At 36.3% G+C, this 230,686-nt stretch carries 161 protein-coding genes, 37 tRNA genes, 6 rRNA genes, 1 other RNA gene and 1 CRISPR repeat array (1 of these 206 cut by a window edge); of the genes, 88 read left to right on the forward strand and 117 right to left on the reverse strand.

What is annotated here, in order from left to right; all coding sequences use genetic code 11:
• Positions 1 to 250 precede the first annotated feature (250 nt).
• The 3 genes from K4L44_00005 (at position 251) to K4L44_00015 (ending at position 2,962) form a co-directional block, all read left to right on the forward strand.
• The gene (locus K4L44_00005) at positions 251 to 1,087 is read left to right on the forward strand and encodes a hypothetical protein (GenBank protein QZE14325.1); all 837 of its coding nucleotides are present in this window, start codon (positions 251 to 253) and stop codon (positions 1,085 to 1,087) included.
• Between the two features lie 86 nt (positions 1,088 to 1,173).
• A complete protein-coding gene (locus tag K4L44_00010) occupies positions 1,174 to 2,214 on the forward strand; it encodes a S41 family peptidase (protein ID QZE14326.1) in 1,041 nt (346 codons plus the stop codon).
• Positions 2,198 to 2,962: a hypothetical protein gene (locus K4L44_00015; GenBank protein QZE14327.1), complete on the forward strand. Its 765-nt coding sequence runs from the start codon at positions 2,198 to 2,200 to the stop codon at positions 2,960 to 2,962. The genes K4L44_00010 and K4L44_00015 overlap by 17 nt, the downstream gene beginning before the upstream one ends.
• A 65-nt stretch (positions 2,963 to 3,027) precedes the next feature.
• On the opposite strand, the gene K4L44_00020 is transcribed toward K4L44_00015, so the two are convergent.
• Complete coding sequence (locus K4L44_00020; protein QZE14328.1) at positions 3,028 to 3,999, reverse strand: hypothetical protein; 972 nt, start codon at positions 3,997 to 3,999, stop codon at positions 3,028 to 3,030.
• A gap of 130 nt (positions 4,000 to 4,129) precedes the next feature.
• Here K4L44_00020 and K4L44_00025 point away from each other — a divergent pair, with 130 nt between their 5' ends.
• The 4 genes from K4L44_00025 (at position 4,130) to trxA (ending at position 9,376) form a co-directional block, all read left to right on the forward strand.
• Entirely contained in the window at positions 4,130 to 4,615 is a 486-nt protein-coding gene (locus tag K4L44_00025) for an RNA polymerase sigma factor (protein ID QZE14329.1), read from the forward strand.
• A gap of 11 nt (positions 4,616 to 4,626) precedes the next feature.
• Positions 4,627 to 5,292: a hypothetical protein gene (locus K4L44_00030; GenBank protein ID QZE14330.1), complete on the forward strand. Its 666-nt coding sequence runs from the start codon at positions 4,627 to 4,629 to the stop codon at positions 5,290 to 5,292.
• A gap of 69 nt (positions 5,293 to 5,361) precedes the next feature.
• Positions 5,362 to 8,994, forward strand: a complete 3,633-nt coding sequence (gene dnaE, locus K4L44_00035) for a DNA polymerase III subunit alpha (GenBank protein ID QZE14331.1) — start codon at positions 5,362 to 5,364, stop codon at positions 8,992 to 8,994.
• A gap of 64 nt (positions 8,995 to 9,058) precedes the next feature.
• Complete coding sequence (trxA, locus tag K4L44_00040) at positions 9,059 to 9,376, forward strand: thioredoxin (protein QZE14332.1); 318 nt, start codon at positions 9,059 to 9,061, stop codon at positions 9,374 to 9,376.
• A gap of 64 nt (positions 9,377 to 9,440) precedes the next feature.
• Here trxA and K4L44_00045 read toward each other — a convergent pair whose 3' ends face one another.
• From K4L44_00045 to K4L44_00065, 5 genes are read right to left on the reverse strand one after another with little or no spacing between them, the layout of a single operon-like run.
• On the reverse strand, positions 9,441 to 10,442 hold the full coding sequence (locus K4L44_00045; GenBank protein QZE14333.1) for an endonuclease/exonuclease/phosphatase family protein: 1,002 nt from the start codon (positions 10,440 to 10,442) through the stop codon (positions 9,441 to 9,443).
• A gap of 15 nt (positions 10,443 to 10,457) precedes the next feature.
• The gene (locus tag K4L44_00050) at positions 10,458 to 11,339 is read right to left on the reverse strand and encodes a rhomboid family intramembrane serine protease (GenBank protein ID QZE14334.1); all 882 of its coding nucleotides are present in this window, start codon (positions 11,337 to 11,339) and stop codon (positions 10,458 to 10,460) included.
• Positions 11,340 to 11,341: 2 nt separating this feature from the next.
• On the reverse strand, positions 11,342 to 12,145 hold the full coding sequence (locus K4L44_00055) for a rhomboid family intramembrane serine protease (GenBank protein ID QZE14335.1): 804 nt from the start codon (positions 12,143 to 12,145) through the stop codon (positions 11,342 to 11,344).
• A gap of 12 nt (positions 12,146 to 12,157) precedes the next feature.
• A complete protein-coding gene (gene mutL, locus K4L44_00060; protein QZE14336.1) occupies positions 12,158 to 14,083 on the reverse strand; it encodes a DNA mismatch repair endonuclease MutL in 1,926 nt (641 codons plus the stop codon).
• Positions 14,084 to 14,101: 18 nt separating this feature from the next.
• Entirely contained in the window at positions 14,102 to 14,410 is a 309-nt protein-coding gene (locus tag K4L44_00065) for a hypothetical protein (GenBank protein QZE14337.1), read from the reverse strand.
• A gap of 275 nt (positions 14,411 to 14,685) precedes the next feature.
• Here K4L44_00065 and K4L44_00070 point away from each other — a divergent pair, with 275 nt between their 5' ends.
• Complete coding sequence (locus tag K4L44_00070) at positions 14,686 to 15,258, forward strand: threonylcarbamoyl-AMP synthase (protein QZE14338.1); 573 nt, start codon at positions 14,686 to 14,688, stop codon at positions 15,256 to 15,258.
• Positions 15,259 to 15,425: 167 nt separating this feature from the next.
• Here the strand turns inward: K4L44_00070 and K4L44_00075 are convergent, their stop codons facing one another.
• The 3 genes from K4L44_00075 to K4L44_00085 all read right to left on the reverse strand — a co-directional run bounded on the left by K4L44_00075 (position 15,426) and on the right by K4L44_00085 (position 17,375).
• Positions 15,426 to 16,127 carry a DUF2807 domain-containing protein gene (locus K4L44_00075; protein QZE14339.1) on the reverse strand — a complete coding sequence of 234 codons (702 nt, stop codon included), beginning with the start codon at positions 16,125 to 16,127 and terminating at the stop codon, positions 15,426 to 15,428.
• A gap of 22 nt (positions 16,128 to 16,149) precedes the next feature.
• Complete coding sequence (locus tag K4L44_00080; GenBank protein ID QZE14340.1) at positions 16,150 to 16,689, reverse strand: hypothetical protein; 540 nt, start codon at positions 16,687 to 16,689, stop codon at positions 16,150 to 16,152.
• Between the two features lie 149 nt (positions 16,690 to 16,838).
• A complete protein-coding gene (locus K4L44_00085; GenBank protein ID QZE14341.1) occupies positions 16,839 to 17,375 on the reverse strand; it encodes a 30S ribosomal protein S16 in 537 nt (178 codons plus the stop codon).
• Between the two features lie 225 nt (positions 17,376 to 17,600).
• Here K4L44_00085 and K4L44_00090 point away from each other — a divergent pair, with 225 nt between their 5' ends.
• On the forward strand, positions 17,601 to 18,374 hold the full coding sequence (locus tag K4L44_00090; protein QZE14342.1) for a hypothetical protein: 774 nt from the start codon (positions 17,601 to 17,603) through the stop codon (positions 18,372 to 18,374).
• On the opposite strand, the gene K4L44_00095 is transcribed toward K4L44_00090, so the two are convergent.
• Together K4L44_00095 and prmC are read right to left on the reverse strand one after the other, a co-directional pair.
• Positions 18,320 to 18,808 carry a RecX family transcriptional regulator gene (locus tag K4L44_00095; protein QZE14343.1) on the reverse strand — a complete coding sequence of 163 codons (489 nt, stop codon included), beginning with the start codon at positions 18,806 to 18,808 and terminating at the stop codon, positions 18,320 to 18,322. The genes K4L44_00090 and K4L44_00095 overlap by 55 nt on opposite strands.
• Before the next feature lie 5 nt (positions 18,809 to 18,813).
• Positions 18,814 to 19,659: a peptide chain release factor N(5)-glutamine methyltransferase gene (prmC, locus tag K4L44_00100; GenBank protein ID QZE14344.1), complete on the reverse strand. Its 846-nt coding sequence runs from the start codon at positions 19,657 to 19,659 to the stop codon at positions 18,814 to 18,816.
• 111 nt (positions 19,660 to 19,770) lie between these two features.
• Between prmC and ribD the strand changes: the two genes are divergently transcribed.
• Positions 19,771 to 20,850, forward strand: a complete 1,080-nt coding sequence (ribD, locus tag K4L44_00105; GenBank protein QZE14345.1) for a bifunctional diaminohydroxyphosphoribosylaminopyrimidine deaminase/5-amino-6-(5-phosphoribosylamino)uracil reductase RibD — start codon at positions 19,771 to 19,773, stop codon at positions 20,848 to 20,850.
• An 85-nt stretch (positions 20,851 to 20,935) separates the two neighbouring features.
• Here ribD and K4L44_00110 read toward each other — a convergent pair whose 3' ends face one another.
• The 8 genes from K4L44_00110 to K4L44_00145 all read right to left on the reverse strand — a co-directional run bounded on the left by K4L44_00110 (position 20,936) and on the right by K4L44_00145 (position 31,000).
• Positions 20,936 to 21,604: a polyprenol monophosphomannose synthase gene (locus K4L44_00110; protein ID QZE15926.1), complete on the reverse strand. Its 669-nt coding sequence runs from the start codon at positions 21,602 to 21,604 to the stop codon at positions 20,936 to 20,938.
• A 315-nt stretch (positions 21,605 to 21,919) separates the two neighbouring features.
• Positions 21,920 to 24,115, reverse strand: coding sequence for a polyribonucleotide nucleotidyltransferase (gene pnp, locus K4L44_00115; GenBank protein ID QZE14346.1), 2,196 nt, complete (start codon positions 24,113 to 24,115; stop codon positions 21,920 to 21,922).
• An 85-nt stretch (positions 24,116 to 24,200) separates the two neighbouring features.
• Entirely contained in the window at positions 24,201 to 24,470 is a 270-nt protein-coding gene (rpsO, locus tag K4L44_00120) for a 30S ribosomal protein S15 (protein QZE14347.1), read from the reverse strand.
• A gap of 204 nt (positions 24,471 to 24,674) precedes the next feature.
• Positions 24,675 to 25,700, reverse strand: a complete 1,026-nt coding sequence (locus K4L44_00125) for an NAD-binding protein (protein QZE14348.1) — start codon at positions 25,698 to 25,700, stop codon at positions 24,675 to 24,677.
• Positions 25,701 to 25,753: 53 nt separating this feature from the next.
• The gene (locus K4L44_00130) at positions 25,754 to 27,034 is read right to left on the reverse strand and encodes a DUF2851 family protein (GenBank protein ID QZE14349.1); all 1,281 of its coding nucleotides are present in this window, start codon (positions 27,032 to 27,034) and stop codon (positions 25,754 to 25,756) included.
• Between the two features lie 325 nt (positions 27,035 to 27,359).
• Positions 27,360 to 28,640 (reverse strand): insulinase family protein, encoded by a 1,281-nt coding sequence (locus tag K4L44_00135; GenBank protein ID QZE14350.1) that lies wholly within the window; start codon positions 28,638 to 28,640, stop codon positions 27,360 to 27,362.
• Between the two features lie 3 nt (positions 28,641 to 28,643).
• On the reverse strand, positions 28,644 to 29,894 hold the full coding sequence (locus tag K4L44_00140) for an insulinase family protein (GenBank protein QZE14351.1): 1,251 nt from the start codon (positions 29,892 to 29,894) through the stop codon (positions 28,644 to 28,646).
• Positions 29,895 to 30,010: 116 nt separating this feature from the next.
• Positions 30,011 to 31,000: a nitronate monooxygenase gene (locus tag K4L44_00145; GenBank protein ID QZE14352.1), complete on the reverse strand. Its 990-nt coding sequence runs from the start codon at positions 30,998 to 31,000 to the stop codon at positions 30,011 to 30,013.
• A gap of 382 nt (positions 31,001 to 31,382) precedes the next feature.
• Between K4L44_00145 and K4L44_00150 the strand changes: the two genes are divergently transcribed.
• Positions 31,383 to 33,146: a chloride channel protein gene (locus K4L44_00150; GenBank protein ID QZE14353.1), complete on the forward strand. Its 1,764-nt coding sequence runs from the start codon at positions 31,383 to 31,385 to the stop codon at positions 33,144 to 33,146.
• A gap of 224 nt (positions 33,147 to 33,370) precedes the next feature.
• On the opposite strand, the gene K4L44_00155 is transcribed toward K4L44_00150, so the two are convergent.
• Both K4L44_00155 and K4L44_00160 read right to left on the reverse strand, forming a co-directional pair.
• Positions 33,371 to 34,012, reverse strand: coding sequence for an O-methyltransferase (locus tag K4L44_00155; GenBank protein ID QZE14354.1), 642 nt, complete (start codon positions 34,010 to 34,012; stop codon positions 33,371 to 33,373).
• 21 nt (positions 34,013 to 34,033) lie between these two features.
• Positions 34,034 to 35,263 carry an insulinase family protein gene (locus tag K4L44_00160; GenBank protein QZE14355.1) on the reverse strand — a complete coding sequence of 410 codons (1,230 nt, stop codon included), beginning with the start codon at positions 35,261 to 35,263 and terminating at the stop codon, positions 34,034 to 34,036.
• Between the two features lie 401 nt (positions 35,264 to 35,664).
• On the opposite strand from K4L44_00160, the gene K4L44_00165 reads away from it, so the two are divergent.
• The 6 genes from K4L44_00165 to scpA all read left to right on the forward strand — a co-directional run bounded on the left by K4L44_00165 (position 35,665) and on the right by scpA (position 43,262).
• A complete protein-coding gene (locus K4L44_00165) occupies positions 35,665 to 37,965 on the forward strand; it encodes a carboxypeptidase-like regulatory domain-containing protein (GenBank protein QZE14356.1) in 2,301 nt (766 codons plus the stop codon).
• A gap of 56 nt (positions 37,966 to 38,021) precedes the next feature.
• Positions 38,022 to 38,094, forward strand: a tRNA-Phe gene (locus K4L44_00170).
• Positions 38,095 to 38,255: 161 nt separating this feature from the next.
• Positions 38,256 to 38,328, forward strand: a tRNA-Phe gene (locus tag K4L44_00175).
• 40 nt (positions 38,329 to 38,368) lie between these two features.
• Positions 38,369 to 38,441, forward strand: a tRNA-Phe gene (locus tag K4L44_00180).
• A 724-nt stretch (positions 38,442 to 39,165) separates the two neighbouring features.
• The gene (locus K4L44_00185) at positions 39,166 to 41,043 is read left to right on the forward strand and encodes an acyl-CoA mutase large subunit family protein (protein ID QZE14357.1); all 1,878 of its coding nucleotides are present in this window, start codon (positions 39,166 to 39,168) and stop codon (positions 41,041 to 41,043) included.
• Positions 41,044 to 41,108: 65 nt separating this feature from the next.
• Entirely contained in the window at positions 41,109 to 43,262 is a 2,154-nt protein-coding gene (scpA, locus tag K4L44_00190; GenBank protein ID QZE14358.1) for a methylmalonyl-CoA mutase, read from the forward strand.
• A 374-nt stretch (positions 43,263 to 43,636) separates the two neighbouring features.
• Here scpA and K4L44_00195 read toward each other — a convergent pair whose 3' ends face one another.
• Complete coding sequence (locus K4L44_00195) at positions 43,637 to 44,755, reverse strand: ISAs1 family transposase (GenBank protein ID QZE14359.1); 1,119 nt, start codon at positions 44,753 to 44,755, stop codon at positions 43,637 to 43,639.
• A gap of 281 nt (positions 44,756 to 45,036) precedes the next feature.
• On the opposite strand from K4L44_00195, the gene K4L44_00200 reads away from it, so the two are divergent.
• Positions 45,037 to 46,302: a transposase gene (locus tag K4L44_00200; GenBank protein QZE14360.1), complete on the forward strand. Its 1,266-nt coding sequence runs from the start codon at positions 45,037 to 45,039 to the stop codon at positions 46,300 to 46,302.
• A gap of 368 nt (positions 46,303 to 46,670) precedes the next feature.
• A complete protein-coding gene (locus K4L44_00205) occupies positions 46,671 to 47,789 on the forward strand; it encodes an ISAs1 family transposase (GenBank protein ID QZE14361.1) in 1,119 nt (372 codons plus the stop codon).
• Here the strand turns inward: K4L44_00205 and K4L44_00210 are convergent.
• The 3 genes from K4L44_00210 to K4L44_00220 form a co-directional block, all read right to left on the reverse strand.
• The gene (locus tag K4L44_00210) at positions 47,786 to 48,535 is read right to left on the reverse strand and encodes a transposase (protein QZE14362.1); all 750 of its coding nucleotides are present in this window, start codon (positions 48,533 to 48,535) and stop codon (positions 47,786 to 47,788) included. The genes K4L44_00205 and K4L44_00210 overlap by 4 nt on opposite strands.
• Before the next feature lie 23 nt (positions 48,536 to 48,558).
• Positions 48,559 to 48,849, reverse strand: coding sequence for an IS66 family insertion sequence element accessory protein TnpB (gene tnpB, locus K4L44_00215; GenBank protein ID QZE14363.1), 291 nt, complete (start codon positions 48,847 to 48,849; stop codon positions 48,559 to 48,561).
• A gap of 175 nt (positions 48,850 to 49,024) precedes the next feature.
• The gene (locus K4L44_00220; GenBank protein ID QZE14364.1) at positions 49,025 to 49,195 is read right to left on the reverse strand and encodes a hypothetical protein; all 171 of its coding nucleotides are present in this window, start codon (positions 49,193 to 49,195) and stop codon (positions 49,025 to 49,027) included.
• Positions 49,196 to 49,309: 114 nt separating this feature from the next.
• Between K4L44_00220 and K4L44_00225 the strand changes: the two genes are divergently transcribed.
• Positions 49,310 to 49,561: a VOC family protein gene (locus K4L44_00225; protein ID QZE14365.1), complete on the forward strand. Its 252-nt coding sequence runs from the start codon at positions 49,310 to 49,312 to the stop codon at positions 49,559 to 49,561.
• Positions 49,562 to 49,792: 231 nt separating this feature from the next.
• Here K4L44_00225 and K4L44_00230 read toward each other — a convergent pair whose 3' ends face one another.
• The 18 genes from K4L44_00230 to K4L44_00315 all read right to left on the reverse strand — a co-directional run bounded on the left by K4L44_00230 (position 49,793) and on the right by K4L44_00315 (position 72,915).
• Complete coding sequence (locus K4L44_00230) at positions 49,793 to 51,139, reverse strand: ATP-binding protein (protein QZE14366.1); 1,347 nt, start codon at positions 51,137 to 51,139, stop codon at positions 49,793 to 49,795.
• An 18-nt stretch (positions 51,140 to 51,157) separates the two neighbouring features.
• A complete protein-coding gene (locus K4L44_00235) occupies positions 51,158 to 55,507 on the reverse strand; it encodes a hypothetical protein (protein ID QZE14367.1) in 4,350 nt (1,449 codons plus the stop codon).
• Positions 55,497 to 57,890 (reverse strand): hypothetical protein, encoded by a 2,394-nt coding sequence (locus K4L44_00240; protein ID QZE14368.1) that lies wholly within the window; start codon positions 57,888 to 57,890, stop codon positions 55,497 to 55,499. Before K4L44_00240 ends, K4L44_00235 begins: the two co-directional genes overlap by 11 nt.
• A gap of 6 nt (positions 57,891 to 57,896) precedes the next feature.
• On the reverse strand, positions 57,897 to 58,592 hold the full coding sequence (locus K4L44_00245; GenBank protein QZE14369.1) for a hypothetical protein: 696 nt from the start codon (positions 58,590 to 58,592) through the stop codon (positions 57,897 to 57,899).
• 147 nt (positions 58,593 to 58,739) lie between these two features.
• Positions 58,740 to 62,258 carry a hypothetical protein gene (locus K4L44_00250; protein QZE14370.1) on the reverse strand — a complete coding sequence of 1,173 codons (3,519 nt, stop codon included), beginning with the start codon at positions 62,256 to 62,258 and terminating at the stop codon, positions 58,740 to 58,742.
• Positions 62,259 to 62,296: 38 nt separating this feature from the next.
• Positions 62,297 to 62,704 (reverse strand): GPW/gp25 family protein, encoded by a 408-nt coding sequence (locus K4L44_00255; GenBank protein QZE14371.1) that lies wholly within the window; start codon positions 62,702 to 62,704, stop codon positions 62,297 to 62,299.
• Between the two features lie 34 nt (positions 62,705 to 62,738).
• Positions 62,739 to 63,041 (reverse strand): PAAR domain-containing protein, encoded by a 303-nt coding sequence (locus K4L44_00260; protein QZE14372.1) that lies wholly within the window; start codon positions 63,039 to 63,041, stop codon positions 62,739 to 62,741.
• A 98-nt stretch (positions 63,042 to 63,139) separates the two neighbouring features.
• Complete coding sequence (vgrG, locus tag K4L44_00265; GenBank protein QZE14373.1) at positions 63,140 to 64,924, reverse strand: type VI secretion system tip protein VgrG; 1,785 nt, start codon at positions 64,922 to 64,924, stop codon at positions 63,140 to 63,142.
• 7 nt (positions 64,925 to 64,931) lie between these two features.
• The gene (locus K4L44_00270) at positions 64,932 to 65,597 is read right to left on the reverse strand and encodes a hypothetical protein (GenBank protein ID QZE14374.1); all 666 of its coding nucleotides are present in this window, start codon (positions 65,595 to 65,597) and stop codon (positions 64,932 to 64,934) included.
• Positions 65,598 to 65,660: 63 nt separating this feature from the next.
• On the reverse strand, positions 65,661 to 65,840 hold the full coding sequence (locus tag K4L44_00275) for a hypothetical protein (protein QZE14375.1): 180 nt from the start codon (positions 65,838 to 65,840) through the stop codon (positions 65,661 to 65,663).
• Between the two features lie 352 nt (positions 65,841 to 66,192).
• Positions 66,193 to 67,203, reverse strand: a complete 1,011-nt coding sequence (locus K4L44_00280; protein QZE14376.1) for a DUF4157 domain-containing protein — start codon at positions 67,201 to 67,203, stop codon at positions 66,193 to 66,195.
• Between the two features lie 72 nt (positions 67,204 to 67,275).
• Positions 67,276 to 67,719: a phage tail protein gene (locus K4L44_00285; GenBank protein ID QZE14377.1), complete on the reverse strand. Its 444-nt coding sequence runs from the start codon at positions 67,717 to 67,719 to the stop codon at positions 67,276 to 67,278.
• Between the two features lie 97 nt (positions 67,720 to 67,816).
• Positions 67,817 to 68,275, reverse strand: coding sequence for a phage tail protein (locus K4L44_00290; GenBank protein QZE14378.1), 459 nt, complete (start codon positions 68,273 to 68,275; stop codon positions 67,817 to 67,819).
• 192 nt (positions 68,276 to 68,467) lie between these two features.
• Entirely contained in the window at positions 68,468 to 70,120 is a 1,653-nt protein-coding gene (locus K4L44_00295) for a hypothetical protein (GenBank protein ID QZE14379.1), read from the reverse strand.
• Positions 70,121 to 70,129: 9 nt separating this feature from the next.
• Entirely contained in the window at positions 70,130 to 70,831 is a 702-nt protein-coding gene (locus K4L44_00300; protein ID QZE14380.1) for a hypothetical protein, read from the reverse strand.
• Positions 70,832 to 70,905: 74 nt separating this feature from the next.
• Positions 70,906 to 71,472, reverse strand: a complete 567-nt coding sequence (locus K4L44_00305; protein ID QZE14381.1) for a DUF4255 domain-containing protein — start codon at positions 71,470 to 71,472, stop codon at positions 70,906 to 70,908.
• 792 nt (positions 71,473 to 72,264) lie between these two features.
• Positions 72,265 to 72,537 carry a hypothetical protein gene (locus tag K4L44_00310; protein ID QZE14382.1) on the reverse strand — a complete coding sequence of 91 codons (273 nt, stop codon included), beginning with the start codon at positions 72,535 to 72,537 and terminating at the stop codon, positions 72,265 to 72,267.
• A gap of 72 nt (positions 72,538 to 72,609) precedes the next feature.
• A complete protein-coding gene (locus K4L44_00315; GenBank protein QZE14383.1) occupies positions 72,610 to 72,915 on the reverse strand; it encodes a hypothetical protein in 306 nt (101 codons plus the stop codon).
• Positions 72,916 to 73,419: 504 nt separating this feature from the next.
• Between K4L44_00315 and K4L44_00320 the strand changes: the two genes are divergently transcribed.
• The 4 genes from K4L44_00320 to K4L44_00335 all read left to right on the forward strand — a co-directional run bounded on the left by K4L44_00320 (position 73,420) and on the right by K4L44_00335 (position 75,615).
• The gene (locus K4L44_00320; GenBank protein ID QZE14384.1) at positions 73,420 to 74,634 is read left to right on the forward strand and encodes a hypothetical protein; all 1,215 of its coding nucleotides are present in this window, start codon (positions 73,420 to 73,422) and stop codon (positions 74,632 to 74,634) included.
• Positions 74,635 to 74,768: 134 nt separating this feature from the next.
• Positions 74,769 to 74,841: transfer RNA gene (locus tag K4L44_00325), tRNA-Phe, on the forward strand.
• A gap of 43 nt (positions 74,842 to 74,884) precedes the next feature.
• Positions 74,885 to 74,957: transfer RNA gene (locus K4L44_00330), tRNA-Phe, on the forward strand.
• Between the two features lie 76 nt (positions 74,958 to 75,033).
• The gene (locus K4L44_00335; protein ID QZE14385.1) at positions 75,034 to 75,615 is read left to right on the forward strand and encodes a DUF3109 family protein; all 582 of its coding nucleotides are present in this window, start codon (positions 75,034 to 75,036) and stop codon (positions 75,613 to 75,615) included.
• Positions 75,616 to 75,771: 156 nt separating this feature from the next.
• On the opposite strand, the gene K4L44_00340 is transcribed toward K4L44_00335, so the two are convergent.
• Positions 75,772 to 76,863, reverse strand: a complete 1,092-nt coding sequence (locus K4L44_00340; GenBank protein ID QZE14386.1) for an ISAs1 family transposase — start codon at positions 76,861 to 76,863, stop codon at positions 75,772 to 75,774.
• A 147-nt stretch (positions 76,864 to 77,010) separates the two neighbouring features.
• Between K4L44_00340 and K4L44_00345 the strand changes: the two genes are divergently transcribed.
• Positions 77,011 to 77,754: a hypothetical protein gene (locus K4L44_00345; GenBank protein ID QZE14387.1), complete on the forward strand. Its 744-nt coding sequence runs from the start codon at positions 77,011 to 77,013 to the stop codon at positions 77,752 to 77,754.
• A 13-nt stretch (positions 77,755 to 77,767) separates the two neighbouring features.
• Positions 77,768 to 78,550: a hypothetical protein gene (locus K4L44_00350; GenBank protein ID QZE14388.1), complete on the forward strand. Its 783-nt coding sequence runs from the start codon at positions 77,768 to 77,770 to the stop codon at positions 78,548 to 78,550.
• A gap of 95 nt (positions 78,551 to 78,645) precedes the next feature.
• Here K4L44_00350 and K4L44_00355 read toward each other — a convergent pair whose 3' ends face one another.
• A complete protein-coding gene (locus K4L44_00355; GenBank protein ID QZE14389.1) occupies positions 78,646 to 80,007 on the reverse strand; it encodes a dipeptidase in 1,362 nt (453 codons plus the stop codon).
• 389 nt (positions 80,008 to 80,396) lie between these two features.
• Between K4L44_00355 and K4L44_00360 the strand changes: the two genes are divergently transcribed.
• From K4L44_00360 to ltrA, 15 genes are all read left to right on the forward strand, one after another.
• On the forward strand, positions 80,397 to 82,586 hold the full coding sequence (locus K4L44_00360) for a glutamine synthetase III (GenBank protein ID QZE14390.1): 2,190 nt from the start codon (positions 80,397 to 80,399) through the stop codon (positions 82,584 to 82,586).
• 283 nt (positions 82,587 to 82,869) lie between these two features.
• On the forward strand, positions 82,870 to 83,031 hold the full coding sequence (locus K4L44_00365; protein QZE14391.1) for a hypothetical protein: 162 nt from the start codon (positions 82,870 to 82,872) through the stop codon (positions 83,029 to 83,031).
• 542 nt (positions 83,032 to 83,573) lie between these two features.
• Complete coding sequence (locus K4L44_00370; protein QZE14392.1) at positions 83,574 to 83,810, forward strand: hypothetical protein; 237 nt, start codon at positions 83,574 to 83,576, stop codon at positions 83,808 to 83,810.
• Between the two features lie 473 nt (positions 83,811 to 84,283).
• Positions 84,284 to 85,807 (forward strand): 16S ribosomal RNA (locus K4L44_00375).
• A gap of 142 nt (positions 85,808 to 85,949) precedes the next feature.
• Positions 85,950 to 86,023 (forward strand) — tRNA-Ile (locus K4L44_00380).
• Positions 86,024 to 86,047: 24 nt separating this feature from the next.
• A tRNA-Ala gene (locus K4L44_00385) sits at positions 86,048 to 86,121 on the forward strand.
• Between the two features lie 115 nt (positions 86,122 to 86,236).
• Positions 86,237 to 89,116 (forward strand): 23S ribosomal RNA (locus tag K4L44_00390).
• Between the two features lie 125 nt (positions 89,117 to 89,241).
• Positions 89,242 to 89,352, forward strand: a 5S ribosomal RNA gene (gene rrf, locus K4L44_00395).
• A 148-nt stretch (positions 89,353 to 89,500) separates the two neighbouring features.
• A 16S ribosomal RNA gene (locus K4L44_00400) occupies positions 89,501 to 91,024 on the forward strand.
• Between the two features lie 142 nt (positions 91,025 to 91,166).
• Positions 91,167 to 91,240, forward strand: a tRNA-Ile gene (locus K4L44_00405).
• 24 nt (positions 91,241 to 91,264) lie between these two features.
• Positions 91,265 to 91,338: transfer RNA gene (locus K4L44_00410), tRNA-Ala, on the forward strand.
• A 115-nt stretch (positions 91,339 to 91,453) separates the two neighbouring features.
• Positions 91,454 to 94,333 (forward strand): 23S ribosomal RNA (locus K4L44_00415).
• Between the two features lie 125 nt (positions 94,334 to 94,458).
• Positions 94,459 to 94,569 (forward strand): 5S ribosomal RNA (gene rrf, locus K4L44_00420).
• The 16S, 23S and 5S rRNA genes sit together here with 4 tRNA genes alongside, the layout of an rRNA operon.
• A gap of 1,525 nt (positions 94,570 to 96,094) precedes the next feature.
• A complete protein-coding gene (locus K4L44_00425; GenBank protein QZE14393.1) occupies positions 96,095 to 97,372 on the forward strand; it encodes an IS4 family transposase in 1,278 nt (425 codons plus the stop codon).
• A gap of 301 nt (positions 97,373 to 97,673) precedes the next feature.
• Positions 97,674 to 98,978: a group II intron reverse transcriptase/maturase gene (ltrA, locus tag K4L44_00430; protein ID QZE14394.1), complete on the forward strand. Its 1,305-nt coding sequence runs from the start codon at positions 97,674 to 97,676 to the stop codon at positions 98,976 to 98,978.
• Positions 98,979 to 99,038: 60 nt separating this feature from the next.
• On the opposite strand, the gene arsB is transcribed toward ltrA, so the two are convergent.
• The 5 genes from arsB to K4L44_00455 all read right to left on the reverse strand — a co-directional run bounded on the left by arsB (position 99,039) and on the right by K4L44_00455 (position 103,170).
• A complete protein-coding gene (gene arsB / locus K4L44_00435) occupies positions 99,039 to 100,076 on the reverse strand; it encodes an ACR3 family arsenite efflux transporter (GenBank protein ID QZE14395.1) in 1,038 nt (345 codons plus the stop codon).
• 7 nt (positions 100,077 to 100,083) lie between these two features.
• Positions 100,084 to 100,689: a protein-tyrosine-phosphatase gene (locus tag K4L44_00440; protein ID QZE14396.1), complete on the reverse strand. Its 606-nt coding sequence runs from the start codon at positions 100,687 to 100,689 to the stop codon at positions 100,084 to 100,086.
• 9 nt (positions 100,690 to 100,698) lie between these two features.
• Complete coding sequence (locus tag K4L44_00445) at positions 100,699 to 101,034, reverse strand: metalloregulator ArsR/SmtB family transcription factor (protein QZE14397.1); 336 nt, start codon at positions 101,032 to 101,034, stop codon at positions 100,699 to 100,701.
• Positions 101,035 to 101,336: 302 nt separating this feature from the next.
• A complete protein-coding gene (locus K4L44_00450) occupies positions 101,337 to 101,819 on the reverse strand; it encodes a hypothetical protein (protein ID QZE14398.1) in 483 nt (160 codons plus the stop codon).
• Positions 101,812 to 103,170 (reverse strand): dihydroorotase, encoded by a 1,359-nt coding sequence (locus K4L44_00455; GenBank protein QZE14399.1) that lies wholly within the window; start codon positions 103,168 to 103,170, stop codon positions 101,812 to 101,814. Before K4L44_00455 ends, K4L44_00450 begins: the two co-directional genes overlap by 8 nt.
• A gap of 224 nt (positions 103,171 to 103,394) precedes the next feature.
• On the opposite strand from K4L44_00455, the gene K4L44_00460 reads away from it, so the two are divergent.
• The 3 genes from K4L44_00460 (at position 103,395) to gldN (ending at position 107,674) form a co-directional block, all read left to right on the forward strand.
• Complete coding sequence (locus K4L44_00460; GenBank protein QZE14400.1) at positions 103,395 to 104,384, forward strand: LacI family transcriptional regulator; 990 nt, start codon at positions 103,395 to 103,397, stop codon at positions 104,382 to 104,384.
• Positions 104,385 to 104,634: 250 nt separating this feature from the next.
• A complete protein-coding gene (gene nagB, locus K4L44_00465; GenBank protein ID QZE14401.1) occupies positions 104,635 to 106,554 on the forward strand; it encodes a glucosamine-6-phosphate deaminase in 1,920 nt (639 codons plus the stop codon).
• 286 nt (positions 106,555 to 106,840) lie between these two features.
• Entirely contained in the window at positions 106,841 to 107,674 is an 834-nt protein-coding gene (gene gldN, locus K4L44_00470; protein QZE14402.1) for a gliding motility protein GldN, read from the forward strand.
• Positions 107,675 to 108,809: 1,135 nt separating this feature from the next.
• Here the strand turns inward: gldN and K4L44_00475 are convergent.
• The 7 genes from K4L44_00475 to mutS all read right to left on the reverse strand — a co-directional run bounded on the left by K4L44_00475 (position 108,810) and on the right by mutS (position 112,205).
• Positions 108,810 to 108,882 (reverse strand) — tRNA-Gly (locus K4L44_00475).
• 66 nt (positions 108,883 to 108,948) lie between these two features.
• Positions 108,949 to 109,033: transfer RNA gene (locus K4L44_00480), tRNA-Leu, on the reverse strand.
• A gap of 14 nt (positions 109,034 to 109,047) precedes the next feature.
• Positions 109,048 to 109,120 (reverse strand) — tRNA-Gly (locus K4L44_00485).
• 26 nt (positions 109,121 to 109,146) lie between these two features.
• Positions 109,147 to 109,219 (reverse strand) — tRNA-Gly (locus K4L44_00490).
• Between the two features lie 25 nt (positions 109,220 to 109,244).
• Positions 109,245 to 109,329, reverse strand: a tRNA-Leu gene (locus K4L44_00495).
• Between the two features lie 14 nt (positions 109,330 to 109,343).
• Positions 109,344 to 109,416, reverse strand: a tRNA-Gly gene (locus K4L44_00500).
• A gap of 164 nt (positions 109,417 to 109,580) precedes the next feature.
• Positions 109,581 to 112,205, reverse strand: a complete 2,625-nt coding sequence (gene mutS / locus K4L44_00505) for a DNA mismatch repair protein MutS (GenBank protein QZE14403.1) — start codon at positions 112,203 to 112,205, stop codon at positions 109,581 to 109,583.
• Between the two features lie 413 nt (positions 112,206 to 112,618).
• Between mutS and K4L44_00510 the strand changes: the two genes are divergently transcribed.
• Positions 112,619 to 112,981, forward strand: a complete 363-nt coding sequence (locus K4L44_00510) for a hypothetical protein (protein ID QZE14404.1) — start codon at positions 112,619 to 112,621, stop codon at positions 112,979 to 112,981.
• A gap of 64 nt (positions 112,982 to 113,045) precedes the next feature.
• Here K4L44_00510 and K4L44_00515 read toward each other — a convergent pair whose 3' ends face one another.
• The gene (locus K4L44_00515; protein QZE14405.1) at positions 113,046 to 115,754 is read right to left on the reverse strand and encodes a serine hydrolase; all 2,709 of its coding nucleotides are present in this window, start codon (positions 115,752 to 115,754) and stop codon (positions 113,046 to 113,048) included.
• Positions 115,755 to 115,990: 236 nt separating this feature from the next.
• On the opposite strand from K4L44_00515, the gene K4L44_00520 reads away from it, so the two are divergent.
• The 3 genes from K4L44_00520 (at position 115,991) to K4L44_00530 (ending at position 120,146) form a co-directional block, all read left to right on the forward strand.
• The gene (locus tag K4L44_00520; GenBank protein ID QZE14406.1) at positions 115,991 to 117,181 is read left to right on the forward strand and encodes a DUF1343 domain-containing protein; all 1,191 of its coding nucleotides are present in this window, start codon (positions 115,991 to 115,993) and stop codon (positions 117,179 to 117,181) included.
• On the forward strand, positions 117,178 to 118,611 hold the full coding sequence (locus K4L44_00525; GenBank protein ID QZE14407.1) for a hypothetical protein: 1,434 nt from the start codon (positions 117,178 to 117,180) through the stop codon (positions 118,609 to 118,611). The genes K4L44_00520 and K4L44_00525 overlap by 4 nt, the downstream gene beginning before the upstream one ends.
• A 395-nt stretch (positions 118,612 to 119,006) precedes the next feature.
• Positions 119,007 to 120,146, forward strand: a complete 1,140-nt coding sequence (locus K4L44_00530) for an endonuclease/exonuclease/phosphatase family protein (protein ID QZE14408.1) — start codon at positions 119,007 to 119,009, stop codon at positions 120,144 to 120,146.
• Here K4L44_00530 and K4L44_00535 read toward each other — a convergent pair.
• The 3 genes from K4L44_00535 to K4L44_00545 form a co-directional block, all read right to left on the reverse strand.
• The gene (locus K4L44_00535; GenBank protein ID QZE14409.1) at positions 120,143 to 121,576 is read right to left on the reverse strand and encodes a CCA tRNA nucleotidyltransferase; all 1,434 of its coding nucleotides are present in this window, start codon (positions 121,574 to 121,576) and stop codon (positions 120,143 to 120,145) included. The genes K4L44_00530 and K4L44_00535 overlap by 4 nt on opposite strands.
• A gap of 316 nt (positions 121,577 to 121,892) precedes the next feature.
• Positions 121,893 to 123,194, reverse strand: a complete 1,302-nt coding sequence (locus K4L44_00540; protein QZE14410.1) for a UDP-N-acetylmuramoyl-tripeptide--D-alanyl-D-alanine ligase — start codon at positions 123,192 to 123,194, stop codon at positions 121,893 to 121,895.
• Between the two features lie 54 nt (positions 123,195 to 123,248).
• The gene (locus K4L44_00545) at positions 123,249 to 124,676 is read right to left on the reverse strand and encodes an SUMF1/EgtB/PvdO family nonheme iron enzyme (protein ID QZE15927.1); all 1,428 of its coding nucleotides are present in this window, start codon (positions 124,674 to 124,676) and stop codon (positions 123,249 to 123,251) included.
• Between the two features lie 455 nt (positions 124,677 to 125,131).
• On the opposite strand from K4L44_00545, the gene porU reads away from it, so the two are divergent.
• The 3 genes from porU (at position 125,132) to ispF (ending at position 130,094) form a co-directional block, all read left to right on the forward strand.
• A complete protein-coding gene (porU, locus tag K4L44_00550; protein ID QZE14411.1) occupies positions 125,132 to 128,317 on the forward strand; it encodes a type IX secretion system sortase PorU in 3,186 nt (1,061 codons plus the stop codon).
• A gap of 90 nt (positions 128,318 to 128,407) precedes the next feature.
• Positions 128,408 to 129,589, forward strand: a complete 1,182-nt coding sequence (gene porV / locus K4L44_00555) for a type IX secretion system outer membrane channel protein PorV (protein QZE14412.1) — start codon at positions 128,408 to 128,410, stop codon at positions 129,587 to 129,589.
• Positions 129,590 to 129,611: 22 nt separating this feature from the next.
• Complete coding sequence (gene ispF / locus K4L44_00560; protein QZE14413.1) at positions 129,612 to 130,094, forward strand: 2-C-methyl-D-erythritol 2,4-cyclodiphosphate synthase; 483 nt, start codon at positions 129,612 to 129,614, stop codon at positions 130,092 to 130,094.
• A 350-nt stretch (positions 130,095 to 130,444) separates the two neighbouring features.
• On the opposite strand, the gene K4L44_00565 is transcribed toward ispF, so the two are convergent.
• The 16 genes from K4L44_00565 to ffs all read right to left on the reverse strand — a co-directional run bounded on the left by K4L44_00565 (position 130,445) and on the right by ffs (position 132,027).
• Positions 130,445 to 130,517, reverse strand: a tRNA-Gly gene (locus tag K4L44_00565).
• Positions 130,518 to 130,534: 17 nt separating this feature from the next.
• Positions 130,535 to 130,617, reverse strand: a tRNA-Tyr gene (locus tag K4L44_00570).
• A 22-nt stretch (positions 130,618 to 130,639) separates the two neighbouring features.
• Positions 130,640 to 130,711 (reverse strand) — tRNA-Thr (locus K4L44_00575).
• A gap of 10 nt (positions 130,712 to 130,721) precedes the next feature.
• Positions 130,722 to 130,794 (reverse strand) — tRNA-Gly (locus K4L44_00580).
• Positions 130,795 to 130,810: 16 nt separating this feature from the next.
• Positions 130,811 to 130,893 (reverse strand) — tRNA-Tyr (locus K4L44_00585).
• A gap of 25 nt (positions 130,894 to 130,918) precedes the next feature.
• Positions 130,919 to 130,992 (reverse strand) — tRNA-Thr (locus K4L44_00590).
• Between the two features lie 10 nt (positions 130,993 to 131,002).
• A tRNA-Gly gene (locus tag K4L44_00595) sits at positions 131,003 to 131,075 on the reverse strand.
• Positions 131,076 to 131,095: 20 nt separating this feature from the next.
• Positions 131,096 to 131,169, reverse strand: a tRNA-Thr gene (locus tag K4L44_00600).
• Between the two features lie 9 nt (positions 131,170 to 131,178).
• Positions 131,179 to 131,251, reverse strand: a tRNA-Gly gene (locus K4L44_00605).
• 17 nt (positions 131,252 to 131,268) lie between these two features.
• A tRNA-Tyr gene (locus K4L44_00610) sits at positions 131,269 to 131,351 on the reverse strand.
• A gap of 111 nt (positions 131,352 to 131,462) precedes the next feature.
• A tRNA-Tyr gene (locus K4L44_00615) sits at positions 131,463 to 131,545 on the reverse strand.
• Between the two features lie 25 nt (positions 131,546 to 131,570).
• Positions 131,571 to 131,644, reverse strand: a tRNA-Thr gene (locus tag K4L44_00620).
• Positions 131,645 to 131,654: 10 nt separating this feature from the next.
• Positions 131,655 to 131,727, reverse strand: a tRNA-Gly gene (locus K4L44_00625).
• 17 nt (positions 131,728 to 131,744) lie between these two features.
• Positions 131,745 to 131,827, reverse strand: a tRNA-Tyr gene (locus tag K4L44_00630).
• A gap of 25 nt (positions 131,828 to 131,852) precedes the next feature.
• A tRNA-Thr gene (locus K4L44_00635) sits at positions 131,853 to 131,926 on the reverse strand.
• 1 nt (position 131,927) lies between these two features.
• Positions 131,928 to 132,027, reverse strand: an RNA gene (gene ffs / locus K4L44_00640) — signal recognition particle sRNA small type.
• A 209-nt stretch (positions 132,028 to 132,236) separates the two neighbouring features.
• On the opposite strand from ffs, the gene K4L44_00645 reads away from it, so the two are divergent.
• Both K4L44_00645 and K4L44_00650 read left to right on the forward strand, forming a co-directional pair.
• Positions 132,237 to 132,788: a DUF4199 domain-containing protein gene (locus K4L44_00645; GenBank protein QZE14414.1), complete on the forward strand. Its 552-nt coding sequence runs from the start codon at positions 132,237 to 132,239 to the stop codon at positions 132,786 to 132,788.
• A gap of 3 nt (positions 132,789 to 132,791) precedes the next feature.
• On the forward strand, positions 132,792 to 133,745 hold the full coding sequence (locus K4L44_00650; GenBank protein QZE14415.1) for a glycosyltransferase family 2 protein: 954 nt from the start codon (positions 132,792 to 132,794) through the stop codon (positions 133,743 to 133,745).
• Positions 133,746 to 133,791: 46 nt separating this feature from the next.
• Here the strand turns inward: K4L44_00650 and K4L44_00655 are convergent, their stop codons facing one another.
• From K4L44_00655 to K4L44_00705, 11 genes are all read right to left on the reverse strand, one after another.
• Complete coding sequence (locus K4L44_00655; GenBank protein ID QZE14416.1) at positions 133,792 to 135,195, reverse strand: TolC family protein; 1,404 nt, start codon at positions 135,193 to 135,195, stop codon at positions 133,792 to 133,794.
• A 10-nt stretch (positions 135,196 to 135,205) separates the two neighbouring features.
• Complete coding sequence (locus tag K4L44_00660) at positions 135,206 to 138,352, reverse strand: efflux RND transporter permease subunit (protein QZE14417.1); 3,147 nt, start codon at positions 138,350 to 138,352, stop codon at positions 135,206 to 135,208.
• 20 nt (positions 138,353 to 138,372) lie between these two features.
• Positions 138,373 to 139,488: an efflux RND transporter periplasmic adaptor subunit gene (locus tag K4L44_00665; protein QZE14418.1), complete on the reverse strand. Its 1,116-nt coding sequence runs from the start codon at positions 139,486 to 139,488 to the stop codon at positions 138,373 to 138,375.
• Positions 139,489 to 141,249: 1,761 nt separating this feature from the next.
• Positions 141,250 to 141,323, reverse strand: a tRNA-Met gene (locus K4L44_00670).
• A gap of 31 nt (positions 141,324 to 141,354) precedes the next feature.
• A tRNA-Met gene (locus K4L44_00675) sits at positions 141,355 to 141,428 on the reverse strand.
• 13 nt (positions 141,429 to 141,441) lie between these two features.
• Positions 141,442 to 141,514, reverse strand: a tRNA-Trp gene (locus K4L44_00680).
• A gap of 5 nt (positions 141,515 to 141,519) precedes the next feature.
• A tRNA-Ser gene (locus K4L44_00685) sits at positions 141,520 to 141,604 on the reverse strand.
• A gap of 575 nt (positions 141,605 to 142,179) precedes the next feature.
• The gene (locus K4L44_00690) at positions 142,180 to 142,362 is read right to left on the reverse strand and encodes a hypothetical protein (GenBank protein ID QZE14419.1); all 183 of its coding nucleotides are present in this window, start codon (positions 142,360 to 142,362) and stop codon (positions 142,180 to 142,182) included.
• A gap of 190 nt (positions 142,363 to 142,552) precedes the next feature.
• A tRNA-His gene (locus tag K4L44_00695) sits at positions 142,553 to 142,626 on the reverse strand.
• Positions 142,627 to 142,654: 28 nt separating this feature from the next.
• Positions 142,655 to 142,728, reverse strand: a tRNA-His gene (locus K4L44_00700).
• 27 nt (positions 142,729 to 142,755) lie between these two features.
• Positions 142,756 to 142,829, reverse strand: a tRNA-His gene (locus K4L44_00705).
• Between the two features lie 349 nt (positions 142,830 to 143,178).
• Here K4L44_00705 and K4L44_00710 point away from each other — a divergent pair.
• The 4 genes from K4L44_00710 (at position 143,179) to lon (ending at position 148,177) form a co-directional block, all read left to right on the forward strand.
• On the forward strand, positions 143,179 to 143,880 hold the full coding sequence (locus tag K4L44_00710) for a DNA alkylation repair protein (protein ID QZE14420.1): 702 nt from the start codon (positions 143,179 to 143,181) through the stop codon (positions 143,878 to 143,880).
• A 42-nt stretch (positions 143,881 to 143,922) separates the two neighbouring features.
• Positions 143,923 to 145,119: a GNAT family N-acetyltransferase gene (locus K4L44_00715; GenBank protein QZE14421.1), complete on the forward strand. Its 1,197-nt coding sequence runs from the start codon at positions 143,923 to 143,925 to the stop codon at positions 145,117 to 145,119.
• 104 nt (positions 145,120 to 145,223) lie between these two features.
• Entirely contained in the window at positions 145,224 to 145,481 is a 258-nt protein-coding gene (locus K4L44_00720) for a type B 50S ribosomal protein L31 (protein QZE14422.1), read from the forward strand.
• Between the two features lie 296 nt (positions 145,482 to 145,777).
• Entirely contained in the window at positions 145,778 to 148,177 is a 2,400-nt protein-coding gene (gene lon / locus K4L44_00725; protein ID QZE14423.1) for an endopeptidase La, read from the forward strand.
• A 59-nt stretch (positions 148,178 to 148,236) separates the two neighbouring features.
• Here lon and K4L44_00730 read toward each other — a convergent pair whose 3' ends face one another.
• On the reverse strand, positions 148,237 to 148,524 hold the full coding sequence (locus K4L44_00730; protein ID QZE14424.1) for a YciI family protein: 288 nt from the start codon (positions 148,522 to 148,524) through the stop codon (positions 148,237 to 148,239).
• A 280-nt stretch (positions 148,525 to 148,804) separates the two neighbouring features.
• Between K4L44_00730 and K4L44_00735 the strand changes: the two genes are divergently transcribed.
• Positions 148,805 to 149,953 carry a formylglycine-generating enzyme family protein gene (locus tag K4L44_00735; protein ID QZE15928.1) on the forward strand — a complete coding sequence of 383 codons (1,149 nt, stop codon included), beginning with the start codon at positions 148,805 to 148,807 and terminating at the stop codon, positions 149,951 to 149,953.
• Between the two features lie 139 nt (positions 149,954 to 150,092).
• Here the strand turns inward: K4L44_00735 and K4L44_00740 are convergent, their stop codons facing one another.
• Both K4L44_00740 and K4L44_00745 read right to left on the reverse strand, forming a co-directional pair.
• Positions 150,093 to 153,080 (reverse strand): hypothetical protein, encoded by a 2,988-nt coding sequence (locus tag K4L44_00740; protein ID QZE14425.1) that lies wholly within the window; start codon positions 153,078 to 153,080, stop codon positions 150,093 to 150,095.
• Positions 153,081 to 153,182: 102 nt separating this feature from the next.
• Positions 153,183 to 154,388 carry a DUF5103 domain-containing protein gene (locus K4L44_00745; GenBank protein QZE14426.1) on the reverse strand — a complete coding sequence of 402 codons (1,206 nt, stop codon included), beginning with the start codon at positions 154,386 to 154,388 and terminating at the stop codon, positions 153,183 to 153,185.
• Positions 154,389 to 154,780: 392 nt separating this feature from the next.
• Here K4L44_00745 and K4L44_00750 point away from each other — a divergent pair, with 392 nt between their 5' ends.
• The 9 genes from K4L44_00750 to K4L44_00790 all read left to right on the forward strand — a co-directional run bounded on the left by K4L44_00750 (position 154,781) and on the right by K4L44_00790 (position 163,681).
• Positions 154,781 to 156,133 (forward strand): Na(+)-translocating NADH-quinone reductase subunit A, encoded by a 1,353-nt coding sequence (locus K4L44_00750; GenBank protein QZE14427.1) that lies wholly within the window; start codon positions 154,781 to 154,783, stop codon positions 156,131 to 156,133.
• A 52-nt stretch (positions 156,134 to 156,185) separates the two neighbouring features.
• The gene (locus K4L44_00755) at positions 156,186 to 157,352 is read left to right on the forward strand and encodes an NADH:ubiquinone reductase (Na(+)-transporting) subunit B (protein QZE14428.1); all 1,167 of its coding nucleotides are present in this window, start codon (positions 156,186 to 156,188) and stop codon (positions 157,350 to 157,352) included.
• Between the two features lie 19 nt (positions 157,353 to 157,371).
• Positions 157,372 to 158,076 carry an NADH:ubiquinone reductase (Na(+)-transporting) subunit C gene (gene nqrC / locus K4L44_00760; GenBank protein ID QZE14429.1) on the forward strand — a complete coding sequence of 235 codons (705 nt, stop codon included), beginning with the start codon at positions 157,372 to 157,374 and terminating at the stop codon, positions 158,074 to 158,076.
• Between the two features lies 1 nt (position 158,077).
• A complete protein-coding gene (locus K4L44_00765; protein ID QZE14430.1) occupies positions 158,078 to 158,710 on the forward strand; it encodes an NADH:ubiquinone reductase (Na(+)-transporting) subunit D in 633 nt (210 codons plus the stop codon).
• Positions 158,711 to 158,733: 23 nt separating this feature from the next.
• Positions 158,734 to 159,351, forward strand: a complete 618-nt coding sequence (nqrE, locus tag K4L44_00770) for an NADH:ubiquinone reductase (Na(+)-transporting) subunit E (GenBank protein ID QZE14431.1) — start codon at positions 158,734 to 158,736, stop codon at positions 159,349 to 159,351.
• A gap of 44 nt (positions 159,352 to 159,395) precedes the next feature.
• Positions 159,396 to 160,661: an NADH:ubiquinone reductase (Na(+)-transporting) subunit F gene (gene nqrF / locus K4L44_00775; protein QZE14432.1), complete on the forward strand. Its 1,266-nt coding sequence runs from the start codon at positions 159,396 to 159,398 to the stop codon at positions 160,659 to 160,661.
• Positions 160,662 to 160,996: 335 nt separating this feature from the next.
• On the forward strand, positions 160,997 to 162,634 hold the full coding sequence (pruA, locus tag K4L44_00780) for an L-glutamate gamma-semialdehyde dehydrogenase (GenBank protein ID QZE14433.1): 1,638 nt from the start codon (positions 160,997 to 160,999) through the stop codon (positions 162,632 to 162,634).
• 155 nt (positions 162,635 to 162,789) lie between these two features.
• Positions 162,790 to 163,089 (forward strand): septum formation initiator family protein, encoded by a 300-nt coding sequence (locus K4L44_00785; GenBank protein QZE14434.1) that lies wholly within the window; start codon positions 162,790 to 162,792, stop codon positions 163,087 to 163,089.
• A 4-nt stretch (positions 163,090 to 163,093) separates the two neighbouring features.
• Positions 163,094 to 163,681 carry a YqgE/AlgH family protein gene (locus K4L44_00790; protein QZE14435.1) on the forward strand — a complete coding sequence of 196 codons (588 nt, stop codon included), beginning with the start codon at positions 163,094 to 163,096 and terminating at the stop codon, positions 163,679 to 163,681.
• A 4-nt stretch (positions 163,682 to 163,685) separates the two neighbouring features.
• On the opposite strand, the gene K4L44_00795 is transcribed toward K4L44_00790, so the two are convergent.
• The 4 genes from K4L44_00795 to K4L44_00810 are packed head-to-tail and all read right to left on the reverse strand — an operon-like array spanning position 163,686 to position 166,909.
• On the reverse strand, positions 163,686 to 164,504 hold the full coding sequence (locus K4L44_00795) for a hypothetical protein (GenBank protein ID QZE14436.1): 819 nt from the start codon (positions 164,502 to 164,504) through the stop codon (positions 163,686 to 163,688).
• A gap of 4 nt (positions 164,505 to 164,508) precedes the next feature.
• The gene (locus K4L44_00800; protein QZE14437.1) at positions 164,509 to 165,120 is read right to left on the reverse strand and encodes a rhomboid family intramembrane serine protease; all 612 of its coding nucleotides are present in this window, start codon (positions 165,118 to 165,120) and stop codon (positions 164,509 to 164,511) included.
• Between the two features lie 10 nt (positions 165,121 to 165,130).
• Positions 165,131 to 166,132 carry a DNA polymerase III subunit delta gene (gene holA / locus K4L44_00805; GenBank protein ID QZE14438.1) on the reverse strand — a complete coding sequence of 334 codons (1,002 nt, stop codon included), beginning with the start codon at positions 166,130 to 166,132 and terminating at the stop codon, positions 165,131 to 165,133.
• A gap of 6 nt (positions 166,133 to 166,138) precedes the next feature.
• Positions 166,139 to 166,909: an AMP nucleosidase gene (locus tag K4L44_00810; GenBank protein ID QZE14439.1), complete on the reverse strand. Its 771-nt coding sequence runs from the start codon at positions 166,907 to 166,909 to the stop codon at positions 166,139 to 166,141.
• Between the two features lie 168 nt (positions 166,910 to 167,077).
• On the opposite strand from K4L44_00810, the gene K4L44_00815 reads away from it, so the two are divergent.
• Positions 167,078 to 167,530 carry a type I restriction enzyme HsdR N-terminal domain-containing protein gene (locus tag K4L44_00815; GenBank protein QZE14440.1) on the forward strand — a complete coding sequence of 151 codons (453 nt, stop codon included), beginning with the start codon at positions 167,078 to 167,080 and terminating at the stop codon, positions 167,528 to 167,530.
• Here K4L44_00815 and K4L44_00820 read toward each other — a convergent pair.
• Both K4L44_00820 and recR read right to left on the reverse strand, forming a co-directional pair.
• Entirely contained in the window at positions 167,527 to 168,054 is a 528-nt protein-coding gene (locus tag K4L44_00820) for a GNAT family N-acetyltransferase (protein ID QZE14441.1), read from the reverse strand. The genes K4L44_00815 and K4L44_00820 overlap by 4 nt on opposite strands.
• 9 nt (positions 168,055 to 168,063) lie before the next feature.
• Complete coding sequence (gene recR, locus K4L44_00825; GenBank protein ID QZE14442.1) at positions 168,064 to 168,684, reverse strand: recombination mediator RecR; 621 nt, start codon at positions 168,682 to 168,684, stop codon at positions 168,064 to 168,066.
• 257 nt (positions 168,685 to 168,941) lie between these two features.
• On the opposite strand from recR, the gene K4L44_00830 reads away from it, so the two are divergent.
• Positions 168,942 to 170,780, forward strand: a complete 1,839-nt coding sequence (locus K4L44_00830) for an ABC transporter ATP-binding protein/permease (GenBank protein QZE14443.1) — start codon at positions 168,942 to 168,944, stop codon at positions 170,778 to 170,780.
• A 554-nt stretch (positions 170,781 to 171,334) separates the two neighbouring features.
• On the forward strand, positions 171,335 to 172,534 hold the full coding sequence (locus K4L44_00835) for an L-serine ammonia-lyase (GenBank protein QZE14444.1): 1,200 nt from the start codon (positions 171,335 to 171,337) through the stop codon (positions 172,532 to 172,534).
• Between the two features lie 28 nt (positions 172,535 to 172,562).
• Here K4L44_00835 and K4L44_00840 read toward each other — a convergent pair whose 3' ends face one another.
• The 3 genes from K4L44_00840 to K4L44_00850 form a co-directional block, all read right to left on the reverse strand.
• Positions 172,563 to 174,296, reverse strand: a complete 1,734-nt coding sequence (locus K4L44_00840) for an ABC-ATPase domain-containing protein (GenBank protein ID QZE14445.1) — start codon at positions 174,294 to 174,296, stop codon at positions 172,563 to 172,565.
• 317 nt (positions 174,297 to 174,613) lie between these two features.
• Positions 174,614 to 176,287: a transposase gene (locus K4L44_00845; GenBank protein QZE14446.1), complete on the reverse strand. Its 1,674-nt coding sequence runs from the start codon at positions 176,285 to 176,287 to the stop codon at positions 174,614 to 174,616.
• A gap of 60 nt (positions 176,288 to 176,347) precedes the next feature.
• Positions 176,348 to 176,632, reverse strand: a complete 285-nt coding sequence (locus tag K4L44_00850) for a hypothetical protein (protein ID QZE14447.1) — start codon at positions 176,630 to 176,632, stop codon at positions 176,348 to 176,350.
• Positions 176,633 to 177,091: 459 nt separating this feature from the next.
• Here K4L44_00850 and K4L44_00855 point away from each other — a divergent pair, with 459 nt between their 5' ends.
• The 3 genes from K4L44_00855 to K4L44_00865 all read left to right on the forward strand — a co-directional run bounded on the left by K4L44_00855 (position 177,092) and on the right by K4L44_00865 (position 180,926).
• The gene (locus tag K4L44_00855) at positions 177,092 to 178,363 is read left to right on the forward strand and encodes an adenylosuccinate synthase (GenBank protein QZE14448.1); all 1,272 of its coding nucleotides are present in this window, start codon (positions 177,092 to 177,094) and stop codon (positions 178,361 to 178,363) included.
• Between the two features lie 142 nt (positions 178,364 to 178,505).
• Positions 178,506 to 179,657: a hypothetical protein gene (locus K4L44_00860; protein ID QZE14449.1), complete on the forward strand. Its 1,152-nt coding sequence runs from the start codon at positions 178,506 to 178,508 to the stop codon at positions 179,655 to 179,657.
• Positions 179,658 to 179,846: 189 nt separating this feature from the next.
• Positions 179,847 to 180,926: a DUF1573 domain-containing protein gene (locus tag K4L44_00865; protein ID QZE14450.1), complete on the forward strand. Its 1,080-nt coding sequence runs from the start codon at positions 179,847 to 179,849 to the stop codon at positions 180,924 to 180,926.
• Positions 180,927 to 181,852: 926 nt separating this feature from the next.
• Here K4L44_00865 and K4L44_00870 read toward each other — a convergent pair.
• Together K4L44_00870 and K4L44_00875 are read right to left on the reverse strand one after the other, a co-directional pair.
• Positions 181,853 to 183,166 (reverse strand): alpha-N-acetylglucosaminidase, encoded by a 1,314-nt coding sequence (locus tag K4L44_00870; protein ID QZE14451.1) that lies wholly within the window; start codon positions 183,164 to 183,166, stop codon positions 181,853 to 181,855.
• Entirely contained in the window at positions 183,057 to 183,314 is a 258-nt protein-coding gene (locus tag K4L44_00875; GenBank protein ID QZE14452.1) for a hypothetical protein, read from the reverse strand. The genes K4L44_00870 and K4L44_00875 overlap by 110 nt, the downstream gene beginning before the upstream one ends.
• 246 nt (positions 183,315 to 183,560) lie before the next feature.
• Here K4L44_00875 and K4L44_00880 point away from each other — a divergent pair, with 246 nt between their 5' ends.
• From K4L44_00880 to K4L44_00895, 4 genes are all read left to right on the forward strand, one after another.
• Positions 183,561 to 183,986 carry an energy transducer TonB gene (locus K4L44_00880; protein ID QZE14453.1) on the forward strand — a complete coding sequence of 142 codons (426 nt, stop codon included), beginning with the start codon at positions 183,561 to 183,563 and terminating at the stop codon, positions 183,984 to 183,986.
• 502 nt (positions 183,987 to 184,488) lie between these two features.
• Positions 184,489 to 185,874, forward strand: coding sequence for a C1 family peptidase (locus tag K4L44_00885; GenBank protein QZE14454.1), 1,386 nt, complete (start codon positions 184,489 to 184,491; stop codon positions 185,872 to 185,874).
• A gap of 716 nt (positions 185,875 to 186,590) precedes the next feature.
• Positions 186,591 to 187,913, forward strand: coding sequence for a tRNA (N(6)-L-threonylcarbamoyladenosine(37)-C(2))-methylthiotransferase MtaB (mtaB, locus tag K4L44_00890; GenBank protein QZE14455.1), 1,323 nt, complete (start codon positions 186,591 to 186,593; stop codon positions 187,911 to 187,913).
• A 255-nt stretch (positions 187,914 to 188,168) separates the two neighbouring features.
• Complete coding sequence (locus K4L44_00895) at positions 188,169 to 190,571, forward strand: ammonia-forming cytochrome c nitrite reductase subunit c552 (GenBank protein QZE14456.1); 2,403 nt, start codon at positions 188,169 to 188,171, stop codon at positions 190,569 to 190,571.
• 85 nt (positions 190,572 to 190,656) lie between these two features.
• Here the strand turns inward: K4L44_00895 and K4L44_00900 are convergent, their stop codons facing one another.
• The 3 genes from K4L44_00900 to K4L44_00910 form a co-directional block, all read right to left on the reverse strand.
• The gene (locus K4L44_00900; GenBank protein ID QZE14457.1) at positions 190,657 to 191,790 is read right to left on the reverse strand and encodes a hypothetical protein; all 1,134 of its coding nucleotides are present in this window, start codon (positions 191,788 to 191,790) and stop codon (positions 190,657 to 190,659) included.
• 51 nt (positions 191,791 to 191,841) lie between these two features.
• The gene (locus K4L44_00905; GenBank protein QZE14458.1) at positions 191,842 to 192,951 is read right to left on the reverse strand and encodes a hypothetical protein; all 1,110 of its coding nucleotides are present in this window, start codon (positions 192,949 to 192,951) and stop codon (positions 191,842 to 191,844) included.
• 433 nt (positions 192,952 to 193,384) lie between these two features.
• Entirely contained in the window at positions 193,385 to 195,325 is a 1,941-nt protein-coding gene (locus K4L44_00910) for a RecQ family ATP-dependent DNA helicase (protein ID QZE14459.1), read from the reverse strand.
• Positions 195,326 to 195,413: 88 nt separating this feature from the next.
• Here K4L44_00910 and K4L44_00915 point away from each other — a divergent pair, with 88 nt between their 5' ends.
• Entirely contained in the window at positions 195,414 to 196,535 is a 1,122-nt protein-coding gene (locus K4L44_00915; GenBank protein ID QZE14460.1) for an AI-2E family transporter, read from the forward strand.
• Between the two features lie 45 nt (positions 196,536 to 196,580).
• On the opposite strand, the gene K4L44_00920 is transcribed toward K4L44_00915, so the two are convergent.
• Both K4L44_00920 and K4L44_00925 read right to left on the reverse strand, forming a co-directional pair.
• Complete coding sequence (locus K4L44_00920) at positions 196,581 to 197,618, reverse strand: glycosyltransferase family 2 protein (protein ID QZE14461.1); 1,038 nt, start codon at positions 197,616 to 197,618, stop codon at positions 196,581 to 196,583.
• 69 nt (positions 197,619 to 197,687) lie between these two features.
• Positions 197,688 to 198,563, reverse strand: a complete 876-nt coding sequence (locus tag K4L44_00925; protein QZE14462.1) for a lysophospholipid acyltransferase family protein — start codon at positions 198,561 to 198,563, stop codon at positions 197,688 to 197,690.
• Positions 198,564 to 199,065: 502 nt separating this feature from the next.
• On the opposite strand from K4L44_00925, the gene K4L44_00930 reads away from it, so the two are divergent.
• A complete protein-coding gene (locus tag K4L44_00930; GenBank protein QZE14463.1) occupies positions 199,066 to 201,693 on the forward strand; it encodes a valine--tRNA ligase in 2,628 nt (875 codons plus the stop codon).
• A 213-nt stretch (positions 201,694 to 201,906) separates the two neighbouring features.
• Here K4L44_00930 and K4L44_00935 read toward each other — a convergent pair whose 3' ends face one another.
• From K4L44_00935 to K4L44_00955, 5 genes are all read right to left on the reverse strand, one after another.
• Positions 201,907 to 202,908 carry a GGGtGRT protein gene (locus tag K4L44_00935; GenBank protein QZE14464.1) on the reverse strand — a complete coding sequence of 334 codons (1,002 nt, stop codon included), beginning with the start codon at positions 202,906 to 202,908 and terminating at the stop codon, positions 201,907 to 201,909.
• Positions 202,909 to 202,912: 4 nt separating this feature from the next.
• A complete protein-coding gene (locus tag K4L44_00940; protein ID QZE14465.1) occupies positions 202,913 to 203,605 on the reverse strand; it encodes a hypothetical protein in 693 nt (230 codons plus the stop codon).
• A gap of 493 nt (positions 203,606 to 204,098) precedes the next feature.
• Entirely contained in the window at positions 204,099 to 204,488 is a 390-nt protein-coding gene (locus tag K4L44_00945) for a hypothetical protein (GenBank protein ID QZE14466.1), read from the reverse strand.
• Between the two features lie 220 nt (positions 204,489 to 204,708).
• Complete coding sequence (lpdA, locus tag K4L44_00950) at positions 204,709 to 206,103, reverse strand: dihydrolipoyl dehydrogenase (GenBank protein QZE14467.1); 1,395 nt, start codon at positions 206,101 to 206,103, stop codon at positions 204,709 to 204,711.
• Between the two features lie 158 nt (positions 206,104 to 206,261).
• The gene (locus K4L44_00955; GenBank protein QZE14468.1) at positions 206,262 to 207,347 is read right to left on the reverse strand and encodes an AhpC/TSA family protein; all 1,086 of its coding nucleotides are present in this window, start codon (positions 207,345 to 207,347) and stop codon (positions 206,262 to 206,264) included.
• Positions 207,348 to 207,581: 234 nt separating this feature from the next.
• On the opposite strand from K4L44_00955, the gene K4L44_00960 reads away from it, so the two are divergent.
• From K4L44_00960 to K4L44_00980, 5 genes are all read left to right on the forward strand, one after another.
• Positions 207,582 to 208,340 carry a menaquinone biosynthesis protein gene (locus tag K4L44_00960; protein QZE14469.1) on the forward strand — a complete coding sequence of 253 codons (759 nt, stop codon included), beginning with the start codon at positions 207,582 to 207,584 and terminating at the stop codon, positions 208,338 to 208,340.
• Entirely contained in the window at positions 208,333 to 209,733 is a 1,401-nt protein-coding gene (locus K4L44_00965) for a nodulation protein NfeD (protein ID QZE14470.1), read from the forward strand. Before K4L44_00960 ends, K4L44_00965 begins: the two co-directional genes overlap by 8 nt.
• A 267-nt stretch (positions 209,734 to 210,000) precedes the next feature.
• A complete protein-coding gene (locus tag K4L44_00970; protein ID QZE14471.1) occupies positions 210,001 to 212,706 on the forward strand; it encodes a right-handed parallel beta-helix repeat-containing protein in 2,706 nt (901 codons plus the stop codon).
• A gap of 206 nt (positions 212,707 to 212,912) precedes the next feature.
• Positions 212,913 to 213,620 carry a hypothetical protein gene (locus tag K4L44_00975; GenBank protein ID QZE14472.1) on the forward strand — a complete coding sequence of 236 codons (708 nt, stop codon included), beginning with the start codon at positions 212,913 to 212,915 and terminating at the stop codon, positions 213,618 to 213,620.
• Positions 213,621 to 213,664: 44 nt separating this feature from the next.
• A complete protein-coding gene (locus K4L44_00980; protein ID QZE14473.1) occupies positions 213,665 to 214,336 on the forward strand; it encodes a hypothetical protein in 672 nt (223 codons plus the stop codon).
• Positions 214,337 to 214,402: 66 nt separating this feature from the next.
• On the opposite strand, the gene odhB is transcribed toward K4L44_00980, so the two are convergent.
• Both odhB and K4L44_00990 read right to left on the reverse strand, forming a co-directional pair.
• On the reverse strand, positions 214,403 to 215,659 hold the full coding sequence (odhB, locus tag K4L44_00985) for a 2-oxoglutarate dehydrogenase complex dihydrolipoyllysine-residue succinyltransferase (protein ID QZE14474.1): 1,257 nt from the start codon (positions 215,657 to 215,659) through the stop codon (positions 214,403 to 214,405).
• A 9-nt stretch (positions 215,660 to 215,668) separates the two neighbouring features.
• On the reverse strand, positions 215,669 to 218,395 hold the full coding sequence (locus tag K4L44_00990) for a 2-oxoglutarate dehydrogenase E1 component (GenBank protein QZE14475.1): 2,727 nt from the start codon (positions 218,393 to 218,395) through the stop codon (positions 215,669 to 215,671).
• Between the two features lie 156 nt (positions 218,396 to 218,551).
• Here K4L44_00990 and K4L44_00995 point away from each other — a divergent pair, with 156 nt between their 5' ends.
• Both K4L44_00995 and K4L44_01000 read left to right on the forward strand, forming a co-directional pair.
• Positions 218,552 to 221,419, forward strand: coding sequence for a PD-(D/E)XK nuclease family protein (locus K4L44_00995; GenBank protein ID QZE14476.1), 2,868 nt, complete (start codon positions 218,552 to 218,554; stop codon positions 221,417 to 221,419).
• Positions 221,420 to 221,811: 392 nt separating this feature from the next.
• Positions 221,812 to 222,393, forward strand: a complete 582-nt coding sequence (locus K4L44_01000) for a hypothetical protein (protein QZE14477.1) — start codon at positions 221,812 to 221,814, stop codon at positions 222,391 to 222,393.
• A gap of 384 nt (positions 222,394 to 222,777) precedes the next feature.
• Positions 222,778 to 224,485: direct repeats of the CRISPR family, unit length 37 nt; unit sequence GTCAGAGAGTATGTTCCAGTGAGAGTAGGATTAAGAC.
• A 238-nt stretch (positions 224,486 to 224,723) separates the two neighbouring features.
• On the opposite strand, the gene K4L44_01005 is transcribed toward K4L44_01000, so the two are convergent.
• The 3 genes from K4L44_01005 to trmD form a co-directional block, all read right to left on the reverse strand.
• Positions 224,724 to 225,260 (reverse strand): dihydrofolate reductase family protein, encoded by a 537-nt coding sequence (locus K4L44_01005; protein ID QZE14478.1) that lies wholly within the window; start codon positions 225,258 to 225,260, stop codon positions 224,724 to 224,726.
• Between the two features lie 76 nt (positions 225,261 to 225,336).
• A complete protein-coding gene (locus tag K4L44_01010; GenBank protein QZE14479.1) occupies positions 225,337 to 226,089 on the reverse strand; it encodes a helix-turn-helix domain-containing protein in 753 nt (250 codons plus the stop codon).
• Positions 226,090 to 226,162: 73 nt separating this feature from the next.
• Positions 226,163 to 226,849 (reverse strand): tRNA (guanosine(37)-N1)-methyltransferase TrmD, encoded by a 687-nt coding sequence (gene trmD / locus K4L44_01015; GenBank protein QZE14480.1) that lies wholly within the window; start codon positions 226,847 to 226,849, stop codon positions 226,163 to 226,165.
• Positions 226,850 to 227,295: 446 nt separating this feature from the next.
• On the opposite strand from trmD, the gene K4L44_01020 reads away from it, so the two are divergent.
• Both K4L44_01020 and K4L44_01025 read left to right on the forward strand, forming a co-directional pair.
• The gene (locus K4L44_01020; GenBank protein ID QZE14481.1) at positions 227,296 to 229,140 is read left to right on the forward strand and encodes a DUF349 domain-containing protein; all 1,845 of its coding nucleotides are present in this window, start codon (positions 227,296 to 227,298) and stop codon (positions 229,138 to 229,140) included.
• Between the two features lie 158 nt (positions 229,141 to 229,298).
• Positions 229,299 to 230,686 carry the 5' portion of a CTP synthase gene (locus tag K4L44_01025; GenBank protein QZE14482.1) on the forward strand. Its footprint extends 220 nt past the window's final position, so 1,388 of the gene's 1,608 nt are visible here — the first part of the coding sequence; its start codon is at positions 229,299 to 229,301; the stop codon falls past the right edge of the window.

The raw sequence follows: 230,686 nt of genomic DNA on the forward strand, positions 1-230,686 counted from the left end.
CGTTTGTTTTAGTGAGTTTTAAAAAAAAGTTTTTACAGAAAAGGACACGTAAGTAAGATAATAATCAACACTATATTGATGAGCTATGTCATGTGGATGGTATCAATATAAAAGTTAAATACTTTATTACTTTATTATATGTTATGTTCATATGTTAACTTTTAATTATATTTGAATATATCTAATTAGATATTCGCTATTAGCAATTATGAATAGTTTGTAATCGACAAAATTTAAACATTATCCCATTATGAGATTAAATTTACTATTAATTGCACTTGTCTTGTTGAGTGCTTGTGGTGTGAAAAATAAAAATAAAGCTGTTGACAGTAAAAAAGGGCCAGATGTGGTTATTGCATGCGAAGAGTGGAGTGAAAATAAAGCGTTTAGTCTTTTTACTAAAAAGTTTCTTGAGTCGAAAGGTTATTCTGTGAAGATCTTGATGACCTCTGATGGAATGTTGGCTTTAAACAAAAATAAAGCTCAAGTATTTCTTGAAAAATGGAGTACTAGTGACCTATCTAGAAATGAAGATGACATATTAGAACATATTGGAGATATTTATAAAGGGGGAAGGTTAGGATTGATTGTTCCTAAATATTTTAGTGCTACTTCCATTGATGAATTAAACGATTATCATGAAGATTTAGGCGGTGTCATATATTCTATTGATACTAGCTCTGAGGGTTTTGTTGGAGCGAATGTGGCTAAAAAGCGTTATCAACTCGATTTCAAAGTGAATACTATGACAGAAAAAGAGCTACTTGTTCTGTTTGAGGATTTGTATAGCCATAGAAAACCTTTTTGTCTCACAGGTTGGTTTCCTCATCCTATGTTAAACGAAAAGTATCTTACCATCTTAGAAGATCCAAAACATGCTTATGGATCGACTTATAATTTGGAGAAATATTGTCGTAAAGATTGGAAATCAGAGAATAAAGAGTTGGCTAATCTTATTTCAAAAATAACCTTTAGTAAAAGTGAATTTGATGTATTAGTCAAGATGATGGGAGATTATGATTGGGATCTTACAGCAGCTACTGAAGCTTGGTATAAAGAGTTAGAACCTAATTTTCTAAAAAAATAGTTTTCTTGCATTTGTGTTCATTACAGTAGAATTGTATCTTACAGTTCTACTGTATTGTAAAATTAGTTCGTTATGAATAAGATGGCATGAAAAGAGTTCTCCTCCTATTTTTTTTGCTCCCTATATGGTCCTCTTGTTCAAAGAGTTTCAACGAAGAGACATTGGTTACACCAGTGGCTGTATTCGATGATTTTTGGAAGTCTTATGATATGTATTATGCAAATTTTAAGGTCAAAAATATCAATTGGGATGAGTCTTATCAAATTTATCGTCCCTTCGTTTCTAACAATATTTCAAACGATTCACTATACCATATTTTAGCTGCAATTCAGCTCAATGTATTGAAAGATGGACATGCTTATGTGGCTCGTAATAAAACGGAGATATCTTCTTTTCAACCAATACGTCTCGGATTATCGGATGTTAATAGTGTTTATGCTTTGTATTATGAAAGTCTTGTTCATATAGTAAGTAATGAATGCGAATTTATTCAGTATGGGGCTGTGATTCAGGATACTTCTATTGGTTACTTAAGAGTAAACACTTTTATAAAGGATAAACTTGATTCTGATATTGATACATTTGCCAATGAGGTTGATGAAGCGATGATCTACCTGTCTAAGAAGAAGAGTCTGATTATTGATGTTCGTAATAATCCTGGAGGATTTTCTCATTGGGCTGAGTATTTGGCTGGGTACTTCCATTCCTCTTCTTTAAAGTATCTTGAGGAGCGAACTCGTTTTAATAAAAATAGAATGGACTTGAAGGAGATACCAGAAAGTTTTGTGGTTACCCCCTCTTTTAAATTATATTACCAAGGGAGAGTGACCATATTGATTAATAGTAAGACTGCTAGTGCTGCAGAGATATTTGTCTTGTCTATGTGTGATTTAGAGAATGTATCTACAATGGGGGCTAGGACTTATGGTATTTTTTCGCCCTCTATTTATCGTGAGTTGTTGAATGGTTGGTATGTACGTATTCCTTCAAGTGAAGTAAGGTTGGTCGATGGAACTTCTCTAGAAGGCGTCGGCATTACTCCAGATATCTTTACACGAGCTATTGATTATGTTGATAATTTAGATCCAACACTGCAAAAAGCAATAGACTATGAAATTGGTAAATAATTGGTTATTATGTTTGTTTTTTGTCTCTATCCCTATGTTAATGAATGGGCAAGATAGACTACAAACCAAATTCTATGGTCTTGTTGGTTCTTCCTCTATTGCCTATTTCAATAAAAAGATATCCTCCTTTACTTATGAAAATTCTATCGCTTTTGGTGAAATTGGTGTGAATTTTTATTACCATCGATGGAATAATATATTGTCGTTACAGTATATGAAAGGATCATTAGATCACGCTTTTAAACTTAATAGTTTTAATCCCTCTGCCTCGATGAACTATAAGAGGTGGATGGTCTCTAATCATCTGTTGTATCGGTTGTCACACGAAAGCGCTCGGTTAGAGACAAGGATTGGGGTTGGACTAAATGGTCAATTGCGCAAAGACAAGATTGATGTCGCCAATAGTAGTTTTGAACATAGTCAACTTTTTGCATCTATGAGAAGTACATTGGATTTCTCTCTCTCTTTTAGAATGAGGAATTCGGTACTATTTGTGACCTCCTATTATGGTCTTTATGGAATCACCAATGAAGCGAAATGGAATGCATATAGAGGTGCTAAATCTGATCAACAGTTTCACCTTTTAACTCCGCTGGATGTATATTGGTTAACCAATATCGGAATGAATTGGAAGTTAGGTCCTAGGTGTGTTTTGCCCATAGGGTTGCGTTTTGAAAATGTTAACCCTCAAAATGAAATGTATGAGTCTCATATTATGAAACAACTTTATATTGGATTCTGTTTCTAAGGATACTAGTAGCATCCCTCCATATTTTGATTGATGATATAGTGAATATTTGTGGTTAAAGTGATTCAATTATTCAGGATGAACTGTAAAGGAATATGAAGTCGTTGGGCCCAATATTTCTCTTTATGTTTGTCTCCTTTAAATACAATACTCATTAAGTTCGTGCTATTGTAACCTGCACTCTCAAATAGTTTGTTAACACTCTCTTGATACGCTTCGTAGTTTGCATCTAATGTTTTTGTTCCATGATCAAAATAGATCTTATGGCTTTGAGGTGAGGGCATATGTCTTTGTATGTAGGTGACAAAAGTGGATGGAATCAGGTTATTCTTTTTATACCCCCCTATCCAGTGTGTGGAAAGACATGCTGCGGAATAAAAAATGTCTGGATATTCACATATGGCATACATAGATATTAGTCCTCCCATGCTTGAACCAGCAATGAAGGTGTGCTTTTTACCTGGTCGGGTTGAATATGTTTTGTCTATATATGGTTTTAGTTCTTCAACGATAAACTTGAGATAGTTGTCGGATTCAGGATATCGATGTAGTCGATATTTTATTAGGCTGTCTTGTACGGTTCTAGGAAGTAGTTCAAAGGCCTTTTGTGGCCAGTAGTCTGATGTCCTGTAATCCTGAATATTAGAAATAGCTACAATAATGGTAGGAGGAATTTCTTTTTGATTGATCAGCTTTTGTACGACTACTCCTGCATTCCATGATTGATGATTCCATGTCTTCGTACTATCAAAGAGCATCTGTCCATCGTGCATATATAGGACTTGATACCTCTCTTTGGAGTTGTATCCATTGGGAAGCCAAATATCAATATTTCTGTCTTGAATATATTGAGAATGAAAAGACAGTATTGTATCTATATGCATTGTGTTCTGTTTTTGACATGATATAAGGAGAAATACGAGTGCGAATATTAGAAGCTGCTTCATCATCTTTTTCATTTGAACACAGAGACTCTTTTTTTGTTTAAGATGGCTACACTTATTGTATTGGACATTCACTAATATACTTAATTTCATATAGTTTCTTTGTTAATTCTGCAAAAAAGATGTAATGATCTGTTTTATTAGTTGTAAAAAAAATATATTTTTATCCGAAATATCTTTAATTTTTAAAGATGTGATTGATCTAAACTATTAACATTCTATTTTGAAGCAAGAATTTCTAAGTAAAATAACTGAAAACCAAAAGATAATCCATAAAGTTTGTAGTGTGTATTGTTTTGATACTGAATCAAGAAAGGACCTATTTCAAGAGATATTAGTTCAACTCTGGAAGGCATATCCATCTTTTAAAGGGAATTCAAAATTTAGTACATGGATGTATCGTGTTTCATTAAATACTGCTATAACTTACTTTAAAAAAGAAAAAAAAGGTTTCTTTACACAGAGTATAGAGAATGAAACACTTCAAATTTCTGCAGGTTGTGTGGATGAAGAGTTTGAATTGCGTGTTGAATTACTTCACCAATCTATCGCAACGTTATCTTCAATTGAGAAATCCATTGTTTTGTTGTATCTTGAGGAAAAGAAATACGAGGAGATTTCAGAAATTTTAGGTATTACCCAAAATAATGTACGTGTTAAGATGTCTCGTATTAAAGATAAGTTGAGAAAGATTATGAATCCTAGATAGTTACTGAATTAATGGAGTTAGAAGATTTAAAAAAAAATTGGCAGTCCTTGGTTAAAGAAAAAGAGGAGTGTACCGGGATTAGTAGAGAGCAATTAGAGACCATGATTCACTCTAAAGGAACATCTCAGTTTGAAACAATCGAAAAAAATATTCGTATTGCATATATTTTATTGGGATTATTTTGGATTATTGAATTAGGTTTAGATTATTTCTTGTCGTCCCTACTTAATCTTAAACTCCCTATTTGGTTATCTTTTGTTGATTATGGATTGGCTTTGGTGTGTTCTATTTTTCTTATAGACTTTGTTTATAAAGTGAATAAGATTGATTGGCATAATCTTCAGACTTCTAATGTAGCTAGTTCTATTGAGAAGTTTCTTTATGTATTAAAGAAGTTTAAGCGAAATTATTTCTTTGGAATTTCTTGCCTATTGATTAGTGGGGCTGTGGGCACTATATATTCAATGTATGAAGAGATCACAAATCACTATATGAGAGATGTTAATAATAGCAATAATCTCTTTTTGATCATTTATATTCTCATGTCAATTGTTATTTTTGTGTCTATATTTTACTTCGTATATCGTATATATATATGGTTGTTTAACCTACTGTTTGGAAAACACATGGTTAGACTGGAGGAGTTATATGAAGAGTTAAATTCAATCACTGAATAACAATACCTCTCCGAGCAGTATAGTACGATTACACTTCGATATTTACGTTTAGGAAGAAAATAATTATCTATGACACCATTTACGCATCTACATGTGCACTCACAGTATTCTATTTTAGATGGTGCTGCGGGGGTCAAAGCTCTTGTTTCAAAAGCAAAAGAGGATGGCATGAAAGCAGTGGCTTTAACCGACCATGGTACCATGTTTGGTATTAAGGAGTTTCATGCTGCGTGTAAAGCAAACGATATAAAGCCAATCTTAGGTTGTGAGACCTATGTGGCTGCAAGAAATATCTCGTCGAAAAAAGATAAAGTGGACCGTTCTGGTCATCACTTAATTCTTCTTGCAAAGAATGAAACAGGATATAAGAATCTTCTCAAACTTATCTCTATTGCGAATACGGACGGGATGTATTATCGTCCTCGTATTGATAAAGAAATTCTTGAAAAATATCATGAAGGAATCATTGTTACTTCCGCCTGTTTGGGGGGAGAGATTCCACAGTGGATCATGAAAGGTGAAATCAATAAAGCAGAGGAATCAATAGCTTGGTTTAAGAGTGTTTTTGGAGACGATTATTATCTCGAATTACAACGTCATCGATGTAATGACCCTAGATTAAGAGCTAATATTTATGATAATCAAGTTCTTGTAAATAATAAAATACTAGAACTTGCAAAAAAGAATGATGTCAAAGTGATCGCTGCAAATGATGTTCACTTTGTTAATGAGGAAGATGCTGAAGCTCATGATATTCTTATCTGTCTAAATACAGGTAAGGACTATGATGATCCAAATAGAATGCGATATACTCGACAAGAGTGGTTTAAAACTTCTGACGAGATGTATGAGCTGTTTAATGATATCCCTGAAGTGGTAGCTGAAACAGATAATATTGCAAATAAAGTAGAGTTTTATGAGTTGAATTCCGACCCTATTATGCCGGAGTTCCCTATTCCGTCTTCTTTTGCAACTTATGAAGAGTATACTCATAAGTTTAATGCAGAGGATTTGGAAAAGGATTTTGGTGGCTCTTTAGACCGAATGGGGGGATATGCTGGAGCACTTCGTGTTAAATTGGAGTCCGATTATCTTTCGCATCTTGTCTATGAGGGGGTGAAAGATCGATATGCTGATAATTTTACTTCTGATAAAAAAGAGCGTATCGATTTTGAGCTGAATACCATTAAATCTATGGGTTTTCCCGGATATTTCTTGATTGTACAAGATTTTATTCAAGCTGCTCGAGAAATGGGGGTAATTGTTGGCCCTGGAAGGGGATCGGCTGCTGGTTCAGCTGTAGCATACTCTATTGGTATCACAAATGTAGATCCTATTAAATATGACCTCCTTTTTGAGCGTTTCTTGAATCCGGACCGTATATCTATGCCCGATATTGATATTGATTTTGATGATGATGGACGTCAGATGGTGCTAGATTGGGTTACAGCGAAATATGGTCATGATAAAGTAGCACATATTTGTACTTTCGGTACAATGGCAGCTAAGATGGCCTTGAAGGATGTCGCTAGAGTTTTGAAGCTTCCTCTTGTAGAGGCAAATAGATTGGCTAAGATGGTACCAGAAGCTCCTAAGATGACTCTTAAAAAAGCTTATGCTGAAAATCCTGATTTGGTGAAAGAGAAACGTTCTAGTGATCCATTGATCTCTAAAACGATTACCTTAGCGGAGTCTTTAGAGGGTTGTGTGCGTCAAACTGGAGTTCATGCTTGTGGTGTACTGATTGGGCGTGATAATCTTTCGGATAATATTCCTGTGATGCCGACCAAAGGAGAATCATTGTTAACTACCCAATATGATGGACGTTTCGTTGAAGATATTGGATTGCTTAAAATGGACTTCCTTGGCCTTAAGACATTGTCTATTATTAAAGAAACATTAGATAATGTAAAGCTCTCTAAGGGATTGGACTTGGATATAGATGCTATTCCAATGGATGATGGAGAGACTTACGAACTCTTTAGCCGTGGAGATACGACTGCTATATTCCAGTTTGAGTCTCCTGGTATGAAGAAGTACCTTCGCCTGTTAAAACCAAATCGCTTTGAGGATTTGGTTGCGATGAATGCCCTTTATAGACCCGGTCCAATGGAGTATATCCCTAACTTTATTAATAGAAAGCATGGGATTGCTAAGATTGAATATGATCACCCAATGATGGAACCATATCTTAAGAATACTTATGGTATTACTGTCTTCCAAGAACAGGTGATGCTTCAGTCTAGAGCACTTGGTAACTTTACTCGTGGTCAGTCTGATACCCTTCGTAAAGCGATGGGTAAGAAGAATATGAAACTGATGGAAGAGCTTAAGGCGAAATTCGTGGATGGCTGTAAAGGGAATCCAGGTTTTATGGAAGGTTGTGAAGAGAAAAAAACAGAACCAGATAAGTTAATATCTAAGATTTGGAGTGATTGGGAGGCATTTGCATCCTATGCCTTTAATAAATCACACTCAGTTTGTTATGCTTATATAGCCTATCAAACAGGATACCTGAAAGCCCATTTCCCCGCAGAGTTTATGGCTGCTGTATTGAGTCGTAACCTGAGTAATATTGACAAACTTTCTAACTTTATGGAAGAGTGTCGTCATATGCAACTGGACGTGAAAGGTCCCGATGTGAATGAATCGTACCGTAAGTTTACTGTAAACAAAGAGGGTGTCATTCGTTATGGTCTTGCTGGTGTGAAAGGTGTTGGGGAAGGTGCTGTGGATGTAATTATTGAAAATAGAAAGAACTCAGGGCCGTTTAAAGATATCTTTGATTTTGTAGAGCGTGTCCCTTTGAAAACTGTTAATAAGAAAAATATTGAAGGTCTTGCAGTGTCTGGTGGATTCGATCTTTTCCCAGAGATTAATCGTTCCCAGTTCTTCGAACCTACAAAATCAAATGCTACCTTTATAGAAGATTTGGTTGCATATGGTCATAAGATTCAGTCTGATCAACAAGATACTGGAATGGGATCTCTTTTTGGGGATTTTGCTCCAATTGAAGTGAAAAAACCATCGATACCTTTTGCTCACGAATGGCCTAAATTAGAACTTCTAGAGCGAGAAAAAGAGTTGATCGGAATCTACCTTTCTTCGCATCCTTTGGATGATTTTCAGTTCGAGATAGACCATTTTACTTCTAAGGAGTATAATGTAAAGAGTCTAGCGAATCTGGAGACACTAGAGGGTAGAGAGGTCGCTTTCGCTGGTATGGTTACTGATGCAAAAGAAGCGATGACAAAGACAGGTAAACCATTCTCTAATATGACATTAGAGGATTTCTCTGGAAGTCACCGATTCTTCTTCTTTGGTAAAAATCATGATAGCTATTCGAAATTTTGTAGGATAGGTAGTTTGCTTCTTGTTAAAGGTCGAGTGGAGCAAAGTATGTTTAGACCTGGTGAATTGGAGTTTAATGTTTCTTTTGTGGAGTCGCTATCTAATTTGAGAGATAAAGTGAAAAGTGTTGACTTGGAACTTCCTGTCGATTTTATTGATAATAACTTCAATAGAGAATTGATGGAGCTTATTAACTCGAATAATGGACAAACTCTTTTAAAGTTATCTTTTGTGAATAGGGTTAAAAAACAGAAGATTTCACTGATTTCTAGAAATAAACGTGTATTTTTGTCAGATAGTTTAATCTCCTTTTTACAAAAATATAAGGAGATTACGTTTAAACTAAATTAATTAGTAAATTTGGACGTATAGAGTTAATCATTTAGAATTTTAAAACTTAAAACATTATATTATCATGGCTATTGAAGTAACTGATGCGAATTTCGACGAAGTAGTTATTCAGTCTGAACAGCCTGTTCTTGTGGACTTTTGGGCAGAATGGTGTGGACCTTGTCGTATGTTAACTCCTGTTGTTGAAGAGTTAGCTAAAGAGTATGAAGGAAAAGTTGTTGTTACAAAAATGGACGTTGACAACAACCAAGGTACTGCAGCTAAATATGGAATTCGTAATATTCCTACAATCCTTTTCTTTAAAGGTGGTGAGGTTGTTGATAAGCAAGTTGGAGCTGTTCCTAAAACAATTCTTGCTTCTAAATTGGACTCTTTATTGTAAGTAGAGACTTATTTAAGTGATTTATTCGCTAAAACAATAAAGGGAGATGCATTCGTATCTCCCTTTATTTTATATAGTATGTTCCTATAATGGCTTTGTGATCTGATCTTCCTTGTCTAAGTGTGAGATAATTTTTGGTATCCAACTGCTTTGAATATAGAATGTAATCTATTCGTGCATGAATCCATCCTGCATGATATGTTACTCCAAATCCTTTTCCTCTCTCTAAAAATGTGTCTTTTAGATCCTTTGAAATAATATGGTATGGATAGGATGAAGGCATTGCATTAAAGTCACCACAAACAATGACTGGTTTGTTACATTCTTGTATGTTATTACGAACAGATCTTGCTTGTTTTGCTCTCCGTTTGATCCCTATATTTAATTTATGTAACAAATTCTTCTTCGATATGGGATTGTTCTCCGATGGTATATACTCTTTTGTGGATATTTTATATGATTGTAAATGGCAGCTATATATCCTAACAGGCAATCCATTAATCTTAGTATCTATATAAATTGCACTGTTTTTAGTGTTCTTAAAAGGGATAATACCTGAATCTAATATGGGTTGCTTTGATAGAATAACATTAGATGATGCAGCGTGATATGAGTGATATGTAATACCTCCAATTTTAATTATATTTGTATTTGAGATTCCATGATAGTGAATCTCCTGAAGGCATATTACATCAGGAGTGTGTTTCATTATTATGGTATCTAACTCTGTTGCCATATGCTGGCTATCACTTCTTATTATACCGTTTCTTACGTTATAACTCATCACTTTAAGGTCATTTGGAACACCAATTAATTCTTTTGAATGTGATATACTAAAGAAAGAAGAAGTTACCGGAAATGTGACTACTATTGCTATTATATTATAGATAATTTTAGCATGTTTATGTAGTAACAATGCCATAATATTTAAGATGTATGCAAGAGGGAAGAGAAGTGATAAAAATCCAAAGATGCTCAAGTAGTCTCCTGGAATATGATGAGATAATCCACACACTATAGTGATGATACCAATTAAGGCTGTGATGAAATTGGCAATCTTTTTCATAAATATCTATTAACTCTATTTACGTCCCATCTTAAAAAGATGATTTTTTTCTTCTTTACTCAAACTATCATACCCAGATTTTGATATCTTATCTAGGACCCTGTTCGTCTCTTCTTGTTTTTGTTTTTTAGAACGATTGTACTGCTTATCGTTCATCTTCGTTACATCTTTCTTATATTTTACCTTAAGGTTAGAAGTTGATCGAGTACATAACTTCATGACTTTATCTATTAATGGATATATCCAAGCCCCAATGTCTTTTCCCTTTCTGTAATAATGGATGTAAAGATATCCGCACAGAGCTCCTCCTAGGTGTGCAATATTTCCTCCGGGGTTTTCAGATGCGATCATTATTGTTGAAAGCACTACGTATATAATAGCAATATATTTTATACGAACAGGCCCTATGAACATTAAGTATAGTTGGTAGTTGGGAATGTACACAGCTGTTGCTACTACAATTGAAAATACTGCAGCTGATGCCCCTAAAAGTAATGTTGTGCTGTTTGCAAATACAGGCAAAGTATTGAAAGCAATGAAGTATAATATGCCTCCCATTAAGCCTCCAATAATATATAGATAAATAAGCTTGTTCTGATCTAAATATTGTAGGAATATTCTTCCAAACCAATAGAGAAAAAGTAGGTTAGAAAACAAATGTATAAAACCGTAGTGTGTAAACATATAGGTAAATAAAGACCACGGTTGTTTAATTAATTGTGCCCAACTATCAGGTAATGATAGATAATTCACTATCAAACCAAGAGGTTGACCACCTAAGAAAAGTATGACATCAATTCCTCGAATTACAAAAAATACGATCACATTGATATAGATAAGTTTGGTAAGATACCCTCCATTCTTAAAGGCATTACGCAACTCATTCAGTATTCCCATGATTAATAAAAATTTCGACTATTTGTATTCCAATATTTTAATAATATCCAACCAAAGATCATTCCCCCTAAGTGAGCAAAATGTGCAATATTGCTACCAGGACTTGCAAGACCTAAGACAAGCTCAATAACAGCATAACCAATAACCATATATTTTGCTTTAATAGGTATTGGAGGGAATAATAACATAAGCTCTGTATTTGGGAATAGAACTCCAAATGCTAGAAGTACTCCATATACAGCACCTGATGCTCCAACTGTTGGAATATTCTCTTTTAGATTGATAATACCATCTACTATAGATGGTATTGTTCCTGTGTAATCAGGATCTTTTGGTTTCTCTGCAAAGCGGTACATAAATTCAGTAAGCTCTGTTGATGGATATTTAAGGTATTTATGAACAAAATCTTCCAGAAGTCCTGGAGATGGAGTGTTCATTAGAGCTTTTCCTGCCTCAGTAATAGAATGTATCTCAATGTAGTTTACTAATGTATGAAGAAGGGCTGCACCTAGTCCGGTAACAAAATAATATATAAGAAATCTTTTGGATCCCCAAACTTGTTCTAGAATTCGTCCAAACATCCACAATGCAAACATATTGAAGAATATATGTGTTATACTCCCATGCATAAATAGATGGGTAATAAGTTGATGTGGCATGAAGTAATCAGACGTTGGCTGGTACAATGCAAAATACCTCATAAAAGTATCTTTAGCAAAGTAGGAGAGGATAAACATGATGACATTAGCAATGAGTAAGCCTCTTACAGCTGGGGGGGTATTGGGAAGTATACGATTTGTATTCATTAATTTCTATTTTTATAACTTTAAAAACTTCTCAAGATCTTCCACTGGCATGATCTTAAGTACAGGCTCTCCCCATGGGGATATTGTTGGATGCATACAGCAAAAAAGATCATTAAAGAGTTGTTGTACCTCCTGATCTTTTAAAGATATCTTACGATTGGAGCAAGATGTCTTTGCAAGTATTTTGGCAACATAATTGTTCATCTCCTCTTTAATATCAAAGGGCCTCAATTTCATCTCTTCGATGATTCCCTCAAGAAGCCCTACTGGATTTATCTTTCCTAAGATACTTGGGATTCCGTGTATCACAAATACATTCTGTTCTGCATATTGAATGTCAAACCCAAACTTATTTAACTCAGTAACTACTGAATGAAGCATTTCACTATCCATAAGTCCCAATTCGATTGTGTGAGGAAATAGCTGTTGTTGGCTAACGGATTGTTGTGTCTTAATTAGTTGCAAAAATCCCTCATACAAAATCCGCTGTTGTGCCTTTCTTTGGTCAATAACCATTAATCCAGACTTCACCGGAGTTAAGATATATCTATTTTTAAGATGAAGAAATTTACTCATTTGAGAGCCTTCTTCCATATTTAAAGTTTGCTGTACAGGTTCAGGAGTTTCATTAAAAGCAATATTCGCGATAGGGTTATCCATGCCTTCCATTTCGAAAGCTTCTAGATTTGCCTCAATCTCTTCATTTACTTTCTCCTTCTCTATACCACTATATAGTGATCCCCAATTCTGTCTATTGTTTTCAAATCGTTGAGGATTATTTATCTGATTTGTAGGACGAGGGTGATTCTCGATATGATGTTGTACTTCAAAAGGATTATAAGTTTGATCTACTTCGATAGTAGGTGAGGACATAGATGGATCCTCATTTTCTAGCAGGGCTGGAATTTCCATAGCACCAGCTTGATCAAACTCGATTGAAGGAACAATATTAAATTTACCTAAGCTTTCTCGTACTGCAGCATGAATAATATGCCAAGCAGATTTTTCATCTTCAAATTTAATCTCTGTTTTCGTTGGATGAATATTTACATCGATATTTGCAGGATCCACCTCGAAAAATAGAAAGTATGCTGGGATTGTATCATTTGCAATAATATTTTCATAAGCCGTAGTAATAGCCTTATGAAAATATGGATGCTTCATAAAGCGCTGATTTGCGAAGAAGAATTGGTCTCCTGATGTTTTTCTTGCAAACTTAGGCTGGCCTATATATCCTGTAATTTTAATAATAGAAGTCTCTACTTCAACAGGTATAAGGTTTTGATTAATATTTTTACCATGCAGGTTTACAATTCTCTTTCTTAAGTTTGATTTAGGTAGATCGTAAATGATTGTGTCATTATGATATAATCTGAAAGATATTTGAGAATGAGCCAATGCGATTCTCTGTATTTCTATCATAATATGCTTTAACTCAGCACGATCAGACTTAAGGAATTTTCTTCTTGCAGGGATATTATAGAATAGGTTTTTAACGGTAAAGTTACATCCTTGTTCACATACAACCTCTTCCTGAGAAACAACTTCAGAGGCCTGAATAGATATCAATGTTCCTAATTCATCAGTCTCTTTGCGTGTCTTCAACTCGATTTCAGATACTGCCGCAATGGATGCCAGTGCTTCTCCTCTAAATCCCATACTTCGGATTGCATAGAGATCTTCCGCCAATTTAATCTTTGACGTTGCATGGCGTTCAAAGCTTAATCTAGCATCCGTCGGAGACATTCCATCTCCATTATCGATAACCTGAATGAGGGTACGTCCAGCATCTTTAAGGTTAATCGTGATTTTTGTAGCATTTGCATCTATCGCATTCTCAACCATCTCTTTTACAACTGATGCGGGTCTTTGAACAACCTCTCCAGCAGCTATTTGATTCGCAACAGAATCAGGAAGTAATTGTATGATATCTGACATCGGGTAAACACGTTGAGATTAAAAAAAGATAATAAAAAGAACCAAAAGTATTAATAGAAGAATGATGAAAATACGCTGATTTGATTTCTTTTTCTCATTCTGTCCGAAGGCAAAGCCTCCCTTAGTTAATAGCTTTGATTCAGAACGAAAGGATCCTCGGATTGTACCTCCATGATCACTCGTGTTTTTTGAATCAGAGTCTTTCATATTAAGTTCTGCCTTTAAGCGTTCTGTTCGTTCCTTTTTTGCTTCTTCCTCTGGATTATGAAAACGATAAGGTATGTGAAAAGAGCGATTTCGAGGTACGTGAAAAAATTTCATCCCCATATATAATCATATTTAATTTACACAAATATACCTTTTTTTTCCTGTTTGAATATCAAAATAGGACTGGAAAAATAACTTTTGAACATAGCATTTACTTCAAATTAATGGTTGAAATAAAACCTAAAAGAATGGTATCTATTATACCCAAAAGTATCAAAAAAAAATCACTTAGGTCCTTATGGAACTTTGTTTTATAAATAGTTTAACGTTTCTTTTATACACTAGATCCATGCTATTTAAGTATATTTGTTTTCCGTTGCAAAATACTAGTAAAGATGAGATACGAAAAAGAAGATATTAACAAGGCCATAGAGGTTATTCAATCTGGTGGGATTATTTTGTATCCAACAGATACTGTTTGGGGTATAGGCTGTGATGCGACCAATGAGGAAGCAGTCCGCAAGATATACGAGTTGAAGAAAAGATCTGATTCGAAGAGCATGTTAGTTTTAATGGAGAATCCAGGACTAATAGCGCGTTATATTGATATGATGCCTGATGTTGCATGGGAATTGATTGAGGTGACAGAGAAGCCATTAACGATTATTTATCCTAATGCGAAGAACTTAGCACCGAATCTTCTTTCTGAAGACAAAACGGTGGGTATTCGTATCACGGAAGAAAAGTTTACAAGCGATTTGATTCGACGTATTCGTAAGCCTTTGGTTTCTACATCCGCGAATATCAGTGGAGAACCGACTCCTGGTAATTTTGTAGATATTTCTGATGAAATTAAGAATGGAGTGGATTATGTTGTCGAGTTTAGGCAAGGTGATATGGAGAAGAAGCAATCGTCTTCTATCATTAAGTTAGGTGTTGGTGGTGAGATAGAAATTCTGCGAAAATAAAAAAGTAGATTCAAAATATCATATAAAAAGGACTCTTGAGAACAAGAGTCCTTTTTATATGGATGAATACAATTTTCAATATATAAAGTTTGTATATCCGTTATATGTGGATTGCTATTTGTTTAGAAATGAATGAAAAGACTTATTTTCCATCCAAATAGAATCTCTTATTTTTTAACCATAACTTTTCCCCTTCCTACAATTTTCGTGTCAATATCTGGGTTTCCTTTATATAGTACTTGTCCCGAACCGATGATTGTAGCATCTATTTTTCCATTACATGTGATTTCGCATACCCCTGATCCTGATATTTTTATTTTAGCTTTCTTTGTTGGAACGGCCATGCCAAAGAAATCTCCAGAACCTGATATAAGTGCTTTAAATCCAGAAACCTCTGAACAGTTTTTTACTTTAATAGAACCTGATCCTTGAATGTTCACATTCATTTTTTCCGTTTCAAGATAGTCTACAGTAATATCTCCACTACCATTAAGGTTCAAGTCAATGATTCTAGAATTTAATTCATCTTCTACTTTAATCGATCCAGAACCTGCCACATTAAGAGCTTCGATATCAGGAGCAGTTATATATATGTCAATTTTACCAGGTTCCCAATCTTTAAACCATCTGTCATTATTGGTAAAACGGACAATCAATTGACGATCTTTAACTTCTGTAATTATTTTCTGCATTGTAGAAGCTTTGCCCACACGAATTTCAATTGATTGTACATCATCTTGAATGAAGTGTAGTTGTGCTTCAATTTTAAGTGTAATTTCTGAAAAAGGCTCTACCTCTCTCTTTTGGATTTTTTCGGCATGTGCGAATCCAATGATTAGCGTCAATAACGTTGTTAGAAATAATCTCATAGTTATGTGTTCTGATTTATTACTATTCATTCAGATCAAGCAATCCTTCTGGAATATCTAGGTGTATTAACCTTTGTTCATGCAAAATCTGTTTTACAATCTCTGTGTTAAATGGGACCATAACTTCTTCTCCATCTACTTCGATAGAGAGTATTATGTTCCCAGAGAAATCTTCAACTCGAATAACTTCTCCATTTATATCCTTTTGAGTGTCGGTAATATGATATCCTTCAAGGATTGAAAAGTCCGTAATCTCTTCATCAATAATCACGTCTTCGTTAAAGACAAAAATCTTACATCCTACATAAGGATCCACAAGGTCGACATTTTGGTAAGATTTAAAGGAGATATTTGCAGTTTCTCCAGTTCTATAACGCAAGCTATCCTCTTCTATTAAGAAAGGAACTAGTCCTCCTTCAATTTCTAAGAACAGCGACTCTATCTCTTCAAAAGTTTCACCATACGCTGGATTAAACTTAATAATAACTTCTCCTTGTAGTCCATGGGTTCTCATAATATACCCAATGGAGATACATCTATTAATATCTATTTCACGACACATAAATCAACTCTTTTGTAATGTTTACCCCAACAAATAAATGCTGATTATTTACAAAAATAAAAAAGGCGATGGAAATCCATCGCCTTAATACCTTAAATAATTTATCTTAGAAGTTACTAATTATAAAAGTAACATGTCTGATCGATAAATTAAGCTTCAGCAGTATCTGCATCTGCTTCTGGTGCAACTTCTGCTTCAGCAGCAGCAGCAGCAGCTTCAGCAGCAGCATCTGCTTTCTTCTTAGCTAACTCTTGTGTACGAGCTTCTTTGATTTCAGCTTCTTTAGCCAATGAATCTGCTTTAACAGAGTCTTTAGCTGCAGTTAGAGCGTCTTTCTTAGCTTGTTGTTTCACAGCTTTAGCTGCTTTCCATGCTTCGAATTTAGCTTCAGCAGTAGCTTCATCAAATGCTCCTTTTTTCACACCACCAATAACGTGTTTCTTGTAAAGAACACCCTCCTCAGAAAGGATTGATCTTGCAGTGTCAGTAGGTTGAGCTCCCTTTAGCATCCAGTTTAGAGCTTTATCGAAATCAAGCTCGATGGTAGCAGGATTAGTATTTGGATTATATGATCCAATTCTTTCAATGAACTTACCATCACGTGGTGCCCTGCTATTAGCTACAACAATGTAGTAATAGGCATTTCTTTTACGACCGTGTCGTGCTAAACGAATTTTAACTGGCATAATGAAAAATGCTTAATAATATTAATTAATTAATTTGCGTTGCAAAGTTAATATATTTCCCTAATTATTCTATCCTTTAAATCTTTTTATTGCGTTAAAAAACAATATTCTATCCACATTTTCAAAATATTAGAATTGTGATGAGAGGATTATTACATTTTATTTTTACTATTTTTGTTTTGTATGACGTTTCGTGCTTCATAAAACTTTACGCAAAATATCGTTATGAGAATAATATTCAATGTTGTGATTGTATGTATCACACTATTTACCATGGTTTCATGTGGTGACTCTACTTCACTTGATTGGGATGTTGATATCTACACCAAAATTAGAAAGTCAGGGAATGACACTATTTATGCACTTTCAGGATATGCATATGCGTATCAACCTATGTCGAAGGTGTCTGTATCTACTCCCACTTATACTGATGAAGATGGTAAATTTGAAAATTCTCAAGAGATCTCTTTACGTAAATTTATTGGTTTAGATAACTCTTGGATTCTTCCTGGTTTAGACAGTGACTATAGTAAGACATATCCAATCATTGGGGACTACACCTTCTATGCTACAACAAGTGGTGGAGATGCAACATATACTAAAAACAACACCATTAGTAAGAAGGTAATACTTCCTACTAGCTTTGTTTCTGTTATATACGATGCAACATCAGACAGTTATAAGATAACATGGAATTGGATGAGTGGGGTGACGAATTATCGAGTGAACCTTTATAAAGGTGATCTATTGGTCGCACAATCTGGATTGACTAGAGAGCCTATTGCCACCATAACGATTCAAGAGGGGAAAGGTTTTAATGATGTTGCTGTTGCAATAGGAGATGCTGTAAACTTCGAGGTTGTAGGTAATGTTTACGAGACATCTACTTCTAGTAAGATTGAGATACAAGCTTCGATGGTTCAGTCCATTGTTTGGGGAGAAGACTACAATGCCCCAAGCTCTTCATCATCATCTTCTACGGCATCAAGTGCTCGATAGATCTCATCTATTTGAAAACCACGACCTGCGGCATATCGCATTAGTTTTTGCTTTATCTCCCATGGATCATCTGTTTTTAAACTTTTTTGTTTCTTTTGTAACAGCGAGATTAGTTTCTCATTATAGGATTCTTTATCCATCTCTTCCCATACCGTTTCAAAAGTAGACTGAGGCATACGTTTTTGTTGAAGATGAAACCAAATCTTCTGTTTCCCCCATCCATTAAAAGTCATCTTGTCTTTTACATAGTAACGAACGAACCTCTCATCATCCAAAAATTTTTCAACTATAAGTCTGTCAATAATTTCGTTCGCATCAGTCTCTTCAATTCCCCATTGTATCAGTTTCTTTTGAATATCGAAGCTGCATTTTTCAGTTCTACTACATAGTGCTGCCGCTCTATTCAAAGCTTGTTCTTTTGTGTAAGTTTTCATCTGATCTATTTTTTATAAACGGCTTTAATCATACGGTCGTTCCCTGATAAATCTTTTCTCAATGTAATATCTTTGAAACCAATACGCTTTAGTAGATGAACTGTATCATCACCAAGATATTGATTTATCTCAAAGAACAATAGGCCTTCATTATTCAAATGGTCATATGCATATTTTGCAATTTCTCTGTAGAATATGAGAGGGTCTTCATTGCTTACAAAAAGGGCCATATCTGGTTCATGTAGCAATACATTATCTCTCATTTCTACCTTTTCACTTTGTCTAATATAAGGAGGATTGCTAACAACAATATCCCATTTTCGACTCTTAATTTCGGTGGAAATATTCAGTGCATTGTCATGCTTTAATTCCACCTCTACCTCATTTTTAAGGGCATTCTCAGTCGCAACTTGTAACGCTTCTTCCGAAAAATCAATGGAGGTTACTTTCGAGTTTGGGATATTCTTTTTTAGGGTAATAGGGATACATCCACTACCTGTTCCAATGTCTAGGATAGACTGATGTTGGTGCACCTCTTGAATAATCCATTCAATTAGTTCCTCTGTCTCTGGTCGTGGTATAAGTACAGAAGGATTCACACGAAATGTTAGTCCATAGAAGTCTGCTTCTCCAATAATATATTGTAAAGGTTCATCATCTAGAAGTCTTTCGACTGCACTTTTAAGTGAGTTCCATTGCTCTTGTGATGGAGAGGTAAAATCTTTTGTAAACCACTCAATAGACGTGATGTCAAGGAGATGAATCGCCAATATTTTCATCATATTTTGTGCTTCGTAAACATCGTAATGTGATGCCAATGATCTTTGTAGTGAATTGAGTACCTCTTTCATGAAATTACTTTTCAGCATTTTATATCTTTGTCTGCAAAGATACAATCTTATCAGATTGTATCAGAAACTAATCATTTAATTATTGCTACGGTTCTTTTATCGTTATATACTATGGAATATCCTTTTAAAGTTGCATCGAGATATATGCATCGTGCCATTGAGTTGGCACGTCTAGGAATGAGTCGTGTTGCTCCAAACCCTATGGTAGGAGCAGTTGTTGTTTATCATGATATGATTATTGGAGAGGGTTTTCATCAGAGGTTTGGAGAAGCCCATGCTGAAGTCAATGCAATTAATGCAGTAAAGGATAAGTCCTTACTGAAAGATGCCACCATATATGTTACGTTAGAGCCTTGTGCTCATTATGGAAAAACACCTCCATGTGCAGAACTTATTATAAAGAGCGGTATTCCTAGAGTCGTTGTTGGGGTAACAGATCCCTTTGCTAAGGTAAAAGGTAAAGGAATTCAAATGATGAAAGATGCCGGCATACAAGTTGTTGAGTCTTTTTGTGAACCATTGTGTTACCAGCTGAATAGACGTTTCTTTACATTTCATAGACACAAAAGACCATATATCATATTAAAATGGGCTCAGACACTAGATGGTTTTATGGATATTGATCGGACTAAAGAGTATTATGGTCAACCAACTTGGATAACGAATGAGTTGTCTAAAGTGGCCGTTCATAAGACCAGGGTTGACGAAGATGCTATTATGGTTGGTACCCAGACTGCTGTGAAAGATAATCCATCTTTGACTGTTCGAGAATGGGCACAAGATAAGCATCCTCTTCGTGTTTTACTAGATCTAAATAGTCGTGTTCCTAGAACACAAGCTCTTTTTGATGGAGCAATCCCAACAGTAATCTACACCTATACCGAAGAATCATCTCTCCCAAATACAACGTTTGTTTCAATTGATAAAACCAAAGGTTTGTGGCAACAAATACTCTCTGATCTTCATGAAAGAAATATTCAATCTTTAATAGTAGAGGGAGGCCCTACGACACTGCAGTCTTTAATCAAAGAGTCCCTTTGGGATGAAGCAAGAGTCTTTTTAGGGCATGGCTTTTTTCAGTCAGGAGTGCGTGCACCCGAGTTTCCTGGAACGATGGTTAGTCGTGATTATCTTGATGATTCTAGTTTAATTGTTTTGCGTAGAGAAATAGACAACCATGAAAACTTGTAGAAAGTTATCGAACTAAATAGAGAAGTCTTCTTTTTCATTAAGAAGACTTTTGTATTTAAATTTCTCAGTCAAGAGGAGTATTTATCTATTTATACTTGCGAAAAAAGCTTCGAAATTTCATCTTCATAACACCAAAAAAAGCTTCGCCAAAAATACCACCACTCATCTTAGAAGTTCCTTCTTGTCTATCGGTAAATATGATAGGAACTTCTTGTACATTAAAACCATATTTCCATGAAGTGAATTTCAACTCAATTTGAAAGCCATAGCCCTTCATGCGTATTTTATCGAAAGGTATTTTCTCAAGCACTTCTTTTTTATAGCATTTAAATCCTGCTGTAGCATCCATTATAGGCATTCTTGTTATCAATCTTACATACATTGAAGCGCCATAAGACATTAATACTCTTCCTAATGGCCAATTGATCACATTAATGCCGGATATATATCTAGAACCAATTGCTAGATCCGCACCGTCCACACATTTTTGTCGTAGTCTGATCAAATCGTCTGGATTGTGAGAAAAGTCCGCATCCATTTCGTATATATACTGATAATTGTGTTTTAGAGACCACTTAAAACCATGGATATATGCTGTACCTAGTCCTAGTTTACCCGAGCGATGTTCAATAAAGAGACGGTCTTTGAACTCATCCAACATATTCGTAACAATTTGTCCTGTGCCATCAGGAGAACCATCATCAATAATTAGTATATGAAAATCATGTTCGAGATTCATGACATAACGAATCATCTTTTCAATATTCTCTTTTTCATTATATGTCGGGATGATAACGATAGAATCTTTCACGTGTCTTTATTTTTTTAATTGTTTCTACTTTTCTTATTCTATATCCTTGTTAAGATTACGAAACTTTTGTGAGAAAAAAAAGAGCTAATATTTTATTTCATGTTTTAATTTGACTTAATCTTTTGAGAGCTCTATCCTGAAATATCTATCTTGTTGACGAATCATGAATAGATAAAAAAAGCCTACTTTCATAAGGAAAGCAAGCTTTTTTATCGTTCGTTCGTAAAAAGTAATACCTATCGTAAAAGTTTTACTTAATTAATTCTTAGGGCGGCGATTGCCACCATTTTCTCTGCGGTTACCACCTTCTCTATTGTTACGTGGTGGGCGCTCTTTATAACCTTCTGGTTTTGGAAGAAGTGCTTTACGAGAAAGTTTTAGCTTTCCTGTTTTGCTATCTACCTCCACAAGCTTAACCTCAATAATATCTCCTTCTTTCATTAGACCATCCATGGTCTCATGACGTGACCAGTCGATCTCAGAAATGTGTAGAAGACCATCTTTTCCAGGAATAATCTCAATAAATGCACCAAATGCAACAATTGATTTTACTTTTCCTTTGTATACTTCTCCAACTTCAGGAACGGCAACAATACCTTTGATACGTGCTACTGCAGCTTCAATAGTCTCTTTGTTTGTAGCTGAAATCTCAACAATACCGTGTCCATCTTTTTCTTCAATAGAGATTACTGATTGTGTCTCTTCTTGAATCTGTTGGATGATCTTTCCACCAGGTCCAATGATCGCACCAATCATATCTTTTGGTACAGTCATCTTCACAATACGTGGAACGAAAGGTTTGTAATCGTCGCGTACTTCAGAAATTACCTCTTCCACTTTACCCATGATATGAAGACGTCCCTGACGTGCTTGCTCAAGAGCTTGTTCAAGAACTTCGTATGGTAAACCATCTACTTTGATATCCATCTGAGTAGCTGTAATACCATCTTTTGTCCCTGTAACTTTAAAGTCCATGTCTCCTAGGTGATCTTCATCACCAAGAATATCTGAAAGAACAGCAAATTTCTCGTTGTCTGTGATCAATCCCATCGCAATACCTGTAACAGGCTTTTTGATCTGAACACCTGCATCCATTAGTGCCATTGTTCCAGCACATACAGTTGCCATAGACGACGATCCATTCGATTCAAGTACGTCTGAAATAACACGTACAACATATGGATAATCTTTAGGGATCATTCCTTTTAAGGCACGATAAGCTAAATTACCATGACCAATCTCACGACGAGATATACCTCTTGGGGTACGAGCCTCACCAGTACAGAATGGAGGGAAATTATAGTGCAATAAGAAACGCTCTCTACTTTGAAGAGTTGCATTGTCAATAATCTTCTCGTCAGACTTTGTTCCCAAAGTAACAGAAGTTAGAGACTGTGTTTCTCCACGAGTGAAGACAGCCGAACCGTGTACACGTGGTAAATAATCTACTTCTCCCCAAATAGGACGGATCTCAGTAGTTTTTCTACCATCTAAACGTTGGCCTTCATCTAAAATACATCTACGAACTGCATCTTTATGAACATCGTGAAAGTATTTATTGATAAGGAAATTATTAATTTCACTATCTTCTTTACCTTCTGTGTAAGAAGAAACAAACTCTTCTTTGATCTCAGAAAACAATTGACTACGCTTATGCTTATCTGCAAGTCCTCTTGAGGCTACCTCATAGCATTTGCTATAACACTGCTCATTAACCAATGCAAGAAGGGCTTCGTCAGACTGTTCGTGACAAAACTCACGTTTTACTACACTTAATGTTTCTGCTAGTTCTGCTTGTGCAGTACATTGCAAACGAATGGATTGGTGGGCAAATTTAATTGCATCAAGCATCTCTTTTTCAGACACCTCATCCATTTCACCCTCTACCATCATGATGTTATCGTAAGTTGCACCCACCATAATATCTAGATCTGCCTCTTGCAATTGATCATAGGTTGGATTGATCACAAATGATCCTCCAATACGAGCCACACGAGCTTCAGAAATATATGTTTCAAACGGAACGTCTGAAACTGCCAAAGCTGCTGATGCAGCCAATCCCGCAAGGGCATCTGGCATATCACCCTCTCCTACTGAAAGAAGAGAGATCATTACTGCTGTCTCTGCATGATAATCGCTTGGGAAAAGCGGACGTAAAGCACGGTCAACCAAACGAGCAACTAGAATTTCGTCGTCTGATGGACGTCCTTCTCTCTTGGTAAAACCTCCAGGAAAGCGTCCTGCCGCAGAAAATTTCTCACGGTAATCTACCGTAAGTGGCATGAAATCAACATCATCTTTTGCCTCAGTAGAAGAAACTACTGTTGCCAATAACATTGTATCACCCATTCTTACTACAACCGATCCATCGGCTTGCTTTGCCAGTTTTCCAGTCTCGATAGAGATCTCTCTTCCATCGCCTAGATCGATTGTTTTAACTACAGGTTGAATCATAATTTCAAAAAATTAATAATCGAAAGATAAATGGGTGGGGCCTTTCGAAAACAGAAAAGAGAGGGCAAACCCTCTCTTTAGAAAATTATTTACGCAAGTTAAGTTCTTTGATAATCGCACGGTAACGCTCGATATCTTTTTTCTTTAGATAGTCAAGCAAGCTACGACGCTTACCTACCAACTTAATTAGTGCATGTTGTGTAGAGAAATCTTTGCGGTTTTTTTTCAAGTGCTCAGTAAGGTGAGCAATACGGAATGTAAACAACGCAATTTGTCCTTCTGCAGAACCTGTGTTTGTTGCTTTCTCTCCGTGTTTAGCAAAAATTTCTTGTTTCTTTTCTGAAGTTAAATACATCTTAGAATATTTTAAATAATGATACAATATCTACGCAGCAGCATTTTATATTATATGGCAACCGCGCAGAATTAACTAAAAATCGGCTCAAAGTTAATATTTTTTACCGACTCTTCTTCATCACAAACTTATTATTTTGAATAATTGTTTTGAATGCGCAATAAGGTGAAATACAGCATTATACTTATAACTCATTACACACCTCTATTTCCCTCTTTCTAAGGTCTTCTTAAATTGTCCTACTTGTATTATTGAACCTAAAATAAACACTTTGTCTGTTCTCTGTATTACATCGTTATTTTGAGGATTGAAGATATATTTACCACTTCTCTGTTTTATACCTACAATATTTACTCCTGAACGATCAACATTTTTTAACTCCTCTATGCTCTTTCCTTCAAATGATGGGCACATATAATTACAACCAATCTCCTCTAGAGAGACATCTTTGTTACTTTGGAGTAACACATATTCCATAAATTCTACGACATCTGGTTGCATTACCAACTTACTCATTCGTTGGCCTCCCATTCTTTCAGGCATAATTACGTTGTTCGCTCCAGCTCTTTTGAGTTTCATATCAGATCCTCGTTCAGATGCCCTACTGATAATTTTTATATTGGGATTCATCTCTCTTGCCGTTAAAACAACAAATACATTGTCTGCATCGTTGGGCGTCGTTGCAATAAGGGCTTTGGCTCTATCTATACCTGCAGATATTAGCACTTCTTCGTGCGTCGCATCTCCTTTTATGTATAAAAGTTCGGGATGTTCCTTTACATGATCAATAACATTATCTCGCTTCTCAATGATTACAAACTCTTGATTATGATCTAGTAGCTCTAAACATGCTTGTTCTCCATTACGACCGAAACCACAAACAATCACATGGTTCGTAAGTTTATGTATGCGTTTATTCACTCTATTATTTTTAATGTATTCAAAAAGTTCTCCTTCGACAATAAATGTTACTACTGATGTACCTAAATATGCCAAATTACCCAATGACATAAGTATCAACCCAGAAGTAAATAGACGACCCATCTCGCTTAAAGGTTTGATCTCTCCAAAGCCTACTGTAGATATCGTTATGATCGTCATGTAAAGTGCATCAACAAAAGAGTAATCTTCAATAACTTCATATCCAACAATTCCAAAAGTTAGTATTAGCATAAATATGGAGATTCCAATACGTAAAGTTTTGGTTGATTTATGTTTAAATTGATTCATCTATTTTATTATCCATTTTTTGGCTTGTATCAAATGTACCATAATTTTAAAAATTACCGACCTAAATTTTTGAATAATATCTGACCAATATCACATTCTAGACACCTGTGTTTTGAACAGTAGTGGTGATGAAGAGATATGAGTGCTTGAGAGTCCATTGCATGTTTTAACTTAAAACCTCGGTCACTCCATGTTTTGCTGATGAAATTTTTTTCATATGTTATCGATTCAAGCCATCGTATTCCTTTCTCTTTCCACTCCTGTCTATTCAGCCGATCTCCATAAACCATCATGAATGGAATGATTGTATTTATTACAATACTATTCATTGAGTTTTTGCTTAATTTTTTACTTTTTACTGCTCCCTGCTTACCAAACCGGAAATGACGAAGCCAATATTCTGAAGGGGTCACTTGATACATTGCTTCTAATTCGGAAACTTTCGTCTTCTCTACTGTCTGTGAGAGCAAATGGGTAGAGCTAGATAGCAGTGAAACAAACTGAGCAATTCTTAAGGTTGGAAAATTATATGGACGAGTCCGCATAAATTTCCACATTCCTCTATTTAGCGGCTTCAATTCATATTTGTTTTGAAGAAATTTATACTCCTCTATCAACCCTTTTTCCCATGTACTATCTCCTTTCGTTGGAAGAAGTCCTGATTGTCCAAAATATAGGGCTTCCAATCTTTGAAGACTGCTACGCTCTTTATATAGTATTTTAAGTGGTACTGATCTTGCCAACTGCTCCATAGCATCGCTATTAATTCTAAACCCAAAACTTCTTGCGAGAAGATAATAGAACACATGTTGCCAATCATTAAGACTCCATTCCAGCATATGAATCATTGCTTGGGATTTCTCCTCAATTCGTGAAATAGCATGTCGCTGAAGAATAAAGTGAAAGTGGACTGCAGAAATTTTGTCGGGAGAAATATCACATCTCAACCAATTGTTACAAGCTTGCCATGAATCTAGTTTATCGGTAAATTTGGGTAGCAACACAATGGCTAAACATGGAATCGGTTCTCCCCATCTATGCAAAACTTTTCGATCCTCTTTTAACACAACATGAAGGATAACATTTTCGTATGATGAATCCTTATGATGATTATGCTCATACCATTCGGAGGATCTGTTATGTATTTCAACATTTCCGACCCATAAGGTGCTATCTATTCGTATACGAGCTTGAAAAAAATCTGGACCAGAATCTTTATTTATATAACCAGGATGTAGTATCTCTATGGGTTTATTACAAGTAGTTCTAAGATTTTTATAATGAAAAAGTCTATACTGCCATGCCAACTGTATGTGATGTTCTGATATCTTCATTTCCTGACGATATTGTAAATAATATTACAGTTTAATTATCTACTTAGTACAAACAGACGTGGTATATTGTTTATGTTTTAGAGGAGGATACGTTTTAAATCTATAAAATATCCATGGAAGGGGGGAGGTGATAGCAATAATATGTGAAGCGACTGGGATCAAAATAGATACACTCAAACCAAAGAAATATCGGCAAGAATTGATTTGTAAAATATACCAGTTCTTGTCAATAATGATTTGAGATAGATGAATCAAATCAATTGGAAAAATAAGGGATGTCTTTTTTGCGTTGACATCCCTCTTATGCTATAAAGAGCACATTTTGTTAAAATTGACCTGCAATAACAGTAATTGTTTGGTCCTCTTTAAAGTAACGTTGTGCTATTTCAAGAATCTCTTCTGGTGTAACAGACTGTATGGTATGAATGAGTTTCTGATAATGATCCCATTCTAAACCGAATCCAATTAACGACTCAAGTGTATTTGCTCGTGCAAAAGGACCATCCACTTCACTCATTATTTTACTCATCATATAAGAACGAACCATATGCATTTCTGCTTCTTCGATCTTTTCAGTTCTCAATCGTTCGATCTCTTTATTGATCTCTTCTAATGCTGGAGTGCAAACATGAGAACCAACCTCAGAAAAAATAAACATGGCTCCACCTGCTTGGAAAGAGAGGTAAGATGCTCGTATACCATAAGTATAACCTTTATCTTCTCGTATATTCATATTCAACCTAGAACCAAAATAACCTCCAAGAGCAGTGATTAGAAAGCGCAATTTGAAATAGTCATCTCCCATTTTATTTGGAAGAGGAATTCCCATTGCAATAGCATTTTGTGATGCTCCTTTTTTCTCTATCTTCTCTGTTCCAAAAGTTGGATTAAAAGCAGAGGATTGATTCGTTGAGAGAGAGGTCTTTTCCCATGAGGTATTTCCAAAAAGAGAGCCAATACGATCTACGGATTCTTCATTTGCTTTACCACAAACAATTAAGTTAAGATCATTGGGACGATAATTTTCTTGATGAAATGAAATTAGATCTTCACGGGATATATGGTTGTAAACATCGATATCCTCGAAAGGAGCATATGGATGATCTTTCCCCATCAACATTCTGAAAAAGCGTCGTTGTGCCATCACGCTTACCTTCTGGCTATCCTCCGCAAATTTGTGAAGCCTTTTGGTCTTTAATATATCAAACTCTTTTTGTGGAAATATTGGATTGTGTATGACCGATTCTAGTGAAGGGAGTAATGGCTCAAGGTGTTTTGAAAGAGTTAAAAAAGATAATACACTATAGTCATAGCCAGGAGTGATATGTAGATAGGCCCCGTAGTAATCAAGTTGTTCTGCTAGCTGTTGGGCTGTGAAATCGGTTGTCCCTTCGGTTAACATTTTGGCTGTCATCGACGATTGCAGAGGTTTGCCTGCCGCCTTGAGGCCTGCATGAAACATGACATCAATCTTAATAAGGTCTTGTTCTCCTGCCACCAAATTATGAAGAAGCGTGCCATTCTTAAGACTTTTGGTCTCTACATTAGGGAGATCAATACGACTAACAGGCTTATGTGATGGTGCTTTAGTTCTAAAATTAGACATGGATTATGACTCTTTTGTTGTGTTACTTAAATAGAATATTTCATTACAGTTATCTTCTGTAAAGGTCTCATGAGCAAACTCTTGGAGCTGTTCTCCAGTTATTTCACGGTACTTATCCACTTGTGTGTTGATCAAGTCGATATCCCCAGATAGTTCATATGCTGCTAGTTGCATCGCTTTATCCAAATAGCTGCTTTCAGAGTATAGGAGGTTTGCTTCGAATTTATTTTTGATCTTTTCTAACTCTCGTGTTACAATTTTATTATTCTTTAGTGCTTCCAGCTCTTCAAAGACTGCCTTTTTTGCCTCTTCAAGATCCACTCCATCAGATGGTTTTCCTATGATAAGAAATAGTCCTGGATCTTCTTCTCCTGAAATGAAAGCATCGATGTCGATAAAAAGTTGCTTCTCTACAACCAACTTCTGGTAGAAACGAGAAGAATTTCCAGAAGCAAGAATATCTGAAGTGAAATCACCACAACGATAATTAGTCGTGTTTTTGGCTCCCATATGCCAACTCCAAATCAACATATTGTTCGGAACATCCCTATAAACCGTTTCTGTTTTAAATCCTTTTTGTTTTGGTTCAGATGGATAATTTCGAGGCTTGATAGCTCGTGAAGGAATCGATCCAAACCATTTTTCTGCTAAAGATACTATTTGATCGAACTCTACATTTCCCGATGCAACAAGAATTGCATTATTGGGTGCGTAGTGTTCGTAAAAAAATGTCTTCACATCTTCCAATGTCGAATCTTCAATATGTTTTATCTCTTTTCCTATGGTAGGCCATTGGTATGGATGCTTCTCATATGCCTGCTTACGAATTAAATGCCAAATATCCCCATAAGGTTGGTTGATGTAGTTTTGTCGAAACTCTTCTATTACAACTTGCTGTTGTGTTAAAAAACTCTTCTCTGAAAAAGCCAAGGAAAGCATTCGGTCTGATTCGAGCCAAAATCCTGTTTCAATATTATCTGCAGGAAGTGTTAGATAATAGTTGGTAATATCATTTGATGTAAATGCATTGTTATTACCTCCCACTTTTTGAAGCTCATGATCATAGTCTGGAATATTTATAGAACCTCCAAACATTAGATGTTCAAAAAAATGTGCAAATCCAGTTTGATCTGGAGATTCATCTTTTGCACCGACACGGTATAGAACGTTTAATGCCGCAAAAGGAGTGGTTTTGTCTTGATGAACAACTACCCGTAGGCCGTTTTCAAGAAGATGTTTTTTGTATTGGATCATATGTGCTTAGTAATGAAATGGAGGAGGTAATCCTCTTAAGTCTGCTTAATTAAAAAATCCCATAAAGAGATCTTTCTCTTTATGGGGCAAATGTAATGAATATATATTGAAGCATTTTAAAAACGATATTGTTCCTCGTTTACAATTTTATCTCTAGCTTCGTTGTACTCCGAGAGTAGCATGGTAAAGATGTCTGAAACCGATTTTTCTTTTTCAATCATAGACGATACTTGTCCAATCTCTAATTCGCCTTCCTCTAGTTCCCCTAGAAACATCCCTTGTTTGGCACGTCCTTTTCCTAAAATTTCTCTTAGACTTTCAGGAGTAGCCCCAGCTCTCTCCATTCCTTGAACTGTTTGGTAAAAGTGATTGTTTAACAATCGTACAGGAGCCAAACTTTTTAATGACAGTTTTGTATCTCCCTCTTTTGCCTTGAATACGGTCTCTTTGAAGTTGGAGTGTGCCGAGGACTCTTTTGATACCGCAAAGAGAGATCCTATCTGTACTCCATCAGCACCAAGACTATGTGCAGCCAACCATGCTTGACCAGAACCTATTCCTCCTGCCGCAATAACGGGTAGGGAGGTTGATCTTCTAACCTGAGGTATCAAAGTTAATGTCGTCGTCTCTTCTCTTCCGTTATGACCTCCTGCTTCAAATCCTTCGGCAACAATTGCATCTACACCAGCATCTTCACATTTTTTTGCAAAAAGAGAACTTGAAACCACATGAACTACTGTGATTCCATGAGATTTGAGTGTTTGAGTCCATTTCTTAGGACTACCAGCCGAAGTGAAAACGATCTTAACCTTCTCTTTGATGATTATATCAATGATCTTATCTAATTCGGGGTAAAGTAACGGCAAATTAACCCCCCATGGTTTGTCCGTTGCAGATTGCATTTTTTGAACATGCTCTCTAAATGTCTCAGGATGCATTGACCCAGCACCTAGAAGCCCTAATCCACCTTGATTGGACACTGCTGATGCAAGTTTCCAACCAGAACACCAAACCATACCTCCTTGTACAATGGGGTATTTTATATTAAAAAGTTTACATATTTTATTCATGATACTACCTAATTGGAGATTAACTGAATTGGTCATCTTCAAGATTACCAAATGATTAATCAAATATATAACAAAAGGTGTGGATTAAAAGTTCTTTAAGTCCTTTTTTAAATAATCGTTGGTGAATCTTTTAAAGTATTTTCATCGTGTCCTCTTTTAAGGTTAATTCGAAGTACTTAGTAGCTCTTATGATGACATAATAGTTACCCTTTAGATACCCTTTGATTACCTTTAGAGTAACCAAAGGGTAACTAAAGGGTAACCAAAGGGTATCCAAAGTACGCTTTAACTCATATTGAAATGGCTTTAAAAACACACAAATTAGGTTATATAACATGTCCTTGAATAGGTGTCAAGCGAACTAGTCGTTTAGTTTTGTGTTATCAAGTTTAATAGGATGAAAGATTTGTAGAGATTTATGACACCGATTGATAGAATTTACTCTTGGCAGAAGAGACACCTTTCGCCTCGTACTTTATTATATTTACTAAGCATTGTTATTGGCATTGCTGCTGGATTGGCCGCAGTGTTAATAAAGAATTCGGTAGGGATGATGCACCATTTCGTTGCATTTGCGTTTCCCGTTGCCTTTCAGGAGTATTTACGGTTTATTCTTCCTTCGATAGGTCTTCTTTTGGTGCTGATATTTATTCGATATATCAATAAAAAGCCTGTAGGTCACGGTATTCCTAGTGTATTATATGCCATATCTCAAAATGAAGGAAAGATTGAAAAACATAATACCTACTCATCCATTATCACAAGTGCTCTGACTGTTGGGTTTGGAGGTTCTGTTGGATTGGAGGGTCCTACCGTTGCTACGGGGGCTGCCATTGGTTCTAATTTGGCTTCCACTTTCCGCTTGACATACAAACAGATGGTTATCATGCTTGGTTGTGCTTGTGCTGGAGCAATGGCAGCCATTTTTAAAGCGCCTATCACGGCGATTGTATTTGCTGTAGAGGTGATTATGATCGACTTAACAGCCATCTCTTTAATTCCTTTGATTCTTTCTTCTGCTACGGCAGTGTTGATATCCTATTTCTTTTTAGGAATGAAAGCAATCTATTTTGTGCCTATATCGCAAGGATTAGAACTGGGGGACCTTCCTCTTTATATTATTTTAGGTGTGTTTACAGGTCTGGGAACGGCTTATTTCAATAAGGTTTATCGAATGGTGTCTCGTTGGTTTCGTCATATAAAAAGCCAAACAAGAAGGTGGTTATGGGGAGGTATTACATTGGGCATCTTAATTGTTCTTTTCCCTCCTCTTTTTGGGGAAGGATACGAAGCAATAAATGGATGTCTAGAGGGTAATTTTAGTTATTTACACCAATTTTTGTTGGTCGATTTTGTGAGTAATTGGGAGTATGGTATCTACTTGATGGTGCTATTTCTAGTCCTGTTTAAAGTTTTTGCAACTGCCATCACTTTTGGGGCTGGTGGTGTTGGAGGTATTTTTGCTCCGACTCTTTTTATGGGTGCTCATGCTGGAGTTTTGTTTGGTATGATTGTTCAGAAACTGTGGTATCCTGAGATGAATTTAACCACTTTTGCACTATTAGGTATGGCCGGAATGATCGCTGGAACACTTCATGCTCCTTTGACAGGTGTTTTCTTAATAGCCGAGATAACAGGAGGTTATACTCTATTAGTTCCTTTGATGATTGTTTCAGTAATATCATTTATGGTGACCAAACTGTTCTTTGGAAACTCAGTATATACTTATCAATTGGCAAAAAGGAATGAGTTAATGACGCATGATCGCAATGAGAATGCTCTCTCCATGATGCGTACTTATGACATCATTGAAGACGATTTTTATCGGTTGGATGTATCTTCCAATTTAGGCGATTTGGTAAAAGGGATTGAGAAAAGCTCTCGTAATCTATTCCCCATAACAGATGCCAAGGGTAAACTGGTTGGAATGGTGAAAATGGATGATGTTCGTCAATTTATCTTTAAACCAGAGAATTATGATCAGATAATGATTAAAGATTTGATGTACTATCCAGATTTTGTGTGTCAAGTATCTTTATCAATGAAAGAAATTGTGGAAAAATTTAATAGTTCAAGGCATTATAATATGGCTGTAGTGGATGATAAAGGAAAATATTTAGGCTTTATATCTAGAGCAAATGTATTCTCGGTTTATCAGAAAATGTTGAATAAAATTATGTAGCTATATTTCTTTCAGACATAACTGATTTTTCTCGTTTCAATGGTCTCGTCTAAAGCGTTGTGTTATTTCAATTGCCTTTATGGTCCGTTTGATTTTGAGGTTTGACATTTCAGTCTTCGATCACGCTGATTTGAAAACAAAGAAGAAGACTGTCGTCATATAAATGAGACAGCCTCTTTATTTTTATATTATGAAGGTCTTCATTATCGACCTTTTTAAGTAGTCTATCTTTTACGAAGCATCGTAATCCCATCTCTTAATGGAAGAATGGTGGTTTCAACTCTAGGATCATTTTTTACATGATCATTAAATGCAAGGATTCCTTTGGTTTGGAGGTCGTTATTAGCTATTGGCTCAACCACTTTCCCATCCCAAAGGGTGTTATCTGCAAGAATTACTCCTCCTTGAGACACTTTGTCTATTACCATTTCATAGTGCTCAACATATCTTCTTTTGTCGGCATCCATAAATACGAGGTCAAATGTTTCGTCTAACGCAGGAACGATTTCTTCAGCATTCCCTATATGTTGAATAATGGTCTCTGAAAGTCCTGCTTTTTCAAAGTATGAAAAGGCAAACTCTTCTAACTCATCATTAATTTCAACCGTATGAAGTTTTCCTCCCTCCTTTAATCCTTTGGCAAGAGATATGGCTGAATAACCAGTGAAGGTCCCAAGTTCGAGGATATTTTGAGGTGAAACTAATTTGCTTAAAAATGTGAGGATCGAACCTTGAAGGTGTCCAGAGCACATTCTCGAATATAAAACATTGGCATGGGTGTCTCTATCTAATTGTGATAAGATAGGATCTTCGTTGTCAATGTGATTTAAAATATATTGTTCTAAGTCTAATGATGAGTTATGCATATAATTTTTGTGTCTCGTAATTTACTCTTTCGATTGATATGTAAGAATCGACATCTGATCTTCTTGTAGAATTTGATTTGCTACTTCAATAATTTGCTCAGAAGTAATTGTATTAATCTTTTTTTCTATCTGTTCTAGTGATGATAGCGAATTGAAGAACATATAGCTTTTTGCTGAAGATAGCATGACCTCTTCACTATTTTCTTGAGATACGGAAATCTGTCCAAAGAGCTGCTTCTTTGCTTTGGATAACTGAAGCGTTCCAAGTTTCTTGTCTCTAAGTTTTTTTAGCTCTTTAAAGATTAGTCCTTGTGCTCTATCTCCATTTTCTGGGTCTGTTCCGTAATATATGGATAAAAGCCCCGTATCTGAATAAGAAGTTATTGTTGATTCGATGTTATATGCCATTCCATGTCTTTCTCTTATCGCCAAGTTAAGTCTGCTATTCATCGAGGTTCCTCCTAATATGTTATTGAGAAGGACTGTGGTGGTTCTATCTTTGTGTCCTATTTCATGTGCAATAGTACCAATGATCGTATGATTTTGATAGGTCTCTTTGTCTAAAATTAGATGTTGAGGTTTGTAGTTCTCAAATTTTAAACGATTATGTTCTCTTCTGTTTTCAGGTAGGTCCTCAAAGTAGAACTGGATTCGTCTTTTTAAACGTTCAAAAGGAATATCTCCAACAAAGCACAAAACCATTTGATCTGTATGATAGTTTTCAGACATGAATTTTTCAATATCTTTCTTTTCATATGTCATGATCTGTTCAGGGGAACCTAATATTTGGCGTCCAAATGGATGGCCTTTAAAGAGAAGATCTTCAAAATCATCGTATATTAACTCAGAAGGACTATCTAGATACGAATTAATCTCTTCAATAATGACCTCTTTCTCTTTCTCTATCTCATGTTTAGGGAAAGTACTATTTTTCAATATATCGCTCAGGAGCTCAATGGCACGTGTATAGTCATTCTTCAAAAATGTGGAATATATCGCAGTCTCCTCTTTTGTAGTATATGCGTTTAAGTCTCCTCCAACATCTTCAAGTCGACTGAGTATATGGTATGCCTTTCTATTCTTTGTCCCTTTAAAGATGACATGTTCAATGAAATGAGCCATTCCAACCTCTTCGTCTTTTTCATCTCTGGATCCAGTGTTTAAAACGATTCCAAAGTGAGCGACAGTGGAGTGAGTTGGTATATGTACCAATCTTATCCCATTGGTTAATGTAAAAGCGTTATATTGCATCGAATATGATTTTATTGAGCTGCAAAAATAGAATTTAAAATCGTTATAATAAGCACTTTGAGCTCTTTTTTTATTCTGTGATTATTGCTGCTCACAAAGTTCCTTATACCTGGTTTTTTTCTTTCTTTCGTCTGTTAATATCTTTGTAGTTAGAGTTTTATGTGTTGTTTGCTTGTTTATTGTGTTCGTATACTCAAAATTCGTCTATTGGAAACCATTTTATAATTACATATTTACTGTTGTTAAGTATAATTATGTCTGTTTATAGTGTTATTTTTAGCAGCAAAAATAGATATATGTCAATCTCTAAGAAAACTGTTTTATTCCTGCTATTATTTGTAGTATGGTTAAATGGCACCACTCCTGTATATGGGCAATATTCTTTTCAAACGATAAGTGGTATGATATTAGATCAAGATACGCATACCCCTATACGTTCAGTATCTGTATTAGTTGAAGGTACAAGTAGGAGATATGAAGTTCTTTCTGATACAAAAGGTTTTTTTCAAATAACAGGTTTACAAGCTGGGAGTTATACCATTTTCGTGCGATATATAGGATATAAAACAGTATCTGTTTATGGAATTGAAGCAAATGAGAACAAAACGCCATTTATAGAAGTGTTTTTAGAGAAAGAGGTAAAAGAGACACGTAAGGTAATACCTCGTTCAGAGCAGATATATATGGTTCCTTATTCTGATGTTTTATATGGGAGTGGGGCAACACAAAGTGTGATGTATGGAATTCCTAATAAGAGCATATTGGATAAGAGTGCCGCAACTGAAACTTATGATGGCGCTTATAAAGTAGATCAATGGGGAAGCTCTTATAGCTTCAATGCTATATCTCCAATATATAATATTACCAAATTAGGGGATGCTCTAAATGTTCGATCTCCATTTATTACGGGATTACAGAGTGAAAGTTTACTGGGATATAGTGATGATTATGTTTTGAATTCTGCATATCACTATAACTCTTCTCAAGCTTTTCACTCTTCATCTACGATTGGGGCAACACAAGAATTAGAGAAATATCCAGGATATTTTAGAGGGAATGAGATGGGTTTTGGTGTCCGCAGTGATGGCTTTCAAGTGAGGGGACAAGGTGGGCTAAGACCTTATGAACAGCTTGCTAGGTCATCTTATAAGTTTAATCTGAACTATTTTGATAGCAATCTTATATCACAGAAACTTTTTAGAAATAGTAATATTCCTAAAAATATTGATTTCAATATGTTAGTTCATATTCCAACAAAAAAAGTTGGAAGGTTTGGAATATGGACAAAAGCTGCTTTCCAAAATCAAAATATTAGTGCTATTGATAGTCTCTATATCCCATTTGGTGTGCGTCCGTATAGTGATATTTCAGATGAGAAAGGGGCTTTTGCAATGGGGTTAGATCATAGTTTATCTCTTTTTAATAAGAAACTAATCTTAGAAGGGAGTGTCGGATGGAAGAAAGATTATGACAGAGGGGTTGAAACAAATAACCGTATATCAGACTTTTCAAGAAGTTATGATCTTTCAAGTAATCAGCTTGGATGGTCTTACCGAGTTAAATATATACCTTCTGTCTCTCATCAATTTCAACTTAGAGTCTCTGAAACTTATGATAAAATGGGATTGTATGATTTAACTTATAAAGAAAATAAAGAGAATCGCTTTTACGATCTAGACACATTGAAGGTAAAAGAACGTACTTTTTCTTTGGGCTATACCACAAGATATTCAAATGCAGTCTCCTCTTTTATTGGAGGGAAATATTCAACAAATGATCTGTTAAATACAAATCTGTTTTCTGGAAATATTGGTTTTAAGATTGAGTTTACTCCTCATGTTTACTTAAAGTTAGGAGCTGATGTTGGTAAAAGTCTTATGCCTTGGTCTGTGTATGTAACCAAACAGGACATTCCTAAAGACGGGGAGGAAGTGATACCATATAAGAGTCTTCCACAAGAATCTTATATTAGTGGGGATGTTCGTTTGGATGTCATTTTGCCTTCAGAAATTCGTTGGACAGTGGAAGGAGAGTATAAAATGCTTGATGATTTGTGGGTTGAAGCTTCGTCATCCTCCTTTGCGATGGTAAATTGGGCAATAAATCCGTACCAATCCTTACCTAACAGCTTGTCCGCATCGGGAAGTGGTTCAATTTTAAAGATTTCATCTACTATTAAGAAGGGATGGAGTAAGGGTACTTTCTTTGAATTGAATGGTTCATGGTACAAAACTTCTCTTACAACTTCTGATCAAATCACCCGAAAAATGGCTTGGGACCCTTCATTCGTTGTTTCTGCTCGAATTGGGGGCCGAATTGACTTGTCCACGAGATCTTATTTTTCAGGAGGGGTAAATACTCGAGTCTTGGGTGGAAGAGAATCTTTTGCAGTAGATATAAATAAATCGAAAATTAGCAATAGAACGTTCTATAACACGACGGGAGTGTATAATGATAAATTGAAAACTTCTTTATTAATTGGAGTGAATGTGGGATGGAATTATAATGCAAGAAAGGTGGGACACCAAATTCTTTTTCATTTTGAGAATATTACTGATGGAAATTTTTTTGGATATAAATACTATAGTTTTGATCAAAAAGAAGTGGTTGTACCTAAGTCTGTTGGGCTTTATGGAAGGGTTTCATATATCATGAATATTGGCTTTGAACGGTCAAAGAAAAGAGAGAAAAAATGGTATTAATATTTGGAGGTTAGATTTAATTACTTACTTTTGCACCGCACTTGAGAAAAATAAATGGTGCCATAGCTCAGTTGGTAGAGCAAAGGACTGAAAATCCTTGTGTCCCTGGTTCGATTCCAGGTGGCACCACTGTTTTGTTTAACTCTAAAGAGTGTAATAATTTATCTAAACTTTAGGGTTGGATGGATATTTTAGAAAAGGTTTTATTTTAGCGAGTTTCTTTTTAGTTTTGGTTAATTGGAATTGTTAATGTTAGGTTGAGTTAATATTGCTTTCCTTTTGCCGAACTCGGTGCCATAGCTCAGTTGGTAGAGCAAAGGACTGAAAATCCTTGTGTCCCTGGTTCGATTCCAGGTGGCACCACCGAAAGTGGGTATTGCCTTTTGAAATATTTTTTTTGTTTGGTGCCATAGCTCAGTTGGTAGAGCAAAGGACTGAAAATCCTTGTGTCCCTGGTTCGATTCCAGGTGGCACCACAAAATATAGAGGTTGTCTATTTATTTAGATAACCTCTTTTTTTTATGCATATTCCTTATCTGACGTTCTGTTCTAATGTTTTGCTCTTTATTGTATTGGAGTAAAAAGAGGAATTTAACGTTGGATAATTATGAATATAAAAAGCCCTTTTTGTTGGGGACAAAAAGGGCTTAAAAAGTTAGTTGTCGTAAAAAATTTGTGTGTTTTGCAAGTAGTAACCTAAACTTATCGTATTGGCTGCTCATGCAATTTCTCTTTGTGCGAAGAGAAATTTGGTTTAGTTGTTTTACCTATTAGGTTTAAAAGGATTACGTTTACGAATATGGGGATTTTGTTTGAGATACTGAAATAAAGCATGTTTTTTGTTATATGTTTCATAACACTGTGTTAAACTTTTGACTAACTTCCTTGTTACACTTTGCTTAAAAAAATAGAGTATGGGTTTGTTTTTTTGTGATATTAGATTCTGTTTTTGTATTATCCTGTAATACAGTTTATTGGTGTTGCTTTGTTTCTGTTTTGCTTTGTGTCTGAAATGATGTAATTTGCGTAGTCATAGTGGCCTCTGATGGAATATTTGTAGAAGACTTTATTGTCTTTATATATATTTTTTTTGTTTTTGTAGTATAAAATGGGTAAAAAAATGGTGTTTTTTGATGTAAAGCATTTGAAAACAATTAATTTTGGCAAACGATTTTTTCCTTAAACAGTTTTACCAAAATTATGGCAGAAAAAAATATAAAATTGTTCGAGGATTTTCCACCCATTAGTACTGAACAATGGACTGAGAAAATCACCGCAGATTTAAAAGGTAGGGATTTCGAAAGAGCCCTTGTATGGCGTACAAATGAAGGATTCAATGTACAGCCCTTTTACCGTGAAGAGAATTTAGAGTCTCTAAATCACCTAAATCAATTACCAGGAGAGTATCCTTTTGTTCGTGGAGCGAAGAAAAATGATAACGATTGGTATGTTCGACAAAATGTTGTTGTCGAAAATGCAGAAGATGCTAATACTAAAGCATTAGACATCCTTAATAAAGGAATTACTTCATTGGGATTCATTCTTGCAAAAGATGTTGAGGTTTCAGTGGAGTTTATTCAAACTTTACTTAAGGGTATCGATGTAACGGCTATTGAAGTAAACTTTGTGACTCGTTGCAAGAACAAAGCTGTTATTGATGCATTTGTTGCTTATCTTGATGCAAACAAAGTGGATGCTACTAAAGTAGCTGCTTCTGTTGCGAATGATCCAATTGGTCGTTATGTGTCAACAGGTAAGTTTGCTCATGGTGAAGATGCTGCAATGGATAGCTTGAAGAGCAATATGGAGGCTGCTTCTTCTGTGTCTAATTTCCGCACGATTGCTGTGAATGCTAAATTATTCAATAACTGTGGTTCTAGTATTTCACAAGAATTAGGTTATGGTCTAGCTCTTGGTGCTGAGTACATCTCAGAGATGGTGAAGCGTGGAGTTACTGTTGATGCTGTTGCTTCTGACATTAAATTCAACTTTGCTACTGGTGCAAACTACTTTATGGAGTTAGCTAAGTTGCGTGCAGGAAGAATGCTTTGGGCACAAATCGTGAAAGCTTTTGGTGCTGAAGACGAGAATGCTTGCAAAATGTTAGTTCACTCTGAAACGTCTCAATGGAATAAGTCAGCATATGATCCTTATGTAAATATGCTTCGTACTCAAACCGAGGCGATGTCTTCCATTCTAGGAGGTACGGATTCTATGACTGTAAATACTTTTGATAAAGTATTTGGTGAAAGTACGGATTTCTCTGAGAGAATTGCTCGTAACCAACAGTTGTTGCTGAAAGAGGAGTCTCATTTTGATAAAATAGTTGACCCAGGTGCTGGATCATACTATATCGAATCTCTTACAGAATCGATTGCCGAACAAGCTTGGGAAATCTTCTTGTCTGTACAAGAAAAAGGAGGATTTATGGCAAGCCTTAAGGTGGGTAGTATTCAGGATGATATTAAAGCTACTTCATCAAAGAGAGATCTTCATATTGCTACTCGAAGAGAGAATGTATTGGGTGTAAACCAATTCCCTAACTTCACAGAACATATGGATCGTGAGTTGACTGATGCTGTTTTAGCTCCTGTTGACGAAACTGCTGCAGATGCTGAAATCGCAACTTTGGCTACTTATCGCGGTGCAGAAGCTTTTGAAGCTCTAAGATATAAGACGGATCTATTTGCGAAAGAAAATAAGCGTCCATTGGCTTATATGTTGACTATTGGTAGCCTTTCTTTTAGAAAAGCTAGAGCTCAATTCTCATGTAACTTCTTCGCTGTTGCTGGAATGGATGTTCAAGATAACAACGGATTCAAAACTATCGATGAAGGTGTTAAGGCAGCAAAAGAAGCTGGTGCTGATGTGATTGTTCTTTGTAGTTCAGATGATGAATATGAAGCTTTCGCTCCTGAAGCATTAAACTTGATCCAAGATGAAGCTATCTTTGTTGTCGCTGGAGCTCCTAAGTGTATGGATGAACTTAAAGCGAAAGGCATTGAGAATTTTATTCACGTGAAGAGTAATTTGCTAGAAGACCTTAAAGGTTATACTGCAAAGTTGGGAATTAAATAATTTGAAGTTTAGAGATAAACTTAAAAGTGTATTGCTTTTAGGTATCTAACAATCTTATTACTATTATGAAGCCAGATTTTAAGAGCATCAATATAAAAACAGCCAATAATAGCACAGATGGCTTTACTTGGCAAAAAAACAATGGGATTGAGAAAAACTGGATGACTCCAGAACAGATCCCAGTTAAACCAGTTTATACTAAAGAAGACCTTGAAGGTATGGAGCATTTAAATTATGCTTCTGGTCTTGCTCCATTTACACGTGGACCTTACTCTGCAATGTACGCAATGCGTCCTTGGACAGTGCGTCAGTATGCAGGGTTCTCTACTGCTGAGGAGTCTAATGCATTTTATAGAAGAAACCTTGCTGCTGGTCAGAAAGGTCTTTCTATTGCATTTGATTTGGCTACTCACCGTGGATATGATTCTGATCACCCTCGTGTAGTTGGTGATGTAGGTAAAGCTGGTGTTGCAGTGGATTCGATTATGGATATGCGTATTCTTTTCGACCAAATTCCATTGGACAAAATGTCTGTTTCAATGACAATGAACGGTGCCGTTCTTCCTATTATGGCATTCTACATTGTTGCTGCAAAAGAGCAAGGGGTTTCTATGGATAAATTAGCTGGTACAATCCAGAATGATATCCTTAAGGAATTTATGGTACGTAATACCTATATTTTCCCTCCTAAGTTCTCTATGAAGTCGATCGCAGACATCTTCGAATTTACTTCAAACTACATGCCTAAGTTTAACTCTATCTCTATCTCAGGTTACCACATGCAAGAAGCGGGTGCAACTGCCGATATTGAGATGGCATATACATTAGCAGATGGTTTGGATTACTTGAGAACAGGTATCAACGCAGGTTTGACAGTAGATCAGTTTGCTCCACGTTTGTCGTTCTTCTGGGCAATCGGAATGAACCACTTTATGGAGGTTGCGAAGATGCGTGCGGCACGTATGTTATGGGCTAAGATTGTGAAGCAATTCAATCCAAAGAATCCTAAGTCTATGGCTTTGCGTACACACTCACAAACATCTGGATGGTCTCTTACAGAGCAAGATCCATTTAACAATGTGGGACGTACTGCTATTGAGGCAATGGCTGCTACATTAGGTCATACTCAGTCACTTCATACAAATGCATTGGATGAAGCGATTGCTCTTCCAACAGACTTCTCTGCTCGTATTGCACGTAATACCCAGTTGTATCTACAGCAAGAAACTGAAATTTGTCGTTCACTTGATCCATGGGCTGGTTCATACTATGTTGAGTCATTGACTCAAGACTTGGCTCATAAAGCTTGGGAGCGTATCGAAGAGGTTGAAAAACTAGGTGGTATGTCTAAAGCGATCGAGACAGGTGTTCCTAAAATGCGTATTGAGGAAGCTGCTGCTCGTGCTCAGGGGCGTATCGATTCGGGTTCTCAGACTATTGTTGGTACAAACAAGTATCGTCTAGAGCAAGAGGATCCTATCGATATCTTAGAGATCGACAACACTGCTGTTCGTCAATCACAAATCGAGCGTTTGAATAAGCTTCGTTCTGAGCGTAATGAGGAAGAGTGTCAACAAGCACTTCATGCCATTACAAGATGTGCCGAAACTGAAGAAGGAAACCTATTGGATCTTTCTGTTAAGGCTGCAGAGAAACAAGCTTCTCTTGGAGAGATCTCAGATGCTTGTGAAAAAGTATGTGGACGTTATAAAGCAGTGGTTAGAACTATCGAAGGCGTGTATAAATCAGAAGCATCTAACGATAAGGAATTTACAGAAGCTCAGGAGCTTGTTGCTAAATTCGCAGAGAAAGAGGGTCGTCAACCTCGTATCATGATTGCAAAAATGGGTCAAGATGGTCACGACCGTGGAGCAAAAGTTGTTGCTACAGGGTATGCCGATCTTGGTTTTGATGTAGACATGGGACCTTTATTTCAAACTCCAGAAGAATCAGCTAAGCAAGCTGTTGAGAATGATGTAAACGTTCTTGGTGTTTCTTCATTGGCTGCAGGACACAAGACTCTTGTACCAGCAGTTATCGAGGAGCTTAAGAAGTTAGGTCGTGAAGATATTATGGTTATTGCAGGTGGTGTAATTCCAGCTCAAGATTATGACTATCTTTATGAGTCAGGTGTTGTTGCTATTTTCGGTCCTGGAACTAGTGTGTCAACAGCTGGTAAGAAAATTATGGAAGTACTTATTGCTTCATGTGAAGAGTAATACATTTTCATTACAATTATATAAAAGGGTATCCATTGGATACCCTTTTTTTTTACTCTTTTTTTTGAAATTGATTCATCGTTCTTTTCTTACAATCTTTCCTCATTCATTAAACTCTGATCATATTTCTATAATACTTAGTGGATCTAACTCTTTACTCCCAAATATCCTTCCTCCTATAAATAGTGTCCACATTATGATGAAGACTGTTGTGTTTCATTTTGAAATATAATGGGATCAATTGCTTATTGGTTTTAATGTATTGACCGTGTTTTTGTTTGTATTTGCGTCTTTAATGTTAATTGTATGTTAATAAACTTATTTAAGTTAAATTATGTACATTAGTATTGTTAAGCAGGGCTTGTTCATGAAATTTAAGCAGCGAAGACATCGTGTATTTTATCAGTATTGTGCACAAGTTCTTCTCTTAAAATATTTAAGTTGTTGTAACTATTTATTTCCATTAACTTACTGCATATAAATAACATAATAGAGGATATCGATTTTTGCAATCCATGATCTAAAGACTTTAATTTGTCTTCTCCAAAATTAACATCACGAATACGATTCATTATTTCTATTTTCCAATGACCTCTAATAGCTCCAGCAATTTCATCGATTTTCCCATTATAATTTGTGATATAATATCGTGTTTCTGTACTCCTTTTATCTCTCTTTACATTATAACTCTCTCTTGTCACTTTAATCATATTACATATGCCACTATTACACCATCTAGGATCTAACATTTCTGTATTTATTGGGTATATTTCGTACCTCCTAGAGTCTATTCTTCCATGCGACTTGTCTATTTCTGTCATCACATCATCTACTTTTATATGATTGGATGTATGTACTAAGTCATCCTTTAATTTCTGCTGATTGGACTTTATTTGAGTTAAATAGAATCGACTATTTTGGTGAATATTAGACAACAGATTTTCTGAATTATGCATTGCATCTAGTGTTACCTTTGCCTTCTCTGGCAACTCAAGAATATGATCATAAACAATGTTCTTTTCACTCTCTTTTGTTCCATCATAAAAGCCTAATAACTGCTGTATATTTGTGTTATGACCAATAGAATAAACAATACTTAACCCTCTCTTTTTATTGCTTTTAGAATCTATACTTCCTCGAAGTTCCTTCCCATCAATAGATATCCATTCTGTAGAAGAGTATACTTCATCACAAATTGTCAAAAAGGAATCATAATCAAATTCAGATAGGATTCTTGTTAACTGAACTCGACTTATACAACTGTCGATATCTTTATGCAAACAGATACATAGTTTCTCGTAATGACGAACCATATTGCGATGAATTTTATTCATACTTAGATGACCATAACTTGTCAGAATTGAGATAATAAAAAGAGTGATAACAAAAGCCAATTCGTGCTTAAGTCCTACATGACTCCTATTATCTACCAATTTGACTTGTAATTTCTCATAGAATCTTCTAATTTCGGCACTTGAAAGGTCGTTATTCATAATTTATATCTGTTTTTACAAATCCAAATATAATATGAATAGTCGACCTTTTCTCATTTAAATAATTCATGAACAAGCCCTGTATTGTTAAGTATTTAGATTAGTTTTTATTTATTGCTAAAAATCAATAGTTGTATATATATTTGACTACCTCCCGAAAAAAGTTGTATTATTACTGCAAGTATCTGACATTCACAATATAATATATGTGTAAAAACGAGGAAAGCTAGATTGAAAATGTTATTTTAAGTGTGAAAACATAATCATTTAAAACCTAGCTCATGAACAAAATACTTACAAAACAAATACAGAACAAGCTAAGTCTATATTTTTGTAAATTAAATAGTCATTTAACCAAACCAGAATTACGTTGTACACGTGAGATAACAACAGGTATTCTTAAGACAGGGTCTGTTATTATCAATCAAATAGCAACAGCTATAGGGGATTCTATAAACAAACAACAAACGACCAAAAGGCTTCGAAATCATTACAATAAAAAAGGTTTCTTTTTAAAACTTCTTAGAGGCCATATGGATTGTGTGTCAGATACAATTCATGAAGGAGACTACATTCTATTTGATGGATCAGATATTCAAAAGAAATATGCTAAGACCATGGAAGGTCTGGATTTTGTAAAAGATGGAGATGAGAAAAATAAGGTTGGATTAGGTTATTGGCTTATGAATGTTGTACATATTGATAAGGCCAATAAGATGACACCTTTGTATAATAAGCTGTACAGTTTCGATCATGGAGCCAAGAGTGAAAATAATGAAGCAATCGAAGCATTAAAAGAAGTAGATAATGCTATTTCAAAGAATGTAACTTGTGTGTTTGATCGAGGATTTGATCGTCAGATTATTAAGGATTATGTTGTTAGTCAACAAAATAACTTCATAATCAGATTGAAAAAGAATACCAAATTAATATACAAAGGCAAAGAAACTACTGTATCTACAATTGGGAAAAAGATTCCATTCTTCATGGAATTAACTGCCAATAAAAGAGGCAAAAACAAAAGTAAAAAGATAAACTTTGAGTGTGGTGCTGTTAAGGTTAAATATAGAATAAAGCAGAGGGAATTTGAGCTATGGCTTGTTGCTACAAAACGCAAATCAGGAGGGAAATGTTGGTTATTAACCAACTCACCTAAGCATACAATAACAGAAGTTATTAGTGAAGCTTTTCAAGCATATGGCTTTCGTTGGAAAATAGAAGAATACCATAGACATATCAAATCAAGCTATGATTTAGAGAATATACAAATAAAGAAGTTTGATGGACTGCAATGCATGTTGGCAATTTTAACCATTGCAATGGGAATCCTTTATAACACATTAGAGTCCATGCATCTAAGGTTGTTGCTAGATAGCAAAATTAAGATACTTGATAAAAACAAGGTATCTGAACTCAGAAATTTTATCTATTATAAGATAAGTACGATAATTAAAATTTTATTGGCAAATGTTTACACAAAACATATAATACAGAGTAAACAGACACAAGTAGACGTAGGACAAATGAGACTCAATCTAGATTTCTGACTAAAAAAACGGGAGGTAGCCAATTGTATATATATGTAATGATGCATTAATATACGGCTGTTGATTTTTGTTCGTTAATCGAACTATTTATATAATCTAAGTATTTATATCAACATTTATGAGTTTAAATTACCAAAATCCGGGCAAATACTCTTTGCTTCGGAGGGCTTTGCTTTGCTTGTTCTTTGTAACTACTCAGGTTCTTTTTGAGTCTAATAATCACACAAAAGTTCCAAACACGTTGTTTTAGTGATGATTGTTAATAATAATAGGCCGTATTGTTGATCAGGGCTTGTTCATGAATTATTTATATGAGAAAAGGTCGACTATTCATATTATATTTGGATTTGTAAAAACAGATATAAATTATGGATAACGACCTTTCAAGTGCCGAAATTAGAAGATTTTATGAGAAATTACAAGTCAAATTGGTAGATAATAGGAGTCATGTAGGACTTAAGCACGAATTGGCTTTTGTTATCACTCTTTTTATTATCTCAATTCTGACAAGTTATGGTCATCTAAGTATGAATAAAATTCATCGCAATATGGTTCGTCATTACGAGAAACTATGTATCTGTTTGCATAAAGATACCGACAGTTGTATAAGTCGAGTTCAGTTAACAAGAATCCTATCTGAATTTGATTATGATTCCTTTTTGACAATTTGTGATGAAGTATACTCTTCTACAGAATGGATATCTATTGATGGGAAGGAACTTCGAGGAAGTATAGATTCTAAAAGCAATAAAAAGAGAGGGTTAAGTATTGTTTATTCTATTGGTCATAACACAAATATACAGCAGTTATTAGGCTTTTATGATGGAACAAAAGAGAGTGAAAAGAACATTGTTTATGATCATATTCTTGAGTTGCCAGAGAAGGCAAAGGTAACACTAGATGCAATGCATAATTCAGAAAATCTGTTGTCTAATATTCACCAAAATAGTCGATTCTATTTAACTCAAATAAAGTCCAATCAGCAGAAATTAAAGGATGACTTAGTACATACATCCAATCATATAAAAGTAGATGATGTGATGACAGAAATAGACAAGTCACATGGAAGAATAGACTCTAGGAAGTACGAAATATACCCAATAAATACAGAAATGTTAGATCCTAGATGGTGTAATAGTGGCATATGTAATATGATTAAAGTGACAAGAGAGAGTTATAATGTAAAGAGAGATAAAAGGAGTACAGAAACACGATATTATATCACAAATTATAATGGGAAAATCGATGAAATTGCTGGAGCTATTAGAGGTCATTGGAAAATAGAAATAATGAATCGTATTCGTGATGTTAATTTTGGAGAAGACAAATTAAAGTCTTTAGATCATGGATTGCAAAAATCGATATCCTCTATTATGTTATTTATATGCAGTAAGTTAATGGAAATAAATAGTTACAACAACTTAAATATTTTAAGAGAAGAACTTGTGCACAATACTGATAAAATACACGATGTCTTCGCTGCTTAAATTTCATGAACAAGCCCTGTATAGTCTGACTGGATTACTTTTTTCTCGATATGTTTGTATAGTGGAGAAAGTAGTTCAGCAGCCTTCCTTATCCATCCATTGATGGTTGCTTTAGGAAAATCAATTCCTGATCTTTTAAAGATCCCTTGGGCTCTATAAAGAGGTATATGGTCGTAGAATTTACCAACAATAAATTGACTTATTAATGAGTTCCCCGCCATACATTTGGGGATAAGATCCGACGGAAGTTCGGAGATGATAATGTTATCCTTTTCGGGTAAACGATATTTTGGACGAACGATTTGTCTTACATAAAGCTTACCTGGACTAAATTCAATTCTCTCTGATATCTCTTCTCCAATACGAGTTGCTCCCTCTGGGACATCATCAGGTTCAATCACTTCTACTTGACGAGGAAGGTCAGAAGGGATACTTTTTCTTTTTGCCTTTTTTTTCTTCTTAACAACCTCAATAACCTCCTCTTCTGGAGAAGATATCTGTAAGTCTTCTAGATTTTTCTCTTCGACTTCAAGAGCTAACTCTAATTGGTTCGGATCTTTATAGGTTTCTTTGGTTGAGCCAAAGATGCGTCTTTGAAGATAGGCAATCTGTGCCTTTAAGGATTCGTTTTCTTGTTTTAAACTAGTAACTTCAGAGTCGACATTAGAGTATTCAGTCATCATCTTCTGGAATTGATCCAAAAGATCTTCTTTACTTACATCCTCTATGATATCGCTCTTATTCATGGTTTAAGGATACACATATTTATTTAAATAACATAACGTTTTTGTCTTTTATATTCTTTGACAAGAACACCTTCTATAAGAAGGACAAGATCAGTGTACTCAAGATGCATTGATGTTAAGTCTTTTATTTCAGGAGGTCTAAAGGTTCCTCTCTCTAGTCGTTTCACAAAAAGAACAAAACCACCTCTTTCCCATTTAAGTAATTTCATCATGGTACGACGTTTGTTCAGAAAGATAAATACATCCCCCGAAGTAATATTGGCATCAATATTATTCTGCACCAATCCGGATAATCCATCAAAACTTTTCCTCATATCAGTTGATTCAGAATAGAGGTAAAAACGATCATTTGAAGATATTGAAAACATCAGCCTTGAATCTGGATTAATGATCGAAGCGTCGATATTGTCGTTGCTGAAGAAAGTTGAAGGGTTACACCATTGGGATAAGTGATAACGATCTCTTCTTTTATTTGTGAGGTTTCATTGTCTAATGTGACAAAAAAACCTTGAGTTTCTTTTGAATACTCCTTCTTATATTTTGCCTTCCAATACTATATACTGATAGTTTTATATTGTTCTGTTTACAGTAATCGATATTGCTTAGTCCACTATTGTGTTGTGCTTCTATGAGATCAAACATATGTGCTTTTTTACTCATCTATTTCTTCTTTTTGATTATGATTCAAAAGTAGAAGGCTGTAAATTAAAACACAAGATGTGAATAACCGAACGCTTACGTTTAAGAAGACAACTATTCATAAATAGAGATTACATGAAAAAGCAGATCATCATATCTTTGACATTTCAAAATAATCAAGCGGAAGATGCAATGCACTTCTATATCTCCCTTTTTAAGAACTCAAAGATTATTAATGTACAACGATGGGGCAAACATACACCAATTGAAGAGGGGCGAATTATGCAAGCGACATTTGAACCCGACGGCATTTTTTTTATGTTTAGTGACAGCCATCCAATACATGATTGGAACTTTACTCCAGCCGTTTCAAACTATATAGAGTGAGAAAATGAGTATGAGATTGAGAGACTCTTTTCTAAACTATCTTAACATGGTACTGTCGCCATGACTCTCAACAACTATAGATTCAGTAGTAAGTTTGGCTGGGGCATCGATACCTATGGAGTATGAATTCAGTTAAACCTAAAATAAAACCATATAGATCTCTTATTTTGTCCCATAAAGGAGAAGAAATACACCAACGAATAACCCCATGATTATGGCCCGCATGAAGATTCATAATCTAATAAGTTTATCTTGTTTTACAATCTCTTTTTTCACACCTTCTTTGATTAGCTTCAATGTTATTTTTTTATTTGGATGACTAAGTAATTTTAAAACACAATATGACAGTACATTAATTATAGCTCCACCAGAAAGTTCATAATTATAAGCCAATGGTGAAAAATCAATTGACTGATCACAGAAAAGACCTTCAGAAAAAGATTTATTCCATAATCTTAATCGTAAACTTGCATCCGGTATTGGGAAATTAATAACCAGCTGAAAACGCCTCCAAAAAGCATCATCAAGATTTGATTTTAGATTCGTAGCCAAAATAATAATCCCAGAAAAATCTTCAATACGTTGTAACAGATAAGAAACCTCTTGGTTCGCATATCTATCATTTGATGAATTCGTAGACGAACGCTGTCCAAACAATGCATCTGCTTCGTCAAAAAACAATATCCAATTTTTATGTTCCGCTTGATCAAAAATATTTCTCAAATTTTTCTCTGTCTCCCCAATATATTTAGATATTATCATAGATAAATCAATTCGATACACATCTAGACCACATCGTTTACCAATTAATGAAGCTGTAAGAGTTTTTCCAGTGCCGGAACTTCCATAAAAAAGACAACGATATCCAGGTTTTACTTTTTTACAAGAATTGGTTAAATTATTTATCTCATCAGCTCGGACGATTCTTGTTATCAAAAGATCAATGTCTTTTAAAACTTGTTTAGGAAGGACTAGGTCATCCCAATCCATATCAGTATGCAGCAATTTTGCAGGGAATTCCATACTAAAATCTGGTTTATGAAATTCTCCTGTTGTGGCTCTATTTAGATAGTCAGTTGAAATAGTCAATCGTCTACTAAAAAAAGGTTCACCATTGACATCATTTTCTAGTGATAAGACATTGTTCTGAATGAACTTACTTTTATGATCAAACAGATTTAATACATCCATACGCTTCTTTAAATCACCTCCTGATATAATAAAAGCAGCAGTCTCTCCTGTTGGTAGAAATCCTCCATGAGATTTACCAATCCAACCACCAAATTCACTATAACATTTATCTGTTATTTTATTTTTCAAGAAAAAAAGATCAAGAATTTGTGGGGCCAAGTGAGGCACCAACGACAGTATAAATACGATACGTTCATAAAAATTTAATTGCAGATCCTTAACTACAGTAGCATAAGGAGAATTTATCTCACTAGAAATATCTATAGGTACAATCTCTTCTATTTCTGAGTATTGACTCTCTTGGTTAAAATAAAGTTCTACTCTTGTTTGTATAACTCTCTGTAACCATATTAACTCTGCCTGTAGAATAGAATAATCGACTTTCATAACAATAAGTTTAAAATATCACCTCCAATCAATATAAATAACACGGTCCATCCATGGATACTTTATGGTTCTAAAACTCCATGGACAAACATCTAATAACATATCATAAGGTTTGGCTTCCACCCTCAAATACCAAGCGTTGTCCTTTAGATCCAACACTCCATCTCGTTGTAAGAAAGACTCTTTAAACCCTTCAATAGAGGTTTTTCCAAGACCTCTCCATGTAGAGATAACATGCTTTAGTAACCCTTCCGTAATTTTAAGTTCCTCTTTATTCATCTGATACTCTTTAATGATAGGCTTTCCTGTCTTAACACCACAAAGTTGCTTATTCAAGACCAATGTATACTCTGGGGATCTACAGCAACCATTGACAAGGTATTGTAAAATATGTATTGCTTTTTCAGCTTGTTCTTTACCACTAAACACCTGTTTTGACAAGAATCCTAATCGCTCAAAAAGCAATGGGAAAAATGGAGCGAGAAGAACCAATCCAGCATTAGATATATATATATTCTCGGTAAAAAATTCTTCTTCAAATGAGGAGGTATCCACCTCTCTAACCTGCAATTTTGGTCTATTTAGTTTTCGAATAATTTCTTCTTTTTCAATCATAGGCATTTGTCTTTTTTCAACACACTTGATGAACCTCAGCTTCTCTGTTTCAGGAATTGATCTTACAATTTCATCGATTAACAGAGAAGAGTATTTATCACATACAAACCACTCGACCAACAAGTCTTTTTTATGAAAGATAATCCAACAAATGAGTTCTTTAAATTGAATAAGATTGCTACGATTATAAAATAATAACAGATTAAAAATCTGATCATTAGACAATTTTTCAAGAGGCAATAAATTAATCGAATCATTTAAAATTATTTCCTCTTTTTTCACCAAAGCAATAATGACCTTTGTATAAAAGACATATTTAATACATCTATATCTTAAAGAACGCTTCATTATTTTCTTCAATAAATAGGTCACAGTTGATTCAGATTCAGAACCATATTCATTTTTTAATAAATTTATAATAAAATCATTTAATTCATCTTCATATAACGACAAACAGATTCGTTCTATTAACCACTCTTTCTGTCTCAAATAAGCAATCCATCGAGTCCATTGCTCTTTATTATTTTGTAAATGCAAGAGCATTCTCAGAATAGAATCTCTATCTTTTCCATATACATAGCCATAAGTAAAAAATGTTATGATTTCACTAACATCATCCTTTAATGGTGATTCTATTTCATAAGATATTTCTACAAGCAGTTGTGAAACGTATTTCAGATGACCATGAACATTTAAACGTAGTAATTCATGATAAAATATATCTAAAAGGTCATGAAACCTTTTATTATGGTGATGAGCAAGTTTCTGCAACGTATAGTGTACAAATTCTTTATCATTAAATTTACTCCCTCTATTAAGATAGAGGAAATCTAATACAGTGTGTCGTACAGATTGTGCAAAAGCATGATCTTCGACTGAATCTCCAACTATAAATGAGGTATGAATAACTTGTTCATAATACTCTTTTATAAATTGAGACTCTGTCTTAAATTGTGAATAAATAAGAACTAAAAAATGATCACTCTCTAAATTATAAGCAAAACAATGACGAACGTTTGGATAGGGAAGATAATATTCAAATATTTCTTGTAAAAGCTTCATTTGTCCGTTCAACAATCCTTCCCATGCTTTTTGAAAAAGTAAGATATTATCTTCCTTCCCAAGTAAAAATGACACAACAACATCGAACCACACCTGAATACACTCTTCTCTATTTTGGAATAGAGCATGATCTTCTACTAAGATATCAAATAGAACATTTCCCAACTCGATTTCAATGTTAGATACAGGATCACAACTGCTTACACCTATTTTCATTTTAACAGACTGAATCACTTCGCTATATTCCATATCACATTGTCGAGCCATCTGTTTTAAGTTATACCTAATAAATCGCTTATGGTTAAAACTTCCTCTATTTTGCCATAGAGAGTCAAGAATAACATGAGCTACTGAAAAAGAAAATAGTCTAATATTCCTCTTCTTATCTAAAATAGAATTCATCCGAATAATAGTCTCATAATAGTCTAAAATAAAGGGAGATTCAGAAGGAAATACCAGCTGGATAAGAGAAACAAAAAACTCTTTATTGAGACTATAAATAAATCGATATCTCACATCTGGATATCGAAGATAATAGCCTAATAGATCTTTTAGTACTTCAATATGATCATTTTCCAATGTCTGCCATCCATTTACAAAAATCTTAACATTTTTATTTATCCCAAGTAAGAATGAAGTTATTTCATACAACGGTATTCGCAAGCAAACATTATGATCTTCTGCACCAAAAATATCCTCTTTCAAAATATTATTTAGATTTTTCTTTAAAGAGATCGATGAACTAGTCCCCAACGTATTAACATTAAATTCATCACACAACGACTGTAACAAAGCTTGATATGCAATATCATTCTTATAAGCTATTTGTTGTAAACTAAGCCTCACAAAAGATTTCTCATGAAAATTTACATCGCCATGACTTGAATAGAAGAAGTCTAGTATTACCTGCCGTACTTTCTGTGAAAATGAATGTGTAAACATTACATCCTTCATGCGAGAAATTACAAGAATCACTTGTTGATAAAAACAGATGACAAGCTGAGCCTTTTTATTGAATGACATTCGGATCAATGAAATAAAATACTCCTCATCCAATATAAAAACAAAACGATGACGAATATCATCATGTCGAAGGTAATAGTTTAATAAATCAATCAAAAAAATTATATGATTATCATATAAATCTTGCCATGCTTTTCTAAATTTCAATCTATCATTATGATTCCCTATTAAAAATGCAACAACCAATTCAATCGGGTCTTGTTCCTTAATCTCTGCCCTTTTATAATTTTTTGAAGCAAGATCAGATGTAAAAGAGGAGACAATCTCTTTGTAAGAAAAATTTTGATCAAATAATTGAGACACTTCACTGACTGAACTACCAATATATTCTATTATATCTTGGTGATTAAAATCATACTGCTGAAACACTCTATGTAAAATATAATGAACAAAAGATGTAGCATTGAAATCGATACACCCCTTATTTAGATACAAAAAATCAAGTATAACACTCCGTAAAGATCGAGAGAATATTTGTTCATTACCTTCAATGTGAAATTTTGAATTCATCAAGACCGCTTGTTCGTAACACTTTGAAATAAACGGATAGAGCATTTCAAACTGATGCTGAATAAAAAAAACGAAATAACACTCTTTCAACTCAGATACAAAACAAAAACGAACATCTGCATAGACAAAATAATAATCTAATAAATCGATTAAGTCCTTGATTTGATGACGGACCAATTGCATCCATGCTTTTTTGAATAATATAAAATCCTTATTTCTACCTAGTAAGAAAGACTCAACACAACGTAAGTCCTCCTGGTCATTTACATATTCAGTGAGAGGAGAAGCAAGGTCCTCATGTGATATTTCAACTAAAATATTCACCAATTTAGCATCCGTATTTTGTAGCGTAGTATTATTTTCAAGCTCTTTACTAAAAGATGATATCACCATCCAATAATCCAAGTTATAGTGTTGTGATATTTGGTGTAAATTATATTTAACAAAAGTCTTTTTATTAAAGAAGCTCCCTCTTTCAACCAATAAGTATGTAAAAATAAAATCCCATTTTACTATGGACATATTTATAGGAGTCGGTGTCTCTATTTGGTCAAGATGCGTGGCATATCTTTTGATAAACACACCCTCTACAGGCTCTAATATATCCACTGTCTTTTCTAACTCTTTTTCTTCAAACTGTCGAACCAAACGTTTTCTAAGGCATATATTATATTGTCCATAATATCTCAACCATCTTTCAAATAAATTTGAATGATGATATAAGACCTCTAAAATTACATCATTCAAAGAAACATAATTTGACACACCTCTCCAGCGCATTAAACCACCTAGTAAGAATTGACATAATAATTGCAGATAAACTTTACTTGTATCTATTTCTACAACACCATTCTTTTGATAGTTTGAACTATCAGAAAGAATCTTCATTAATTGCTTTCCAAGCTCTTTTTTATATATACTGACAAAATCATCTTGGAAATCTTTTATTGAAAAGCCTCCGAGATCTATTTCTAACCTATCTATTTGAAAAGTAGATTCAGAATTGGCAAGTTTAGAAAAAATTTCATCAGTCATCGCAATAATCTTCTTCGCAACAAGATTAGAGAGAAGCGGCTGAATTTCTAAGGCATTTTCCTTACTTTGACAATGAATATCGAACTTCAAAGTTTGAACCTTATGAATATTTCTACCTATCATATTTTCTTAGTATTTCTACTATTTCTCTTGATATTTCATCTAGTTTTTTTTGATTTTTGTCTTTTCGTTTCAATTCGAACCACAAATGGTATAGATCTTGAAACTTGTCTATCTGTTTATCTTCAAGCCAATAAAAATGAGGTAAGATATGTGCAGGCAAATTATACTGTACCGTCTCCTCAACCAATTTACGAAACTCAATATGACTAAATCGGCTACTCCAATTTGGGAAGACAAAACTTACTTGATGGGAGAATCTAGTCAATTGTGTCGTATTTAACACTTCCTGCGGTCTTAACAAGATATTATCAATCATTGTCACACCTTCACTTCCTCTATTTATTTTTATCAGGAAATATCTTAATCGGTTAATTTGTTCGATCGCAGTCTTTATCTTATTATAATTATGAAGGATAAGCCACTCTGAGTCATTTGGTTTTTTAAATACTACCACATAATCTCTCTCATTCTTTAATTTCCCCAAACGATAATTATCTAGGAATACTCCATTTATAAGAAAATCGACCTCTAACACCCCATCTCGATAGAACACAATATCATCAAACAACTCTTTTTCCTTTTCTTCAGACAATACCTCCGGAATACCAATAAGTGGAATACCCAAGAACTTTTCGTCAACGACCTCATTAGAGATATACTTCTTTTCGTCAACCTCTTCTGAAACATTTAGGTATGACTTAATAGGAATAGATTTACTAGAATCATGAAGTTTCATACCATATCTTCGAAGGATATCAGTATATCTCTTTCCTTCATAATCTTCAATATCTAAAAGCAAGCGTATCTTTTGTAAGATTGCGGGGCTATTGATTTCAGACAAAGGTTGGGTATAATCAAGCGTGCTCGCTTTATCTCGATTCAAAGGAATAATATTCTTTAAGAAATTTTGTTTCCGTTCAATCAATTTCTCCTCAACCTCTAAATGTGAATAATAGAAGTTGAACTGAGACAAGAGGTTCTCTGAGAATGATTCGCCATGTAAGGATAATAGAAAATCCAAAAAACGATTGGCACGATCAAAATGATTTATATCGGACTCTTGATGTTCACACCTCAACAAACCTTCTATTCCAGGAATGGAATACAAGCTATCATTATAATATGTTCTATTATTGGTATTAGATATATTGAACAAAGAGGATAGATGTTCTGTTTGTTTAAAGAAATTTGCCAAAATACGATCAAAAAAAAGTAGGTATCCTCTTAACTGTTCCGTTTCTGCAAATCTTTTATCTCCAATAGGAAAAGCATTTAATAATCCATAGACTGCAGGAAAATGATTTTGTATTGAATGATAATCACCAAAAGATAATACATTCCCTTTGATCGGTGTACTGATATTTTCAATATCTTCCATCATATTTCGAAGGCCAAAATAGGATGCTCTCAATCGCTGGTAATATTTATTAATTCTTTTTGGATCAAGTATAAGTGTTTTTCCTCCCTTAGTCATTTTCACCGTGAGATCTTGCACTGTTTTAGGCAAAATTAACAACGAGCTTTTGTTTTTCTCAACAGGCATTCTATCAACATAAAACACATCACCTCTTCTCAACTTCAAATGGTTGATACCAACAACACCTTTAATCTGCTGTACTGCTGCAAACATTTCATGCATTTGAATCTCTTTCGGTTTAGGTTGAAGTTGATTATCATCAATACACCCACACTCCAATGCCACACCACTTAATATCTGATCTAGACTTTTTTCACCTTTTCTTCCATGATAGGAAGAATAAGCAATTCCTGGGAACAAAAGCATAGCACACTCAAAATAAATTCTTGCAACGATATTATTCACATGTAAAGTATCGTCCACCTCTATTTCAGCATATAATTCGACTCCCTCCATTTCTAAGATAGAGACATCTAAGATATCTTCTCCAAGGTTTCTATTCTTCAAAAAGACCTCTCGTGCTTTATCACATATTTCTTTCTCTCTGCCCTCAAATCTACTGAAGATATCCATCTCTATTGAGAATAAACCAGTATGTTTATAATGATTAACCCAAACATTATAAACTCCAGGTACTTGGTCATAAATAATCTTTCTGTAATCTTTTTCCGTAATTGGTGCAGTAGGAAATACCTGAATAGGTGCATATAGACCTATCTGGTCTAAATGGATATCACCATGACTATCAGACAACAGATCGACTACACCAAAACGACTTATATATAACATTTCAGTAATAGCATAGCAGACCTGTTCTAATACCGTAATACCAGGATCGTGCAGGTTATAATCAGTCCATCGATTCCCTGAGAGTTGTTGAATAAGCTCTATGCCTCTCTGTTTCAACGACTCTAATGACACTTCATCGACAGGTCTATCTTTGGTTATATATATTGAATCAGTCATTACAAATTATTCCATAAAATGATTTTCCCACAAACAAGCGATATTATATTTAATTGTACATCCAACACCATAATTGGTTTGTGTTTTTATAGCCAAAGAGAAGTTGTAATGCTCTCCACACCTCCTAAATTTCACTTTAATTCGACGAAACCAACCCCTGTACATAGCCTGCGTATAACGTATTTTGTTCCTTTTATTGAATGCAGTTGTTGCAATCACATGTGCCATCACATATTTCTTTTGTTTATTGGTTGCACCAGCCATTATTTCATATGCATGACAACCATCCAAGTTTGTCATAATATCGTGCCATTGGCCATCTGCGGGGACTTCTCCAAAAGCATAATTCCCTATTCGACCTCTTGAGACGATTAAATTATTTGTAACCATCTCAGGAACATTTCGATCTTCTGATATATCAGCAAAAGTAGTACTACTACCACTTATTCCAGAAATATTCAGTTTCTTCTTTTGCATTCGACAACTCCATACCACTTCATCATCATCCATTCTTTTAATAAATTCGATCATCTCATCGCTATTGACTTTGGGGGCGACTTTTAAGCCGACCTTACGTGTTTGCTCATAAACGTCATCAACCAAATTTTCGCATGAATCTATCAAATCTGCAAAATGTTCTTCTGTAGGTCTTTTCCCTTTGTTAAAATATTTTTTTAGTGTTTCTCTATTACGTCTTGCCATAATAATAATGTATAAATTACCAGTACTTTTTTGCTAACATAACTTCATCTACACCACACGTTACCACTTCCCTCACCAACACAACAGATGACATAGGTTCTCATGAAGAATATATGTTTCAATACACTTTATTTAATTCAAAATCATTTACTCTATGATAAAAGAATCTTGAATGTCTAGATCACTAATACCTGTTATATTTGCATCAATCACCTGATCCGAATCAGTCACAGAGATGTCATGATGATGAGCCGACACCAAAATTCCCCAAGGCACAGATGGCGTCATCTTTTCATTATGTGTCATTACACTATCTGTAACAAAATACTCTCCATTATCTAGGCATGTAATTTTAATAGTAGAGAAATCAGTAACAAAAGACACAAAATCTAAATCATGGATAAAGCCTATAATATCTTCCATCTTTATATCTTTATCAAAACCTGGTTCTCCTAATTTACTGACAGACCAACTGCTAAGTAATTTTATTAACTCTTCGTTCAATAATTTCACAAAATGTCCATTACGAAGAGGAGAGACAAACTTGACAGCACAACGAATATAGATATGTTCATATATCGGGTTACGTACATGAATCAATACTTGTGGAGGAGCAATCGTTTTGATATACCTTTCAATTTCTTTTAATTGTGAAAAAGTCAGCAGTGGTAGATCAGTATTATTCTCTACTGCATTGGGTTGACCAATCGCAACAATCAATATATTTCCAGGCTTCTCTGATCCTTCAGAATTATAATGAGGGAAACATTTCACTTTATACACGTGTGAAAATTTCTTCAATATCAATCGTTCATAATCCCAAACAGTGATTGCACGGCCTTTATGAACTAACTGCTCACTGATACGCACCCTCACGTCTTTTTTCTCTTCACGTGGCCTTCCACCAAAGCTTCTCAGAGGTTGAGTTACACTTTCCAGCTCATAGATATTTGGTTTTGCCTTATTGATTGAGAAAGCGGGCAACCCATCTCTTAATTGACTACACACTTCTCCCTCTAACCATTTCACAGAAAAAGCCTGGAAGAGTACTTTTTCAACTGCTTCAATCTGCGAAAAACTATCATTCACTGAAACACGCACCCAAAAACATTCATCATTAAAAAGTTTGCTATCTCCATCCACATGTGCAGGAATATGGAGTTTTACAATACCAGAATTTGTAAAATGGTGTGTTTGATCTTGTAGGAGCATCGATTGATCCATCGGTTTCCATATTTTATTATCCAAGTAATGCCAATACAGTGCCCCATATTCGTTTATATTGTTGTACAAAACCGTCTGATTGATACAGAACAGAATATTAAGATAAGACAAAGGTGCCACACTTTTTATTCCAATAAAAAGTGTCGAGTCATAAACAACAGGAACAATCAGATGAGGCAATCTTCTCTCCTTTCTTTCCACCACATCGACTTCTCCCCAATTATTAAAATGATAAAAACGTTCTCTATCCTTTGAGTTGATCTTAGTTTTCGAAACATAAGAAAGTTCTATTCTTTTACACTCAGGGGTAAATGGTTCTTTAGGAAGATCTACCTTCTTTCCTATTTTCGTTCTCGCATTGTGAAGAAAGCTCTCGGAAAGCAGAAGTGGATATTGTTTGTGTCCGAATCCCATTGAAGGAGAAACTAATTCTAACTTAAAGAAACCAAACGAACTATTCAAATGAGAGCCATAATCCTCTTGATTCAAGACGGTCGTATTGTTCCCCTTCCAATTGAATTCTGTGGTTACAAATCTACTTCTATCAGACATCTCAATACGATATTGATTTATTTCGGTCTCAAACAACGACTTTGCCTCTTCTTTATGATACCATTCATACTCATCCAACCGACTAAACCTACATTGAAACGAATCGTTCTCGATTATTTCAGGATACTCTTTATAATATTGATCTATTCCTCCTTTTACAATACCTATATTATTCCAATGGATATCGATAACCACTTGTAAATTCTTTTTGTAAAGCAGTTCAAAAGAACCAATTACCACAGACGAGTGCAACAAAGGAACTACGCCAAGGAAATCAAAAGGAGAAGTCAGATCCATCTCTCCCTGATTGTTCTTTACCAACAGGTCCGTTAAACCATTTGCCACGACTTTTATCTCAAGAAATTCTAACACCAAGAGCTCTAAAAGGGGATATACAGATATGAATGAATTGTCAATCAAAGAGAACTTAACTGCGGGATGTTTTATATTAAAACCACGACCATGAATTTCAGAACAAAATGGGACAATAGCAGGAGTACTAGCAGGGCATTCTAACTCTATTTCGACAAACATAGATTCTCCATCATCTACCCCTTTTGTATATCTCACATGATGATGACTCAACGCAATCCACCCCTCTTCAGCAGTTGCTTCTACCAAAAACGATTTTACAAATATCTCTTCAATGAAATCATCTTGCTGATAATTCCCTCTGACTCTTTGAACCTCTGACAAGAACCTACGGTACGATTCTATCGTAAAAACAAACTGAATCGTAATATTTCTATTTCCTTCCCTTAGTAACAATATTTCATCTGCTACTAGAAAACCATTCACAGGTTTTATTGGCTTAGATCCATCCATAGTCAGCTTTTCTAACTCTATGGTTTCAAAGCGTTGGGAAGGTTCGATCTCTTCTTTTCGAACCAATCGTTGTCTATATAGATGTTCTACCTTTGCGCGATTGAGAGACACCTCTTCTGTTGTATAATAAATCCACCTCTCATCATCTGTCGCAAACCGTGTCCCTTGTGGAATAGTAACATGATCCACATTTCTCTTTAGTACTACACTCAAAAAAGCACTATCAGGAGTAGACAAAAATGGTTTCACCTGCAATACTTCATCATAATAAAAATTTTGTAGTCGTTCAGTGAATTTATTCAACTCTTTCTGAGGATATTCATACAATCTCAAGAAGGTCACAAACAACCCAATATGAGCAGCATGGTTTTGCGACGACAAAGACTCTTTTATGGCTTTAGGAGCAATTTTTTTTAAAAAATTAATGGTATTATAGAGAAGATAAAAGATATATTTTAAGTCAGATTGAATCAAAAACTCATCCACTAATTGATCCAATTTGGAAGGAATACCTTGTTTCTGACTACGGATCTCTTTCTCTAAAAGAATTAAAGCTTTACGCTCATGATACACCAATGCATCCCAATCTACATCAAGCGCTACAAATTCGGGGATTTGCAAGATTGTCTCCTTCATCTTTTGAATAATATTCCCCAATATACTCCCCAAAGTATTCAAAACAACTTCAGCCATTTCACTATTAAAGCTATATTCACAAACGACAAGTTTTGAATGCCAATGAATAACTTGTCGGGACAACTCATAAACAAATCGTAATGAGTAATGAAGTTTCTGCTCTCCATTCACGATACTATGTTCTTGGAGACTTTTCAAAAACTTTTCTTCAAGAAGTTTGACATCATAAGTTATGATGTCCACGAAGGTGAATAGTTCATCAGATTCCCAAAAATCAGACCAAACTTCCTTATCTGAGAATATTACATCTTTAGAGAATTGCAATGTTTCGGATAACAATTGTTCAAAACTGTGCTCATCAGGTACGATCCTATTGGGATCGAAGACTTGATGTCTATGTCTTTGATTTGTTCCATCTCGTTTTAGCATGTATTTCAAAACATTTAATATATACTCAGAGTACTATCCTACAAATCCGTTCCTTCCAATAGATAAAATGGATAGACAATATTATTTCGAGTGTTTGTCATATTCACCACATAATAGACTTGAATAACCAAACAGCCTTGAGGAATATTAGACCGATCAAACACAATCTTGTCTACCTTAATTCGAGGCTCAAAAAACAATATTGCAGAACGTATCATATCTTCCATTTCTGACAACACATTTCCATCCATAGTTTCAAAAGCCATCTTTTTTATTCTACAGCCATATTCAGGATGCATCACTCGCTCTCCAGGAGAGGTAGAGAGAAGAACCATTAAACTCTCTTTTATATCTTCTTCTGCGGTGACGGTCTTCACTTGGTGCGTAGACCGATCAAAAGAGATTGGAAATTTCCAACCCGTACCCAAAAAATTATCTCCATTCATCACATTTTCTGTTTGCTATGCTAACATACATCTCTTATCCTCCAATCAATACCGTCGGACAACCCAATACAATACAACCTCCATGAGCGGTAGTATCTCCCATACGAGCAGCTGGTTTTCCGCCAATCATCACCGTCATAGATCCTTTAATAATAGAATCAGGAGGTCCAACACATACACAATTATCCCCTACTACGGCTGCGGGCATTTTACCTATCAACACAGTAGAAACTCCTGGACCAATAACAGGTCCTCCTACATGTGGTATTGGAGGTAGTCCCGGTGTTTGCATCGGACAAGTGTGCATATCTGTTATTCTTGCAGCAGGATTTCCCATAACAAAACTTTTATTCTCCTGACAAGAAGGAGAGAATAGTTAATTTTTTATTTATTTTTCACTTCTATCTGAAATACAATGCAGCGATGTAAATACAATCAATTAATCATTACAACAGCCCCTTTAATCATCGTTTGTCCATTAGCAGAAAGTTCTGCATTGGCTTTTGCAGCAGCAACAAATTTGATCTTAGCACTCGCATTCACATTCAGACCATCGATATGAATATCTTTTTTAGAAGTCATACAAACCTCTTTCATGGCATCTAGTATAATCGATCCTTTACTTATTACTTTTACATCCTTGGGGCTATCAAATACGATCCCTTTGTCACTAAGAGTAATTTTATTCCCATTTTGATCATGAAGTAGGATAGACTTCTCTTTGTCATTCAATACCACCTTATTTTGCCCCACGGTTGTAAGAGTAATTTTTTTATTTTCATCATCAAATTCTAATTTCAAATCTTCTCTTGTTTGGATCATTTTTATACTGTTTTCCGATTTCAATACTTCTGGCATAGGATGTTTTCCACTATACAACACTCCTAAAACCACTGGGTGTCTAGGATCATCATTCAAAAATCCAAGCACCACCTCGTCGTTCACCTCAGGAATAAAAAATAGCCCTTTCCCAGAGGTAGCATAAAAATTTGCCAAACGTGCCCAAACCCCTTCACTTTCATCATGAATATTTGGTATTTTAACCTGAACACGAAACTCTTGCTTTGGATCTCCTTCTAGCGTCATTACCTTACCAATTTGTAAGCCACCTATTGAGGGCAATAAACCCGAAGCAGAAACAAACTGTGCATGTTCTCTTTCAACAAACCACTGCGGTGGCAAACCGAAATTTACGACAGTAATCCATTTTCCACACATTATCTCATGTGTTACACCTGTGACATAAACTTTTCCTTCAAAATGTTTCCCTACTTTTTTTAATTCGATCAATGTTCCAGGCAGCACGCTGGTATTTCCATGAAAAGTAACACTTCCTGTTATCATCGACATTCCTGATTTCAATAGTTGGGCATCTGCCCACGCTTTCAACTCTTTATCATCCAATTCTGCTCCACTCTGTAAGATAAGCTCTGAGGGAGCAGCAATTTTTGATAGACTTTCCTTAGTGAAATCCCCTACCTTATTGAGTGATGGAGCAGTTCCTTTCTGCTCAATCATCTTTTGTTCAGAACTATTCCAAGCCATAGCAGAAACAGACTTAATCTGATACTGGCTGTCCACCTCAGCATCCAAATCGATAATATCTTTCCCATACTCTATAGTGAGAACGACATCTCCATTGGTTTCTGGTTTTTTTACTATTACATGTCCATCATGAACAATCACCTGTAATCCATTGACTTCAGCACGTGATAAGATAAAATCCCAATCAGTCACATTATACTGAATAAGCTGCTCATGCTTTGTTGTAGTAATATCCACATCAGCCGAAAGTCCCACATTTGAAATCATTTTTTTTATGGTCTCTGCATCACTACTATCAACAAAATTCACACTGCGTCGTCCTATTGTAAGCTTTACCGCCTCATCCTTACACTCCACAATCAACTGTGAACCATTTAAACGAACTTTTAAAGCACACTTAACTACAACTCCTTCGAATACGGAATGGATAGTATTTCCATATCCCACCTCCACCTTCACTTTCTTCCCTGGATTGAATATACTAGAGTCCAACAGTTCAAATTGGCCACGACTCACATCCCCATCACAAAACACGAGGGTGGCATAAGGAATATAATTTATACGATTACACACAAACAGGCTCGTCAAAGGGCAGGAAGAGTGAATCGCTTTGCCCTCGCTATAAACGATATATTTTATATTGCCACTGCTATTTAAGTATGGAGAATCAGCCATATTATTTCTATACTAAAGGAGGAAAGAGAAGTTTCGTTCCTGCCTTGATATTTCTAAATGTTGTAAGATGATTTATCTTTGCGATATCAAGATAAAATTGAGACGATCCATAGATGCGTTCACAAAGCATCGGCAATGTCTCCCCTGCCTTCACTTCAATATAGTGAGTCATATCTGGCGAACTCCTACCAGCCTCCGTCGACGCTTGTTTCGCTGTGATATATTTAGAAAAACTAAGATCTACAACAGCTCTCAACGGAGTTCCATCTGGAGCAAAAAGAGTAAAGCTAACATCATATTTTGTTGCCACAGCATTACATTTAAAACTCTCTCCCCAAGCCACTCTTACAACATTGGGAGAATGTTTATCGCCCTGATACTCGGCAATAAGAGTTGTCAGCTTTCTTATCTGATCTGCAACACTATCATATGTACCAGGAACCACACCTGTTGCATCGAGGACAATCTTAAAACTAAAATTGTTTTCTGATACCCGACAAAACTTTTTTGTTGGTTGGCTTTGCCCTACGACCTGCTGTTGTGGATACGAAATTTCACGGCTACAAGAGATAGTATCAGGATTCATCATCACCTGAAAAGGCTCTCCTGTAGTAGAAATACTGCCATTATCAGCAACAACACACTTGGTTATTTGTAAATAGATTTTTGACATCAACAATACACTCTTTATATATCCTACAAGAAAAGAATAGTTCGAATTTCACTCTTCAATGATCTATCTTTCATGCAAACGTTTTAGATACTTTTGGATCTGTTCCAAACACTCTCCGAGGATCTCCTCTTTCAACTCTTTAGCCCACTTATCGTCCTCCTCTTGTCTCAGTGGCGGGGTTGAAGAAGAAGACGTCTTTCCAATATTAGCCTTTACAATGATCTCCTTTACCTCTATCGGCATATCTACTTTTTTTTAAATGGTTTATATGTCTGTTCCAGAATTAGGTCAATTAGTATTAGTTTTCAAAGATTATAGTGTAAATGTCGAATAAAAACATATCAAAAATTAAGAAATATAAGTTACTGATTTAAACACTAAAAATATTTCTTAATGAAAAAAACATTTTGAGAGTCTTTACTTCTCTTCTAATTATAGAAATCAAAATCAACAATATTTTTAAATTAAACAGGATAAATATTTCTCAAAAGTTCAATTGTTATTTTTCCTATTAACTTCATCAATTCTATAATAGTTAATATATCTTCACTATAAGTATTTCTATTTAAGCATTAGTTAAAATAAATCCCGCGAATTAAACTGATTGGGAGAAGTTAATCAAAAAGCTTCTAATACTATTTTTCGCTTCCGTTTCATTTTGTGGAACAATTGGTCTAAAATAACGTTTCTCTAATTTATCACGTCTACGTTTCGCCCTCTTTTTAAAAAACTCATTAAAAAATTTTCGTTCTCTTGGTACAAGGGGATTAGGATTAGAATTTAAATATCTATCGATAATATTTTTTTCAATTAGTACGTTTTTTTTATATTTAGTCAATTCTTTTATCTTTTCTTTATGTTTACCTCCACCTTGTAAAGATTTTATATCATCATTAATTCGTTTAAGTAATTCAAGAAGCATATTATATAAATCATTTAAATCCAGCTTCTTTAAAGAATGTTCATTTATTTTTTTTTTCCAAAAACTAATTGAATTAAATATTGCAGAAGGATCCAATAGCGCAGCTGTCATCACATTACGGCCCACTGTAAAATTTAAACCATTACACTGTGATATTGAACTCGAAACATTTCTTATATGTAGCCTTTCATTATTATTATGGATAATATTATTTGTCTCAGATTTCATCTGTAGTGCTTTGGCACCCATCACATCCGCCTCATGTTCTAAACTAGGATCATCATTAATTTGAACTTGGTTATTCATTTGAAATGTTGGGCGTACCCGTCCCTGCTTCTGCTGCACCACATGCCACGCTTCATGTGGAAGATATTTCTCTTGTCCACTAGCTACATGAATATCAGAACCATTTGTATAAGCATGCGCCTGCAATTGGGCAGGCTTAGAAGAGTTATAATGCACAGAAACATTATCCAAAGAATATCCAGACATCTGTTCGATTCCTGACTTTAAATTATTGGGCAACCCTGTATTGTTACGCTGAAACAAAAGTTCTGATTGCAACTTACACTGCATCATGGCTTGAGGACGCTTGTCTTCTATATATGCCCCTTTGCGTTGTGTTGCAATATTTTTATTTGCAGCATGATGAAATACTTCTTTATAATCCGTTTGAGTTTTCATAAGCCAATCATATAAACATTATATACTATAAACTAAAAACAAACTCCACTTTATTTAGTTCCTAAAAATCATCTATTTGGTCCTTTCACAAGTGTTATACCTCAACTCTATCACCTCTATTGCTAGTTCATTTTTAGTAGAGTTAAATGAATCTACCTCCCATTTCACAGGATAAACATTGGTGAAATTCCAAGATCTTAAAGGATTTTTATTCTCATCCATCAGATGTACATCCACACTCTTGGTTGTAATCTTCAATCCATCATTTTTGAAAGTCGCACTACACCAAGCTGCCAAACCACCATCCTTGGCAGTAATACATCTTTTTAGAATAAGGTTAGAGTGTGTCATCCCTTTAGGCAAAGCATGCACAAAACCATTCTCACCTCCTTCATGTACCTCTTCGACATCTATCTCACTACGTATTCCTGACACCTCTTGGAAACTACAATCTTCATCCGACTTAGTTCCACTGACCACCACTTTAAAATAAAATGCAACTGGCTGTCTTTCCATATCAATCTTTTTACGCTATAAGAACAATACAATTAAAAATCTCTTCTTTCAGTCGGTGGAAAAACATATCAAATCTCCCACCGACCAAAGAAGAAGACTAGCTGTTAGCTATAGTAATCCCCTCATGTACAATCTCAATAGTCTCAATAGCCACTTCGTTGCCATCCGACTTTAAATCTGTTGCCGAGATTTTTGTTGGCCATGCATTTGCAAGAGTCCACACCATCGTAGGGGCCCCAGATTCGTCTAAAAGGCTGATCGTAACAGGGATACGCTTTACCGTATTCATTTTAATTTGATTATACCAATCCCAAAACTTATTGTCTCCTTTGAAAACACCTTTTTTCATCGTCACATTTCCACTCTTCTGTATGCCAGGCATCTTAACCGTCGAAAAGACAGGGCTATCTCCACTACGATACTCAATAGGTTGTGATTCAATATCTAAGCCAGAAACCTCTTGAAATGACATAACTTCCGAATCCCATTTTACCTGAAAGTGAAACTTAGGCAAAGGCCATACACTAGTTGATTGTGCTGCTCCATCATCTGCCATAATAGTATATTTAAAAATTTGTTATGAATAAAAAATAAATTACACAAATCGAGCTATTTATGAGATGTCACATCCCAAAGAACTCACAAGAAAAAGATATAGAACCATGCATAAGGATCTCTTTCTTGCACTTTGACTTGTTACACCAATATGTTCATTTGCAATAGCTAGAAAAAAGATATCATGGAATACCTATGATTTTTGTGTCTGTTGTGTAAATGTTATTTCTATAAATTCTGCTGGACGAGTCACAGCAACCAAAACAGTCACACGCATAATACCTTCCAAGATATCGTTAGGAGTCATCGTTTCTCCCAAACCAATACTCACACTAAAAGCTTCTTCTGGCGAAGAACCTGCCAATCCACCTTGTTTCCATATACCAGTAAGAAAATTACGAATCATCCCTTTCATTGTTACCCAAGTATTGGCAACATTTGGTTCAAAAACATATGCTTTGGCAGCCGTCTTGATAGATTGTTCAATCATTATCATCGTACGACGAACATTTATATACCTCCAATCTAGGCTATTCCCATCCATCGTACGTGCTCCCCAAACAAGTGTTCCTTCACCAACAAAAGAACGTATGGCATTAATAGCTTTTCCACTCAAAGGCACATTAAGATCTTCCTGATCATAATGTGTCAAGTTTACCGCAGGAGATACTACAGAATTAAGACTCACATTTGCTGGAGCTTTCCAAACACCTCTCCCATGATCAACCATTGAGAAAATACCAGCCATAGCACCCGAAGGAGGCAGCAAATTAATCTTCTCATTAATCTCCTTTAAAATAGTATTAAATATCGGGCTCATTTTTATCAATGTCTTATTGATCGCATCAAACTGAGCATCGATATGAGGATGAAGTTCTTTTACCGCATCAAGAAGTTTTTTATATTGATTTTGCACATTTTGCAGCTTTTGCTTTTGTGTAACATCCTGTGTTGTAGGAGACTCCAAGGTGCCTATTGTCTGGATATTGCTCTCGATAGGAGCAAGCAGTTCTCTATTTAAAATATTAACCAAGACCTCCCTACTTTCATCATTAATATTTATAAAAGAGAGACTATTTTCACTAACTAAAGATGTATTAATCCATGGATAGTAAGCAGCCCCCCAATCTAAATTATTAATTCCAACACCCGTACGGAAATTTTCAATCACATCACCAGAAGCATCATCTCTACCAAGATATCCATTGAAGACATCTAGAATAGCCACACGACTCTTTACTTTATCTCCACAGTGCATTAAAGCATGCTGTTGTACTTTATAGACATCTTTCTCACTTGTCAACATCACCAATTCTGGCATCACGATCATTGTTGGTTCCTGCTCTTTTAATAAAAGATCGATACCAGCAATAAAATGATCAGCAGATGGATCGGAATTGTAATCTCCAACAGAAAGAATATAACAAGGACCACCGCCATTTTGGTAGAACAACAACATACTATAATACAATACATAAGGGGTACTAGACCGAGTAATAGAGTAATCTGTAATGTCTAATGATATCTTACCTTCTTCATTGTTTGGTGTTACAGGATCATCACCACCATCTTTTTTTTCCTCTGCCGGCTTCTTCTCCTTTGGACCTATATCCTTTGACTTAATATCAAATTTAGCAATAGGAGCCGAACCAAAATACTCAATAAATTCTGCCATAGAATTTACTTTAAATGGCAGATTGGTAAGTGATTTTCCACCATTTCGGGCTTTCTCAGTATACCCAATAAAAACAGGAACTGCTGTTTCAACTGCTACAACAGAGTTCGGGAATGCACTCTTTTCGACAACATATACTCCCGGGGTATTCATCTGTACCATAGGTTTCATTTTAAAAAGTTAAACATAAATGAATATTTGTGACTTGTAATTTTCAGGCACTTCATCTCTCGATAACATTCGGTTGTTAGGCATTTCTAGGTTTTGAATCAACACCTCCTGTTCATCATCTAATAATGTGAAGGTGTAATCATGGTACTGTTTTAGTAGGATGGGTTGCTCACTTTTAATGATAAACCCATGATCACTCTTTATAGTTTTTGAGAATTTAATTTTGTCATTTTCTTCTTTTATAATCAAATTTGAATACTCCTGATCTGTCATGATATTATATTCCCATATGGTTGATCGAGATTCAAATTCTATAGTATATTTTTTTTCGTTTACATTAGCTTCTAAGATCTCTTTCTTGATAGACACTCCTACGACAAAATGTGAGTTAACCATCTCTTGATACGTCAATTTATACTCCTGAGCACGGCTAGGTGTTTCAAAATAAAATATTGGAAGAATAAATCCATCTTTATGATTTGGCATAGACACATACTTACGAACAATTGCCTTTTCCACATCGGTATAATTCATAAAGAAACGATCTTCACACTTGAGAATAAATTTGAGAGAATATAAGGTTTCATCCCATAAGTTACACAACAAGGTCTTCTCCTCTATACAATCATAAAACACAGCTATTCCATTCAATATCTGTTTAAAATAGAGTCCAGATCTTCTAGCCAACTCTTGGGTGTAAGCTGTCGGCATAATATCAATTTTAACAGAATCATGCTTCTCAAAAAAATGATGAAAAATGTCAATCTGACAAAGTGTTTTTAACCTCATTGTTTCTTTATTGTATTGGGTTTTAGTGAAGTGATCTCTGGAATTTCTGCAACCATTTGATTACCATCTATTTTGACCATGCGTACTTTATATAATACAGAAGGAATATATTTGCTTCCTAACATCCCCCATAAATTCACCAACTCACTAAAAGACAAATTTGATATCCCAACTATTATTTTGTCAATATTCTTATGATATAGTTTTTTCGGGATATTATGATAATCAAACACCGAATTACATTGAAAGAAAGTGATCACATAAGAGATCAAAGTGAGTGCATCATTATAATTCTTATTCTCAAACGAAGCAGAGATCATAATATCTAAATTTAGAAAGACAGGAGACGACTTGACTTCCGTAGTCATTACGGGCTTTTTAGCAAAAGATTCTTCTTCGATATTCACAAGAGTCAGAATTATTTTATTCTTTTCCTCCTCTTGCATCCCTCCATCGAAAGTCGAGATATTAGAAAGCACTACAAGATCTTCTGTCAATGCAAAAGATTGCTTAAGGAAACTATTCAACTTATATTGAATCACTCTTAATGTCTCTAGAATCATAATAACGAATCTTTGGAAAGTGAAAAAATTCATCCAATAGGGCAAAATACCTTAAACGGCTTGTTAATAAAGGGGAGTATGAGATATAAACTCTTCCTTTTAAAACATTTTTCTATACAACTTTTCATGATTGCTAGGAAACCGTAATGAGTCACATTGTTGCATAAAAGTATCAATCGAACTTGTCATTATATGAGTACATGTTTGAACAATGACAAGATGAATACTGTAGAGAACTTCCCTAATGGTAAATGATCTATTGTAGTACCAATAAAAAAACAGATCATACACCCTCCGATCTGCCATTTCATTTAATGAAGACAAAGGAAAGCAAGTTGAAGAATGACAACCATCCAAAATATTATAATAAGGCATTATTGGGCAAGAGTCCGATGGACGATTCTTATGTAAAGTTATAAAGGGAAAAATATTCATAATAATCAGCGTTTTATACTAAATTAATCATTAATATTCATTTTAGCTAATTTTCCAATCTATTTTACTTTATTATATATTGATTCTTAAGGGATAATGAATTTGTCTGCTCCGTACTACTATGTAGCAAATGTCGATTGATGTTTTTCAAAAACTTTTTGTATTAAACTTTTTTACAAATCAAATAGAGGTAGCCCTATGCAATAAACCTCAATTAGATATCACCATCGACTTCATTCTCTTCTTTGTACCATAATCTTTCTAAAAATTACTATCGCTTCGGAACAAACTCCACATGAACACGAGAAGCATCATGAAAGAACTTTTTGGCAAAATGCTCACCTCTCTTTTTTTCAATTAGGTCACCAAATGATCGTCACGATTTTTCTTTTTGGTCAGATCCTTACCTTTTAGCAAATAACACTGTATCAGTCTGATATAATATGAACTGTGAGTGATGTATTCTTCCATTTTTTTCGTCATACTCTTTGTCGCTTTATCAAATTCCATATCAGAAATACTATTCTCTGCGAACATCCTCATCTGAGACTCAACTATGGCATACAACTCTTTTGATCTCTCTGGTTTACAATCAAAATGTAATACTAGAGAGGTCGATTCATCGGTCATATAACTTTTACCAACAGAGATATTGATACCATAGGTTTCTCCCGCTTCTTCACTTACTTTCTCTGTAAACGTTCATCTAGATTGAATCACCTGCATATAGAGATCATTGATTGGCTTGTTCTTTATGTCATAATGATAACAAACCACATGACTCTCTCTAGGGGTTTCGATCTTCAGAGGGACAACCTTTTCAATATTATGGTCAGGGAACCTGATATGATGATCTACAAAATACTCCTTCTTATAATTCGAGTGACATGTTGCCAAATATCGACAAACCATCTTTTTTGCCACCTCCTTTTTTATATTACCAACAAGAATAAATTGAAAATTACTTGCATCCTCCATACGCTCTTTATAGAAACGTAAGCATGTCATAATGAATGTTTTTATGAAGGATTATATCCTATTTTATTTAAAGGTAGGTTATAGTCCAGAGCAGATAAAAGGGAGAAGCGAAAATGCAGGAATAAGTTGTGTGTCTCATGAGTCAATTTATCTCCATATATGGAAGGATAAAAAAGAAGGAGAATTGTTGTATAAACACTTAAGATACAAGTATAAATAGTATTCTAAACTGGGCTCCCAAAAGGAGTTTAGAGGTAAGATTTTGTAAGTATCGATTTACGTCCAAATATTGTAAAAGAAAAGCTACGTTTTGGCGATCTTGAGATTAAAATAACAAACTCGTCTAATACATTATATTTCAGAGCGTGAATTCTATAATGAGATGCAACATCTTTTGTAATAGAAAAATATTATCTGCTTTATGTCGAAAGTCACGTGACCATATCATTGGTGTCCTAATTTTCTTTCACTGTTAAATTAAACAAATAGATTTTAGGATTGTATCTATTATATGATTTAATATTGAAATTCCATATGAGTTATATAAAACCTATTTTACCATCTTCCTACTCCTCTTTTAGCTTTGCAAGAAGGCTTCAGGAACAGATTTTTTACTTTCATGAATTTAATGATGATGATCTTTTTCTTGAATTTAATTATAGTTCTAATTTAGTTTTACTATGCACATTCTCAACCAATGATCAGGAGTCCTTAGTAATTTTTCAAGACAAAGAATTTCCTAGTCTTTTTTTTAAGACATTTATTTATGGGCAGAGTTTGCATTGGATGGAATTTGTTCATGAAAATCATAATCGTTTAACCAATTATCTACAAGATATTGAGACTACAGATGTAATAAAAAGTGTCTTTCTTTATTTATATTCTTTGGGTTATATTGATATCAAGCCCTCCTTTCTTGATAAAAAACTTTTCTTTAATCTTCCTTATAAATCATTGGCATCGTATTCCGATGATTATAGTTTGGTGTCTAACTTATTAAGACTTGATGAGTTGTCGTCTAATATAATTTATAGAGAAGATCGAAATATTAGAAATTGTAGTTACATCCTTTTTATGATTAAAGGCTGTAATGATATAAAATATGAAGTATTGGTTTATCTCCTTTATGATAATAATTATCGAGTATTGGATGACTTATGTAGAATGATTATAACAAATCCCTTGACAGGTGAAATATTGTGTTTTATCTCGTTAAATATAAATAATGGTACTTGTGTGGATACTTTACTAGTCAATTCTCTCTATGATAATCTTCGTTATCGTATTACAGATATCGCAACCACATCCCTGTTTTATGTTATACAAGACGGAGGTAATGAGGATGTTGTTTTGTTAGAAGAGCCTAAGATATCAAACTATAACTCTTTTGTCTATACTCGTGTTATGAAATCTCAAAAAGAGTATGGCTATATTCTTTCGTTTATAGAAGAGAATGAATCTAATTATTATTTCTTTGCATTAACGGAAAAAGATCACGTAAATAAGACTTATTTTGACGAATTATTGAATGATATTGCAACTTTGGAGAAACATCTGTTTATGAAATATAATTTCAATAATGGTGCGATATCGATATTTCCATTTCAAAATGAATGGATCGAATCTAAACAAGATTTTATTGTCTCTTATCTGATTGGAAGAATACATGTGGAGAAAAGTAATAGACATTTTAATAAGTTTATTGATCTGGAAGAGCATCTACCTGTATCAATCAATACTCCATGCTGATTTTTTTTGCTAAATCTATCTTTTTGATTCCATGTTTGTTGGCGAATTGTGATCCATTGGATGGTTGTTTTTTTGAGTTTGTTTTTTTGAGTTTTGGAATTTTTGTTCTACATTCGCAATGTCTTTATGAAGAAGGTGCCATAGCTCAGTTGGTAGAGCAAAGGACTGAAAATCCTTGTGTCCCTGGTTCGATTCCAGGTGGCACCACTTTTTTAAAGAAATATTTAGAAGCATTTGCTTCGTTTGGTAGGGTGCCATAGCTCAGTTGGTAGAGCAAAGGACTGAAAATCCTTGTGTCCCTGGTTCGATTCCAGGTGGCACCACTAGAGAAAAGCTTCACATAAATTGTGAAGCTTTTTTAGTTTTAAATCATTTCTCACATATTATATATTTATTGTTGTGGTTGAAGTAGGTAATACAATTGTTAGTTTCGATGTTTTTCAGAAAAGATTTTTGTGTGATCTTTTAAAGTGTAAAGGAGAATGTTGTGTTTCTGGAGATTCTGGTGCACCTTTAACTTCTGAAGAAGCTGAGATCATTGAACAGAACTATTCTTTGATAGAGAAGGAGCTAAATGAAACAAATAAGGCAGAAGTAGTAAAACAAGGATACTCTATAATAGATTCAGATGGTGATTTGGTAACACCTATCGTCGGTGATGGAGAATGTGTTTATACTTACGTTGATGACAAAGGATGTACAAAATGTGCAATTGAGAAGTTGTGGTTTGAAAAAAAGATTGATTTTAGAAAACCTGTAAGTTGTCACCTATTTCCAATTCGTATTCAGGAATATGAGGAGTTTGATGCAGTAAATTACCAAGAGCTCGATATTTGCCAATGTGCTGTTCAAAATGGAAAAGAAAAAAATGTGGCTGTATGGCAATTATTAAAAGATCCTCTTGTAAGAAAGTATGGGGAAGCATGGTATGCTGATCTAGAGGAAGCGGCAAAGTATATCGAATCTAATAATATTAGATAAATGTTTAATGGGGTAAGACACAGAGCTTTCATACCCCATTAAAAATAAAATTAATGCCGATCCTTGCTCTTTCTTTGAGTATTTTGGCTTTCTTACTTTTATGTTTTTTATACATTCGTATAATTATGTATCTTACAGGGCATTTTCATAAAAATGTTAAATGACAAAAAGAGAAGCCATCTTTCTAATATCAGATAAGAACTTTTCTCTCTGAGCCTTAATGTTTTTAGGTTTATTTCGTTGTATTAAATTAACTACCGTTGTAATTAATATTGCCATTCCTTTTGCTTGATTTCTATTGGAGCATCGTATATTATCTTCAGAGAATAGAACATCTCTTATATAATTACTCATTTCTATCGTCCAGTGTCCCTTAATAGCTTTCGCATATTTATGTGGATGTATTTCATTACAATCTCGGTTACTAATATAATATGAGGTTTCTATCGATCTTTTATTCGAGTTTACTATTAGGCGATCTCTATCGACTTTAATTAAACTCTTGATTCCACAATGAACCCACTTTTCATCAAGTGTAACCTTTCTGATGTCATAAAAAGAGTAAGTTCTTGTTTCTTTTCTTCCATGTCCTTTATTATCAATTGAAAGGCTCATAAACTCAACACTTGACTGTTCATGATTCCGTAATTCTACATTCAAATTCTTTTGGTTATTCTTTACTTGTGCAATGTAGATTCCTTTGGCACTTTCACATTTCTCAAGAGTCTCAAACTGTGTATGAAGCGCATCAAATGTTAAGTTCGAAGATGCCAAAGATAGATCATTTAAGAGCTCTCTTACCGTCGTTATTTCACTTTCTTTAGCTCCTTCATAAAATGTTGCGGCTGTAGATATTTTATCCTTTTGACTTATGCCGTATACAATATTTAGACCTCGTTTTTGCCCTAGACTCTTAGCTATTGTTCCTCGTAGCTCTTTGCCATCTAAAGAAATCCAGTCATCATCATCTTTTGTGTTCTGCCATCCAAAATAGCTTGATTGAACCTCTTGATAATTAGTTGAAGCTAAAAAGGATATTATACGACGTAATTGACTATATGATATAGGTTTACATTTTGGCAGTCCAACGATCTTGCGTAATATAGAATGATAATTCTCTAGAAAACGAGAAATCTCAGACAGCAAGGTATTTCCAGTAATAATTGATAGAGTGATACCTACAAGGACAAACTCTAAATCATGCTTCTTCCCTCGTGTATCTCTAGGATCTACTAAATTTTCTTTCAAATATTCATAGTATTCCTTAACTTCGTTTTTTTAGTCATCTTAAAGGTTTTATATGTTTGTCGTTATTCAAATAAAACACTTTTTGATGACTTTTTTAGTTTTTATGGAAAAGCCCTGATGTATCTTAGGTTTCAAATTATTTAAGATATGAAATTTATAAAAGTAAATTTGTTGAGAGATCGAAAGTCTCTCCTCTTTCTTCTTGCATTGACAATTATATTATCTCTCGTTTACCTTTTTATATTTGACAATAAACTTTTTTTGGGAGGTGATAATGCTTTTTATTACATCTTAGGACAGTCATTACATAATAATTGGGAATATCGTAACATTCATATGCCTGGTCACCCCTTGGCAAATCATTTTCCTCCTGGATACTCTTTTTTGATTGCATTAGAGATGTTCTTTTCTAAAAGTGTTATTTGGATAAAAGTGTGTAATGGATTGTGGCTTTATGGGTCCTTAATATTGATCTACCTAATTGTTCGTCAGTTCACATCCAATAAACTGTTTTCTATATTTTGCGCAACCTTAACGATGCTAAATACCCAGATACTAAAATTTAGTTTTATAATGATGAGTGAAATGTCATTTCTATTTTTCTCTCTTTTAACTCTTCTTTTTGTATTGAAAAGTGATAAAAAGAAGAATGAATTTAATAGGTATTTGTTTCTATCAATAGGTTCCTTGATCTTCTCTTTCTATATTCGAACGCAAGGTGTCGCTCTTCTTGGAGGGGTTGCTATCTTATATTTATTAAGAAAGAAATGGCGCTCATTGTTCATAACTGTGGCAGGGGTTTGCATGGGGGTTATACCATGGTTTCTTCGAGGACAGTCGTTAGGAGGAAATGGTTATATAAATCAATTAATACTAAAAAAATCCATATAGACCTGAGTTAGGTGTGATAGATGTTTATGGTTGGGGAGAACGTATCCTTAAAAATGCAATGCGTTATTTATCAAAAGAGATTCCATCCAGTATTACTCCATTTTTAGAGATTTCTGAGACCTCATCAGCACATTGGTATCACTATATTATAGGAGTTCTTTTGATCGGTTTTGTGGTGTATGGTCTAATTTCTTTAGAATTTCGTTATCGTCTTCTTCTTGTAGGTTACTTGTCAGGTCAGTTTGCGATTCAGCTTTTATGGCCCTCTGTTTGGTTTGGAGTTCGTTTTATGATTCCAATAGTTCCGATATTGCAGTTTCTTACTGCATGGGGTATATTTAACTTAATCTTTAAAGCGAATAAGGATAAGAAGAATCAAGCAAATACTATTCCGCGAGTCATTTTCCTTTCTTTGTTACTTTTTATAAATCTACCTTCTGTAAAACAGATGGGAAAGAATTCTAACGGGAAATGGCCTCAGAAATATATAGATTATTTTACTCTTGCGAAGTGGTGTGATAAGACTTTGCCTAAAGATGCAGTAATTGCATGTCGTAAGCCAGCTCTTTTTTACCTTTATTCAAAAAGAACGGTTACATATTTTAAAGATACTGTTGATGATGATCTACTGTTGAATGATTTAAAAAACAAAAATACATCTTATATAGTAGTGGATCGCTTAGGGTATACCTCGACTTCGAGATATTTAGTCCCTGCATTAAAGAAGAATAAAGATAAAGTAGATCAAGTTTGTCATATTGGAAAACCTCCCACTTTCTTAGTAAGACTAAAGTAGTGTGAAGTATATTCTTCCTGTAGTAGAGGAAGAGGTGGATTGTGATATCTATAGTTCAGGATATAAAAAATATACCTGAACTATAGAATTGTTGTTTATCCTTTGTAATGTTTATAAAAGCGAGAAATAGCTCTTATACCGTTAAAAAGATTCTCTAATGGGAAATTTTCATTAGGAGAGTGTATTGCATCACTTTCTAGACCAAACCCCATTAAAACGCTTTTAGTCCCTAATACTTTTTCGAAAGTAGAAATGATAGGAATACTTCCTCCGCTTCTTACTGGTACTGGCGTTTTTCCGAAAACATCTTCATAGGCTTTCTCTGCTGCTTTATAAGCAGAAAGATCAATTGGGCATACATAACCTTGTCCTCCATGGTGAGGAGTAACTTCCACTTTGATTGATTTTGGTGCAATACTTTCAAAATGTGCTTTGAAAAGTTGTGCTATCTTCTCGTGTTCTTGATTCGGTACAAGCCTGCTAGATATCTTTGCAAAAGCTTTTGATGGTAATACTGTTTTTGCTCCTTCCCCTGTATAACCACCCCACATACCACAAATATCAAAAGTTGGACGGATACCAGTCCTTTCAGAAGTAGAATAACCTGTTTCTCCTTGTACTTCATCAATATCTAGAGCTTTCTTGTATTCTTCAAGATCAAATGGAGCTTGAGCTAGCTTTTCTCTTTCCTCTTTTGAGACCTCAATCACATCATCATAAAATCCTGGAATTGTAATGTGATTGTTCTCATCAGTCATGGAAGCAACCAATTTACATAATTCATTGATTGGATTGGCAACTGCTCCACCAAAAATACCAGAGTGAAGGTCTCTGTTTGGTCCCGTTACCTCCACTTGCCAATATGCTAATCCTCGTAAACCTGTTGTGATACTTGGAATGTCACGTGCAATCATACCAGTATCAGATACTAAGATAATATCTGATTTTAGCATTTCTGTGTGTTTTTCGCAAAATTCACCTAGGTTCACAGAGCCAATCTCTTCTTCCCCTTCAATCATAAATTTTACATTACACTCTAGTTGGTTTGTCTTAACGAGGTATTCAAATGCTTTGGCATGCATAAATGCTTGTCCTTTATCATCATCTGCACCTCTTGCCCAAATTTTACCATCTCGGATTTCGGGCTCAAATGGAGGAGATTTCCATAGCTCTATTGGATCCACAGGCATCACATCCATGTGTCCATATACTAGTACTGTAGGAAGGGATGGATCAATAATCTTTTCACCATATGTTACTGGATTACCAGGTGTGTCAAATATCTCTGCCTTGTCTGCTCCTGCATCTAGAAGAAGTTGTTTCCAATATTCTGCACAGCGATACATATCCGGTTTATGTTCTTTAATTGAACTGATTGATGGTATGCGGATTAATCCAAAAAGCTCTTCAAGAAAGCGTTCTTTGTTACTTTCTATATACTTATTTATTTGCTCCATAGTATATCTTTTTTTGCAATACGTATTTCAACTCCTTAAAGGTATTATTTTTTAATAAAACACGACATAAGATTCATCACGATAACTATTTTGTGTGTATTGTCTTATAAACTGTTCTTATTATTTGTATTGTGCTTTCATTTTGTTTTTTATTATTCTTATATGTTACATATAGGTTAAATAGAGGTTATTTTGATGTTAGAATGTAAATATATTCTGTTTTTTCCTTGTTTGTTTTAGATTATATGTGTTATATTTGCGTGAGCCTATTGAAAAAGGGGGTCTAACTTTGTAAAAAGTGTTTTTTTTGACTTTCTATGGTTTTATTTAATGGGTGTATGTTTTTTGTATTGTTCTTTGGGTGTAAAATAAGAAATTATATATATATTATGGCTACTGTTAGATTTAATGCGCTGAATACCCTAATAAATAGGGAAGCGAAACAGGTGAAAAGAGAAGCGAACTTGACTTCTGATTATTATGGCAAGTTGGTTTTTAATCGTCCAAAGATGAAGAAATATTTGTCTGTTGATGCCTTTAAGGCAGTGATAGATGCTATTGACAATGGGGTGACTATTGATCGTAAGATTGCAGATCAAGTTGCTATTGGAATGAAGGCTTGGGCGATGGAGAATGGTGTAACTCACTATACTCACTGGTTTCACCCATTAACAGACGGTACCGCAGAAAAACACGATGCATTTATTGAGCATAGTGATAATGGAGGTGTTGTTGAGAATTTTGCTGGTTCTCTTCTTGCACAACAAGAGCCAGATGCTTCTTCTTTCCCTAATGGTGGTATTAGAGATACTTTTGAAGCAAGAGGATATACTGCATGGGATGTTTCGTCTCCTGCATTTATTGTTGGTACGACACTTTGTATTCCAACAATCTTTATCTCTTATACAGGTGAAGCTCTAGATTATAAAGCACCTTTGTTGAAAGTGACTAATCTTATCGATAAGGCTGCAGTGGATGTTTGTCAATATTTTGATAAAAATGTATCAAAAGTGACTGCAAACCTTGGTTGGGAGCAAGAGTATTTCCTAATTGATGAAGCACTTTATCAAGCACGCCCTGATTTGTCCCTTACAGGAAGAACATTAATGGGGCATGCATCTGCTAAGGATCAACAACTAGACGATCACTATTTTGGGTCTATTCCTGAACGTGTAGGCGCATTTATGGTGGATCTTGAAAATGAAGCCTATAAATTGGGTATTCCTTGTAAGACTCGTCATAATGAGGTAGCTCCTAATCAATTTGAATTGGCTCCTATCTATGAAGAGGTTAACCTTGCAAATGATCACAATCAATTGATTATGGATGTGATGAAGAAGGTGGCTCGTCATCATGGTTTTAGAGTCCTTCTGCATGAAAAACCATTTAAAGGTATTAATGGTTCTGGAAAACACAATAATTGGTCTCTTTCAACTGATACTGGTGTTGTCCTTTATAAACCAGGTAAGAATCCTAAGAGTAATCTTCAATTCCTTACTTTTGTGGTGAATACATTGAAAGCTGTATTCGATCATCAAGATCTACTAAGATCTACTATCGTTTCAGCTAGTAATGCTCATCGATTAGGTGCAAATGAAGCACCTCCTGCTATCATCTCTGTTTTTCTTGGGACTGAAGTTTCAGCAATGTTAGATCATTTAGAGACTGCTGTTGTTGATCGTAAGATGACTCCTGATGAAAAGACTGCCTTGAAATTTGATATAGGTCGTATACCCGAAATTATTCTTGATAATACCGATAGAAATCGTACTTCTCCTTTTGCTTTTACTGGTAATCGTTTTGAGTTTAGAGCAGTGGGCTCTATGGCTAACTGTGCTGCACCAATGATTGCACTAAACACAGCAGTTGCAAATCAGTTGATTGAATTTAAGAAAGAGGTGGATGCCTTGATTGAGACAGGTATCAAAAAGGATGAGGCAATATTCCAAATCTTAAAGAAACTTATTGTTGAGTGTAAAAATATTCGTTTTGATGGGAATGGATATAGTGAGGAGTGGGTTGAAGAGGCATTGAGTCGTGGATTGACCAATGTAACGAACGTCCCTGATGCTTTGGATGCTTATTTGTCTGAAAAGTCTAAAGATCTTTTTGTGAGAAATGGTATTTTCTCAGAAAGAGAGTTGGAAGGTAGGACCGAAGTAGAGCATGAAAAGTTTACTAAGAAGATTCAAATTGAAGCTCGTGTTTTGGGAGATTTAGCAATTAACCATATCGTTCCAACAGCAATTCAATATCAAACAACTTTGATTGAGAATGTAAAAGGTCTTAGAGATATATTCTCTCCTGAAGAGTTTGAGGAGATGTCTGCAGCTCGTAAGGATCTGATTAAAGAGATCTCATGTCATATCTCTTCTATTAAACTTAAGGTGAAAGAGATGGTCGATGCTCGTAAAGAAGCTAATAAGATTAACAACGAAAGAGAAAAAGCTACTGCTTATGATGAGACTGTTCGCCCATTCTTAGATGAAATTCGTTATCATATTGACAAATTGGAACTTGTTGTGGATAATGAATTATGGCCTTTACCTAAATATAGAGAGTTGCTTTTTGCAAGATAAAAAGACAAACTTATTCACAATAGATACTATTCAAAGGAGCCCAAGAGATTGTGGCTCCTTTTTTTAATATGTCGGGCATGGTATTAAACTCGCAGAAAACAAGTCTCTGTATGTACCGATTTAATAAGAAGCATTCGCGATTGGCAAGGGGTTTAGTGGTGACTCCAAATCTGAAGCAAGCCATTAGCAAACTTGACATATTGACGTAAAGAAATCTGACTTGAAGAGGGGTGCCGAGCTATGGATTGGGAACGCCCAAATTTCAACCGTAACTCTATACAGTATGTCAGACGATACGCAAGGAAAGTCTATTATCTTATCCCGAGAGATCTTACCACCTGTTGAAACCATGACAAACCGAGCGAAGACAATCGACCGTAGGTATTTAAATAAGAGTGTGAAGTCAGTAGAGGATATCGTAGTTTCCCTTTTTTTAGGACGATGAAGTTCTGAGTCAATGAACGTAAGGAGCAGTTAGTCGAACGTTTATTTTATGTAGCATCAGCAAGAGCATAGCGTATCAATTAGACTTGTTCATGGAACATCTGTTACATTCTATGCACTAATGTGGAAGTCGTGAACACTTAGAGGGAGCGAATCCATCATTGAGAATTAAGCAAAAGGTGTTAACGAAACAACGACGAGCCTTCGTTGTCAAAAAGCTTAGAGTTAATTGAAACCGCCGTATACGTGAGTTACGTATGATGTGAGAAGTAGGGTGAGTAATCCCCCTACCTACTCGGTTGAAGATGTGTTTTCCTGTCTAAATACTCCATGGTCACGTCTCGCAAGATCTTGTTGTATCGAATTTTTACTGAATCAAACCCTTTCAAATCATCTTCCTAGATTATACTATATACTTTTACTTCAATTATAGCGAGGTATTCGGTATAGATTATCTCTTATTCCGATCTTAGCCCCACTCTTCATAACTATTTGATAGCTGTTTCTACCTGACTTTGTTCATGGTTTGCTCATGGTTTGTTCATGCTTCAGTCATCGAATCGATGGAGAATCGGTGGACAAACCATGGACAAAGGATGGACAAACCATGGACAAAGTACCTATCAATCCCTATGGATTCCCTATGGATGTCCCTCAATAGAGGTTGTCCATGAAAGTATGGATATTGCAAAGGTTGTCTTCCAAGAAACTGTTTTCTTGGAAGTGATTTATCGTAATTTAAATAGAAACGTTAAGATTTTGGATGTTTTTCCACGATAGTATGGTTTTAGTGGATGAGTCTCTTGGTGTCAATATTTGATTTGAGATGAACCGTGTTCGGAATGTATCTGTAGGGATGAAAAAAAGATGTGTTTCATAACATGTTTTGGATTAGTGTGATAGCAGGTGTTTCACGTTGGGTAGGTAAAATTAACTGTTTTTTTATTTGGAAGTAAAGCAAAAAAAGCCCTTTCTTTGCAACGCTTTCGAGAAAAACGATAGCGAGTTCTTAATGGTTTTGATTCAATGTTTTTTAGTTTTTCGGAGACGAAAAATAAATGAAAAAACATTTGGAGTTTAAAGATAAAATGATTTATCTTTGCAACCGCAAAAACATCGGAGCAACGGCGACGATGGATGAATAAGAAATAAGTTCTTTGAAGATATTTTTTTGATAATGACAAGTACAAAAAAGCAACCGTCAATCAATAGATTTTTGAGTTTTTGTTGAGCTAAATTAATTAACTTTTTATACAACGAAGAGTTTGATCCTGGCTCAGGATGAACGCTAGCGGGAGGCCTAACACATGCAAGTCGAGGGGTAACGGAGGTAGCTTGCTACCAGACGACGACCGGCGCACGGGTGAGTAACGCGTATGTAATCTGCCTTGTACAGAGGGATAGCCCAGAGAAATTTGGATTAATACCTCATAGTATTATTGAGTCGCCTGGCTCGATAATTAAAGCTCCGGCGGTACAAGATGAACATGCGTGACATTAGCTAGTTGGTAAGGTAACGGCTTACCAAGGCAACGATGTCTAGGGGTTCTGAGAGGATGATCCCCCACACTGGTACTGAGACACGGACCAGACTCCTACGGGAGGCAGCAGTGAGGAATATTGGTCAATGGACGCAAGTCTGAACCAGCCATCCCGCGTGAAGGATGACTGCCCTATGGGTTGTAAACTTCTTTTATATGCAAATAAACCTACTTTCGTGAAAGTAGCTGAAGGTAGCATATGAATAAACACCGGCTAACTCCGTGCCAGCAGCCGCGGTAATACGGAGGGTGTAAGCGTTATCCGGATTTATTGGGTTTAAAGGGTACGTAGGCGGTAATATAAGTCAGTGGTGAAATCCTGCAGCTCAACTGTAGAACTGCCATTGAAACTGTATTACTTGAGTATACTTGAGGTAGGCGGAATGAGTAGTGTAGCGGTGAAATGCTTAGATATTACTCAGAACACCGATTGCGAAGGCAGCTTACTAAGGTATAACTGACGCTGATGTACGAAAGCGTGGGGAGCGAACAGGATTAGATACCCTGGTAGTCCACGCCGTAAACGATGATTACTCGCTGTTGGCGATACACAGTCAGTGGCTAAGCGAAAGTTTTAAGTAATCCACCTGGGGAGTACGATCGCAAGATTGAAACTCAAAGGAATTGACGGGGGCCCGCACAAGCGGAGGAACATGTGGTTTAATTCGATGATACGCGAGGAACCTTACCTGGGCTTAAATGTACGGCGACCGGTCTAGAGATAGACCTTTCTTCGGACGACGTACAAGGTGCTGCATGGTTGTCGTCAGCTCGTGCCGTGAGGTGTCGGGTTAAGTCCCATAACGAGCGCAACCCTTATCTTTAGTTGCTAACAGGTTAAGCTGAGGACTCTAGAGAGACTGCCACCGTAAGGTGAGAGGAAGGTGGGGATGACGTCAAATCAGCACGGCCCTTATGTCCAGGGCTACACACGTGTTACAATGGTCAGTACAAAGGGCAGCTACCTGGCGACAGGATGCTAATCTCTAAAACTGGTCTCAGTTCGGATCGGAGTCTGCAACTCGACTCCGTGAAGCTGGATTCGCTAGTAATCGCGCATCAGCCATGGCGCGGTGAATACGTTCCCGGGCCTTGTACACACCGCCCGTCAAACCATGGAAGCTGGGGGTGCCTGAAGTCTGTTACCGAGAGGAGCGGCCTAGGGTAAAACTAGTGACTGGGGTTAAGTCGTAACAAGGTAGCCGTACCGGAAGGTGTGGCTGGAACACCTCCTTTCTGGAGCCGACAAGAACGGTTTAAGAAAATCGACAGATTAGGTTGTTTTTTCTTGTCATATCAAAAAAACCTTATATACCCACATGACCAACGTGGTGATAGCGTAAGCTGAAAAACTAAGGTGGTTATGTTTTTATAGCATAGTCCCGTAGCTCAGCTGGTTAGAGCGCTACACTGATAATGTAGAGGTCCCCAGTTCAAGTCTGGGCGGGACTACATTTAAGATAACGCAGGTTATTGGGGGGATTAGCTCAGTTGGCTAGAGCGCCTGCCTTGCACGCAGGAGGTCATCGGTTCGACTCCGATATTCTCCACACATTTATACTGATTAACTAATTAGTGTATATAAGTTCTTTGACATTCTGGAAGAAGTAATCTGTAAAAAGAATACAACAGTAATATTTTAGATTAACGAAAAGGTTAATGTAATAGAAAGTAAGTAAGGGTGTATGGTGGATGCCTTGGCTCTTAGAGGCGATGAAAGACGTGATAAGCTGCGATAAGCTTTGGGGAGGTGCAAACAACCTATGATCCGAAGATTTCTGAATGGGGCAACCCAGCCAATTTATTGGTTATCTGATTATATCAGAGGCAAACCCGGAGAACTGAAACATCTAAGTACCCGGAGGAAGAGAAAACAAAAGTGATTCCGTTAGTAGTGGCGATCGAACGCGGATTAGCCCAAACCAATTACGTTTCGGCGTAATTGGGGTTGTAGGACTGCAATATGAGATTATGCGTGAAGTGGAAGTAACTGGAAAGTTACACCAAAGAGGGTGAAAGTCCTGTACACGTAAGCAAATATGATCTAGCAGTATCCTGAGTAGGGCGGGGCACGTGAAACCCTGTCTGAATCTGCCAGGACCATCTGGTAAGGCTAAATACTCCTAAGAGACCGATAGTGAACCAGTACCGTGAGGGAAAGGTGAAAAGTACCCCGAACAGGGGAGTGAAAAAGTACCTGAAACCATACACTTACAAGCGGTCGGAGCATATTTATATGTGACGGCGTGCCTTTTGCATAATGAGCCTACGAGTTACTCCTCACTGGCAAGGTTAATAGTTTAAGGCTAGGAGCCGAAGCGAAAGCGAGTCTGAATAGGGCGCTAAAGTCAGTGGGGGTAGACGCGAAACCGTGTGATCTACCCATGGGCAGGTTGAAGTCTTGGTAACACAAGATGGAGGACCGAACCAGGGAGCGTTGAAAAGCTCTTGGATGACCTGTGGGTAGGGGTGAAAGGCCAATCAAACTCGGAAATAGCTCGTACTCCCCGAAATGCATTTAGGTGCAGCCTTGGATATAGTATTGCAGAGGTAGAGCTACTGATTGGATGCGAGGGCTTCACCGCCTATCAACTCCAGACAAACTCCGAATGCTGTAATATGATTACCAGGAGTGAGGGCATGGGTGCTAAGGTCCATGTCCGAAAGGGAAAGAACCCGGACCATCAGCTAAGGTCCCCAAGTATATGTTAAGTTGAACAAACGAGGTCTGATTGCATAGACAGCTAGGATGTTGGCTTGGAAGCAGCCATTCATTTAAAGAGTGCGTAACAGCTCACTAGTCGAGCGATCGGGCATGGATAATAATCGGGCATTAAACATATCACCGAAGCTATGGATTTAATGGACTACCATTAAGTGGTAGGGGAGCATTCTAACCAGCGTTGAATGCATACTGTGAGGTGTGCTGGAGCGGTTAGAAAAGCAAATGTAGGCATAAGTAACGATAAGGGGGGCGAGAAACCCCCCCGCCGATAGACTAAGGTTTCCTGATCAACGCTAATCGGATCAGGGTTAGTCGGGACCTAAGGGAAAGCCGAACGGCGAACTCGATGGACAACAGGTTAATATTCCTGTACTTTGTATAATTGTGATGGGGCGACGGAGTGATGAAAGCACCGCGTACTGACGGAATAGTACGTTGAAGGGCTTAGGTTATGATATGTGTAGGCAAATCCGCACATTGAGCTGAAACCTGATAGTACCAAGCGTCTTCGGACAATTGGATAGTGTGCCTAAGGGCTTCCAAGAAAAACCTCTAAACGTAGATTATACAGACCCGTACCGCAAACCGACACAGGTAGTCAAGGAGAGAATCCTGAGGCGCTCGAGTGATTCATGGCTAAGGAACTAGGCAAAATCGATCCGTAACTTCGGGAGAAGGATCGCTCCTCGTAAGGGGAGCCGCAGTGAAAAGGCCCAGGCGACTGTTTATCAAAAACACAGGGCTTTGCTAAATCGAAAGATGATGTATAAGGCCTGACACCTGCCCGGTGCCGGAAGGTTAAGTGGGGGCGTTATCTTCGGAGAAGCGCTGAAATGAAGCCCCGGTAAACGGCGGCCGTAACTATAACGGTCCTAAGGTAGCGAAATTCCTTGTCGGGTAAGTTCCGACCTGCACGAATGGTGCAACGATCTGGGCACTGTCTCAGCCATGAGCTCGGTGAAATTGAAGTATCGGTGAAGATGCCGATTACCCGCAACGGGACGGAAAGACCCCGTGAACCTTTACTGCAACTTCACATTGATTCTGGGCATGTAATGTGTAGGATAGGTCGGAGACAATGAAGCGGCGTCGCTAGGCGTTGTGGAGTCGTCCTTGAAATACGACCCTTTGCCTGTTTGGAACCTAACTCAGCGATGAGGACATTGTGTGGTGGGTAGTTTGACTGGGGTGGTCGCCTCCAAAAGAGTAACGGAGGCTTCTAAAGGTACCCTCAAGACGATTGGTAACCGTCTGTAGAGTGTAATGGCACAAGGGTGCTTGACTGTGAGACCAACAAGTCGATCAGGTACGAAAGTAGAGCATAGTGATCCGGTGGTTCCGTATGGAAGGGCCATCGCTCAAAGGATAAAAGGTACTCCGGGGATAACAGGCTGATCGCTCCCAAGAGCTCATATCGACGGAGCGGTTTGGCACCTCGATGTCGGCTCGTCACATCCTGGGGCTGGAGAAGGTCCCAAGGGTTGGGCTGTTCGCCCATTAAAGTGGCACGCGAGCTGGGTTCAGAACGTCGTGAGACAGTTCGGTCCCTATCTGTTGTGGGCGCAGGAAACTTGAGAGAAGCTGCTGCTAGTACGAGAGGACCGCGGTGGACAAACCTCTGGTGTATCAGTTGTGCCGCCAGGTGCATTGCTGAGTAGCTACGTTTGGAAGAGATAAGTGCTGAAAGCATCTAAGCACGAAGCTCCACTCAAGATGAGGTTTCCTTAGAGGGTCGTTGGAGACTACGACGTTGATAGGCTGCAGGTGTAAAGGTTGCGAGACCAAAGCCGAGCAGTACTAATTACCCGAAACTTTCATTAGAATAAAGTATGTTGTATTCTAGGATTCCTTCTTCCAGGAGAAATGTCAAAATCATATTGAACTATGTATATTGATTAATATTATTAAAATTATTAGTCACGTATAAATCACCGTATTAACAATTTAAGGTGGTTATTGCATAGGGGTTCCACCTCTTCCCATTCCGAACAGAGAAGTTAAGCCCTATCGCGCCGATGGTACTGCAGAGATGTGGGAGAGTAGGTCGCCGCCCTTTTAATGAAAGATCAATTCACTTGAGTTGATTTTTTTTATGAACAAAACGTTCTTTGAAGATATTTTTTTGATAATGACAAGTACAAAAAAGCAACCGTCAATCAATAGATTTTTGAGTTTTTGTTGAGCTAAATTAATTAACTTTTTATACAACGAAGAGTTTGATCCTGGCTCAGGATGAACGCTAGCGGGAGGCCTAACACATGCAAGTCGAGGGGTAACGGAGGTAGCTTGCTACCAGACGACGACCGGCGCACGGGTGAGTAACGCGTATGTAATCTGCCTTGTACAGAGGGATAGCCCAGAGAAATTTGGATTAATACCTCATAGTATTATTGAGTCGCCTGGCTCGATAATTAAAGCTCCGGCGGTACAAGATGAACATGCGTGACATTAGCTAGTTGGTAAGGTAACGGCTTACCAAGGCAACGATGTCTAGGGGTTCTGAGAGGATGATCCCCCACACTGGTACTGAGACACGGACCAGACTCCTACGGGAGGCAGCAGTGAGGAATATTGGTCAATGGACGCAAGTCTGAACCAGCCATCCCGCGTGAAGGATGACTGCCCTATGGGTTGTAAACTTCTTTTATATGCAAATAAACCTACTTTCGTGAAAGTAGCTGAAGGTAGCATATGAATAAACACCGGCTAACTCCGTGCCAGCAGCCGCGGTAATACGGAGGGTGTAAGCGTTATCCGGATTTATTGGGTTTAAAGGGTACGTAGGCGGTAATATAAGTCAGTGGTGAAATCCTGCAGCTCAACTGTAGAACTGCCATTGAAACTGTATTACTTGAGTATACTTGAGGTAGGCGGAATGAGTAGTGTAGCGGTGAAATGCTTAGATATTACTCAGAACACCGATTGCGAAGGCAGCTTACTAAGGTATAACTGACGCTGATGTACGAAAGCGTGGGGAGCGAACAGGATTAGATACCCTGGTAGTCCACGCCGTAAACGATGATTACTCGCTGTTGGCGATACACAGTCAGTGGCTAAGCGAAAGTTTTAAGTAATCCACCTGGGGAGTACGATCGCAAGATTGAAACTCAAAGGAATTGACGGGGGCCCGCACAAGCGGAGGAACATGTGGTTTAATTCGATGATACGCGAGGAACCTTACCTGGGCTTAAATGTACGGCGACCGGTCTAGAGATAGACCTTTCTTCGGACGACGTACAAGGTGCTGCATGGTTGTCGTCAGCTCGTGCCGTGAGGTGTCGGGTTAAGTCCCATAACGAGCGCAACCCTTATCTTTAGTTGCTAACAGGTTAAGCTGAGGACTCTAGAGAGACTGCCACCGTAAGGTGAGAGGAAGGTGGGGATGACGTCAAATCAGCACGGCCCTTATGTCCAGGGCTACACACGTGTTACAATGGTCAGTACAAAGGGCAGCTACCTGGCGACAGGATGCTAATCTCTAAAACTGGTCTCAGTTCGGATCGGAGTCTGCAACTCGACTCCGTGAAGCTGGATTCGCTAGTAATCGCGCATCAGCCATGGCGCGGTGAATACGTTCCCGGGCCTTGTACACACCGCCCGTCAAACCATGGAAGCTGGGGGTGCCTGAAGTCTGTTACCGAGAGGAGCGGCCTAGGGTAAAACTAGTGACTGGGGTTAAGTCGTAACAAGGTAGCCGTACCGGAAGGTGTGGCTGGAACACCTCCTTTCTGGAGCCGACAAGAACGGTTTAAGAAAATCGACAGATTAGGTTGTTTTTTCTTGTCATATCAAAAAAACCTTATATACCCACATGACCAACGTGGTGATAGCGTAAGCTGAAAAACTAAGGTGGTTATGTTTTTATAGCATAGTCCCGTAGCTCAGCTGGTTAGAGCGCTACACTGATAATGTAGAGGTCCCCAGTTCAAGTCTGGGCGGGACTACATTTAAGATAACGCAGGTTATTGGGGGGATTAGCTCAGTTGGCTAGAGCGCCTGCCTTGCACGCAGGAGGTCATCGGTTCGACTCCGATATTCTCCACACATTTATACTGATTAACTAATTAGTGTATATAAGTTCTTTGACATTCTGGAAGAAGTAATCTGTAAAAAGAATACAACAGTAATATTTTAGATTAACGAAAAGGTTAATGTAATAGAAAGTAAGTAAGGGTGTATGGTGGATGCCTTGGCTCTTAGAGGCGATGAAAGACGTGATAAGCTGCGATAAGCTTTGGGGAGGTGCAAACAACCTATGATCCGAAGATTTCTGAATGGGGCAACCCAGCCAATTTATTGGTTATCTGATTATATCAGAGGCAAACCCGGAGAACTGAAACATCTAAGTACCCGGAGGAAGAGAAAACAAAAGTGATTCCGTTAGTAGTGGCGATCGAACGCGGATTAGCCCAAACCAATTACGTTTCGGCGTAATTGGGGTTGTAGGACTGCAATATGAGATTATGCGTGAAGTGGAAGTAACTGGAAAGTTACACCAAAGAGGGTGAAAGTCCTGTACACGTAAGCAAATATGATCTAGCAGTATCCTGAGTAGGGCGGGGCACGTGAAACCCTGTCTGAATCTGCCAGGACCATCTGGTAAGGCTAAATACTCCTAAGAGACCGATAGTGAACCAGTACCGTGAGGGAAAGGTGAAAAGTACCCCGAACAGGGGAGTGAAAAAGTACCTGAAACCATACACTTACAAGCGGTCGGAGCATGTTAACATGTGACGGCGTGCCTTTTGCATAATGAGCCTACGAGTTACTCCTCACTGGCAAGGTTAATAGTTTAAGGCTAGGAGCCGAAGCGAAAGCGAGTCTGAATAGGGCGCTAAAGTCAGTGGGGGTAGACGCGAAACCGTGTGATCTACCCATGGGCAGGTTGAAGTCTTGGTAACACAAGATGGAGGACCGAACCAGGGAGCGTTGAAAAGCTCTTGGATGACCTGTGGGTAGGGGTGAAAGGCCAATCAAACTCGGAAATAGCTCGTACTCCCCGAAATGCATTTAGGTGCAGCCTTGGATATAGTATTGCAGAGGTAGAGCTACTGATTGGATGCGAGGGCTTCACCGCCTATCAACTCCAGACAAACTCCGAATGCTGTAATATGATTACCAGGAGTGAGGGCATGGGTGCTAAGGTCCATGTCCGAAAGGGAAAGAACCCGGACCATCAGCTAAGGTCCCCAAGTATATGTTAAGTTGAACAAACGAGGTCTGATTGCATAGACAGCTAGGATGTTGGCTTGGAAGCAGCCATTCATTTAAAGAGTGCGTAACAGCTCACTAGTCGAGCGATCGGGCATGGATAATAATCGGGCATTAAACATATCACCGAAGCTATGGATTTAATGGACTACCATTAAGTGGTAGGGGAGCATTCTAACCAGCGTTGAATGCATACTGTGAGGTGTGCTGGAGCGGTTAGAAAAGCAAATGTAGGCATAAGTAACGATAAGGGGGGCGAGAAACCCCCCCGCCGATAGACTAAGGTTTCCTGATCAACGCTAATCGGATCAGGGTTAGTCGGGACCTAAGGGAAAGCCGAACGGCGAACTCGATGGACAACAGGTTAATATTCCTGTACTTTGTATAATTGTGATGGGGCGACGGAGTGATGAAAGCACCGCGTACTGACGGAATAGTACGTTGAAGGGCTTAGGTTATGATATGTGTAGGCAAATCCGCACATTGAGCTGAAACCTGATAGTACCAAGCGTCTTCGGACAATTGGATAGTGTGCCTAAGGGCTTCCAAGAAAAACCTCTAAACGTAGATTATACAGACCCGTACCGCAAACCGACACAGGTAGTCAAGGAGAGAATCCTGAGGCGCTCGAGTGATTCATGGCTAAGGAACTAGGCAAAATCGATCCGTAACTTCGGGAGAAGGATCGCTCCTCGTAAGGGGAGCCGCAGTGAAAAGGCCCAGGCGACTGTTTATCAAAAACACAGGGCTTTGCTAAATCGAAAGATGATGTATAAGGCCTGACACCTGCCCGGTGCCGGAAGGTTAAGTGGGGGCGTTATCTTCGGAGAAGCGCTGAAATGAAGCCCCGGTAAACGGCGGCCGTAACTATAACGGTCCTAAGGTAGCGAAATTCCTTGTCGGGTAAGTTCCGACCTGCACGAATGGTGCAACGATCTGGGCACTGTCTCAGCCATGAGCTCGGTGAAATTGAAGTATCGGTGAAGATGCCGATTACCCGCAACGGGACGGAAAGACCCCGTGAACCTTTACTGCAACTTCACATTGATTCTGGGCATGTAATGTGTAGGATAGGTCGGAGACAATGAAGCGGCGTCGCTAGGCGTTGTGGAGTCGTCCTTGAAATACGACCCTTTGCCTGTTTGGAACCTAACTCAGTGATGAGGACATTGTGTGGTGGGTAGTTTGACTGGGGTGGTCGCCTCCAAAAGAGTAACGGAGGCTTCTAAAGGTACCCTCAAGACGATTGGTAACCGTCTGTAGAGTGTAATGGCACAAGGGTGCTTGACTGTGAGACCAACAAGTCGATCAGGTACGAAAGTAGAGCATAGTGATCCGGTGGTTCCGTATGGAAGGGCCATCGCTCAAAGGATAAAAGGTACTCCGGGGATAACAGGCTGATCGCTCCCAAGAGCTCATATCGACGGAGCGGTTTGGCACCTCGATGTCGGCTCGTCACATCCTGGGGCTGGAGAAGGTCCCAAGGGTTGGGCTGTTCGCCCATTAAAGTGGCACGCGAGCTGGGTTCAGAACGTCGTGAGACAGTTCGGTCCCTATCTGTTGTGGGCGCAGGAAACTTGAGAGAAGCTGCTGCTAGTACGAGAGGACCGCGGTGGACAAACCTCTGGTGTATCAGTTGTGCCGCCAGGTGCATTGCTGAGTAGCTACGTTTGGAAGAGATAAGTGCTGAAAGCATCTAAGCACGAAGCTCCACTCAAGATGAGGTTTCCTTAGAGGGTCGTTGGAGACTACGACGTTGATAGGCTGCAGGTGTAAAGGTTGCGAGACCAAAGCCGAGCAGTACTAATTACCCGAAACTTTCATTAGAATAAAGTATGTTGTATTCTAGGATTCCTTCTTCCAGGAGAAATGTCAAAATCATATTGAACTATGTATATTGATTAATATTATTAAAATTATTAGTCACGTATAAATCACCGTATTAACAATTTAAGGTGGTTATTGCATAGGGGTTCCACCTCTTCCCATTCCGAACAGAGAAGTTAAGCCCTATCGCGCCGATGGTACTGCAGAGATGTGGGAGAGTAGGTCGCCGCCCTTTTAATAAAAGCTGATTCTTCTAAAGAGTCAGCTTTTTTTGTGTCTATACTTTTCTGAAATATAACTATGCTATCGTTTAGAAATAAAGAGATGTATCTTCTAATCTTGGGAAGAGGGACCTCTTCCCGAATTTAATGCCCTTTGGGAACAGAGAAGTTAAGCCCTATCGCGCTGAGGTTACTGCAGAGATGGGCGAGAGTAGGTCGCCGCCCTTTTAATAAAAGGGGCTTCTTCTAAAGAGTCAGCTTTTTTTGTGTCTATACTTTTCTGAAATATAACTATGCTATCGTTTTAGAAATAAAGAGATGTATCTTCTAATGTTGGAAAGAGGGACCTCTTCCCGAATTTAATGCTCTTTGGTAACAGAGAAGTTAAGTCCTATCGCGCTGAGGCTACTGCAGAGATGGGCGAGAGTAGGTCGCCACCCTTTTAATGAAAGGGGTTTCTTATAAAGAGTCAGCTTTTTTTTGTGTCTATACTTTTATGAAATATAATTATGCTATCGTTTTAGAAATAAAGAGATGTATCTTCTAATGTTGGAAAGAGGGACTTCTTCCCGAATTTAATGCCCTTTGGTAACAGAGAAGTTAAGCCCTATCGCGCTGAGGCTACTGCAGAAAAGTGGGAGAGTAGGTCGCCGCTGTTTTAATAAAAGGGGCTTCTTATAAAGAATCAGTTTTTTTTTGTCTATACTTTTCTGAAATATAACTATGTTATCGTTTTAGAAATAAAGAGATGTATCTTCTAATGTTGGAAAGAGGGACCTCCCGAATTTAATGCCCTTTGGGAACAGAAAAGTTAAGCCCTATCGCGCTGAGGCTACTGCAGAGATGGGCGAGAGTAGGTCTCCGCCCTTTTAATAAAAGGGGTTTCTTATAAAGAGTCAGCTTTTTTTGTGTCTATACTTTTCTGAAATATAACTATGCTATCGTTTTAGAAATAAAGAGATGTATCTTCTAATGTTGGAAAGAGGGACCTCCCGAATTTAATGCCCTTTGGGAACAGAGAAGTTAAGCCCTATCGCGCTGAGGCTACTGCAGAGATGGGCGAGAGTAGGTCGCCGCCCTTTTAATGAAAGGGGTTTCTTATAAAGAGTCAGTTTTTTTTGGTATGTCGGGCATGGTAATAGTCTAGCAGAGTGCAAGTCTCTGTATGTGCCGAGTTGATAGGAAACATTAGCAATTGGCAAGGGTGTTGGAGGTGACTCCAAATCTGAAGGAAGCCATTAGCAAACTTGACGTATTGACGCACAGAAATCTGATATAAGGCTGACTTGGAGCGGGCAACCGAGCTATAGATTGGGAACGCCCGAAATTCAACCGTAACTCCATACAGTAAATCAGGCGATACGCAAGGAAAGTCTATTACCTTATCCCGAGAGATCTCACCCAATGTCATTAAGTTAAGTAATGTGTTGATTATCAATGGCTTGGCTTGTTATTATGATAAATATTTCGTATATTGTATTCATAATCAACAACATAGACATGGTAAAAAAAACACCTGAGTTCATATTGAAAAAGATAATGCAATATATATATTCGAATGAATTACAGAATCAATATAGAATGAACGACAAAGATTTTACAAGAAATAGAAAATTAAAATTCCCGAAAATACTTCTCTTTTTAATGAATAGAATTACCAAGACACTATCTATTGAAATTGATAATATCATTGGTGTATTTAACAAAGACAAAAAACTTAAAACAGATGATCATTTTACCAAGAGTGCATTTGTTCAAAGCAGAAAAAAGATTGATTACAAGGTGTTTGATGTTTTATCAAAGAAACTTACTGATGAATTTTATACTGATAATACTTATAAGAAATGGCATAAGTTTAGAGTCCTTGCAGTAGATGGATCGCTTCTAACTCTACCCAATACCAAAGAGTTAATGGAAGTCTTTGGATCTAATCAACCACATACAAAAGAACCTATTATTCAGGGAAGAGTTTCTTTATTATATGATGTATTAAATGGATTTGTTATTGATTCAACACTTCAGCCACTTTCTAGAACAGAACGAGATTTAGCGATTGATCATATAAAGCATGCAACTCCTGGTGATCTTATTTTATATGACAGAGGCTATCCTTCTTTTGATATGATGTATCAACATAAGAAAAGGGATATTGACTTTCTTTTTCGAGTTCAAACGAACTTTAATAAAGAAACAAAAGAGTTTTTGAATAGTACGGATAAAACAAAGTTGATTGAATTATCTCCAAGTATAACATGTTTAAAAGAAAAAGGTTACACTGGTGATGAAACTATCATTGTACGCATGAATAAAGTTGTGTTGCCAAATGGCACTGTTGAAATTCTTATAAGTTCTCTTCTTGATAAAGATGAGTATAGAAATAACATATTTAAAGACCTGTATTTCAAGAGATGGAATGTGGAGATTTTTTATAATGAATTGAAGAATAAACTGAAGGTTGGAAACTTTTCAGGGAACTCAGAACAAGTGATATTACAAGATTTTTATTCCACCATTTTTGTTAGCAATATCCAAACCTTATTAATCGAAGAGATTAATGATGAATTAAAAGAACAGAAAGGGACTAAAAAATACAATTACAAAGTAAACAATAATGTATCCTATGGAATCTTGAAGAATAGAATCATTGAGATATTCTTTACAGAACAAGAAATGTCCAAAACGATATTTCAGATTAAAGAACTATTAAAAAAACACACAATTCCTATACGACCGAATAGAAAAAATGAGCGAGACACTAGAAAGTTTGATAACAGAAAACGTCCAAAAACACTTACGAATCAAAGAGATGCAATATAATTAAAGCTTAACTTAATGACATTGAGATCTCACCACCTGTTGCACCCGTGACAAACCGAGAGGAGACAATCGGCCATAGGTACTTATAAGAGTGAGAAGTCAGCAAAAGACATAGTAGTTTTCTTTTTTTTTAGGAAAACGAAGGTCTGAATCAATTAACGTAAGGAGCAGTCAGTCGAACGTTTATTTTATGGAGCATCAGCAAGACATAGCGTACCAATTAGATCTGTTCATGTAACGGAGACTGGACACTATACACCAATATGGAGATCGTAAACACGTAGAGGGCGCGAATCTATCATTGGGGAAGCAAGTAAAACGAGTCAATAAACAAGGACGAGCCTTAGCTACCGACTTGATCGGTATTGTATGTTCGCACGATAATTTACATCGTGCATTTAAGCAGGTGAAACGAAACAAAGGAGCCGCAGGTATAGATCGAGTACCGGTTGGAAAATTTTCAACATGGTACGCCGAATATGGCGAATCAATGGTTGACAATATTTTGCTAGGTACTTACTATCCTCAATCCGTTCGGAGTGTTATGATTCCGAAAGCCAATGGAGGGGATCGCGAATTAGGTATCCCTACAGTTCAGGATCGAGTTATTCAACAAGCTATTTCTCAGGTATTAACTCCTATTTACGAGAATGAGTTTTCAAATTACAGTTATGGATTTCGTCCCAAACGTAGTGCTCATCAGGCATTAAAACAAGCGAGTGAATATGTTTCAGATGACATGTACTACGTTGTCGATATGGATATGAAGAGCTTCTTTGATGAAGTGAACCATGACCGATTGATATGGAAATTAAGCCATAAAGTAGAGGATCAACGCCTACTTTTACTAATCCGTCGTTACTTACAATGTGGAATTATGAAAGGGGGAGTGACATCTGTACGAATTAAAGGAACCCCACAAGGGAGTCCTTTATCACCACTTTTGTCAAACGTTGTACTAGATGAACTTGATAAAGAATTAGAATCTAGAGGTCATTGTTTTGTAAGATATGCTGACGATTTTAGCATTTTTGTTCGCAGCCATAGAGCCAGCGAGAGAGTAAAGAAATCGATAAGCAACTTTCTCACCTCTCAACTTAAATTAAAAGTCAATGAAGAAAAGAGTATCAGTTGTGAGAGTAGTAAAACCGAACTACTAGGCTACACTATCTTAAACAACGGAACACTTATCATTGGAAGATCTCGAACCGCACGTCTTAAATCTAAGGTAAGAATGGTAACCAAACGTAACCGAGGACAAAGTCTGAAACAAGTTGTAGAAGAACTTAATCCTATCTTACGAGGATGGTTTAATTATTTTAAATGGGCAAGTTGCAAACGTATATTGAATGATATCGACGCATGGATTCGAAGAAAGTTAAGATGTTATCGATTGAAGCAATGCAAGAAAACGATCGCAGTAAAACGATTTCTGAATAATCTAGGAGTTCGGACATGGCAGAGTTGGATTCTAGCACTGTCAGGTAAGGGTTGGTGGCGTAAGTCAAGCAGTCCACAATCACATCAAGCAATGAGTTTGCAATGGTTCGATAAATTAGGGCTATACAATATGTCGATAAACTACGAAAAGTTCAGAGTTAATTGAAACCGCCGTATACGAGAGTATGTACGGTGGTGTGAGAGGGCGGGGGAGTAATCCCCCTACCTACTCGATTTTTGTATAATACTTCTTTCTTAGGAATTGTGCTACTTTCACCAATAGAATTAAAGCGGGAACCTCAATGAGAGGGCCAATAACTCCAGTAAATGCTTGTCCTGAATTTAGACCAAACACTGCGATTGCAACCGCGATTGCTAATTCAAAATTATTCCCTGTAGCAGTGAATGAGATTGATGCATTCTCTTTGTAGTTCGCCCCCATTTTTCGACTAGCCCAAAAGCTCAATAGGAACATTATAATAAAGTATATTAGCAAGGGAATGGCAATACGAACCACATCCATAGGGATCTCAACAATAAGCTCTCCTTTTAAAGAAAACATCACTACAATAGTAAATAGTAGAGAGATCAGAGTGAGTGGGGATATGCTTGGGATGAATTTTGTTTGATACCACTCTTCACCTTTAAGGCGTACCAAGATAAGCCTTGAAAGTAGTCCCATTAAAAAAGGAATCCCTAGATAGATTGCCACACTCTCTGCGATTGTTGCTATGGAGATGTCTACAATAGCTCCCTCATATCCGAATAGAGGAGGAAGTTTTGTGATAAAGAGCCAAGCATAAAAACTATATCCAAATACTTGGAATATACTATTAAGTGCGACTAATCCCGCACCATATTCACTACTTCCATCGGCAAGGTCATTCCATACCAAGACCATGGCAATACAACGCGCAAGACCAATTAAAATAAGGCCTACCATATATTCTGGTTTGTCATGCAAGAATATGAGTGCCAATGCAAACATCAATATAGGTCCAACAATCCAGTTCATGAACAAGGATATGGAAAGGATCTTAGTATTTTTGAAAACCTTAGGCAATAATTTATAATCAACTTTTGCCAGTGGTGGATACATCATCACAATTAACCCTATTGCGATAGGGATATTTGTTGATCCAGAACTCATACTATTTATAAAAGTAGCAGAAGATGGAATGAAATATCCTATCGCAACCCCAATAGCCATTGCTAGAAATATCCAAAGTGTTAAGTATTGATCGACAAAATTTAGTTTTTTCATTTTGGTCTTATCTTTTTATTTGAGAAAATAGATACTTCATCTCTGTCATTATTTCGATAGAACGAGTGTGATACATCTCAGTCTCTTTATCTGTGTCATCAAACTTTTTTGGGTCCTCATATCGAACAGGCAATCGTACTTCTGCATCAGGAATGAATGGACAATTCTCATCTGCATGGTCACAAGTCATAATAGCTGCAAAAGGCCTTTGGCTATTAGAAACATCATCGAAAACTTTAGAGAACATTGTAATTGATGGGATATCCTCTCCTAACGATACTTCATAGATCGGATTGTCTCCATTCTGCTCTTTTATAGCTACGTCAAATCCACAGTTTTTCACTTCTTTAACAGCTCTTTCATTGAATGCAGTAACCTCTACACCTCCAGAATAGCTTACAATTTCGATACCATAAAATGCTGCTGATGCATACCCCCATATTTGAGACAGTTGACTTCTACGTGAGTTATGTGTACACACATAGTTTAGAACAGGGATCTCGTGGTTATTGACTTTATTTTGTACATATTCAATAACAGATTTGAGTACTTGTCTTCTCTCTTCAGTAATCGATGACAAGTCTGCATTTGCTATGACTTCTTTCCAATTCATAATATTTTATTAGATTTTACAGTGGATATTCTGATTATTAATTGCCTTAAATATTTTTTGCATCTTCTCTTCCAATATTGCCCAATTGCGAGTATTTAAACAGTAGTGTACACTCTGTCCTTCAATAGTACCTTGAATAAGACCTGCACTTTTAAGCTCTTTTAGATGTTGACTTATTGATGCTTGAGATAATCCCAACTCTTTTACTAAGGACTTATTGATACATTGCCCCTCTTGTATAATCTGTTCGATTATTGCAATTCTTGCTGGATGCCCTAATACTTTAGTATAAGCAGCAATTTGGTTCTGTTCTGTAGTAAACAAATCTGACTTTGTGATTCCCATTAATTGTAATATTATTATATCGCAATATTACGATACTTCTTGAAGTTAATTAGAATATATCCAGTTAAAAAGAGTGTATAATTATTAAAAATATTTCTATGGCGAGAGAAGAGAAAGTTATATAGCTGAGGTTAAAACTTTTGTAGGTAAGTTGTATACATCTTTGGATCTCGAGGTTTGCTAGAATAAAATAACGATCAATGCAATCAATATTTTTTCTCAAAAGAATTTTTAATTGAATTATATGTTGATTGTATTGATCGTTATTAAAATGGAAATAAATCCATTATGGCGGATATGACTTATTTATTTTTTTCGTAGAAGCAGACAAACAGAGGACGATATCCAATATGCTTGCCTAAGTGATCTACTGCATCTTCGGCAAAAACGATAGAGATTACTTTTTTCTGTAATGGGACCGTTGAAGTATCCCACTGTTCATGAAACTGAAGCTTCGAGATTTTATCAGTAGAGATTTCTCCTGATGCAATCCTCTTTTTAAAATCTGATATAGGAATTTCAGTCTCTTCAAAGAAATCCTCCACTCTAACTTTTTCATCAAGAATCTGTTGAAAAAGGTCTGTTACAAGTCTCTTATGGTTTAGTTTTTCAATAGCAACCTGTTCCCAATCATCAGATACTTTCGTACTTTTTATGATTACGTCATAGTACACTGAACCCACGCTATTCTGTTCTCTTTTGTTTGGATTCTTGAGTGTAGAAGGGGTGCTATTGCACCCCCATATAAAAATTGAAATACAAAAGAAAACAATAATCTTATTCACGTTCAAATGATAAACGTTGTCCCTTATGCTCCTCATTAAAGTGCATCCCTGCTTTGTCTGCATTGTATACAAGTTGCCCATTTACAAAGGTATGTGTTACTTTAAATGCGAACTTAGTGCCTTCAAAAGGACTCCATTGACATTTATAAAGTGTATTTTCAGCAGTTGCTTCCCATGGCGCTTGATCTACTAAAACAAGATCGGCTTTATATCCTTTTCGAATATATCCCCTCTTCTCTACTTCGAAAAGATCGGCAGGAGCATGACACATTTTTTGAACTACCTTCTCAATGGTTGTGTTGCCTTTTCTTGCCATGTCAAGCATTGCCACAAGAGAGTGTTGCAAAAGTGGACCACCTGATGGTGCTTTAAAATAGCTATTAGACTTCTCCTCTAAAGTGTGAGGTGCATGGTCTGTTGCTACGACATCGAGTTTATCACTATTAAATGCATCCCAAAGAGCTGCTTTGTCAGCATTCGTTTTAATTGCAGGGTTCCATTTTATCTTTGTGCCATATTTCTCATAGTCACTGCTGTCAAACCACAGATGATGAACACAAACTTCTGCAGTAATATTTTTGTCTTTTAACTCTCCAGACTCAAACAGTGCCATCTCTTTTTGCGTTGACAAATGGAGTACATGAAGCCTTGCATTATGTTTTTTTGCAAGTTCAATGGTCTTAACTGTCGATTGGTAACAAGCCTCAGCACTACGAATATTAGGATGTTCACTAATAGGGACATCATTTCCAAACTTCTCTTTTGCTTTGGCAATATTCTCACGAATAATTTGCTCATCTTCACAGTGAGATGTAATGATAACCGGAGAGTTTGCAAATAGTAAGTCTAACGCCTCCTGGTTATCTACCAACATGTTTCCCGTGGATGATCCCATGAATAGTTTGACACCACAGATATTTTTTTTGTCAATTTTTTTAACCTCTTCAATGTTGCTGTTTGTCGCTCCTAAGTAGAAAGAATAGTTTGCTAAAGAGGTCTCTTTCGCAATATCATACTTCTTTTCAAGAGTCTCAAGATCTGTTGCCTGAGGTATCGTATTGGGCATTTCCATAAAAGATGTTACCCCTCCAGCCACTGCCGCCTTAGACCCATGATAGATATCTTCTTTGTGCGTCATACCTGGTTCGCGTAGGTGTACTTGATCATCGATAACTCCTGGAATCAAGTATTTATTATCACCATCTAAAACATCATATTTCTCTATCACATTCTGAGGAACTTCTTTACGGAAGATCTTCTCAATGGTATCTCCTTTAATGAGTACCGAACATTTCTTGTGTATTTTACCTTCGTTTACGATCTTAACGTTGGTAATTAAAGTAGCTTTCATTTTTAGTACGTGGTATTAAAAACAAATTAATGGGTAAAAATTTATCTATTTGTATTTGTAAGAAATATAATTTTTAGAACATTTCCAATGTTTTCAACCATATTCTATGAAAAGATTTAAGCTACATCTATTTGTTTGTCACCCTGCTTAAATTGCTATTTTTGCAAAAGAAATATATTTGCAAAGAGACCATCGTTGTTTATTAAGTTTAAGCTAATATTATTATGGCAAAAGTAAGAGTGTCTGATATCGCCCAGTCCTTAGGGATCTCCCCTTCAACTGTATCTAGAGCATTAAATAATCATCCCAAGATTAGTACACAGACCAAAAAGAAGATAGTGGACAAGGCTCACGAAATGGGATATTTTGACTCTGAAACTCAAACGCTCTCTGCCTTTCCTTATAAAACGACCGCTTTGCTCTATCCTGTTGCAGCTAGCGATTTGATGCAAGATGCGGTGAATATGCTTACTATTGCCGAGCAATATGGTTATGCTGTATCTCTATTTCCTATTCCCAATAGTTCTTATGTAAAACTTTTGACTAAAATGTTGTTAGAGAAACAGTATCAGAGTGTCATCTCTTTCTTCCCCTGTACTGATACTGTTGCTTCTCTTGAAGCATTAGAGTCTAAAGGACTTCGTGTTGTTTTAATAAATCCAGAGAACGAAAAGACCTATCTTCCTCAAGTCAACATAGATATATATAGTGCTTCTTATGAAGCTTTTGAACATCTTGTATTGATGGCAGGTACCAATATTGCCATGGTAGGGACTCCTTTACTTCCCTCTATTCATCGTGAAATTGAGCGGGCTTATATGGATGTTTTAAATAGAAATGGTGTACAATACAACCCAGAATGTATCTATAATGAAACTGGAAATCTGGAAGATCTTCATCGGTGGATATTCTCTTTGTTAGACTTCAGAAGAGATATTTCGGGGCTTTTTACTGCTTCGAATCACCATATGCTTCAAGTGGTATCTTCTTTGAGAGATTTAGGACGTAAGATTCCTCGAGATGTTAAAGTCATCTCCTTGTCCTATAGTGACTTTCCTAATTTTTTGTCTCCTAAGATTACTTCTTGTGACTTCAAAATGGAATCCATTTTATGTGAATGTTTTATTATATTGTCAGGTGGTTCTGTAACTGATTGTTATTCAGGTGTAAATGATGTTAAATATTCATTTGTGTTACGAAAATCAACTTTGTAAATGCAATTAATTGCATTGATTTTAATCCTTTTACTTAGTTTTTTATCATGTTGGTTGTTTGAATATAACTGACTTGTAACTAGTATTATAGTGTTGTTGTTGTTCTTTGTTTAATCCCTTTTATAATTTTTTAGTGCTTTAATGGTTTTTTTTATTTTCTCTACTCTGTACTTTTGTAATGGAAAGTAAATGTAAGCAGTGCAATTTATTGCATTGTGCCATAAGAGTAATAGATCTTCAAAATTAGGATATGAAAGAGATAAACCAACTTAAGCAGACGTATCAGAATATCGAAACTTCGGTATATGATAGCAAAGAATTGGGGTCAGTTGCAGTTGCACAAAGAATTGCACAATTAATTCGTAAGAAAGCGACACAAGAGAAGCCTTTTGTTTTAGGATTGGCTACTGGTGCTACACCACTTGGAGTATATGCTGAGTTGGTTCGTTTGCATAAAGAAGAGGGTTTGAGTTTTGAGAATGTAGTTACTTTCAACCTTGATGAGTATCTACCAATGGCTCCAGCTGATAAGAACAGTTATGTTCGTTTTATGCATGAAAATCTCTTCGATCATATTGATATTAAGTCGGAGAACGTTCACATTCCTGATGGAACAATAGGAGAAGAGGAAGTAGTTGATTTCTGTCGTGAGTACGAAGCGAAGATTGCCTCTTTGGGAGGATTGGATCTTCAGATTCTAGGTATTGGTCGTTCTGGTCACATTGGATTTAATGAACCAGGATCTGGTCTTTACTCATTGACACGTCGAGTAAAACTAGATGCAATTACTATTAAAGATGCTGCGAAAGATTTTGGTGGTGTTGCGAATGTTCCTCATGAGGCTATTACTATGGGGATCAGTACTATCCTTAATGCTAAACGTGTTGTTTTGATGGCTTGGGGAGAAAGCAAAGCTCCTATTGTGAAGAAAGCTATCGAGGATGAGATCACAGATCTAATTCCTGCTACTTACTTACAATACCACTCCAATGTGCGTTTTGTTCTAGATAATGATGCTGCAACTGAATTGGCAACAACAGACATGCCTTGGTTGTTTGGTGATATCGAATGGAACGACCGTATGATTCGTAAGGCAGTAACATGGTTGGCACTACAAGTTCAAAAGCCTGTATTGAAACTTACTGATGAAGATTATACCAAATATGGAATGCGTGATCTTCTTGAGAAGTGTTGCAATTCATATAACATTAACATAAAAGTATTTAACGATCTTCAGCATACTATCACTGGATGGCCAGGAGGAAAGCCAAATGCTGATGATACGAATAGACCAGCTCCTTCGGAGCCAGCAAAAAAGAAAATTGCTGTATTCTCACCTCACCCAGATGATGATGTAATTTCAATGGGAGGAACATTTATTCGTTTGGCTTCTCAAGGTCATGATGTAAATGTAGCTTACCACGTTTCTGGTAATATTGCCGTAGCTGATGAGGATGTATTGCGTTATGCGAAGTTTATCAAGATGTTTAATGGAACTTTCGGTGGAGGAGACTCTGTTGCTGAGGCAAAATTAGACAAAGCGGTTGAGATCATTAAAAATCGTAAGCCAGGAGATCTAGATTCTCCAGAGGCACTAGAAATTAAAGGTCTTCTTCGTCGTCTTGAAGCAATTAACGCAGATGAGTTTGTTGGGGTTCCTGAAGAGAAGGTAACATTCTTGGACATGCCTTTCTACAAAACGGGTACAGTGGAAAAGAAGCCTCTATCTCAGGATGATATTGATGTGATCGTAAACTATCTACAACAGATTAAGCCACAACAAATATATGCTGCTGCCGATCTTGCTGATCCACATGGTACTCATGGTGTTTGTTTCGAAGCCTTGATTGCTGCTTTAAAACAACTTGAAGGAGAAGCTTGGTTAGAAAATTGTGTTCTATGGGGTTACCGTGGAGCATGGGCAGAGTGGAATATTGCAGATGTAGATATGGCTGTTCCATTGAGTCCTTGTGAAGTAGATGGTAAGATTAAAGCAATCTATTGTCACGGTTCACAAAAAGACAACGTTCTATTCCCTGGAGAAGACAAACGTGAGTTCTGGGAAAGAGCACGTGATCGTAACAATGCCACTGCAGAACTTTATGACAAACTAGGCCTTGCTGAGTATGAAGCAATGGAAGTGTTTGCTAAATATGATTTTAGAAAGTAATATATAGATGTATTAAGCATATTTCGTTTTTGTGATTTGTAAGGAGATCTTTCTCATTTTGAGAAGGGTCTCCTTCTCTTTTTTAAGATAGTTTATTGAAAATTGGATGTTTTCTTATTTTATGAAAAAAAACAATAATGTCACCTATAGAATGGGGAATTCAATAGATTCTGACTTGTATTATGTTATCTGTTTGATTTTAAATTAATTGACTGTGTATAATAAAAGAGTGTATTATGTCGTTCATACTAATATAGTTGTTTCAATAATAATTAAAGCTATTCATATGAAACGATATACCCTTATTTATATCATTGCATTGCTACTAGGTTCTAGTCTCACGGTGAATGCACAAAGTGGACTTGTAGATCATAGTTTTAAGGAGAGAAAGCCTGCTGAACTACCACCCGTAAGAGAGGCTGATGTTATTTGGCAAAAAACTTTATGGAGGATTATTGACCTAAGAGAGAGAATGAATCAAAATTTATACTATCCAACAGTGTCAATAGGAGATCGTAAAAGTCTTGCATATTGTCTATTACAAGGAATACAACAAGGAGAATACTTGGGGTTTAAACCAGGAGACACAGCAAGTGAATTTAGTGAACCGATGACTTGGGGAGAAATTGTCTCTAGTATGACTTCTGGCTTTGCGAGTACAATGAGTCCTGATAGCATTCCTGATGATTACGATATTCAAGATAATATTGATTTCTCACTAGTTAAGCAACTGATGGTAAAAGAGAGTTGGTTTTTTAATAAACAGAGCTCTCGTATGGAGGTGCGAATACTTGCAATTTGTCCTATTTTGATCTATCCTAAAGATATTGTAAATCCGGATGAGAATCTAGTTCGTAAACTCACTTTTTGGGTAGAGTATCCAGATACAAGAAACTTCTTATGTAAAAATATGGTGTTTAATCCGTATAACGAAGCTAGAACTTTAAGTTTCGATGATGTCTTTATTAATCGCAAATTTAGTAGTTATATTGTAGGAGAGTCGAATGTATACAACAATCGATTTATTTCGCAATATGCGAAAGGAGAGGATGCACTGAAAGAGATGAAACGTATAGAGAACGAAATATTTAATTGGGAGCAAGATGTTTGGGAGTACTAGTACTCTTTCTTCTTTGAATATCTAAAACCAATAAATTTAAAGCACCACTATATATCCAGTAAACATGGAATATAGTGGTGTTTTTTTTATGATGTTTCGCTACTCTGTTTTTAAACGTTTACATTGTTTTATTTGATGCTTGGACTCGTTTTAGGGTAGTGTTAAGAGATCGTCTTATCTGCTCTTAAATCGTTTCTTTAGGCTATTGTTGAGGTGAGAAGAATATGTATTGCCTTATCTTGCATGTCTAAAGCTTATTGCTTTCCTGTTTGCCCTTAAAATGTGATGAATTTTCTATACGTAAACAGATCAAAGCTGTCTATATGAACTTTGTTTTATGAGGGATTACAGGCTACTTTCTCTACCCTTTATTCATGGTTTGCTCATGGTTCAGGCATCGAATCGATGGACAAACCATGGACAAACCATGGACAAAGTAGCCTACAATCCCCTATGAAATACTATTCAAATCCGTATCGTGGCACTGTCCATAAAAGTGTGTAAATTGTAATTAGTAATGTCCCATTTTGATATGAATTAGGTTCTCATTCTCTTTTTATAATATCTAATGCTATCGTTCTGTTTTCTTTTTTAAGTGGGGATGAGGTGTGAAAGTTATATATGATGACATGGATTGTCTGGTTTCGTAAGTAGAAGCAATCTTTTTTTTCAGATGGGAGAATTGAACTATTAATGGAGCGTGATTTTGTATTAGGAAATGTAATGTTTGAACTTAGTCTTTTTGATCTTTAGTGAAGAGGAGGTTTTCTTATATCCTTGTTGTTTGTTTCGTGACAAAGGATCTTAGAAGAAGAGTTTTATTGTGATTTTTTGTGTTAATTCTGAGAAATCTTGCAATGTTAAAAGTATTGAACAGTTTCTGTGAATAAGGAATAGATATAATTTGATTGTAAGCTGTTATGTAGGGTCTATTTTTTGTTTTAAACAGTTTATTAATTCTGTTGATAACTTTGAATAGAAAGGGTATTATACTTTTTTACAGGAAAAAATAAGTTCCTTTTTGCTGAAGAAGTGGCGGTGTAATTGGTAAAATGGATTATTCAGTTGAAATGTTGATAATCTCTTTATAAGATTAAAAAAAACCAAAAACAAGAGGTTGTTTTGGTTTTAACAGAGCGAAAAACGGGACTTGAACCCGCGACCCCAACCTTGGCAAGGTTGTGCTCTACCAACTGAGCTATTTTCGCAAAAACAAAAAAAATTCTCTAGGAATAGAGAATATTTGTGAATACAGAAATTGAATAAAAAAGTAGTACTCGGAGCGGGACTTGAACCCGCACGATCGCGATGATCATTGGATTTTAAGTCCAACGTGTCTACCAATTCCACCATCCGAGCGTAATACTTTAAAGAGCGAAAAACGGGACTCGAACCCGCGACCCCAACCTTGGCAAGGTTGTGCTCTACCAACTGAGCTATTTTCGCGTAAAATAAAAATAAATAAAGAACAGAGCGAAAAACGGGACTCGAACCCGCGACCCCAACCTTGGCAAGGTTGTGCTCTACCAACTGAGCTATTTTCGCGACGATTGAACAAAATAAAAAGTAGTACTCGGAGCGGGACTTGAACCCGCACGATCGCGATGATCATTGGATTTTAAGTCCAACGTGTCTACCAATTCCACCATCCGAGCGTAATACTTTAAAGAGCGAAAAACGGGACTCGAACCCGCGACCCCAACCTTGGCAAGGTTGTGCTCTACCAACTGAGCTATTTTCGCATTTGTTTAATATTTAAAAGAACGTCTTTCTTTTGAAAGGCGTTGCAAATATATAGGATATTTCTTTTCTGCCAAAGGCTAAAGAGAAAAAAAAATAAGGAAAAAACTATTTGGTTCGGTTTTTTCCTTATGATTCTATTCATTATCAAAAAAATAGAGAGATGTTAAAGGCCTGAAATTTTTTTGATTTCATCGAGCTTATTTAGTGCTTCCATAGGAGTTAGGTTGTTTATATCGGTATTTTTGATCTCTTCTCTAATTTGTTCGAGCACTGGATCGTCTAATTGGAAAATACTTAATTGATAGTCTCCTTCTGGTTTTGCGATGGTTTGAGCTGATTTAATTTCTTTGTTCTGATGATTGTGTCCAGACTTGCTTTCTAGCTGTTCTAGGATATTATTAGCCCTGTTTACAACCGATTTTGGCATTCCTGCAAGTTTTGCTACATGAATACCAAAGCTATGGTTCGATCCACCTCTTTCGAGTTTTCGAAGGAAAATAATTTGATTTCCAGACTCTTTAATAGAGACATTATAATTTTTAATTCTTTCGAAATCATTTTCCATTTCATTGAGCTCATGATAGTGGGTTGCAAAAAGTGTTTTTGCTTTAATATCTTTCATTTGATGGATATATTCCACTATAGACCACGCAATAGAGATTCCATCATAAGTACTAGTACCTCTCCCTAGTTCATCAAAAAGAATTAGGCTCCGTTGGGAGATATTATTTAGGATACTAGCCGCTTCATTCATCTCTACCATAAATGTGGATTCGCCCATAGAGATGTTGTCAGATGCACCGACTCTAGTGAAAATTTTATCTACAATCCCGATCTCTGCTTTTTGAGCTGGAACGAAACAACCTATTTGGGCCATTAATGTGATCAAAGCAGTTTGACGAAGCAGCGCAGATTTACCGGACATATTTGGGCCAGTAATCATCATGATCTGTTGGCTGTTGTTGTCCAATAGGATATCATTTGCAATATAGCTTTCTCCAATTGGTAGTTGTTGTTCGATCACGGGATGTCTTCCCTGTTTGATGTCAATAATCAAAGAGTCGTTGATGTTTGGACAGTTGTATTCGTTTTTCTCAGAGATCTTCGCAAAGGAGCTTAGACAATCGATACAAGAAAGAACATTTGCATTTAGTTGAATGGCTTGGATATATTCAGAGAGTGCACAGATTAGTTTATTGTAAAGAGAGAGTTCTAGTGCTGCAATCTTTTCTTCTGCACCTAATATCTTTGACTCATACTCTTTCAGCTCTTCTGTGATATACCTCTCCGCACTTACGAGTGTTTGCTTTCTAATCCAGTTCTCAGGGACTTTATCTTTGTGGGTGTTGCGTACCTCTATATAATACCCAAAGACATTATTAAACCCAATTTTCAAAGATGGGATTCCGGTCGCTTCGCTCTCTCTCTGTTGAAGTCGTTTTAAGTAGTCTTTCCCAGAGAAAGCAATACTTCTTAGTTCGTCTAATTCATCAGAAACACCATCTGCAATAACATTCCCTTTATGAAGCAGAACAGGAGGTTCGTTGACCAACTCAGCTTCTATTCGTTCGCGAATTGCAGTACAGGGGTTTAGTTGATCTGCATAGGATTGTAGTGTTTGGTTGTTAGAGGCTTTACAGTATGCGATAATCGGTTCTATGGCAAGTAACGCATCTTTTAATTGTGCTACTTCTCTAGGGTTTATACGCCCTACGGCTACTTTAGAGATAATTCTTTCGAGATCGGATATCTTTCGTAGTTCATAGTCTATTTGATCGCGAAGATTTTCTTGATCAGACATAGCAGAAACTACTTCTAATCGGTTGTTTATCGCATTCACATTTTTTAAAGGAAGTGCAACCCATCTACGCATCATTCTAGCTCCCATAGGAGTGATTGTTTGATCTAGAATTTTAATAAGGGTGGTGGCTCCTTCGTGTAGTGATCCAAATAGTTCTAAGTTATGAATTGTAAACTTATCTAGCCATACATATTTATCTTCTTCGATACGAGAGATGGAAGAGATATGTTTAATTTGGTGGTGTTGGGTCAGATCTAGATAATATAGAATTGCTCCAGCCGATACGATTCCTGCATGTAAGGTATCGATACCAAATCCTTTGAGGTTATTTGTATGAAAATGTTTTGTGAGCTTTTCTATTGAATTATCATAGTTGTATATCCATTCGTCTAAACCATAGGTGTAAAATGGATCGGCACCTACTGAAGACAATAGGTTTTTAGCATCTTTTGGAAATAATATCTCTTTGGGCCTAAAGGAGCTAATCAATTTGTCGATATAGCTTTTCTCCCCTTCTGCAACGAGAAATTCTCCTGTAGAGATATCTAGGAAAGCAACACCAATGTTCTGTTTGGTAAAAAATATTGATGCAAGAAAATTGTTCTCTTTATGATTTAGTACATTGTCGTCAATGGACACACCTGGAGTCACAAGTTCGGTAATGCCTCTTTTTACAATTTTCTTTGTTGTTTTTGGATCTTCCAATTGTTCGCAAATTGCGACTCGTTGTCCTGCACGAACAAGTTTCGGAAGATATAGATCAAGAGAATGGTGAGGGAACCCTGCGAGTTCTACAAAACTAGCTGCGCCATTGGCACGCTTGGTAAGGGTGATACCTAATATCGAAGCAGCTTTGATCGCATCTTCGCCAAATGTTTCATAAAAATCTCCTACTCTGAATAGTAATATTGCATCTGGATGTTTTGCCTTGATGGTATAATATTGTTTCATCAAGGGGGTCTCTACGTATTTCTTTGTTTGTGCCAACGTCTCTTATTTTTTTTGCTTTTACCTAAAAGCAAAGATATAAATGTTCTATCAATTATAAAGGAGACAATATGGGTTATACAAGTATAAAAATGGCATACATAGAGATTAGAAATGTAGATATTAACATAAATATAGCAATAGAATATTCATTTTTAAGGTTATTCGTGTGTTATATGTGGTAAATTTATTAATTTCAATGCTTTAAAATTAGACTTAGGTCTTTCTAATGGAATTATTAGAGAGTTAATAATTGAAATATAACCCGTAAACTCTTAGTCTTGAGGAGTTGTTTGAAAAAAACTAGTTTGTCGTAGTCATATACCTAACTGTTATTCATATAGGAACAGTGTGAGTTTGGAAGACTCACCTTTTCGATAATTTTCACAACTAAGAGTATTAGTTCAAGAAACATGCAGAAGAAAAAAGTTACCGTTACTGAAGAGACTCATTTTACTATATACCAAAGAATGGTACGTTTACGTCTGTTACCAACAAAAAAGCAGATGATGCAGGTTGGTTATGATGTAAAGAAACTTCATGATGAGACATTTCCTGATGTTACATTTACTTATCAAAAAGAGGAGCAGGAGCTTCCTGATCAAAAGAATACACGTTTTTTTGAGGTAAGATGGTACTCAAAAGAGAAACGCGATTTCGTGAAGGAAGTAGATGCAATATTAAAGGCTGTTGACTGTCCTAAGAAAAAGAGAGAGCGAAAGAAAACGTATGTCTCTACTCGTGATGAGAGTGTAAAAGAAAGAAGGACTTTCTAATTTATTTTTCGCTCATCTCCTTATTCCTAATATAGATTTAAATTTTGTCTTTATGATGATGTGCTTATCCAAGCTCTCTTTTATAATCAATGGAATCTATTAAGTTATATATGACTTGTTGCATTTGAGGTCTTAAGTTCAATTCGTAAAGAATACGATCTTTACGAGTTGGATAGACCCTATTAGAGAAGAAAATAAAGAGTACTTTTCCTTTAGGATCGGCCCAGGCAAACGTTCCAGTAAAACCTCCGTGTCCAAAGCTGTCGCTAGAACAGCCATAAGCTGGATAACACTCCTCCATGCTTTTATCGGAATTGTTGATTAGAGGCTTGTCGAAGGCTAGCCCTCGTCTATTTTCGTTTTCTGGGAACTGTTGTTTTGTAAACTCTTTTATGGTTGAAGGTTGAACAAATTGTTTGTCACCATATTTTCCATTATTGAGAAACATTTGGAATATTTTTGCACAATCAATGATATCTCCAAAAAGTCCTGCATTTCCAGAGACCCCTCCCATTAGTGCAGCTCCTTCATCATGAACGTAACCAACAATAAGGCGTTTTCTGAAGAATCGATCATTTTCTGTTGGGACATACCTGTTGTGGGCAAAGTACTTATATGGATTGTATGTAACTGTTGTTGCTCCAAGAGGTCGATAGATAGAGTCACGGAGATATTTTTCGTAATTGGTTTTTGTTATCAGCTCAATCATACGAGGGAAGGTGAAAAAGGCCAACCCTGAATAGGTGTATTTCTTCTTATCTAATAGTTCTGATTGGGTAATCTCTGAGTAGACAGTGTCCTTAAAACTATTTTTAATATAGAGGTTGGGAGCTATTTTAAGGTTATAATTTTTTGACTTATGGCGATGAACCACATCTCTTTTAAATTTTCCTTGTCGATCCATCGTGCTATTCCATAGAGGAAGGTATGGTTTAAGTTGCCCTTGATGTGCTAAAATATCTCTTAGAGGGATATCTTTTTTATTGGAGTTTTTCCATAGTTGCCAATAGGTAGAGTAAGGTTCATCTAATGATATCTTATGCTTTTCGTATAATTGCATGATTGGAATTGTAGGTCCAGTCACTTTTGTGATGGAAGCCCAATCATAGATATCGTCTTTTTTCACCTCTATATTCTTTTTGTAAGTGTGGTAACCATAGGTCTGATGGAAGATCACATGGTTGTCTTTTGCAATCAATATCTGACATCCAGGATATGCTTTTTCTAAAATTCCTAATTTTGCTAAGGAGTCTATTTTCGCAGTTAACTGTGTTGAGTTAATATTTTCATATTCAGGAGTTGAAAATCCAAGTCTTCCACTGTTTTTACGAGTCAGTCCATATCCTTGAGTATAGATAGGGGAGAGTGTATTGGATAAGATTCCATTAATTTTATTTGCACCCATTACAGACTGGGCTACGATATCTTGAGCCAATGTATTTTTCCCAGATGCCAATACTACAGATATATCATCATCAAGTAGCGTGGCATTTGTTAAAGCTTTTGCGTCTCCAAACCATACTAAAATGATGTTCTTCTCATCTAGTACTCTTGTAATGATTTTGAGATTTTCAACACTGTGATGATCAAATCCTTTAAGTCCTAAGATGATTTGTGTCTTCTTTGGTAGTTGACTAAGAAATGTATTGACCTCCTTATAGTTCACATTGGAGCTAATATGGAAGTCTTCAATGTGAGTGTATGATTTTAGCCTTTGAGTAAAGTGTGGTATCGAATCTTTTTCGAAGGTAATACAAGTAAAATGTTTTTGACCAAGATTATTTGTAGGAACCAAGCGGTTGGAGTCTTTTATAAGAACGATACTCTCTTCATACAGGTTTTGACTATATACTTTCTTAATGCTGTTTAGTCTGCTTAATGAAATAGTATTTTTTGTTTTACTCCATTTGTATAATTCAAAGATATTCTTGCTTGTGGATTTTAACTTAAAAGAGCTCTCCGAGTGCTTTGCCAAACGCTGTGCGATTTTGTCAACAATCTTCCACTGTTGAGGTTTAAGTACAATCATTTGATTTCCATTGAGTATCGAGTTTTGAGATATGTTCCTAATTTTAGAGTTAGAGTGAATCTCACTTAGGTTGTTTATATCGATAAAACAGTAAGTGCTAAAATGTACTGGGTCTTTAAGTATCTGTTGTATGGTCTTGGATGTGGCTCCACTATGATTGTAATTGTAGGCTGTTCCTTTCCATAAATGGTCGGAATCGGGATGATGATCCTCTCTATAATTTTTTATCTCTGTGGATAAGTTCTTTTTTGAAAGAGAGTAGTTTTCTGAGAGGTCGTGGATGCCTATTATTTTAGAGTGATGTAGTCCTTGCCAAAAGAGTTTGTCTCTCTGTATCTGCTTGCTTTTATATGCTGTGAGATTCTGTTCGATAGTATAACTCATTTTACTCCCCAATACTAATGATGGAGTGATATACATGGATGCTCCGATGGCTCTTAGATAGTTGCCATAAAGAGAGCCATAATAGTAAGCCAAAGAGTCGTTGTCTACTCTTTTTAATAGTGTAGGATCAAGATTTACAATAGGAGTTGTAGCGTCTGCTTTTATCGCAATAATTAGGGGACTTGCTATTCGCTTTTTTATCTTTTGAATCTGTTGCTTTAGAATGGTTGCTGACTTTTCTTTTAAAAGAACTCCTCCGACCTCCTCTTTCTCAATAATCCGAAGTCCTTGTATATAGAGGGAGTCTGTCGTCATATTGAGCATTATAACCTTTTCTGTCTGCTCTTTTAATTGTTTCAACTCCTCTTTGTCTTTATATATATTAGCATATATGTTCTGAATACAGAAAAATGTAAAAATAAAAAGGGTATATTTTATAGTGTGTGTGTGCATGTTTCCTATGGTGATTTGTGTATTTATTAAACCCTTCTGTGGTTTAAAAAGTTCTATTGGTTTGAAATTGTCTTTTTTGAAAGATCTAGGACCTCTATATCCTCAAATTTTGCTATTTTAAAAGATAAAAACAAGTTAAAAAGATGTTGAAACAAATAAAAAGTGGTAATAAGTCGATGATAATAGCTTTTGTGTTATGTTTTATAGTGATTGGTGCGTCCGAACTAAAAGCAGATCGACCAATTAAGATGGGAGCGCAGTCTACTGATATCTATCTTGATGAATTAAAAGGGGAGCGTGTCGGAGTGGTCGTCAATCATACATCTTATGTGGATCAAGTTCATCTTGTCGATTTTTTAGTATCTAAAAATATAAAGGTTCAGAAAATATTTGCACCAGAACATGGTTTTAGAGGAAATCATAGTGATGGTGCTAAGGTCTCAAATAGTGTGGATCCAAAAAGTGGTGTGTCGATTGTGTCATTATATGGAAAACATAAGAAGCCAACGGATCAAATGATGCAAGACATAGATGTCTGTGTGTTTGATATTCAAGATGTGGGATGTCGTTTTTATACATATATTTCAACTCTTTTTTATGTGATGGAGTCTTGTGCAAAGAATGATGTACGTTTGATTGTATTAGATCGCCCTAATCCTAATGGGGATTATGTGGATGGGCCTGTGTTAGATCTTAAATATCGCTCTTTTGTTGGAATTGCACCAATACCTATTGTTCATGGATGTACCATAGGAGAGTTGGCAAAGATGTATCAGGGAGAGAAGTGGATATCGAATGCTTCTAAGCTTCAAATGAAGGTGGTGCCATGTCAGGGATACGACCATAGGATGAAGTATGTACCTCCGATTGCCCCATCTCCTAATTTACCAAATTATAAATCGATACGACTTTATCCATCTTTGTGTTTTTTTGAGGCAACCACTGCAAGTATTGGTCGTGGTACTGAAATACCTTTTCAGGTAATAGGTTATCCTGATTCAACAATGGGAGATTTTACTTTTGAGCCTCAATCAATACCCCATGTCTCTAAATATCCGAAGCATGAGGGAGAAGTGTGTTACGGTGAATCTTTCCCTAATGATGAAGACTATCCAACATTTACTTTTAAGTATCTATATAATTGGTCGAAGAAATTTCAGTGTACTAATGACTTTGTCGATCGTCCTAAGTGGATGAATCTGTTGGTTGGTAGTGATCTTGTGGTAAATGCACTACAAAAAAAAATACCACTATCTCAATGGAAAGAGAAATATTCTAAGGATTTAACACGTTATAAGCAGGTACGGAAAAAATATTTATTATATCCTGAATGAAAAATATCTTGAGAGAATATAAGGTTTATTGTCGTGTTGTTTTATGGCTTGTCAGTTTTAGTCTTTTGCTTAATGCATGTAAACTTAATGATGAGGTCGGTTTTAGTGGTGGAGATTTGGCCTTCTCTACAGATACGATTATGGTGGATACGCTTTTTGCAGATCATGCCTCTAAGGTGTATAATTTAAAGGTTTATAATCCATCGGATAAGAATCTACTAGTTCACCACGTTAGCCTACAAGGTGGTGACAATTCTGTTTACAAGGTGAATGTGGACGGAATGAGTGGGAGTTCTTTTCAAGATATCTCTATTCTTCCTAAGGATAGTTTGTTTCTCTTTATCAAAGCGAAGTTTCCTTCTTCGGAGAATTCTGCTCCTATTTTAATGAAAGACTCAATCTTTTTTAAGACAGATATGGGAACAGCAAAGGTTCTTTTGATAGGATGGAATCAGAATTTTGAACGTATCCCATCTTTTACGGATACTAAAACAGTCTTAAAGTCCGATAAACCCTATTTGGTGTCTAAGATGGTGGAGGTCCCTGTATCTCATGAGTTAATTGTGAAGGCAGGAACTCAACTATATTTTGATTTAGATGCCGGAGTGAATGTCAAAGGTCGGGTAATTGTAGAAGGGACTAGCGATAGTTTTGTCCAATTCTACACATCTAATAGAGACACCATGTATCGAGATGTTGCCAATCAATGGAAAGGACTTTATTTTGCCTCTACTAGTAGAGACAATAAAATGTCTTGGTGTGATATTCGAAATGCAAATAGTGGTTGTGTCTTTGAGGAGGGTAGTTCTGCGAAATTGGATCATCTTAAGATGGAGAAGATGACTTGGACAGGAATACAAGCAACCAATGCTTCGTTACATGTTTCAAATAGTTTGATCGCGGATGTTCGATATTATGCTGTATTGTTACAGGGAGGAGGAGACTACTTTTTTGATTGTTGTACGCTGACAAATTTTAATAGTCCCAATCTAAATGGTTTTAGAACGAATGCATCTTTGTTTATAACCGATAATATTGAGAAAGAAGAGAAGTCGGCTGTAGCAGATTTTCATTCTTTAGTATGGCGTAACTCCATAGTGGAAGGCCCATTTTATAATGAAGTAGAGATTGTGGATAGTGAGAGTGCGCAAAAGGTGGTACAGTTTGAGCATTGTCTACTTCGATGTGATTTCAAGGCTTTAAACCTTCAAAAGGAACAAACAGAAGGATCGATGGTAAGCGATCGAAATACATTCATCGATAATGGAAAAGCAAATTATCATCTGTCTGAGAAGTCTTTGGCAAAAGGCTTGGGTATCTATACCGAGAGTTATTCCAATTTGGATCTTGATGGTCTCCAAAGAGGAGAGGGGAGTCGATATGATGTTGGGTGTTATCGCTGGACTATTCCAAAGAAAGAGGAGAAGTAATGATCTTACTTTGATTGCTTGTACCTCTATTGTTTCATCCCATTCTTGAGACATAATAGGGTTGAATTTCTTTGCATATTGTCTCTTACAATATAGTGTCTGTTTTAAGAAAATATCTTTATTTTTTTAATGGGTTTGAATTTTAAGCATTGGATGTTTATGGGGTTGAAGCTCCATTAAGGCTTTCAATACTTTGCTTCATACTTTAAATTATTTGATTGGATGATGTTCAATTTTATTTCTTTTTTAATAAAATTGAACATGTAATTTGAACGACGTGGTTAAAGAGATGCAAATCGATGATAGTCTATTTTGATACGATCTTAATGCCTTGAATCTTCAAAGTGAACAAATCGAAGTGTCTATTGTAAGTGATAGAAATACTTTCATTGATTATGGCAAAGCGAACGATTACCTATCAGAAACCTTTTTGGCAAAATGGTTGGACATCCATATCTAGAGTTATTCTGCATTGCCATTCTTTGGTCTCTAAAAAGGAGATCAGTCTTGATATAATGAGGGATGTTATTATTGGACTATTCTTTACAGAGAGGTGGAATAGGGTTCTATTTATTTCTATTTGGATCTTTATTTCAACAACCCTTTTTGCTCAAGAGGGAAGTCCATATGCTTTGCGTATTGTCTCTTACAATGTAGAGAATCTGTTTTATCCTGAAGATGATCCAGATATTGCAGATGATGAATTCACCATAAACCATTATAGAAGATGGGGATATTCTAGATATTTTCGTAAGATCTCTCAAATATCTAAAGCGATAGTGGCTACATTTCCCTATGACTATCCTGATATTGTGTGCCTATGCGAAATTGAGAATAGACAGGTGTTACATGACCTAATAGGCAGTCCTTTGTTGAGGAGTGCGAACTATTCCATTGTGCATCGGGATGGTCCTGATCCTCGTGGGATTGATGTTGCTTTTCTTGTAAGAAAAGATAAAGTTTATCTCGATTCAATAAGTTTTGTTGAGATCCCTTTTCATGAGAAATATTTTAGAGAAGTGGTGCATGTTGCCGTTTCGTGGCTTGGAAGTCGTTATCATTTTTGGGGTTTGCATCTTCCTTCAAACTATTCTGGAGTGAAGAAGTCGCAACAAAATAGACAGCGGTGTATGGAGTATTTATGCCAACAAATTGCGGCTGATAGAAGCAACGATTGTCATTTTATAATGGGGGATTTTAATACTGAACCTACGAGTTCTTGTATTAAATATCTAGTGAATCAATTAGGTAAGAAGGGTGAAATATTAAACTTAATATGTCCCAATAAGAAAAGTCCTGGGACACTTCGTTATCATGAATTCTGGTTTTTGTATGACATGATTTACTTATGGAAGAAGCTCCCAGAAAATGTTTGTGTCATGGAGGCTAAAGTGTGTAATTTTTCTTTTTTAATGGAGCAAGATTCTAAGTATGGAGGGGTGAAACCTAAGCGTTTTTTTATTGGTTATCGTTGTCAGGAAGATGGCTTTAGTGACCATCTTCCTGTCAGTATTGAACTATATTTTGAACATTAGTTCTTTCTCTCTTTGGGCTCATGGTAAGTTAAACCTAACTCGATCCCTTTATTTTTCATAAACTCAAACGCTTCGTCGAAGTCATTGCGGATCTCTCCATCTAAGATTGCATCTTTGATAGCCATCTTGATAGTGCCAATCTCTCTAGATGGCTTTAGCTGAAAACACTCCATAATAAGCTCACCAGATACTGGCGGTTGGAAGTTTCTTATCGCATCGCGCTCTTCTAACTCATTAAGTTTTTCTCTAACGATCTTAAAATTCTTAAGATATTTCTTGACCTTTTCAGGGTTCTTCGAGGTAATATCTGCTTCACATAAAGTCATCAAGTCATCTATGTCATCACTCGCATCAAATAGAAGTCGTCTTACTGCTGAGTCCGTAACGATATCTTCCGAAAGAATTATAGGACGCATATGTAAAAAGACCAACTTCTCTACATACTTCATCTTATCATTGAGAGGAAGACGCATTTTTTTGAAAATGTTTGGAATCATTTTACTTCCAATATGGTTGTGCGCATGGAATGTCCATCCAAATTTAGGATGAAATCTCTTTGTTTTAGGCTTCCCAATATCGTGAAGAAGTGCTGACCATCTTAGCCATAAATTGTCTGTGTGTTCACAGATGTTGTCCAGAACAGCTAGGGTGTGATAGAAGTTGTCTTTATGCCCAATTCCATTGCGAACTTCTCGACCTTTCATGGCTTGAAGTTCAGGAAAAATGATTGCAAGAAGTCCTGTTGATTCAAGTAGTTTAAAACCAATAGATGGTTTTGATGTTAACATGATCTTATTTACTTCATCGATGATTCTTTCTCCTGAAACAATCTCTATACGAGATGCATTATCTGTAATGGCTTTTAAAGTGTTCTCTTCTATATCGAAGTTTAACTGCGTTGCAAATCGTATTGCTCTCATCATTCTTAAAGGATCATCAGAGAAGGTGATACCTGGCTCTAAAGGAGTGATAATACGAAGGTCTTCCATATCTTTCATTCCTCCAAATGGGTCTACTAGATCTCCAAAAGAGTCTTTATTTAAAGATAATGCCAATGCATTGATGGTAAAATCTCTTCTCTTTTGGTCGTCTTCTAGTGTTCCATTTTCAACTATTGGCTTGCGCGAAGTTCTTTGGTATGACTCTTTTCTTGCTCCTACAAACTCCACTTCACAATCATTAATTTTAATCATTGCTGTCCCAAAGTTCTTGAAGACACTCACTTTGACTCTTGGTCCATATTGTTTGGCTACTTCTTTTGCTAACTCTATTCCACTACCTACGGTTACAACATCGATGTCTTTAGATGCACGGTGAAGAATCAAGTCTCTAACATATCCACCGATGACATAGGTCTCTAACCCCTTCTCATCAGCTACTTTTGAGATAGTTTTAAATATATGATGGTCTAAATATGATTTTAGATTCATTGCTTATTATTATATGATTAACAAAGCATATATGCTTTCTGGTACAAAGTTATAAATATTCATTCAATCTATAACGTTATCTCAGAACATACGCTGGTTTGTTTTATGAAAAAACAACTAATTGGTCTTCTATTTAAAGGTGGGATGCCCTTTCTCCCTTTATTTAAAAATTATAGAAGTTCTTTTTGTCAATTTGAAAGGAGTGACTTTTCGGATGAAATGAGGAGTATTCAATTACTCTTTATCTGGAATACTTAGAATGGGGAGTGCATAAACAAGGGCTTGCATGAGTGAAAGCCCTTGTTAAATACTTGTATTAAAATAAGTATAGAATTTTCTCCAACCCGATACCTCTGGATCCCTTAATAAGAACTAGAGAGTTCTTTATCTCTTGATCTTTAAGATAGGCTATCAGTGATTCTGTGTTAATAAATGTATGTTCGCTAGGAGCAATTTTAGAGAAAATATCTCCAACAAGAAAATATGTTTGGATATTCATCTCTTGTAATTTATCTATAACAAGTTGATGCTCCTTCTCTGAAACATCCCCTAACTCTAACATATCTCCAAGAATGATGATTTTTTGAGGATGTTTTAGTTTGTCGAAATTGAGTAATGCTTCCTTCATACTCGAAGGATTTGCATTATAAGTGTCTACAATGAGATCGTTATATTTTCTTCTAGTATATTGTGATCTCATATTAGTAGGGACATACTTATCAATTGCCTCTTTGATGAGTAATGGTTCAACATGAAAATGTCTACCTATACAGATTGCTGCAGCGATATTCGCACAGTTATATGAGCCCACAAGATTGGTCAGTATATATAGATATCCTTTCTCAAATTTGGCTTTAACTCGAATCAGAATACTATGGTCATTCTCTTCTGTAATGTAGGTGTCGGCATCAGAATTTCCTGTAGTACTGTAATGAATTGTTTTAGCTCCTTTAGGAAGTAGGTTGTTTAAGAGGGTATCTTCATGATGAATGAATATCTCCCCTCCTCTAGATACTACACTATGGTATAGCTCTGCTTTGGTCTTTTGAATCATTTCAAATGAACCAAACCCTTCAAGGTGTGCTTTCCCAACATTTGTAATGATTCCATAATCGGGTTCTGTTATTGAGCATAGAAATTCAATTTCTTTGGGATGGTTTGCCCCCATCTCAATAATCGCAATCTCATCCTCTTTTTTGATCTTCAATAGTGTCAGTGGAACCCCTATGTGGTTGTTGAGGTTGCCTTCTGTTGCAATGGTTCTATAATTTTTCTTGAGAACAGATGCAATCAGTTCCTTTGTGGTTGTCTTACCATTTGTGCCTGTAATGCCTATAATCTTTGTTTTACAGTAGCGTCGATGATACAGTGCAAGTTGTTGAAGAGTTTCTAAAACATCTTCAACGTACAGGTATCTTGGGTCTTCTTTATGGTAATTATGATTATCATATACAACATAAGATGCCCCTTTTTCAATGGCCTCATCGATATACTTATTCCCATCAAAGTTTTCTCCTTTTAACGCAAAATATATACTTTTTGAGATAATCTTCCTTGTATCTGTGGAGATAGAACCTTGTTCTAGGAATATTTTATGTAGAAAATCAATCGTAATCATACTTATTATCATAAAAAAAGACTCCTGAGTGGAGTCTTTTTGATTAATGTCTTTTTAATTATCGATGTTATCCGGATCTCCTAAATGTGTCATGGCACATCGGAACCCTATATCGTCGGTACTTGAATTTTCATTTGTATATCTTCGAGAACCTGGAGATAACCAATATGGTCTATCTTTCCAACTACCTCCTTTATATACGCGAACATGGTCGTCAATACGAGGTTTTACATTTCCTGCAGGATCACCTGGATACATGCTATTACTACCTTTTTTCTTATTGTCAGTAGTAGTCCAGTCATCTCCGAGAATAATACGTGATTGGTAGTCCCCGTCATTGAAGTTTACATAGTTTGCAACAGTATCTTTCACTAAACGTCCGTGTTCGTCTCGTTGTAGATTGCCATCTGCATCTTTACGATATTGGGTGTATACATTTCCTCTTATTGGTTGAAATTCAGATACATCCATAGATGATAGTGGTCTGTATACATCATAAACCCACTCGTTCACATTTCCTGCCATTCCATATAAACCAAGATCATTTGATCCAACTTGAGTTACAGGTCCAGTGATATCGAAACCATCGTTAAGATGCCCTGCAAGTCCCATTAGGTCTCCTCGTGACCTAGTAAAATTGGCACGAATCTTACCTCTATTTTTCTTATCATCATTTCCATAACGTAGATGATGGCCATTCCATGGATAGATTCTTCTTTCTGTTAAAAGTTCTCCTTTGGTGTTCCCTTGAAGACCTAAAGCGGCAAATTCCCACTCAGCCTCAGTAGGGAGACGATAACGTGGTAGTAGAATTCCATCAGACTGTTTAACACGTCTGTTCCCAGACTCTTTAGATAAGTCCTCTATTGGGCTTTTACCATCAACACCTTTATACAATCCTGCATAATATGATTCAGTAGTAAATACTTCTTGTCCCTGCTGTGCAGCATCGAGTGTTAAAATACCATTATCAATAAGTATTTGCTCATTTACACGATCTGTACGCCACTTACAATAATTCGATGCTTGAACCCAGCTAACTCCAACAACTGGATAGTCACTGAATGCTGGATGGCGAAGATAATTTTCTAGATATGGTTCATTGTAACTTAACTCTTCTCTCCAAACAAGTGTATCAGGAAGTGCTTTTTGGAACTCCTTTTTGTCATCTGGATATACTCGTTCAATCCAATGCAAATACTCTCTCCAGTCCACATTTCGAACTTCTGTTTCATCCATATAGAATGATGCGACAGTGACTCTACGAGGTGTATTATTCCAATTAAACATTACATCTTGTTCAACACGTCCCATGGTAAAAGTACCACCTTGAACATATACCAAACCAGGTCCTGCTGCTTGTTCATAACCTGACTTGTATTCAAAGCCACCATTATCGGGATTGTTGTATTCCCATCCCGTTGTAGCAGATCTTTCTCCAGAACCGCCACCTTTCTTCTTAAATAGGCTACACGATGACATTATTGTCAACAACCCAACAAATATTAGGATTCTTTTGATACTCATAATTGATGTGGATTAATTCACTTTTCCTTTTCGACATTCACAAATATAACTAAAATTGAATACACTATATTGTTAATATGTAACAAGAATTTCATTTTTTCAACAAATATTCAGTGTAATATATTGTGTTTCAATTTATAAAACATAAATTTTTTACATTAAAGTTGTTTTTTAAGCAATTTTGAAAAGTAGCTTCTATAAATTAAATAACAATATAAAAAGGAGTGTGCCGTTTTACAATAAGTATAAATATACAAAAAAACATAGTAATACAAGTCATGGCAAGACATTCTGATATGAGGATTAAAATCTATACAATTTTAACAGTTTCAATAATAGTAATTTTGTGTTGTTGCTCCACTCTGTCTGCTTCTAATAAGACACTTATTTACTCAAGCCCTCAAGCGGGGATGATGAAATTAAAAGTGAAGAGTTTGAACGACCACAATTTAACATTGAACACCTTGTCTATATGGACTACTAGAAATACAGAAATTGATAATAGTGAACGGTTTGATTTTAGAGATTTAACAGAGATTTCATATTATGTAGGAACGGATATAGATGGGGATAAGGCTGTATTCTTCTACTTACATCCTACGAATGATTGGAGATATAATCCGTATTCCAAAAACTGGGAGTGTAATTCAAATCTGTATTCAAGGAGATCGTATGTATATATTACAGACAAACCGGCCTCGGTTCAGTTCTCAAGTGTTCAACGGAATAAAAAAGAAGGAGCTGTTACTCTAAAAACGTATGAAAAACTGCATGCTTCTTTCTTTAGAAAAGAGAGTATTTTACATTCAGGACGCAAGTGGTATAGTGAAGGATTATTAGGGTCAAAGCGATATCATATACCTAAAGTATGGGATCGTAATACTTTAAGTTCTAAAATTACAATATCTGGAATAGGAAGGAGTTCATATTATTCTAAAGCACAATTATTGGTGGATGGGAATATTTCCAAAACGGTAAATCTGAATAAAGTTTTTGATGCCCATGAAGGGGTGGCTGCTTATCCTTTTATTTTTCGCAACATTAATGCTTCAGAAAATACCTCTTTGGATGTTTTTTTACAGGGAAATGATGACGTGAAATATCATATGAGTTTTATACAATATGTATTGACTAACTCCCTCCGTTTTGAGGATAATACGCTGTATTTTCAAAATAGTCAAACGGTAGAAGGCTCAAACACGAGTTATAATTTTGAGATGTCGAATATTTCAAGTTCTATGAAGGTGTGGGATATTACAGATCCCCTTCATTATCAGGATATTGTTGGAACTAAGGTCGGGAGTATTCTCTCCTTTGAGGATATACATAAAGATACTGTCTCAAAATATGTTGCTTTTGATCCAAGAAAAATCACTCATACTCCTGACCTGGAGAAAGAGATTGGTTCGATTACAAACTCATTCCAATCTTCCCCTGAATATATCATTATTTATCATGAAAAGTTTAAAGAGCAAGCCGAAGCATTTAAGCGAATTCATTCTGATAATATGATTGTTGAAACGGTAAATGTCGATGATGTTTTTACGTATTATGGCGGTAATATAAAAGACCCAGGAGCAATTCGTAACTATTTAAAGCGTCGTTATGACAAGCAGCGAGGAACCTCTCATCCTCTAGAGTATGTGCTTTTTTTAGGTAGAGGTACTTATGATCCAATTACTCCGACATCGAATAAGAATCCAAATTATGTGCCAAGTAATCAATCATTAAATTCTCTAGATGGTTCCAAGACATTTGTTTCTGACGATGTGTTTGGCTTAATGGATGAAGGGGAAAATGAATTATTTGGTACCGTAGATCTTGCTGTAGGACGGATACCTTGCATTACGACAGAACAAGCTGATGCCGTATTAAATAAAATTCGTGGGTATATCAGTCCGGATAATAATGGTAACTGGAGTATGAGGTCGTGTGTTATTGCCGATGATGGTGATAATGGAATCCATTTAAAAGATGCAGAGCGAATTTCAAGTTATATCTCCACAGGAAATCCTTCAATGTTAATTAATAAAATATATTTTGATTCTTATCCCAAAGATCCTGCATTAATACGAAGCTATCCCGATGTTACTAATAGTATAAAGGAGTTTATGAAAGAGGGTGGGTTAATCATGAACTATACTGGGCATGCGAATACGATGGCTTTGGCTCATGAAAGAGTAATAGAAAAGCAAGATATTCATTTATGGAATAATGGTTATCATTTACCTCTATTTATTACTGCTACTTGCGATTTTAGCCATTGGGATATGAAAGAAGACATCTCTGCAGGAGAAGAAATTCTATTTCATAAGAATGGAGGTGGTATAGGACTCTTTTCTACCACAAGGCTTGTCTATTCTTCGTCTAATTACCAGTTAAATAAGAATATCTATAAGGAGCTATTTGTCAAAGATTCTCAGGGAAATCCCCCTACTTTAGGGATCGCGATGAAGCGAGCTAAAAGAGAGACCTCTGGGGTTATTAATAAGCGGAAGTTTTCGTTGATAGGAGACCCTGCGATAAAACTAAAGATGCCTAAGCTACGAGTGTCCACAGATATCGTAGATGGAGAACCTATTGGAGACTCCGATGTTAAAGTAAAACTTCTTTCTCCAGTTGCAGTAGAGGGTTCGATTAATAACTCTAATGGAGATGTTTATAAAGGGAGTGGAAATTTAGTGGTAAAAGTACTGGATAAAGCAATTGATGTCCAAACCTTAGGAAATTCCGGGAATAATGTAGAAGGTTATAGCGAACAGAAAAATGTGCTTTTTCAATCCAATGTATCTGTAGAGAATGGCAAATTTGATTTTGTCTTTGTTTTGCCTAAAGATATCTCATATAAAGATGGGAACTATAGGATTTCATACTATTTTAAAGGAGATAAAATAGATGGAGTTGGTGATTTTGTTAAAATAAAGAGTGGTGGTGTCTCTTCATCTGTTGACAATGACAATAAAGGACCAAGTATTCATTTAGAAGTAGACTCCAAAACTTGGGAGAATAATATTTCTATTGGAGAAGAGCCAACATGGAAGTTTTATCTGGAAGATACCAATGGCATTAATACTTCTCTATCAAGTATTGGCCACCAAATGGTTTTAATATTAGATCATGATAATAGTAAACGATTTGTTCTAAATGATTATTTTCAATTTGATTCAGACTCTTATACCTCTGGGGTCGTGGAATGGAAACCATTGGGTTTAAGTAAAGGAAAGCATCATTTTAAAGTCAAATTTTGGGATTTATTAAACAATTCTAATGTTTTAGAGGGTAGTTTCAATGTGGAGCCATCTCTTGAGGTAAATGTTTCATTAATATATCCTAATCCTACAAAAGGTATTATAAATGCTACCATCTCTCATAATATGGCCTATTCAACAGTTTATTCTGAAGTATTCCTTCATGATTTCTCAGGGCGTATTATTGCAAGAAAATCTCTTGATTTTATTAACACAGAGAGTAATATTAATATAGATCTTAGAGAGTTAGGAGCTTATGTTTCGGGTGTTTATATTCTGCGTTTTGTTTCGAAAAATAAGGATGGTGAGCATACACAGACAAGTAAGAAAATAATATTAGAATTATAGGACTTGATTTATACTAATAGTTGCCATTTTGCGTTATCTTATCATAACAATTCTTTTTAATTCTATTAATTCTGTCTAAATAAAGATATAATGAGTCGATATTGGCATAAGATATTTGGTGTAGTATGTTTGCTTTTGGCAATTTCTACTACCACAGTGATGGCACAAAGTGAAGGGGCTACTGTAACATCTTCTAAGATTATTAGTAGCGCAGTCCCTTTTCTGACGATTTCACCTGATACAAGAGCAGGAGGTATGGGGGATCTTGGTGCAGCGACATCTCCTGATGTTAATTCACAACATTGGAATCCTTCTAAATATGCTTTTATTGATGGGACTTCTGGTGTAGGTATTTCATATATACCATGGCTGCGTAACTTAGCTGATGATATGAGTATCATGTATTTGAGTGGTTATTACAGACTTGATGACAAACAAGTTATAAGCTCTTCTCTTAGGTATTTTAAATATGGAAGCATTCAATTAGCAGACAGTCAAGGACAACCATTAGGGGTGAATAATCCGAATGAATATAGTTTTGATATTGGTTATAGTCGAAAATTAACTGATAAATGGAGTGGTGGTGTTGTTGTGCGATATATTGATTCTCGTCTAAATGTTGTTAGTGATGGGCTAGAACCAGGAAAAGCTTTTGCTGCAGATGTCTCTTTTTATTATAAGAATTCTTGGAGAAGACATAGTCTAGATCGTACTTTCTCAATGGGTGCTAACTTCTCAAATATTGGTTCAAAAATATCTTTTGACGGTGGAAATACAGAAAGTTTTATTCCTGCGAATATGCGCTTAGGGTTTGGTTACTCTATGGAGTTAGATAAATACAACAAGATTGTATTTAATATGGATATAAGTAAACTGATGGTTCCTACACCAAACCAAACAGCTACAGAAGCGAGTGATGGAACAATTTCTGTTTCTATCAATACAGGAACTGACCAGGGAGTTATTAGCTCTATTTTTAACTCATTTGGAGATGCACCCGAAGGGTTCAGCGAAGAACTTAAAGAGTGTCAGTTATCTGGAGGTATTGAGTATTGGTATGCAAATCAATTTGCACTTAGAACAGGATATTTTTATGAGAATGAAGATAAGGGAAATCGTAAGTATGCTACATTAGGAGCTGGTGTTAAACTAACGAGTTTTATACTTGACTTTGCTTATATGATTCCTACAGAACAAAATCATCCATTAGCTAATACATTAAGATTTTCTATTACCTTTGATATTGGAAGTATGTTGAATGCTGGTCGTTAATATTGAGTGTAATTAGATCAATATGAAAAAGATAAGAGTTGGATTAGGATATGATGTTCATGCTTTAGCCAAAGGAGAATCGTTATGGCTTGGAGGTATTAAAATTGAACATGAATTAGGAACAGTTGCTCATTCTGATGGTGATGTTCTCTTACATGCTATTTCAGATGCAATATTAGGTGCTGCAAAACTCAGAGATATTGGGTATCATTTTCCTGATACTGATGAGACGTATAAAGGAGCTGATAGTAGCACTTTGTTAAAAGTGTGTGTTCGTATGGTACGTGAAAAAGGGTATGAAATAGGCAATGTCGATGCGACTATTGCTGCTCAAAAACCTAAGCTTATGCCATATATCGAAGATATGGAACAACATATTGCTAAAACTATCGAGATTGATAATGAGGATGTTGCAGTTAAAGCAACGACAACAGAAAAGCTTGGTTTCGAAGGACGTCAAGAGGGAATCTCCGTACAAGCAGTTGTATTATTATACCAGGTATAGTATTCTACTCCAAATTAAACAATAACAAAAAGAGGATATGGCTACCATATCCTCTTTTTGTTATTTGTTTTACAGGGAATAATTATGAGAAAATATATAAATCTTCCTGATTCTATTAAGGATCTAATTTTGCAATTTATTCATCTATTTTGTAAGATGATGGATTGCTCTTTTAATGAGCATTGAGGCTGCTTCAAGGACTTCTGGTTATATGTGTATTGAAAGGGTAAGGATGCTTAAAATCGTACTATTAAAGCAAACAGTGATGGAGATTTTGTCTATTATTATGGTTTGTTTAATTTGTATACAAAAAAAAGGAAAACCAAAGACAGGTTTTCCTTTTTTTAATGAGCGGGAGACGGGATTCAAACCCGCGACCCTCAGCTTGGAAGGCTGATGCTCTATCAACTGAGCTACTCCCGCAAAGAGTATTTTTTAAGTGGGGAGAGCAGGATTCGAACCTACGAAGTCGTAAGACAGCAGAGTTACAGTCTGCCCCAGTTGGCCGCTTTGGTATCTCCCCAACAATATTGTTACTATATAAGAGCCGATATCGAGAATTGAACTCGAGACCTCTTCCTTACCAAGGAAGCGCTCTACCCCTGAGCTATATCGGCAAATACTATGAGCGGGAGACGGGATTCAAACCCGCGACCCTCAGCTTGGAAGGCTGATGCTCTATCAACTGAGCTACTCCCGCTTAATATAAGTCGATGTGGGGAGAGCAGGATTCGAACCTACGAAGTCGTAAGACAGCAGAGTTACAGTCTGCCCCAGTTGGCCGCTTTGGTATCTCCCCAACAATATTTTATATAAAAGAACTGAGCCGAATATCAGATTCGAACTGATGACCCCGAGATTACAAATCACGTGCTCTGGCCAACTGAGCTAATTCGGCTTAACTATTGAGCGGGAGACGGGATTCAAACCCGCGACCCTCAGCTTGGAAGGCTGATGCTCTATCAACTGAGCTACTCCCGCTTAAAATATAATAAAAACTGAGCCGAATATCAGATTCGAACTGATGACCCCGAGATTACAAATCACGTGCTCTGGCCAACTGAGCTAATTCGGCTTAACTATGAGCGGGAGACGGGATTCAAACCCGCGACCCTCAGCTTGGAAGGCTGATGCTCTATCAACTGAGCTACTCCCGCAAAGAGTGTTTTTAAAGTGGGGAGAGCAGGATTCGAACCTACGAAGTCGTAAGACAGCAGAGTTACAGTCTGCCCCAGTTGGCCGCTTTGGTATCTCCCCATTTAATTAAACAATATTTCAAAAAAAATAAGAACTTTCGTTCTTAAATCGGATGCAAATGTAATGAATTATAATTAATAATTCAAAATAAAGTGTCACTTTTTTACTAAGTGGGGAGAGCAGGATTCGAACCTACGAAGTCGTAAGACAGCAGAGTTACAGTCTGCCCCAGTTGGCCGCTTTGGTATCTCCCCAATAATATTTTATATAAAAGAACTGAGCCGAATATCAGATTCGAACTGATGACCCCGAGATTACAAATCACGTGCTCTGGCCAACTGAGCTAATTCGGCTTAACTATTGAGCGGGAGACGGGATTCAAACCCGCGACCCTCAGCTTGGAAGGCTGATGCTCTATCAACTGAGCTACTCCCGCAAAGAGTGTTTTTAGAGTGGGGAGAGCAGGATTCGAACCTACGAAGTCGTAAGACAGCAGAGTTACAGTCTGCCCCAGTTGGCCGCTTTGGTATCTCCCCAATAATATTTTATATAAAAGAACCGAGCCGAATATCAGATTCGAACTGATGACCCCGAGATTACAAATCACGTGCTCTGGCCAACTGAGCTAATTCGGCAGGTGGGTAAGCTAACTACATCGCACTGCTACGACCACTTATCCTTGCTGCCTTCCGACCCTGGGGAGTTTCAGTGGGAGCATGTCGTGTAGCACTTACCCGGCGACAAAAGTAGAAAAAAAAGGTCTGCCACCAAATATTTTTTTTAAAAAACATGTGCCTTGTTGGGCTTGATTTATGTGAACCATCTAAAGAACAAAAGTTTAAGGTCTAAAAAAAAGTTTTTATTTTTTTGATATGTATTGAGGTGAAGCGCACCCTGCTATTTTTAGTATATTTGTAGTATATTGATTAATCAAATTTTATAATAATGTTTGCTACAAGAAACAATTATTTGTATCATGTCATGATGTCTGGCATCTACTTAGGGAGTGCTTTAGTTGGTGTTCGCTTTGTTTCCTATCTTTTTAATGCTTACAACAGCAATGTATTTGCAATGATTCTTTTTGTAGTATATGCATTGGGAGTATTTCGTTTGGTGAAGAAATATAGAGAAGAGCAACTAGGTGGTTATATAACCTATTGGAATAGTGTCTCCTTTATTATATTAACTTCTTTCTTTGCCTCGATGATTCTAGGACTTTTTTCCTTTGTCTATTTAAAGTTTATAGATACCACTATTCTTACAAGTATGATAAATGAAGCGGAGAGTGCATATGTCAAAATATTCGATGTTCTTGATGGAAGTTTTAGTGATGATTTACAAGAAGAGCTTATTAAGCAAGTTCGTAATATTACTCCTATGGATATATGGAAAAGTGAGATGACTAATTATCTTTGGGGTGGTAGTTTACTAGGACTATTACTCTCTTTCTTTGTTCGCAGAGTCAATAATGATCCTTTTCACGAAATAAATTCATAAAAAATGCAGTTAGATATTTCAGTAGTAGTTCCTCTTTATAACGAAGATGAATCGTTGCAAGAATTGGATCAGTGGATTTTGAAAGTAATGACAGCAAATAACTTCTCTTATGAAGTGATCTATGTTAATGACGGAAGTAATGATACCTCATGGAACTTAATTGAATCGTTATCTCTGAATAATCCTCATGTTCGTGGAATTTGTTTTAGTCGTAATTACGGAAAATCTGCAGCACTGTTTGCTGGATTTGAAATGGCTGAAGGAGATGTGGTGATTACGATGGATGCCGATCTTCAGGATAGTCCTGAGGAGATTCCTTCTTTATACAAAATGATAAAGAAGGATGGTTTTGATCTTATTTCAGGATGGAAGAAGAAGCGATATGATCCAATCTCGAAGACTGTACCTAGCAAATTATTTAATGGAGTTGCTTCTAAACTTTCAGGAATCAAATTACATGATTTTAATTGTGGACTAAAAGCCTATAAGAAAGAGGTGGTAAAGAGTATTGAGGTGTATGGAGAGATGCATCGATATATTCCAATCCTAGCTAAAGAGGCAGGATTCTATCGTATTGGAGAGAAGGTTGTGCAGCACCAAGCTCGTAAATATGGTGTAACAAAGTTTGGTTTGAACCGTTTTATTAATGGTTTCTTAGACCTATTATCGATTCAGTTTATGATTCGTTTTGGCAAGAAACCAATGCATCTATTTGGTGCCTTAGGCTCTTTGATGTTTATTATAGGACTTCTAAGTGCAATGATTGTTGGTGGAACCAAATTATGGTATGTATTCCAGCATGTACAAGCAGAGCGTGTTACGGAGAGTCCTTACTTTTACCTTTCATTGGTTTCCATGCTAATGGGAATTCAGCTTTTTTTAGCAGGATTTTTAGGGGAATTGATCTCAAGAAATAGTTCTGAAAGAAATATCTATAAGATATCAAAGAAGATATAGAACAAAGAGAGGTAGTTGTTCAATAACTACCTCTCTTTGGTTATTATTACTTAGAAATCTCCATCTCTATCCATCCACCTCCAAGTCCTTTATACAGTTTTACAAAACTAATGATTCTTTGACGATATAGTCGAGAGAGATTCATCTGCACCCTAAAGTATGTCTTTTCCGAATCTAGAACCTCTAGGTAACTAACGACTCCTTGTGCATAACGTGCTTTGGAGAGGGTATATGCGCTTCCAGCAGCTGCGAGCATTGACTGGGTTGCCTCTATCTCTTTTCTATAAGTGTCAATTTCAAGTAGCGTGTTATCTATTTCACCAACGGAACGAATCACTGTTCTTTCGTATTGCAAGACAGCTGCTTTTACCTTTGTTCTAGCGATCTCCACTCGTTTCTTATTTCTACCAAAGTTAAAGATAGGACCTGCTAATATTCCATAAACAGACCACTGAAGACTATTGGATGTGAAAAAATTCGTTGCATCGTCATTTACCAACCCTCCCGTGGCAGTGAGAGAAAGGCTTGGAAATCTTTGTGCAACAGCAACTCCAACATCTGCATTTAGACGAACGATATTATAATAATCTTTTAAGATATCGGGTCTACGAAGCAAAAGATCAGAAGGCATTCCAACAGGAACATAAAAAGGCAGTTCGCGTTCATAAAGGGTTGACTCTGTTTCTATCTTATGGGGCATCTCTCCCATAAGAATAGAAAGTGAGATTTCTGAGTTTCCAATAAGACGTTGATATCTTATCATCTGGGTATAAGCAAAATTCATCTGTATCTCGGCTTGATTTACATCAAGCAATGCTGTATACCCTCGATCAAATCGATCTTTGATAATAGAATAGCTCTCTTCTCTAGACTTGTAAGTGCTGAGCGCTATCTTATATCTATTTTTGTAATCTAAGATAGTAAAATAGGTATTTGCAACTTGGGTTACAAGTGAAAGCATTACTGCCCTATATCCATAATTTGTTTGAGTGAAGCTAGCAACAGCACTCTCTTTATTCCTTCTATACTTACCCCATATATCGAGCTCCCATGATAGTTGTGGAGCAAGAACATATTGGTCGTTTTCCGAAGGAATAATCGTGTTATTTGGTGAAATGGTACCGTATCCTGCTTGTCCTAGAAATTTGATTGATGGAAGTTGTAATGTCTTACTGATACCAAGAGCAAGTCTAGACTCCTCAATTCTATTCATTGCGATTCCTAAGTCTTGGTTATTATCAATTGCATTATTAATATAACGTAATAAAACAGGGTCTTTAAACACCTTCCAATAGGTTAAATCAGGAATAGAGTCGTTGTCATTATATTCGAAACGATAGGCATCTGGCATCAATACTTCAGGTGGTTTCATGTCTGGCCCAACTTTACAACCGCTCAAAAGAACAATTGAAAAGAAAAGAGCACCAATTATGTTTGTTATAATTTTCATATTTCAATTGTTATTTAATTTCATTTTTCTGTTGATCTCTCTTTTGTTCGTACTTTCCTAATTTACCAATCAGGACAAAAAATAGAGGATACATGACCACTCCAATAACGGTTGCTAATAGCATTCCTCCAACAAGTGCTACTCCCATTACTTTTCTTGCTTCTGCACCTGCACCCGATGCGAAAACAAGAGGCATAACACCAAATATAAAGGAGAATGCAGTCATCAGAATTGGACGGAATCTCAATTTAGCAGCTTCCCATGCAGCATCATACAGACCATATCCTTGATCGAATTTTAATTTTGCAAACTCAATAATCAAAATTGCGTTTTTTGCTGCCAGTGCTAAGAGTAGTACCAGCGATATCTGTAAGAAAATATTATCCACATAAGTTGGGCTTACCAATCTTGCAAGATAGATGCTTAATAGAGCACCAAATATAGCAAATGGTGTCCCCATCAAGATGGTTAGAGGTAGACTCCAACTTTCGTATAAAGCACATAATATCAGATAGACAAACAGTAGGGATATCCCAAAAATAACTCCAGAAGATCCTGATGCTTTTTTCTGCTGATAAGAGATATTACTCCATTCAAATCCCATGTCTCTTGGAAGCACTTCATCTGCTACTTCCGCGAGTGCGTCTAATACTTGCTCGGAAGTATATCCTGGGGCTGCACCTCCAGTTAGTTCAACACATCTATACATATTATATCTATTGGTAAACTCAGGACCTATAATATTCTTAACCTTCACAAAATTGGATAGAGGAACTGATTCGTTATTTCTATTTTTTACATAAAAGAGTTCTAACTGTTTCTCTGTTTGACGATATTCAGGTTCAGCCTGTATGTAAACCCTATAAAGTCTACCAAAGCGGTTGAAGTCATTTACATATGAACCACCTAAAAATGAACCAATGGTTTGGTATAACTCATGCAGAGAGATTCCTGCTTTAAGAATAGCCTCCCTATTTAATTCGATTGATCTTTGAGGAACACTTGGTTGATATGCAGTAAATACCCTTCCTATTTCAGGCCTTTTTTGTGCCGTAGCAATAAATTCTTTTGCATGCATAGCCAAATATTCAGGAGTATTACCACCTTTATCTTGAATCATCATAGAGAATCCATTACCTGTTCCCAATCCTGGAATTGGAGGTGGACCGAAAGCAAATGTAACTCCTTCTTTAATTTTTTGTCTGAGTAGCGCATTCGTAATCTGGACTAACTGATTTGCTGTTTTCTCTCTCTCTTCCCAATTTTTAAGATTTACAAAAAGTACTGCGGCACTTGTAGACATACTTCTTGAAAAAATACTAAAACCAGATGCTAAAGTAACATCTTCGACTTCTGGAAATGATCTTATTATATTTGAAGCTTCAAGTGCCACTTCATCTGTTCTCTGAAGAGATGAGGCAAAAGGTAACTGTATATTAACAAAGTAATAGCCTTGATCTTCTGAAGGCATGAATCCACCAGGAATCTTTTTTCCTAAAAAGACCATGGCAAGCGATATGATTATAGCAAATACAACACCTCTCGCAATCTTGTTTGTTGCATGGTGGGTTGCTGTCATATACTTTTTTGTCGTTCTTCCAAACCATCTGTTAAAAGCACCAAATAATTTTCCAAGAAGCCCTTTATGTTCTTTGGGTTTTCTTAATATAATCGAACATAATGCAGGACTTAACGAAAGTGCGTTGATGGTAGAAAAGAATACAGAGACAGCAATGGTAATAGCAAATTGCTGATATAATTGTCCTGTTATTCCTCCAATTGTTGCAACAGGAACAAATACTGCAATTAACACCAAACTTACACCAATAATCGGAGCAGAAACCTCTTTCATTGCTTCATTGGTTGCTTCTTTTGCATTCATCCCCTCTTCAATTTTTACTTGCACTGCTTCTACTACTACAATCGCATCATCCACAACAATACCAATTGCCAAAACTAAACCAAGTAGAGATAATACGTTTACAGTAAAACCTAAAAGAGGAAATACAATAAATGCTCCGATCAAAGAAACTGGAATAGCAACTATAGGTATTAATGTCGCTCGTGTGTCTTGGATAAAAATGTAGACAACAAATACTACTAGAAGAAGTGCAATCAATAGAGTGACTATAATCTCATGCATACCTGCCGTAATAGGTTTGGTTGCATCCAATCCTACTTTATATTTCAACCCATCAGGAAACGACTTTTCAAGTTCTTTCATTGTGGCAAGTACTTCTTCTCCTAACAGGACTGCATTAGATCCAGGAGATTGGTATATTGTAATGATTGCCGCATCTTTATCATTAAAGTGTCCAAAAACATTGTACGATTCAGTTCCTAGTTCAACAGAGGCAACATCTCCTAGCATCACTTGTGATCCATCTGTACGGCTACGGACAATGATCTCCTCAAACTCTTTTTCTGTGCGAAGCCTATCTGGCATTCTTACCGTGTAGGTGAATTTTGTATCTGAAGATGTTGGTTCTCCTCCAAATTTACCACCTGGAACAATAACGTTTTGCTGCTTTATTGCTTTCTCCAAATCGTTAATCGTTAGGTCTAACTCTGCCATCTTATCAGGTTTGACCCATATACGCATTGAGTAGTTTCCTGCACCTAGTGTCTGAACGTTACCGACTCCGTTAATTCTAGCAAGAACATCTTGAATATTAATCGTAGCGTAGTTCGCAAGAAAACTTTGATCAAATCGTCCATCAGAGTATAATCCAATAGCTAAGACAATATTACTCATCGTTTTCTTTGTTGTGACACCAAGTCTTTTAACCTCTTCAGGAAGTTGTGCCATTGCTGCTGATACTCGTGTTTGGGTAAATACGGTATTCATATCTGGATCTGTACCTACTTCGAAAGAAGTCTGAAGTTTCATAGACCCATCATTGGCATTTACAGATTTCATATAGATCATGTTGTCCACACCATTCACTTGCTGTTCAAGTGGGGTGGCAACAGATTCTTCTACATTCAATGCATTGGCACCAGTATATTTAGCCTGAACTTGTACCATAGGAGGGGTGATATCTGGATACTGTTCTACAGGAAGTTGAATAAGAGAAATTACCCCTATTATTACAGTAAGAATGGCTATCACCATTGCAACGATAGGCCTTCTTACAAAAAAATTACCTTTTTCCATAGTGTTGTTTTATGAGGTTTCTAACGTTTTAATGGGGTTATTTTCATGCCATTTTTTACCATGAGAAGTCCTTCAGAAACAACTCTGTCATTTTTATCTAAACCTTTCGTGATATGCCATAAATCACCAAATTTCTCTCCCACAGAAACTTTTTTAAATTGAAGGGTGTTATCCTCTTTTACTATAAACACAGAGAACCCACCTTGAATCTCAAATACTGCCTTTTGAGGGATCATCAAGGCACTAGTAATTTCACCTAAGATTGCCCTTATCTTAGCATATTGTCCTGGACGAAGTACTAGGTCCGTATTTGGAAAGACCACCTGAATTCTGATACTTCCTGTTTTGGGATCAACATTTCTATCAATAAAGTTTAATCGTCCCATCAATGGATATGTTGAACCATCTGCTAAGATCATTTGAAACTTTGTTGTATTAATATATTTATTGTCCCTCTTTTTTGCCTTTTCAATAAGCTGTAAATATCTAGTCTCTGGCAGGTAAAAGTCTACCAATATGGAGTCAATTTCTGATATTTCGTTTAGCACTATTGGATTTGGGCTTCTTCCTACATAGTCCCCTACTTTTGCAGCGGTTTTACCTATAATACCAGATATTGGTGCAGATATTTGAGTATACTCAAGTTCTATTTTAGCATAATGAACTGATGCTTGGGCTACTTTTACTTGTGCTATTGCTGCATCTTTGTTTGCAGTTGCTTGATCTAAGTCTTTCTGACTTAAAGCGTCAATTTCTGCCAAAGGGGCCACCCTATCATAAAAGTTGCGAGCATTAATAAGATTCGCTTTTGCTACAGCAAGTTGGCTCTGTGCTTGATTCAGCTTTGCTTTTAATTGTCGAGGTTCTACCCTATAGAGAAGTTGTCCTTTTTTTACTTTCGACCCTTCTTTAAAGTATATTCCCTCTAAAAAGCCATCAACCCTAGCTCTAATTTCAATGTCTTTATATCCATATGTCTGTCCGACAAACTCAAGTTGATCAGGGATCGACTGTTGTTTTACGGACGTTACGTAAATACTTGGTGGTGTCGTCGATTTTTTCTGCTTTTTACTACACGACGTGATTGATATAAATAGGATGGAGATTACCAACCCGAATAGTTGAACTCTTCTCATAATGTTATCATGTTTTTCAGATATATTAATTATAAACCAATGGTTTATTTAAAAAGTTCAAAGTGAATCTTACAGTCCCATATTCTATTGCAATAGGGAGTGATTCTTTTTGTTTCTTGCGATGATCTAGTTTGTTGAAAAAGAGTGTTTGGGGCTTGGTTTTATAAAGAATAGTATCCCAATATTTGTGAATTAAGATGGCGTTATAAGTAAAATTATAGTAGTGAGGACCGATGTATTTGAAATTTCTTTGTTGTTCTTATGCTTCTTTTGGTGGAAACACAGGATGGAAGCTGTACAATAGAAGAATTATCTTTGTGCTGATGCAGAGGGCAGTCTATTTTGCTTTATGTTGACTTTCTCGATATTTGGACTTTTTAGTCACGTTATGTTTTTTCTGAAAAATAGTGCTATTGAACGAATACACTTTTATGGACAGTGCCGAACAGTAACTTGCATTTTGATTCTTCCGAGATTTAGAGTGGATTGAAGGTTATTTTGTTCACTTTTTATGCATGGATTATTCATGTTTCATTCATCGAATTGATGGAGAATCGATGAGCAAACCATGAACAAACTATGAACAAACCATGAACAAAGTAGCCTTCAATCCCCTTTGATGTATTGTGTAATATGGTATTCTGAAATATTTGGAACACTATCCAGAAAAGAGTGTAATCCACTCATTATACTGACTTCATGGTTGTATAACCTAACTAGAACAAGGGGGTATATATAATGAATATATTAAAAGAGAGGGAGGGCACTATGTACGCTGCTATGGATTAGAGTCTATTTTATTCTCTTTGGGAGTTTGTCTTTTTAATATTGTCAGTCTTTTCATGAGAATTCTTGGATCAGGCATTATTCTAGGAGGATCAGTAAAATGGTTGAGAACAATGAGTATGTGGACTGATTGGAATATATCCTCAAGTAAGATATTCACGAAGCCCAATGGGAGGGGTATCCCTTATAGTTTCCCTTATATGCAAGAATCGCATATAAACGTTGCAGATGAATTATTCTGATTGTTTGTTTTACAAACAAAAGGGCACCAGTAATGGGAGCTTGCCTATCTCATAATAGATCAAAATTGTTGCATCAAATTATTTATTTTAAACATGTTGCAACAACTGTAGAGATATGGAACTGCCTTGTATAGAGGAGTCAGAACCTTGTATTTCGAGTGGTGTTATATCGTTATTTTGGATTGTTGTCAGTTAGACGAGAATAGATCGCTATCCCTCTTTTGATTTCGTTATATTGTGCGATATGATACAAGGCAGTGCATTGTATCTACGGCTGCAGAAATTTAATTTATCGACTACAAATATCGTAATAACATCGTGGACAAATAATACCTGATCCATAAAATGGTTTTGCTGAATCCTTTTATGTGTTCATAAAGGCGTTTAGGGCTACATAAGGAGGAGAAATAGGTATATCTTCTTTCTTATATCGATTGACTGAAATAAATGTTTAGTCCTCCTAATATTTGAATTGACCCGAATTCTTGAGATATAGGTGTCTTTTTATGTCATGAATGAGTAAAGATGTAATATTCACATATACTATACAGTAGACCTGATTGATTGTAAATATGTTAATAATTTTCTATTTATTGTCAATCAAAGTAGCCAAATATAAAATCTATTCAGGTAAACTCTTAGGAAGTTCACTGTTTTGGGTGGCGTATCTTAAGGTATGAACTGATATAGGGAACAAAAAAAGATCATCCTTTATTTAAAGGATGATCTTTCGTAGCGAGAGGCGGGCTTGAACCGCCGACCTCAGGATTATGAATCCTGCGCTCTAACCAGCTGAGCTACCTCGCCATAATGAGGTTCTTCAATATCTTGTAAAATGTAGCGAGAGGCGGGCTTGAACCGCCGACCTCAGGATTATGAATCCTGCGCTCTAACCAGCTGAGCTACCTCGCCATTTACAATCTAGCACGGGAGGAGAGGCTCGAACTCCCGACACCTGGTTTTGGAGACCAGTGCTCTACCAACTGAGCTACACCCGTGTGTGCGGAGAGAGAGGGATTCGAACCCCCGGTACCTCGCAGTACAATGGTTTTCAAGACCACCGCATTCGACCACTCTGCCATCTCTCCGTGATTGCGATGCAAATGTATGATAACATATTTGTTTTTGCAATAGCTGATGAGATAAAAAAACAGACTGTTTAATGGGGCTTTTTCTATTTGCTTGAAAATCATCTATAGAAGGATGACTATTTTTTTTATATTTTTTCAAAATATATTCAAGTGCATACTAAGTAATAGGAAAAGACCCCATTAAAATATGATGTCAGTGTTCTTGGGAAGGCATATTTATAGGGCGAGAAAGGTATTGGTTTGGTGTGAATCTGATCTTTTTTCAAAATTACATCATTGAAGTGGGGGGGAGGTTTTACTTTTTTAAGAAGAGATAATCTTTTGAAATGTATTGTAGTAATGTTTTTATGATATGAATTATTTTCATACTAAATATCGCATATTGGAGGAATTTTGGAAGCTCTATCTTTTAAGAATTATTTTTTTACAAAATTAGCTCAGGTGTACTTATAAAGGAAAATGCCCCGTTTAGGACATTTTCTTGTAAACCATTAACTCTTATTGTGAGCTTGGTAACTATTAGGTCTGTTGGTCTGAGGAATTCTAAAATTGTAAGGAAACAGTCAATAAATTTAACTAATAGTTAGGGCTCTTGTGACTTGATTGTCTTCTTCGTCATATTGAAGGATATAAGTTCCTTTAGCAAAGTCACGCAGACGTTTTTCAATATGCGAGATTGGGTTTTTCAAGGATTTTCTTGCTTTTTCTTCCATGAAGATAGTTTCTCCATTTAGGTTTAATACTTTTAGCTTCATATTGTTTCAATGTGGGGGATGCAAATAATAATATTAAAACAAAAATCATTTTAATTGATTTCAGTACTCAAAAGAACTATTCTGTAAGGACAACTGAAAAAATAATTGACTAAACGATAGTTTTGTGGGATGAAAAGGGGTAATTGAAGTATAAAAAAAGGCTTGCTGAAAAGCAAGCCTCTTAAAAATGGGTGGATGATGGGATTTGAACCCACGACCCCTGGAACCACAATCCAGTGCTCTAACCAACTGAGCTACAACCACCATGTTGATAAAAATAATAAAAAAGAAGGGTGGATGATGGGATTTGAACCCACGACCCCTGGAACCACAATCCAGTGCTCTAACCAACTGAGCTACAACCACCATGTTGATAAAATAATAAAAAATAAGGGTGGATGATGGGATTTGAACCCACGACCCCTGGAACCACAATCCAGTGCTCTAACCAACTGAGCTACAACCACCGTATTTTTTCTTGTTTTGCGGTTGCAAATATAGTAAAATGTAATCTTCAATTGCAATAGTTCGAGTGGTTTTTTTTGATATAATTTGAGGCTTGTTTGCTAACTGCTTGTAGTTGAATTGTAAAGTGTGGTGTTTTTTTTTGAATATTTATGAACTTTGCGGAAACTCCTTGTTCTTTGGTTGTGATTTATATTTTTTGTGAATTGTATTTTACATACAAATCCTATAAATTTTATCTATTATTTATTCCAATTAAAGATAGAATTGTAAATTTGGAATATTTATGCCTCTGTTGAGTGACGATTAAAATTAAATATAGAGGCTATTTTTAATGATTACAATGAGCATATGGACTTTTTATTAGATAATCCAGAAGTTGAAAAGATATATCAAGAGATAGTAAAAATGATTATCCCACTTAAAAATGGAATTGTTTCTGATTCGATGAAGGCAAGAGGGATTCATTATAAAGTTAATCTAGGAGCTTCAACAGTTAGTCTGTTGGAGTTGTCAAAGCGCTATCCTAAGAACCATCTTCTGGCTTTGAAGTTATGGAATAAAGGTTGGAGAGAAACAATGATTTTGGCTTCGATGCTGGAAGAGCCTAATGAGACGACTTCTGATCAACTTGATTATTGGGTGAAGAGTTTCGAAAATATAGAAATTGCAGAACAGATGTCGATGCATCTTTTGGCATATGTCCCAGATGTTTATGAAAAAGCGAAAGAGTGGGCACTAGGCAAAAAGCAGATTGTTAAATATACTGGTATCTTATTAATGGGAAGAATGGCTTTGGTGGACAAAGTGACTTCTAATGAGATGTTTGAGTCTTTCTTTGAGGTTCTTCCTCCATTATCAAAAGATGCAACTTTACGATCAGTGCTTCAACGATCTTTTATTCAAGTAGGAAAGAGGAATAAAGAGTTGAATGAATTATCCTTAATGCATTTTAAACATCTTCTAACTATTGATAGTCCTGTGACACAGATGATGGCGCAGGATGTTATAGATGAATTGAGTAGTCCTTATGTACAGGATTATTTAAAATGAGAACAATGAGATTTTTAAATTAACCTTAATCAATTCCAAACTATGAATATTGTTGAAGTTACGACCTCTCAACTAGAGAGTGTGTTTCTAAAAATGCCGACTAAGATCTATTCAAAAGATATTAATTGGGTCCGTCCATTGGATAAGATGATTGATTCGGTCTTTCATCGAGACAAGAATGGTTTTTACCAGCATGGAGATGCAATTCGATGGGTTGTGTTTAATTCTGAGGGTATATGCGTTGGTCGAATAGCTGCTTTTTATGATAAGAAAAAAGCTTTTACTTTCAACCAACCAACAGGAGGAGTAGGTTTTTTTGAATCTGTAAATGATCAGACCGTTGCCGATCTTTTGTTTGAAACCGCAAAAGAGTGGTTGCAAACACAGGGAATGGAAGCGATGGATGGTCCCATTAACTTTGGTGAAAATCTAATTAATTGGGGATTGTTAGTTGATGGTTTTCATTGTCAGTCTTTTGGTATTCCTTACAATTTACCCTATTACGAGACATTGTTTCGATACTATGGGTTTCAAACATATTTTGAACAATATTGTTACAGAATGGACATTGATAAGGGGTTATCTCCCCGTTTGATGAAGATTGCAAGATGGATCTCTAAACGACCAGGCTATAGTTTTGAACATGTCGATTTCAAAAACTTGGGTAAATATGTAGAAGACTTTATGGAGATTTATCGTAAAGCATGGAAGTCACATGATAATTTCAAGGGAATTGATCCTAAGGATATTAAGGCTATTGGTTCTTTTTTAAAAAAACTTGCTGATGAGAAGTATTTTTGGTTTGCTTATCACAATGACAATCCAGTTGCCTTTTTTGCAATGACTCCTGATTGGAATCAGATATTAAAACATTTAAATGGGAAGATTAATCTATTTTCCATCATAAAATTCTTATATTTGCGAAGGAAAAAAACAATCACAAGAGCGCGTTGTTTCGTGATGGGAGTAGTTCCTGAATTTCAGGGGTCTGGAATTGAATCTGCTATTTTTGCCCAGCTAGAAAAAGTGTTGGAAAAACAACCTTGGATGAAAGAGTTAGAGTTTTCATGGGTTGGTGACTTTAATCCCAAAATGGAGCTCCTATACCAATCAGTAGGTGGTGAAAAAGTTTCGACACTATTAACGATGCGTTGTTTGTTCGATTCCTCAAAGCCTTTTGAAAGGGCACCGATTCTTCATGAGTCGATGATTGATAGAGTAAAAGAGAGCAAGAAATAGATTAAAATTAAACTTTTAGTGCTCATAAATTTGGAGAAGTGGATACAATCAGTATCTTTGCAAACCGTTCGTAAAAGTAAGAATATCAAAGCTAATAGATAGAGATGAAACAAGGAATACACCCAGAAAATTACAGACAAGTTTGTTTCAAAGACATGTCTAACGGTGAAACTTTCATCACTAAGTCGACTGTTGACACAAGAGATGCAATCGAAATTGATGGAGTTGAATACCCTCTAGTGAAACTAGAAATTTCTAGTAGTTCACACCCATTCTATACTGGTAAAATGAAACTTGTAGATACTGCAGGACGTGTTGACAAGTTCATGAATAAGTATAAGAAACATCTTGCCAAGAAATAATTCGTAGAATTTATTTCTTGAGAAAATATTAAAGCTTCATCTTATGGTGAAGCTTTTTTTGTATCTATATTTTAAGTTTGTCTTAAAGAAAAGATTTGAGGAGTTCGGTAATGATACAGATCTCTTTTTAATCTAGAAAGAGAATAAATTTGGCACAACTATTGACCGTAAGTATAATTGGTTTTTGAATAGTTTAAAAAGAGCCATTGTGACATATTTGTCATTCTTGCAGATATTTAGAAGACGATTTGTCATGTATCAAGATGTATTAATAATAAAAATAAGATATACCTAAAATGGGAGAAGATTATATACCTATTATTGCCGATGGCAATGATGCGGACTTGGCTTCAGTACCAATGCCAGATGCTTTGCCTATTTTGCCTTTGCGAAATACGGTTTTGTTTCCTGGTGTGGTAATGCCAATCTCTGTTGGGAGAAAGAAGTCTCTTGAACTTATTCGTGAAGCTTATGCTGACAATAGGTTAATAGGAACTATTGCTCAGAAAGAGGGAAAGATAGAAAATCCTACGAAAGAGGATATGTACCAAATAGGAACCATGGCAGAGATTTTAAAGATCTTAGAGATGCCAGATGGTTCTACTTCTGTAGTGATACAAGGTAAGAAACGTTTCCGTGTACTGGATATGTTTCAAGATGATCCATATTTTAGAGCTTTAGTTGTTCCCTCTCAAGAAGAGTTGCCGGACAATCACTCCAGGGAATTTGATGCGGTTATCAGTACTTTGAAGGAGCTTGCTTCTAAAATCGTAGCAGGCGGTGTAGGTGGTCCTTCAGAAGCACAGTTTGCTCTTAAGAATATTGAAAACAATACTTTTTTAATCAACTTCTTATGTAATAACTCTAATATCACTAGCGAAGAGAGACAGCAACTTTTGGAGTTAGATAGTGTACGATCTAGAGGAGGGAAGTTGATCACTTATCTTGTGAAAGAGGTTCAAGTAATTGAACTCAAACAAGACATACAAGATAAGGTGAAGACAGATATGGATCAGCAGCAGCGTGAATATATTTTACACCAGCAGATGAAAACCATTCAAGATGAGCTTGGTGGTAATCCGTTGGAGCAAGAGATTGAAGAGTTTCGAGAACGTTCTGAGAAGAAGCAGTGGTCGGATGAAGTTGCTGAATTGTTTCAGAAAGAGTTAGACAAATTGCAACGTTTGAATCCTGCTGCTGGAGAATACTCTATTCAGTCTGGTTATGTAGAGATGTTACTAGATCTTCCTTGGAATGAATACTCGGAAGATAACTTTAACATGGATCATGCTGAAGAGGTTTTGGATTCTGATCACTATGGACTAGAGAAGGTCAAGGATCGTATTTTAGAGCACTTGGCTGTATTGAAGTTAAAAGGAGATATGAAGTCCCCTATTCTTTGTCTATATGGACCTCCAGGGGTTGGAAAAACTTCTTTGGGTAAATCTATTGCAAAATCATTAGGACGTGAATACGTAAGAATGAGTTTGGGTGGATTGCATGATGAATCTGAGATAAGGGGGCATCGACGTACCTATATAGGAGCCATGCCAGGACGTATTATCCAAAGTGTTAAGAAGGCAGGTTCATCCAATCCTGTATTTATCTTGGATGAAATAGATAAAATATCTAGTGATTTCCACGGAGATCCTGCATCTGCACTATTAGAGGTGTTGGATCCAGAGCAAAATAGTACTTTCCATGACAATTATTTGGATATCGACTATGACCTATCTAAGGTGATGTTTATTGCTACTGCCAACTCCTTAAGTACGCTTCATCCAGCACTGCGTGATCGTATGGAGTTGATCGATGTAAGTGGTTACCTTGTGGAAGAGAAGATTGAAATTGTGAAACGTCACTTGCTTTCTCGTCAAATAGAGAATCACGGCTTAAAAGCAGAGGATCTATTCTTGAGTGATGAGGTGATCGAAGTGATTATCGATAGTTATACTCGTGAATCGGGAGTTCGACTTCTAGATAAGATGATAGCAAAATTGTGTCGTCGTGTTGCAAAGAAGGTTGCTTTTGGGAAAGAGTATAACCCTCATATCCAAAAAGAGGATATAAAAGAGTACTTAGGTACTCCTGTTTATACCAAGGAACTGTATGAAGGCAACGATTATGCTGGAGTGGTTACTGGTTTGGCATGGACTGCAGTGGGTGGAGAGATCTTATATATTGAGACAAGTGTCAATAAGGGAAATGGGAAACTGACCTTAACCGGAAATTTAGGGGATGTGATGAAAGAGTCTGCAATGATCGCATTGCAATATCTTCGTTCTCATTCGGAGTCTCTTGATCTTGATCCACAGATCTTTGATAAATGGAATGTTCACGTGCATGTTCCAGAGGGAGCTATTCCCAAAGATGGTCCTAGTGCTGGTATCACTATGGCAACAGCATTGGCATCAAGCTTTACTCAGCGCAAGGTGAAGAAAAACATTGCGATGACAGGAGAGATTACACTTCGAGGTAAAGTATTGCCAGTTGGTGGTATTAAAGAGAAAATACTAGCTGCTAAAAGATCAGGTGTGAAAGAGATTATTCTTTCGGAGGATAATAGAAAAGATATTGAAGATATCAAAGAGCTATATATCCAAGGACTTAAATTTCACTATGTGAAAAATATTTCCGATGTGTTGTCTATCGCACTTTTGAAATCAAAAGTTGACAATGCAATTACAATAAAGTGATAGGATTTTATCCACAAATACAGAAAAGGTAGAAGAAATTATTCTTCTACCTTTTTTTATTACTCTTTTAACGAAGTCAATTTATCACTTGTCATGCTTGGAATAAACTCTGTAATGTGATAGTCCGCAAGTTGGTGTATATAAAAAGGGTCCTCTTTAATTATTTTATCGAGAGTTTCTCTCGATTTAATGGTTGCCAATATTATTCCACCGTCTCGGGGAACCTTTCTACCAGATGCAATAAAATGCTTTGCCTTGTAATTCTTCTTTAGATATTCAACATGTTCTTCTAAATGTTCCTCTATCTTATTTAATGCTACAGTGTACTTTAGGGAAATGATATACATATTTCAATAGATTGATTGGTTCTGTTCTTTTAAATGTATTAAAATTGAAGATATTTAATCTTAAACACCTCCTTTTTTTATGCAAAGTATTTTTTACGGATAGAATTCCAATTTATTCATACCAATGTAGGGTCGCTTATTTGTAATAATAAAGTGCGTATTTGTTCAAACATTTTTTTGATTGAAGTGTTTGATGATATAAAATACCTTTAACTCTTTTATTGTGGATATGAGAATCAAAAAAATAAATTTTATACTTCTATGTTTGGGACTTTATATGATGGTGTCTTGTTCATCTAATTCAAGTAATAATAAATCTCATGGCCATCAAAAAGAAGAAGTAGTAGAACAGAAATCATGTTGTATGTCAAAGAAGCCAGATCGATTTGGTAATACAATAGATCATTCAGTACAAAGTACAACAGAAAAATCATATCAAACGAAAGAGGGTAAAGAGGTTGATTTAAAGGAGATGAAATTTATTCCTGCAACCACTTTTACGATGGGGGCACGTGATCCAAAATTTGCGAGAGCGGATGAATATCCTACGCATCAAGTTAAGCTTGATGCATACTATATAGATAAACATTTGGTGACAAATAATGAGTTTGCAGCTTTTGTCAAAGCAACAGGATATGTGACTACAGCGGAGAAAGTCCCTACATGGGAAGAGTTAAAAGAGTATTCTCCTCCAGGTACACCTAAACCTGCAGATTCATTGTTGATTGCTGCATCTTTGGTTTTTACTCCTCCAAATCATCCAGTTCCATTTAATGATCCGACAGTGTGGTGGTCTTGGAGAGGAGGAGCTAATTGGAGACACCCACAAGGTCCCAATAGTGATATAAAGGGTAAGGATAATCATCCTGTTGTTCAAGTTTCTTGGTTTGATGCGATGGCTTATGCAAATTGGGCAGGAAAGCGTTTGGTGACAGAAGCGGAATGGGAGTATGCAGCTAGAGGTGGTCATGATGATTATATCTATTCATGGGGAAATGAACGAATATATGAAGGAGACCCTAAGGCAAATTCATGGGATGGCTCCTTTCCTTATCGAAATGATTTACGTGACGGATTTTATGATACTTCACCTGTAGATCAATATCCCCCTAATGGTTTTGGTTTGTTGGATATGGCTGGTAATGTTTGGGAGTGGACAAATGACTGGTATCGTAATGACTATTATCAAGAGTGTAAAGATGGTGGTGTAGCTCAGAATCCTCAAGGAGTTTCGCGTAAATATTCTTATGATCCTAATGAGCCTGGAGTCCCTAAGAAAGCACAACGAGGTGGTTCTTATTTATGTAATGATAGTTACTGCTCAGGATATAGATCGGCGTCTAGAATGAAGTCTTCTCCTGATAGTGGTATGCCTCACCTCGGATTTCGATGTGCGGTATCTGTTTCCGATATAACTTTGGTTAATTGATTATATTTCTACGTATTATTTTCACCCTGTGTACTTCGGTACATGGGGTTCTTTTTTTTAGAAAAAGTAGTATCGAAGAGAAAAAATAAGAGGGATCTATTTTATAGACCCCTCAGTAATAGTCTGTTTTCAATTTTAATTAGAAGTGGAAACTAGTAGAGTATCTAAAGAAGTCTGTTCTCTTTTCATTTCCATATTGATTCATTCCATATCTAATACCTACCTGCATAGGTAAAACATTAATTATAGAGATGTCAAATACTAACTCTCCACCATAGGATTGATATTTGTTATAACTTGTTTTGTTTGCGATTTTCATATCCTTCGTAAATTGAAGATCATAAAAACCATTTAGTCTCATACGTTTAAAGTAGATTATATTTGCGATACCAAAGTCAGGGTACCAAAGAGGTACTTGGTAATTGTTTCTTAAGGAGAAACGTTCGTCAGTAACGATGTTGTCAATTCCTCTCGCATCCACAAAATCAGTAGTTTTCAGTTGATATAGTCTATCCATATCATTCTTTCCGTAGCTACCATCGATAAAGATTCCATCATTTGCCATGAGACCAGGAAGATATAGTCGAGTTGAAACATTCCATTGCCCCTCTTTGATAGGAGATGATAACTTCTCTTTTTCATTGACCTCAAGTGTATAGTCCACTTTTACAGATGCTCCAAATTTTGGTTGTAGATTCATTGGTGCTTTATTTCTGATTGCAGAGAGGCTCACAGAGGCGCGATATTCAATCCCTGATTTTTTTGTCTCAGGGAAGAGTCTGTTAATCTCTTTAATCGTCTCGTCTGTTATTTTGTCGTTTTCAAACGTACTCGGAAGGGTATTTCCTGCTGCGATTATTTTCGTCGATGGTTTATAAGTGTCTCCCCAACCTTCAAAACTTCTTGTGTCATACTTGTAAGTACCTATTCCCGTACTCATATTAGCACCGATAGAGTAGTTTGTTGAATTGGTTTGAATTGGAAGCGAAAGAGTAAGTCTAGCACGATCTACTTTTGGGGTAAAGAGTGAATCGATCTTTTTTCCTTGAGAAGGAAAGAAATTTGGACTTTCTGCAATTTGTCTAGATGCGGATGCACTAATTTTCACAGGATATTTTCCATAGACGGCATTTAATAGATATTGATTTGTTCCCGATATGTTATGTTTTGAGTAAACTGCAGCCATAGATAAATCACCAAGGATATTGTCCATTTTGAGACCTAAACCTGACTTGTTGTTTACGTTGACACTACCCCAAGAGTGTAATTTTAGTCCCTTAAATAATCCTTTGTAAGAACTTTTGTCATATTGATTATTTGGAATATCAGATAAGATATACTTTTCTTGTTTTCCTTTAGATATTTCGAAAAGAGCGACCTCTTTAAGTGAGGTAACTTTAGTATTAGCATTCGCAACATAGGATGGATCCATACTTTTAAGCTTTTCACCTTTGAATGTATAGTCTCCATATATTAACTTATTGTTGACTATCACAGGGTTGTATGCACCTACTTTAACATTACTTATTTGCGTAATTTTTTTGTTGCCAGATAATCCTGTACTATAGATATTATCGGTTCCTGAGTAACTAGCAGAGAAATAAATTTTGTTGTTATCAATGCAGAAGTTTGATATCACATGATTATTGGTAGGAGTTATTTCTGTGAACTCATCCTTTGTATTCGAAGGGTTTAGGGTTTGTTTAACCAAGGCTGTTTTATTATCAAACGAAGCAATATAGACTATGGATTCACCGTCTTTCATCCATTTTGGATAAACGACAACACCATTATGGTATGGAGTGTATCTTTTAACGATCTTACCCGTTTTAGCATCTAGTATTACGAGAGCTCTCAGGCTGTTATCGAATTCACTCGCAACAATACTTTTTCCATCAGGAGAGATACTTGGAGAAAAGAGTTTTGTTTTAGATGTTAATTTTGTTTTGCGTTTGGTTTTTAGATCTAATGAATAGATATTACTATAGGATCTGAATTGGTATACTGGATCTGTATCTGTCTGTGACCATACAAGCTGTTTGTTGTTGATATCGAAAAGATCACTCGAAAGATTGTTTACATTATATACCTTCTTCTCTTTGCCATCTACGACTTCTATGATTCTAGGTGTGGTGCTGTAACCTTTTTTCAATACAAAAAGTCTGTTGTCATAGGATCTCATTGGATTGTACATAGAGACCAAACGATCTTCTTTTTTAAGAATAAAAGAGGATGGACTAATGACTTTATTTTCAAGATCTTTTTTCCATGTTGCTTTCATGTCAGCATAGGCTTTCTTGTAAAGTTTGTGCGTTGAATACCCCGTATGCTTTTTGGTTGACTGTGAAAACGGATATATTATTCCATGTAGGTTCATTGAAGATTTTAGAACCTTCTCCCAAACATCTCCTTTGTATAAAGAGACTTCTCTTGCCTCCCTTACCATGGCATACCCTAAAGGATAGTGGCTTGGAAGAAGATCTTTATAAGAACCATTTCTAGCTTTTTGATAACTGTAGTCTTTGTCGTTCAGTAATAGAGCCTTTTGCTCATTGAAAAAGGATGGTACATAACCTCTACCTTGATTTGTAAGTACTGTTTCTGTCATTACAGCATCTCCTTCAAAGAACCAATTTGGAACGATAAAACCACTAAAGAAATTGAGGCCAGAGTCTCCCATAAGAATACGAGCAGCTTTTCCAAAACCATGATAGAGGTTGCTGAATTGGAGCGCATGTCTATACTCATGTACGCTCAGTGTTGTAGCCCAATCCATACTTCCTAACATCGTTAGGTTTTGAGGAGGAGTTAGATAAAACTCACTTCTATAAGGTGCTAGACTTACATAGCCATTCGACTGTACTTGGTTTGTTTGAAGCACAAGGCTTAGCTTTCTTTTTACTCCACCAATAGAATAATATTGATTGTTGTAGATGTAATTGATATTATTAGCAATTTTGTTTGCCACACTATCGATTCCTTCTGGATAGATAACATCAACTGCTTCAGTGTTTATTTCTTTCCATTTTGTATTGATAGGGTGTCCTCCGCTTCCATTAGAAACCTGCCCTTTTGCAATCAATGAAAATAGTATTAATATTGGTAATAAAATCTTTATAATATTCATAATGTGTAGTTATGGTTATCACCATGTTTGTACATTATAATATGATTTTATTACATGTTTTAATGATGATATTTAGAAAATATTAAGATTTTAAAGGTTTTTTTATTTTGTACTATTGAAATTAGTGTAACCTACAAGTTGAGAGTACCTTGCCCCAATAGGACTGTAATAAACCCATACCTGATATTCGTTTTCTGTTTCAATAAAATTGCCTTCAAACATCTTGATATTAAAGTGATTGTCCTGGTTTGTCTTGTAGCCGTATTGGTAGTTGTAGATCCCTTCTTTTAGAATAATATCTGCATAATATCCAGGTTCTCCTTTGATACGATACATCCTGTTTTCCTGTTTTGTATCCCAATTGGTTAAATCACCAACGATATAAATACCATCTTTAAGATCGACAGGTATATTCATTCTAAAATGTACAATAATATAATCTCCTTGTGTTGAAGGATTATTTGTTCTGTCAGCAACAATAGTAAAAGCTCCATTTATATCTGAGCTACTCCTGAAGATTCTTCCTCTTCTCATGTTATCCCAATCTAAAGTAGCATGATAATATGGATCGATGTATTGCATCGTTTCTACATGTAGATTTACCGACTTTTCATCTCTGATAGTAAACGATCGAAATTCATTTAAGGGAGAAAAGAATAGGTTTGGATCGTTTTGAAATTTAAGGGTGCTTTCTGTCTGAAATGAGTATTGAACTTCCCTAGCGATATCCCATCTTCTATTTTGTGTAATTACGACATGTATTTCGCTTTTAGGATCTGTCACTTGAAGCTGAGGATATTTAACATCAAAAAAGAGCTCTTGATTTTTTTCTCCTTGACGTATCAGATTTGAGTTAATTACCTTTCCTGAAAATTCAACTTTGGGATTAATAACTTGAAAACGTCTTTGCATTAAGACATCTTCATCAGATAGATCTGCATCATAGACACGAATAAGATAGTTCCCCGTTTGTATAATTTTACAGTCTTCATTCGGAATCTGAAGTTTACAGTGGGTATATGGGATTTGTGTGTTTTCTGAGTTAAAATAGTCATATATCTCATTTGTCCTCATCCCTTCCATATAGTCGTTGAAGTAGTTATCTAATGGTTTCCAATTCCAATCACATTGAATAACTGTATATGCAAAATTACGTGATTCTTGGTGTAAATCATCAAATGAAAGTACTAGTTTTTGGTTACTGTTTATAAGTAAGATAGGGGAGGATAGCTCATTATCTTTATGGGTAAATTGTACACTTTTAATTTTATTATCGAAAGTAGTGTTTTTTGAAACTTTAGGATTCAAGATGTATTTTTTTTGTGCAAATAATGCACAATTTGAGCATGTCACGAAAAGTAGTAAAAGCAAACTTGTTCTGATCATCAATAGGTTGTTCATTATATAATTAACTTGATAAAAGTGCATAAAAAAAATTTGTTTTTTGTTAAAATGCTCAATTCCAGTGTTGTTTTTGTTTATTCCTACTCTAAATTACAAAAGAAAAGAGAGCTTAATGGCTCTTAATTCTGAGAAATGAAAATAAACTATAATATAATAAACAACAAATGCAATACCAATTGTAGTTAAATATGTTGAAATTGAACAATTATATAACATACTAGGCCCCTTTGCCTATTGTGTTTCTCGGTACGAATTTAGTATCTTTGTGTGGCAAATTAAAAAATTAATTCATTGCGATGTCAAACGTTATAAAGCTTAAAAAGGGTTTAAATATTCCGCTAAAAGGGGAGGCAGAGAAGACGATAGTTAAAGCGTCACCTAGCCAAACTTATGCGATTAAACCAACGGATTTCCCTGGTTTGACACCAAAACTTTCTGTGAAAGAGGGAGCTACAGTGAAAGCTGGAACACCTCTTTTTTACGATAAAAACAATACGGATGTAAAGTATACTTCTCCCATAAGTGGTGAGGTCGTTGCTGTGGTTCGTGGAGAACGTCGTCGTATATTGGAAGTAGTGGTGAAGGCCGACAATGAAATCGTGTACGAAGAGTTCCAACAAGGAAAACCTTCATCATTAAATGGAGAAGAGATTCGTAAGAATTTACTTTCTTCGGGTCTATGGCCAATGATTAAGATGAGACCTTATGGAATTGTTGCTCGTCCTGATGATACACCAAAAGATATTTTTATCTCTTGTTTTGATTCGGCTCCTTTGGCTTCAGATTTAGAATTTATTCTTTCTGAAGAGCGTGAGCATTTCCAAATTGGAGTAGATGCATTATCTAAGTTAACAACTGGATCAGTTCATTTAGGATTGGATGCGGATCGTGCGAACAAAATGTTCTCATCGATTAAGAATGTTACAACACATGCTTTTAAGGGTGTTCACCCCGCAGGTAATGTGGGAGTGCAAATTTCGCATGTTTCCCCTATTAATAAAGGAGAAATTTATTGGACTGTTTCTGCACAAGATGTAGTAAGTATTGGTCGTCTTTTTGATACTGGAAAATTCGATGCAAAACGTGTTGTTGCGGTAACTGGTTCTCCTCTTAATACGCCTAAATATGTTGAAACACTTCTTGGTGCGAATATCTCTTCTATTCTTCAAGAGAGTGTAGATACTGATAATGTTCGTATTATTTCAGGAGATGTTCTGACTGGTACTGCAGTTAAGGTAGACGGACATGCATCATTTTATTCGAATCAAGTCAATGTATTGCCAGAAGGAGACTACTATGAGATGTTTGGATGGGGACTACCTGGTTTTGGTAAGTTTAGTCCTTCGAGAACTTTCTTCTCATGGCTAGGCTCAAAAGCGAAGAAGTTTACTTTTGATACCAATCTACATGGTGAAGAACGTGCATTTGTAGTAACAGGAGAATACGAAAAAGTTCTTCCTATGGATATACTTCCAGTTCAGTTGTTTAAAGCTATTTTAGCAAATGATATTGACAAAATGGAACAACTAGGAATTTATGAGGTTATAGAAGAGGATATTGCTCTTTGTGAGTATATTTGTACTTCTAAAATCGATATCCAAAAGATTCTTCGTGACGGTATTAACACAATGATCAAGGAGTTAGGATAGGAATAAAGAGAGACTTTACTCTTGTCTTATTCTTCTGAATCAATTATAGAATATGAAAGCATTAAGAAACTGGATTGACAAACAGAAACCGCAATTTGAAAAGGGCGGTAAATTGCATATGTTTAAATCTGTATTTGGCGGATTTGAAACATTTTTGTTCGTACCAAATCATACGACAAAGGGCGGAACTCACGTAAGAGATTATGTGGATCTTAAACGTACTATGTCCGTTGTGGTTTTGGCATTGATTCCTGCTTTATTAGTAGGAATGTATAATATAGGTTATCAACATAACCTAGCTGTTGGGGTAACTGATGGCTTTTGGGAAACTTTCTTCTATGGCTTTATTAAAGTATTGCCTGCGATTATCGTATCCTATGCTGTTGGACTTGGAATTGAATTTGCTACAGCGCAAATGAGAGGTCACGAAATTAACGAAGGATTCTTGGTTAGTGGACTTTTGATTCCAATGGTAATGCCTGTCAATACTCCTCTGTGGATGATTGCTGTGGCTGTTGCCTTCTCTGTTATTTTCTGTAAAGAAGTTTTTGGTGGAACAGGTATGAATATCTGGAACCCTGCATTGGTAACTCGTGCATTTTTGTTCTTCGCTTACCCTTCACAAATGTCTGGTGAGTCTGTATGGGTTTCACTAGGTGGTGAAAAGGCAGTAGATGCATTTTCGGGTGCTACTCCTCTTGCAAAGGCTGCAGAAGCTGTAACAACAGGAACATTAGATCTAGGTAATTTCAGTCCGATGGATGCCTTCTTAGGTTTTATTCCTGGTTCTATTGGAGAGACTTCTACTTTGGCAATTCTTATTGGAGCGGTTATCTTAATCTGGACAGGAATTGGAAGCTGGAAGATTATGTTGTCTACTGTATTGGGTGCTAGTTTTGTAGGGATTTTAATGAATCTTTTCGGATCTAATCCATACATGACAGATATGCCATTTTGGTATCACTTTATTATTGGTGGATTTGCTTTTGGTGCTGTGTTTATGGCTACAGACCCTGTATCTGCTGCTCAAACTGAGAAAGGAAAGTGGTATTATGGATTTTTTATCGGTGTTCTAGCAGTAGTTATCCGTGTTATGAACCCAGCATACCCTGAAGGCATGATGTTGGCAATCTTATTAATGAATACTTTTGCTCCGCTTATTGACCATGGTGTTGTATCTGGTAATATCAAGCGTAGATTAAAACGTGCAAAAGCCTAAAACCTATTAATTTAGTAAAATGGATAAGAATAGCAATTCATATACGTTTATCTATGCTTCGGTTATGGTGATAGTGGTTGCAGCAGTACTTGCTTTGGCTGCAGTAAACCTAAAACCTTACCAAGAAAAAAACGTAGCAATCGAAAAGAAGCAGAATATTCTTAAGTCGGTAAATATTGTTGTAGATGCAGCTCATGCTGAAGATAAATATAGCGATGTAATTACTGATGCGTTTGTTGTGAACAATCAAGGTGAAAAAGTAGATGGAGATGCATTTACTGTGAACTTGAAAGCACAATATTCAGAGAGAGATGCTTCTAAAAAACTTCTTCCTGTATTTGTTGCGAAAACAGATAAAGGAACGAAATATATTATCCCTCTTTATGGAGCAGGTCTATGGGGACCAATTTGGGGATATATCTCATTGAATGAAGATATGAGTACCATTTATGGAGCAACATTTGATCACCAAGGAGAAACTCCAGGTTTGGGAGCAGAAATTGCAACTTCAGGTTTTCAAAAGCCTTTTGTAGGGAAAACAATTTTCGATAAATCAGGCAAGTTGGTTTCTATTACTGTTGCAAAAGCAAGTGAGAAAGCAACTGCAAATCCAGCACATAGTGTGGATGCGATCTCAGGAGGTACTATTACTTCTAAAGGACTTCAAGCAATGGTTGGAGATGATTTAAAGTTGTATGAGAACTTTATCAAAAAAGTAAAATAAGATGAGTCAATTATTTTCAAAGAAAAATATAAAGCTGCTAACCGATCCAATAGGAAGCAAGAACCCTATCACTACTCAGGTGTTGGGTATCTGTTCTGCCTTGGCGGTAACAGCACAGCTGAAGCCAGCTATTGTGATGTCTTTGTCGGTAATGGCAGTATTGGCATGTGCAAATGTGATTATCTCGCTTTTGCGTAATACTATTCCTAACCGTATTCGTATTATTGTTCAGTTGGTCGTTATTGCAGCATTAGTAATTTTAGTCGATCAGGTTTTACGTGCATTCGTTTATGATGTAAGTAAACAGCTCTCTGTATTCGTTGGTTTGATTATTACAAACTGTATCTTGATGGGTCGTATCGAAGCTTTTGCATTGGGTAACAAGCCAGGTCCAGCATTCTTAGATGGTATCGGTAACTCTGCAGGATATGCTCTAATCCTTATTATTGTAGCATTTTTCCGTGAATTATTAGGGTCAGGTACACTTCTTGGTTATCATGTTATCCCACAATGTTTTTACGAAGCAGGTTATGCTAATAATGGAATGATGATCTTGCCTCCAATGGCGTTGATTACTGTTGGTGTGATTATCTGGGCACAGCGTAGTTATGATCGAAAACTAATTGAAGATTAATCGATTAAAAGTATTAAATACAAATGGAACATTATATTGATTTATTTATCAAGTCGGTATTTATCGACAACATGGTATTTGCATATTTCCTAGGAATGTGTTCTTATCTTGCTGTCTCTAAAAAGGTAAATACGGCATTTGGATTGGGACTTGCGGTTATCTTTGTATTAGGGATCACCCTTCCTGTAAACTACCTTTTGGAAACAAAAGTGTTGCGTCCAGGTGCACTTTCTTGGATTGATCCAAGTTTTGCAGATGTCGACTTAAGCTTCTTATCTTTCATCATGTTTATCGGTATTATTGCCGCTATGGTTCAATTGGTTGAGATGGTTGTGGAAAAGTTTGCTCCTGCTTTATACTCTAGCTTGGGTATTTTCCTTCCTTTGATTGCAGTAAACTGTGCGATTTTAGGAGGCTCTCTATTTATGCAGCAGAAAAATTTCTCTAATATTGGAGAGGCTACAGTTTATGGCCTTGGTTCTGGTGTTGGTTGGTTACTTGCTATTGTAGCTTTGGCTGCAATTAGAGAGAAAATCCAATATTCTAATGTACCTGCTCCTTTGAGAGGACTAGGAATCACATTCATCATCACAGGTTTGATGGGTATTGCATTTATGGGATTCATGGGAATTAAGTTATAGTTCCTAGCTAGATTTATTAACGAAAGAATAATATTAAAGAGAAAATGATACTACTTGATGCAAACCAATCAACAGTGGTTATAACGAGTGTCGTGGTCTTCCTTTTGGTAATTCTTCTTTTGGTAAGTTTGCTTTTGTATGTTAAAAAGAAGCTTACTCCAGAAGGAAAAGTAAAGGTTGCTATTAACCAAGGAGACCAACTCATTGAAACTGATCCTGGTGCAACTTTACTTAGTACACTAGGAAATGAAAAAATTCTTCTGCCTTCAGCTTGTGGTGGTGGTGGTACATGTGGAATGTGTCGCCTACAAGTTGACAGTGGTGCGGGTTCTATTCTTCCAACTGAAACGGGTTTCTTTACACGTAAAGAACAAGCTGATAACTGGCGTCTTGCTTGTCAGGTAAAAGTGAAAGAAGATATGGATATCCGCATACCACAAGAGGTTATGGGGGTTAAGAAATGGGAATGTGAAGTTGTTTCTAATGACAATGTTGCTACCTATATTAAAGAATTTGTTGTAAAACTTCCAGAAGGGGAAACTTTAGATTTCCAATCGGGGGGATATATTCAGATTGATGTACCTAAATGTGAGGTTGATTTCAGCAAGTTTGATATCTCTGAAGAGTATAAGCCTGAATGGAACCAACATAATATGTTCGATCTGAAGATGGTGAACCCAGAGCCTACGTTCCGTGCGTATTCGATGGCAAATCATCCAGCAGAGGGAAATATTATCATGTTGAATATTCGTATTGCAACTCCTCCATTTGATAGAGTAAATGGTGGTTTCCAGAAGATTAATCCAGGAATTTGTTCTTCTTATATCTACTCATTGAAGCCAGGAGATAAGATTACTATTTCAGGACCTTATGGTGAATTCTTCTTGCATGATAATGACCAAGAGCGTATGTTTATTGGTGGTGGTGCAGGTATGGCTCCAATGCGTTCTCACCTATTCCATATTTTCAATACGGTGAAGGATACAAGTCGTAAGGTTACGTTCTGGTATGGTGCTCGTTCTTCAAGAGAAGTATTCTATTATGAGCAGTTCCGTGAGATTGAGAAGAATTTCCCTAATTTTGAATTTCACTTGGCTCTTTCTGATCCTCAGCCTGAGGACAATTGGGATGGACCAACTGGTTTTATTCATAATGTGATATATGAGAATTATCTAAGAAATCACGAAGCTCCTGAAGATATTACTTACTACATGTGTGGACCTCCAATCATGAACTCATCTGTTGAGAACATGTTGTTTGATCTTGGTGTAGAGAAAGAGAATATCCATTTTGATGATTTCGGTAGTTAATCATTATACCGTTAAAAAATAAAAAAAGACTGTCTACTTTAGATAGTCTTTTTTTTATACCCCTATTTTATTTATGTTATCTATAAGAAATGATTCTAAAAGCTTTTATTGTCTTCTTTTGTAGGGGGTTCTTCTCATTAAATTGTTGTTAAGTTATCCCTGTGCTATATTTAACAATTCTTTCATATTGTATTTTATTTATGTGAAAATCTACCTATATATAAGTAGATAGTCTGTTTGCTATGATTTTTGTTAGTAATTATCGTTGTTTAACTTACTACTTTTGTTATAAAGTATATAACCCTAATTAAGAATATTAAAAAAAAGTATTAGTTATGACAGATGGTTTTTATAGAGTACCCAAAGCTACTAATGAACCTGTTTACTCATATGAGCCTGGGAGTTTAGAAAGAAAGAAGTTACAAAAAGCACTTTATCAATTAAGATCTGAATTGGTAGACCTACCAATGATAATAGGGGGGAAGTCTGTCTATTCAGAAGAAAGAGTTCAAATACGGCCTCCTCATGATTTAGACCATTTATTAGGTTATTATCATCAAGGTTCAAAACAGGATGTTCAATTAGCCATTGATGCGGCGTTAGATGCAAAGAGTTGTTGGGAGAATATGCCATGGCACCATAGAGCATCTATATTTCTAAAAGCAGCAGATCTTATTAGTGGTCCTTATCGATATAAAATAAATGCAGCTACAATGCTTGGGCAATCCAAAAATGCATTACAGGCTGAGATAGATTCAGCTTGTGAACTCTCGGATTTCTTACGTTTTGGGGTTCAGTGTATGTCTGAGATTTATACTATGCAACCCAATTCGTCTAAAGGAATATGGAATTATAATGAATTTCGACCTTTAGAAGGATTTGTTTTTGCACTTACTCCATTTAATTTTACTGCAATAGCAGGTAATCTTCCTGCAGCACCTGCGATGATGGGTAACACGGTAGTGTGGAAAGCTTCCAAAACGGCGATCTATTCGGCTCATGTAGTGATGGAAGTATTTAAGAAAGCTGGCTTGCCAGAAGGTGTTATTAATTTAGTACATTGTTCAGGTCCAGATACTGCGGATGTAGTTTTTAATAGTCCTGATTTTGCAGGTATCCATTTTACAGGTTCTACTGAAGTGTTCCAGTCTATTTGGAAAACTATTGGAAACAACATTACTAAATACAGATCTTATCCTAGGATCGTTGGAGAAACAGGGGGAAAAGACTTTATCTTTGCGGCACCTAGTGCGTGTCCTATTGACGTTGCTACTGCTATTGTTAGAGGTGCTTTTGAATATCAAGGGCAAAAGTGTAGTGCTGCATCAAGAGCTTATATTCCACGTTCAATGTGGGAAACATTACAGATAGAGATTGCCAAGCAAATAAAAGATATTAAGGTTGGTCCAGTAGAGGATTTTACCAATTTTGTGAATGCGGTGATTGATCAATCGAGTTTTGATAAATTAGCGTTTTCTATCGATCGTATAAAAGAGGATGAGGATGCTGAAATATTCTGTGGTGGTACCTACAATGACCAAAAAGGATACTTTGTTGATCCTACAATTGTAGTCGCAATGAAACCGGACTATTTCTCAATGCAAGAGGAGCTGTTTGGTCCAATTATTACTCTATATATCTATGAAGATGATTCTATTGATGAAATAGCTTCACTTATTGATAAAACTTCCATGTATGCTTTAACTGGAGCCATTTTAAGTAATGATCGTTATGAAATTGATCGCCTAGTGAAAGCATTACGACATAGTGCAGGTAACTTTTATATCAACGATAAACCAACAGGTGCTGTTGTTGGTCAGCAACCTTTTGGTGGTGGTCGTGGTTCTGGAACAAACGATAAAGCAGGTTCTGTATTTAACCTACTTCGTTGGACATCTATTCGAACCATAAAGGAGACTTTTGTTCCAGCAACACACTTTATGTATCCAAACTTTAAGCCTGACTTTGAATAATAGATTAGGTCAATCTAATAACTTAATAATAAATGGGGAGCTAATTTTAGTTCCCCATTCTTTTGGTTTGATTGAATATAAGTGATGGCTACTATTTAGAAAGATCAACCTTTCATTGTATCTTTGTGTTGTATTAATATCTAATATTCGGATTCATGTTAAAGAAGTTACAGAAATTTCATATCTCATCAAGGACTATCTTTTTTATCATTTTTGCAGGAATATTTTTTTGGGATCTCCTTTTAGGGCCTCATTCTTATATTGCCTTTAAAAGCCATGAGAAAGAGTTGAAATCTCTAGAACGTTTACATGACCAACATAAAGAATCTATCGTAAAGAATAGACGTCGCCTTAAAGAGCTCTCAAAGAGTAATGGAGACTTAGAAAAATATGCAAGAGAACGATTTTATATGAAACGTCCGAATGAAAGAGTTTATGTAATAATAAAGGAGTAGTATTATGAAGATAATCAACAAAGATTTTTTTAAGATCAACAATAAGAGAAATCCAAAACAAGGTGATTTTATGATTGCTGAACCTTTTATGATTGGTCGTTTTTTTTCTCGTTCTGTAATTATGATCTCGGAATATACCAATGCTGGGATTGTTGGTTTTGTCTTAAATAAAATTGTTCCTTATAAAGTGACTGCTTTAGTAGATAATTTTCCTGATACAGATTGTGATCTTTTTTATGGTGGTCCATTAGATACAGATCGATTATTCTATATTCATACTCTTGGAAATATATTGGAAGGAAGTTTAAGTATTACTGATGATTTATATTGGGGTGGAGATCTAGAATCTTTGAAAAAAATGATAGAGAGTGGTTATGCTAATCGACACAATGTGCGTTTCTTCCTTGGGTATAGTGGTTGGTCTGCTGAACAATTAAAAGAAGAGATGAACACTAAGAATTGGAAGATGGTTCCCTCAGGATCTGTTCCTGTCTTTCCTCCAAATATGAATCTATGGGAAGATTTACTAAAGAATCTTGGCGAGCATTATTCAAATTGGCGATATTTTCCACGTCATCCATCTTTAAACTAGTTTTCTAAACGGTTTGGTTTTCGCTGAATTGTTGATATAGCCACTGGTAAATATTTTTACTTGTAATACTAAAATAGCGACGTTGATCCATTGCAAGAATCCATCTTAGTCCATGCGCATTATCTAGAATGAATAGTTCGTCGGCTTTATGTATTCTTTCACTAGTAACACTGCTTAATACTTCAACCTTACCATTCGTATTGTAGTTTTCTATGACATAATGGGATATGGCATTTGTATAAAGAGGCTTTCCTACATAGAAAACCTTTTTTTTCTCGATAAAGAAGAATCCTCCATCAGTGGATTCTACAATTAAATCATGATCATCTTGTACTAGTATGGTGTTGTATCCTGTTTCTAAATGAATCTTTTTATATGTTGGCCATACGTTATTGTGACGATACCAATATGGGAGATTTATGATGTCTGGGTATTTTAATACTTTGGTCCATCCCCCTTCTTTTTTTAACTCCCAGAACTTGGTTTTGACAAGGAATAGTTCGATACTATAATGCTGATCTGGATAGATAGAGACTCTAAGAATTCCTTCCTCTTCATCGTTTTGAGTTACAGTACGAATTACTTCTCGCTCTAGTCGTTGCTGTGTTTGAAGTAGCGTAGGTATTTCTATACCCAGAGTTCCTGTTTTTCTAATCAATTCAGACCATGCCTCTTTCGCAAAAAGAAGGCTTTCTTGGGTATATCTTATTTCGATTGTTGCATAATAAGACCAAGCATGTATCTGAGGTATAGACAAGACTGTTTCATCTTTATATTTCAGTATCCCATCATAGTTTAGATACTTTGCTAATGCATCAATCATATGGTTAGAGTTGGTTTACAAAGTGGTGGAGAAACGTTCTAAAGTCAATAAATAGAGGGAAGATAAATCCAAATATAGCTCCAGTAAAGTGTGCTGTGTGACCGATATTATCTTGATTTTTCTTCGCCATATAGTAGCTATAATATAGGTATATAACACCAAACAGTAGTCCCGGTATTGGGAGTATCATAAAGAAATATATTTTCGCCCAAGGATTTAGAAAGATGGAACAAAATAGAATTGCAGAGACAGCACCAGATGCACCTACGGCACTATAATATGGATTATTTTTGTACTTAATTAGGTCAAGTAGAGATGAGATAGGAAGTGCAAGGACAAATAGAATTGCATAGTAAAATGTCCCTAATGGACCAAAATTATTAAAGAAGAAGTGCTCTACATTTGATCCAAAAGAGTAAAGAACAAGTAAATTTATCAAAAGGTGGTTCCAATCCCCATGTACAAATCCATGAGTAAAAAGTCGATAATACTGCTGTTTTTTAACGACTCTATAAGGGCTAAATTCTAGCTTGTCTATTAGCGAACTATCTTTGAATCCATAGTACGAAACAACACCAATTGTGATACATAAAATAGTCGTAAGTGAAAGTCCCATAAGTAACATTTTAAGTATGCATTATTTTGTAAATTAACTCTTTTAGAAGTTCTCCTTCAGTCATAAAAGAAGAGCTGCCTCCTTTGGAATATCTATCATACTCACGAAGAAGTCCAATAATAGCCACAACACTACGTATATTGTAGTTTCTTGCTGCTTTCATATAACCAGTAAGAAAGAAGCTATGTATCCCCATGAATTTAGCGAGTTCATCTTTTGATTTAACTTTTGCGTAGTGCATCATAAGCAGTTTCTTAAAGTAGTTATAAAGAACCGCAATATTTGCAGCAAAAGGATACTGTTTTGGATTACTAGCCATATGATTTACAATGAGGTTCGCTTTAACTACATTTTTCTCTCCAATAGCATCTTGTAATTCAAAGCTGTTAAACTCTTTGCTAATTCCTATGTTTTTTTCAACATTCTCAAGGGTAATTTTATCTCCCTTCTTAAGACCAATAGTTAGTTTTTCAATGTTGTTTGAAAGCTGCTTTAAGTTGTTTCCTATGGACTCCGAAATAAGCATTGTAGCTTTTGGGTCGATACTATGACCTATTGACTTCACTCTGTTTGTAATCCAATTTGGGAGCTCACTTTCATAAGGTTTTTTTGCATCGAACAGAACTCCTATCTTCTTGATCGTTTTACCAAGAGATTTTCTTTTATCGATGTTTTTATTCCTATAATTGACTACAAGAATAGTACTTTTAAGAGGGTTCTTACAGTAACTTTCTAAGCCTTCGATATTGCGAATGTTTTGAGCTTCTTTAACGATTACGACTTGGTAATCAGACATCATCGGATATCGTTTCGCAGTCAAGATTATCTCATTAAGATCTGTGTCTTTTCCATACAATATTGTTTGGTTGAAGGCTTTTTCCTCTTCTTTAAGGACTGTTTGTTCAATCTTTTGAGTTATCTCATCAATATAAAAAGACTCTTCTCCCTCTAAGAAATAGATAGGGGAGAAGTTTCTTTGTTCGATATCTTTCAGGATATTATGAAAGCTCATGCTAAATTAAAATTTAAGATGTTTGACAGATTCCCCTTCATTACGAAGCATCTGTAAAGCATTGATGCCGATGCGAATATGTTCTGCTACATAATTTTCTGTCACTTTTTTGTCGCTTGTCTCTGTTTTTACACCATCAGAAATCATTGGTTGATCAGAAACAAGAAGGAGTGCACCTGTCGGAATTTGGTTTGCAAATCCAACAGTGAAAATAGTAGCTGTTTCCATATCGATGGCCATTGCTCGAGTTTTACGAAGATACTTCTTGAATCTTTCATCATATTCCCAAACACGTCTGTTCGTTGTTAGAACAGTACCAGTCCAATAGTCTCTGTTATTGTTTTTAATAGCGGATGAGATGGCTCTTTGTAGACTAAATGCAGGAAGTGCGGGTACTTCAGGAGGCAAGTAGTCGTTGGATGTACCATCGCTACGAATTGCAGCAATTGGAAGAATTAAGTCTCCAAGCTCATTTTTTTTCTTCAACCCACCACATTTGCCTAGGAATAGGACCGCTTTCGGTGATATTGCACTCAATAGGTCAAGGATCGTTGCCGCATTAGGACTACCCATTCCGAAATTGATGATAGTGATGTCGTTGGCTGTCGCATTTGGCATTGAGCGATCTTCACCTTCTACTTTTACATCGAAGAGCTCCGAAAAAACTTGAACATAGTATTGAAAGTTTGTAAGAATAATAAATTCTCCAAAGTCTTCTAGCCTCCTACCTGTATATCTGGGAAGCCAATTCTGTGTAATCTCTTCTTTGGTCTTCATAATCTTAAAATATTATTTGATCTTAAGGGAATTATTCCCTTTTATTCAATAACTAGGACACTTATGTTTGTTATAAGGTTCGCTATTATACAAAGAAACTTATTTTTGTGTATATTTTAAGGTGTAGGTAGAAATAATACAACTTGTCAATCATAAAAAAGAACAGAAATGACTGAATTAAATCTTCCGAAAGCAAGATTAAAGGGCTGTAAAAAGAGAGATAAACCTTATGTGTGGGATATCTTTCGTTTAAAATATGTGAGACTTACACCAGAAGAGTTGGTTCGTCAGCATTTTGCTCACTATATGGTATCACATCTGAAGTATCCACCATCACTTATTGTTTTAGAGTATGCAACCACGGTTCATGGTCTTGATCGCAGGAGTGATATTGTTGCGTTTACGCCTTCACGAAAACCAGTTATTGCAGTAGAGTGTAAGGCTTCCTCTGTAAAGATTACTCAAGATGTGTTCAATCAGATTGCAAACTATAATCTAGATTTAAATGTCGATTTCTTGGTTGTTACCAATGGATTGGTACACTATTGTTGTGAGTTAGATCGAAAAAATCATCGATATAATTTCATTCCGGAAATACCACCTTACAGCCATTTTTTTTAGTTGATCTTCTGAAATAGAAGTTGATCAAACCATTGATCTCCTTTTCGTGTCCAATCTTTCTTTGTGGATGTGTGATTATAATCTAATTTAGTAAATAGATTTATGCTAGGAGTATTGTCCTCGGCAACTGTTGCATAAAGCTGATGAAGGCCTAAGAAATGAAATACATATTTTTCTACAGCTACTAAAGCTTCTAGTGCATACCCTTTATTCCTATCTTTTGCTGCATAAATCAGGATACCCACACCCACTCTGCTGTGACGTGGATCAAAGTCATAAAGATCTACTGCTCCTACGATCTCCATTGTATGGCTGTCTTCGATAATAAGTCTGAGTTGCTGTGCTACGAATATGTCGTCTTGAATGGTATTCACATACTGTTCAAGAGTAAATCTTGAGAATGGAATGGTTGTTTGCCCGACTTCCCATAGGTTCGTATCATTTTCCCAAAGGTATAGATGATCTATATCAGATGGTTCTACTGGGCGTAGATTTGTATTTTTAGAGTTGAAAAATGACTGCATAAATGATGATTAAAATGAAGGATCAAAGGTAGCTCTATTTGCAATAGATTTACCTAATGTGACTGTATCAGTATAGTATAGCTCATCTCCCACAGAGACACCTCTTGCCAAAACAGATATTTTAATATCATACTGGTTTAGTTTTTTGAAAAGAAAGAAGTTTGTGGTATCCCCCTCCATCGTGGTACTAAGTGCTAAGATAATTTCTTGAATCGGTTCATTTTGAACACGTGAGATAAGAGTGTCTATCTCTAGATCCGAAGGGCCAATACCATCCATTGGAGATATGGTTCCGCCGAGAACGTGATACCTTCCACTGAATTGATTTGTATTTTCAATTGAGAGTACGTCACGAATGTTTTCAACGATACAAATTGTTTTTATATCTCTTTCAGAATCGCTACATATACTGCATACTTCTGTGTCGGAGATATTCTGGCATATTTTACACTTCTGAATATTGGTTCCCATTTCGATAAATGTTTGTCCAAAACGTGTCATGGTAGATTCTCCTTTTTTTAGAAGATGTAGAGCCAGCCTAAGTGCAGTCTGTTTTCCTATTCCTGGAAGTTGAGAGAACTCTTCCACTGCTTTGTCTAATAGAACGGAGGAGTTTTTTGTATGGTTCATTAATACGAAATAATGATTGAATATTCTTGAAATTGTGAATACAAATATAGCAAAATCATTTTGGATTGATAGACTTGTTTTGAGGGTTATAAAACGAGACTATTTTTGAAGAAATCGTACGATTCGTTTAATTCAACAGCATACTTCACAGAATTATATTATTTTTGTGACTGTGTAATTTAGATAAGTCCTTACTGCTATTCGTAAGAGTTTCTTATTTTATATGTTTGGAATAATATCGACTTTAGGTAATAAACATGAAATATATTTTAGACGTCTTTAAACGTTACCTTATACCATATAAAGGTAAGGTGTTTTTAACTTTTTTGTACAATGTCTTAGGTGCATTTTTCGGTGCAATATCCTTTGCCTCTTTTAGCCCTATTTTAGGGGTTCTTTTTAAAACACAGAAGATGGTATCAGATCCGGGACCGCTATCTTGGACTTCCATCGATAGTTTGAAGATGCATTTGAACTACTATGTAAGTCAGTTAATTGTCTCTTCAGATGCTTCTAGTGTACTTTTACTTATAGGTCTTTTTATGCTTTTTATGGTGTTCTTGAAAGTAGGGTTTACCTATTTAGCCATATATGTGATGGTTCCTTTAAGAAATAATGTAGTTCGTGATATTCGTGTCGATTTATACAATAAGGTAACAAGTCTTCCTATTGGTTTCTTCTCAGAGGAGAGAAAAGGGGATATTATTGCGCGTATGACGGGGGATGTCTCAGAGGTTGAAGCTTCGGTGATGAACTCTCTAGAGATGTTTTTTAAGAATCCTGTTATAATTTTAGTGTCTCTTTCCGTAATGATTGCGATGAGTTGGCAATTGACCATTTTTGTTTTTGTTTTGCTTCCAGTGGTAGGTTATTTTATCGGAAGAGTTGGTAAAAGCTTGAAGAAGCCATCCATGAAAGGACAAAATAAGATGGGTGAGATTCTTTCTAGAATAGAAGAGACATTAACAGGATTAAGGATTATCCAAGCTTTTAATGCAGAAAAGTCTGTTCGTGCTCGTTTCTATGAGGAGAGTAATGACCTGAGAAATATCATGAATGGTCTTATGTGGAGAAGAGCACTGGCTCATCCGATGAGTGAATTTCTTGGAACTGCCGTGATTGTTATCGTACTCTGGTATGGTGGTAGTCTTGTTTTGATGGGTTCTGAGTCTCCTTTGGCTCCTGAAGAGTTTATTACTTATCTTGTTTTCTTCTACTCTATCATTAATCCTGCTAAAGCTTTTAGTACTGCCTTGTATAGTATCCAGAAGGGAATGGCTTCGATGGAACGTATTGATGCAATCCTTAATGCAGAGGTGAAAGTGGTCGATGGAACAAAGATAATTGCAAAAGATGATTTTAAAGAGCATATCAAGTATGATAATGTATCCTTCAAATATAAAGACAACGGTCCTTTTGTCCTTAAAAATGTCGATGTAGAGATTAAGAAAGGACAGACGGTTGCATTTGTAGGTCAGTCTGGATCTGGCAAATCGACACTCGTGGATCTTCTTCCTCGTTTTTGGGATGTTGTTGAAGGCAAGATTACTATTGATGGGGTGGATATTCGTGATTTTACTTCTCATTCATTGCGAGATTTAATGGGGAATGTGAATCAAGAGCCGATTCTTTTTAATGATAGTTTTTACAACAACATTACTTTTGGGGTTGAGGATGCAACTATAGAGCAGGTAATTGATGCTGCAAAAGTTGCAAATGCACATGAATTTATCATTGCAACAGAAGATGGATATGAATCAAATATCGGAGATCGAGGAAGTAAATTGTCTGGGGGACAACGTCAGCGTGTCTCTATTGCTCGAGCAGTTCTAAAGAATCCTCCAATTATGATTCTAGATGAGGCTACTTCTGCCCTGGATACAGAGAGTGAAGTACTTGTTCAACAAGCTCTAGATAACCTGATGAAGAATAGAACCTCTATCGTGGTTGCACACCGTCTTTCAACGATTCGTAATGCAGATCTTATTTGTGTATTTGATAAAGGAGAAATTGTGGAGATGGGAACCCATAAATCGCTTTATGATGCCAATAATATCTATCGAAAATTAGTGGATATGCAGATGCATAACAGATAGATCTTTTTCATAAGATTTTAAATGCGTTATCTTGAATTGTCAGGGTAACGCATTTTTTATATAATCCAACTATGACTTATGATTCCTATTTTGAGGTAGTAATGGTTTGGCAAAATGTAAGAATGACAATCTATATATCGGTGGAGGCCGATATCGAAAGAGGGGTAAATCGTTTTTTAATATGATGGTCTTTTTCTTTCGAACTCTTAAAGTAAAAGACTTTTTGACCTAGTTTCCATCTCTCTTTGGTTACCCATTGGTTCGTAGTCAAGGAGCGGACTAGTACCTTATTTACCTCTTTTTATTTGTTGACTCGACACTTCCAGAAGTATTATGAATAAGATCGTTTTAGTTGAATATTGATAAGTATCTTCCTTGAATTTATTTTTCAATATCTCAAATAAAGATTGTCTGTATATGGTGATAGTTTACCGAATAATGATCTATTCTTTTATTTTAATTGATTTGTAATCAAACAACTGATACTATTTTGTGGTTCGTGCAATTAGTTGTTTCTTGCAAACGAATTCTAAGAATCATACACAATAAGACAGATGGAATCTATTAGAGAGATTTTTCGTATTGGAAATGGACCTTCGTCAAGTCATACGATGGGACCAATGAAAGCAGCCGAGATGTATAAGGGTCGTTTTGAAAATTATGATCATTTTCGTGTTACTCTATATGGCAGTTTGGCTGCAACAGGTAAAGGCCACCTTACGGATTGGGCTGTAGAAAAAGTATTTGAGGATCGTAAGATAGAGGTTTTATGGGAACCTGATGTTTTTCTTCCAGAGCATCCGAATGGAATGAAATTTGAAGTCTTCGTAGATGGCAGTTGGACAAAATCATGGACTTGTTATTCTATTGGAGGTGGTGCTGTAGTAGATGATATAACACAAGGTGCTACCCCATCTATTTATCCATTATCAACCATGGATGAGATTCTGAAATGGTGCTATGATAACGGAAAGCAAATATGGGAATTTGTCGAAGAGTATGAATCGAAGGAGGTTTGGAGTTACTTAGAAGAGGTTTGGGAGGTAATGAAATCAGCGATTGAAAGAGGTCTTGATGCCGAAGGAACATTGCCAGGAATAATCAAATATCCTCGTAAAGCGGCAAGCTATTATACTAAGGCACGCAATTTTGAAAGGACCATGAAAAAGAGATCGATGGTCTACGCTTTTGCATTGGCTGTTTCAGAAGAGAATGCTGGAGGAGGGCAGATTGTTACCGCCCCTACTTGTGGAGCTTGTGGGGTTGTCCCTTCCGTTCTTTTTCATATGCAGAAATATGAAAAATTATCTGATGTTCGTGTTATAAGAGCATTAGCAACAGCTGGCTTGATTGGAACGCTTGTCAAGAAAAATGCATCTATCTCTGGAGCTGAAGTAGGGTGTCAAGGAGAAGTTGGAACTGCTTGTGCTATGGCTTCCGCAGCCGCAACTCAACTAAGTGGTGGTTCGATATTTCAGATAGAGTATGCTGCAGAGATGGGATTAGAGCATCATCTGGGGCTTACTTGTGACCCAATTGCTGGACTTGTACAAGTTCCTTGTATCGAAAGAAATGCATTTGCCGCAGCAAGGGCTTTGAGTCATAAGAATTATGCAATGTTATCAGATGGTCGTCATATGATCAGTTTTGATAAAGTAACTAAAACAATGAAGCAAACTGGAGATGACCTACCTCATCTATATAAAGAAACATCTGAAGGGGGATTGGCACACTTTCATGGACTGAAAGGATAGGGTTTGTGAATGATTCAGAATAGTTTAACTATTCTGAATCATATGTATATTTTATTCCTTTTAGCCTGTTGAATGCAGCCATTAGTTCTTGCTTGCGAAACATGGCATAGCTACCTATTCCTTGAGGGCCTAGGATATTAAGTCCTTTTGTTTCAAGATCTGTAATGATAAGGTCTGCAATTTGATTTAAACTTCTTTTCCCATCCAGATATTTTAAAGCATAAATCAAACTATCACTGATACTTCTTAGTTGACTTTCGGAAACCATCTGATCTAAATGTGTTAGATCTACTTCATTGGTCCCGAAGAGTATTTTTGTTTTACTAATTGGCTTTACTTTTCGAGCTCCTTTATGTTTGAACCCTTCCAATATTAAAGGCGATGGAATTCGTGAATTAAAGAATTGTTTCGGTTTTGATGCTTTGACAATTGCTGGACCTGTTTGTGCAATATCATGTGCCTGAATAGTCACATCCATTGCATTATACTCTTCCATACAAATAACATGATCTGCCTGAGAAAAATAGTCTCCAGACCCTCCCATAACAAGAATGGTAGAACAGTTTAACTGATCGTATAGATTTCTTACATGTTGAATGAATGGTGTGATTGGCTCTTTTTGTCTTGGAACCAAACGTTCCATCTGTCCATCACGAATCATAAAATTTGTAGCAGAACTATCTTCATCAAGAATTAAAAGATCTGTACCCGATTCAAGGGCTTCCACAATATTGGTTGCTTGCGAGGTAGATCCAGAAGCATTAGGAGTGGAGAAACATTCCGTATTCATCTTCTGAGGTAGATGGTGAATGAAAGAAGAGATATCAACATGGTGTACCCATCTTCCCTCTTCTGCTTTTATTTTCATGGCATCCTTTCTCGTCACAACTCTCTCTCTTCCATCACCTGGTCTGTGATTATATACACCTAATTCGATGGCTTTTAAGAGTGTTGACTTGCCATGAAAGCCTCCTCCGACAATAACTGTTACTCCTTCAGGAATACCCATGCCCCATATTTTACCAGCATTAGGAACATTGACACTCACTTCATAAGAAATAGGAGAAACAAATGGAACCACTGACTCACTGTCGGAAGGTCTGTCGTCAATACCACTCATTCTTGGCAACATGGATTGGTTTGCAATAAAAGATACGAGTCCTAAGTTTTTTAATTCAGATCTTAAATAATCCGCATCTTCGTTTACTTCGATATATTCCAAAAGAAGTGATACATCAAAGTTTTCATAAAGTAACGTTTCTTCTACTAAGATAGGTATCTCGTCAAAGAATATTGCAAGAGCCTCTTGGGCAGCAATGTTTCGTCCATAAGCTGGCAAACCAACGGTGAATCGGACTTCAATATCTGTGTCTGTAGCAATAACACTTGTTCTATCTAGTATCTCTTGGTGGGGTGAATCAATGCTAATACGACCACTCTTTCCACTCCCTCTATGTCCTTGTGTGAAATGGTAGATTGCTTTAGCAAACCTACGAGTGATGAAATCACAAAAGCCAATTCGTCGACTACGATTACAATCGATTTTTTTTGGGAAACCAAATTTATCACGATTAATAATGATTCTTAGTCTACTAGGAGATGCAAAAGGGTCGCTCTGCACATGGTCAATGGACAAAGTAAACCCCTCTCTTTTATAGTGATATTTCCCAGATATATTTTTATATGCCATGTAACCTTTCCCATCTAATGAGGTAAGATTAAGGCGTAATTCGTCGTCGTTGCGTATCGAGTCTAATGCCATATTTTCTAAATAAGTAAAGGTAAAAAATAACACCTTATTACTTCTTATTCTTTCTTTTGCGAGGAAGTTTAGTGTATTTGAAATAACGTAATTTTTCCATCATTGGGATGTAATTTGGTGGTTCGTGTATCCCCGTATTTACAACATTTATAAGTCGAAGGTTTGGACAAGACCATAAAACTGGAAGGTCGTTCAGTTCATTATTCCCACTGAGTAATAGAACTTCTAGTTTTGAACATTCAACAATGGCTCTGTTTATGCTTTTTAATTTGTTATTTCTTAAAGATGAGTCCCCCACGAGAACCCCTTTTATGGAATTATAGGATTATGCGTATTTTGGGACTTTTTAGTCTACAAAACTGAATCTGAATCTTAGTAACAATAACACTTTCTAATAAAGTCATTTTCGCAATAAAAAGATCACACAATTTACATTTAAGCATGTTTATGACCATCGAAATGTTTAGTTCGGAATAGTATTTTACTATTCGAACAAAATTCACCCATAATGATCTAGCTACTGCCCACATTTGATGTTTTATCAATCCTCTATAGACAGTGTTTTTTCCATTACAATGAAAACCTAATTGAAAAATACTCGCTTCTACATTATTCCTTATTTGAAGCTTTTCTATTGGGGTTTCTTTTATTCTTTGCCTTAAAAGACTTTTCTCAACCTCAGTCAATTTAAAATAGCGAAACTTGCCTTCTTCTAAATATATTTTATATCTATCTAACTCATCTTTTCCTTTGTATTTTGTATAATCAACATACCGTTGATGCTTATTATCAAACACTTTTAGAACTTGTGCCTCTAAACTAAACCGAAATCGTCCTTCTTTACCTTGTATGGCATGTAGATATAGGTGTTGGTTGTTTTCTGCACAATATTCTTGATTTTCCTCACTATTATAAGCCCCATCTGCATGAATGTTTATTACATTATATCCCAATACTTCTTGTGTCCTCTCTATTGATCCCTTAAAATGAGCAGTGTCCGAATGAGATACTTTTTCTACTTGTATAGAAGTAATGATATTAGGAAGTCCATTGTCTCCAACTACTTCTGTCAAATTAGCTGAATACCCTTTGCATTTATCACCTGCTTTATTTCTATAATCACAGTCCGTATCAAACGGAGTTTGCATGTTCTTTGCAGATAAATCTTCTCCTTTTATTGGAGTGGTAACTCCCTGATCATCTTTGAAAAACTGCTCTTTAAATAGACGTAATAGATTATCGTAATAACTATTGGCAGGTCCAGTATATTCATTAAGAATATTTGAAATGAGTATCCCAAGATCCACGATCTTTTGTTTAATTGAATCTGTTGAATTGCGATAAACAACCTTATCTCCATCTGTTGAGACCACATCTGAAATATGAGGTTTAAGATCATCAGAGAAATTAAAATTATTGCAACCTTTTGTCAGAAACAAGGACAATGTCTCATGTATTAGACTATATCGAGAAAGCCATTTTATGTTGCTATTCAGCAGTTTGCTATCCATTCTTATAGTATCACTCTTAATGCCAAGTATTTCTATATGAGAAGAAGTGATTTGTGTAAAAACATCTTCAAATAAATCAGATTCATTCTTCTCATTATATTCTTTTACTTGTTGTCTAAACTTATAATAAGTAGATTGTGCAGGAATAGAATCAGAAGCATGTAAAAGTCCTAACGCTGATCGGTAAAGTAGATTGAATTGACAGTTTTCAAACAACATTTCATCACTTATACCAGCACCTTCTTTCAAAATCATCATACCAACAAGAATACGAATAGGATAGTTGGGACATCCATTATCTTGACAATAGATCGGCGCAAAAATATCCTCACTTATCTGATAAACAACGAGCTTTCTAAATTGATTGTGCCAATGATTGTCATCATGATAGATATTTGATGCACGAGATGGTAATCCTTCAATTATTGAGGGACTATCAAACATATCTAGTTGTTTGTTGGCAGGACTACGTTTAAACATTTTGGATTATTATTGTTCTTAATACCATAAATATAACACTTTAATTAACAATATATTATATTAGGCGTAAGGTTTTCGGAGTGGACTCAAAGATAGAACTTTTAGATTCGGTAAAAAAGCAATCCAATTAGGAATCTCTTCGATATTATTATCGTCAAGAATAAGAATCTGTACCTCTTTTCTGTTGGCATCTATTGGGAATTTTTTATATCCCATATAACTACCATCATAGACCCTATACTTGCCATAAACCCCTCTTCCTGAAAGGTTCTTTACTTTTCCTTGTCCATATCCAAATAATGCTGTTAAATGGAGTAAGATAATGACAACAACTGTTCTAACCATCTTTGAATAATATCTTTCCTATGCTAAACAAATATAGTGTTTTTGTACATGAGAAGCAATTTTCGATTTGCTGCCACGTCTGTCTAGCTGGATGACTGTTCATCATAGTACTCTTTTATGAAGGAGTTGTTTTTTATTTAATTATCTCTTTATCCCTAAACGATGCAAATTGTCTTTTTATGAATATATCTGAAAATGTTTACAATTATTTAAACCATAAAGTTGTAGGAGTTAATGTAAAGTGATATGTGTGTTGTAATGTTTTGATTGTTAGTTTACTTATGGTCATTTGGTTCTTCTATATGTATGATTGTCTATTTCTGAAATGAAATGAAGTTTATTCTAAAATAAGGCTTAGACTATACGAATTGTATAAACTGTGTTAATAGCTTGTAATATATTTCAAAACAATTATTAATTTTGTCTGTAATTTTTTGCAAATAACTCAGAAAAATAAAAATGAAAGTCGACGTTTTATTAGGTCTTCAATGGGGAGACGAAGGAAAAGGAAAACTTGTTGACGTTTTAACACCGCAGTACGATGTTATCTCTCGTTTCCAAGGAGGTCCAAATGCAGGACATACTCTAGAGTTTAACAACATTAAACATGTGCTACACACCATTCCGTCAGGCATCTTTAGAGAAAACAAGATGAACTTGATTGGAAACGGAGTAGTAATGGACCCGGTGATATTCAAGAAGGAAATTGAAGGGATTGAAAAACTAGGTATTGATATTACTAAAACCCTTATCATATCTAAAAAAGCTCATTTAATTCTACCATCTCATCGTTTACTTGATGCAGCTTCTGAAGCGGCAAAAGGAAAAGCAAAGATTGGATCTACTTTAAAAGGGATTGGCCCAACTTATAGAGACAAAATTGGTAGAGATGGACTTCGTGTAGGAGATATCCTTCATAATTTTGAAGAGAAGTATCAAAAGTTGGTTTCGCAACATATTGAATTACTTGAGAAGTATTATCAATATGATTATAAAGAAACTCTAGAGTCTTACGAGAAAGAGTGGTTGGCTTCCATTGAGACACTTCGTAAATTCCAATTGGTAGACAGCGATCACATGTTGAACCAAATGATGAAAGAAGGTAAAAGCGTCATTGCTGAAGGAGCTCAAGGTACTCTTTTAGATGTTGATTTTGGTTCTTACCCATTTGTTACCTCATCCAATACTATCTCAGCTGGAGCTTGTACTGGTTTGGGGATTGCTCCTAATAAAATTGGCAATGTATTCGGTATCTTTAAAGCGTATTGTACTCGTGTTGGAATGGGACCTTTCCCTACCGAGTTATTTGATGCTGATGGCAAAGCTTTGCGTGACTTTGGTCATGAGTTCGGGTCTACTACAGGTCGTGAAAGACGATGTGGTTGGTTAGATCTTGTTGCATTAAAATATGCTATTATGGTCAATGGTGCAACAGAGCTTATTATGATGAAGGCTGACGTATTAGATACTTTCGATCAGATTAAGGTATGTACCAAATATAAAATTGATGGGGAAGAGACCGTTGATTTTCCATATGAGATTACTGAGTCGTTAGAGCCTGTTTATGAGTCACTACCAGGATGGAAATGTGATTTGACAGGTGTGACTAGTAAGGAGGCATTACCTAAGGAATTGAATGATTACGTGAAATTTATCGAGGATTATATCGATGTCCCTGTAACAATTGTTTCAGTTGGACCAAATAGAGATCAGACTATCCGTATCAAATAATAGATACTTTTAACAATAAAAAGAAAGAGCAACTTAATTAAGTTGCTCTTTCTTTTTATCTTTATATTCAATAACGGCGGATACTAAGAATGTTTGGATTCGTTATGCCGTGAGTCATATAAATGCACTTTAGGAGAAAGTTATGTCAACAGTTTTAGGTTTAATGATTCCTTTATTAATCATTACTATTAGTAGTTATATAATTTGGAAAGGGACTGATCTTTTTGATGGAGCAGCTTCTTATTTAGGACGAAATCTGTCAGAAGGAATCAAAGGAGCTACGATAAATGCTATAGGTAGTTCTATGCCTGAGTTTTTATCAACGCTTATTTTCCTATTTTATTTAGACAATAGTAGTGGTCTATCAGGAGGGATAGGTATCACAGCAGGGAGTGCTATATTCAATTTATTAGTTATTCCAATTGCAATTATGTGGACCCTCAAATTCCGTAAGATGGATACCACTATTACTTTGTCAAGAAAGATTGTGTTGAGAGATGGTATATCATTGCCTATAATCAATATTCTATTGCTTGCCATTCTTTCGGAACAATTAATTCGATGGTATCATGGATTACTTCTAACCTTAAGTTACCTTATCTATCTCTTTATTATCTATTTGGAATTAAAAAGATCTAAAAAAGATTGTGTCCAAATAAACTCAGATGAATATGAAATTGAGATGGAGGTCTCAAAATGGAAGAGATTTATCTCTTTAGACTTTATTAGTCTTATGTTTCCTCATCGAAAAACAAGTCGTAATACTGCAATTATATATTTGATATATACTGTTCTTGTCGTTTCTATAGGTACATGGCTCTTGGTATATGCAATAGAACAGATCGGATCAAATACATACCATTTTGCTGGACTAGAACTTAATGGTTTAGGTCTGCCTACTGTATTTGTGTCTTTAATTCTAGGTGCAGCAGCATCGAGTGTTCCTGATACGATATTAAGTGTAAAAGATGCTTTGAAAGGAAATCATAGGGATGCGATTTCAAATTGTATTGGGAGTAATATTTTTGATATCTCTTTTGCTTTAGGTTTACCGATTCTCATTTACACCTTAGTGCAAGGTGGCCCTATCGTTTTAACACCATTTTTGAGTAAATTAAATGTGGATCTTTGGATCATACTTCTGGTAATAAATTTGATTACAATATCTGCTATGTTAATACGAGGTTGTGTGGATAAAAAGATTGGTGTTTTGATGACAGTATTGTATATTGTTTTTTTAGTCTATGTTGTATTTATTTCTCTTGAAGGCGAAATTGTAACTTTTGTTTCATAGAAAATAATATTATTTATAATGAAATTAATTCATTATAAAGTGTTTTCTGTAAGAATAAAAATGTATTATTGTATACCTTATTGTTAAACCATCAGCTCGTATCGTTTGATTTTAATGATAAATGATAATCAATAAATAATTAAAACTTAGCCTTTAACAAAGCTTTGAAAATAAAAAAATAGTTTTAACATGAAGAAGTTTTTATCTTTTTTTGTTTTGATGCTTATAGTACCAAATGTACTGTTTGCTCAGGCACCAAAAAGTCATATTGAGTTTGAAACATATGAACATAATTATGGTGTAATAAAGGAAGTAGATGGTAAAACAACTTATAATTTTAAGTTTAAGAACACTGGAAAAGCGCCATTGTTGATTATGAATGCACAACCATCTTGTGGTTGTACCAATTCAGTATGGAAACGCAAACCTATTCCACCAGGAGGTTCTGATGTTCTAGCCGTAACTTTTGATCCTGCAAACAGACCAGGTGCATTTACTAAATCAGTAAGAGTATTTTCAAACGCTGAAAATAGCAATATTATGTTGCGTATTATGGGTGAAGTTGTAGGAAGAGAAAGAACACCTCAAGAATTATTTCCACGCAAAGTGGGCTTAATTAACATGGCAACAAATTATATCTCCTTCACTAGAGTTTTGAATACCAAAGTGGTGAAGAAGAGTTTGGAGTTCTATAACTTTGGGGATAAATCAGTATCTCTTGATTTGGCAAGAAAACCTTCTTTTGTTGAGGTTCAATTTGAGCCTAGAACTGTGGAACCTGGTCAAAAAGGTAAGATCCTCGTGACTTATGATGCTAGTAAGGCAAATGTCTTTGGTTACGATTCAAGAAGAATATATCTTAAAATGAATGGTAAAGAAGACTATAGTTATTCTATTGCAGTTAGTGCAACCATCGTAGAGGATTTTACGAAACTTAGTGCAAAAGAGAGAGCTAAAGCTCCTTCAATTCGATTTGATACTAAAGCGTTTGACTTCAAGACTATTAAGCAAGGAGAGAAGGCTAGCCATACTTTTGTTATCAAGAATAAAGGAAAGTCTAATCTTATTATTCATAAGATTAAAGCTTCATGCGGTTGTACTGTAGCAACTCCTGAGACTAAAATGATTGCTCCAGGAAAATCAACTAAGATGGAAGTGGTCTTTAATTCTCATGGAAAGAAAGGAAAACAATATAAAACAATTACACTTATCTCAAATGATCCAAATCAACCTACTACTATTTTGAAGGTTACGGGTGTGGTATTGTAAGTACAAAATATATCTTTTTAAAAAGGCTGTTCAATATGAGTTGAATAGCCTTTTTTTATATGTCGGACATGGTAAATAGTCTGGCAGAGTGTAAGTCTCTCTATGTGCCGAGTTGATAGGAAACATTAGCAATTGGCAAGGGTGTTGGAGGTGACTCCAAATCTGAAGGAAGCCATTAGCAAACTTGACATATTGACGTACAGAAATCTGATATAAGGCTGACTTGGAGCGGGCAACCGAGCTATAGATTGGGAACGCCCGAAATTCAACCGTAACTCCATACAGTAAATCAGGCGATACGCAAGGAAAGTCTATTACCTTATCCCGAGAGATCTCACCACCTGTTGCAACCGTGACAAACCGAGAGGAGACAATCGGCCATAGGTCTTATAAGAGTGAGAAGTCAGCAGAAGACATAGTAGTTTTCTTTTTTTTAGGAATACGAAGGTCTGAATCAATTAACGTAAGGAGCAGTCAGTCGAACGTTTATTTTATGGAGCATCAGCAAGACATAGCGTACCAATTAGATCTGTTCATGGAACGGAGGCTGGACACTATACACCAATATGGAGATCGTAAACACGTAGAGGGCGCGAATCTATCATTGGGGAAGCAAGTAAAACGAGTCAATAAACAAGGACGAGCCTTAGCTACCGAAAAGTTCAGAGTTAATTGAAACGGCCGTATATGAGAGTATGTACGACGGTGTGAGAGGGTGGGGAACTAATCCCCCTACCTACTCGATTTGATTGGTGGATATTCCTAAAGTAGTTTAGGAATTAATCCACTGAAGCTTCTTCGAAAAATTAATCCTTCTCTTTGTGATACTGTTGCGTGATGACATTCGAATATTTATTATAAAGCTGATTTACAACTATCCTACTTTTTCCAATAGGCTCTGTAGGATACGATTTAGTAGCGTGGTTTCATGCATCTTCCATCTTATAATAACCTATCTTTTCTCTTGTTTCAAGAGATTGAAAGAACGCGATCCATCTAGGTTTATAAAAATCTTTCATCATCCCTCTCCACTCTCTAAAGGAGTAATCTTTTAGATTTGAATCTTGGAAAGACCATGTTGTAAGAAGTGTACGGGATTGATATTCAAAAAGTTCTTTCTCTTGCTCATTGGTTTCCATGCTACGTGCGGATGCAATCCAAGGTCCAATCATAAAGTGACGTTGGGTATTTAGTAGCTTGTCCAAATCATCAAATAGCATCATATACAGTGTTTCGACCTCCTGAAGACGATGCTTGTTGTTCTCTTTTACGGCTACTTTAAGGTCATCATATAGCGACTGTGCATAGTCATCTAGAACCTGTTTGGGAAGATTTACTATATCATAATCGAATGCTTTAGATTCTCCAACAACAGGAATTGCTTCCATAAACTGTCTCCATGGTTTTATTAACTCGATGCCATCATAATATCTTTTGTTGGTACCCCATGAAGAGGTGCTTCGGATATTTAGATGAGGACGAGCACATAGAACTGATTCTGTAGTCCCTTGCTGACTCTCATTTTTTCTAAGTTTTTGTCCATAACTTGTGTGACGAAGTGTTTGCCATGCTTCTTGTAACGGAGCATAATTCACCCCATAACGAGCACTTGCATATTTATTTACCCATGTTGTTAACTGTGTCGAATCGATATCTTCCCATCGAAGATCATATAGTAGATCCGAAATGATCGAATTATTTTCTATGGCTTCAGGATTGAATCCAACTCCTTGGATATTCTTTGCAATGCGTGGCTGTTGTTTCACTTTCTGTACTTCGTTTGCAATCACATCTAATCTACCAAACATTCCTTCATTACCACCAAAGTTGTTGATAAATGTCCAGATCCAAGGATAATTATTCCAACCATTGCGAGATCTATATTGCGGACGGTTATCACAATCTAAATCTAGAATGATAATGTCTTCTGGATCTACTTTTTCAATCATTTTGTCTCTTGGATTTCCACTCCATGCTTGAAATACCCACTTTGCATTGGGTTCATGTCTCTTCATCTCAGAGATCAAAGAGACTCCAGAATTAGGTAGATCAATATTGTCTACCCTACCAAAAAGCTCATGAAATGAATCTCCTGAAAAATATAGACCATCTCCAAAGATCTTCTTTACTTCAGTATAGTTTGTATTGGTCATGGCATGGTAAAGAGAGTCTGTTGGCTCTAAAAAATAGTGGGCGGTCGAATCCTCCTGCCCACTTTCCTTGATCAATGATCTTCGCATTTGGGAACTTAGCTTTTGCACTTCGTGGAATCATACCCCAAAATGCAGGGACAATAGGCTGTATATTTAGCTCCTTCATACGCTTCAGTATCTTTTTCTGAAGTGCTACTTGCTGGTCAATATAGGGTTGACTAACGATCCCCCCCATCCTAAATAGTTTAGTATGCAATAAAAATATACTTGATTTGTATCATGTATGAATAATATCATTTAACTTTCAAAAAGGATTCTATCGATATGTTTTTATAATGTGTTTTATCTCAATTTAGAGTTTTTGAATTACATAATTAATGTTAGAAAAGTCTTATATTCAAGGGTGTAGAATGTGTCGTGAATGGATTTAATATACAATTTAAGTTCCGCGACCATTGTTAAATCTAAACGAATAAAGATTATGAAAAAATTACTAACTGTTTTATTCCTGTTCTTTGCCTCTACTCTTTTCCATGATGCCCAGGTTACAGCACAAGCAAAAGAAGATCCAATCTTTGAAGAGGTTGAAAAGAGTCCATCATATCCAGGGGGATTAAAGGTAATGTCCGATTTTATCGGTGAGAACCTTAAATACCCTAAAATTGCGCAAAAGAAGCAGGTTGAAGGGACAGTATCTGTAAAGTTTGTTATCGAGAAGGATGGTTCTGTGTCTAATGTAAGAGTTGCTCGTTCCGTGAGGGCTTCAAAAGCCAATCAGGATGCAGTGGAAAGTCTGAATAAGGAAGCGATTCGAGTCATAAAGATGCTTAAGTTTATTCCTGGAGAACAGCATGGGAAAAAAGTTAGAGTGGCTACGACATGTCCACTCTCTTTTCAGCTGATGTAATTGTCATTTGAAAATATATTGATCGGAATGGAATGTCTTTGTGTTAGGTACTCCATTTTTTGTTTGATATATTGCTGTGGATTAGATAGAAGAGGTTGTCTCTTTCTCTTACTTTATAAGAAAAAATAATAAACTGTTCGAATAAAATATACTCTTCTATTGTCGTAATTTATTATACGATCACAAGGTCATCCAAAACTCTATTTTATCATCTTAAAGTAATAAGATGTTATTTCAAAAACTGAATATCTTTACAAAAAATAATTTGTGAAATAAGTTATTTAAGGCCATCTAGAAACAGGAGTCAAGTATCTGATTCAAGTTATATCTGGTTGTATTTAAGAATGATATCTTTGATCTTTTATGGCAAAAAGTCATAAAACACACCATGTCTAAATAACCTGATTTTTTAATTTAGAATTCGGATAGCGAATAATATCATTTTGTGTTGTATTTTTATTGGTCATATTTGTAAAGTAAGAACACAATTAAATCAACCATTATGATGAAAAAGAGTATTGGATTGGGATGTTTATTGGCACTTTCATCTATCTCATTTGCCCAAAAGCAAGGAGAGTTGACAAGGTCAGATATTCAGGACATTCAAGCGTCGTACAAAAAAGACAATTATACGACTGCAATGGAAAACGCATTGTCTAGTAATGATGTAAAAAAGATTGCATATAACAGAGATAATGCAGGAAAATTTGACCACTATTTTAAATATAAAGTAGATGTAAAAGGCATTACTGATCAGCAGAGCTCTGGACGTTGTTGGTTGTTTACTAGTTTAAATGTTTTTCGTCCAAAGGTGATGGATGCTTATAATACTAGCTCTTTTGAGTTTTCTCAAGTATACCTGTCTTTCTGGGATCTGTTTGAGAAGTCAAACCTATTTTTGAACAATATCATTGAAACATCGAAGAAACCTATCACAGATCGTGAGGTACGTTGGTATTTTGATGAAGTGATTGGTGATGGTGGTGTATGGAATCTTTTTGTGAATGTTGCTAGCAAGTATGGTGCTGTTCCAAAAAGTGTAATGCCTGAAACTCATTCGAGTGACAATACGCGTTGGATGAACAAATTGATTGTTCGCAAACTGCGTGAAGATGGAATTCGTTTGAGACAAGCTGCTGAAAATGGGGCAAAGAAGCGTGAGCTTTATACTCAAAAGAAGGAGATGATGAAAGGGATCTACCGTATGCTATGTTTGAACCTTGGAGAACCTGTATCAGAATTTGAATGGCGCTTTAAAACCAAAGATGGAAAACTTACTGAGCTTAAGAAATATACTCCTCAGTCGTTCTATGACGAGGTGATTGGTAAAGAGCAGTTGAATGATTATATTATGATCATGAACGACCCTACTCGTCCTTATTACAAGAAATACGTGATACGTAACTATCGTAATACAGAAGAGGGTATTAACTGGGAATATATTAACCTTCCTAACGAAGAGATCAAACAATTTGCTGTAGAAAGTATTAAAGATAACCAAGCAATGTATGCTTCTTGTGATGTTGGCAAGCAGAGTGATACTAAGCGTGGGATTCTAGATATAAACAACTATGACTATGACTCAGTATATGGTGTGAAGTTTGGAATGAACAAACAAGATCGTATCTATACTCGTGATAGTGGTTCTTCTCATGCGATGACTCTTGTTGCAGTGGATGTAGATGACAATGGTAAATCTACGAAGTGGCAGTTCGAAAATAGTTGGGGAGCAAGCAGTGGTCATAGAGGTTATTTGACTTTCTCTGATGCTTGGTTCGATAACTATATGTTCCGTATTGTGATCAAGAAAAAATATTTGGATCAAAAGAGTTTGGATATCTTGAAGAAGAAGCCTGTGGTATTACCACCATGGGATTTCATGTATTAAGAGGATCTTTCTCTTTTAAACAGTTAGATTTGGAAAGGGCTACTCATTTGAAGTAGCCTTTTCTTTTTTTTATGATGTCTTATTTAAAATAGATCTTACCCCTATTTCATTCGTACTTCCTTTACCCTTCCTTTACCCTTCCTTTACCCTTCAGTTACTCTAGGGGTAAGCAAAGGGTAAAGGAAGGGTAAAGAATCTGTATTGAAGAGAACCATCTGAAATTTATTGTGTGATCATCGAATCTGTATTTAATTCACTCCTGCGACACTCTTGCTTTATTCTGTTTTGTGGATTAGGTTTGATCACAGAATTTGAAAAAAAGAGTTGATTTCAATGGATTATTTTTTCATCCTGAATAATATAACGGATATTTATGTCTTTTAACTGTTGATATTAAAAACACTTTGTCCGTTTTACTGTTATAAGTATAAGTTGCATGAAGTCCATATCGATTATATACTTGTTTTTCACCATCATGTCTCGGGGGACTTCATCATCTAATATCTATGAAAAGAGATGTGTTTCATCCATGAAACACCTCTCTTTTTTTTGTTTTTTATACCCCTTCGAATGCAAAACATCATGGCTAGATATCATCCAATATGTAAAAAAAGATCTTTTAGTTTGATAATAGAGATTTACATTCTTATTTTTGCCATGCCATTGGAATTATATGGTTTGTTTTTAGTTATTTAGACTATTTTGTGAGAGAAAAAATGGGGACAGAATATATAATGAACTACTCCGATAAAAGAGTAGCTTTTACTACACTAGGTTGCAAGTTGAATTTTTCTGAAACATCAACAATTGCCCGTTCATTTAAAGAGTTAGGTTTTGCTCGTGTCGACTTCAAAGAGTTGGCTGATGTGTATGTGATTAACACCTGTTCGGTAACGGATGCCGCAGATAAGAAAAGCCGTCACCTGATTAAACAGGCAGAGAAACAGAATCCAGCAGCTTTTATTGTTGTGATTGGGTGTTATGCTCAGTTAAAACCAGATGAGATCATTCAGATTCCTGGTGTGGATCTTGTTTTAGGGGCAAACGATAAATTCAACATTACAAAATATCTTGAGAACTTACAGAAGCATGAGAAGGGGGTTACCTCGACATGTCAGTTTAAAGAGATTGAGTCCTTTAATCATGCTTACTCTTTTGGAGATAGAACTCGTACTTTTTTGAAAGTACAAGATGGTTGTAACTATTTTTGCAGCTATTGCACTATCCCTTTAGCTAGAGGAAAGAGTAGAAACCCAAGTATTGAATCTTTGGTTGGAGAAGCTCGTGAAATTGCCTCTAAAGGGACTAAAGAGATTATCCTTACTGGAGTCAATATCGGTGATTTTGGAAAAAGTACAGGCGAAAAGTTTATTGATCTGATCAAGGCTTTGGATGGTGTTGATGGAATTGAAAGAATCCGAATCTCTTCTATTGAACCAAATCTGCTGACGGATGAGGTAATTGAATTTGCAGCGGTTTCTAATAAAATAGCACCACACTTTCATATTCCTTTACAGGCAGGTAATAATGTCGTTCTGGAGTTAATGAAAAGAAAATATAAGCGAGAGGTATTTGAGAGCCGTGTCTTAAAGATAAAGAGTTTAATGCCTCATGCTTTTATCGGAGTGGATGTGATTGCAGGGATGAGTGGTGAAACTGAAGAATACTTTGCGGATGCACTTCAGTTTATTACCAATCTACCCATATCGCAATTGCATGTCTTTCCATATTCAGAGCGCTCTAATACCAAAGCGATAGATATCGATGGAAAAGTTCCTGTGTCAGTTCGAAAGGAGAGAGCAAAACATCTCCAAATGATTTCCGAACGCTTCTTGAAAATGTTTTATCAAGAAAATGTAGGGTTAGAGTCTAATGTTATTTTTGAAGAACAACGTGATAAGACAACGATGGTTGGATGGAGTGATAATTATGTGAAAGTGGAGATGCCCTACGATGCCAAACTTGTGAACTGTAGCTCTCATGTTTTGATGACAGGTGTGAATGAAAAAGGTCATATGACTTGTCAATTGTTAAATTAGAAATAAAAGATATATAAGTCTTTATATAGCCTCTCTTCTTAAAAGGGAGGCTATTTTTATGCATAATGATTATTAATTAGTTTTAATAGCAACCATTTAATGGGAATTTTGTTCTTCTAATATACATTATGGAGCACTTTGTGTTCTTTATTTTTAAACTATTAATTTATAATGATTTTAAGCATGTTAACATATAAACGTATATATGCTTTAGAAAAACTTATTTAACTTTCGGAAGATAAAAAAATGCATTGAATGAGTAGAAATAGTATTGCTAGGTATTTTATATTAGCTCCTGTATTCATAGGAATGATTCTTGGTGCTTTTGTCTTTTTTCATGGCTGTAAAGGGGTAAAAAAAGATCAAACGAAAGAGGATGGTTATGCAGGTTCTGAGAGCTGTAAAGAGTGTCATGAACGCTTTTATAAATTGTGGGAACCATCGCATCATGGAAAAGCGATGCAACCTATTACCCCAGAATTTATAAGTGAAAATCTTCCAAAACTGAAGGATTGGACTCCGGTGGAGGATGGCTCTTTCCGTATCATCAATCAAGATGGGAAATTGATTTTTCAAGAGAAGAAAAAAGATGGTGTTGTTACCAACTATGAAGCTGTTCATGCCATGGGTGGTAAGAATATTTACTATTTCATGACAGAGTTGGAGAGAGGAAAACTTCAGACTCTTCCACTAGCTTATGATATTAATAAAAATGAGTGGTATAATGCTCAGGATAGTGGAATGCGTCACTTTGGTGGAGATTCAGGAGTTCAAGATGAGGCTTTACCTTGGAAACACTATCTGTATACTTTCAATACTACATGTCATGATTGTCATGTGAGTCAGATGACAAAAAACTATGATCTAAAGACCGATTCATACCATTTAACTTGGAAAGAGGCTGGTATTAATTGTGAAGCTTGCCATGGCCCATCAAAAGAACATATTCGTTTGTGTCGTGAGGCAGAAGCTAAAGGGGAAGAAGTGACTGAATTAGGGCTTATTTCATGGAGAACATTTACACACGAACAGAGCGATGCGACTTGTTCTGCTTGTCATGCGAAGATGAGTCCATTGACTGCGAAGTTTATTCCTGGTGAGAAGTTCTATGACCACTATAATTTGGTTACATTAGAGGATATCGATTACTATCCTGATGGACGAGATTTGGGAGAGAACTATACCTATACGTCATGGAGTCAGAGCCCATGTGTTCAAGCAGGTGCGGATATGGATTGTGTGACTTGTCACACCTCTAGTGGACGCTATCGTTTCCAAGATAAAGATTTTAACAATGCCTGTATGCCTTGCCATAAGGATAAGGTGGAAAATATTACAGCACACACGCATCACCCTGCAGAAGGGGCTGCTGGTAAATGTGTTTCATGTCATATGCCTAAGACCGACTTTGCTCGAATGAAACGATCAGACCACTCGATGCGTCCTCCAATGCCACGTGCTAGTATGGAGTTTGGTTCGCCTAATGCGTGTAATATTTGCCATACTGATAAATCGAACGAATGGGCAGATAAGGCTGTTCGTAGATGGCACAAAGACGATTATCAAGCAGAGACTATCATGGTTGGACGTTGGATCCGTGAAGCTCGTGAGGACGATTGGAAAAACTTCTCGAAGATGGAGCGTTGGATTAGAAAGAATCCTAAGAAGGAGATTTTTATTAACTCTTTGGTTCGTATGATGAATGGTTGTGATAATCCTAAAAAATGGGATCTATTTAACTACCTTTTTGAAACGAATCCGTCTGCTTTGGTTCGTTCCTCTGCTGTAACCCAAATGAGTTATGATAGATCTAACCCAAAGACGAAAGAGCTCTTAGTTAAGGCTTTGGATGACTCGTTAAGATTGGTTCGTCGTATGGCAACTTCGGCATTAACGTCCTATCCATTAGATTCGTTTAATGCATCGGATCGTGAGAAGGTACGTGAAAATATGGTTGAGTATGAGAACTCTATGGTAATACGTCCAGATGATTGGGTTGCACACTATAATCTTGGTAATTTCTACTCACAACAAGGACAACATCAAAAAGCATTGGATGAGTATAAGATATCTAATAAGCTATTTGAAGATGCAGTAGTTCCTTTGGTTAATGGTGGATATACCAGTGCTGTTCTTGGTAATTATGCAGAGGCTGAAACGATGCTGAAGAAGGCATTGACTTTGGAACCAGATAATGAAGCAGCAAACCTTAACTATGCACTTCTTTTAGGCGAACAAGGTCGTACGAATGAGGCACGAAAGTGTTATGAGAAGGTGTTGAAAGCCAATCCTGAATCTGGTGTTGCGGCCTTTAATTTGGCTGTGATTTATGGTCAAAATGATCTTGAGAATGCGATTAAATATAGTAAGATTGCTTTCGAAAGTGGAGTGCAGAACCCTAAATATGGTTATACGTATGCTTTCTATCTTCTTCAAAATGGATCGAAGAAAAGTGCAATCAAAGTACTGAAAGAAGTGGTGAAGATTGATCCAAATTATTTGGATGCTTGGGTTTTCTTAGGTCAATTGTACGAACAAGAGAAACAGTATTCAAATGCGATTAAAGCATGTGAGAGTGCATTAAAGATTGAAAACTTGCCTGCTAGAGCTAGTCAAGGATTACAACAAAAGATTGGAGCGTTAAAGAGACATAAATAACGTCTGTACGTAATAACATAAAAAAGTGGCCGCAGGAGGAGTATGGTATCTCTGATTGCGGCCACTTTTTGTTTTGTTCTAACTCTTAATTACTTGGAAGTGCTTGTTTGTTCTTATTATAGAAATAAGTACTAGAAACGAGTTGTGCATATTCTGTTTCTGAACTCCAACATCTTGCAAAAGAGCCTTGATAGTATCGTTTGCTTATACCATTGGGAACAAAGACTCCCATACCACATAAACCGTCACTCCAAGGTCCAATATATTTTTTGTAAAGGACCGATGCCTCTAAGCTCTTTTTTAGAGATTTGCTATCTACTTCAGAGAAGTTCTCTTCCACCATCTCCATAAAGTCATATTGAGATAAGTTTTTTGTTAATTTGGTAGGATTGTTTTTTACTAAATTATGGTATAGATCCACATCCAATAAACTTCGACACATGTTTCGAAATTGCTTGGTCGTTTCTTCGAATTTCTTACAGTCGTATAGGGCGATGGAGCCATCAATATCATTGACAAAAGCATGTCCCGCATAGGCCTTACAGCCACTAATAAGTCTCTCTCTGACTGACTTCTTCGTGTTGGTCAATTCACTAAATAACTCTTTATAGGGATAATTTATCAGATCGATATCTGTCGGTGAGGCTGCTACATAAGAGGCGAACTTTCCAAACGAATACGCTATATTTGGGTCGCCAAAACCAGGAATAATAAAGAAAGTATAATCCTGTGTTCTATCCTTATCTTCATAGAAATAGCCCAGATCAAAAAATAATCTCATATATTCGTCGGATCTAGGAAATTTTCCGATAGAGAGTGCAACATCTTCATTTTGATCATTTTCATTTGTCGATTCACTGATAATTATATTTTGGTATTTTTTTGAGATAAAGTCTTTTTTTACTTTATCCAGAAATAGTTTTTGTCCATATCCTAAAGTATATCCAAGCGTTGGTACACTTCCTACAGGTTTCGGATTTGGATCGCCAGTTAATTGGTAGAAATAGAGAATTTTTTCTTTCTCAAGCCCAACAATCACATTGGAGCCTTTTTGTACTCCCTCAGTGATTTGTGCTAAGATATTTTCTTGATTTGCTTGGACTAATTCGGTCGGTGCAATATAAACCATGATGGTTTCATCGTAAATTTTTTGCGCTTTCTCCTTCGAACAGGATGTAACCATCGTAAGTCCAATGATTAGGATTAGTAGTTTCTTCATTTATTAACGTAGTTTATTATTTAAAAAATGTTTTTGTATTTAGAAATGATATTATCTATAAATGTTATTTACTAAGTTTCTATAGTCTGTCATACCATTCCAACACATCGTGTAACTAATGATATATCTTCTTATAAGATCTTTGTGGGGAACATAAACTCCTAGTCCACAAAGGTTTTTGTTTGTCCATTTACCTGAAAATCCATACATTATAATGGACTTCTCGAATTCGTATTTTAAGACTTTTGAATCATTCTCATTGTAACTACTATTGATCATTTCAATAAAATCAAATTGATAATTGTGGTCTCCTAATTTTGTTAGATTGGTTGAGGATAGATTGTTTTTGATTAGGTCTTTGTCGTTGCTGATATTAATATTAGAAAACCTTTGGCTTGCAAAATCAAATTGAGTACAATCATATAATGAAATAGACCCGTCTAAATGATTTGTTTCAGCATGTGATAAATATTCCTTGCACCCTTTTTCTAACTTTTCTTTGATACTTATTTGGGGTGTAGTTAATGCATCAAACATCTCTTTGTATGGATAGTGTCTTAAGTCAATCTCCGTCGGCGATGCTACTACATATGGTACAAAATCACCAAATGCATAGATTACATTGGGATCTCCAAAACTAGATGCTATTATTACAGCGTAATCCATTCGTTTTGGATTTATTCTCTTTTCCCCATAAAAGTTTGATGTGAAGAGGTAGAATGACAAACGATTTTTTCCCACTCCCATTGATGGAATGACATCTTCTTTCTCTGTTGAGGGAGCACTAGATTCTCCAATAAAAACAGACTGGTATTTTTTTGATGGATAGTCTGACATAACTTTCTGCAATAGAAGTTTGTGTCCATAAGTGATATACTTCCCTTCATTAGTCTCCTCTCCTAAGTATATTTTAGAATTCTCTCCATTCATCTGAAAGAATTGAATCTCCTTCTGATTTGCATATGCAACGATTACATTCGCATCTTTATGAACTCCTGCAGCAATTTTGTCTAAAATATTTTCTGTAGGGTTTCCTGGCTGTATCGTTTGGTATATATATACCATGATGGTCTCATCATATTTTCTTTGTGCCTTCTCTTCTCTACTACATCCTATTATGATTAAAAGTAGCATCAAGATGGATATGTTTTTTCTCTTCATAAGTTAGACTTTATTAATTAGGTTAATTTTGTTTTAGAACAGAATGATTTATATTTAGTTCCATTGCGTTCTACTTTAAAGGTTTATTGGGAATGGTTTTTATAAAATATTTTTAATTGTTTACACATTGGTATATTTGATTATATCAAATGGTTACTCACCATTATGCACGATAAGCAATTAAGGTAGGGTGGTGGAAGATAGTTTAGAGACGAAGTATTTTATGATTGCTCTAACATGATTGTGAGATAATATTTTTTCATTTTAGAATCATATTGTTTACTTCAAAATTGTTATCATAAACTATTCTATTTGTAAATATATGTAAAAAGATATAAATAATAGTTTTTATTTTTTATCAGAGAGTCAAAATGTATCTATCCTAGATTATCGAGGTTATATATCTAGGATAGAATATTGGGTAGTGTTGAAATTAGTTGGCTTCGTTATCTTTAATCCATTGTGTAACGGATGCAAATCGATAATCTGAGAGCTTATTCCACATAGATAATTTTTTTACCCTATATTTTGATAGGCGAGGTGAGCTTATTCCACATAAATAACAGGTGAAGTCATGGATCGACATATTTGACTTATATTGACCTAGAAACTCCTCTTTAATTTTATCGTATTCATACATTTCAAAATTCTCATGTGTCTCTCTCTGTGGAATATGTATGGTTGTTTCTAAACAGTTAGAGCAATGTCCACAAGAGTTCCAAGAGGTCTCTTGACCAAAGTATTGGGTTAGTTGATGATAGAGACACTCCTTGGATGAGATCAACTCTACTACTTGGTTAATACGAAATAATTCCCCTTTTTCTTTATTCTTATAAAGTTTATAGAGATGATCGGTAAGCATATGTATATCCTGTTCTGCTTTAGGATGCACATGATATACTTCCATATTCTTTTTAGTTTCTAAAATAATCCATCCTTTTTCTGCGAAATAGTCTAGCGCATTGACTACTCTCTGTCTATCAGAACTTGGAGATGTCTTTTGGATCTTTTCAAAGTTTACATCGTACCAAACCCTAGCCTTGTCAGAATGAGTGAATATTGATTTTATAAAATTCACACGTTCCCCTTTGAAGTGAGATATAACTTCTTGTGGAGAAGCAATGGTTTTAAAGCGATAAGATGAATAGTAACTATGAGATGGGGTAATTACACCTAGTGCTTCAAGGTATACCAATGCTGTTTTGAAAGGTAATTGACGAATGTTATGCCTTATAGATGCGTGATATATACTTACCTCCCAAGAGTCTTCAGAAGAAAGGATCGTTTCAATCAAATTTTGTAGTGCCTCCTTATCAGGAGTGTCTCCATATACAAAATTTTCTAAAGTCTGTATTTCGTCTAGATTGCCCAATATGGTGCAGTCTGATGTCTCTCCATCCCTTCCTGCTCTACCTATCTCTTGCGATAGCCCTTCAAGGGATTTTGGTAGATCGTAATGAATCACTCTTCGGATATTAGATTTGTCAATTCCCATACCAAAAGCGATGGTTGCCACCACGATATCTAATTTGTTCTCCATAAATCGTTGTTGTGTTTCAATACGTGTTTCGGTGGAGAGTCCTGCATGGTATGGACGAGCATTATAGCCTTTTTCAACCAGCTTGGTCGCTACTGTTAAAGCCGTATCTTGTAGGGTTACATAGACAATGGATGGAGACTTCGGTGATCTCGCAATGAGTTTATCTAACTGATTAAACTTTTGATCTAAAGTGGTCCCTTGAACATGAATATTCAGGTTTTTTCTATAGAATCCTGTTGAGATTACATCATTGGATTCTATAGAAAATCGCTGACAGATATCTTTCTGTACTACCTTCGGTGCAGTTGCTGTTAGAAGAAGTACTTGTGGAAACTGAAACTCTTTTTGATAGTCTGGTAGTTTGATGTAATCAGGTCTAAAATTGTGTCCCCACTCTGATATACAGTGTGCCTCATCTACCACTAACATCGACAGATCAAGGGTATGTAGGAATCGTCTGAATCGTTCGTTTTTGAATCGTTCTACAGAAACGAAAAGAATTTTATGTTTTTTATCAACCAACTCCTGTTTTATTTGTTGTGCTTGCGGAAGCGTTAGGGTTGAGTCAATTTTTACTGAAGGGATCTGATGAGAATGTAAAAAAGAAAGTTGATCATCAATCAGTGCTATTAAAGGAGATACAACTACTGTGATTCCAGGAAGAAGCATTGCTGGAAGTTGATAGCATAAAGACTTGCCGCTACCAGTAGGAAAAATTGAAAGAACTGACTTTCCTGCTAAAATACGTTCAATCGATTCTTTTTGACCTGGTCGAAAGGATTCAAAGCCAAATAGGCTCTTTAGGGTACTAATTAGATCATCTGTATGAGTCATCGAGTCTTAAGTGTATTGAATGTTATATATATCACAAGTTTGCTCCAAATAAAGCCTATATTTACATGATGAACAAAAGTATAAAATAATGAATCAACGTACTAGAAATATTCTTATCGCATTTAGTTTTGTATTACTTGCCGTTCTATTATGGTATTTTAGTGATATTGTAATTTATATTTTGATTGCCTCTGTATTAAGTGTTATTGGTCGCCCAATAAAAAATATACTAGAGAAGATCCATATCCGAAATTGGCGTATGGGTGCAAATCTCTCTTCTGCATTAACGCTCCTTTTTTTGTGGGTCATTATTATCGGATTCTTTTCTTTCTTAATACCAATGTTTGCCTCTGAAGCAAAGGAGTTGTCAAATGTAGATGTCCATTCTATCGTAAATTATACATTAGATTCTTTACAACAGCTTCGTGAGAACTATCCTTTTATCAAGTTGCCATCTTTTGACGAACAAAGTTTGGTTGCTCTAGCGAAAGGAGAGTTGAGCCAAGCTTTTGATTTATCAAAAGTTTCTAATGTCTTTAGCTCTGTTTTTGGAACATTAGGGAGCCTTCTTATTATGTCTTTTTCGGTCAGTTTTATACTATTTTTTTTTCTGAAAGAGGAGAGTATGTTTACTCAAGGAATTTTACTTTTTGTTCCTGAAGAGTATGAGACCAAAGTAAAAAATACATTGAATAATACTTCTTCCCTCTTGAAACGCTATGTAATTGGAATTGTTCTCGAAATATTGGGAATTATGATCTTCGATACTATCGGATTGACAGTTATAGGTTTAGGTTTTTCTCATGCGGTGGTTGTTGCTACTTTTGCAGGGTTGATGAATGTCATCCCTTATATTGGTCCTTGGATTGGTGCAATATTTGGTGTATTGGTGGCTGTTGCTACCAATGTGAACGCTCCTTTTATGGAGATTACTCTACCTCTAATAGGTCTTGTTCTTCTAGTTGCTGCCCTTTCTCAAATTGCCGATAATATTGTATTTCAACCCATCATATATTCAAATAGTGTGAAAGCACATCCATTGGAGATTTTCTTGGTAATACTGATGGCTGGATCGCTAGCGGGTGTTCCTGGTATGATTTTGGCTATCCCAGGTTATACGGTGATACGTGTGGTATTGAGGGAGTTTTTCTATGGATTCTCTTTTGTTCGGAAGTTGACAAAGAATATGAATATAGAGAATGATAAATAATAAGATGTCTCTTCTGCTCTTTGGGAGTGGAAGAGATACTTTTTTTTAATGATGTTTTAATTGAGAGTATTTTCGAATAGAACAGAGTGACGAAAGTAGTGGTATACAACCTTGATAAATAGGTAACTCTGATCTTTTCTTGAACTCTTTCCCTTTCCTGTATTTTTGGATCTTCGACTTGGAACGATAAAAATCACGATGTGCCTTGAGTACTTGTGGAACAAGATTAAATTCTCCTTTTAAAATAAAAACCATTGAAGCTACTCCATCTAATATCATTCGTTTTAATAGTGTGGTGAATCGCTCGCTTTTATGAAGGTTTCGTGATAATAGAATGAGGTTGTTACGGAAATTAAGATAAGTTTTCTTTGGATTACCATAGGGTAGAGATCCCCCCCCTAGATGATACACCTTAGATGCTGGATTGACATATACATTGCCTCCAAGGTTATTAGCCCTCCAACATAGGTCAATCTCTTCCATATGAGCCCAAAAAATGGTGTCAAATCCACCTAGTCGATGCCACATAGAACTTCGAATTGCGAAACAAGCTCCCGATGCCCAAAATACCTGTTTAAGATCATCATACTGATGGTCATCTTTTTCTAAATGATCCATGATTCGTCCTCTACAAAAAGGATATCCCATGGTGTCTATGTATCCTCCTGATGCTCCAGCATATTCGAAGAAGTCATGCTTTTTATCATCCATTATTTTGGGCTGTTGTATTGCAATGCTTTTATCCTTTTCAAATGTGTGGATCAGAGGTTCTAACCAACCCTTTGAAGCCCTAATATCGGAATTCATTAGGATATATATATCTACTTCAATTTGTTGTAAACAGCGATTATATCCATCTGCGAACCCATAGTTTTTTTCCAAAGGAAGCCACTCAATTTCTGGGATGGATTCAACCACATCGAAACTTTGGTCTGTCGACCCATTGTCTGCTACAATAAGCCTTGCATTTGGATAGGTTGTGTTTGCAACCAAATCGGGAAGGTAGGTTTTTAACAACGCTTCTCCATTCCAGTTTAGTATTACAACCGCAACAGTTAATGGATTGGGACTTATAGAACTCATGGGATTTGTATCTTATTTTAATTATCTATTATTGCTACAATAATATTGTATAGGTCTTACTTAATTGGGTTATGAATTTCTCTGATGTTTCCATCTCTTATGAGTCCAAAGCCAAAACTCTGGATTTTTCAAAATAGTCTTTTCTAGATGCTTGGTATCCTTCTCGGTAATGACATATTGTTCTTCATCTTTTGCGTGTTTCGTGATTAAATCAAACTGAACATTGTAGTGACCACGTTCAGGTTTTGTAATCTCTGCGGTGACCACAACAGAGTCTAGTTTCTTAGCGATCTTCTCGACACCTAAGAAAATTGGAGTATCCTGATTTAAGAATGTGGTCCAATATTGAATATCTTGTTTCTTTGGAGATTGATCATTTATAAAACCAGAAATAGAAGGAATACCTAATCGGTAATCGTTGTAGAGTCTCTTAAATATCTTATTTTTTGGAATTGGTTCTGCTCCTAATCGACTGCGCAATCTTAGGTAGAATTTATCAAATGCTTTGTTGTGAAGGGGTTTGTAGACAGGCAGATAACTTGTTGGCACAGATAGTTTAAGACAACTGATCCATTCCCAGTTGTTATGGTGCCCTACAGAAACAATAATTTGCCTTCCTTGATCGATATACTTCTGAAGAAGTTCTGGATTGATTATATGTACCCGTTTTTTTACCTCTTCTGTAGAGATATCAGAGAAATATAATGTCTCTACTGTCATATCTACAAGATGACGATAAAACTTTTTTTCTATTTCAAGGATCTCTTTTTGGTCTTTGTCAGGAAATGAATTCGTTAAATTTGTTCGTACCACGCCTCTTCTGTAGCGAACGATATAGTATGTGAGATAGTAAAATAAGTTAGAAAAAAAGTAGTGTACACGCAATGGAAATATGTTTGCAATGCGTGTAAGACCTCTTATTATCATATACTGAACCTGGTTCATCTCTTTCTTATATTGTGATTCAACATTGTTGTATTTATACACCATTCTCTGATGTCTGTGAAGAAATCAGAGAATCATGAACAAATATCTTTTTTATTAATTAATAAATATAATAATTTCTGTGATTATTTTTCTCTATGATATGAAGTCTACTTTTTATATTTTGTTCAAGTTATTGTTCCTTAGTCTATTATTATATGTATCATTATACGTCTATAGAGGTTATTTCTACTAAAAATAGTTCCTGTTTAAAGAAATGATAGATTCTGATATTTAGACTTTTGTTTGTCCACGATATAGGCCTATTGAAGTACGAAGGATTTCTCTTGATGTAATCTATTCTGGTGAAGGAAATTATCGGAATCAGGTATAAATAGATCTTTTCAGAGTAAAGTACTTGCAGTCATTGATCTGTAATGCGAATATATCGGCACTTTTTTTTATTTTTGTATGCTTTATAGTGGAAATAAATATTGATATTAAATATATAACAGATTAATTGATGGAAATACCTGGCAAGTACAACCCGGCGGATGTAGAAAGTAGATGGTATAAATATTGGATGGAAAATAAGATGTTCCATTCTGAACCAGATGAGAGAGAACCTTATACGATTGTTATTCCTCCTCCAAACGTCACAGGAGTTTTGCACATGGGCCACATGTTGAATAATACGATACAAGATATCCTTATTCGTCGTGCACGTATGCAAAACAAGAATGCTTGTTGGGTTCCTGGAACCGACCATGCTTCTATTGCAACAGAGGCTAAGGTGGTTGCTCGACTAAAAGAGCGTGGAATCGATAAAACAGATCTTGAGCGTGATGAGTTTATGAAACATGCTTGGGATTGGACGGATGAGTATGGTGGAATTATTTTGGAGCAGTTGAAAACTTTGGGTGCTTCTTGTGATTGGGATCGTACTTGCTTTACTATGGATGAGGATCGTTCTAAATCTGTTATCTCTGCTTTTGTCGACCTATTCAAACAAGGATATGTGTATCGTGGTGTAAGAATGGTTAATTGGGATCCTTCTGCTCTTACTGCTGTATCTGATGAAGAGGTTATTCATAAAGAAGAGAAAAGCAAACTATATTTCCTTCGTTACCAAATCGAAGGTAGTGATGAGTATGTTACTATTGCTACAACTCGTCCTGAAACTATTCTTGGAGATACAGCAGTATGTATCAACCCGAATGACGATCGTTTCAAACAATTAGCTGGTAAAAATGTTATCGTTCCTCTTGTGAATAGAGTAATTCCTATTGTACAAGACGAATACGTAGATATGGAGTTTGGTACAGGATGTTTGAAAATTACTCCTGCACACGATGTTCATGATTATGAAATTGGATTAAAATATAACCTTGAGTCTATCGATATCTTTAACGATAACGGTACGATTAATGACAAGGTTGGTCTTTTTGTTGGAGTCGATCGTTTTGAGGCACGTAAACAAATTATACCACAACTTGAAGAGGCGGGTAATCTTGTAAAGATTGAGGATTATACGAATAAAGTTGGTTACTCTGAGCGTACAAATGCTGTGATTGAACCAAAACTCTCTGCTCAGTGGTTCTTAAAAATGAGTGAACTTGCTAAGCCTGCATTGGAAAGTGTAATGAATGACGAGATTGAATTTCATCCTAAGAAGTTCAAGAATGTCTATCGTCACTGGATGGAGAATGTGAAGGATTGGTGTATCTCTCGTCAGTTATGGTGGGGACACCGTATTCCCGTTTATTACCTAGAAGATGGTTCTTATGTGGTTGCTAGTGGTATTGAAGAAGCTGTAAAAGCAGCTCAAGAGAAAACAGGTAATAACAGTTTAACTGCAGAAGATCTACGTCAGGATGAAGATGTATTAGATACTTGGGCTTCTTCTTGGTTATGGCCTATCTCAGTATTTGATGGAATGGAACATCCAGATAACGAGGAGTTTAATTACTATTATCCAACAAACGACTTGGTTACTGGACACGATATTATCTTCTTCTGGGTTGCTCGTATGATTATCGCAGGATATCAGTTTAAAGGAAAGATGCCATTCAAGAATGTGTACTTTACTGGTATGGTGCGTGACAAGCAACGTCGTAAGATGTCTAAGTCGTTAGGAAACTCACCAGATCCATTAGATCTAATGGCAAAGTATGGTGCTGATGGTGTTCGTGTGGGTATGTTACTTTGCTCTCCTGCTGGTGGAGACCTTCTTTTCGATGAATCGTTAACAGAACAAGGAGCAAACTTTACTACCAAGGTATGGAACTCGTTCCGTCTTGTTCATGGATGGACTGTTGATGCGTCGATTTCACAACCAGAATATGCTGCTAAGGGTATAGAGTGGTTTAATAGTAAGTTAGATAGTGCAATCTTAAGCATTAACGATAATTTCGATCAGTACAGATTATCTGAAGGCTTGATGACTGTTTATAATACATTCCGTGACGAATTCTCAGGATGGTTGCTTGAGGTTGTAAAACCTGCTTATCAACAACCTATCGATGCGAAGACTTATCAGGAAGTATTGGCGATATTTGATAAACTATTGCGTATTCTTCACCCATTCATGCCTTTTATCACGGAAGAGATATGGCAGTTGTTGCAGAAACGTGAAGAAGGCGAATCAATAATGCTTGCTCAATGGCCTGAGACTTCTACAGTGGATGAGACACTTTTAAATGATTTCGAAGACCTTAAAGAGGCTGTGGCGGGAATACGTACTATCCGTAAAGAGAAAAATATTGCAAATAAAGAAACTCTTGATCTTTCTGTCCTTGCGGGAGACAAGGGATACCATGTTTCTCTTAATGCAGTCTTCCAAAAGATTGCGAACCTGTCCTCTTTAGCTGAGGTAACAGAAGAGGTATCTGGAGCACTCTCTTTTATGGTTAAGTCTTCTCAATTCTTCCTTCCTCTAGGTGATTTAGTGAATGTAGAAGAGGAATTAGAGAAACTAGAAGCTGATTTAAAATATACAGAAGGATTCCTTAACTCTGTAATGAAGAAGTTAGGAAATCAGAAATTCGTTGGTAGTGCACCAGCAAAAGTGGTAGATCTTGAACGTAAGAAACAAGCTGATGCTGAAGAGAAGATACGTGTTATTAAAGAGCGTATTGCTTCATTAAAATAAGAAATTTATTTTATATAAAGATAGAAAAGGAGTCTGAATAGACTCCTTTTTTGTTCTCTATACAACGCTTTTATCTAAGAGAATAAATCTGTTTCTCGGTATTGAGGATTATACAATAAAAAAGGAGAATATTGACTTTATCAATATCCTCCAAGTCTGTAGTCTTTGGGTACCAAAGACACATATAAACAATGTATAATCTAAGGGTGTTTGTTATTTCATATCACGTTGTTCAACTGCAACTGCAACTGCAACCGATGCTCCTACCATTGGATTGTTACCCATACCTATAAGTCCCATCATCTCCACGTGAGCTGGTACTGATGAAGACCCTGCGAACTGTGCATCTGAGTGCATACGTCCCATGGTATCTGTCATACCGTACGATGCAGGACCTGCAGCCATATTATCAGGGTGAAGCGTACGTCCTGTACCTCCTCCTGAAGCTACAGAGAAATACTTCTTACCTTGCTCATAACACTCTTTCTTGTAAGTTCCTGCAACAGGATGTTGAAAACGTGTTGGGTTTGTGGAGTTTCCTGTAATAGAAACATCTACTCCTTCTAAATGAAGTATCGCAACTCCTTCACGAACATCATCTGCACCGTAACACTTTACTTGTGCTCTTTCTCCTTTAGAGTATGACTTCTCTTTAACGACTTCAATTTCTCCTGTAGCGTAGTTGAACTGGGTCTCTACATGAGTGAATCCATTAATCCTTGAGATGATATGTGCAGCATCTTTCCCTAATCCATTAAGGATAACTTTAAGAGGCTCTTTACGGACCTTATTGGCTGATCTAGCAAGACCAATAGCTCCCTCTGCTGCAGCAAAAGATTCATGTCCAGCAAGGAATGCAAAGCACTTTGTTTCTGGTCTTAATAGCATTGATGCTAAATTACCGTGTCCAAGTCCTACTTTTCTATCATCTGCTACTGAACCAGGAATACAGAATGCTTGAAGTGCTTCTCCAAGAGTGATTGCTACTTCAGCAGCCTCTGTTTGTCCTCTTTTGATTGCAACCGCAGCACCAATAGTATAAGCCCAACCTGCATTATCGAATGCGATAGGCTGTATTTCTTTAACAAGAGATTTAATATCTAGATTGTTCTCTTTACAAATCAATTCTGCAGCCTCAAGAGACTCAATATCGTTTTGTTTTAAGAATGATTGAATGTTATCAATTCTTCTTTCATATCCTTCGAAGAGTGCCATCTTGTTACTGTTTTCTAGGGTTAATATATTTTACTGCATCGTCGTATCTTCCATAAGTACCAGTAGCTTTCATTAAAGCTTCATCTGCAGAGAGTCCTTTCTCGATGAACTCCATCATCTTACCTAATTGAACAAATTTGTACCCGATTATTTCGTTATCCTCATCCAATGCTTGTTCTGTAACATAACCTTCTGTAACCTCTAGGTAGCGTGATCCTTTTGCTACAGTACCATATGTCGTTCCAATAACAGATCTTTCTCCTTTACCTAGATCTTCAAGAGCTGCTCCTATAGGAAGTCCACCTTCAGAAAAAGCTGTTTGGCTTCTTCCATAAACTATTTGAAGGAATAGTTCTCGCATTGCAACATTTATCGCGTCACATACTAAATCAGTATTGAGAGCTTCTAAGATTGTTTTACCTGGAAGAATCTCTGAAGCCATCGCTGCTGAGTGTGTCATTCCAGTACATCCTATTGTTTCAACTAAAGCTTCTTGAATAATTCCTTCTTTTATATTCAGTGTTAGTTTACATGCTCCTTGTTGAGGTGCACACCAACCGACTCCATGGGTTAATCCACTGATATCAACTATCTCTTTTGCTTTTGTCCATAATCCTTGTTGTGGAATGGGCGAGGGTCCATGATTTGGGCCTTGTGCTACAACGCACATGTTCTTTATCTCTGAAGTATAATCCATCGTTAATCCTTTGTAATTAGATATTAACTGTGTTAGAATTTCGATACAAATCTATATGAAAAGAAATGCTGGACTCTTAACGTTTTGTTAAATTAACAATGTGAAATAGTGTTGATCCCTATGTAGTTATGGGAAGTGATTTGAAGTTATTGTGATTGTTTATTTCTGATTTTAATGATGTGTAACTAAAATTAATCATAGCTATTTTATAGATTTATAAAGGATTACTTAGTCTTGATGTTGTAGGAGTGGTTACACATATCTTGTATGATAATAATATCTTTTTGTTTTTAACATTATTATACAATTGTCGTTATTTATAATCCTTCTATTGATCTATTTTAACAGTAAAATTGCTTGTTTTATGCAATAATGATCATTTCAGTTAATTACAGGAGTAGTTATAAGTCGGATGTAAGACAAAAAAAGTGCCTTAAAGCCATTCTTATGATGGTTTTAAGGCACTCTTGATACATAAACTAGACTTCTTAAATTATTCTTTTTCATTATTATAATCGTTTGGAGGAAGTGGTATCCAAGAGTCTGCACTGTCCGATAAAGCCTCTGTAGAAGGTATATTCACTTTATTAGGAGGAAGTGGTATCCAAGAGTCTGCACTGTCCGATAAAGTCTCTGTAGAAGGTATATTCACTTTATTAGGAGGAAGTGGTATCCATGAGTCTGCACTATCCGATAAAGACTCTATAGAAGGTATATTCTCTTTATTTGGAGGGAGTGGTATCCAAGAATCCGCGGTATCCAATCTTGAACTTTTGATACTATTCTTATAGCTGTTTGGATTAAACTCTGCAGGATCTAGTGTTTCATTTGTACATGAATATATTAGCAAGAGAATCATGCATACAGGGAACAAAATTTTCATAAAATAGGTTTTAATAAAGACATGACTATTTTATGAATCATGTCTTTGGGTTATAGTAAAATCAATATATTAATAATGTAAAGGGCATAGATTGTAAGGAAACCCTAATAAAAAGTATTTTCGTCTTCCAATATTTTCTTTCGCTTCATATAATACGGAAGAAAATTATTATCCCCCCTTCATGATCAGGTTATAGATCAAGGAAGGAGGGAATTATATTTTATATATGAATCACTTCATCGTATGCAGCAGCAGCAGCTTCCATGATTGCTTCATTCATTGTTGGGTGTGGATGCACCGCGTTGATTAATTCATGAGCTGTTATTTCAAGGTCTTTACCCACAACTAACTCTCCAATCATTTCTGTTACGTTTGCTCCTATCATATGAGCACCTAATAACTCTCCATATTTTTCATCAAAAATAAGTTTAACAAATCCTTCTTTGGCATTTGCAGCACTTGCTTTACCTGAAGCAGAGAAAGGAAATTTACCCACTTTTATCTTATGACCAAGTTCAGTAGCTTTGGCTTCAGTGAGTCCTACAGAAGCTACTTCTGGAGATGTATATGTACATCCTGGAATATTATTGTAATTAATGACTCTAGGAGATTTTCCTGCAATCTTTTCCACACAAACGATTCCTTCTGCTGAAGCAACATGAGCAAGAGCTTGTCCTTTTACAATATCACCGATGGCATATATTGATGGGATGTTTGTTTGGTAGAAGTCATTGACTACAACCTTGTTTTTCTCTACTGTAACACCAACATTTTCAAGTCCGATGTTTTCGATGTTTGGAGTAACCCCAACAGCAGATAGAACCACCTCCGCTTCAATTTTTTCTTCTCCTTTTTTAGTAGAGATTGTTGCAATACAACCGTTTTCTGTAGTTTCAACACTTTGAACCGCAGCTTTGGTCATAACTTTAATACCTGCTTTCTTAAAGCTACGTCCAAGTTGTTTAGAAACTTCAATATCTTCATTAGGAACGATATTTGGAAGGAATTCCACGATAGTAACTTTTGTTCCTATAGCATTATAGAAGTTTGCGAATTCACATCCAATAGCTCCAGAACCAACCACAATCATACTTTTGGGTTGCTGTGGTAATGTCATTGCTTCTCTATAACCGATAACTCTTTTCCCGTCTTGAGGTAGACTTGGGAGTTCTTTAGATCGGGCACCAGTTGCTAGAATAATATGATCGGCTTCAACGATCTTTTTTTCTTCATCTTGAGAAGCAACTTCAATTTGATTTTCTGAAATCAAGGTTCCAAACCCCATGATTACATCAATCTTATTTTTTTTCATCAAGAAGTCAATTCCTTTACTCATTCCAGATGCAACGCCACGACTTCTTTCAATTACTTTTGTGAAGTCCACTTTTGGTTCTGTATCTATAGAGATACCATATTCTTGAGCATGTTTAATTTGTTCAAAAACATGGGCACTTTTAAGTAGTGCTTTGGTTGGGATACATCCCCAATTCAAGCATATACCACCAAGATTTTCTTTTTCGATAACCGCAACTTTGAAACCTAAATGAGAAGCTCTAATAGCAGCTACATATCCTCCAGGTCCACTACCTAGAACAACAATATCGTATTTTGTCATGATTTTTTGTATTTATCAATGCTTAAAACTCAAAGCATTAAACGCATTTCTAGACTTAATGTTTTTACTAAGTACTAAAAAACTAGATACAATAAACATGCAAAAAGTCATAAAGAGGCAGTCCTAATAGCACTCTTTATGACCTTTTGGTCATCTGTTTAATTAAGAAGAGAATCAAGTTTTTTATCAAGCTCCTCACCAACAATTCCTTTTGCAATAATTACTCCATCTGGACCAATAAGGTAGCAAGTAGGGATGCTGTTCACATTATATAGTCGAGCAACTTCAGCTTTCCAAACTTTAAAGTCACAAGTGTGATTCCATGCAAAGTGCATATCTTCGATTCCTTTTTTCCATTTTGACTCTTCTTTATCCAAAGAGATACCAAAGATGTCAAAATTCTTATCCTTGTACTTGTTGTAAATCTTTACAAAGTTTGGTGCTTCTCTACGACATGGACCACACCATGAAGCCCAAAAGTCAAGCAATACATATTTCCCTTTATATGATGCAAGAGTAACAGTATTTCCATTGATATCTTTTACGCTAAAATCTGGGGCCTTTTGACCAATAGCTGTCTTTTTCTCTTTAGCAATCTTATCAGAAAGAACTTTTACCACATCTGATCCAGGGAAATTTTGCTCAAAAGTCTTAGTCATTTTTTCTAATTTTTCGAACTCAACTTGTCCTCTTAGATCATAAGCAGTCATATACACAGAAACATGAGAGTCCATGTGGTCATCCACAAACTTAATTTGGTTTTTTACCACCTGATCACTCAGACTGATTGCTTTCTCTCTGATTTTATTTTTCTTTTCTGGATCTTTCTCTTTGTGGTAAGCCTCGATTAGTGGCTTTAGTTTATCTTGAATCACCTCTTGATCTTTATTCAGTGTATTCACTAAATTTTGGGAGATAGAACCTTCTATAATAATCTTTTGATCGCTTTTTAAATCTCCTGATAGAGTGATCTCATTGTTGTCTACATATAGTTTAATGTTTTTAGGTTTGGCACCTGTAGGTCCAATAAACATTAGAGTAGAATATTTTACAGCACCTTCGAACTCAAAGTGGCCATCTTTTACCGTAGTACTGTCTGTTTTTGCAAGCTTGTTATCTTTAATCTCTTGTAGGTAAATCATACCATCTTTTATGCCATTTACATCTCCTGTAATATGAAATGTATTTTTTTGGCAACTAGCCAAGAGCATGGTGAAAAATAATAAGTAAGTAACTTTCTTCATTTGATGCGTTTTAATTTATCATTGTAAGTTTATCTACTACTTAAAGTTAGAAATTTAAATCTAAATGTCTTAAAAATATTTAGTTTAAATGTAATATAATATTATTCTTTCTATATAGCAATAATTTGGGGTCGTTTGATCATAAATATTAACTTTATTCTTACATTTATGTAGTATTGAGGGGGTATGTACCCCACCCAATTTTATTATTGTTGGACTCTAAAAACATAGACAATGAAAAAAGTAAAGATATCTGCTGTTTCTTATCTTAATAGTAAGCCGATGATTCATGGAATCACTAAGGATTCTGTCATGGAGCAAGTGGATCTTGCATTAGATCACCCTTCAGATTGTGCTAAGAAGTTGTTGGACGGAACAGTCGATTTAGGTTTGGTTCCAGTTGCAATTTTATCTCAGTTAAAAGAGTATCATATTGTCTCTGACTTTTGTATTGGTGGAGATGGACCTGTTCATACGGTTGTTGTTGCTAGCGATGTCCCACTGCATGAAATAGAGACCATCTATTTGGATTATCAATCCAGAACATCTGTGATGCTTTGTCGTATCCTTTGTAAATATTTTTGGAATATATCTCCTGAATTTAAGAAAGGGTACGATGGCTATCATAAAGAGGTAATTGGTGGTACCACTGCAGCGGTTGTGATTGGAGATAGAGTTTTTGATATTGAACACAACCATAAGTATATGATAGACCTATCGGATATGTGGAGAAAGTCTACCGGTGAACCATTTGTTTTTGCTGCTTGGGTTGCAAACAAACCTCTAGAAACAGAATTTGTAAATTCTTTTAATACTGCTTTAGCAAAAGGATGCGATGATATAAAAGAGACTGTAGATATCTATCAACCACTTTTTGCAGGAGTGGATATCACCAACTATTTAGAGAATGAAATATGTTATGACCTTACACCTTCTATGAAAAGAGGGTTAGAGTTATTTCTTACCTACGTAAATAAAATTGAGAATGAATAGCACGAAGAGCGTATTCCACTATTTCTTGTTTTCTATCTTTCTTGTCCTCGCACATATTCAGGCTAATGGATCGGAGAAACGTATTCTTACATATGAATTAAAAGACCAGATTAATAGTGTCAGTTGGTATGATACGCAACGAGCTTTTGAGAGTGCCTCACAAGATAGTATCGATGCAATTCTTATCTTTATGAATACATATGGTGGGAAGGTAAAAGATGCCGATTCAATTCGTTCTAAGATATTACGTTCGACAATTCCAGTGTATATCTTTATTGACAACAATGCTGCATCTGCAGGGGCAATTATTTCTCTTGCTTGTGACTCTATCTACATGACCTCTAGTGGTAGTATTGGTGCTGCAACAGTGGTTGGTTTGACGGGAGAAGCAATGCCTGACAAATACCAAAGTTATCAACGTGCTACGATGCGAGCTACGGCAGAAGCGAAAGGAAAGATAAAAGATAAGGATGGGGCTATGGTTTGGAGACGATCTCCTATCATTGCGGAGGCGATGGTTGATGAAGAGATAGTGATTCCTGGATTAAGTAAAAAAGGGAAAGTCCTCACCTTCACTGCCGCAGAGGCATTAGAACATCGTTATTGTGATGCCATTGTAGAGTCTCCTACAGAATTGTATAGTCGTTTGGGTGTAGAACCTTCCGATGTCAAATCCTATCAATATTCATTGTCAGATCGTTTTGTTCGTTTCTTTGTTTCCTCCTATATTCCTGGAATACTTGTTGTTGTCCTACTTATAGGACTCTTTTCAGGACTTAAGATGCCTGGAGCGATTAGTCCTTTTGGAATATTGATACTAGCAGGAGCACTATTCTTTATTCCCCTTCATATCTTTGGGGTTGCTGCATTTTGGGAAATTATGTTGTTTGGTGTTGGAGTCATCCTTCTCTTCCTAGAGATCTTTGTCATTCCCGGTTTTGGTTTTACAGGAGTGTCTGGGATTACATGTGTCTTAACCTCTCTTGTACTTGCTTTGATTGATAATGATATATTCAATTTTGAGGGAGTCGAAGAAGCAACCATTTCATCTGCAATGTCGATTGTATTGGTCGCATTAGTTGTAGCAATTATAGCTATGTTTTTTATAGGACACCAAATCTCCATGAAAAACTCTCCATTATTTAAAAAGTTAGGTCTTCACTCTGCTGTGGATGGTGTCTCACAATCAGAATCATACTCCGAATCGATGCAGTCTGTCATGGGACAAGAAGGAGTGGTGTTTTCAGATCTTCGACCTATTGGAAAAGTAAAAGTAAATGGAATCTTATATGAAGCATCTACGATACTTGGTTATCTTCCTAAAGGGACAATGGTTGTCGTGGTAGAGAAAGAGATGGGACAACTTATTGTTGAGAAAATAGAAGAGAATTAGTGTAAGATATAATTTTATCAAACAGAATAGCCTACATTCCTAACTGAGTGTGGGTTTTTTTGTTTTATTGGCTCTTAACTGGGTTTATCATTGATGTCGTTTGCGTTAAGAATATACTATTTCTATCATTAAAATAATAATATTGCACACTGTTTCTAACAAACAAATTCAAATAGCTAAAAATGTTAAAAGTTGAGTGATGTATGTTAAGCTGCTAGTGATGTTATTATCAATTTTGTTTATGTAAACCATTCTTATGACAGTTTTATGAATATCGAATCAAAATATTGCCAAAGAGCAATTCTACTTTTTTTGTTTTATAGTTTTTATTTTGTTGCTCTTGCACAAACACCTTCTTATAGTAGTAGTCACAAGTACTATGTTTCACCCCATGGAGTTGATACCAATGGGGGTAGTGAGACAGAGCCTTTTAAAACACTGAACCATGCATTTAAACAGCTTGGGGCAGGGGATACTCTCTTTATGATGAAAGGAAGTTATCATGAAGAGGGGCTGATATCAACTAAAAAAGGAACAAAGAGCAACCCTATTGTTATAACCAATTATCAGTCGGATTTAGTTACAATAGAGGGTGCTGTTCCAGTCACCACATTGAGTAACACTGGATGGATACATGATAAGGGTGATATTTATAAAATAAAATTAGAAGAGGATATATGGCAGTTATTCTACAAGGGAGAGTGGACCATGCTTGCTAGGTGGCCTAATGCTTCCTTTGCGAACAATTATGCATGGGACCGTTCTTTATGGTGTCAAGGTGTGGAGTCTAAATCTTTGATACAAACGAATGCATCAGGGGATTTAGAAGGAGTTGAATATGATGATCCCATTACTGGACATGATTTGTCGTCATTAAAATTTGATGCGACAGGAGCCATGGCGGTGTTGAACGTGTTTAATTTCAGTACCTATGCAAGAAAGGTGACCAAGCATAATGCAGGAGATGATTTTTTCTTTTATGATGCTAAAAGTGTTCGTTTGAAGCCAGTATTTCACTACTATTTTTTCGATTCGAAATATGAATTTATCGACGAAGCAGGAGAGTGGTACTATGATCCCAATTCACAATATCTCTATTTATGGTCTCCTACAGGAGGTGTGCCTTCAGATGTAACTGTAAGGAATATTGACAAAGGGATTTTTATAAAAAGGTGTGATTATGTAAAGTTTGATGGGATCTATTTTCATGCCTCTGGTGTCGAGGTAGAGAAGTCTAATTATGTCTCTTTTGAGAATTGTGAGTTTTTATATCCTTGTTTTAATAAGAGAACATTAGGAAAGACAGGTGCTGAAACGGGTCTTTTTTTTCGTAATTGTAAAAATAGTAGCGTCGTAAATTCCACCCTTGCTTATACAGATGGATTGGTCGTGAAATTCGATAAAGGAGAGTACAATACCGTAGATAATTGTTTACTTCATGATTTAGATTATACCGTTGCTCATCACAGTGGCAACTCTGGTTTTCTTTGGTTTCGTAGCTGTCCTTATAGTACTTTTAGACGCAATGAAGTCTATCGAACGGGGGCTTCAGAGGGGGTGATGATTTCGGGCAACTCTATGGTCGAATTAAATAAAATTCATGATATCCACCCTCTACAGCATGATGGAGCCATGGTTCACCTTTTTATGGGAGCCAATGATTGTACTATTTCAAATAATTGGTTCTATAACAACTCCAAGCCAAGTATTAGAATGCAGGATGGGCCTAGGGACGTACTCAATCCAGACCAAGGACCTGGATTGGTTCACCATAATGTCTCTTTTAATACCCTATCCACCTCTTTTATGCTGAAAGGAGACTATAAGCGAGTTTTTAACAATATTAGTATGAACAAGATCGTCTTTGCAGACAAGTCTAGAGATCCTAATAGTCCAATACATAACAACTCACAAAGTGCCAATAATGCCACACAAGAAGAGGTCTCTTTTAAGGCAGGTAAGCATGAAAATAATTGGATCGGAGATGATCTCGGTGAAACCCTAACAGAACAGGTCTTCGATTGGAATAATTTTGATTTTAGACCCCGTCTAGAGTCTTCGTTTATCAATACAGGGAAGAAGATCGCGTTAAAATATAAGGGAAGTAGTCCCGATATTGGGGCTTATGAATATGAGGATACTTATTATTGGATTCCAGGTAGAAAACTTTCAAAAACGAGTAACCCAATTCCAGCAGATAATGCCACGACTATTTATAATAAGGTGGACTTAATTTGGCTGCAAGCATATAAATCTATTGATTCTGAAGTCTATTTTGGAGATGCGTATGATATTGTAACCACTGCAACAAAAAGTTCAGATACATTCAAAGGTCGTCAATCTAATAATATATATCATCCTTATTCGCTTGTGAAAGGGAAACGATATTATTGGAGAGTAGATGCAGTTCAGAATGGGAAAACAATGAAAGGTGACACATGGACTTTTATTGCTGGACAGGATGCAAATGTATCTAAAAATAGGTTGACCATTACATTAAAAGGGACGGATGGAACAAAAGAGTGGCCGTTAGAAGATGCTAATGTTATGATTAAAAATAAACGGGGAGTGACTAATTCAGAAGGTGTTTTTCGGATCGATCCATTAGAGAATGATCTTTACAAAGTGGAGGTTTCAAAAATTGGATATACACCAAAAACGGTTTACGTAAATCTTCAAAAAGATTTTGTGTTAAATGAAATGCTTCTTATTGAAGGCAGTACTACGATGGTAGACTCTAACAATAGATCATTTAAAATATATCCTAATCCTGCAAAGGATGTTGTAACAATAAGTGGTTCTAATGTAATAGAGCAGTATCAAATATTTAACACCAATGGTTGTTTGGTAAAACAGAAGCAAACTTCTAAAAATAAAGTTCGCATTGATATTTCAGAATTACCTTCTGGAACTTATGTAATTCAATTCAAAGTAAAGAACAGTGTGATTAATAAAACTTTAATTAAGAGTTAAATGAAAATCCCTGTTTCTTATTCAATCGAATAGATTTTGTCTGAATATAATACGATTATCTAGGTAAAGTTTGAGTCTCTTTTGTTATGTTTAGGAATAATTTAGATATCTACCTAATATTTATAGTTTGGTGTGGCCATTAAATAGTTCAATCAAACTATAAATATTAGGTAGATCTATATTTGTAGATCAATTCATAAAACCTAATGAGAAGAGATTCCAGTAATTCCGATAGGACTGTTTTTCGTGTTCATCGCTACTCTAATAGAGTTGTGTTTGTTAAGAACATATTGACTATAATTACGACCTGCATCTTCTTAATTCTGTTCTTTCAATCCTATAATTTAGATGGAGGATATGGCGGTTCTCTTTGTCTTATTTTTTTAGCACTAGTGCTATTTTTCAGGAGTACTCTTTGTCTTTCGTGTTTTCAAAAATCTATTGCTATTGCACTGTATCCATCCTGTTTTATTCTAAGTAATGAGATGAAGAAACGAGAGTGGCAGGATATTTTATGGTATAGAGAAACCAATCGTAATTTAACACGCACTTTTAAGATAGGGATGCGTGATGGTACTATCTACTATTTTCATGTTCACTATCTATGGAACAAGGAGGTTGAATACAACGAGTTTAAGACCTTTCGAAGGGATCTCCATCATGTCATACGAACCAATAACCATCAATATCCTGTGAACAAAGAGGATAAGTTTTGGAATTCGATATCTTCAGTGACTTCGCTTATAACAGTGATTGGGTGCAGTTTCTTCTATAAAAACGACCCTGTCTTGTTTCACTTATGGTTTAAATCTATTTTTATTTTTATAATCTCAGTATCATTACTCCCTCGATTTATCTTGGCACGAAAAGAAAATTTCATGTCATTCCGATATTGGAAACAAGATTGGAGATAGAGACTCATGGGATCACAATACAAACTACAATAAATTGAAAGACAATGAAAGACAATAGCAATGAGTTTAATGTGAGATGCAAACAGACTAATGGGGTACTCCGTTTATGGCTACCGATATGCATAGGGATCTTGTTTCTATTTCTGTTGATAACAGATCACATCGGACAGATCTCAGTCTATCATGTATTGGGAGTTTTAGCTGTTTCTTTACTTTTGATCCTTGTGGATCAACTGTTGGTTTATCGTTCGAGCATCTCGTCGAGCAAAATATCTCTAAACGACAAAGGACTCTACTGTAATGATCTCGATCCAAATATGATTTTATGGGAAGATATTGAATGGTTTCAATATGCGGATCAGTTTGGGAAAATAAGCTCCAAAATGGTTATAAAGATGAAAAGGGAGCAGAGATTGACCTTTCGTATTCACTACTTTCTAAATAATGAAGAGGAGATCAGTCAATATCAATCATTCTATGATACCATGAAGGTCCGACTACCATTTTTTACAAAAAAAAGAAATGTAAGTCGATATCATGTAATGATCCAAAAAGTCTCTAAAATCTTGATGCTTCTTTTTGCTGTCATCTTATGGCATTGCAGTGGGGTACGAGAGGGTTCTCTTTTTGTGTGGATATTGTTTATAACCGTTATCACCTCCTCTTTGCCTTGGTGTGTGGAGCTATACTTGAAATACCAAAGTAAAAAGTCCTGAGAACCAATCGAAATTTAGAGAATGGATACACCCATACCATCAGAATGGTTGGATGTATCCATTTTATTATAGATCAAAAAGAGATTCATATGGAGAGATCCCCGATAAGAGTAGGGTAGGCTCTTCTAGAAGTTTCTTTAGTTTCACTAAGAATCCGACAGAATCTTTTCCATCAATAATACGGTGATCATAGGAGAGTGCCACATACATCATGGGGCGAATCACCACCTGCCCATCCTCGGCAATAGGTCTCTCAATGATATTATGCATCCCTAGGATTGCAGACTGCGGAGGGTTGATAATTGGTGTACTCATCATCGACCCGAAAGTTCCTCCGTTGGTAATGGTAAATATACCTCCTTCCATCTCGTCTAGCGAGATCTTCTTATTTCTAGCTTTGGTAGCCAACTCTTTTATCTCTCCCTCTATTTGAGCAATCCCTTTCAGGTCTACATCTTTCACCACAGGAACCATAAGCCCCTTAGGGGTTTGTACCGCAATACTAATATGATGTTTATGATGGATACGAATTTTATCGCCATCGATACTAGCACCGATCATCGGATGATGCTTTAGCGCTTCACTCACAGCTTTTGTAAAGAGCGACATAAACCCAAGCTTAAATCCATGTTTTTTTAGAAATGCAGGCTGGTATTGCTTACGTATCTCCATAATTTTATGAAGATTGATCTCGTTAAAGGTGGTAAGCATTGCCGTCTCATTTTTCACAGAAACCAGTCGTTGACTCAGTTTTTTCCTGAGAGGAGACATCGCAACAAGCTCCTCTTCTCTTGACGCTATCGGTTCTTCTGGAATACTATCCTGTTGAGGAGCTGTGTTCATTGCACGCGTTACGTCCTTCTTTTGGATTCGAGAAAGTCCTGCTAGAACGTCGTCTAGAGATACGCCATGGTCGTCCATCAAAGCCTGAGCCGAAGGAGTTATCTTAACATGTTTATGTTCGGGTTTTCTCTCCTCTGTTTTGAGTGCCTCCTTGGAGTCCACTATCTCTTCAGGAACGCTTTTCTTTTCAGTATCCTCTTTCTGTGTTGAGGCCACTGTATTAGTCGTGGTTGGGTTTGGATTGGTTGCTTCTGTATCAATCTCAGCTACGGTGGAACCGACAGCTACAGTGTCACCCTCTGCTGCAAGAAGATGTACGACACCTGCTGCATCCGCAACCAACTCAAGGGTTGCTTTGTCCGATTCAATTTCCGCAAGCAATTGGTTGTGTTCCACATATTGCCCCTCTTCCACTTGCCAACTTCCAATTTCAACTTCCGTGATAGACTCCCCTGGTGTGGGAACGATTACTGCATACATAACCATTAATTATTTAATATCTTTAAAAACTTCGTTTACAATTCTCTCCAATCTCATGTTGTGCTGTTTCGGCAGTCCTGTAGCAGGACTACCACTCTCTTTACGAGTGACAGGTTGTAACATCAGATCCATATGGTTCAATGCAATAGAAGGCCATGTTCCCATATTGTGCGGTTCATCCTGAACCCAAAGATGCGTTTTTGCATTTGGATACTTCTCTTTGATCGTTTGAATCTCCAGTGTAGGGAATGGGTATAGTTGTTCTACCCGAACGAGTGCTATCTGTTCATATTTCTCCTTTTTTATCTTTGAGATAAGATCTGTATATATTTTTCCAGTGCAGAAAACCACTCGTTTAATTTTCTCTGAATCCTCCACAGGCTCTTCAATAACCTTACGAAAAGTTCCTTCTGATAAAAGCGAAATTGGATCATATACCAGTGGATCTCTCAACAAACTTTTTGGAGTGTATATGATCATCGGAACACGAATGTCTGAAATCACCTGATTACGTAATGCATGAAATAGGTTTGCAGAAGAGGTCAGGTTCAACACCCTCATATTATTACTTGCGCATAAAGAGAGTAGACGTTCGATTCTAGCCGAAGAGTGTTCTGGACCCTGTCCCTCATATCCGTGTGGAAGGAAAAGCGTAATCCCATTTTTAAGTCCCCACTTCTCACCAGCACTACTGATATATTGGTCGAACATCACCTGTGCTACATTGGCAAAATCACCAAACTGGGCTTCCCATATAGACAAACCATCCGGTTTTGCAAGTGCGTAACCATACTCAAACCCTAACACACCATACTCTGATAAGTGAGAGTTGTAGATATAAAATGGCACTTTCTTCCCCCCAATCTGTTTTAAAGGGAAATATTTATTGTGAGAGTTTTCTCTTACCCATGCAGCATGACGGTGCGAGAAAGTTCCACGTTCGGAGTCTTGTCCCGAAATACGCACAGAGTATCCTTCATCCAAAAGAGAGGCATAAGCAAGCTGTTCTGCTATAGCCCAATCGATGACCCCTTGAGCCATCATCTTTTTACGGTCGTTATTTAGCTTTAATATCTTCTTAAAGAAACCACCCTCTTCAGACACTTTGGTAATCTCTTCTCCAAGAATTGTAATTTTTTCCGAAGGTAGGGAGGTGGAAACATAGTCCATCGAATCCTGGGCTAGTGGAAGGCGAAAACGATGCTGCTCCTCTAGCAAGAACTTCTTTATCTTGATACAGCCAAGCTCTTTACAGGCCTCCAGGTTCTGGTCTAATATCTTCTCGACCTCTGCAATCTTACTTGCCACATTACTCTCCAGCAATATCCCTGACTCTATCAGTTTCTTTGCGTAGATGTCTCTAGGATTGGGATGTTTTGCAATGAGTCCATACAGTTTAGGTTGGGTAAAACGAGGCTCATCTCCTTCGTTATGTCCATATTTTCGATACGATAATATATCGACAAAGACATCGGAATGAAACCTTTGTCTAAACTCCATTGCTAGTTTTACAGTATATATCACCGCCTCTACATCATCTCCATTGACATGAAAAACAGGGCTTCGAATCACTTTTGCAACATCTGTACAGTAGGTGCTAGATCTAGCATCCAAATAGTTAGTCGTGAATCCCACTTGGTTGTTGATGACCAAGTGAACGGTTCCACCACATCTGTAACCATCTAACTGTTCCATCTGTACCGATTCATAAACGACTCCTTGGGCAGCAATCGCAGCGTCACCATGGATAACAATTGGAGCCACTCGATCCATATTTTTTTGATATTTATGGTCAATGTAACCTCTTGCCATCCCCATCGTCAAAGGACCTACTGCCTCTAAGTGACTCGGGTTTGGTAGTAACTTTAGAGCGACCTCTTTCCCGCGATCTGTCGTGATGTTGTTTTCGTATCCTAAATGGTATTTTACATCCCCTAGACTAATGCCATCTTCATATTCCGTACCCATAAATTCATTGAAGATCTCTTGACTCGGCTTCTGCATAACATTCGAGAGGACATTGAGTCGACCTCTATGAGCCATTCCAATGATGAACTCTTGGATGCCAAGTTCTGCTCCCCATTCGATTACACTATCTAGTGCAGGGATGAGTGTTTCGGCTCCTTCAATAGAGAAACGTTTTTGACCAACAAAACGACGATGGATAAAATTCTCAAAACCCACCGCATGGCTCAAGTGGTGAAAAAAGTGACGTTTTCTGTCATTGGTCAGTGTCTCTCTATTTTGAGAGACCTCCATGCGTTCTTGAAGCCACTTTACAATCTCTGGTTTACGCATATAGAGATACTCCACTCCAACAGAAGCACAATATGTTTTTTCTAGATGGGCAATGATCTCTTTTAATGGAGAGGTGGGCATCCCGATTTGTTGGGCTGCATGAAATGGGGTGTCCAAGTCCTTCTCTGATAGTCCAAAGTTCTCAAGAGCCAAGGTTGGTGTATACTGCCTACGGGTTCTTACAGGATTGGTTCGTGTAAAAAGATGACCACGTTGTCTATATCCGTGGATTAAATTGATAACACGAAACTCTTTTTGGATCGGTTCACTGATAAGCTCCTCTCCTGGTTTCTGAGGGAAGTGTGTCTGTGCGAAATCAAATCCCTCGAAAAAATGTCTCCACGATGGCTCTATACTATCGGGATCTTCAAGAAAACTCTGATATAAGTTCTCTATGCTACCTAGTTCTTGGTTTCCAATATTTGAGAATTTATCCATACAAAAGGACTTAAATGTTGATTTAATTGGATAACCCATTTATGTCCAAAATGTTTACATTATGTCCGTTTAAATGGGCCGTTTTTTTAGGGACAAAGGCTTCAATCCACAAGGAAATGGTATCTTTACATCTCTACAAGATAATTTGGATGCAACATGAAAGGATTTTTACATCAACTGGCCGAACATTTTTATCATACTTATGGACATAATATTCATGCCTTGACTATTATTATGCCAAGTAAGCGTGCAGGTGCTTTCTTTTTGAAATATTTGCAGTCTATCGCGAATGAGCCAATACTTACCCCAAAAATTGTAACGATCAATGAGGTGGTGGAAGATCTTTCTGCGATTCAAAAAGTGGATACTTTGACGCTGTCATTTCATCTATATCGTATCTATAAAGAGATTACTGGTACGGATGAGACTTTTGATAGTTTTTACCCTTGGGGTACGATGTTGATCTCTGACTTCGATGATGTCGATAAGTATCTTGTGGATGCAAAGTTATTGTTTACCCACATTGAGGACTACAAACTCGTGGATCAAAAGTTCGACTATCTTAGTGAGGAACAGAAAGACTATCTCGGTAAGTTTTGGAAATCGTTTAGTCAAAAGCGTCGTTCTAAGATGCAAGAGCGTTTCGAAGCCACGTGGAACAAATTGTATGATGTATATGTCGCTTTTCGAAAATTCCTAATAGAAGAGAATATTGGTTATGAGGGGGTGCTTTATCGTGATTTGGGAGAGAAGATTCAGGACAAATCGCTTGTGTCAAACTTTCCTGGACCTGTATTTGTGGTCGGGTTGAATGCCTTGAATCGATGTGAGATAATGTTGTTAAGCTACCTCAAAGAGAACCACCAGGCGGCTTTCTTCTGGGATATACATCCAGATTTTATTGCCGATAAAGAGCATGATGCGGCATTTTTCCTTCGTAGAAATTTGAAGCTTTTCCCTCAGGATACCGATTTCGACTATAGGCCCTTGTTGGATAAAAAGATAGAGGTGGTTTCTGTCCCCTCTGCTATTGGGCAATCTCAGCCTGTGGCTGCTTTTGTTCAAGAACGATTGAAAGCGTATCAACACAAACAACATATCCGATTCGACCAAATATCCATTGTCTTATGTGACGAAGATCTTCTACTTCCAACCATTGGGGCTATCCCCAAAGTGGCAGGTCATGCGCCTACTGTAAATATTACGATGGGTTTTCCTATGAAGATTACTCCGATTCATAGTTTGATCACTTTATTGATCGATCTTCATAGAAATATTCATGTCGATGGAAGGGGAGTGCGTCTTTTCTATCACAAGAATGTACAACGTATTCTAAACCACCAGTTGGTTCAGATGTGTGATAGTGATAATAGTGAGAAGCTATCTCAAAGTATTATTCAAGAGAATAAAGTCTACCTACATAGCAATGAGTTGAGGAGAGGTGATTTCCTTTCCAGCCTTTTTGTCTTCCATCATGATGTCATGGCCTTTAATCGTTATCTTCTTCAGATGCTCCAAATGATTTTTGCGGGGATCAAAGAGAAAGAGGAGGCTTATGTGGGCATGCAAGAGGAGTTTATATTCAAAGCATATAAGTCGATAAAGAGGTTAGGAGAGCTGCTCGATGAAAATCAAAAAGAGCAGGACTTAAGGCTATCCCTTCCTATCTATTTCAAACTCTTAAGACAATATCTCTCTCAAGAGTCTCTGCCTTTCGAAGGCGATCCATTAGAGGGGGTGCAAGTAATGGGAATTTTGGAGACCCGACTCCTTGATTTCGAGAATGTCGTTGTCCTATCTATGAATGAGGGGTCCATGCCAAAGGCTAGTGGTAGTAACTCCGTGATTCCTTATAACCTGCGACGTGCTTTTGAGCTTCCTTCCGTTGAAGAGAAGTGTGCGATTTATTCTTACTATTTTTATCGTCTTCTACAGCACCCTAAAACGGTGCAGTTGGTTTATAACTCCACAACCGATGGGATGAACAATGGCGAACGAAGTCGATATCTATACCAACTTCAAATGCAATATGGTTATAGTATTCCTGAAAAAACCATCACCTACGAAGTGGGAAGTATCGATACCAAAGAGATTGTAGTTCCCAAAGATGAATCTGTTATGCAACGAATGTCTCCCTATTTGGATGGCAAAAGGACGTTGTCTCCATCCGCTTTGAATGGATATTTGGATTGTCCTTTGAGATTCTATTTCCGATATGTGGCCAATGTAATGCCTTCGGAGGAGGTAGCGGAAGAGGTCGATGCGCGTCTTTTTGGTAACATCTATCATAAAGTGATGGAGGACCTCTATAAACCATGGATGAACCAAGTGGTCTCCAAAGAGATGTTTTTAAAGCTTGCTAAGGACGATAAAAGGCTGGATGCAACAATCCTCAGCGCTTTTCGTACCGAGTACTTCAAAGTAGAAAATGCAATCGTTCAAGGACGTAATGTTCTAGTATTCGAGATTGTAAAAAAATATGTAAAGAAAACCATCACGGTGGATAGCGATCATGCCCCCATGACTATTTTGGGGCTGGAGGTGAAAAAGAAAAAGTCAATTTCTATTTTTGATGGCAAATATCATATATTTATTGGTGGAACCATTGACCGTGTAGACGAAGTGGATGGAAAACTTCGTATTATTGATTATAAATCGGGAACGGTGGATTTCAACTTTAACAATGTTCCATCGCTCTTTGACTCCGAGGATGAAGGGCGAAACAAAGCGGCACTACAAACGCTTATCTATGGATATGTTTATGGAGATCATGAGGTGACGGATCGTCATATGAGTGCTGGGATCTATCAAATACAGGCCCTGTTCAAAGATCCTTTTGTCTCAACGATTAACTCTAAAGAGGATGGTCTCGTCGAAGATATAAAGGAGCAGATGCCTAAACTAGAAACCCATCTTACCCAAACTTTCGAAACGCTTTTTAATTCAAGTATTCCTTTTGTACAGACCGAGTGTGAGGCAAAATGTACCTATTGCGATTACAATAAGATATGTAGGAAAGTATAGGTTTTTTTTCCTACATATTAAACGTCTTCTGCTTTAGTTAGGAATAGACTTCTATCTATATTTGGATAGGCAATGGTTAGGGATTCGTTACCCTTTGGTTACTCTCAGAGTAACCAAAGGGTAACGGAAGGGTAACGGAAGGGTAACTAAAGGGTAACGGAAGTAGGGTTCAAAGTGGACAAGATTAGGGGGTAAATGAGGAAAATAGTGCCCTATTGATCGTTTGATTTCAGTTTGTGTTGAAAAAGATGTATATTTATTATAATAGTATGGATGAGAATAGAATGAATGTGTGAAATTTGGAATAAATATTCATTTCAAATTTAATGAACTGCTTTGCAGGGATGTGAGAGAAAGAAACTAGTATTTAAAATAAAGAAGATAGTATAGAGATGGCGAAACCTAAAATATTATTCGTTCATGCTTTGAAAGCTGAGATGACAAAAATTGAATCAGAAAATTTTCGTTTTGAAACCCTGATATGTGGAGTGGGAAAGGTGACCTCATCTTTAAATCTTTTAGAGCATATTTATACTTATGAGCCTGACTTGGTGGTAAACATTGGTACGGCAGGTTCATTGCGTCATAAAGTAGGTTCTATTCACTGGTGTACTGACTTTGTCGATAGAGATATGGAGATAGTAAAAGAGTTTGGCTCTCCTTATCGTATCAATTTTACCGATGACCTAGGAGAGGTTCAGTGGTTGAATAAACCCTCTAAGACTGCTTTTTGTAATACTGGAGATCAATTTCTAACCGACATTGAAGCCAAAGCAGATGTGTTTGATATGGAAGCCTTTGCTCTAGGTTTGGCTTGTAAGAAGCAAGGCGTTCCTATGGTATCTATCAAATATGTTACAGATATTATTGGGGAGAACTCTATTGCTGCATGGGAGGTGAAACTGCAAGAAGCACAAGTTGCATTGAAAGCCTATGTACAAGAGCTATTCGACAGTAGTATCCCCCAAGAGTAAATAATATTACCCCTCGAGGAATCCCCTTCTTTGTGTAAAAGAGAAGGGGATTTTTGTTATTAACCTATTATTTTCCCCTCCAGTGTGAGAAAGTGGCATAATTCCGATTTTTTAAATATCTTATGTATTGTGCTTTCGTCTCTACTCTACTGTATTTTATCCTAAAAAAATATTATATTTGGAAGTAGTAAAAAGATAGAAAATAAACTTTTTATGGAGATATTTAAGGTATATAATATGATGCTGAACAACATGTTTTGTGTGTTGGTTATTTTATTATCTTTGTGGTTTCTAAGAAGAGTGTTAAATATTGTAAATAAATGGCCGTTTTTAGTATCTTTTGAGAAAAACACCATTGATAATCAGCATTTTAAAATTCTATCGGTCAGAGAGTATGTTCCAGTGAGAGTAGGATTAAGACCGGACATCACAGCCCACAAGGAGCAGTTTCTGTGTCAGAGAGTATGTTCCAGTGAGAGTAGGATTAAGACCACCGTCCATGCCCCATGTCTCACCTGTTACGGGTCAGAGAGTATGTTCCAGTGAGAGTAGGATTAAGACGCCTTTACTTTAGGCGTAAGACATTTGGTACTAGTCAGAGAGTATGTTCCAGTGAGAGTAGGATTAAGACGCCTTTACTTTAGGCGTAAGACATTTGGTACTAGTCAGAGAGTATGTTCCAGTGAGAGTAGGATTAAGACTAATACAGCCTCTGGGAAGAGGCATACTGACTGGTCAGAGAGTATGTTCCAGTGAGAGTAGGATTAAGACCCAGCTTGTTTGATCATAACCAATAGATCAGTTGGTCAGAGAGTATGTTCCAGTGAGAGTAGGATTAAGACTCCATTTGTATACACTTATAGAATCATTACCAATGGTCAGAGAGTATGTTCCAGTGAGAGTAGGATTAAGACGGTTTTATAATCTTCTTTACCGCAATCTGCTAAGTCAGAGAGTATGTTCCAGTGAGAGTAGGATTAAGACTATCATAGATGATCTCTGCTGCACTTATATCATCAGTCAGAGAGTATGTTCCAGTGAGAGTAGGATTAAGACTCTTTGGCTTTTAGTAGTAGATCGCCCAATGTGGTCAGAGAGTATGTTCCAGTGAGAGTAGGATTAAGACGGTCTTTCTCGAAGACTACAGAATAATCTTCCTCTGTCAGAGAGTATGTTCCAGTGAGAGTAGGATTAAGACAGTGGCCTTGATGTCAAAGATCATAAGCATGTGAAGTCAGAGAGTATGTTCCAGTGAGAGTAGGATTAAGACATCCTGATCTTCTCTAATCGCAACATCCCCACACGTCAGAGAGTATGTTCCAGTGAGAGTAGGATTAAGACTTGCCCATTGAAGACATTCAATCTCCATGGGCAAAGTCAGAGAGTATGTTCCAGTGAGAGTAGGATTAAGACTGCCCATTGAAGACATTCAATCTCCATGGGCAAGTCAGAGAGTATGTTCCAGTGAGAGTAGGATTAAGACACCACTGCAATATTCCAGCACGTCAAGTGCCAGAGTCAGAGAGTATGTTCCAGTGAGAGTAGGATTAAGACTGAAACACTCAGTGGTCTGAGCTTCTTCATCGGTCAGAGAGTATGTTCCAGTGAGAGTAGGATTAAGACTGCTTCTGGAGCTTCTTCAAACTCCACATATCCAACGTCAGAGAGTATGTTCCAGTGAGAGTAGGATTATGCTTCGACAAGCTCAGCAACCTTTATAAACAAGTTTTTTGAGTTTTATATAGAGAGTATGGGTCTGTCAGAGAGTTTGTCTCAGTGAGAGTAGGATTATGCTTCGACAAGCTCCGCAACCTTTATAAACAAGTTTTTTGAGTTTTATATAGAGAGTATGGGTCTGTCAGAGAGTTTGTCTCAGTGAGAGTAGGATTATGCTTCGACAAGCTCAGCAACCTTTATAAACAAGTTTTTTGAGTTTTATATAGAGAGTATGGGTCTGTCAGAGAGAGTGTCTCAGTGAGAGTAGGATTATGCTTCGACAAGCTCAGCAACCTTTATAAACAATTTTTTTGAGTTTTATATAGAGAGTATGGGTCTGTCAGAGAGTTTGTTCCCGTGAAAGTAGAATTATGCTTCGACAAGAGGTTTCTGAACTCTTCGGTAAGCTCAGAAGCCTCTTGTCAAAGGGCTCTGTAGCCTTTTGAGGATTTGTGTGTTTTTGAGAGCTTAACAAGCTTGTTTCGACAAGTGTTTTCCTTATTTTAAGTAAGGAAAACAATGTATTTTACATTTTATTGAATGATTGTGTAATCTAAGACAAGGCACTGCCTAGTCTTAATGGTTGAAAACCTGTTGGATTTCAATCGGTTTCTTTATTCTGCTTCTTTGGTGTAGTGTAGTTGCACGACGCCGTTATCAAAATACTTTGAAGGTTGTGCTTTGATTTTTATTGGGTCGATACCTCCTTTGAAAAGTGGTATGCCTGATCCTAAAATGGTTGGGATTACGGTGATGATATATTCATCGATTAGATTTTTCTCCATCAATAGTTTTACTACTTCAGATCCTCCATCACAAACGATCGTTTTTCCCTCTTTTTGCTTTAGTTTTGAGATTAGTGTCTCAAGATCTTGGTTGTAGAAGGTGATGTTGTTTTGGGATGGAATGTCTTGTTTGGTGAGAATATAACAATCCATATTCTCTGCTTGGGGTAGTTTGCCATCGGTGAAAGAGCAGATAATATCGTAAGTTTTGCGACCTACAATATAGGTGTCTGCTTGGTCGTATAGTGCTTTGTACCCATAGTCTTCTCCCTCTTTTTCTGCGATATTTAGCCAAGTCAGGTCATGGTCTTCGGTGGCGATATAGCCATCGATACTCATTGCGATAAATAGAACTACTTTTCTCATATTTTTCCTTTTGTATTTTATCTTTTGGACACAAAGAACGGGAAAAGGTTCAAACAGGGATTGTATAAAATTTACCTTATCCGATATTTCTTTGAAAGAATTTCTGTGGTGTCTCTCCACAAAACTTTTTGAAGGTGCGTATAAAATGGGACTGGTCGAAGAAACCTACTTCGAGAGCGAGGGCTGCGAGGTTTTTAGTGTTTTTTTGCGACTGTATGGTGATGGCTTGATTAACTCTTTGAAGTTGTAGAAACTGGTTGGGAGTAATTCCATATGTTTTCTTAAAAAGAGAGATAAGGTGTTTGTTCGAAATGGTATGGCTTTCAAGTGTTTGAATCCTCTTCTTCTCTTCTATGCTGTTCGAAAGGTGGAAGGCAAGATTCGATACAGGAGTGGGTATGTTCTTAGAAGAGAACAGTGGCTTTAGAAGTTGCTGTAGGAACCAACTATCGATGGTTGGTTGATTGAAAAAATGATCGTATAGGGCCTCTGCTATTTGATGGAGTAGTGGCGTGTTGAGGTGTTGCTTGATAAGAGAATAGCAGTGGGGTTTCATGATGAAACCGATATTGATATAGTTGCCAGATAGTTTTGTCTTAAAAGGGCTCTTCTTTAGACCAGAAAGAAGGGTTTGATGTGAGGAGCTGTGGGTGTTTATAATAAGGTCGCCCTCCATTTTAAAGGCCCCTTCGTAGTTAAAAATAAGTTCAGTGAAAAGTGGGGCATGATGCCAATGGCTGGCAGCTTGGTGTGGCGTTGAATCTGCCCAGATAATCTCGATATACTGTGCGAGAGTTGTATTTTGTTCTGGATAATATGTGGCTATCATAATCCTTGAGTTGAGTGAGGGATGTTTATAAAAATGGAGGATACCCTACCGAAGGTAGACTATCCTCTATCTGTTACATATCCTCTTCGTCTAAAAGATCTGGTCTAATTTTCTTTGTTCTTTCATAAGCTTGTTCAAGCTTCCACTCTTCTACTTTTTTCTCATTTCCTGAGAGAAGAATTTCTGGAACCTTCCATCCCTTATATTCTGCAGGACGGGTGTAAACAGGAGGGCTCAATAGCCCATCTTGAAAAGAGTCTGTTAGCGCAGATGTTTCGTCGGACAATACGCCTGGGATTAGTCGGATGATGGCATCGCAAACAATGGCTGCAGCCAACTCTCCTCCAGTAAGGACGTAGTCTCCAATGGTGATCTCTTTGGTAATAAAATGATCTCGAACTCTCTGATCCACTCCTTTGTAGTGTCCACAAAGAATGATCAAGTTTCCTTGTAAAGATAGGGTGTTGGCATCTTGTTGGACAAAAGGTTTGCCATCGGGAGTCATATAGATCACGTCATCATACTCTCTTTCTGACTTAAGATGGTTGATAAGACGTTCGATAGGCTCAATGGTCATCACCATTCCAGCAGTAGTACTAAATGCATAGTCGTCTACTTTACGATGTTTGTCGGTAGACCAATCTCGAATGTTATGTACATGTATTTCGGCAAGACCTTTGTCTTGAGCTCTCTTCATAATAGAGTGGTTGAAAGGACTCTCCAACAGCTCAGGCACTACGGTAAGTATATCAATTCTCATGTTCTAATCAAATGATTTAAGGTGCAAAGGTAGGTTAGAAGTATCTTTTTTTCAAATATAAGTCTCAGCGATTCTATATGAGATTAAAAAAAGGATGGTGCTGATATTCTGTATTTTGAATTTCGATTGTCTCTTATTTGGGTGTTTTTTCATTTTATTTAAATGGTGAGGCTCTGTCTGTTTAATACGATGGAAGAGAAATAGGTGGCTGTTTGGGGGGATGATTCTAGGAGGGGTAGAGTTACCCAAAAGGGCTATTTGGATGAAAAAAATATTATTAAGAATCAAAATATGATTGGCTTGGTTTCTTTATTAGATCTAAAGTAGTATATTTATAGACAAGACATCTAGTATAGAGTTTTTTATATTCTCAGTAGCCAGAGGATAAACATAGGTTTTTGTCGGTTTTCCGTGCTACTGAATTAATCCATATTTAGAAATAAAATATGAGTAAAATGGACGGCGACTTGCAAGAAATGAACACAGACAATCAGTCTGTTGAGAATGAAAAGAGTTTGGAATCCTCAAAAGAGGCTAAATCGATTCATCTAAGTGATATTGTTGACGAGAGTAAGGAATTCTCTATGTCAAACAAAGAAGAGTTGATCTCGGATATGAAGAAGTTGATGAAATATCCAAATATTTCAGAAATACGAGATTCTGTCGAAAAGATCGAAAAGTCTTTTTCTGCTTTTAAGATTGTTGAAAATCAACAGTTGAAAGATGCATTTATTGCATCGGGTGAGAAAGAGGAGGATTTTGCTCCACCTATTGATCTTCTAGAAAAAGATTTTCGAGATTTGATGCAACAGTATCATGAAAGACGTAAAAACTTGCGTGCTCAAAAAGAGTCAATGCAAAAGGCAAATTTGATTGAAAAAGAGAATATCATTCAGGAGATCAAAGGTTACCTTGAGGGCAAAAGTTTTGCGAAAAATGAATACGATAGAGTGAGAGAGTTACAAACTCTTTGGGGAAAAACAGGTCCCGTTCCTTCAGATAAATACAAAGAACAGAACGAAAGGTATCGATTTGCTCTCGATCAGTTTTATGATTATGTTCGAATCAATAGAGAATTTATTGAGGTAGATCAAAAGAAAAATGAGGATTTGAAGAGTGAGCTTTGTGAAGCAGTAGAGGCTTTGGCTCAATCGGAAGATTCAGTGGATGCTTTCAAGGAGCTTCAACTTCTACATGAGAGATGGAAAGAGATCGGGTTTGTGCGCTCTGATGTAAAACAGCCGTTATGGGATCGTTTTAGTGCAGCTACTTCTGTTGTCAATAAGAATTACCATGCATATCAGAATGGCCGTAGAGTAAAACAAAACCAAGATATTGAGAAGAAAAAAGAGTTAACGCAGAGAATCACAGATATTATCACTCAAGAATTTGAGCGTTACAAAGATATTAGTGCCTACACTGACGAGGTGGTTGCGCTACAGAAATCATGGAAAGAGCTTGGGATCTACTATATGAAAGAGGATCGCAAGTTAAGCGAAACGTTTAGAAATGGATGTAACATGTTCTTTGCCCAGAAGCGTAAATTGCAGAAGGAGTTGAAGATGTTATATCAAGATGTTATTGATAGAAAAGAGGCGATTTGTAAAGAAGCCGAATTGCTTACTGCTAGTGAAGATCTTGAGTCTACCACTGCTCGCTTGATTGAACTTCAACGTGATTGGAAGGGTGCTGGTAATGTACCACCAAAAATGAGTGAAGAGATATGGCAGCGTTTCAAAAAAGCGTGTGATTCGTTCTTTGATCGTAAGAAGGGAGTGCAGAAAGCCAGTGTGGCAGAAGAGAAAACCCATTACGAGCAGAAGCTCTCTTTAATGGAGCTGGTTGACACTTTTGTGTCAACAGGGGATATTGAAGAAGATAGTGCGAAAATTAGAGACTTTATTAAACAATGGGATGCCATTGGCATGGTCCCTAAGAATAAAGTGGTTGAATTGAATAAGAGATATCATTCGACTTTGGATGCTGCTTTGGAGAAGGTGGACCTTAATCCTAAAGAAAAAGTGCTTTTCCGTTTTAATATGAGATTGGAGAGCATGCAAAAAAGTCGTGATAGAGAGTATCTTCTAAATAAAGAGCGTAATAACCTTCTCGCTAAGATGGAGAAATTGCAAGGTGAATTGAGAACCACAAAAAACAATATGGGATTCTTCGCTTCAGCTGTAGACTCTCCTCTTATGAAAGAGGTAAACGACCGTATGGATCACTTGCAAACTCAATTAAGTGAGTTTTCTCTACAGTTAGATCGTGTAAATGCGCTTTTAAGAGAATAACAGTCCTTTTTTAGACGAGTATTTTATGAAATAGTTTCTCTTTTTTCGAAAGAGAAACTATTTTTGCATCATTAAATTAGGTGGCATAGAAGTTCCAATAATCCATTTTTTATTTGTTACTTTGTATGCTTTGTAAACAGCACTAAATTCTTTTAATCGTGGCAAATACGAAATACATCTTTGTTACCGGTGGGGTTACCTCATCACTAGGGAAGGGGATTATTGCATCATCTCTAGCAAAACTATTACAAGCTAGAGGTCATACCGTTACAATCCAAAAGTTAGATCCGTATATCAATGTAGATCCAGGGACGTTAAATCCATATGAACATGGAGAGTGTTTTGTGACGAATGATGGAGCAGAAACTGACCTAGACTTAGGTCATTATGAGCGTTTCTTGAATACGCCTACTTCTCAGGCAAATAACGTTACTACAGGTCGTATCTACCAATCTGTTATTAACAAAGAGAGACGTGGTGATTATCTAGGAAAAACAGTTCAGATTATTCCTCATGTTACTGATGAAATCAAAAGGTATGTGAAGTTTCTAGGAACAAAGCAAAATTATGATGTGGTGATCTCTGAAATCGGTGGTACCGTTGGAGATATCGAATCACTTCCTTTTGTGGAATCTGTTCGTCAATTGAAATGGCAATTAGGTGATGATGCTCTTTTTGTCCATTTGACATTGGTTCCTTATCTTGCTGCTGCGGGTGAGTTGAAAACAAAGCCAACACAACACTCTGTAAAGATGTTGTTGGAAAATGGAGTTCAGCCTGATATTTTGGTGTTGCGTACTGAGAAAGAACTAGGGAAAGATGTTCGTCGTAAGGTTGCACAATTCTGTAATGTAGAGCATGATGCTGTGATTCAGTCGATTGATGTTCCTACTATTTATGAGGTGCCATTAAAGATGCAAGAGGAGAAATTGGATGAGGTGGTTTGTCGTAAATTAGGACTTAAATCTCATACAGAGCCTAAATTAGAGGCTTGGAATGATTTCTTATATAGATTTAAAAATCCAACAAAAACAGTTACGATTGGTTTGGTTGGTAAGTATGTTGAACTTCATGATGCTTATAAGTCCATTACGGAAGCGTTAATCCATGCAGGTACAGTTCATCAAGTTCGTGTAAAAGTGAAATGGATCCACTCGGAGAAGTTGAACAAAGCGAATGTAAAAGAGGAGTTGTCTGAATGTCATGGAGTACTTATTGCTCCTGGTTTTGGTCATCGTGGTATTGACGGAAAAGTAGATGCAGCACAATATGCTCGTGAAAACAATGTGCCTCTTCTTGGTATTTGTTTGGGTATGCAAATTGTTTCGATCGAATTTGCTCGTAATGTGTTGGGTATTGAAGATGCCGATTCTGCAGAGATGAATCCTTCTACCAAAAATCCTGTAATCGACTTGATGGATGCACAAAAAGAGATCACCGAAATGGGTGGTACTATGCGTCTAGGAGCTTATGCTTGTCAAGTGAAAGAAGGTACGAATCTTTATCGTGCATATAATAAAACAAAGATTGAGGAGCGTCACCGTCA

It is taken from the genome of Prolixibacteraceae bacterium, from assembly GCA_019720755.1.
Taxonomy (GTDB): Bacteria; Bacteroidota; Bacteroidia; order Bacteroidales; family Prolixibacteraceae; genus Halosquirtibacter; species Halosquirtibacter laminarini.

Bases quoted from the DNA above. Each gene is read 5' to 3' on its own strand.
- K4L44_00280 (QZE14376.1), bottom strand. From the start codon at position 67,203: ATGAAAACTCAAACGGATTATAAAGAAGTATTTCATCATGCTGCAAAT.
- K4L44_00955 (QZE14468.1), bottom strand. From the start codon at position 207,347: ATGAAGAAAGTTACTTACTTATTATTTTTCACCATGCTCTTGGCTAGT.
- K4L44_00235 (QZE14367.1), bottom strand. From the start codon at position 55,507: ATGATAGGTAGAAATATTCATAAGGTTCAAACTTTGAAGTTCGATATT.
- odhB (QZE14474.1), bottom strand. From the start codon at position 215,659: ATGTATGCAGTAATCGTTCCCACACCAGGGGAGTCTATCACGGAAGTT.
- pruA (QZE14433.1), top strand. From the start codon at position 160,997: ATGACAGATGGTTTTTATAGAGTACCCAAAGCTACTAATGAACCTGTT.
- trxA (QZE14332.1), top strand. From the start codon at position 9,059: ATGGCTATTGAAGTAACTGATGCGAATTTCGACGAAGTAGTTATTCAG.
- K4L44_00155 (QZE14354.1), bottom strand. From the start codon at position 34,012: ATGCATAACTCATCATTAGACTTAGAACAATATATTTTAAATCACATT.
- K4L44_00355 (QZE14389.1), bottom strand. From the start codon at position 80,007: ATGGAGCAAATAAATAAGTATATAGAAAGTAACAAAGAACGCTTTCTT.
- K4L44_00440 (QZE14396.1), bottom strand. From the start codon at position 100,689: ATGAATTGGAAAGAAGTCATAGCAAATGCAGACTTGTCATCGATTACT.
- K4L44_00345 (QZE14387.1), top strand. From the start codon at position 77,011: ATGAAATTTATAAAAGTAAATTTGTTGAGAGATCGAAAGTCTCTCCTC.
- K4L44_00730 (QZE14424.1), bottom strand. From the start codon at position 148,524: ATGTATATCATTTCCCTAAAGTACACTGTAGCATTAAATAAGATAGAG.
- K4L44_00315 (QZE14383.1), bottom strand. From the start codon at position 72,915: ATGACATGCTTACGTTTCTATAAAGAGCGTATGGAGGATGCAAGTAAT.
- K4L44_00710 (QZE14420.1), top strand. From the start codon at position 143,179: ATGGACTTTTTATTAGATAATCCAGAAGTTGAAAAGATATATCAAGAG.
- K4L44_00305 (QZE14381.1), bottom strand. From the start codon at position 71,472: ATGATTCTAGAGACATTAAGAGTGATTCAATATAAGTTGAATAGTTTC.
- K4L44_00015 (QZE14327.1), top strand. From the start codon at position 2,198: ATGAAATTGGTAAATAATTGGTTATTATGTTTGTTTTTTGTCTCTATC.
- K4L44_00365 (QZE14391.1), top strand. From the start codon at position 82,870: ATGTCAGACGATACGCAAGGAAAGTCTATTATCTTATCCCGAGAGATC.
- K4L44_00245 (QZE14369.1), bottom strand. From the start codon at position 58,592: ATGGCAAGACGTAATAGAGAAACACTAAAAAAATATTTTAACAAAGGG.
- K4L44_00900 (QZE14457.1), bottom strand. From the start codon at position 191,790: ATGAAGAAACTACTAATCCTAATCATTGGACTTACGATGGTTACATCC.
- K4L44_00285 (QZE14377.1), bottom strand. From the start codon at position 67,719: ATGGAAAGACAGCCAGTTGCATTTTATTTTAAAGTGGTGGTCAGTGGA.
- K4L44_00660 (QZE14417.1), bottom strand. From the start codon at position 138,352: ATGGAAAAAGGTAATTTTTTTGTAAGAAGGCCTATCGTTGCAATGGTG.
- K4L44_00750 (QZE14427.1), top strand. From the start codon at position 154,781: ATGTCAAACGTTATAAAGCTTAAAAAGGGTTTAAATATTCCGCTAAAA.
- lon (QZE14423.1), top strand. From the start codon at position 145,778: ATGGGAGAAGATTATATACCTATTATTGCCGATGGCAATGATGCGGAC.
- K4L44_00930 (QZE14463.1), top strand. From the start codon at position 199,066: ATGGAAATACCTGGCAAGTACAACCCGGCGGATGTAGAAAGTAGATGG.
- vgrG (QZE14373.1), bottom strand. From the start codon at position 64,924: ATGGCTGATTCTCCATACTTAAATAGCAGTGGCAATATAAAATATATC.
- K4L44_00165 (QZE14356.1), top strand. From the start codon at position 35,665: ATGATATTAGATCAAGATACGCATACCCCTATACGTTCAGTATCTGTA.
- K4L44_00210 (QZE14362.1), bottom strand. From the start codon at position 48,535: ATGAATAAGAGCGATATCATAGAGGATGTAAGTAAAGAAGATCTTTTG.
- K4L44_01020 (QZE14481.1), top strand. From the start codon at position 227,296: ATGAGTAAAATGGACGGCGACTTGCAAGAAATGAACACAGACAATCAG.
- K4L44_00895 (QZE14456.1), top strand. From the start codon at position 188,169: ATGAGTAGAAATAGTATTGCTAGGTATTTTATATTAGCTCCTGTATTC.
- recR (QZE14442.1), bottom strand. From the start codon at position 168,684: ATGAACCATACAAAAAACTCCTCCGTTCTATTAGACAAAGCAGTGGAA.
- K4L44_00995 (QZE14476.1), top strand. From the start codon at position 218,552: ATGAAAGGATTTTTACATCAACTGGCCGAACATTTTTATCATACTTAT.
- K4L44_00070 (QZE14338.1), top strand. From the start codon at position 14,686: ATGAGATACGAAAAAGAAGATATTAACAAGGCCATAGAGGTTATTCAA.
- K4L44_00915 (QZE14460.1), top strand. From the start codon at position 195,414: ATGAATCAACGTACTAGAAATATTCTTATCGCATTTAGTTTTGTATTA.
- K4L44_00870 (QZE14451.1), bottom strand. From the start codon at position 183,166: ATGCGAAGATCATTGATCAAGGAAAGTGGGCAGGAGGATTCGACCGCC.
- K4L44_00445 (QZE14397.1), bottom strand. From the start codon at position 101,034: ATGGGAATCACAAAGTCAGATTTGTTTACTACAGAACAGAACCAAATT.
- K4L44_00300 (QZE14380.1), bottom strand. From the start codon at position 70,831: ATGCCGACAGCTTACACCCAAGAGTTGGCTAGAAGATCTGGACTCTAT.
- K4L44_01005 (QZE14478.1), bottom strand. From the start codon at position 225,260: ATGAGAAAAGTAGTTCTATTTATCGCAATGAGTATCGATGGCTATATC.
- arsB (QZE14395.1), bottom strand. From the start codon at position 100,076: ATGAAAAAACTAAATTTTGTCGATCAATACTTAACACTTTGGATATTT.
- rpsO (QZE14347.1), bottom strand. From the start codon at position 24,470: ATGTATTTAACTTCAGAAAAGAAACAAGAAATTTTTGCTAAACACGGA.
- tnpB (QZE14363.1), bottom strand. From the start codon at position 48,849: ATGAGGAAAAGTTTTGATGGATTATCCGGATTGGTGCAGAATAATATT.
- K4L44_00840 (QZE14445.1), bottom strand. From the start codon at position 174,296: ATGGCATTAGACTCGATACGCAACGACGACGAATTACGCCTTAATCTT.
- K4L44_00030 (QZE14330.1), top strand. From the start codon at position 4,627: ATGGAGTTAGAAGATTTAAAAAAAAATTGGCAGTCCTTGGTTAAAGAA.
- K4L44_00090 (QZE14342.1), top strand. From the start codon at position 17,601: ATGAGAATAATATTCAATGTTGTGATTGTATGTATCACACTATTTACC.
- K4L44_00740 (QZE14425.1), bottom strand. From the start codon at position 153,080: ATGAATATTATAAAGATTTTATTACCAATATTAATACTATTTTCATTG.
- K4L44_00425 (QZE14393.1), top strand. From the start codon at position 96,095: ATGCAATATATATATTCGAATGAATTACAGAATCAATATAGAATGAAC.
- K4L44_00275 (QZE14375.1), bottom strand. From the start codon at position 65,840: ATGCCGATAGAGGTAAAGGAGATCATTGTAAAGGCTAATATTGGAAAG.
- K4L44_00965 (QZE14470.1), top strand. From the start codon at position 208,333: ATGAATAGCACGAAGAGCGTATTCCACTATTTCTTGTTTTCTATCTTT.
- K4L44_00225 (QZE14365.1), top strand. From the start codon at position 49,310: ATGAAAAAGCAGATCATCATATCTTTGACATTTCAAAATAATCAAGCG.
- K4L44_00540 (QZE14410.1), bottom strand. From the start codon at position 123,194: ATGATTACGATTGATTTTCTACATAAAATATTCCTAGAACAAGGTTCT.
- K4L44_00080 (QZE14340.1), bottom strand. From the start codon at position 16,689: ATGTGTCGTGAAATAGATATTAATAGATGTATCTCCATTGGGTATATT.
- K4L44_00785 (QZE14434.1), top strand. From the start codon at position 162,790: ATGTTAAAGAAGTTACAGAAATTTCATATCTCATCAAGGACTATCTTT.
- ribD (QZE14345.1), top strand. From the start codon at position 19,771: ATGGAATATCCTTTTAAAGTTGCATCGAGATATATGCATCGTGCCATT.
- K4L44_00530 (QZE14408.1), top strand. From the start codon at position 119,007: ATGGCAAAGCGAACGATTACCTATCAGAAACCTTTTTGGCAAAATGGT.
- K4L44_00205 (QZE14361.1), top strand. From the start codon at position 46,671: ATGGATAACGACCTTTCAAGTGCCGAAATTAGAAGATTTTATGAGAAA.
- K4L44_00905 (QZE14458.1), bottom strand. From the start codon at position 192,951: ATGAAGAGAAAAAACATATCCATCTTGATGCTACTTTTAATCATAATA.
- K4L44_00525 (QZE14407.1), top strand. From the start codon at position 117,178: ATGAAAAATATCTTGAGAGAATATAAGGTTTATTGTCGTGTTGTTTTA.
- K4L44_00960 (QZE14469.1), top strand. From the start codon at position 207,582: ATGAAAAAAGTAAAGATATCTGCTGTTTCTTATCTTAATAGTAAGCCG.
- K4L44_00230 (QZE14366.1), bottom strand. From the start codon at position 51,139: ATGAAAGTCGATTATTCTATTCTACAGGCAGAGTTAATATGGTTACAG.
- K4L44_00925 (QZE14462.1), bottom strand. From the start codon at position 198,563: ATGAACCAGGTTCAGTATATGATAATAAGAGGTCTTACACGCATTGCA.
- nqrF (QZE14432.1), top strand. From the start codon at position 159,396: ATGATACTACTTGATGCAAACCAATCAACAGTGGTTATAACGAGTGTC.
- K4L44_00535 (QZE14409.1), bottom strand. From the start codon at position 121,576: ATGAATCTAAAATCATATTTAGACCATCATATATTTAAAACTATCTCA.
- K4L44_00125 (QZE14348.1), bottom strand. From the start codon at position 25,700: ATGAATCAATTTAAACATAAATCAACCAAAACTTTACGTATTGGAATC.
- gldN (QZE14402.1), top strand. From the start codon at position 106,841: ATGAAACGATATACCCTTATTTATATCATTGCATTGCTACTAGGTTCT.
- K4L44_00935 (QZE14464.1), bottom strand. From the start codon at position 202,908: ATGGCACTCTTCGAAGGATATGAAAGAAGAATTGATAACATTCAATCA.
- K4L44_00940 (QZE14465.1), bottom strand. From the start codon at position 203,605: ATGGATTATACTTCAGAGATAAAGAACATGTGCGTTGTAGCACAAGGC.
- K4L44_00755 (QZE14428.1), top strand. From the start codon at position 156,186: ATGAAAGCATTAAGAAACTGGATTGACAAACAGAAACCGCAATTTGAA.
- K4L44_00200 (QZE14360.1), top strand. From the start codon at position 45,037: ATGAACAAAATACTTACAAAACAAATACAGAACAAGCTAAGTCTATAT.
- K4L44_00865 (QZE14450.1), top strand. From the start codon at position 179,847: ATGAAGAAGTTTTTATCTTTTTTTGTTTTGATGCTTATAGTACCAAAT.
- K4L44_00970 (QZE14471.1), top strand. From the start codon at position 210,001: ATGAATATCGAATCAAAATATTGCCAAAGAGCAATTCTACTTTTTTTG.
- K4L44_00240 (QZE14368.1), bottom strand. From the start codon at position 57,890: ATGACTGATTCAATATATATAACCAAAGATAGACCTGTCGATGAAGTG.
- K4L44_00795 (QZE14436.1), bottom strand. From the start codon at position 164,504: ATGATTGATGCATTAGCAAAGTATCTAAACTATGATGGGATACTGAAA.
- K4L44_00845 (QZE14446.1), bottom strand. From the start codon at position 176,287: ATGTTTAAACGTAGTCCTGCCAACAAACAACTAGATATGTTTGATAGT.
- K4L44_00690 (QZE14419.1), bottom strand. From the start codon at position 142,362: ATGAAGCTAAAAGTATTAAACCTAAATGGAGAAACTATCTTCATGGAA.
- dnaE (QZE14331.1), top strand. From the start codon at position 5,362: ATGACACCATTTACGCATCTACATGTGCACTCACAGTATTCTATTTTA.
- K4L44_00735 (QZE15928.1), top strand. From the start codon at position 148,805: ATGGTGTCTTGTTCATCTAATTCAAGTAATAATAAATCTCATGGCCAT.
- K4L44_00255 (QZE14371.1), bottom strand. From the start codon at position 62,704: ATGAATGGAGATAATTTTTTGGGTACGGGTTGGAAATTTCCAATCTCT.
- K4L44_00830 (QZE14443.1), top strand. From the start codon at position 168,942: ATGAAATATATTTTAGACGTCTTTAAACGTTACCTTATACCATATAAA.
- K4L44_00510 (QZE14404.1), top strand. From the start codon at position 112,619: ATGCAGAAGAAAAAAGTTACCGTTACTGAAGAGACTCATTTTACTATA.
- K4L44_00370 (QZE14392.1), top strand. From the start codon at position 83,574: ATGCTTCAGTCATCGAATCGATGGAGAATCGGTGGACAAACCATGGAC.
- K4L44_00520 (QZE14406.1), top strand. From the start codon at position 115,991: ATGTTGAAACAAATAAAAAGTGGTAATAAGTCGATGATAATAGCTTTT.
- K4L44_00455 (QZE14399.1), bottom strand. From the start codon at position 103,170: ATGAAAGCTACTTTAATTACCAACGTTAAGATCGTAAACGAAGGTAAA.
- K4L44_00055 (QZE14335.1), bottom strand. From the start codon at position 12,145: ATGAATACAAATCGTATACTTCCCAATACCCCCCCAGCTGTAAGAGGC.
- K4L44_00765 (QZE14430.1), top strand. From the start codon at position 158,078: ATGAGTCAATTATTTTCAAAGAAAAATATAAAGCTGCTAACCGATCCA.
- K4L44_00140 (QZE14351.1), bottom strand. From the start codon at position 29,894: ATGATCCAATACAAAAAACATCTTCTTGAAAACGGCCTACGGGTAGTT.
- mtaB (QZE14455.1), top strand. From the start codon at position 186,591: ATGGGGACAGAATATATAATGAACTACTCCGATAAAAGAGTAGCTTTT.
- K4L44_00815 (QZE14440.1), top strand. From the start codon at position 167,078: ATGACTGAATTAAATCTTCCGAAAGCAAGATTAAAGGGCTGTAAAAAG.
- mutL (QZE14336.1), bottom strand. From the start codon at position 14,083: ATGTCAGATATCATACAATTACTTCCTGATTCTGTTGCGAATCAAATA.
- K4L44_00110 (QZE15926.1), bottom strand. From the start codon at position 21,604: ATGATTCGTTATGTCATGAATCTCGAACATGATTTTCATATACTAATT.
- K4L44_01010 (QZE14479.1), bottom strand. From the start codon at position 226,089: ATGATAGCCACATATTATCCAGAACAAAATACAACTCTCGCACAGTAT.
- K4L44_00545 (QZE15927.1), bottom strand. From the start codon at position 124,676: ATGTCATCGTGTAGCCTATTTAAGAAGAAAGGTGGCGGTTCTGGAGAA.
- K4L44_00085 (QZE14341.1), bottom strand. From the start codon at position 17,375: ATGCCAGTTAAAATTCGTTTAGCACGACACGGTCGTAAAAGAAATGCC.
- K4L44_00020 (QZE14328.1), bottom strand. From the start codon at position 3,999: ATGAAATTAAGTATATTAGTGAATGTCCAATACAATAAGTGTAGCCAT.
- K4L44_00135 (QZE14350.1), bottom strand. From the start codon at position 28,640: ATGTCTAATTTTAGAACTAAAGCACCATCACATAAGCCTGTTAGTCGT.
- K4L44_00790 (QZE14435.1), top strand. From the start codon at position 163,094: ATGAAGATAATCAACAAAGATTTTTTTAAGATCAACAATAAGAGAAAT.
- nagB (QZE14401.1), top strand. From the start codon at position 104,635: ATGAAAGAGATAAACCAACTTAAGCAGACGTATCAGAATATCGAAACT.
- K4L44_00875 (QZE14452.1), bottom strand. From the start codon at position 183,314: ATGGGGGGGATCGTTAGTCAACCCTATATTGACCAGCAAGTAGCACTT.
- K4L44_00810 (QZE14439.1), bottom strand. From the start codon at position 166,909: ATGAAGACCAAAGAAGAGATTACACAGAATTGGCTTCCCAGATATACA.
- K4L44_00150 (QZE14353.1), top strand. From the start codon at position 31,383: ATGACACCGATTGATAGAATTTACTCTTGGCAGAAGAGACACCTTTCG.
- holA (QZE14438.1), bottom strand. From the start codon at position 166,132: ATGAGCTTTCATAATATCCTGAAAGATATCGAACAAAGAAACTTCTCC.
- K4L44_00990 (QZE14475.1), bottom strand. From the start codon at position 218,395: ATGGATAAATTCTCAAATATTGGAAACCAAGAACTAGGTAGCATAGAG.
- K4L44_00010 (QZE14326.1), top strand. From the start codon at position 1,174: ATGAAAAGAGTTCTCCTCCTATTTTTTTTGCTCCCTATATGGTCCTCT.
- K4L44_01000 (QZE14477.1), top strand. From the start codon at position 221,812: ATGGCGAAACCTAAAATATTATTCGTTCATGCTTTGAAAGCTGAGATG.
- K4L44_00885 (QZE14454.1), top strand. From the start codon at position 184,489: ATGATGAAAAAGAGTATTGGATTGGGATGTTTATTGGCACTTTCATCT.
- K4L44_00460 (QZE14400.1), top strand. From the start codon at position 103,395: ATGGCAAAAGTAAGAGTGTCTGATATCGCCCAGTCCTTAGGGATCTCC.
- K4L44_00860 (QZE14449.1), top strand. From the start codon at position 178,506: ATGTCAACAGTTTTAGGTTTAATGATTCCTTTATTAATCATTACTATT.
- porU (QZE14411.1), top strand. From the start codon at position 125,132: ATGATGAAATTAAAAGTGAAGAGTTTGAACGACCACAATTTAACATTG.
- nqrE (QZE14431.1), top strand. From the start codon at position 158,734: ATGGAACATTATATTGATTTATTTATCAAGTCGGTATTTATCGACAAC.
- K4L44_00290 (QZE14378.1), bottom strand. From the start codon at position 68,275: ATGGCAGATGATGGAGCAGCACAATCAACTAGTGTATGGCCTTTGCCT.
- K4L44_00145 (QZE14352.1), bottom strand. From the start codon at position 31,000: ATGACCAATTCAGTTAATCTCCAATTAGGTAGTATCATGAATAAAATA.
- K4L44_00665 (QZE14418.1), bottom strand. From the start codon at position 139,488: ATGAGAAGAGTTCAACTATTCGGGTTGGTAATCTCCATCCTATTTATA.
- K4L44_00945 (QZE14466.1), bottom strand. From the start codon at position 204,488: ATGAAAATTTTGTTCCCTGTATGCATGATTCTCTTGCTAATATATTCA.
- K4L44_00800 (QZE14437.1), bottom strand. From the start codon at position 165,120: ATGGGACTTTCACTTACGACTATTTTATGTATCACAATTGGTGTTGTT.
- K4L44_00260 (QZE14372.1), bottom strand. From the start codon at position 63,041: ATGGGAAATCCTGCTGCAAGAATAACAGATATGCACACTTGTCCGATG.
- scpA (QZE14358.1), top strand. From the start codon at position 41,109: ATGAAGCCAGATTTTAAGAGCATCAATATAAAAACAGCCAATAATAGC.
- K4L44_00655 (QZE14416.1), bottom strand. From the start codon at position 135,195: ATGAAAATTATAACAAACATAATTGGTGCTCTTTTCTTTTCAATTGTT.
- K4L44_00045 (QZE14333.1), bottom strand. From the start codon at position 10,442: ATGAAAAAGATTGCCAATTTCATCACAGCCTTAATTGGTATCATCACT.
- K4L44_00645 (QZE14414.1), top strand. From the start codon at position 132,237: ATGTTTGCTACAAGAAACAATTATTTGTATCATGTCATGATGTCTGGC.
- K4L44_00220 (QZE14364.1), bottom strand. From the start codon at position 49,195: ATGAGTAAAAAAGCACATATGTTTGATCTCATAGAAGCACAACACAAT.
- prmC (QZE14344.1), bottom strand. From the start codon at position 19,659: ATGAAAGAGGTACTCAATTCACTACAAAGATCATTGGCATCACATTAC.
- K4L44_00130 (QZE14349.1), bottom strand. From the start codon at position 27,034: ATGAAGATATCAGAACATCACATACAGTTGGCATGGCAGTATAGACTT.
- K4L44_00975 (QZE14472.1), top strand. From the start codon at position 212,913: ATGAGAAGAGATTCCAGTAATTCCGATAGGACTGTTTTTCGTGTTCAT.
- K4L44_00880 (QZE14453.1), top strand. From the start codon at position 183,561: ATGAAAAAATTACTAACTGTTTTATTCCTGTTCTTTGCCTCTACTCTT.
- trmD (QZE14480.1), bottom strand. From the start codon at position 226,849: ATGAGAATTGATATACTTACCGTAGTGCCTGAGCTGTTGGAGAGTCCT.
- K4L44_00310 (QZE14382.1), bottom strand. From the start codon at position 72,537: ATGACCGATGAATCGACCTCTCTAGTATTACATTTTGATTGTAAACCA.
- K4L44_00270 (QZE14374.1), bottom strand. From the start codon at position 65,597: ATGTCAAAAATCTATTTACAAATAACCAAGTGTGTTGTTGCTGATAAT.
- nqrC (QZE14429.1), top strand. From the start codon at position 157,372: ATGGATAAGAATAGCAATTCATATACGTTTATCTATGCTTCGGTTATG.
- K4L44_00095 (QZE14343.1), bottom strand. From the start codon at position 18,808: ATGAAAACTTACACAAAAGAACAAGCTTTGAATAGAGCGGCAGCACTA.
- ispF (QZE14413.1), top strand. From the start codon at position 129,612: ATGAAAAAGATAAGAGTTGGATTAGGATATGATGTTCATGCTTTAGCC.
- K4L44_00920 (QZE14461.1), bottom strand. From the start codon at position 197,618: ATGAGTTCTATAAGTCCCAATCCATTAACTGTTGCGGTTGTAATACTA.
- K4L44_00295 (QZE14379.1), bottom strand. From the start codon at position 70,120: ATGAAACCTATGGTACAGATGAATACCCCGGGAGTATATGTTGTCGAA.
- K4L44_00650 (QZE14415.1), top strand. From the start codon at position 132,792: ATGCAGTTAGATATTTCAGTAGTAGTTCCTCTTTATAACGAAGATGAA.
- K4L44_00075 (QZE14339.1), bottom strand. From the start codon at position 16,127: ATGAGATTATTTCTAACAACGTTATTGACGCTAATCATTGGATTCGCA.
- K4L44_00715 (QZE14421.1), top strand. From the start codon at position 143,923: ATGAATATTGTTGAAGTTACGACCTCTCAACTAGAGAGTGTGTTTCTA.
- K4L44_00360 (QZE14390.1), top strand. From the start codon at position 80,397: ATGGCTACTGTTAGATTTAATGCGCTGAATACCCTAATAAATAGGGAA.
- K4L44_00005 (QZE14325.1), top strand. From the start codon at position 251: ATGAGATTAAATTTACTATTAATTGCACTTGTCTTGTTGAGTGCTTGT.
- pnp (QZE14346.1), bottom strand. From the start codon at position 24,115: ATGATTCAACCTGTAGTTAAAACAATCGATCTAGGCGATGGAAGAGAG.
- K4L44_00820 (QZE14441.1), bottom strand. From the start codon at position 168,054: ATGCAGTCATTTTTCAACTCTAAAAATACAAATCTACGCCCAGTAGAA.
- K4L44_00910 (QZE14459.1), bottom strand. From the start codon at position 195,325: ATGACTCATACAGATGATCTAATTAGTACCCTAAAGAGCCTATTTGGC.
- K4L44_00065 (QZE14337.1), bottom strand. From the start codon at position 14,410: ATGGGGATGAAATTTTTTCACGTACCTCGAAATCGCTCTTTTCACATA.
- K4L44_00320 (QZE14384.1), top strand. From the start codon at position 73,420: ATGAGTTATATAAAACCTATTTTACCATCTTCCTACTCCTCTTTTAGC.
- K4L44_00250 (QZE14370.1), bottom strand. From the start codon at position 62,258: ATGCTAAAACGAGATGGAACAAATCAAAGACATAGACATCAAGTCTTC.
- K4L44_00835 (QZE14444.1), top strand. From the start codon at position 171,335: ATGGAATCTATTAGAGAGATTTTTCGTATTGGAAATGGACCTTCGTCA.
- K4L44_00720 (QZE14422.1), top strand. From the start codon at position 145,224: ATGAAACAAGGAATACACCCAGAAAATTACAGACAAGTTTGTTTCAAA.
- K4L44_00195 (QZE14359.1), bottom strand. From the start codon at position 44,755: ATGAATAACGACCTTTCAAGTGCCGAAATTAGAAGATTCTATGAGAAA.
- K4L44_00050 (QZE14334.1), bottom strand. From the start codon at position 11,339: ATGGGAATACTGAATGAGTTGCGTAATGCCTTTAAGAATGGAGGGTAT.
- K4L44_00185 (QZE14357.1), top strand. From the start codon at position 39,166: ATGGCAGAAAAAAATATAAAATTGTTCGAGGATTTTCCACCCATTAGT.
- K4L44_00855 (QZE14448.1), top strand. From the start codon at position 177,092: ATGAAAGTCGACGTTTTATTAGGTCTTCAATGGGGAGACGAAGGAAAA.
- porV (QZE14412.1), top strand. From the start codon at position 128,408: ATGAGTCGATATTGGCATAAGATATTTGGTGTAGTATGTTTGCTTTTG.
- K4L44_00850 (QZE14447.1), bottom strand. From the start codon at position 176,632: ATGGTTAGAACAGTTGTTGTCATTATCTTACTCCATTTAACAGCATTA.
- K4L44_00160 (QZE14355.1), bottom strand. From the start codon at position 35,263: ATGCAATATAACGCTTTTACATTAACCAATGGGATAAGATTGGTACAT.
- lpdA (QZE14467.1), bottom strand. From the start codon at position 206,103: ATGACAAAATACGATATTGTTGTTCTAGGTAGTGGACCTGGAGGATAT.
- K4L44_00980 (QZE14473.1), top strand. From the start codon at position 213,665: ATGAAAGACAATAGCAATGAGTTTAATGTGAGATGCAAACAGACTAAT.